Origin of the sequence: Pseudomonas sp. LABIM340 (genome assembly GCF_040017195.2) — a bacterium.
In the GTDB taxonomy this organism is placed as follows: domain Bacteria; phylum Pseudomonadota; class Gammaproteobacteria; order Pseudomonadales; family Pseudomonadaceae; genus Pseudomonas.
On sequence record NZ_CM200227.1, the window covers coordinates 5,747,828 to 5,973,435 of the forward strand.

Annotated in this window: 210 protein-coding genes, 3 tRNA genes, 4 pseudogenes and 1 riboswitch (2 of these 218 running past the window's edge); of the genes and pseudogenes, 108 read left to right on the forward strand and 109 right to left on the reverse strand. The window is 66.1% G+C overall.

Going from position 1 to position 225,608, the window contains the following annotated elements; translation table 11 throughout:
- The 8 genes from ABKS89_RS26475 to ABKS89_RS26510 all read left to right on the forward strand — a co-directional run.
- On the forward strand, positions 1–268 hold the 3' portion of the coding sequence (locus ABKS89_RS26475) for a nucleotide pyrophosphohydrolase (protein WP_017520638.1). 50 nt of this gene lie to the left of the window's left edge; the window shows 268 of its 318 coding nt (coding positions 51–318); the start codon falls outside the window, past its left edge; it ends in the stop codon at positions 266–268.
- Entirely contained in the window at positions 265–1,035 is a 771-nt protein-coding gene (locus ABKS89_RS26480) for a methyltransferase domain-containing protein (RefSeq protein ID WP_348588244.1), read from the forward strand. Before ABKS89_RS26475 ends, ABKS89_RS26480 begins: the two co-directional genes overlap by 4 nt.
- 53 nt (positions 1,036–1,088) lie before the next feature.
- Complete coding sequence (locus tag ABKS89_RS26485) at positions 1,089–1,670, forward strand: DUF4136 domain-containing protein (RefSeq protein WP_348588245.1); 582 nt, start codon at positions 1,089–1,091, stop codon at positions 1,668–1,670.
- A 122-nt stretch (positions 1,671–1,792) separates the two neighbouring features.
- Positions 1,793–2,353 (forward strand): DUF4136 domain-containing protein, encoded by a 561-nt coding sequence (locus ABKS89_RS26490; protein WP_017520635.1) that lies wholly within the window; start codon positions 1,793–1,795, stop codon positions 2,351–2,353.
- 28 nt (positions 2,354–2,381) lie between these two features.
- Complete coding sequence (locus ABKS89_RS26495) at positions 2,382–2,876, forward strand: GNAT family N-acetyltransferase (RefSeq protein ID WP_348588246.1); 495 nt, start codon at positions 2,382–2,384, stop codon at positions 2,874–2,876.
- On the forward strand, positions 2,863–3,237 hold the full coding sequence (locus ABKS89_RS26500) for a DsrE family protein (protein WP_348588247.1): 375 nt from the start codon (positions 2,863–2,865) through the stop codon (positions 3,235–3,237). The genes ABKS89_RS26495 and ABKS89_RS26500 overlap by 14 nt, the downstream gene beginning before the upstream one ends.
- The gene (locus ABKS89_RS26505; protein ID WP_518301060.1) at positions 3,213–3,695 is read left to right on the forward strand and encodes a glycine cleavage system protein H; all 483 of its coding nucleotides are present in this window, start codon (positions 3,213–3,215) and stop codon (positions 3,693–3,695) included. Before ABKS89_RS26500 ends, ABKS89_RS26505 begins: the two co-directional genes overlap by 25 nt.
- On the forward strand, positions 3,692–4,375 hold the full coding sequence (locus ABKS89_RS26510; RefSeq protein ID WP_348588249.1) for a M15 family metallopeptidase: 684 nt from the start codon (positions 3,692–3,694) through the stop codon (positions 4,373–4,375). The genes ABKS89_RS26505 and ABKS89_RS26510 overlap by 4 nt, the downstream gene beginning before the upstream one ends.
- A 30-nt stretch (positions 4,376–4,405) precedes the next feature.
- Here ABKS89_RS26510 and ABKS89_RS26515 read toward each other — a convergent pair whose 3' ends face one another.
- On the reverse strand, positions 4,406–4,831 hold the full coding sequence (locus ABKS89_RS26515) for a hypothetical protein (RefSeq protein WP_348588250.1): 426 nt from the start codon (positions 4,829–4,831) through the stop codon (positions 4,406–4,408).
- 241 nt (positions 4,832–5,072) lie between these two features.
- Between ABKS89_RS26515 and ABKS89_RS26520 the strand changes: the two genes are divergently transcribed.
- The 4 genes from ABKS89_RS26520 to ABKS89_RS26535 all read left to right on the forward strand — a co-directional run bounded on the left by ABKS89_RS26520 (position 5,073) and on the right by ABKS89_RS26535 (position 6,675).
- Positions 5,073–5,696 carry a GrpB family protein gene (locus tag ABKS89_RS26520; protein ID WP_348588251.1) on the forward strand — a complete coding sequence of 208 codons (624 nt, stop codon included), beginning with the start codon at positions 5,073–5,075 and terminating at the stop codon, positions 5,694–5,696.
- Positions 5,697–5,767: 71 nt separating this feature from the next.
- The gene (locus ABKS89_RS26525) at positions 5,768–5,971 is read left to right on the forward strand and encodes a hypothetical protein (RefSeq protein WP_045216516.1); all 204 of its coding nucleotides are present in this window, start codon (positions 5,768–5,770) and stop codon (positions 5,969–5,971) included.
- Positions 5,972–6,054: 83 nt separating this feature from the next.
- Complete coding sequence (locus tag ABKS89_RS26530; RefSeq protein ID WP_348588252.1) at positions 6,055–6,273, forward strand: DUF6434 domain-containing protein; 219 nt, start codon at positions 6,055–6,057, stop codon at positions 6,271–6,273.
- A 78-nt stretch (positions 6,274–6,351) separates the two neighbouring features.
- Complete coding sequence (locus tag ABKS89_RS26535; protein ID WP_348588254.1) at positions 6,352–6,675, forward strand: excalibur calcium-binding domain-containing protein; 324 nt, start codon at positions 6,352–6,354, stop codon at positions 6,673–6,675.
- A 12-nt stretch (positions 6,676–6,687) separates the two neighbouring features.
- On the opposite strand, the gene ABKS89_RS26540 is transcribed toward ABKS89_RS26535, so the two are convergent.
- Positions 6,688–7,107: a hypothetical protein gene (locus tag ABKS89_RS26540; protein WP_348588255.1), complete on the reverse strand. Its 420-nt coding sequence runs from the start codon at positions 7,105–7,107 to the stop codon at positions 6,688–6,690.
- Between the two features lie 10 nt (positions 7,108–7,117).
- The gene (locus ABKS89_RS26545) at positions 7,118–7,378 is read right to left on the reverse strand and encodes a DNA-binding protein (protein ID WP_348588256.1); all 261 of its coding nucleotides are present in this window, start codon (positions 7,376–7,378) and stop codon (positions 7,118–7,120) included.
- Positions 7,379–7,605: 227 nt separating this feature from the next.
- Here ABKS89_RS26545 and ABKS89_RS26550 point away from each other — a divergent pair, with 227 nt between their 5' ends.
- Positions 7,606–7,902, forward strand: a complete 297-nt coding sequence (locus tag ABKS89_RS26550) for a hypothetical protein (RefSeq protein ID WP_348588257.1) — start codon at positions 7,606–7,608, stop codon at positions 7,900–7,902.
- A gap of 233 nt (positions 7,903–8,135) precedes the next feature.
- Here the strand turns inward: ABKS89_RS26550 and ABKS89_RS26555 are convergent, their stop codons facing one another.
- A complete protein-coding gene (locus tag ABKS89_RS26555; RefSeq protein ID WP_348588258.1) occupies positions 8,136–8,606 on the reverse strand; it encodes a hypothetical protein in 471 nt (156 codons plus the stop codon).
- A gap of 319 nt (positions 8,607–8,925) precedes the next feature.
- On the opposite strand from ABKS89_RS26555, the gene ABKS89_RS26560 reads away from it, so the two are divergent.
- Positions 8,926–9,162 carry a type II toxin-antitoxin system ParD family antitoxin gene (locus ABKS89_RS26560; RefSeq protein WP_043103819.1) on the forward strand — a complete coding sequence of 79 codons (237 nt, stop codon included), beginning with the start codon at positions 8,926–8,928 and terminating at the stop codon, positions 9,160–9,162.
- A complete protein-coding gene (locus ABKS89_RS26565; RefSeq protein ID WP_348588259.1) occupies positions 9,159–9,494 on the forward strand; it encodes a type II toxin-antitoxin system RelE/ParE family toxin in 336 nt (111 codons plus the stop codon). The genes ABKS89_RS26560 and ABKS89_RS26565 overlap by 4 nt, the downstream gene beginning before the upstream one ends.
- Before the next feature lie 92 nt (positions 9,495–9,586).
- Here ABKS89_RS26565 and ABKS89_RS26570 read toward each other — a convergent pair.
- Positions 9,587–9,682 (reverse strand) — tRNA-Sec (locus ABKS89_RS26570).
- A gap of 246 nt (positions 9,683–9,928) precedes the next feature.
- Between ABKS89_RS26570 and ABKS89_RS26575 the strand changes: the two genes are divergently transcribed.
- Positions 9,929–10,399: a hypothetical protein gene (locus ABKS89_RS26575; protein ID WP_348588260.1), complete on the forward strand. Its 471-nt coding sequence runs from the start codon at positions 9,929–9,931 to the stop codon at positions 10,397–10,399.
- Positions 10,400–10,464: 65 nt separating this feature from the next.
- Positions 10,465–11,919, forward strand: a complete 1,455-nt coding sequence (locus ABKS89_RS26580) for an alpha/beta hydrolase (protein WP_348588261.1) — start codon at positions 10,465–10,467, stop codon at positions 11,917–11,919.
- A 126-nt stretch (positions 11,920–12,045) separates the two neighbouring features.
- Here ABKS89_RS26580 and selB read toward each other — a convergent pair whose 3' ends face one another.
- The 7 genes from selB to ABKS89_RS26615 form a co-directional block, all read right to left on the reverse strand.
- Positions 12,046–13,968 (reverse strand): selenocysteine-specific translation elongation factor, encoded by a 1,923-nt coding sequence (selB, locus tag ABKS89_RS26585; protein ID WP_138214144.1) that lies wholly within the window; start codon positions 13,966–13,968, stop codon positions 12,046–12,048.
- Positions 13,965–15,371 (reverse strand): L-seryl-tRNA(Sec) selenium transferase, encoded by a 1,407-nt coding sequence (gene selA, locus ABKS89_RS26590; protein ID WP_138214143.1) that lies wholly within the window; start codon positions 15,369–15,371, stop codon positions 13,965–13,967. The genes selB and selA overlap by 4 nt, the downstream gene beginning before the upstream one ends.
- A 171-nt stretch (positions 15,372–15,542) precedes the next feature.
- The gene (fdhE, locus tag ABKS89_RS26595; RefSeq protein WP_348588262.1) at positions 15,543–16,475 is read right to left on the reverse strand and encodes a formate dehydrogenase accessory protein FdhE; all 933 of its coding nucleotides are present in this window, start codon (positions 16,473–16,475) and stop codon (positions 15,543–15,545) included.
- A 134-nt stretch (positions 16,476–16,609) separates the two neighbouring features.
- Complete coding sequence (locus ABKS89_RS26600) at positions 16,610–17,236, reverse strand: formate dehydrogenase subunit gamma (RefSeq protein ID WP_138214141.1); 627 nt, start codon at positions 17,234–17,236, stop codon at positions 16,610–16,612.
- Positions 17,237–17,294: 58 nt separating this feature from the next.
- Positions 17,295–18,227 carry a formate dehydrogenase subunit beta gene (gene fdxH, locus ABKS89_RS26605; RefSeq protein ID WP_081515660.1) on the reverse strand — a complete coding sequence of 311 codons (933 nt, stop codon included), beginning with the start codon at positions 18,225–18,227 and terminating at the stop codon, positions 17,295–17,297.
- 8 nt (positions 18,228–18,235) lie between these two features.
- On the reverse strand, positions 18,236–21,313 hold the full coding sequence (gene fdnG / locus ABKS89_RS26610) for a formate dehydrogenase-N subunit alpha (protein ID WP_348588263.1): 3,078 nt from the start codon (positions 21,311–21,313) through the stop codon (positions 18,236–18,238).
- 153 nt (positions 21,314–21,466) lie between these two features.
- Positions 21,467–21,655 carry a hypothetical protein gene (locus tag ABKS89_RS26615; protein WP_081515654.1) on the reverse strand — a complete coding sequence of 63 codons (189 nt, stop codon included), beginning with the start codon at positions 21,653–21,655 and terminating at the stop codon, positions 21,467–21,469.
- Positions 21,656–21,846: 191 nt separating this feature from the next.
- On the opposite strand from ABKS89_RS26615, the gene ABKS89_RS26620 reads away from it, so the two are divergent.
- The 3 genes from ABKS89_RS26620 to ABKS89_RS26630 all read left to right on the forward strand — a co-directional run bounded on the left by ABKS89_RS26620 (position 21,847) and on the right by ABKS89_RS26630 (position 24,629).
- Positions 21,847–23,871, forward strand: coding sequence for an FAD-dependent oxidoreductase (locus ABKS89_RS26620; RefSeq protein WP_348588264.1), 2,025 nt, complete (start codon positions 21,847–21,849; stop codon positions 23,869–23,871).
- Positions 23,872–24,048: 177 nt separating this feature from the next.
- A complete protein-coding gene (locus tag ABKS89_RS26625) occupies positions 24,049–24,327 on the forward strand; it encodes a type II toxin-antitoxin system RelE/ParE family toxin (protein WP_081515650.1) in 279 nt (92 codons plus the stop codon).
- A gap of 14 nt (positions 24,328–24,341) precedes the next feature.
- Positions 24,342–24,629, forward strand: a complete 288-nt coding sequence (locus ABKS89_RS26630) for a HigA family addiction module antitoxin (RefSeq protein WP_138214136.1) — start codon at positions 24,342–24,344, stop codon at positions 24,627–24,629.
- 10 nt (positions 24,630–24,639) lie between these two features.
- On the opposite strand, the gene ABKS89_RS26635 is transcribed toward ABKS89_RS26630, so the two are convergent.
- A complete protein-coding gene (locus tag ABKS89_RS26635; protein WP_138214135.1) occupies positions 24,640–25,041 on the reverse strand; it encodes an SRPBCC family protein in 402 nt (133 codons plus the stop codon).
- Positions 25,042–25,167: 126 nt separating this feature from the next.
- On the opposite strand from ABKS89_RS26635, the gene ABKS89_RS26640 reads away from it, so the two are divergent.
- From ABKS89_RS26640 to ABKS89_RS26670, 7 genes are all read left to right on the forward strand, one after another.
- On the forward strand, positions 25,168–25,617 hold the full coding sequence (locus ABKS89_RS26640) for a DMT family transporter (protein ID WP_081515646.1): 450 nt from the start codon (positions 25,168–25,170) through the stop codon (positions 25,615–25,617).
- A 46-nt stretch (positions 25,618–25,663) separates the two neighbouring features.
- Positions 25,664–26,203: an isopentenyl-diphosphate Delta-isomerase gene (gene idi, locus ABKS89_RS26645; protein WP_348588265.1), complete on the forward strand. Its 540-nt coding sequence runs from the start codon at positions 25,664–25,666 to the stop codon at positions 26,201–26,203.
- 105 nt (positions 26,204–26,308) lie between these two features.
- The gene (locus ABKS89_RS26650) at positions 26,309–26,710 is read left to right on the forward strand and encodes a YkgJ family cysteine cluster protein (protein ID WP_045216925.1); all 402 of its coding nucleotides are present in this window, start codon (positions 26,309–26,311) and stop codon (positions 26,708–26,710) included.
- A 65-nt stretch (positions 26,711–26,775) separates the two neighbouring features.
- Positions 26,776–28,125: an MATE family efflux transporter gene (locus ABKS89_RS26655; RefSeq protein WP_348588266.1), complete on the forward strand. Its 1,350-nt coding sequence runs from the start codon at positions 26,776–26,778 to the stop codon at positions 28,123–28,125.
- A gap of 17 nt (positions 28,126–28,142) precedes the next feature.
- Positions 28,143–29,186, forward strand: coding sequence for a sensor domain-containing diguanylate cyclase (locus tag ABKS89_RS26660; RefSeq protein ID WP_348588267.1), 1,044 nt, complete (start codon positions 28,143–28,145; stop codon positions 29,184–29,186).
- 32 nt (positions 29,187–29,218) lie between these two features.
- Positions 29,219–29,674, forward strand: a complete 456-nt coding sequence (locus ABKS89_RS26665; protein WP_138214130.1) for a DUF2214 family protein — start codon at positions 29,219–29,221, stop codon at positions 29,672–29,674.
- 112 nt (positions 29,675–29,786) lie between these two features.
- Entirely contained in the window at positions 29,787–30,458 is a 672-nt protein-coding gene (locus ABKS89_RS26670) for a hypothetical protein (RefSeq protein ID WP_348588268.1), read from the forward strand.
- Here ABKS89_RS26670 and ABKS89_RS26675 read toward each other — a convergent pair.
- Genes ABKS89_RS26675 through ABKS89_RS26685 form a run of 3 tightly spaced genes read right to left on the reverse strand, consistent with a single transcriptional unit; the run spans position 30,428 to position 32,533 of the window.
- Complete coding sequence (locus ABKS89_RS26675) at positions 30,428–31,279, reverse strand: arylamine N-acetyltransferase family protein (protein ID WP_348588269.1); 852 nt, start codon at positions 31,277–31,279, stop codon at positions 30,428–30,430. The genes ABKS89_RS26670 and ABKS89_RS26675 overlap by 31 nt on opposite strands.
- 22 nt (positions 31,280–31,301) lie before the next feature.
- Positions 31,302–31,796 carry a cupin domain-containing protein gene (locus tag ABKS89_RS26680; RefSeq protein ID WP_348588270.1) on the reverse strand — a complete coding sequence of 165 codons (495 nt, stop codon included), beginning with the start codon at positions 31,794–31,796 and terminating at the stop codon, positions 31,302–31,304.
- The gene (locus tag ABKS89_RS26685) at positions 31,793–32,533 is read right to left on the reverse strand and encodes an NAD-dependent epimerase/dehydratase family protein (RefSeq protein ID WP_348588271.1); all 741 of its coding nucleotides are present in this window, start codon (positions 32,531–32,533) and stop codon (positions 31,793–31,795) included. The genes ABKS89_RS26680 and ABKS89_RS26685 overlap by 4 nt, the downstream gene beginning before the upstream one ends.
- A 182-nt stretch (positions 32,534–32,715) precedes the next feature.
- On the opposite strand from ABKS89_RS26685, the gene ABKS89_RS26690 reads away from it, so the two are divergent.
- Both ABKS89_RS26690 and ABKS89_RS26695 read left to right on the forward strand, forming a co-directional pair.
- On the forward strand, positions 32,716–33,276 hold the full coding sequence (locus ABKS89_RS26690) for an NADPH-dependent FMN reductase (RefSeq protein WP_081515628.1): 561 nt from the start codon (positions 32,716–32,718) through the stop codon (positions 33,274–33,276).
- A gap of 155 nt (positions 33,277–33,431) precedes the next feature.
- A complete protein-coding gene (locus tag ABKS89_RS26695) occupies positions 33,432–34,187 on the forward strand; it encodes a hypothetical protein (RefSeq protein WP_348588272.1) in 756 nt (251 codons plus the stop codon).
- 1 nt (position 34,188) lies between these two features.
- Here the strand turns inward: ABKS89_RS26695 and ABKS89_RS26700 are convergent, their stop codons facing one another.
- On the reverse strand, positions 34,189–34,491 hold the full coding sequence (locus ABKS89_RS26700) for a chaperone modulator CbpM (RefSeq protein WP_348588273.1): 303 nt from the start codon (positions 34,489–34,491) through the stop codon (positions 34,189–34,191).
- A complete protein-coding gene (cbpA, locus tag ABKS89_RS26705; RefSeq protein ID WP_138214124.1) occupies positions 34,488–35,456 on the reverse strand; it encodes a curved DNA-binding protein in 969 nt (322 codons plus the stop codon). The genes ABKS89_RS26700 and cbpA overlap by 4 nt, the downstream gene beginning before the upstream one ends.
- Positions 35,457–35,719: 263 nt before the next feature.
- On the opposite strand from cbpA, the gene pdxR reads away from it, so the two are divergent.
- The 4 genes from pdxR to ABKS89_RS26725 all read left to right on the forward strand — a co-directional run bounded on the left by pdxR (position 35,720) and on the right by ABKS89_RS26725 (position 40,223).
- Positions 35,720–37,150: a MocR-like pyridoxine biosynthesis transcription factor PdxR gene (gene pdxR / locus ABKS89_RS26710; RefSeq protein ID WP_348588274.1), complete on the forward strand. Its 1,431-nt coding sequence runs from the start codon at positions 35,720–35,722 to the stop codon at positions 37,148–37,150.
- Positions 37,151–37,307: 157 nt separating this feature from the next.
- Complete coding sequence (locus ABKS89_RS26715) at positions 37,308–39,326, forward strand: ribonucleoside triphosphate reductase (protein ID WP_138214122.1); 2,019 nt, start codon at positions 37,308–37,310, stop codon at positions 39,324–39,326.
- A gap of 55 nt (positions 39,327–39,381) precedes the next feature.
- Complete coding sequence (gene nrdD / locus ABKS89_RS26720) at positions 39,382–39,528, forward strand: anaerobic ribonucleoside-triphosphate reductase (protein ID WP_015479043.1); 147 nt, start codon at positions 39,382–39,384, stop codon at positions 39,526–39,528.
- A complete protein-coding gene (locus tag ABKS89_RS26725; protein WP_348588275.1) occupies positions 39,525–40,223 on the forward strand; it encodes an anaerobic ribonucleoside-triphosphate reductase activating protein in 699 nt (232 codons plus the stop codon). The genes nrdD and ABKS89_RS26725 overlap by 4 nt, the downstream gene beginning before the upstream one ends.
- A gap of 270 nt (positions 40,224–40,493) precedes the next feature.
- Here the strand turns inward: ABKS89_RS26725 and speA are convergent, their stop codons facing one another.
- The 4 genes from speA to ABKS89_RS26745 all read right to left on the reverse strand — a co-directional run bounded on the left by speA (position 40,494) and on the right by ABKS89_RS26745 (position 44,951).
- Positions 40,494–42,407 carry an arginine decarboxylase gene (speA, locus tag ABKS89_RS26730; RefSeq protein ID WP_138214120.1) on the reverse strand — a complete coding sequence of 638 codons (1,914 nt, stop codon included), beginning with the start codon at positions 42,405–42,407 and terminating at the stop codon, positions 40,494–40,496.
- A 288-nt stretch (positions 42,408–42,695) separates the two neighbouring features.
- Positions 42,696–43,067 carry a translation initiation factor Sui1 gene (locus tag ABKS89_RS26735; protein ID WP_015479046.1) on the reverse strand — a complete coding sequence of 124 codons (372 nt, stop codon included), beginning with the start codon at positions 43,065–43,067 and terminating at the stop codon, positions 42,696–42,698.
- A gap of 276 nt (positions 43,068–43,343) precedes the next feature.
- Complete coding sequence (locus ABKS89_RS26740) at positions 43,344–43,883, reverse strand: NUDIX hydrolase (protein ID WP_348588276.1); 540 nt, start codon at positions 43,881–43,883, stop codon at positions 43,344–43,346.
- Positions 43,884–43,886: 3 nt separating this feature from the next.
- Positions 43,887–44,951 (reverse strand): DUF2333 family protein, encoded by a 1,065-nt coding sequence (locus ABKS89_RS26745; protein WP_138214117.1) that lies wholly within the window; start codon positions 44,949–44,951, stop codon positions 43,887–43,889.
- A gap of 288 nt (positions 44,952–45,239) precedes the next feature.
- Here ABKS89_RS26745 and ABKS89_RS26750 point away from each other — a divergent pair, with 288 nt between their 5' ends.
- Positions 45,240–46,850 (forward strand): GGDEF domain-containing response regulator, encoded by a 1,611-nt coding sequence (locus ABKS89_RS26750; protein WP_138214116.1) that lies wholly within the window; start codon positions 45,240–45,242, stop codon positions 46,848–46,850.
- A 1,514-nt stretch (positions 46,851–48,364) separates the two neighbouring features.
- Positions 48,365–48,952 carry a methyl-accepting chemotaxis protein gene (locus ABKS89_RS26755; protein WP_405308126.1) on the forward strand — a complete coding sequence of 196 codons (588 nt, stop codon included), beginning with the start codon at positions 48,365–48,367 and terminating at the stop codon, positions 48,950–48,952.
- A gap of 211 nt (positions 48,953–49,163) precedes the next feature.
- Here the strand turns inward: ABKS89_RS26755 and speB are convergent, their stop codons facing one another.
- Both speB and ABKS89_RS26765 read right to left on the reverse strand, forming a co-directional pair.
- A complete protein-coding gene (gene speB, locus ABKS89_RS26760) occupies positions 49,164–50,126 on the reverse strand; it encodes an agmatinase (protein ID WP_138214114.1) in 963 nt (320 codons plus the stop codon).
- Between the two features lie 102 nt (positions 50,127–50,228).
- On the reverse strand, positions 50,229–51,320 hold the full coding sequence (locus ABKS89_RS26765; protein WP_518300971.1) for an extracellular solute-binding protein: 1,092 nt from the start codon (positions 51,318–51,320) through the stop codon (positions 50,229–50,231).
- Between the two features lie 115 nt (positions 51,321–51,435).
- On the opposite strand from ABKS89_RS26765, the gene ABKS89_RS26770 reads away from it, so the two are divergent.
- The 29 genes and pseudogenes from ABKS89_RS26770 (at position 51,436) to ABKS89_RS26910 (ending at position 85,465) form a co-directional block, all read left to right on the forward strand.
- Positions 51,436–52,344 (forward strand): LysR family transcriptional regulator, encoded by a 909-nt coding sequence (locus ABKS89_RS26770; protein WP_348588279.1) that lies wholly within the window; start codon positions 51,436–51,438, stop codon positions 52,342–52,344.
- 145 nt (positions 52,345–52,489) lie between these two features.
- Positions 52,490–54,337 carry a protein-disulfide reductase DsbD gene (locus ABKS89_RS26775; protein WP_348588280.1) on the forward strand — a complete coding sequence of 616 codons (1,848 nt, stop codon included), beginning with the start codon at positions 52,490–52,492 and terminating at the stop codon, positions 54,335–54,337.
- 149 nt (positions 54,338–54,486) lie between these two features.
- A complete protein-coding gene (gene aroQ, locus ABKS89_RS26780) occupies positions 54,487–54,930 on the forward strand; it encodes a type II 3-dehydroquinate dehydratase (RefSeq protein WP_138214110.1) in 444 nt (147 codons plus the stop codon).
- Between the two features lie 24 nt (positions 54,931–54,954).
- Positions 54,955–55,422, forward strand: a complete 468-nt coding sequence (gene accB, locus ABKS89_RS26785) for an acetyl-CoA carboxylase biotin carboxyl carrier protein (protein ID WP_348588281.1) — start codon at positions 54,955–54,957, stop codon at positions 55,420–55,422.
- A 17-nt stretch (positions 55,423–55,439) separates the two neighbouring features.
- Positions 55,440–56,789, forward strand: coding sequence for an acetyl-CoA carboxylase biotin carboxylase subunit (accC, locus tag ABKS89_RS26790; protein WP_138214108.1), 1,350 nt, complete (start codon positions 55,440–55,442; stop codon positions 56,787–56,789).
- 183 nt (positions 56,790–56,972) lie between these two features.
- Entirely contained in the window at positions 56,973–57,851 is an 879-nt protein-coding gene (gene prmA / locus ABKS89_RS26795; RefSeq protein WP_348588282.1) for a 50S ribosomal protein L11 methyltransferase, read from the forward strand.
- Between the two features lie 60 nt (positions 57,852–57,911).
- Positions 57,912–57,983: pseudogene (locus ABKS89_RS26800) on the forward strand (MJ0042-type zinc finger domain-containing protein); the annotation flags it as partial.
- Between the two features lie 285 nt (positions 57,984–58,268).
- Entirely contained in the window at positions 58,269–59,576 is a 1,308-nt protein-coding gene (locus ABKS89_RS26805) for a DUF3426 domain-containing protein (RefSeq protein WP_518301061.1), read from the forward strand.
- A gap of 221 nt (positions 59,577–59,797) precedes the next feature.
- Positions 59,798–60,805, forward strand: coding sequence for a tRNA dihydrouridine synthase DusB (dusB, locus tag ABKS89_RS26810; protein WP_081515606.1), 1,008 nt, complete (start codon positions 59,798–59,800; stop codon positions 60,803–60,805).
- A complete protein-coding gene (gene fis, locus ABKS89_RS26815) occupies positions 60,802–61,122 on the forward strand; it encodes a DNA-binding transcriptional regulator Fis (protein ID WP_026078947.1) in 321 nt (106 codons plus the stop codon). Before dusB ends, fis begins: the two co-directional genes overlap by 4 nt.
- An 87-nt stretch (positions 61,123–61,209) precedes the next feature.
- The gene (gene purH, locus ABKS89_RS26820) at positions 61,210–62,817 is read left to right on the forward strand and encodes a bifunctional phosphoribosylaminoimidazolecarboxamide formyltransferase/IMP cyclohydrolase (protein WP_138214105.1); all 1,608 of its coding nucleotides are present in this window, start codon (positions 61,210–61,212) and stop codon (positions 62,815–62,817) included.
- Between the two features lie 239 nt (positions 62,818–63,056).
- Positions 63,057–64,346 (forward strand): phosphoribosylamine--glycine ligase, encoded by a 1,290-nt coding sequence (gene purD, locus ABKS89_RS26825; RefSeq protein WP_348588284.1) that lies wholly within the window; start codon positions 63,057–63,059, stop codon positions 64,344–64,346.
- Positions 64,347–64,510: 164 nt separating this feature from the next.
- Complete coding sequence (locus tag ABKS89_RS26830; RefSeq protein ID WP_518300972.1) at positions 64,511–67,267, forward strand: response regulator; 2,757 nt, start codon at positions 64,511–64,513, stop codon at positions 67,265–67,267.
- A gap of 204 nt (positions 67,268–67,471) precedes the next feature.
- Positions 67,472–68,065 carry a type III secretion system genes modulator TspR gene (gene tspR / locus ABKS89_RS26835; protein ID WP_081515602.1) on the forward strand — a complete coding sequence of 198 codons (594 nt, stop codon included), beginning with the start codon at positions 67,472–67,474 and terminating at the stop codon, positions 68,063–68,065.
- Between the two features lie 236 nt (positions 68,066–68,301).
- Positions 68,302–69,570: an urea ABC transporter substrate-binding protein gene (gene urtA, locus ABKS89_RS26840; protein WP_138214103.1), complete on the forward strand. Its 1,269-nt coding sequence runs from the start codon at positions 68,302–68,304 to the stop codon at positions 69,568–69,570.
- A 101-nt stretch (positions 69,571–69,671) separates the two neighbouring features.
- Positions 69,672–71,258, forward strand: coding sequence for an urea ABC transporter permease subunit UrtB (gene urtB, locus ABKS89_RS26845; protein ID WP_348588286.1), 1,587 nt, complete (start codon positions 69,672–69,674; stop codon positions 71,256–71,258).
- Positions 71,255–72,334, forward strand: coding sequence for an urea ABC transporter permease subunit UrtC (urtC, locus tag ABKS89_RS26850; protein WP_192434255.1), 1,080 nt, complete (start codon positions 71,255–71,257; stop codon positions 72,332–72,334). The genes urtB and urtC overlap by 4 nt, the downstream gene beginning before the upstream one ends.
- Entirely contained in the window at positions 72,331–73,185 is an 855-nt protein-coding gene (urtD, locus tag ABKS89_RS26855; RefSeq protein ID WP_151188460.1) for an urea ABC transporter ATP-binding protein UrtD, read from the forward strand. Before urtC ends, urtD begins: the two co-directional genes overlap by 4 nt.
- A gap of 108 nt (positions 73,186–73,293) precedes the next feature.
- The gene (gene urtE / locus ABKS89_RS26860; protein ID WP_138214099.1) at positions 73,294–73,992 is read left to right on the forward strand and encodes an urea ABC transporter ATP-binding subunit UrtE; all 699 of its coding nucleotides are present in this window, start codon (positions 73,294–73,296) and stop codon (positions 73,990–73,992) included.
- A 77-nt stretch (positions 73,993–74,069) separates the two neighbouring features.
- Positions 74,070–74,522 (forward strand): GNAT family N-acetyltransferase, encoded by a 453-nt coding sequence (locus tag ABKS89_RS26865; protein ID WP_138214098.1) that lies wholly within the window; start codon positions 74,070–74,072, stop codon positions 74,520–74,522.
- Between the two features lie 294 nt (positions 74,523–74,816).
- A complete protein-coding gene (locus ABKS89_RS26870) occupies positions 74,817–75,650 on the forward strand; it encodes an urease accessory protein UreD (protein ID WP_348588287.1) in 834 nt (277 codons plus the stop codon).
- Between the two features lies 1 nt (position 75,651).
- Complete coding sequence (locus ABKS89_RS26875) at positions 75,652–75,954, forward strand: urease subunit gamma (protein ID WP_015479073.1); 303 nt, start codon at positions 75,652–75,654, stop codon at positions 75,952–75,954.
- Between the two features lie 60 nt (positions 75,955–76,014).
- Positions 76,015–76,521, forward strand: a complete 507-nt coding sequence (locus tag ABKS89_RS26880; RefSeq protein ID WP_348588288.1) for a GNAT family N-acetyltransferase — start codon at positions 76,015–76,017, stop codon at positions 76,519–76,521.
- Entirely contained in the window at positions 76,518–76,823 is a 306-nt protein-coding gene (locus tag ABKS89_RS26885; protein ID WP_348588289.1) for an urease subunit beta, read from the forward strand. Before ABKS89_RS26880 ends, ABKS89_RS26885 begins: the two co-directional genes overlap by 4 nt.
- A gap of 32 nt (positions 76,824–76,855) precedes the next feature.
- Entirely contained in the window at positions 76,856–78,556 is a 1,701-nt protein-coding gene (gene ureC / locus ABKS89_RS26890; RefSeq protein ID WP_348588290.1) for an urease subunit alpha, read from the forward strand.
- Between the two features lie 113 nt (positions 78,557–78,669).
- The gene (locus ABKS89_RS26895) at positions 78,670–78,996 is read left to right on the forward strand and encodes a hypothetical protein (RefSeq protein WP_138214093.1); all 327 of its coding nucleotides are present in this window, start codon (positions 78,670–78,672) and stop codon (positions 78,994–78,996) included.
- A 347-nt stretch (positions 78,997–79,343) separates the two neighbouring features.
- Entirely contained in the window at positions 79,344–82,034 is a 2,691-nt protein-coding gene (locus ABKS89_RS26900) for an autotransporter outer membrane beta-barrel domain-containing protein (RefSeq protein ID WP_348588291.1), read from the forward strand.
- A 669-nt stretch (positions 82,035–82,703) separates the two neighbouring features.
- Positions 82,704–83,309: a biliverdin-producing heme oxygenase gene (locus tag ABKS89_RS26905; RefSeq protein ID WP_348588292.1), complete on the forward strand. Its 606-nt coding sequence runs from the start codon at positions 82,704–82,706 to the stop codon at positions 83,307–83,309.
- Positions 83,306–85,465, forward strand: a complete 2,160-nt coding sequence (locus ABKS89_RS26910) for a GAF domain-containing protein (RefSeq protein ID WP_348588294.1) — start codon at positions 83,306–83,308, stop codon at positions 85,463–85,465. Before ABKS89_RS26905 ends, ABKS89_RS26910 begins: the two co-directional genes overlap by 4 nt.
- Before the next feature lie 72 nt (positions 85,466–85,537).
- Here the strand turns inward: ABKS89_RS26910 and ABKS89_RS26915 are convergent, their stop codons facing one another.
- On the reverse strand, positions 85,538–85,804 hold the full coding sequence (locus tag ABKS89_RS26915; protein WP_348588295.1) for a DksA/TraR family C4-type zinc finger protein: 267 nt from the start codon (positions 85,802–85,804) through the stop codon (positions 85,538–85,540).
- A gap of 176 nt (positions 85,805–85,980) precedes the next feature.
- Here ABKS89_RS26915 and ABKS89_RS26920 point away from each other — a divergent pair, with 176 nt between their 5' ends.
- Positions 85,981–86,625 (forward strand): hypothetical protein, encoded by a 645-nt coding sequence (locus ABKS89_RS26920; protein ID WP_138214089.1) that lies wholly within the window; start codon positions 85,981–85,983, stop codon positions 86,623–86,625.
- 35 nt (positions 86,626–86,660) lie between these two features.
- Here the strand turns inward: ABKS89_RS26920 and ABKS89_RS26925 are convergent, their stop codons facing one another.
- Positions 86,661–87,524 (reverse strand): oxaloacetate decarboxylase, encoded by an 864-nt coding sequence (locus tag ABKS89_RS26925; RefSeq protein WP_017518216.1) that lies wholly within the window; start codon positions 87,522–87,524, stop codon positions 86,661–86,663.
- A gap of 209 nt (positions 87,525–87,733) precedes the next feature.
- Between ABKS89_RS26925 and ABKS89_RS26930 the strand changes: the two genes are divergently transcribed.
- The 4 genes from ABKS89_RS26930 (at position 87,734) to ABKS89_RS26945 (ending at position 90,321) form a co-directional block, all read left to right on the forward strand.
- Positions 87,734–88,999, forward strand: coding sequence for an Hsp70 family protein (locus ABKS89_RS26930; protein WP_348588296.1), 1,266 nt, complete (start codon positions 87,734–87,736; stop codon positions 88,997–88,999).
- A gap of 72 nt (positions 89,000–89,071) precedes the next feature.
- On the forward strand, positions 89,072–89,290 hold the full coding sequence (locus ABKS89_RS26935; protein WP_348588297.1) for a hypothetical protein: 219 nt from the start codon (positions 89,072–89,074) through the stop codon (positions 89,288–89,290).
- An 87-nt stretch (positions 89,291–89,377) separates the two neighbouring features.
- Positions 89,378–89,722, forward strand: coding sequence for an osmotically-inducible lipoprotein OsmE (osmE, locus tag ABKS89_RS26940; RefSeq protein WP_138214086.1), 345 nt, complete (start codon positions 89,378–89,380; stop codon positions 89,720–89,722).
- Positions 89,723–89,865: 143 nt separating this feature from the next.
- Complete coding sequence (locus ABKS89_RS26945) at positions 89,866–90,321, forward strand: GyrI-like domain-containing protein (protein WP_348588298.1); 456 nt, start codon at positions 89,866–89,868, stop codon at positions 90,319–90,321.
- A gap of 162 nt (positions 90,322–90,483) precedes the next feature.
- Here ABKS89_RS26945 and ABKS89_RS26950 read toward each other — a convergent pair whose 3' ends face one another.
- Positions 90,484–92,568 carry an AsmA family protein gene (locus ABKS89_RS26950; RefSeq protein WP_348588299.1) on the reverse strand — a complete coding sequence of 695 codons (2,085 nt, stop codon included), beginning with the start codon at positions 92,566–92,568 and terminating at the stop codon, positions 90,484–90,486.
- Positions 92,569–92,863: 295 nt separating this feature from the next.
- Between ABKS89_RS26950 and ABKS89_RS26955 the strand changes: the two genes are divergently transcribed.
- The 3 genes from ABKS89_RS26955 (at position 92,864) to ABKS89_RS26965 (ending at position 95,212) form a co-directional block, all read left to right on the forward strand.
- The gene (locus ABKS89_RS26955) at positions 92,864–93,397 is read left to right on the forward strand and encodes a ferritin-like domain-containing protein (RefSeq protein ID WP_138214083.1); all 534 of its coding nucleotides are present in this window, start codon (positions 92,864–92,866) and stop codon (positions 93,395–93,397) included.
- Between the two features lie 335 nt (positions 93,398–93,732).
- Entirely contained in the window at positions 93,733–94,500 is a 768-nt protein-coding gene (locus ABKS89_RS26960; RefSeq protein ID WP_138214082.1) for a hypothetical protein, read from the forward strand.
- Positions 94,501–94,831: 331 nt separating this feature from the next.
- Positions 94,832–95,212: a phage infection protein gene (locus ABKS89_RS26965; protein ID WP_348588300.1), complete on the forward strand. Its 381-nt coding sequence runs from the start codon at positions 94,832–94,834 to the stop codon at positions 95,210–95,212.
- 81 nt (positions 95,213–95,293) lie between these two features.
- Here the strand turns inward: ABKS89_RS26965 and ABKS89_RS26970 are convergent, their stop codons facing one another.
- Entirely contained in the window at positions 95,294–96,604 is a 1,311-nt protein-coding gene (locus tag ABKS89_RS26970) for an MFS transporter (protein ID WP_348588301.1), read from the reverse strand.
- Positions 96,605–96,823: 219 nt separating this feature from the next.
- Here ABKS89_RS26970 and ABKS89_RS26975 point away from each other — a divergent pair, with 219 nt between their 5' ends.
- Positions 96,824–97,066 carry a DUF6868 family protein gene (locus ABKS89_RS26975; protein WP_348588302.1) on the forward strand — a complete coding sequence of 81 codons (243 nt, stop codon included), beginning with the start codon at positions 96,824–96,826 and terminating at the stop codon, positions 97,064–97,066.
- Between the two features lie 112 nt (positions 97,067–97,178).
- Positions 97,179–97,394 (forward strand): hypothetical protein, encoded by a 216-nt coding sequence (locus ABKS89_RS26980; RefSeq protein WP_138214078.1) that lies wholly within the window; start codon positions 97,179–97,181, stop codon positions 97,392–97,394.
- Positions 97,395–97,400: 6 nt separating this feature from the next.
- Here the strand turns inward: ABKS89_RS26980 and ABKS89_RS26985 are convergent, their stop codons facing one another.
- On the reverse strand, positions 97,401–98,483 hold the full coding sequence (locus ABKS89_RS26985; protein WP_138214077.1) for a fatty acid desaturase family protein: 1,083 nt from the start codon (positions 98,481–98,483) through the stop codon (positions 97,401–97,403).
- Positions 98,484–98,494: 11 nt separating this feature from the next.
- On the reverse strand, positions 98,495–99,595 hold the full coding sequence (locus tag ABKS89_RS26990) for a flavin reductase family protein (RefSeq protein WP_348588303.1): 1,101 nt from the start codon (positions 99,593–99,595) through the stop codon (positions 98,495–98,497).
- A 154-nt stretch (positions 99,596–99,749) separates the two neighbouring features.
- On the opposite strand from ABKS89_RS26990, the gene ABKS89_RS26995 reads away from it, so the two are divergent.
- The 5 genes from ABKS89_RS26995 (at position 99,750) to ABKS89_RS27015 (ending at position 103,295) form a co-directional block, all read left to right on the forward strand.
- Positions 99,750–100,385, forward strand: a complete 636-nt coding sequence (locus ABKS89_RS26995; protein ID WP_081515573.1) for a TetR family transcriptional regulator — start codon at positions 99,750–99,752, stop codon at positions 100,383–100,385.
- Positions 100,386–100,758: 373 nt separating this feature from the next.
- Positions 100,759–101,259, forward strand: a complete 501-nt coding sequence (gene ureE, locus ABKS89_RS27000; RefSeq protein WP_348588304.1) for an urease accessory protein UreE — start codon at positions 100,759–100,761, stop codon at positions 101,257–101,259.
- A gap of 87 nt (positions 101,260–101,346) precedes the next feature.
- Positions 101,347–102,024: an urease accessory protein UreF gene (locus tag ABKS89_RS27005; RefSeq protein WP_348588305.1), complete on the forward strand. Its 678-nt coding sequence runs from the start codon at positions 101,347–101,349 to the stop codon at positions 102,022–102,024.
- A 10-nt stretch (positions 102,025–102,034) separates the two neighbouring features.
- Complete coding sequence (ureG, locus tag ABKS89_RS27010; protein ID WP_045216312.1) at positions 102,035–102,649, forward strand: urease accessory protein UreG; 615 nt, start codon at positions 102,035–102,037, stop codon at positions 102,647–102,649.
- Between the two features lie 73 nt (positions 102,650–102,722).
- Entirely contained in the window at positions 102,723–103,295 is a 573-nt protein-coding gene (locus ABKS89_RS27015) for a HupE/UreJ family protein (RefSeq protein WP_348588306.1), read from the forward strand.
- A 181-nt stretch (positions 103,296–103,476) separates the two neighbouring features.
- Here ABKS89_RS27015 and ABKS89_RS27020 read toward each other — a convergent pair whose 3' ends face one another.
- The 9 genes from ABKS89_RS27020 to amaB form a co-directional block, all read right to left on the reverse strand.
- Complete coding sequence (locus tag ABKS89_RS27020) at positions 103,477–104,241, reverse strand: SDR family oxidoreductase (protein ID WP_138214072.1); 765 nt, start codon at positions 104,239–104,241, stop codon at positions 103,477–103,479.
- 510 nt (positions 104,242–104,751) lie between these two features.
- Complete coding sequence (lhpI, locus tag ABKS89_RS27025; RefSeq protein ID WP_348588307.1) at positions 104,752–105,681, reverse strand: bifunctional Delta(1)-pyrroline-2-carboxylate/Delta(1)-piperideine-2-carboxylate reductase; 930 nt, start codon at positions 105,679–105,681, stop codon at positions 104,752–104,754.
- Positions 105,682–105,908: 227 nt separating this feature from the next.
- Positions 105,909–106,625 carry an ABC transporter ATP-binding protein gene (locus ABKS89_RS27030; RefSeq protein WP_138214070.1) on the reverse strand — a complete coding sequence of 239 codons (717 nt, stop codon included), beginning with the start codon at positions 106,623–106,625 and terminating at the stop codon, positions 105,909–105,911.
- The gene (locus tag ABKS89_RS27035) at positions 106,622–107,497 is read right to left on the reverse strand and encodes an ATP-binding cassette domain-containing protein (RefSeq protein ID WP_138214069.1); all 876 of its coding nucleotides are present in this window, start codon (positions 107,495–107,497) and stop codon (positions 106,622–106,624) included. Before ABKS89_RS27035 ends, ABKS89_RS27030 begins: the two co-directional genes overlap by 4 nt.
- Positions 107,494–108,798, reverse strand: coding sequence for a high-affinity branched-chain amino acid ABC transporter permease LivM (livM, locus tag ABKS89_RS27040; protein WP_348588308.1), 1,305 nt, complete (start codon positions 108,796–108,798; stop codon positions 107,494–107,496). Before livM ends, ABKS89_RS27035 begins: the two co-directional genes overlap by 4 nt.
- Positions 108,799–108,800: 2 nt before the next feature.
- Positions 108,801–109,715: an ABC transporter permease subunit gene (locus ABKS89_RS27045; RefSeq protein WP_081515564.1), complete on the reverse strand. Its 915-nt coding sequence runs from the start codon at positions 109,713–109,715 to the stop codon at positions 108,801–108,803.
- A 134-nt stretch (positions 109,716–109,849) separates the two neighbouring features.
- Entirely contained in the window at positions 109,850–110,986 is a 1,137-nt protein-coding gene (locus ABKS89_RS27050; RefSeq protein WP_138214067.1) for a branched-chain amino acid ABC transporter substrate-binding protein, read from the reverse strand.
- A 432-nt stretch (positions 110,987–111,418) separates the two neighbouring features.
- On the reverse strand, positions 111,419–112,702 hold the full coding sequence (gene amaA, locus ABKS89_RS27055; RefSeq protein WP_348588309.1) for an L-pipecolate oxidase: 1,284 nt from the start codon (positions 112,700–112,702) through the stop codon (positions 111,419–111,421).
- Between the two features lie 142 nt (positions 112,703–112,844).
- Complete coding sequence (amaB, locus tag ABKS89_RS27060; protein WP_348588310.1) at positions 112,845–114,335, reverse strand: L-piperidine-6-carboxylate dehydrogenase; 1,491 nt, start codon at positions 114,333–114,335, stop codon at positions 112,845–112,847.
- Between the two features lie 119 nt (positions 114,336–114,454).
- On the opposite strand from amaB, the gene ABKS89_RS27065 reads away from it, so the two are divergent.
- A complete protein-coding gene (locus ABKS89_RS27065) occupies positions 114,455–115,348 on the forward strand; it encodes a LysR family transcriptional regulator (protein WP_138214064.1) in 894 nt (297 codons plus the stop codon).
- A gap of 10 nt (positions 115,349–115,358) precedes the next feature.
- On the opposite strand, the gene ABKS89_RS27070 is transcribed toward ABKS89_RS27065, so the two are convergent.
- Complete coding sequence (locus ABKS89_RS27070; protein ID WP_138214063.1) at positions 115,359–116,051, reverse strand: NUDIX hydrolase; 693 nt, start codon at positions 116,049–116,051, stop codon at positions 115,359–115,361.
- 169 nt (positions 116,052–116,220) lie between these two features.
- On the opposite strand from ABKS89_RS27070, the gene ABKS89_RS27075 reads away from it, so the two are divergent.
- Genes ABKS89_RS27075 through nadE form a run of 3 tightly spaced genes read left to right on the forward strand, consistent with a single transcriptional unit; the run spans position 116,221 to position 118,930 of the window.
- Positions 116,221–116,868, forward strand: a complete 648-nt coding sequence (locus tag ABKS89_RS27075; protein WP_138214062.1) for a nicotinamidase — start codon at positions 116,221–116,223, stop codon at positions 116,866–116,868.
- A 2-nt stretch (positions 116,869–116,870) separates the two neighbouring features.
- Positions 116,871–118,070 (forward strand): nicotinate phosphoribosyltransferase, encoded by a 1,200-nt coding sequence (gene pncB, locus ABKS89_RS27080; RefSeq protein ID WP_138214061.1) that lies wholly within the window; start codon positions 116,871–116,873, stop codon positions 118,068–118,070.
- A gap of 32 nt (positions 118,071–118,102) precedes the next feature.
- On the forward strand, positions 118,103–118,930 hold the full coding sequence (gene nadE / locus ABKS89_RS27085) for an NAD(+) synthase (protein ID WP_138214060.1): 828 nt from the start codon (positions 118,103–118,105) through the stop codon (positions 118,928–118,930).
- A gap of 52 nt (positions 118,931–118,982) precedes the next feature.
- Here the strand turns inward: nadE and trhA are convergent, their stop codons facing one another.
- Entirely contained in the window at positions 118,983–119,609 is a 627-nt protein-coding gene (gene trhA / locus ABKS89_RS27090; protein WP_138214059.1) for a PAQR family membrane homeostasis protein TrhA, read from the reverse strand.
- 113 nt (positions 119,610–119,722) lie between these two features.
- Complete coding sequence (gene azu, locus ABKS89_RS27095) at positions 119,723–120,169, reverse strand: azurin (protein WP_045216277.1); 447 nt, start codon at positions 120,167–120,169, stop codon at positions 119,723–119,725.
- A 381-nt stretch (positions 120,170–120,550) separates the two neighbouring features.
- Between azu and ABKS89_RS27100 the strand changes: the two genes are divergently transcribed.
- Positions 120,551–121,138: a cytokinin riboside 5'-monophosphate phosphoribohydrolase gene (locus tag ABKS89_RS27100; protein WP_348588311.1), complete on the forward strand. Its 588-nt coding sequence runs from the start codon at positions 120,551–120,553 to the stop codon at positions 121,136–121,138.
- A gap of 7 nt (positions 121,139–121,145) precedes the next feature.
- Here ABKS89_RS27100 and ABKS89_RS27105 read toward each other — a convergent pair whose 3' ends face one another.
- The 8 genes from ABKS89_RS27105 to ABKS89_RS27140 form a co-directional block, all read right to left on the reverse strand.
- On the reverse strand, positions 121,146–121,547 hold the full coding sequence (locus ABKS89_RS27105) for a type IV pilin protein (RefSeq protein ID WP_348588312.1): 402 nt from the start codon (positions 121,545–121,547) through the stop codon (positions 121,146–121,148).
- 1 nt (position 121,548) lies between these two features.
- The gene (locus tag ABKS89_RS27110; protein ID WP_518300973.1) at positions 121,549–124,749 is read right to left on the reverse strand and encodes a PilC/PilY family type IV pilus protein; all 3,201 of its coding nucleotides are present in this window, start codon (positions 124,747–124,749) and stop codon (positions 121,549–121,551) included.
- 47 nt (positions 124,750–124,796) lie between these two features.
- Positions 124,797–125,225 (reverse strand): pilus assembly PilX family protein, encoded by a 429-nt coding sequence (locus ABKS89_RS27115; RefSeq protein ID WP_348588314.1) that lies wholly within the window; start codon positions 125,223–125,225, stop codon positions 124,797–124,799.
- A gap of 41 nt (positions 125,226–125,266) precedes the next feature.
- Positions 125,267–126,205 carry a PilW family protein gene (locus ABKS89_RS27120; RefSeq protein WP_348588315.1) on the reverse strand — a complete coding sequence of 313 codons (939 nt, stop codon included), beginning with the start codon at positions 126,203–126,205 and terminating at the stop codon, positions 125,267–125,269.
- 1 nt (position 126,206) lies between these two features.
- Positions 126,207–126,680 (reverse strand): type IV pilus modification protein PilV, encoded by a 474-nt coding sequence (gene pilV, locus ABKS89_RS27125; RefSeq protein ID WP_348588316.1) that lies wholly within the window; start codon positions 126,678–126,680, stop codon positions 126,207–126,209.
- 261 nt (positions 126,681–126,941) lie between these two features.
- On the reverse strand, positions 126,942–127,793 hold the full coding sequence (locus tag ABKS89_RS27130) for a mechanosensitive ion channel family protein (RefSeq protein WP_138214053.1): 852 nt from the start codon (positions 127,791–127,793) through the stop codon (positions 126,942–126,944).
- A 110-nt stretch (positions 127,794–127,903) separates the two neighbouring features.
- Positions 127,904–129,028 carry an SO2930 family diheme c-type cytochrome gene (locus tag ABKS89_RS27135; protein ID WP_518300974.1) on the reverse strand — a complete coding sequence of 375 codons (1,125 nt, stop codon included), beginning with the start codon at positions 129,026–129,028 and terminating at the stop codon, positions 127,904–127,906.
- Positions 129,025–130,272, reverse strand: coding sequence for a parallel beta-helix domain-containing protein (locus tag ABKS89_RS27140; RefSeq protein WP_138214052.1), 1,248 nt, complete (start codon positions 130,270–130,272; stop codon positions 129,025–129,027). The genes ABKS89_RS27135 and ABKS89_RS27140 overlap by 4 nt, the downstream gene beginning before the upstream one ends.
- Before the next feature lie 177 nt (positions 130,273–130,449).
- Between ABKS89_RS27140 and ABKS89_RS27145 the strand changes: the two genes are divergently transcribed.
- Entirely contained in the window at positions 130,450–130,860 is a 411-nt protein-coding gene (locus ABKS89_RS27145) for a bacteriohemerythrin (RefSeq protein WP_138214051.1), read from the forward strand.
- Positions 130,861–130,895: 35 nt separating this feature from the next.
- On the opposite strand, the gene ABKS89_RS27150 is transcribed toward ABKS89_RS27145, so the two are convergent.
- The gene (locus tag ABKS89_RS27150; RefSeq protein WP_348588317.1) at positions 130,896–133,145 is read right to left on the reverse strand and encodes a YgiQ family radical SAM protein; all 2,250 of its coding nucleotides are present in this window, start codon (positions 133,143–133,145) and stop codon (positions 130,896–130,898) included.
- A gap of 210 nt (positions 133,146–133,355) precedes the next feature.
- Between ABKS89_RS27150 and ABKS89_RS27155 the strand changes: the two genes are divergently transcribed.
- Positions 133,356–135,233: a diguanylate cyclase domain-containing protein gene (locus ABKS89_RS27155; protein WP_348588318.1), complete on the forward strand. Its 1,878-nt coding sequence runs from the start codon at positions 133,356–133,358 to the stop codon at positions 135,231–135,233.
- Here the strand turns inward: ABKS89_RS27155 and alr are convergent, their stop codons facing one another.
- The 8 genes from alr to rnr form a co-directional block, all read right to left on the reverse strand.
- Positions 135,234–136,310, reverse strand: a complete 1,077-nt coding sequence (alr, locus tag ABKS89_RS27160; RefSeq protein WP_348588319.1) for an alanine racemase — start codon at positions 136,308–136,310, stop codon at positions 135,234–135,236. It lies immediately after the preceding gene.
- A gap of 68 nt (positions 136,311–136,378) precedes the next feature.
- Positions 136,379–137,773, reverse strand: coding sequence for a replicative DNA helicase (dnaB, locus tag ABKS89_RS27165; RefSeq protein WP_045216252.1), 1,395 nt, complete (start codon positions 137,771–137,773; stop codon positions 136,379–136,381).
- A 140-nt stretch (positions 137,774–137,913) separates the two neighbouring features.
- Entirely contained in the window at positions 137,914–138,360 is a 447-nt protein-coding gene (gene rplI / locus ABKS89_RS27170) for a 50S ribosomal protein L9 (protein WP_138214047.1), read from the reverse strand.
- Between the two features lie 21 nt (positions 138,361–138,381).
- Positions 138,382–139,251, reverse strand: a complete 870-nt coding sequence (locus tag ABKS89_RS27175; RefSeq protein ID WP_348588320.1) for a hypothetical protein — start codon at positions 139,249–139,251, stop codon at positions 138,382–138,384.
- 34 nt (positions 139,252–139,285) lie between these two features.
- On the reverse strand, positions 139,286–139,516 hold the full coding sequence (rpsR, locus tag ABKS89_RS27180; protein WP_003095634.1) for a 30S ribosomal protein S18: 231 nt from the start codon (positions 139,514–139,516) through the stop codon (positions 139,286–139,288).
- 29 nt (positions 139,517–139,545) lie between these two features.
- A complete protein-coding gene (gene rpsF / locus ABKS89_RS27185; RefSeq protein ID WP_017518275.1) occupies positions 139,546–139,962 on the reverse strand; it encodes a 30S ribosomal protein S6 in 417 nt (138 codons plus the stop codon).
- A gap of 203 nt (positions 139,963–140,165) precedes the next feature.
- Entirely contained in the window at positions 140,166–140,918 is a 753-nt protein-coding gene (gene rlmB / locus ABKS89_RS27190) for a 23S rRNA (guanosine(2251)-2'-O)-methyltransferase RlmB (RefSeq protein ID WP_138214045.1), read from the reverse strand.
- Positions 140,915–143,644, reverse strand: coding sequence for a ribonuclease R (rnr, locus tag ABKS89_RS27195; protein WP_348588321.1), 2,730 nt, complete (start codon positions 143,642–143,644; stop codon positions 140,915–140,917). Before rnr ends, rlmB begins: the two co-directional genes overlap by 4 nt.
- A 205-nt stretch (positions 143,645–143,849) precedes the next feature.
- On the opposite strand from rnr, the gene ABKS89_RS27200 reads away from it, so the two are divergent.
- Together ABKS89_RS27200 and ABKS89_RS27205 are read left to right on the forward strand one after the other, a co-directional pair.
- A tRNA-Leu gene (locus tag ABKS89_RS27200) sits at positions 143,850–143,936 on the forward strand.
- Between the two features lie 146 nt (positions 143,937–144,082).
- Positions 144,083–144,169, forward strand: a tRNA-Leu gene (locus ABKS89_RS27205).
- A gap of 98 nt (positions 144,170–144,267) precedes the next feature.
- On the opposite strand, the gene ABKS89_RS27210 is transcribed toward ABKS89_RS27205, so the two are convergent.
- The 14 genes and pseudogenes from ABKS89_RS27210 to ABKS89_RS27275 all read right to left on the reverse strand — a co-directional run bounded on the left by ABKS89_RS27210 (position 144,268) and on the right by ABKS89_RS27275 (position 159,380).
- A complete protein-coding gene (locus ABKS89_RS27210; protein WP_416785438.1) occupies positions 144,268–145,152 on the reverse strand; it encodes a methyl-accepting chemotaxis protein in 885 nt (294 codons plus the stop codon).
- A 21-nt stretch (positions 145,153–145,173) separates the two neighbouring features.
- Positions 145,174–146,202 (reverse strand): annotated as a pseudogene (locus ABKS89_RS27215) (methyl-accepting chemotaxis protein); the annotation flags it as partial.
- Positions 146,203–146,347: 145 nt separating this feature from the next.
- Positions 146,348–147,643 carry an adenylosuccinate synthase gene (locus ABKS89_RS27220; RefSeq protein WP_348588323.1) on the reverse strand — a complete coding sequence of 432 codons (1,296 nt, stop codon included), beginning with the start codon at positions 147,641–147,643 and terminating at the stop codon, positions 146,348–146,350.
- A 63-nt stretch (positions 147,644–147,706) separates the two neighbouring features.
- Entirely contained in the window at positions 147,707–148,885 is a 1,179-nt protein-coding gene (locus tag ABKS89_RS27225) for an ATP phosphoribosyltransferase regulatory subunit (RefSeq protein ID WP_138214041.1), read from the reverse strand.
- 34 nt (positions 148,886–148,919) lie between these two features.
- Positions 148,920–149,105 carry a DUF2065 domain-containing protein gene (locus ABKS89_RS27230; protein WP_138214040.1) on the reverse strand — a complete coding sequence of 62 codons (186 nt, stop codon included), beginning with the start codon at positions 149,103–149,105 and terminating at the stop codon, positions 148,920–148,922.
- 107 nt (positions 149,106–149,212) lie between these two features.
- Positions 149,213–150,082, reverse strand: coding sequence for a protease modulator HflC (gene hflC, locus ABKS89_RS27235; RefSeq protein ID WP_138214039.1), 870 nt, complete (start codon positions 150,080–150,082; stop codon positions 149,213–149,215).
- A complete protein-coding gene (hflK, locus tag ABKS89_RS27240; RefSeq protein WP_138214038.1) occupies positions 150,082–151,254 on the reverse strand; it encodes an FtsH protease activity modulator HflK in 1,173 nt (390 codons plus the stop codon). Before hflK ends, hflC begins: the two co-directional genes overlap by 1 nt.
- A 95-nt stretch (positions 151,255–151,349) precedes the next feature.
- Positions 151,350–152,651: a ribosome rescue GTPase HflX gene (gene hflX / locus ABKS89_RS27245; protein ID WP_348588324.1), complete on the reverse strand. Its 1,302-nt coding sequence runs from the start codon at positions 152,649–152,651 to the stop codon at positions 151,350–151,352.
- A gap of 12 nt (positions 152,652–152,663) precedes the next feature.
- The gene (gene hfq, locus ABKS89_RS27250) at positions 152,664–152,912 is read right to left on the reverse strand and encodes an RNA chaperone Hfq (RefSeq protein WP_017520393.1); all 249 of its coding nucleotides are present in this window, start codon (positions 152,910–152,912) and stop codon (positions 152,664–152,666) included.
- Between the two features lie 106 nt (positions 152,913–153,018).
- Positions 153,019–153,981 carry a tRNA (adenosine(37)-N6)-dimethylallyltransferase MiaA gene (gene miaA / locus ABKS89_RS27255; protein WP_151188495.1) on the reverse strand — a complete coding sequence of 321 codons (963 nt, stop codon included), beginning with the start codon at positions 153,979–153,981 and terminating at the stop codon, positions 153,019–153,021.
- 111 nt (positions 153,982–154,092) lie between these two features.
- Complete coding sequence (gene mutL, locus ABKS89_RS27260) at positions 154,093–155,994, reverse strand: DNA mismatch repair endonuclease MutL (RefSeq protein ID WP_138214035.1); 1,902 nt, start codon at positions 155,992–155,994, stop codon at positions 154,093–154,095.
- Positions 155,991–157,421 carry an N-acetylmuramoyl-L-alanine amidase AmiB gene (amiB, locus tag ABKS89_RS27265; protein WP_081515529.1) on the reverse strand — a complete coding sequence of 477 codons (1,431 nt, stop codon included), beginning with the start codon at positions 157,419–157,421 and terminating at the stop codon, positions 155,991–155,993. Before amiB ends, mutL begins: the two co-directional genes overlap by 4 nt.
- Positions 157,422–157,428: 7 nt before the next feature.
- Positions 157,429–157,896 carry a tRNA (adenosine(37)-N6)-threonylcarbamoyltransferase complex ATPase subunit type 1 TsaE gene (gene tsaE / locus ABKS89_RS27270; RefSeq protein ID WP_081515528.1) on the reverse strand — a complete coding sequence of 156 codons (468 nt, stop codon included), beginning with the start codon at positions 157,894–157,896 and terminating at the stop codon, positions 157,429–157,431.
- The gene (locus ABKS89_RS27275) at positions 157,884–159,380 is read right to left on the reverse strand and encodes an NAD(P)H-hydrate dehydratase (RefSeq protein WP_348588325.1); all 1,497 of its coding nucleotides are present in this window, start codon (positions 159,378–159,380) and stop codon (positions 157,884–157,886) included. The genes tsaE and ABKS89_RS27275 overlap by 13 nt, the downstream gene beginning before the upstream one ends.
- Before the next feature lie 104 nt (positions 159,381–159,484).
- Between ABKS89_RS27275 and queG the strand changes: the two genes are divergently transcribed.
- Positions 159,485–160,546, forward strand: coding sequence for a tRNA epoxyqueuosine(34) reductase QueG (gene queG / locus ABKS89_RS27280; RefSeq protein ID WP_348588326.1), 1,062 nt, complete (start codon positions 159,485–159,487; stop codon positions 160,544–160,546).
- A 178-nt stretch (positions 160,547–160,724) separates the two neighbouring features.
- Here the strand turns inward: queG and orn are convergent, their stop codons facing one another.
- Positions 160,725–161,267, reverse strand: a complete 543-nt coding sequence (gene orn, locus ABKS89_RS27285; protein WP_081515526.1) for an oligoribonuclease — start codon at positions 161,265–161,267, stop codon at positions 160,725–160,727.
- An 89-nt stretch (positions 161,268–161,356) separates the two neighbouring features.
- Here orn and rsgA point away from each other — a divergent pair, with 89 nt between their 5' ends.
- Positions 161,357–162,388 (forward strand): small ribosomal subunit biogenesis GTPase RsgA, encoded by a 1,032-nt coding sequence (gene rsgA / locus ABKS89_RS27290; protein WP_138214032.1) that lies wholly within the window; start codon positions 161,357–161,359, stop codon positions 162,386–162,388.
- A gap of 216 nt (positions 162,389–162,604) precedes the next feature.
- Here the strand turns inward: rsgA and motB are convergent, their stop codons facing one another.
- Positions 162,605–163,663 (reverse strand): flagellar motor protein MotB, encoded by a 1,059-nt coding sequence (motB, locus tag ABKS89_RS27295; protein WP_138214031.1) that lies wholly within the window; start codon positions 163,661–163,663, stop codon positions 162,605–162,607.
- A 2-nt stretch (positions 163,664–163,665) separates the two neighbouring features.
- On the reverse strand, positions 163,666–164,517 hold the full coding sequence (motA, locus tag ABKS89_RS27300) for a flagellar motor stator protein MotA (protein ID WP_081515523.1): 852 nt from the start codon (positions 164,515–164,517) through the stop codon (positions 163,666–163,668).
- Between the two features lie 121 nt (positions 164,518–164,638).
- Here motA and ABKS89_RS27305 point away from each other — a divergent pair, with 121 nt between their 5' ends.
- The 6 genes from ABKS89_RS27305 to ABKS89_RS27330 all read left to right on the forward strand — a co-directional run bounded on the left by ABKS89_RS27305 (position 164,639) and on the right by ABKS89_RS27330 (position 173,091).
- The gene (locus ABKS89_RS27305; RefSeq protein ID WP_348588327.1) at positions 164,639–166,162 is read left to right on the forward strand and encodes an HDOD domain-containing protein; all 1,524 of its coding nucleotides are present in this window, start codon (positions 164,639–164,641) and stop codon (positions 166,160–166,162) included.
- 115 nt (positions 166,163–166,277) lie between these two features.
- A complete protein-coding gene (rhdA, locus tag ABKS89_RS27310) occupies positions 166,278–167,090 on the forward strand; it encodes a thiosulfate sulfurtransferase (protein ID WP_348588329.1) in 813 nt (270 codons plus the stop codon).
- Between the two features lie 3 nt (positions 167,091–167,093).
- Complete coding sequence (asd, locus tag ABKS89_RS27315) at positions 167,094–167,963, forward strand: archaetidylserine decarboxylase (RefSeq protein ID WP_138214029.1); 870 nt, start codon at positions 167,094–167,096, stop codon at positions 167,961–167,963.
- Between the two features lie 75 nt (positions 167,964–168,038).
- On the forward strand, positions 168,039–169,016 hold the full coding sequence (locus ABKS89_RS27320; RefSeq protein ID WP_138214028.1) for an HPP family protein: 978 nt from the start codon (positions 168,039–168,041) through the stop codon (positions 169,014–169,016).
- A gap of 128 nt (positions 169,017–169,144) precedes the next feature.
- Positions 169,145–170,953: a cyclic-di-GMP receptor FimW-related protein gene (locus ABKS89_RS27325; RefSeq protein WP_348588330.1), complete on the forward strand. Its 1,809-nt coding sequence runs from the start codon at positions 169,145–169,147 to the stop codon at positions 170,951–170,953.
- Positions 170,954–171,018: 65 nt separating this feature from the next.
- Positions 171,019–173,091: an EAL domain-containing response regulator gene (locus ABKS89_RS27330; protein WP_138214026.1), complete on the forward strand. Its 2,073-nt coding sequence runs from the start codon at positions 171,019–171,021 to the stop codon at positions 173,089–173,091.
- An 85-nt stretch (positions 173,092–173,176) separates the two neighbouring features.
- On the opposite strand, the gene serB is transcribed toward ABKS89_RS27330, so the two are convergent.
- On the reverse strand, positions 173,177–174,388 hold the full coding sequence (gene serB, locus ABKS89_RS27335; RefSeq protein WP_138214025.1) for a phosphoserine phosphatase SerB: 1,212 nt from the start codon (positions 174,386–174,388) through the stop codon (positions 173,177–173,179).
- 234 nt (positions 174,389–174,622) lie between these two features.
- On the opposite strand from serB, the gene ABKS89_RS27340 reads away from it, so the two are divergent.
- The gene (locus ABKS89_RS27340) at positions 174,623–176,191 is read left to right on the forward strand and encodes an AhpA/YtjB family protein (protein WP_348588331.1); all 1,569 of its coding nucleotides are present in this window, start codon (positions 174,623–174,625) and stop codon (positions 176,189–176,191) included.
- 51 nt (positions 176,192–176,242) lie between these two features.
- Positions 176,243–176,779, forward strand: a complete 537-nt coding sequence (locus ABKS89_RS27345) for a metal-dependent hydrolase (protein WP_348588332.1) — start codon at positions 176,243–176,245, stop codon at positions 176,777–176,779.
- Position 176,780: 1 nt separating this feature from the next.
- Here the strand turns inward: ABKS89_RS27345 and ABKS89_RS27350 are convergent, their stop codons facing one another.
- The 11 genes from ABKS89_RS27350 to ABKS89_RS27400 form a co-directional block, all read right to left on the reverse strand.
- On the reverse strand, positions 176,781–178,019 hold the full coding sequence (locus ABKS89_RS27350; RefSeq protein WP_348588333.1) for a metallophosphoesterase family protein: 1,239 nt from the start codon (positions 178,017–178,019) through the stop codon (positions 176,781–176,783).
- Positions 178,019–179,575 (reverse strand): ArnT family glycosyltransferase, encoded by a 1,557-nt coding sequence (locus ABKS89_RS27355; protein ID WP_348588573.1) that lies wholly within the window; start codon positions 179,573–179,575, stop codon positions 178,019–178,021. The genes ABKS89_RS27350 and ABKS89_RS27355 overlap by 1 nt, the downstream gene beginning before the upstream one ends.
- A 244-nt stretch (positions 179,576–179,819) precedes the next feature.
- Positions 179,820–180,542 carry a PqiC family protein gene (locus ABKS89_RS27360; RefSeq protein WP_348588334.1) on the reverse strand — a complete coding sequence of 241 codons (723 nt, stop codon included), beginning with the start codon at positions 180,540–180,542 and terminating at the stop codon, positions 179,820–179,822.
- A 152-nt stretch (positions 180,543–180,694) separates the two neighbouring features.
- Entirely contained in the window at positions 180,695–182,959 is a 2,265-nt protein-coding gene (gene parC / locus ABKS89_RS27365) for a DNA topoisomerase IV subunit A (RefSeq protein ID WP_138214021.1), read from the reverse strand.
- A gap of 7 nt (positions 182,960–182,966) precedes the next feature.
- On the reverse strand, positions 182,967–183,491 hold the full coding sequence (locus ABKS89_RS27370) for a retropepsin-like aspartic protease family protein (protein ID WP_138214020.1): 525 nt from the start codon (positions 183,489–183,491) through the stop codon (positions 182,967–182,969).
- A complete protein-coding gene (locus tag ABKS89_RS27375) occupies positions 183,488–184,528 on the reverse strand; it encodes an esterase-like activity of phytase family protein (protein WP_138214019.1) in 1,041 nt (346 codons plus the stop codon). The genes ABKS89_RS27370 and ABKS89_RS27375 overlap by 4 nt, the downstream gene beginning before the upstream one ends.
- Positions 184,528–186,423 carry a DNA topoisomerase IV subunit B gene (gene parE, locus ABKS89_RS27380; protein ID WP_138214018.1) on the reverse strand — a complete coding sequence of 632 codons (1,896 nt, stop codon included), beginning with the start codon at positions 186,421–186,423 and terminating at the stop codon, positions 184,528–184,530. The genes ABKS89_RS27375 and parE overlap by 1 nt, the downstream gene beginning before the upstream one ends.
- 11 nt (positions 186,424–186,434) lie before the next feature.
- On the reverse strand, positions 186,435–187,064 hold the full coding sequence (locus ABKS89_RS27385; protein ID WP_348588335.1) for a YqiA/YcfP family alpha/beta fold hydrolase: 630 nt from the start codon (positions 187,062–187,064) through the stop codon (positions 186,435–186,437).
- A 75-nt stretch (positions 187,065–187,139) separates the two neighbouring features.
- Positions 187,140–187,949 (reverse strand): 3',5'-cyclic-AMP phosphodiesterase, encoded by an 810-nt coding sequence (cpdA, locus tag ABKS89_RS27390; protein ID WP_138214016.1) that lies wholly within the window; start codon positions 187,947–187,949, stop codon positions 187,140–187,142.
- 169 nt (positions 187,950–188,118) lie between these two features.
- Positions 188,119–188,577 (reverse strand): DUF1249 domain-containing protein, encoded by a 459-nt coding sequence (locus ABKS89_RS27395; protein ID WP_045216166.1) that lies wholly within the window; start codon positions 188,575–188,577, stop codon positions 188,119–188,121.
- On the reverse strand, positions 188,568–189,185 hold the full coding sequence (locus tag ABKS89_RS27400) for an NUDIX domain-containing protein (RefSeq protein ID WP_017520423.1): 618 nt from the start codon (positions 189,183–189,185) through the stop codon (positions 188,568–188,570). Before ABKS89_RS27400 ends, ABKS89_RS27395 begins: the two co-directional genes overlap by 10 nt.
- A gap of 228 nt (positions 189,186–189,413) precedes the next feature.
- Between ABKS89_RS27400 and ABKS89_RS27405 the strand changes: the two genes are divergently transcribed.
- Positions 189,414–190,166, forward strand: coding sequence for an RsiV family protein (locus ABKS89_RS27405; RefSeq protein ID WP_348588336.1), 753 nt, complete (start codon positions 189,414–189,416; stop codon positions 190,164–190,166).
- A 154-nt stretch (positions 190,167–190,320) separates the two neighbouring features.
- On the opposite strand, the gene cytX is transcribed toward ABKS89_RS27405, so the two are convergent.
- Positions 190,321–191,607, reverse strand: coding sequence for a putative hydroxymethylpyrimidine transporter CytX (gene cytX / locus ABKS89_RS27410; RefSeq protein WP_138214014.1), 1,287 nt, complete (start codon positions 191,605–191,607; stop codon positions 190,321–190,323).
- A 90-nt stretch (positions 191,608–191,697) separates the two neighbouring features.
- Entirely contained in the window at positions 191,698–193,578 is a 1,881-nt protein-coding gene (thiC, locus tag ABKS89_RS27415) for a phosphomethylpyrimidine synthase ThiC (protein ID WP_138214013.1), read from the reverse strand.
- Positions 193,579–193,691: 113 nt separating this feature from the next.
- A riboswitch (TPP riboswitch) is annotated at positions 193,692–193,799 on the reverse strand.
- A 172-nt stretch (positions 193,800–193,971) separates the two neighbouring features.
- On the opposite strand from thiC, the gene ABKS89_RS27420 reads away from it, so the two are divergent.
- Positions 193,972–195,426: a TolC family outer membrane protein gene (locus ABKS89_RS27420; RefSeq protein ID WP_138214012.1), complete on the forward strand. Its 1,455-nt coding sequence runs from the start codon at positions 193,972–193,974 to the stop codon at positions 195,424–195,426.
- Positions 195,427–196,085: 659 nt separating this feature from the next.
- Here the strand turns inward: ABKS89_RS27420 and ABKS89_RS27425 are convergent.
- Together ABKS89_RS27425 and ABKS89_RS27430 are read right to left on the reverse strand one after the other, a co-directional pair.
- On the reverse strand, positions 196,086–196,880 hold the full coding sequence (locus tag ABKS89_RS27425) for a class II aldolase/adducin family protein (protein ID WP_253445944.1): 795 nt from the start codon (positions 196,878–196,880) through the stop codon (positions 196,086–196,088).
- Between the two features lie 65 nt (positions 196,881–196,945).
- Positions 196,946–198,019, reverse strand: a complete 1,074-nt coding sequence (locus tag ABKS89_RS27430) for an ABC transporter substrate-binding protein (RefSeq protein WP_348588337.1) — start codon at positions 198,017–198,019, stop codon at positions 196,946–196,948.
- Positions 198,020–198,354: 335 nt separating this feature from the next.
- Here ABKS89_RS27430 and ABKS89_RS27435 point away from each other — a divergent pair, with 335 nt between their 5' ends.
- The 3 genes from ABKS89_RS27435 to ABKS89_RS27445 all read left to right on the forward strand — a co-directional run bounded on the left by ABKS89_RS27435 (position 198,355) and on the right by ABKS89_RS27445 (position 201,494).
- Positions 198,355–198,705 carry a EutQ-related cupin domain-containing protein gene (locus ABKS89_RS27435; protein ID WP_081515498.1) on the forward strand — a complete coding sequence of 117 codons (351 nt, stop codon included), beginning with the start codon at positions 198,355–198,357 and terminating at the stop codon, positions 198,703–198,705.
- 82 nt (positions 198,706–198,787) lie between these two features.
- Positions 198,788–200,737, forward strand: coding sequence for an oxidoreductase (locus tag ABKS89_RS27440; RefSeq protein WP_348588338.1), 1,950 nt, complete (start codon positions 198,788–198,790; stop codon positions 200,735–200,737).
- 163 nt (positions 200,738–200,900) lie between these two features.
- A complete protein-coding gene (locus ABKS89_RS27445) occupies positions 200,901–201,494 on the forward strand; it encodes a helix-turn-helix domain-containing protein (protein WP_081515496.1) in 594 nt (197 codons plus the stop codon).
- Here ABKS89_RS27445 and waaA read toward each other — a convergent pair.
- Complete coding sequence (gene waaA, locus ABKS89_RS27450; protein WP_348588339.1) at positions 201,475–202,755, reverse strand: lipid IV(A) 3-deoxy-D-manno-octulosonic acid transferase; 1,281 nt, start codon at positions 202,753–202,755, stop codon at positions 201,475–201,477. The genes ABKS89_RS27445 and waaA overlap by 20 nt on opposite strands.
- Positions 202,756–203,015: 260 nt before the next feature.
- On the reverse strand, positions 203,016–203,900 hold the full coding sequence (locus tag ABKS89_RS27455) for a LysR family transcriptional regulator (protein WP_081515494.1): 885 nt from the start codon (positions 203,898–203,900) through the stop codon (positions 203,016–203,018).
- Between the two features lie 135 nt (positions 203,901–204,035).
- Between ABKS89_RS27455 and ABKS89_RS27460 the strand changes: the two genes are divergently transcribed.
- The 4 genes from ABKS89_RS27460 (at position 204,036) to ABKS89_RS27475 (ending at position 207,675) form a co-directional block, all read left to right on the forward strand.
- On the forward strand, positions 204,036–204,368 hold the full coding sequence (locus tag ABKS89_RS27460; protein WP_081515493.1) for a DMT family transporter: 333 nt from the start codon (positions 204,036–204,038) through the stop codon (positions 204,366–204,368).
- 78 nt (positions 204,369–204,446) lie between these two features.
- Positions 204,447–205,622, forward strand: a complete 1,176-nt coding sequence (locus ABKS89_RS27465) for an NAD(P)/FAD-dependent oxidoreductase (protein WP_348588340.1) — start codon at positions 204,447–204,449, stop codon at positions 205,620–205,622.
- Positions 205,619–206,422 carry an aldo/keto reductase gene (locus ABKS89_RS27470; RefSeq protein WP_348588341.1) on the forward strand — a complete coding sequence of 268 codons (804 nt, stop codon included), beginning with the start codon at positions 205,619–205,621 and terminating at the stop codon, positions 206,420–206,422. Before ABKS89_RS27465 ends, ABKS89_RS27470 begins: the two co-directional genes overlap by 4 nt.
- Positions 206,423–206,763: 341 nt before the next feature.
- Positions 206,764–207,675, forward strand: coding sequence for a metal ABC transporter ATPase (locus tag ABKS89_RS27475; RefSeq protein ID WP_138214002.1), 912 nt, complete (start codon positions 206,764–206,766; stop codon positions 207,673–207,675).
- Between the two features lie 117 nt (positions 207,676–207,792).
- Here ABKS89_RS27475 and ABKS89_RS27480 read toward each other — a convergent pair whose 3' ends face one another.
- The 6 genes from ABKS89_RS27480 to msbA form a co-directional block, all read right to left on the reverse strand.
- A complete protein-coding gene (locus ABKS89_RS27480; RefSeq protein ID WP_348588342.1) occupies positions 207,793–208,998 on the reverse strand; it encodes an acyl-CoA dehydrogenase family protein in 1,206 nt (401 codons plus the stop codon).
- Positions 208,999–209,008: 10 nt separating this feature from the next.
- Entirely contained in the window at positions 209,009–210,292 is a 1,284-nt protein-coding gene (locus ABKS89_RS27485; RefSeq protein ID WP_348588343.1) for an acyl-CoA dehydrogenase family protein, read from the reverse strand.
- A 158-nt stretch (positions 210,293–210,450) separates the two neighbouring features.
- Positions 210,451–211,875, reverse strand: coding sequence for a bifunctional D-glycero-beta-D-manno-heptose-7-phosphate kinase/D-glycero-beta-D-manno-heptose 1-phosphate adenylyltransferase HldE (hldE, locus tag ABKS89_RS27490; RefSeq protein WP_348588344.1), 1,425 nt, complete (start codon positions 211,873–211,875; stop codon positions 210,451–210,453).
- 87 nt (positions 211,876–211,962) lie between these two features.
- The gene (locus tag ABKS89_RS27495) at positions 211,963–213,375 is read right to left on the reverse strand and encodes a PIG-L deacetylase family protein (protein WP_348588345.1); all 1,413 of its coding nucleotides are present in this window, start codon (positions 213,373–213,375) and stop codon (positions 211,963–211,965) included.
- 38 nt (positions 213,376–213,413) lie between these two features.
- Positions 213,414–214,310: a GNAT family N-acetyltransferase gene (locus ABKS89_RS27500; RefSeq protein WP_138213997.1), complete on the reverse strand. Its 897-nt coding sequence runs from the start codon at positions 214,308–214,310 to the stop codon at positions 213,414–213,416.
- Positions 214,311–214,332: 22 nt separating this feature from the next.
- The gene (gene msbA, locus ABKS89_RS27505) at positions 214,333–216,165 is read right to left on the reverse strand and encodes a lipid A export permease/ATP-binding protein MsbA (RefSeq protein WP_138213996.1); all 1,833 of its coding nucleotides are present in this window, start codon (positions 216,163–216,165) and stop codon (positions 214,333–214,335) included.
- Positions 216,166–216,265: 100 nt separating this feature from the next.
- Between msbA and ABKS89_RS27510 the strand changes: the two genes are divergently transcribed.
- The gene (locus ABKS89_RS27510) at positions 216,266–216,916 is read left to right on the forward strand and encodes a lipopolysaccharide kinase InaA family protein (protein WP_138213995.1); all 651 of its coding nucleotides are present in this window, start codon (positions 216,266–216,268) and stop codon (positions 216,914–216,916) included.
- Here ABKS89_RS27510 and ABKS89_RS27515 read toward each other — a convergent pair.
- From ABKS89_RS27515 to ABKS89_RS27555, 9 genes and pseudogenes are all read right to left on the reverse strand, one after another.
- Positions 216,900–218,024, reverse strand: a complete 1,125-nt coding sequence (locus tag ABKS89_RS27515; protein ID WP_348588346.1) for an O-antigen ligase family protein — start codon at positions 218,022–218,024, stop codon at positions 216,900–216,902. The genes ABKS89_RS27510 and ABKS89_RS27515 overlap by 17 nt on opposite strands.
- 107 nt (positions 218,025–218,131) lie before the next feature.
- Complete coding sequence (locus ABKS89_RS27520; protein ID WP_348588347.1) at positions 218,132–218,998, reverse strand: glycosyltransferase family 2 protein; 867 nt, start codon at positions 218,996–218,998, stop codon at positions 218,132–218,134.
- A gap of 35 nt (positions 218,999–219,033) precedes the next feature.
- Complete coding sequence (locus ABKS89_RS27525) at positions 219,034–219,990, reverse strand: glycosyltransferase family protein (protein WP_348588348.1); 957 nt, start codon at positions 219,988–219,990, stop codon at positions 219,034–219,036.
- A 181-nt stretch (positions 219,991–220,171) separates the two neighbouring features.
- Positions 220,172–220,381, reverse strand: a complete 210-nt coding sequence (locus ABKS89_RS27530) for an LbetaH domain-containing protein (protein WP_348588349.1) — start codon at positions 220,379–220,381, stop codon at positions 220,172–220,174.
- Positions 220,382–220,414: 33 nt separating this feature from the next.
- Entirely contained in the window at positions 220,415–221,311 is an 897-nt protein-coding gene (locus ABKS89_RS27535) for a WaaZ-like lipopolysaccharide core biosynthesis protein (RefSeq protein ID WP_348588350.1), read from the reverse strand.
- An 85-nt stretch (positions 221,312–221,396) separates the two neighbouring features.
- On the reverse strand, positions 221,397–222,530 hold the full coding sequence (locus tag ABKS89_RS27540) for a glycosyltransferase (protein ID WP_348588351.1): 1,134 nt from the start codon (positions 222,528–222,530) through the stop codon (positions 221,397–221,399).
- Positions 222,514–224,271, reverse strand: a complete 1,758-nt coding sequence (locus ABKS89_RS27545) for a carbamoyltransferase family protein (RefSeq protein ID WP_138213989.1) — start codon at positions 224,269–224,271, stop codon at positions 222,514–222,516. Before ABKS89_RS27545 ends, ABKS89_RS27540 begins: the two co-directional genes overlap by 17 nt.
- Positions 224,272–224,276: 5 nt before the next feature.
- Positions 224,277–224,666, reverse strand: a pseudogene (locus ABKS89_RS27550) (lipopolysaccharide kinase InaA family protein); the annotation flags it as partial.
- Positions 224,667–224,947: 281 nt separating this feature from the next.
- Positions 224,948–225,608, reverse strand: a pseudogene (locus tag ABKS89_RS27555) (nucleotide sugar dehydrogenase); it runs 669 nt beyond the window's last position.

Sequence of the window (225,608 nt, forward strand, 5' to 3'; positions counted from 1 at the left end):
CGACTGGAGTCGCTTCCACAGCCCGAAGAACCTGGCCATGGCGGCCAGCGTGGAAATGGCCGAGCTGGTGGAAATCTTCCAGTGGCTGCGCGAGGACGAATCGCGCCAGTTGCCGCCGGAGAAGCTCGCCCACGCCGGGCAGGAAGTCGGTGACATCGTCCTTTACCTGCTGCTGATGTGCGCGGAACTGGGCATCGACATGGACCAGGCCGTGCTCGCCAAGCTGGCCGACAGCGAGCGGCGCTTCATCGAAGGGGGCGCCAAGTGAGCGACTCCCCGAAGACCGGCGACCGCCATTTCGACGAACTGGCCACGCGCTTCGCCGAGAAAATCTACGGCGGCGCCAAGGGTGCCATTCGCCTTGCCGTGCTCCAGGCGGACCTCGCCGAGGCGCTGCCCGACCGTCCGCTGCGGGTGTTGGATATCGGTGCGGGCCTGGGCCACATGTCGCTGTGGCTGGCCGGGCGCGGCCACGACGTCACCCTCGCCGAGCCCGCCGCGCCGATGCTCGAAGGCGCACGCCAGCGTTTCGAGGAAGCCGGCCTGCCAGCCACCTTCATCGCCGCGCCTTGGCAGGACCTGCTCGGCCAGCTCAACGAACCCTATGACCTGGTGATCTGCCACGCCGTGCTGGAATGGCTGGCCGAACCGCTGGCGATCCTCCCCGTGCTGCACCAGCTGACCCGCGCCGATGGCTGGCTGTCCCTGGCGTTCTACAACCGCGATGCGCTGATCTACCGCAACCTGCTCAAAGGCCACTTCCGCAAGCTGCGCAAGAACCGTTTCTCCGGCGAGGGCCAGAGCCTCACCCCGCAGGAACCGCTCGACCCGCGCGTACTCGAAGCCGCCATGGCCGGGCACTGGACCATCGAGGCGCGCAGCGGCGTGCGGGTGTTCCACGACTACATGCCGGTGGAGTTCCAGCACAAGGCCGAGCCGCTGGACCTGGTGGAGATGGAGTTGCAATACCGCCGCCATCCCGCCTTCGCCGGCCTCGGCCGCTACCTGCACTGGCTGTGCCGGCCGCAGGATTAGGTGCATAGTTGCCACTGCGCACGCCTCACCAAACCGGCGTGCGGGAGTCCGTCATGCCGCGTTACCTGTTGATCCTGCCGCTGCTCAGCGCCCTGGCTGCCTGCCAGGGCCAGAATCCCTACAGCAACACCTCGCTGCCGATCCCGCCCGCCCCCGCGCAGGCCGCCAACCCCGGCCTCGACCCCGGCAGCTACCCGGCCCCGCCGCTGGACTACGGGCGCTACCGCTCGTGGAGCTGGGCGGACGGCAGCGGCTTCGGCGGCCCGCTGCAGGACGCCGTCAGCGAAGCCCTCGACCAGCGCGGCCTGCGCCCGGCGCGCTCGAATGCCCCGGCGGACCTGAGCGTCAGCGCGCACCTCTCCAGCGAGCAACGCACCCGGCAGACCACCGACTATTACGGCGGCGGCTACTACGGCGGCTGGAACGCCCCCTGGTACGGCGGCGCTTCCTACCCCGTCACCCGCACCTACTTGGTCACCGTCAGCGTGGTGCGCATCGCCCTGTTCGACGCCCATAACCACCAGGAAATCTGGAGTGGCAGCGCCGAATACGAAAACGCCAGCAGCCAGACCGACCAGGCCCGCGCCCTGCGCGAAGCCGCGCGCAAGGCCATGGACGGTTACCCACCGGGCTGATCGCCGGCTGGCCGGAAATCCTGCCACCGATTCGTCCACTGCGACGCTGCGCAACCCCTCTGCCGCTTGCCTTTGCGCGGACTCTGCGCTTGGATGAAAGCTCTGTCAGGAGTATTCCAACCATGATCCGCCGTTTACTGCTACTGGGCCTGATGCTCGGCCTCGCCGCCTGCGAAACGACCAGCGTCAGCCGCGACTACGACACTACCCGCGACTTCTCCCGCTACCTGACCTGGAGCTGGGCGCAGCCGGCCTTCGAGTACCGCCCGGACGACCCGCGCATCAAGAGCGACCTCACCGAGCAGCGCATCAGCGACGCGATTGCCGGCGAGTTCGACCAGCGCGGCCTGCGCCAGGCACAAGGCGGCAACCCCGGCGACGTGAAGCTGCGCGCCTACCTGATCGTCGACCAGCGCCAGGACCAGGTCACCACCTACAGCGGCGGCTACTGGGGCGGTTACTGGGGAGGCTACTGGGGCCCGCCGCCCATGGCCGAGAGCCGCACCGTGACCTACAAGGTCGCGACCATCCAGGTCGACATGTTCGACGGCAAGGACGGCAAGCTGGTCTGGCGCGGCAGCGGCGAACAGATCATGCGCAGCAGCCCGCCGACGCCCGCCGAGCGCGAAGCGGCGATCCGCGAGACGGTGCAGAAGATCATCGCCCAGTACCCGCCGCACTGACCGGCCCGACCATGACACGGGAGACCGCGTGAACCAGCCTGCCCTGCAACACCGTCCCGCCCTCGCCGACGACCTCGGCGAGGTGGTCGGCTTTCCCCAGGACGCCGACGAACTCTTCTACTGCTACCCCAAGGCCAGCTGGCCGCTGACCATCGGCCAGCTCGCCGCCGCCATCGCCGAACGGCGCGGCAGCACCGTGGCGCTGCTTGATGGCCGGGTCGCCGGCTTCGCCAACTTCTACCAGTGGCAACCCCACGAGTTCTGCGCGCTGGGCAACATGATGGTCGCGCCCTGGGCGCGACGACACGGCGTAGCGCAGTACCTGATCGAGGTCATGGAGAATCTCGCCCGCGACCAGTACAAGGCGCAGGTCATGAAAGTGTCCTGCTTCAACGCCAACGCCGCCGGCCTGCTGCTTTACGCACGCCTGGGCTACAAGCCGCAGGGCATTGTCGAGCGCACCGACCCGCAAGGCCGGCGCATCGCCCTGGTCCAACTGGAGAAAGCCCTTGTCCACGCCTGAGCCCCAGCGAGTGCTGATCATCGTCAGCAGCGGCCCGAGCACCCCGGCGCGCTGCGCCGCGCCCTTCTACACCGCCACGCTGCTGGCGTGCATGGATGCCAAGGTCACCCTGTTCCTCAGCGGCGAAGGCACGCGCCTGGCCTTCCAGGACATCGCCGACACGCTCTACGCCGCCGACGATGGCGAGCCCATCAGCCACTTCATCCAGCAGGCCAAGGAAGCCGGCGCACGCCTGCTGATGTGCCGCGCACCGGGCGTGGCCATCGACGAAAGCCGGCTGATCGAGGAAGTCGACGAGATCGCCAGCGGCGGCGAGTTGGCGCGCATGATCCTCGAATACGACCGGGTGCTGACGCTGTGAAACTGCAAGGCCTGGAGTTCCCCGACGACCTGCTCTACGCCCCGGACTACAACCTCTGGCTGCGCGAGGAGGAAGGCGGCGCCGTCACCCTCGGGCTCACCGCCTACGGCTGCGCGGTCTACGGGCAGATATTCGCCTTCACCCCCAAGCGCAACGGCTGGCACATCGACTGCGACCGCAGCTTCGGCGTGGTGGAATTCGCCAAGGCCGCCTCGTCGGCGCGCAGCCCGCTGGACGGCACCGTCCTCGCCAGCAACGAAGCCGTGGTGCGCAGGCCAGGGCTGATCAACCTGGACTGCTACGGCGAAGGCTGGATGGTCCGCCTGAAGCCCGACGACTGGGCCGCCGCCCGTGGCCGCTTCCTGCATGGCGACGCCGCTCTGGAGGCCTTCGCCCAGCGCATGCACCTGGACAACTTCGACCCCGACGACGACGGGGTCCAGGCCCTGCGCCCATGAGCCGGACGGGCGCGCAGTTCACGCTGCTGCTCTGCCTGCTCATCTGCCAGCCGCTGCGCGCCGACCAACCGGCCCAGGACGGCTTCGTCTATCTCGATCAGATACTGAAATCCGCGCGCTATGACGTGCGCTACGCCGGCGCCGACAACTTCGTCGGCGAGCCCATCGACGGTTACCAGAAGGCGCGGATCATCCTCACCCGCGAGGCCGCCAGCGCCTTGGCTACGGTGGAAAAGGACGTCGCCCTGAGCGGCCTGGCGCTGAAGATCTTCGATGGCTATCGCCCGCAGCGCGCGGTGGATAACTTCCGTCGCTGGGCTGCCGTTCCACAGGACATCCGACAGAAAGCGCGCTACTACCCACAACTGGACAAGCCCGCGCTGTTCCGCGACGGCTACATCGCCAAGCACTCCGGGCACTCGCGCGGCAGCACCGTCGACCTCACGCTGGTGGAGTCGAAAACCGGGGAAGAGCTGGACATGGGCAGCCCGTTCGACTTCTTCGGGCCCATCTCCCATCACGGCACCGCGCTGGTCAGCGTGCAGCAGACGCGCAACCGCGAGACGCTGCGCCAGGCCATGCTGCGGCACGGCTTCGAGCCCTACAGCGCCGAGTGGTGGCACTACACCCTGAAGGCCGAGCCTTACCCGAAGACCTACTTCGACTTCCCGGTGCAGTGAAGGACAGCGGCCGTCCCTGGCCGTGGTGGATCAGTTGTCGTGCTGAGTGTTCTTGTGGGCCGGCTTGGTGGAGGAGATCGCCGTAGCCTTGGTCTTGCCCTGGGTATCCCTGGAGTGCGCCACGGCGGACGTCGCCTGCCCATGGCCCTTGCTGTCGTTCTTCTCGCTACCGTAGTGATTGCCGCTCAGGCCATGGTCGCGGGTCGCCTTGCCGGCGTGCTCGCCACCGTCGTTCGCGCCATTGCTGTTGCTGCCGTGGTTACCGCCGGCATCGCCCTTGCCACCACCGTGGCCACCGCCATTACCACCGCCGTTACCGCCGCCATTGCCACCACCGTGACCGCCACCGTCGCCCTTGGCATAGGCCGAACCGATCGGCGAAAGGTCGGCAGGCAGCAAGGCTGTCGTGCCGAGTGCGACTGCACAGGCTACTGCAACAACCAGGGACATTTTCATCTTGTTATCGCCTCCATGGGCGGCTCTTGGGATACCTCTATGACCCTGCCACAGGCCCCGCCGTTCGCGGCCTGCCGACGAAATGCCAGCACGCGTGTGCCAACTTTTCATCGACAGACTGTAGGAGCGCCCCATGGGCGCGATCGCGGGCATGGCCCGCTCCTACAGGTTTACTCGGAACTCCGCCCACCGGATCATTCTCCAACCCTCGCCCCCACCGCCGCACCGCTGGAGTTTCCGCATGACCCCGCAAGCCCCCGAATTCGACGGCCAGCGCTGGAGCAACGCCGAAGAAGACCGCATCGAAGTGGTCGCCGCCGATCCCCGCTGGCCCCAGCGCTTCGCCGAAGAAGCCGACGCCATCGCCCGCGCCGCCGACCTTCCCGGCCTGGGCATCGAGCACATCGGCAGCACCGCCGTGCCGGGGCTGGACGCCAAGCCGATCATCGACATCCTCCTGCTGCCACCTCCAGGCAGCGACCCGCACCAGCTGATCGAACCGCTGCAAGAGCTGGGCTACCAGTACTGGGCCGAGAACCCCGACACCTCGCGGATGTTCTTCGTCAAAGGCATGCCGCCGCTGGGCAGCGGGCGCAGCCACCACGTCCACGTCATGGACCTGAGTGACGCCTCGCGCCGCCTGCTGTTCCGCGACTGGCTGCGCACCCACCCCGACGATGCGCAGCTCTACGCCCAGGTGAAGCACGAACTGGCGAAGCGCTTCCCCACCGACCGCGACGCCTACACCGAAGGCAAGGACGAAGTCGTCGCGCAGATACTCGGCCGCGCGCTCAACCCGCCCGAGCACCACCGCGACGGCGACAAAGCCCACGGCGGAGAAATCCAGGGGCCGGACCGCCGCTGAAGAACGCCACGCGTTAATCCGCCGTTAATCCAGCCGGCCGAAGCTCGGGGCTCCCCTCAGGAGGAAGTCCCATGCTCAAGCTCTCCGTGGTCACCTTCGCCTGCTTCACCCTGGTCGGCTGCGCCGACTCCCCGCACTTCAGCCACTTCAGCGCCATCGAATCGCCGGTGCGCGAATCCTTCGGCGAAGACAATCTCGAACGCCAGCCCACCCGCGTGCGCCTGCAAAGCGACGATTACTCGGCGCAGCAACAGCGGATGATGTGGGGCCAGTGACGCCGCAACACCTCGGCAGACCGCGCCAGCGGCTGCCGATTGAGCTATAACGGGCGCTCCCCCAAGGCACAGGAATGGACACCATGGCCTTCGACTGGCACAGCGACCCGATCACCCGCCAGACCCCGCTCGACGCCCACTACCGCAACACCCAGAACGTCCGCCGCTTCATGACCCAGCATTGCGGCAACGGCTTCCAATTCGACCGCGACTTCATGGCTTGGATACGCAGCGGCGCGCCAGCGGACATGGGCGCAGTAGTGGATGAGTGGCGCCGCCGGAAAGGCCTCGCCATTGGCTGAACCCGCCGCTTGCTGCCGATGGCACGCGGGCCAGGCAGCCCGCTAGACTCCGCAGAGCACTCACCTCGGACCACCGCCATGAAGAAAGGGATCTTCCTCGCCGTTCTTGCGCTGCTCGCCTGGCAATACATGGACAACCCGAACTGGCAGTCGCGCTTCTTCCGCTCGGCGCCAACGTCCGTCAGCGCGCCCGTTGCGCCCAGCGAACCTGCCGCAGAACCCGTCGCAGCGCTTGAAAGCAAGCCGGAGCCCACGCTCAGCGTGCGTTGCGACGGCCGTAAATACTGCTCGCAGATGACATCCTGCGCGGAGGCCAAGGCTTTTTTGCGGAGTTGTCCGAACATGGAGATGGACGGCGACGGTGACGGCATTCCTTGCGAGAAACAGTGGTGCCTCATGTAGGCGAATGTCGTCCTACAAGCCACCACCCAGCCACAGCGTGAACTGACCGTCGCGCACGGCCAACGCCTGCCGCACCACGCTGTAGCGCAGCGGCAGCACGCCGCCGGTGCTGACCTTCAACCGGTCAGCCAGCGCCAGCACCTCCTCGAAGGAAGCCTCCGGCAGGTACTTGTTGAAGGAATAACTGTCGCGGCCAATCAGCACCTGCACCGCGTACACGTCCTGCCCGACCGGGTCGTAGACCAGCAGCCCCTGCAACTCGATGCCCGCCGGCAACCGGAACAGCGCCCGCACCAGCAGCAACGAAACACCGGGCGCCACCTCCGCCGTCGCCAGCGGCACCAGAAACGCATCCTCGCGAACGCCGTCCTGCCAGCGCCACAGGTCGCTCAGTTCCAGATGGTCTTCGGTGAACTGGTCCAGTCTGACCATGGCGCTCGCTTCAAGAGTCGCTGTCGTTTTCGGCAGGAGCCCCGAAGACAGGTTTGAACTGCTCCACCTGAGGCACGACGTCTCCCGTCAGCAGCCAGACGGCGTGCTGCGGATAGACCCTCAGCAGGATGCTCACCTCTTCGGTGCCCATGCGAATGATGCCTTTGCTGATGTTCTTCCAGCGCTGGTGGTTGGTATCACCCTGGAGACTCAGATACTTGGGACCCGCCAGACGAACCAGCTGGACCGCCCTGCCGAGTATTTCATCCATATCGGAAATTTCATGCAGAGTTCAATATTTACCCCAAAAGAACTTGCGGGGTAATATTTGAACTGGAAGTGAATGTCAGCCCACTAGCCATGGGTGTTATCGCTCGAATACTGAATGAATGCGTCAACAACGAAAAGCACAGCGGCCTGGGTTACTCATCGCGGGCGAAGGACGTGAATTCGTCACGGAGCCGCCAGGCTGGAATCCCCGATGCAAAGGAGAATGACATGGTTGAGTTGGACCTGACCCGAGCCGCCGAACTCATTGGCAGCTATGTCCTCGTCGAGACCGTCTGCGACTCCGAGACAATTCCCGAGCAGTACTGCATGCAATTCGTCGGGGTGGTGCCGCCCCTGGCCGGAGTGATCGAGCATCCCTACTTTCTCGTCATGGACCTACTGGTCCCGTCGAAATTTCCCGAGGAACTGTTCTGGCACAACATCCAGTCGCTGATGGTGCTCGGAGCCGAGGCGGCAAGCGTTCGCGAAGAATTGATGCCCGAAGAGGGGATCATGATCTGCTGAAAGGAATTGGCGAAAGGCAGTGAGAGCCGAACCCGTTTTTGGACTTGGTCATTGATGGTCATTATTGGCTAACACCGCAGAATCCGGGGCCTTCAGCAGGGCCATATAGGCCATTGATAGCAAGTGCGGCAAGTGATACCGACAGCTTGAGAAACTGGTGCCGAGCACACCCGAGCGATCAGATGCAGCCGCCTAAAGTGGAAGGGATAAATCCGCTGACTTTTCCTTAGCTATTAATAACCTTCACTGCAACTCTTGAGGTCGCGAAGTTCGGCGCTTTTTGGCTTGATGGACGCAAGAGTGGCCGACTCAGGAATAGTTGAGGGCAAATCACCCAAAGCCCTATCGGCCAGCCATACAAGGTGACCTTCACTGATGGCTATTTTTGCCTTGATAGGCGTCTCGCTATGGCTGCTGTGCAAGGTCACTGTCGCTGTGCCCGAGCTGTTTATCTGACCATAGACAGTAGGTTTTTTATCGTCAGCCCACCCCCAGTCTATTTTGGCTGTTCCGCGAGCTGTTCCGTAGTGGAATCCACAAATTGTTCGGCCTTCCTGGATTAGAACGAGCTTGAAGCTATCTCCTGTGGTTGAGACGGTGCCGCTGGGTGAGTACTCAATGTTCCAGGTCCCGGAGAAATCAGGTGATGCCGAGATGGGAAGGACAGGCAAGGCTGCAATAAGGAGTTTCAGGAGTTTCTTCATGATATTCCCAAACCGAATCAACGTGAGTTGGACCTATCAAAAGGTGACGTGCCTATTTTAGGCAGTATTAATTGCCGCACGCTTCGGCCATTTCCTGCGCAGTTCGCTCCGTAGGGTTCCGGCTGTTTTGTTGCCACCAGAACTGGCACTGGGATGATTTGAAACGCCTTTCCTGATTTGCGCGGGCTTGTTCTACCCGTGTCTGGGCAAGATGTTCAGCGTGCTCGATCAGGGACTTTCGTCACCTGCTCGATACCGGGGAGGATCACGAGTGCTAGTATGTTTTGGCAAATTTTGCCATTCCAGAGAGACTGGTCCCATGAGCACGATGAACATTTCCCTGCCGGATACGCTCAAGAGCTTTGTCGATGAGCAGGTCAGCCAGCGTGGTTACGGCACCAGCAGCGAGTACGTGCGCGAATTGATTCGCAAGGATCAGGATCGTCAGCGTCTGCGGGGCCTGCTGATCGCCGGAGCCGAGTCGATGCCTGCGGCACCTGCCGACGATGACTACTTCGAATCGCTCCGCACGCGGGTGCGTAAGGCCCGTGGATGAAGGCCAAGCCAGTCATTCCGCGAGCACTCGCCAATCAGGATGTTGAAGCGGCCGTCGATTACTACCTGAGTGAAGACGCCGAACAGGCTGCTCTGGGGTTTGTCGATGCCCTGGAAAAGGCATACGCCCATATCGCCCGTCACCCTGGTAGCGGCTCGGCCCGCTATGCCCATGAGCTGGACTTGCCGGGGCTGCACTGCTGGCCACTCAAGCGCTATCCCTACCTGGTGTTCTACGTCGAGCGCGACGACCACATCGACGTGTGGCGCGTCCTCCACGGCATGAACGACATCCCGTCCTGGATGCAGGCTGGCGAGGGGGCACCGCACTGAACGTGCTTCGACACTTCTTCGACACCGACGTCGAAGCGTCTTTCCGGGCTGAGCCGAAAGCCAAGAGCGACGCGGGCAGTAGACAAGGGAATTGGCGGAAGGCAGTGAGAGTCGAACTCACCCAGGAACGGCTGCCGTCCCCCACCGGGTTTGAAGCCCGGCCACGCCACCGGGCGTGATTGCCTTCCCTGGTCAGAAGCCGGCTGCGCGAATGCAGCGGCGAAAGCGGGAGCCCGGATGTTGCCATCATTGCCATGACCGATGCCAGCGCAGCGATGCCGCAGCCGGCTCCGGGTTGCCCGGTAAATCCCCCGGAGCCGAGCAATGACATTCTGGCCAATCAACATCAAAAGGCCACTTATCGGCCAGAAATAGGCGGCGGATTGACTGCCCATGCTCTACCCTCGCTAGCAGTACCCAGGGAGCTCCACGGCATGAAGCCCACTCTACCCATCCTCGATATTTCCCCACGCCTGGGCATTGGCCCGGTCTGCCTTGGCGATACGCGGGCCATGGCGCGGGACGCGCTGGCCGCCGTGGGTTTCCCGCTGGAATCGTCCAACGGGCCGACGGACTACTTCTGCCAGGCGGCGATCCAGACCGAGTGCGACGAGCAGGGGTTCATCTGGTTCATCGGCCTGTCCCAGAGCGAGCAGTACCTCGCGCGCTACCAGGGCGTGGATGTGTTTGCGCTGGCGGCCGGTGAGCTGTTCTCGCTGATCGCCTCGGCGGATGACTCCGGCGCGCACGAATTCAACGACTGCGAGTATCTGTTTCCGGGGCAGATCATCACGTTGTGGGACGCGGACGAGCAGTACGACCGCCAGGGCAACGAGACGCGCCCGGTCTGGGCTCAGGTCGGCATCGGCAACGCCGATTACGTCGAGGCGGTCTCGGCCCTTTGACCCATGAGCGGACTTTGTCGCGCCAGGGGCTCTATGCTTGTCCTGCACGCTGACAAGGGAACTCCATGCTGAACGCGAAACTCACCAGGGCGCTGCTCTGGCTGGTCATCCTCATCCTCGCCATCGCCGTGCTGGCGCTGGGACTGCGGGTCGCCGCGCTGCGCAACATTCCGCCGCTGGAGCCCTGGCACACCTGGGTGCCGGAGGACCTGCACAGCGACGCCATCGACCGCACCGATTGGGCCGGCTACCTGGCCGCCGAGGACAAGCTGATGCAGGCCATGCGCAAGGAAATGGCGGCCAGCCTGCAGCCCTTCGAGCGCGTCGCCTATAACCGCTACTTCGACCAGAGCCAGGTCTACCCCGGCCACTTCGCCACCGACTGGAATCGCTCCTACGAGATGCGTCCCGCCGGTGAAGTACGCGGCGCGGCGGTGCTGCTGCACGGGCTGACCGATTCGCCCTATAGCCTGCGCCACCTGGGCGAGCACCTGCGGCAGCAGGGTTTCGTGGTCATCGCGATCCGCATGCCGGGCCACGGCACCGTGCCGGCCGGGCTCACCGACGCGGACTGGGAAGACTGGATGGCGGCCACCCGGCTGGCCGTGCGCGAGGCCTCTGCGCAACTGCCCAAGGGCGCACCGCTGCTGATGGTGGGCTTTTCCAACGGCGGCGCGCTGGCGATGAAGTACAGCCTGGATGCGCTGGGCGACCCGGGCCTGACGATGCCGAAACAGGTAGTGCTGATCTCGCCGATGATCGGCGTCACCCGCTATGCGCAGTTCGCCGGATTCGCCGGTTTGCCGGCGTTGCTGCCGGCCTTCGCCAAGGCGGCCTGGTTGAGCGTGCTGCCGGAGTTCAACCCGTTCAAGTACAACTCCTTCCCCATCGCGGCGGCGCGCCAGACGGTGGAGCTGACCGACGCCGTGCAGGGCAGCCTGGAGAGCGCCAGCCGCAGCGGCAGCCTTGCACGCCTGCCGCCGATCCTCACCTTCCAGTCGCTCGCTGACAGCACCGTGAGCACCCCGGCAGTGATCAGCAACCTGTACGACCGGCTGCCGGACAACGGCAGCGAGCTGGTGCTGTTCGACCTCAATCGTTCGCTGAACTACGGACCGCTGCTGCGCCCGGAAATGGCCACGCTCGGCGACCGCCTGCTGCCCGAGCGCCAGCGCAACTATGACCTGACGGTGATCTCCAACAGCCCGCAGACCAGCCAGACCAGCGCCCTGCACACGCCGGCCCACAGCCAGCAGCAGGAGAGTCAGCCGCTGGCCGCCAGCTACCCGCCGGACTTGTTCTCCCTCTCTCACGTGGCACTGCCCTTCCCGCCCGACGACGCGCTCTATGGCCAGCATCCACAGGCCGGCGAAGACTTCGGCATCCACCTGGGCACCCTCACGCCCCGCGGTGAACGCGGCGTGCTGATCGTCGGGCTGGACCTGTTCCAGCGGGTGACCTCCAACCCGTTCTACGACTACCTCGTGCAACGGGTCGATCGGGTGTTGCCGTCGCGCTAACGCTTGCCCACGTCGAGCACGACGGCAATCAGGGTGACGGCGATGAACAGCAGAATCAGCCAGGAACTCATTGGACCCACTCCCCGGTAGTGAACAGGGCTATCGAGGGGCGTGGGGAGGGGGAGTTCAGAAAGATTCTTCAGCGGTCGACTGCGCCAGCGCCGAATCCTCTCTGATCCGCCGCTCATTGCCAAAGCGGCGGGTGAAGCCGATGCGGTCGAAGTACTCCAACAACTGGATGCAGCGCTTGCGGCCGATGCCGATGCGGTCGCGGAAGGCGGCGGCGCGGATGATGCCGGTTTCGTCGCGCAGGTGCAGGGCGTGGCCGGCGAGTTGGCGCAGGGTCTGTTCGGGGTAGAACAGGTCTTTCACCACCTGGTGCAGCTGGCCCAGGCGACCGAGTTTGCGCAGCAGCAGGCGCACGTCGCCCTCTTCCGCCTTCAGTTCGCGGGCGAGGTCGCGCACCCAGGGCGGGTCGAAGGCACCGGCCAGCAGCAAGGGCCAGAGACGTTCGCGCAGTTGTTCGTCGGCTTCACCCAGCTGCACGCGGTGGTCGGGCAGGTGCAGCCAGGGGCCACTGCTGTCGACTTGCCCAGTCTCCAACAGGCTTTCCAGCAGGGCGATGAACACCGGTCGTTCCAGCTGCGAGAAGGCATAGCGGCGGAGGCGGTCGCGGTCGGGGCCGAGTTCGTCGGGAGCTTCGACGTGGAAGCGCTGCAGGGCATCGAGCAGTTGCTGTTGCAGCGCTGACCAGCGTTCGGCGGCGAACAGTCGCGCGCCGAGCCGGGTGTGGATTTCGACCAGTTCGCCGGGCAGTTGCCAGCCCTCGCGCGGGCGGTTGAACTGGCGCGCCAGCAGCGCGGGATCGAGGCCGTTGCTGGCGTGGCCAAGCAGGGTCGGCAAGGCGCTTTCGAGACTGTCACCTTGCAGAGCGCGCAGCTGCTCCAGACGTTCCAGGCTGCGCCGGTTGCGCGCAGGGGCGAAGGGGTCGAGCACGCGGCCACCGCCGAGGGTGCGTTGCGCGGACTGATCGCGCAGCACCAGGTGGTCGCCATGCACGGCGTGGCTGGGCGCATTCAGCACCAACTGCGCGAAGGTGCGCTCGCCGGGTTGCAGACGCTCACCTTCGAGCAACGCAACGCGGCCGGTGACGTCCTGCGCGCCGAGGTGCACATGCACCGGCGTCCAGTGGGCGAAGGCGCGGGTTTCGCTGGGCAGCAGGTTCAGGTCGATATCGATGCGCGTGGTGGGCGCATGCAGTTCGCCAGCGATCAGCCAGTCACCCCGGTGAATCTGTTCGAGGTTCAGGCGCTCGCCAGCGATATTCACCGCCACTCGCTGGCCGGCGTGGGCCTGCTGCGCTTCGCGGTTCTGCGCGTGCAGGCCACGCACGCGAACGCGGCGGCCAGCGCTGCCCAGCAGCAATTCATCGCCGACCTTCACGGTGCCGGCAAAGGCTGTTCCGGTGACGACGACGCCGGCACCGCTGACGCTGAAGGCGCGGTCCACGGCCAGGCGGAAGCCGCCGGTTGCGGCGCGCTCTTGAGTCTCGCGAGCGGCGTCGGAAAGGGCTTTACGCAACGCCTCGACTCCCTCTCCGCTGACACTGGAGAGCGGGAAGATCGGCGCGTCGGCAAATGGTCCTGGCACCAGCAGTTCACGCACTTCCGCGGCAGCCTGTTCTACCCGTTCGCCCGAGACGCGGTCGGCCTTGGTCAGTGCGACCATGGCGCGACGGATGCCGAGCAACTGGACGATGGCGAGGTGCTCGCGGGTCTGCGGCATCACGCCGTCGTCGGCGGCCACCACCAGCAGCACCAGGTCGATGCCGCTGGCGCCGGCCAGCATGTTGTGGACGAAGCGCTCGTGGCCCGGCACGTCGATGAAACCAGTGAGCGCGCCGTCGCCAAGGTCGGCATAGACGTAGCCGAGGTCGATGGTGATGCCGCGCTCGCGCTCGGCCGGGCGGCGGTCGCCCTCGATGCCGGTGAGCGCGCGCAGCAGTGAGGTCTTGCCGTGGTCGATGTGGCCGGCGGTTCCGACTATCACGCCTCGTCCTCGGCCAGCAGCGGCAGTTGCGCGACGAAGCCGGACTCGTCGTCGAGCTGGCGCAGGTCGAGCCAGAGCGCGTCGTCATCGATGCGGCCGAGCACCGGTACCGGCAGGCAGCGCAGGCGCTCTTCCAGGTCCAGCAGGGCGCGGCCGCGCTGGCGCTTGGGCTGGTTCGGGCGCAGGCACAGCGCGGCGCTGGGCAGGCGCGCGACCGGTTGGGCGCCACTGCCGATCATGCCCAGCGCATCCACGGCGTTGACGCTCCAACTTTCACCCAACAGCGTTGCGAGGACGGGAGCCAGGCGCTGGGCCTGGACGCGGATGTCGGCCTGCGGGCGGCTGAGCAGGCGCAGGCTGGTGAGGCGTTCGGCGAGGCGGTCGGGGTCGCGGTAGAGGTTGAGCACGGCCTCCAGTGCGGCGAGGGTCAGCTTGTCCACGCGCAGGGCGCGCTTGAGTGGGTTCTTCTTGATCCGCCCGATCAGTTCCTTGCTGCCGAGGATCAGGCCGGCCTGCGGGCCGCCGAGTAGTTTGTCGCCGCTGAAGGTGACGATGTCGGCACCGTCGCGCAGGGCTTCCTGCACGGTGGGTTCCTTGGGCAGGCCCCAGCGGGTGAGGTCGACCAGGGTGCCGCTGCCCAGGTCCTCGAGCAGCGGCAGGCCGTGGGTGTGAGCGATCTGCGCCAGCTGCGGGGTGGCGACGCTGGCGGTGAAGCCCTGCACGCTGTAGTTGCTGGTGTGCACGCGCATCAGCAGGCCGGAGCGCGGGCCGATCACGGCTTCGTAGTCCTTGGCGTGGGTGCGGTTGGTGGTGCCGACTTCGACCAGCTTCACGCCGGCGCGGGACATGATGTCGGGGATGCGGAAGGCGCCGCCGATCTCGATCAGTTCGCCGCGGGAGATGATCCCTTCCTTGCGCGCGCCCAGGCTGTTGAGCGCCAGCAGCACGGCGGCGGCGTTGTTGTTGACCACGGTGACGGCCTCGGCGCCGGTCAGCTCGCGGATCAGCCCGGTGATGAGGTCGTCACGGTCGCCGCGCTTGCCGGTGGCCAGGTCGAATTCGAGGTTGAGCGGGTAGCGCGCGGCCAGCGTGATGGCTTCGATGGCTTCCTCAGGCAGCAAGGCGCGGCCGAGGTTGGTGTGCAGCACGGTGCCGGTGAGGTTGAACACCCGGCGCACGCGGCTGGCGTGGTGCGCGGCGAGACGCTCGCCTGCGCGGCCGGCGAGCACCGACTCTTCCAGCTCGACGGCGGCCAGCTGGCCGTGGCGCGCGGGATCACGCAGTTCGTCGAGCAGGTCGCGCAGGGTCTTGAGCAGGGCCTCGCGGCCATAGCGTTGCTGCAGCGGCTGGCAGGCCGGGCTGCGCAGCAGGCGGTCGATGGAGGGCAGACGTACCGAGGTCATGGACGAACCTTGTGCAGGAGGCGATGGCTGGAGTCAGTGTAGGAGACCAGGGTGGCAGCGGAAGTGCTGCATTCGTAGGGCGCATAACCGTTTGCGGTTATCCGCCATGTCCGCGCCAGGGGTTGGCGGCGGATAACGCGTTCCGCGTTATGCGCCCTACGAGGGGCGGTTCTAACCGCCGCCACCGGGTGCGAGCAGGAGGTTCGGTGCGGTGCGCAGGTAGCCGTCTTCGGCGAGGCGGATGTCCAGCGCGAGGCTGGCCAGGTCGTCTGCCTGGGCCTCGGCGTGCTTGTCGTGCTGCTGGTAGAACTGCTTGAGGTAGGACTGGCAGCCGGGGCAGGTTTCGGCCTTGAGCGGCGCCTGGTCGCTGGCCACGCCTTCGCGCTGCAGCGAGTAGTAGGCCAGGCCCTTGCTCTCGGCGCAGTGGCTGCATTTGACGCGCACGTAGTGCCATTCGCAGGAGCACAGCGAGCAGGACAGGTAGCGCAGCCCGGCATGCTTGCCCTGGCTGCGGATCATCCCGGCCACCGGCGGCGCGCCGCAGGCCGGGCAGAGGGTCTGGCTGTCGGTTTCCGCCAGGGTGTCGTCGGGCAGTTGCAGCAGCCACTGGCTGAAGGCGACTTGCAGTACGGCGCCGAGGAAGGGCACCAGCGCCGGCGGCAGCAGGTCGAACTGGCCGTTGAGCAGGCCCAGGGCCCAGGCCTTGCGCTGGCCGGAGTCAGCGTTGCGCAGGACCTTCAGTGCCTCGACCACGGCCGGGTTGGCGGTGACTTCATAGGCGTCAAGGAAGGCGTCCAGCAACGGCAGCCACGCGCCTTCACGCACCAGCACTTCATAGGCCAACGGCGGCATGCGGTGCTCGCGGCTGCGGGCCAGCGCGGCGGCGTCCGGCGATTGCAGGAACAGCTTGCGGTCGAGCAACGCCTGTTGCGTTTCGCAGACGCCGGCGATCAGTTCGAGGTAGCCCTGCAGGGGATTGCCCGGCGCCAGTTCACGCAGGCGCGCGGCGCGGCGGGAGAACAGATCGGGGGACGGCAGGTTGAACAGCGGGGGGATGTTGGCGGCAGCTTCGATCTGCCCGGGTTCGAGAATTCGGCCTGACACGCAGGACTCCTTGTTGATGGAGGTTCGGGGCCTTGAGAGCCCCTCACCCTAGCCCTCTCCCAGAGGGAGAGGGGACTGTCCGTACCGACTGGCAATCCAGTGTCAGCCGGCATTCATTTCAGCAGCGTTGCAAGTCAGTGACCCTTGCCCTTGTCCACGTCCTTCAGCCACGCCGCATGGTGCTTGCGCGCCCAGCCGCGGCTGACCCAGCCGTAGAGCATGGCGCCCATCGAGCCCTTCACCCAGATGCCGGCGTAGATGTGCACCAGGATGCTGCAGATGAGCACGAAGGCGGCCAGGGCATGCAGCAGCGAGGCGATGCGGATGATGTCGATGCCGAAGAGGTGGCTGAAGTAGGCACGCCACATCACGAAACCGGTCACCAGCAGCACCAGCATGCACAGCAGCAGGGTCCAGAACAGCAGCTTCTGCCCGGCGTTGTAGCGGCCGACTTCCGGGAGGTTTTCCTCGCGGTTGGTGACCACGTCCTGCCATTGCTTGAGCCACTGCACGTCGCGCTTTTCCACCAGGTTGTGGTGGGCGAAGCGGATCACCAGGCCGAGGAAGAACAGGAACATCGCCACCCCGAGGAAGGGGTGGAGGATGCGCGTCCACGGGCCGCCGCCAAACAGGTTGGTCAGCCAGAACATGGCCGGGTGGAACAGCGCCAGCCCCGAGAGGCCGGCGAGGAAGAACAGAATGGCCACCATCCAGTGGTTGCTCCGTTCGTTGGCGTTGTAGCGCTGGATATCTTTTTTCATGTCGTCGGGCTCCTTGCTGCCCTTTTTCCGCCCTCCCCGCGAGGTGGGCGGAAGTCAGTCAGCGGGGATCACGCGGATCGTAGCCATGCACCGAAGGGTCGACCTTGTGCACCGGCGCCTGCGGGTCGGGCCCGTCTTCCTCGTCCTCTTCGACCCGGTTGGGGCCGATGCGGGTGTAGTGGAAGAACCCGGCCAGCACCACGCCCGCCATGGCCAGCAGGCCCAGCGGTTTGGTGAGGCCTTTCCACAGGCTGACCATCGGGCTGATGGCCGGCTTGTCGGGCAGGCCGGCGTACAGCGAGGGCTGGTCGTTGTGGTGCAGCACGTACATGACGTGCGTGCCGCCCACGCCTTGGGGGTCATACAGGCCGGCGTTCTCGAAGCCACGGGACTTCAGGTCCTCGATGCGCTCGGCGGCGTGCTCCTTCATGTCTTCCTTGGTGCCGAAAACGATGGCGCCGGTCGGGCAGGTCTTCACGCAGGCCGGCTCCATGCCCACCGCTACGCGGTCGGAACACAGGGTGCACTTGTACGCCTTGTGGTCCTTCTGCGAGATGCGCGGGATGTTGAACGGGCAGCCGGTGATGCAGTAACCGCAGCCGATGCAGTGGTCCTGGTTGAAGTCGACGATGCCGTTGGCGTACTTCACGATCGCGCCGGGGCTCGGGCAGGCCTTCAGGCAACCCGGCTCCTCGCAGTGCATGCAGCCGTCCTTGCGGATCAGCCACTCCAGGTTGCCGGCCGGGTTCTCATGCTCGGTGAAGCGCATGACCGTCCAGGACTGGTCCGTGAGGTCGATGGGGTTGTCGTAGGTGCCGTGGTTGTGGCCCACCTCGTCGCGCAGCTCGTTCCATTCCGAGCAGGCGACCTGGCAGGCCTTGCAGCCGATGCACTTGGACACGTCGATCAGCTTGGCCACTTCCTGCTCGTGCCGTACCGAAGGTGACGGCAGGGTCGTGGCGGAGCGGGCGTAGATGTCTTGACTACTCATGCTTCACCTCACGCCTTTTCCACGTTGACGAGGAAGGACTTGAACTCCGGCGTCTGCGTATTCCCGTCGCCCACGAAGGGGGTCAGGGTGTTGGTCAGGTAGCCGTTGCGCGCCACACCCGAGAAGCCCCAGTGCAATGGGATGCCCACGTGATGCACGGTCTGGCCGTTGACCTGCAGCGGACGGATGCGCTTGGTCACCACCGCCACCGCCTTGATGAAGCCGCGGTTGGAGGAGACCTTCACGCGATCGCCGGCCTTGATGCCGAGCTCCTTCGCCAGCGCCTCGCCGATCTCGACGAACTGTTCCGGCTGGACGATGGCATTCAGACGGCAATGCTTGGTCCAGAAGTGGAAGTGCTCGGTGAGCCGGTAGGTGGTCGCGGCGTAGGGGAACTCCTTCGCTGTGCCGAACAGCTCCATGTCGTTCTTGAACACCCGCGCCGCCGGGCTGCTGATCGCCTGCGGGTTCTTGTGCAGCGGGTTGACACCAATCGGCGTCTCGAACGGCTCGTAGTGCTCGGGGAACGGGCCTTCGGCCATCTTGTCGACGGCGAAGAAACGCGCCACGCCTTCGGGGTTCATGATGAACGGGTTCATCCCCGCTTCCGGCGGTACGTCGGCCTTGTAGTCGGGCACGTCGGTGCCACCCCAGGCCTTGCCGTTCCACCACACCAGGCGTTTCTTCACCGGGTCCCACGGCTTGCCGCTGACGTCCGCCGAGGCGCGGTTGTAGAGGATGCGCCGGTTAGCCGGCCACGCCCATGCCCAGCCCAGGGTCTGGCCCATGGCGTACGGGTCGCTGTTGTCGCGGCGGGCCATCTGGTTGCCGGTCTGCGTCCAGGAGCCGGCGAAGATCCAGCAGCCGCTGGCGGTGCTGCCGTCGTCGCGCAGCAGCGCGAAAGCCGGAAGCTGCTCGCCGGCTTTCGCCAGGACCATACCGTTGTTCGGGTCGACGAGATCCGCCAGTGCCTTGCCGTTGTACTCCTTGGCCACCTCTTCCGGAGTCGGTTCGTCCGGCCGCAGGTACGGCCAGTCGAGCCCCAGGATCGGGTCGGGGAAGGCGCCGCCATCCTTTCGATAAGCCGCCTGCAGGCGATGCAGCAGGCCGCTCATGATGGCGATGTCGGTACGCGCTTCACCTGGCGGTTCGGCGCCCTTCCAGTGCCACTGCAGCCAGCGCCCGGAGTTGACGATGGAGCCGTCTTCCTCGGCGAAGCAACTGGTCGGCAGGCGGAACACCGTAGTCTGGATGGCCTTGGTGTCGACGTCGTTGTGCTCGCCGGCATTGCGCCAGAACTCGGAGGTCTCGGTGGCCAGCGGGTCCATCACCACCATCCACTTCAGCTTGGCCAGCGCAGCGCTGACCTTGGCCTTGTTGGGGAAGGAAGCAATGGGGTTGAAGCCCTGGCAGAAGTAACCGTTGACCTTGCCCTGGTACATCATGTCGAAGTAGCGCAGCACGTCGTAGCCGGCGCCGGGCATGTCGAGTTTCGGCAGCCAGTCGTAGCACCAGTTGTTGTCCTTGGTGGCAGCCTTGCCGAACCAGGACTTCATCAGGCTGACGTGGAACTTGGGATAGTTCTGCCAGTAGGACAACTGCCCCGGGCGCAGCGGCTTGCTGGTGCGCTTGGTGATGAAGGCGTTGTAGTCCTGCTCCGCATCCATGCCCAGGGTCAGGTAGCCGGGCAGCGAGTTGGACAGCAGCCCCAGGTCGGTCAGGCCCTGGATGTTGGAGTGGCCGCGCAGGGCGTTCATGCCGCCGCCGGGCATGCCGATGTTGCCCAACAGCAGCTGGACCATCGCGCCGGTGCGGATCATCTGTGCGCCCACCGAGTGCTGGGTCCAGCCCAGGGCGTACATGATGGTCATGACCTTGGTCGGCGCCGCGGTGGTGGAAATCTCTTCCCACACCTTGAGCATCATGTCCTTGGGCGTGCCACAGATGTTGCTCACCACGTCCGGCGTATAGCGGCTGTAGTGCTGCTTCATCAGGTTGAACACACAGCGCGGGTGCGTCAGGGTCGGGTCGACCTTGGCGAAACCATCCTCGCCCAGCTCATACTGCCAGGACGACTTGTCCGGGTAGGTGCGCTTCTCCGCGTCGTAGCCGTTGAACAGCCCGTCGTCGAAGCCGAAGCCTTCCTTCACGATGAAGGAGACGTCGGTGTAGTTGTGCACGTATTCCTTCTGGTACTTGTCGTTTTCCAGCAGGTAGTTGATCAGGCCGCCGAGGAAGGCGATGTCCGTGCCGGTGCGGATGGGCGCGTAGTAGTCGGCCACCGAAGCGGAACGGGTGAATCGCGGGTCGACCACCAGCAGGCGCGCCTTGTTGTGCGCCTTGGCTTCGGTCACCCACTTGAAGCCGCACGGGTGCGCTTCAGCGGCGTTTCCGCCCATGATCAGAATCAGATCGGCATTCTTGATGTCGGTCCAATGGTTGGTCATGGCTCCACGGCCAAACGTCGGGGCAAGACTTGCCACCGTCGGGCCGTGTCAGACACGCGCTTGGTTGTCGAACGCCAGTACGCCGAGAGAACGCACCACCTTGTGGGTGATGTAGCCCGCTTCGTTGGAAGACGCCGACGCGGCCAGGAAGCCGGTGGTCAGCCAGCGGTTCACCGTCTGGCCCTGGGCGTTCTTCTCGATGAAGTTGGCGTCGCGGTCTTCCTTCACCAGCTTGGCGATGCGGTCGAGCGCCTCGTCCCAGCCGATGCGCTTCCACTCCGAAGAGCCCGCTTCGCGAATTTGCGGGTACTTCAGGCGGTTGGGGCTGTGGACGAAGTCCAAGAGGCCTGCGCCTTTGGGGCAGAGCGTGCCGCGGTTGACCGGGTGATCGGAATCACCCTCGATGTGGATGATGTTCTGCGCGACGTTCTTGGCCGCATCACCCTGGCTGTACAGCAGGATGCCGCAACCGACCGAGCAGTACGGGCAGGTGTTGCGGGTCTCGACGGTGCGCGCAAGCTTGAAGTGGCGGATCTGGTCGGCGAATGCATCCGGGGGTGCCATCCCGAGTGCCGCCAGGCTCGATCCTCCAAGGCCCACGGCGCAGACCTTGAAAAATTGCCGACGGTTCATATCCATCGTGCGTCTCCTGATCAGGCAGCGTACGTCCGGGACATGGCCGGACCCTTGCTGCTTAAAAGATAGCCAAGCAGGCGCGATGCGCCAGCTTTGAGCGGGGCAGACCATGCACGCGGAGGATCAGCGGCGCATTGACGCGCGTCAGCCCGTCACTCAGAACGCACTGCCGAGTACCCCCAAATGGGCAACGGGCGGGTAGGCGCAGGAGATACTCTCGCCGTCGGGGCGGCAGGCGGATTGCGCGCGATCCGGCTGGAGGGATTCGTGCAGCCCGAGCAGGGCCACGCCGATGAGGGCAGCGAGCAGGTAATGGCGCGCGTGTCTTGTTCTTATCGCTTTCATGACGACCTCCGTCACTTCAGCCTGCGATCGGGGCCTTGCAGCCCTGCCATGGGTTTGAGTCTGGAACCTGTGGCGCTCCTGTCAACCGAAGCGCTTGACCGAAATGCCCGAACGGCACGGCAGCCGGGCCGTTAACCACCCCACCGCCGGCCCGTTAGGGTGGCAGGACCTGATTGCCCAAGAGCGCTTCCATGTCGTCCGCCGCCTCGCCCTACCCTCACCTGCTCGCCCCGCTCGACCTGGGCCCGATTCAACTGCGCAACCGCGTGGTGATGGGCTCGATGCACACCGGCCTGGAAGACCGCCTGTGGGACTTCGGCAAACTCGCCGCCTATTACCGCGAACGGGCGCGCGGCGGTGTCGGGCTGATCATCACCGGCGGCTTTGCACCCAACCGCGAAGGCTGGCTGCTGCCGCTGGGCAGTAGCCTCACCAGCGGCCTGCAGGTACCGGCGCACCGGCGCCTGACCCAGGCGGTGCACCGCGAGGGCGGGCGCATCCTCCTGCAGATTCTCCACGCCGGGCGCTACGGCTATCACCCGCTGGTGGTCTCGGCCTCGCCAGTGAAATCGCCGATCAGCTGGTTCGCCCCGCGCGAGCTGTCCGAGCGCGGCATCCTGCGCACCATCGCCGCCTTCGTACGCTGCGCGAAGCTCGCCCACGCCGCCGGCTACGACGGTGTGGAGATCATGGGCAGCGAAGGCTACCTGCTGAACCAGTTCCTCTGCCCGCGCACCAACCAGCGCGAAGACCGTTGGGGCGGCGACCTGGGCAACCGCATGCGCCTGCCGCTGGAAATCGTCCGTCGTACTCGCCGCGCGCTGGGCGAACGCTTCGTCATCAGCTACCGCCTGTCGCTGCTCGACCTGGTGGAAGGCGGCAACACCTGGGACGAGGTGCGCACCGTGGCGCGAGCCCTCGAAGGCGCCGGCATCGACCTGCTCAACACCGGCGTCGGCTGGCACGAGTCACGGGTGCCGACCATCGTCACCTCGGTGCCGCGCGCCGCCTTCGCGGAAGTGACCGCACGCCTGCGCCGTGAACTGCGCGTGCCGGTGATCGCCAGCAACCGCATCAACACGCCAGAAGTCGCCGAGCGATTGCTCGCCGAAGGCCACGCCGACCTCGTGTCCATGGCCCGACCGCTGCTGGCCGATCCGCAGTTCGTGGAAAAGGCCGCCGCCGGGCGCGCCACATCGATCAACACCTGCATCGCCTGCAACCAGGCCTGCCTGGACCACGCCTTCGCCAACCGCCGCGCCAGTTGCCTGGTCAACCCGCGAGCAGCCTTCGAGACCGAACTGCGCTACCGCAAGGCCCGCGTGCACAAGCGCATCGCGGTGATCGGCGCGGGGCCGGCCGGGCTGTCCGCCGCCTGCGTCGCCGCCGAGCGCGGCCATCGGGTGACGCTGTTCGAGGCCGCCGAAGAGATCGGCGGGCAGTTCAACCTGGCCAAGCGCGTGCCGGGCAAGGAGGAATTCCACGAGACGCTGCGCTACTTCGCCGTACGCCTGGGCGAACTGGGCGTCGAGGTGCAGCTGGGCCGGCGCATCCGGCGCGGCGAACTGAGCGGCGAGTACGACGAGGTGATAGTCGCCACCGGTATCCAGCCGCGCACGCCGTCAATTCCGGGCATCGGCCACGCCAAGGTGCTCAGCTACCTCGATGTGCTGCGCGGCGCAGCGGTGGGCGAGAAGGTCGCGCTGATCGGCGCGGGCGGCATCGGCTTCGACGTCGCCAGCTTCCTGCTGACCGAGCGCGACGGCGCGCAGCCGCTGGGCGAGTGGCTGGGCCAGTGGGGCATCGACCTGGACAACGCCACCGGCGGCGGGCTGATCCCGCCGGTCGCCGCCGCTCCCCGCCGGCAGCTCTGGCTGCTGCAACGCAAGGCCGGCCAACCCGGCGCCGGGCTGGGCAAGACCAGCGGCTGGGTACACCGCGCGCACCTCAAGCATCACGGCGTGCGCATGCTCGGTGGCGTGGAGTACCTGCGCATCGACGATGACGGCCTGCACCTGCGCATCGATGGCCAGGAGCAATGCCTGGCGGTGGACAACGTGGTGATCTGCGCCGGCCAGGAGCCGCTGCTGGACCTGCAGCCGACGCTGGCGGCGCAGAACCTGCGCTACCACATCATCGGCGGCGCCAGCGTGGCGCGGGAGCTGGATGCCAAGCGGGCGATCCGCGAGGGTGCGGAGCTCGCCGCACGCCTTTGACGGTTTCTGTAGGAGCGAGGGGGACGCCTGGTTCTTGCTCGCGAACCGCCCAGCGCCGCATCTGCCTGGAAACTGTTCGCGAGCCAGCTCGCTCCTACAAGCTGAACACTGTGCGGAGAACCTTCTGACAAGCATCTCGGCCAGGGCGACTGTAATCTGTTAGATTACAGTCCGGCGATGATCAGAAGCTTCCGCCACAAGGGGCTGCGCGCCCTTTACCAGCAAGGTGATCCTCGTGGAGTGAGGGCCGATCACGTGCCCCGGCTCAAACGCATCCTTGCCGCGCTGGAAAGCGCCAACGGCCCGCGAGACATGGACCTGCCCGGTTACCGCCTGCACGGTCTGAAAGGTTCGCTGTCCGGCTGCTGGGCCGTCAGCGTCTCGGGCAACTGGCGCGTGACCTTCCGTTTCGTCGACAGCGACGTGGAGCTGCTGGACTATCTCGACTACCACTGACTGGAGTACCCAGCATGGCGATGCACAACCCACCCCACCCCGGCGAAATCCTCCGTGAGGATGTACTACCGGAGCTTCGCCTTTCCGTGACTGCTCTGGCGACCCATCTAGGCGTAAGCCGCCCGCACCTGTCCAAAGTGCTCCACGGCCGAGCGCCCATCAGCGCGGACCTAGCCTGGCGCCTGGAGCAGGCCGGCCTGGGCACGGCCCGCCACTGGATGGCGATGCAGGCGGCTTACGATCTGTGGCAGGTCAGTCAGCAGGCACACCCGCCCATTGCCCGGCTGCAAGCGGTGGCATAAGTCCCACGAATCACCCCTCCAGCAACACCTTGATCGCCTGCAGGTCGCGCTCCACCCACTGCGCATCGCGCTCGAAGGTGGCGTCGTCCATCTGCGGCTGGCGCAGCAGTGTAAGTTGCAGCTCGCAGCCCTCGGCATTGGCGATCAGTCGCAGCGGAATGTGCACGGCCGGCGCCTGCTCGGGCAGCACGTCATGGTCGAGCACGCCGAATGCGTTGCGCGGCGTGAAGCGCACGCGCATGGGTCCCTGGGGCGTCTGCGCCAGCCAGAGATCACCTTCCAGCGGTTCGATGGAGCTGCACAACCCTGAAGCCCAGTAGGGGAAGTTCGTCGGGTCGGCAAGGAACTCGTAGGCAGTGTCGCGCGGCCGCTCGATGCGGACGCTCAGCACGCGGGAAGCGCGGGTGGCCATGGTCGGGACCTCCATCGGGGCGGGAGCGATGCTCCAGTGTGGTGCATACTACGCGGCTGACTATTCTCGATCGACCGCTGGCCAGCCCTTCGCTGCCCTGCTTTGCGACCCTTTCCGGAGTTTCCCATGCCTACGCCACCCTGGTGGTTGTTCGTCCTTCCGCTGATCGCCGGCGCCTGCCTGCCACTTCAGGCCGGCATCAACGGCCAGTTGGCCAAGCAGGTGTCCAGCGTGCTGGCCGCCGCGCTGATTTCCTTCTTCGTCGGCATGCTCGGCCTGCTCGCGCTGACCCTGGCCAACCGCGAATTCCCCAGCCTCGCAGCGATGCGCGGGATGCCTTGGTGGCAGTGGTGCGGCGGCTTCCTGGGGATGTTCTTCATCTTCATCGCCGCCTTCGCCGCACCGCGCGTCGGCGCGCTGATGTTCATGGTGCTGGTGCTCGCCGGCCAGCTGGGCATGGCACTGGCGCTGGACCACTTCGGCTGGGCCGGTTTCAAGGAAGCGCCGGTGAGCACCCTGAAGATCGCCGGCATGGCCGCCATCGCCGTGGGCATCTGGATGATCCGCAAGGGCTGAGCGCCGCCGGTTACACTGGGGCAGTGACGACCGGCAGGAGATTTCCATGACCGATATCCAGGTGATCCTGGTCGACGAACACGACAACCCGACCGGCACGATGGAAAAACACCAGGCCCATCATCTCGGGCTGCGCCACCGTGCCATCTCGGTCTACGTGTTCAACCGCGCCGGTGAACTGCTGCTGCAGCGCCGCGCGGCAGGCAAATATCACTGTGGCGGGCTGTGGAGCAACACCTGCTGCGGCCACCCCTACCCCGACGAATCTGCGAAGCACGCCGCCGAACGCCGGCTGCGCGAGGAGATGGGCGTACAGGTCGAGCTGCGCAAGCTGTTCGAGTTCAGCTATCGCCTGGAGCTGGCCAACGGCATGACCGAGCACGAGTACGGCCACCTGTTCGGTGCCGTCGACGAGCAGCCGCCGCGCCCCGATCCGCAGGAAGCCGACGACTTCCGCTACGTCGCCCTGCCCGAACTGGAAGCCGAGATGGCTGCGCACCCGGAGCGTTTCACGCCCTGGTTCCTCATCTGCTACCCGACCTTCAGGGACTATCTGCGCGATAACGGCGGAATTGCCGGTCTGTAGAACGCCCCTCTGTTGATCGCCGCTCTGTTCGTCGAAAGGCCAAGCAAATCTGCGCGCCGCCCACTATGATGCGCGCCTTCGCGCCACCGCTACCGACTTGCCGCCATGAGAAAACCACCGCTGATCGCCAACGCCGAACTGGACCGCCTGGAAACCTGGGCGAAGTACACCTCGGGCCTGTGCAAGGACTGCAACGCCACCTGCTGCACCATGCCGGCGGAAGTGAACGTCAACGACCTGATCCGTATCGGCGTGGTCGACGAATTCGAGCGCGACGAACCGGCGAAGAACATCGCCAAGCGCCTGCTCAAGGAAGGCGTCGTCGAGCGCTTCAACCAGAAGAGCGGCATCTTCACCCTGACCCGCACCAGCAACGGCGACTGCTACTTCCTCGACCGCAAGACGCGCCTCTGCACGGTCTACACCAAGCGCCCGGACACCTGCCGCAACCACCCGCAGGTCGGCCCGCGCCCCGGCTACTGCGCCTACCGCAAGAAGACCGGCTGACCACGGCCGGCTGAAAGCACGGGGCTCCCGGCTCGCTATACTGCGCGCCAGCTCAGGAGCCCCTCATGAATTCCCTGCTCGAAGCCTGGCGACATTCGCCGACCCACCGTCGTGTCTGGGCGCTCGCTGCGCCGATGATCCTCTCCAACGTTTCCGTGCCGCTGGTCACCCTGGTGGACAGCGCGGTAATCGGCCACCTGCCGCACGCCCACCAGCTGGGTGCCGTGGCGGTCGGCGGCGGGCTCTATACCCTGCTGGTCGGCGTACTGGGCTTCCTGCGCATGGGCACCACCGGCTTCGCCGCCCAGGCGGCCGGGCGTGAAGACGGCGGAGCCTTGCGGCGGATTCTCGGCCAGGGCCTGCTGCTGGCCCTCGGCCTCGCCCTGCTGCTCAGCCTGCTGGCGGTGCCGCTGACCGGGCCTGCGCTTGTGCTGATGCGCCCGTCCCCGGAGCTGGATGTGCTGGCCCGCGAGTTCTTCCACATCCGCCTGTTCGGCCTGCCGGCGGCGCTGGCCACCTATGCGCTGGTCGGCTGGTTCCTCGGCACGCAGAACGCCCGCGCACCGTTGGCGATCCTGCTGACCACCAACCTCATCAATATCGTCCTCAGCCTGTGGTTCGTGCTGGGCCTGGGCTGGGGCGTGGCCGGCGCGGCAAAGGCCGCAGTGACCGCCGAGTGGGGCGGCGCGCTGCTCGGCCTGGCGCTGACCCGTGGTGCGCTCAGACGCTTCCCCGGCCTGCCGGACTGGTCGCGCCTGCGTGCCTGGGCCAGCTGGCGGCCGCTGCTGATGGTCAACCGCGACATCTTCATCCGCAGCCTGGCGTTGCAGGGTGTGTTCTTCCTGCTCACGGTGCAGGGCACGCGCCTGGGCGACGCCACGGTGGCGGCCAACGCGCTGCTGCTCAATGGCCTGATGGTCACCGCCTACGCCCTCGACGGCCTGGCCCATGCTGTCGAGGCGCTGTGCGGCCACGCCATCGGCGGCCGCGACCGCACTGCGCTGCGCCGATCACTGGTGGTCGCCTGCGGCTGGTCGCTGATCGCCAGCCTGCTGTTCGTCGCCTTCTTCAGCCTCTTCGGGCATCTGTTCATCGCCCTGCAGAGCGACATCCCGGAAGTGCGCGCCACCGCCGACCAGTACCTGCCCTACCTCGCTTGCCTGCCACTCATCGGCATGTGGAGCTACCTGCTCGACGGCCTGTTCATCGGCGCCACCCGCGCCCGCGAGATGCGCAACGCCATGCTGCTGGCCTGCGCCGCCAGCCTGCCACTGGGCTTCGCCCTGCAGGGCTGGGGAAATCACGGATTGTGGCTAACCTTCCTATGCTTCATGTTGCTGCGCGCGCTGGTCCTCGCCGGCTACGCGTGGAAGCTGACACGCCAAGATGCCTGGCAGGCGCCTGCCAGCCCCTGACCTGTTGAGGAGACGCCATGCCGGCTTGTCCCATTCCCGTTGACGAAACCCTGCGTCAGCAGACCCTGGATGAGATGAACCTGCTCGACACCCCGGCCGAGCACTACCTGGATACCCTCGTCCAGCTGACCCAGGACCTGGTGAAGGTCGACACCGTGCTGATCAGCCTGATCGACCAGGATCGCCAGTGGTTCAAGGCCCGTGTCGGCCTGGACGCTACCGAGACCACGCGCGATGTGTCCTTCTGCGGCTACGCGATCCTCGGCGAGGACACCCTGCTGGTGCCCGATGCCACCCTCGACGAGCGCTTCGCCGACAACCCGCTGGTGCTCGGCCCGCCCTACATCCGCTTCTATGCCGGGCGCCCGCTGCGCGCCGGCAATGGCCAGGCCATCGGCACCCTGTGCATGGTCGACCCACGGCCGCGCAGCATGACCGCGGCGCAGCAGGCCAACTTCCGCGACCTCGCCACCCTCGCCGAGGGCTACCTGCAATTGCGCACGCTGATCCAGAGCAACCGCGACCTGCGCGTGGAGATGGACCGCGAGCAGCGCAAGGCCCTGCTCGACCCACTGACCCAGCTGTGGAACCGCGGCGGCCTGCTCGCCTTCCAGGACCGCGAGTGCCGCCTGGCGCGGCAAAACCATGTGCAGCTGGGCGTGATCTACGCCGACCTCGACCACTTCAAGGCGATCAACGACCAGCATGGCCACGCCGCCGGCGACCTGGTGCTCTGCGAATGCGCCCGCCGCCTGCGCGCCGCGCTGCGGCCGGACGACCTGCTGGTGCGCCAGGGCGGCGAGGAGTTCGTCGCTCTGCTCAAGGTGAAGGACGGCGAGGAACTGCAGCGCGTCGCCGAGCGCGTGCGCGAGCTGATCGGCCACGAGCCGGTGCAACTCCCCTGCGGACCGCTGCCGGTCAGCCTGAGCATCGGCTGCACCCTGCTGGCAGGTGAAGAGCCTGTCGACCAGGCGCTGGAACGCGCCGACGGCGCGCTTTACAGTGCCAAGCAGGCCGGGCGCAACCGGGTGAACTTCAGCGCGCCGCCGGCCACAGCCTGATCAGAAGCAAGGCCCCAGCAGAGGACCCACTCATGGCCCAAGCCATCGCCGCGTACCTGCACTACCTGTCGATCTTCATCCTGTTCGCCCTGCTGGTGCTGGAGCACCAGCTGTTCCGCCTGCCGCTGGACCTGTCGCGGGCACGCAGCCTGGTGATAGTCGACCTGGCCTACGGCGCCTGCGCCGGTGTGGTACTGCTGACCGGCGCGGCGCGTGTCGTCTGGTTCGCCAAGGGTACGGATTACTACCTGCACAACAGCCTGTTCCACGCCAAGATCGGCCTCTTCGTGCTGGTAGCGCTGCTGTCGATCCTGCCGACCATGACCTTCCTCAACTGGCGCAACGAGCTCAAGGCCGGCCGCGTTCCAGTGCCCAGCGAGCGCCAGGCGAAGCTGGTGATCATGACCATCCGCGTGGAGTTACTGGCGCTGATGATCCTGCCGCTGCTGGCGACTCTGATGGCGCGTGGTTTCGGGATGATCGGCTGAGCCGCCGGACTGGCTGGCCGATTTCCTACAACCAGAACCGAGCAATCCGATACAGTCGCTCCGCTGATCCGTGGATGCTCCTACGCAGCTTCGACTGCCGCAGGACCTCCACATGCCTCTCCGCTCCTCCAGCCGCCCGCTGTGGCGGTTGTTCCCCGCACTGGCGGCACTTGCCCTGAGCGGTTGCGCGAGTGACGAGTTCACTTTCGAAGCCGACCTGCCGGGCGATTTCAGCCTGGTGGGTAATGCGCGTTACTCCCCGCCCGAGGGCAGCCACTGCAATTCCCCGGCGAAAGACGACCTCACGCAACGCCTCTTTGCCACGCCCGGCCACGGCGAGCGCCCCTATAGGGTCAGTTACCAGGTGCCCCTGAGCATCCGCAGCGATGGCTGCAAGCGCGAGCTCCGACACATCCTCATCGAAATGGACGGCGAATCGGCTACCCATCCCCTGGACGCCGTGCCACCCGATATCAGCTTCGCCAACCTGGCAGTCCGCAGCCAGCTCTCCGCCGGCAGCGCCGGGATGCCGAAAAGGGGCACGCGCATCTTCGACGGGCGCTGCCGCTGGCTGTTGCCGGACTCAGCCGGCGGCGAGCGCCAGCTGCAGTGCCGGGCCTCGGACATCAATGGCAACTGGCTCGCCGGCAGGCCCGGCGGCGAGCTGCAACGCGACGAACTGCCCGGCCGCATCGTCCGGCTGGCCATCGGCGTGGCGCCGGACATTGCCGTATCCGCCGAATCTCGCGGCCCTCAGGCGCTGACGGCCGACTCCAGCAACTGAGCAAGCCGGCGGCGCAGGGCCGGCAAGTCCGTCGCCGCGGGTTGCAGGTGGAAGCGCTCGCGCAGCACGTCCAGCAGCTCATCGGCACTCTCGATGCTGCGCTGCTCGACTTCGCCGTCCGCGCCACGCCGGGTGAACTGTCCGTTGAACAGTGACAGCCGCGCCCCCTCCTCGCTGAGCGCCACGCGCAGGGAGTTGCGGAACACGCTCTGCGGGTAGGTCGAGGTGTACCAGTTGCGCATGCCGTAGTCCGCCCAGTGCTGCGCTTCCAGGGTGAAGCGGTACAGCGTCTGCCAGCCGGACGCCGAGCGTGTGGCCATTTCCAGCTCCTCATCGGCCGGACCGCTGATACGCCAGCCGCCGGGCAGATCTTCGTTCACCCGCAGCGGCAGGGCTTTCGGCGAGGCCGGGCCGCCGAAGCCGATATCCACCAGGTGGGGCCCTTCGGGCAGGTCGATGCGCAGCAGCAGGTGCGTCTGCGGCGTCAGCGGCGCATCCGCCGGCAGGCCCCAGCGCACCCGCGCCACCAGCAGGGTCACGCGGTAATCCAGGCTGGTCAGCAGACGGGCGAACAGGCTGTTCAGCTCGAAGCAGTAACCGCCGCGCTGATGTTCGACGACCTTGGCGAACACCGCCTCCGGCTCGATCAGGATGGGTTTGTCCAGCAGCACGTCGAGGTTCTCGAAAGGCAGGTGATGCAGCGCCGCGACGATCAACCGGTCGAGGTTCTCCAGCGTCGGCGCGGGTCGCTCCGGCGACAGGCCGAGGCGGGCCAGGGTCGCGTCGAGCTGGGCAGCGCTGAAGGGGGTGAGCGGGGTCATGCGAATCTCCTTTCGCGAAGCATCAATGGCGGTGGTCGGCGGTCGGTTCGGGGATCACCAGCGGGCCGCAGTTCTCGTCGCTGACGATCACCGCCAGCAAGCGCGCGGGCTCGCTGGCGCTGGGGTTCTCGGCGAACAGGTGCAGCTCGCGGCTGGGCTCGAACCAGGTCAGGCCCGCGCGGTAAGTCTGCGCCGGCAAGCCCTGCATCTGCGAGCGCACCTGACCACTGAGCACGATGGCGGTCACCGCGCCGGGATGGCGGTGCGCCGGCGTGTAGCCGTTGGGCGGGAAGTCCACCTGCAGCGTGGTCACGACCTTGCCCGGTATGTCGGCCAGCGGCTCGCAGGACAGGCGCTGCACCTGGGTGGCCGGCCGCGCGCCAGCTGATTGCGCGGCAGGGTTCTCGGCAAGGCTCACCAGCGGCCGCGACCAGGGCTGCCAGAGCAGTGCGCCAGCGCTGAGGGCAATCACCAGCACCAGGCCGGCCCGGGCCTCATGCCCCGAGGCGAGGTTCATGCCGGCACTCCCGCCAGGCGGAAGCCCGGCTGCCAGCCCAGGCGATGGCGCGCCTTGGCCGAGCTGATTTCGATGTCCTGTTCGGCGATGTTGTAGGCGCCGTGTGCGCCCCACTCCAGCGCCAGCAGGGCGGCGCGGGCGGCATCGTCCACATGCACGGCCAGCCTCGGGTCCGCCGCATCGGCTCCCGTACCCGGCCCGTAGAGTCGGCCGTAGCGCAACACGATGCCCTCCATCGGCCGGGCGCCGAGCACCGCCTCTTCGAGCGCGGCGACGCCGCCGACACTGATGGCGCGCGGGCCTTCGGCGCCCAGGTCCAGCGGTTGTTCCTCGTGCAGCGGCAGCTCACCCGGCGCGTAGGCCCAGGCGATGCTCTGCGCCACCATGCGCTCGACGCCAGCGGCACGGGCCGCCGCCACGAGGTTGGCGGTGCCTTCGCGGCGAACCCGCGCGTTACGCGGTTGGGCGGCAGGCATCAGGGCAGGGTCCAGCCCGGCGGGCAGGTCGGTGAGCTGGTGAATCACCCAGCGCGGCTGGAACTCCCGCATGGTGGCACTCAGGGTCTGCGCGTCATAGACGTCCAGCACCAGCGCCCGCGCTCCGGCGGCCTCCAGCGCGGCGGCTCGCTGCGCGGAGCGACTGATCGCCAGCACCTGGTAACCACGCTCCAGCAGCATCGGCAACAGGCGCTGGCCGATGGCACCGCTGGCTCCGGCGAAGAAGACTTTCATGCACATGGGGACCTCGAATCGGGCGGCTGGGACATGTCGCCACTCTAGTGATGCGATGCCCCACCCCACAGAGCCAAGATCATGCAGAACGACTGGGACATGATTGCCGAACCTTGATCCATGTCGACGCAATGTCACGCTCATCGTCTATAACAAACGGCTCAATACCCCGATCCCTAGGAGTCGCCATGAGCCAAGTCTTCGATGTTGCCGTTGTTGTCGGCAGCCTGCGCAAGGAATCCCTGAACCGCAAGATCGCCAAGGCATTCGCCGCATTGGCGCCGGCCAACCTGAAGCTGGAAATCGTGGAGATCGGCGACCTGCCCCTGTACAACGAGGAACTCGACGTGGGCACTCCGCCCGCCAGCTACACCGCCTTCCGCGAGCGCATCGCCCGCGCCGACGCGGTGCTCTTCGTCACCCCCGAGTACAACCGCTCGGTGCCCGGCGTGCTGAAGAACGCCATCGACGTCGGCTCGCGCCCCTACGGCAAGAGCGCCTGGAACGCCAAGCCCTGCGCCGTGGTCAGTGCCTCTCCGGGCGCCATCGGCGGCTTCGGCGCCAACCACCACCTGCGCCAGTCGCTGGTGTTCCTCAACATGCCGGTGCTGCAGCAACCCGAAGCCTACCTGGGCGGCGCCGGCGGTTTCTTCGACGAATCCGGCAAGCTGTCGGAGAAGACCGAGCCTTTCCTGAAGAGCATCATCGATGCCTTCTCCGGCTGGATCGTGCAGAACCAGCCACGCTGATCTGCCCAGGCGCCGGCACTCACCGGCGCTTTCCCCGCTAATCTGAGCAGCCCGTCGCAGGCCGCTGCGACACCCGGCATTGGCCGTCGTTGCGGCTGGCTCCCCGCTCTTTCCCACGCCAAGGTTCAGGCCCGCTTCCCGCGCCCGGACCGTCGATGCTGCGCCACCTTCTGTTCTACTTCCTTGCCCTCGCCCTGCTCGCCGGCTGCACTTCGCCGCCCGTGAAGAAGGATGTCGGCGGTGTAGGCTTCAGCTCCGGGCAGATGCTGCAGAACGACGCCAACCGCGCCGCCAACCTGGCCATGCGCGACAACCTCGACAGCCTGTCGCTGCTGCTCGACAAGCTCTACAAGCGCAACCCGCGGGAATGGAAGAAAACCGGCGCTGCCTCACGCGATGCAGCCCACCAGCAGGTGATGGACGCCATCCGCAAGCAGCAGCCGCTGCCCGGCCTGGGCGGCAGGACATCGGTGGCCGCTCTGCCCCTGGCCTTCGACGCGGATTTCCAGGGCGACCGCGCCGGCACGCTGATCTACGGGCTCGGCAGCATGCTCTACGAACTGTACGGCGGCACCGACACCCAGCACCTGCTCAGCGGTCTCAACTCGCAGATGACCGCCAACGCAGCCTGGAACATCGAGGTGGCAGCCTGGCTGCTGGCCAGCCGTACCGACGGGCAGGGCCAACCGATGCTGCTGTCCAACGAGCTCAGCGCCGCCGGGCGCAACCTGTCCTTCGAGCGCGAGTTCGGCCGCATGATTGGCCGCCTGGAACTGCTGGCGCAGATGACCAACGAAAGCCTTCGACGCAGCGGGATCAACTACGTGCAGGGCATCCTTGCCGCACCAATACTCGGCCTGCTGCAGTTCATCCCGCTGGACGCCGCCAGCGCCGCGACCACCGCCCAGTAGGTCAGTCCTCCAGCAGGCGCGCCAGGCGCTGGCGCAGGTAGCGGTTCTCCGCGCGCAACTCGTCCACCTCGTCCAGCAGGCGCAGCGCCAGGGCGATGCCCGGCCAGTCCAGCTCGAACTCGCGGCGCAGGCGCACCGCACGGCGAACCACGCTGACCGCCTGGTAATCGAAGACCCAATGGCCTGCGCGCTGTTCGCGGGGCTCCACGATGCCCACCTCGACGATCTCGACGAGCACGTCGCGGGGGAGGTTCACCGACTGGCAGAGCTCGTCGAGGTCCACCAGCATCACTGTCGTCGTCATGCGCGTTTACCCCAATCGGCACGGGGGTCGAAGGCCGCCTTGGCAGCCAGTTCTTCCCAGAGTTTGCGGGTCGCTTCGTCCGCCGTCTTCGGCATCACCACCTTGAGCACGGCATACAGATCGCCGGCGGCGGCATCGCCTTTGTTCGGCAGGCCCCTGCCCTTGATACGCAGGCGCTGGCCGGCCTGGCTGTTGGGCGGGATGCCTAGGTTGATCCGTCCGCCCAGCGTGGGCACTTCCACCTTGGCGCCGAGTGCCGCTTCCCAGGGCGCCACCGGCACGGTGACGATCAGGTCGCGGCCGTCGACATCGAACAGCGGGTGCGGAACCAGGCGGATCGCCAGGTACAGATCGCCCGCCGGCCCGCCGTTGACGCCCGGCGCGCCCTGCCCCTTGAGGCGGATGCGTTCGCCGTCGGCAGTGCCCACGGGAATCTTCACGTTCAGCGTCTTGTTCTGCGGCGGCAGCTTGCGGCCGTACTCATCAAAGCTGGGCAGGCTGAAGCTGATCGGCCGGCTGTCGCCGGAGAGGGTTTCCTCGAGGAACAGCGGGACTTCCATCTCCACATCCTGGCCACGGTGGGCCTGCGGCTGGCGCGCACCGCCGAAGCCACCGTGAGAGCCGCCGGCGCGGGCGCCGAATATCTGCTCGAAGAAGTCACTGAAGTCCTGCTCGTGCCCCGGCGACGGACCGTCGAAACCGCCGCGCGGCTGCCAGCCGGGCGGCGCCTCGAACTGCGGCCCCTGCGCGCCGTACTTGCGCAGTTCATCGTACTCGGCGCGCTTCTCCGGGCTCTTCAGCACTTCGTAGGCTTCGGAGACTTCCTTGAAGTGCGTCTCGGCATCCGGCTCCTTGCTGACGTCCGGGTGGTACTTGCGCGCGAGCTTGCGGTAGGCGGTCTTGATCGCCTTCTCGTCGGCGTCGGGTTCGACCCCGAGCGCGGCGTAATAGTCCTTGAATTCCATCGGTAGCGGTCACTCCTCACATGCGTTGGACCTGTCGGCGCCTGGGACACGGGGGATTCGCGCGGGCAGCCGGAGCCGCTGCGCGCACTGCGAGGCGAACAGGTGGAAAAAGCGGGTGCTGCGACAACAGATGGAGTCGCAGCGCCTGCTTTTCAACACTGCCTGCAAGCCTAGACGCTGATCCTGCATCGAGGCTGGCGCGACGCCTTGATAGCGGTCATGGCATAGTCGTCTTCCGGATTTATCCCCGCCCCGGACAGGCCATGACCGCGCCCTTCGATTCGTTCCGCCAGCCGCTGGACCCGAGCCATGAGCTGCCGATCTACCGCCAGCTCTACGAGCGCATCCGAGATGCCATTACCCGTGGTGCGCTGCGTCCCGGCGAGCGCGTGCCGCCGGTGCGGGGGCTGGCCGGCGAACTGGGCGTGGCGCGCGGCACGGTGGAACTGGCCTACCAGTTGCTGACCAGCGAAGGCTACCTGCTGGCGCGCGGGCCGGCGGGCACGGTGGTTTCACCGCAGCTCGCAGGGCGCACGTCCAGCGCGCCGGCCGTGGCGGTCGCGCCGGCTACCGTCGAGCGCACCCTGCCCGGCCTGATCGCCCACGGCCCGACCCTGCGGCCGTTCCAGCTCGGCGTGCCAGCGCTGGATGCCTTTCCCCGTGCACTCTGGGCGCGCCTGTGCGCGCGGCGGCTGCGCCAGCAGAACGCGTCCATGCTGGCCTACCCGGAGCCCTGCGGTTACGGGCCATTGCGCGAGGCGGTTGCCGGTTACCTGGGGATTTCCCGCGGCATCGTCTGCGCCCCGGAGCAAGTATTCATCTGCGCCGGTTACCAGGGCGCGCTGGACCTGATCAGCCGCACCCTGCTCGAACCCGGCCAGCGCTTCTGGCACGAAGACCCCGGCTACCCGCGCGGCCGCGAACTGCTGCGCCGGGCCGGCGGCGTGCCAGTGCCCATCGCGGTGGACGCCGATGGCCTGCGCGTGGAAGACGGCATTGCCCGCGCGCCCGATGCACGCTTCGCGCTGGTCACGCCTTCGCAGCAGAGCCCCACCGGCGTTGCCCTCAGCCTGCCGCGCCGACTGGCCCTGCTGGACTGGGCGGCCAGCAGCGGCGCCTGGATAGTCGAGGACGACTACGACAGCGAGTACCGCTACGCCGGCTTCCCGCTGCCGGCGCTGAAAAGCCTCGACCGCGCCGGCCGCGTGCTCTACACCGGCACCTTCAGCAAGGTGCTCTACCCTGCCCTGCGCCTGGGCTATCTGGTGGTGCCGGCGCAGCTGGTGGAAGACTTCGTGCGCGCCCAGCAGGTGTTCCCTTCCGGCTGCGCGGAGCTGCTGCAGGCGACCCTGTGCGATTTCATGCAGGAAGGCCATTTCGCCCGCCACCTCAAGCGCACTCGCACGCTCTACGCCCAGCGCCGCCAATGGCTGCGCAGCGCGCTGGAAGAACGCCTGGGCGAGCGCCTGCGCTTTGCCGACACCCCCGGCGGCCTGCACCTGATCGGCGCGCTGGACCAGGACGACCTTGCCGTCGCCCGCCGCGCCCATGCCGAGGGCCTCGGCCTGCAGGCGCTGAACGCCTGGTGCGTCGAGGCCAGGCGCGAGCCGGCGCTGATCATGAGCTTCACCAATGTCACCGACGAGCAGCTCGCCGGGCGCCTGGCAGAGCGGCTGGCGCCCTTGCTCGGCTGATTCCGGTGTGTGCGGGGGTCAATACCTCCGATGGCAAAAATTGACTGACACCCATCGTTGACCGAGGTCAATTTTCCTACGGACGATGCCGTTAGATTCCCACAACATCTTGTTGTCTTGAATAACTCGAGACACAGCATGTTGTGGAATCAAGCCAATGCCCCTGACACGGACCGCCCCTCTTCCCGCCAGCCTGCGCAAGCGCAACGGCAGCTCAGCCGCCTTCGACCCGAGCAAGATCGAACGCGCCATTGCCGCCGCCGGCGAGGCCAGCGGCGAGTTCACCGCGCCCCACGCCGGAGAGCTGACCCGTCGCGTGCTGGCCCGCCTGCCGGCCCAGAACGACCTGGACGTGGAGCAGGTGCAGGACGTCGTCGAGCGCGCCCTGATGGAAGCCGGCCACTACCCCACCGCACGCGCCTACATCGTCTACCGCGAACGCCACGGCCGCCTGCGCCGCGAGCGCAAGACGCTGGTGGACGTCGCCGCGTCGATGAACGAATACCTGTCGCGGGAGGACTGGCGGGTGCGCGCCAACGCCAACCAGGGTTACTCCCTGGGCGGGCTGATCCTCAACGTGTCCGGCAAGGTCACCGCCAACTACTGGCTGGACGAGGTGTACAGCGAGGCCATCGCCGTCGCCCACCGTGAGGCCGACCTGCACATCCATGACCTCGACATGCTCGCCGGCTACTGCGCCGGCTGGTCGCTGCGCACCCTGCTCAGCGAAGGCCTGAACGGCGTGCCGGGGCGGGTCGAAGCCGGGCCGCCGAAGCACCTGTCCAGCGCGCTGGGGCAGATGGTCAACTTCCTCGGCACCCTGCAGAACGAGTGGGCCGGCGCCCAGGCCTTCAGCTCCTTCGACACCTACCTCGCGCCCTATGTGCGCAAGGACGGCCTGAGTTATCAACAAGTGCGCCAGGCGCTACAGGAGTTCATCTACAACCTCAACGTGCCCTCGCGCTGGGGCACCCAGACGCCCTTCACCAACCTGACCTTCGACTGGGTCTGCCCGGAAGACCTGCGCGAGCAGATTCCCTACGTCGGCGGCGTGGAAATGCCCTTCGCCTACGGCGAGCTGCAGGCCGAGATGGACCTGATCAACCGCGCCTACATCGAGGTGATGCAGGCCGGCGACGCCCACGGCCGGGTGTTCACCTTCCCGATCCCGACCTACAACATCACCCACGACTTCCCCTGGGACAGCGACAACGCCACGCGCCTCTTCGAGATGACCGCGCGCTACGGCCTGCCGTACTTCCAGAACTTCCTCAACTCGGACATGCAGCCCAACCAGGTGCGCTCCATGTGCTGCCGCCTGCAACTGGACGTGCGCGAGCTGCTCAAGCGCGGCAACGGCCTGTTCGGTTCGGCGGAGCAGACGGGTTCGCTGGGCGTGGTGACCATCAACTGCGCGCGCCTGGGCTACCGCCATCGCGGTGACGCGGCCGCCCTCTACGCCCAGCTCGACTACCTGCTGGAGCTGGCCTTCGACAGCCTGGAGGTCAAGCGCAAGGTCATCCAGCAGCACATGGACGCCGGGCTCTACCCCTATACCAAGCGCTACCTGGGCACCCTGCGCAACCACTTCTCCACCATCGGCGTGAACGGCCTGCACGAGATGCTGCGCAACTTCACCGACGACCGCGAAGGCCTGCACACCGAGGTCGGCCGGCAGATGGCGCTGGAGCTGCTGGACCATGTGCGGGCGCGGCTGGTGCGCTTCCAGGAAGACAGCGGGCACCTCTACAACCTCGAAGCCACGCCGGCCGAAGGCACCACCTACCGCTTCGCCCGCGAGGACCAGAAGCGCCACCCGGACGTGCTCCAGGCCGGCACGCCGGACGCGCCCTACTACACCAACTCCTCGCAGCTGCCGGTGGGCCTCACCGACGATCCGTTCGAGGCGCTGGAACTGCAGGATGCCCTGCAGTGCAAATACACCGGCGGCACCGTGCTGCACCTGTACATGGCCGAGCGCATCTCCAGCGCCGAGGCCTGCAAGACCCTGGTGCGCACCGCCCTCGGACGCTTCCGCCTGCCTTACCTGACGGTGACGCCGACCTTCTCCATCTGCCCGGTGCACGGCTACCTCGCCGGCGAACACGAGTTCTGCCCCCGGTGCGACGAAGCCGCGCTGCAGAAAGCCGCCACCAGCAGCTGCTGCGGCAACTGAGCACCATTCACTTTCATCCCCGCCCATTCATCCCCGCAAAAAAAGGAGCAACACGATGACCGCGAACCAACTGCCCGAAAGCCAGCGCCAGCGCTGCGAGGTGTGGACCCGCGTGATGGGCTATCACCGCCCGGTGACGGCGTTCAACGCCGGCAAGCAATCCGAGCACCGCGAGCGCCGTCACTTCCGCGAGACGCGATGAGCAGTGCGCTCAGGGTCGGGGGCCTGGTGCCCCTGACCACCCTCGACTACCCCGGCCTGCTCGCCTGCGTGCTGTTCTGCCAGGGCTGCGCGTGGCGCTGCCGGTATTGCCACAACCCGGAGCTGATCCCGCCGCGCGGCGAAGCGGAGATCCCCTGGGAAGCCATTCTCGCCTTCCTCCGGCGCCGCCAGGGCCTGCTGCAGGCCGTGGTGTTCAGCGGCGGCGAGGCGACGCTGCAGAACGCGCTACCGGAGGCCATGGCCAGCGTGCGCGAGATGGGTTTCCGCGCCGGGCTGCACAGCGCCGGTATCCGCCCGGAGGCCTTCGCCCGCGCACTGCCCCATGCCGACTGGATCGGCTTCGACGTGAAGGCACTGGCCGAGGACATGGACGCTACAACCTGCGTGAAACGCAGCGGGCTGGCCAACTGGCGCAGCCTCGAACTGTTGCTGGAGAGCGGCGCTGGCTACGAGTGCCGCACGACTGTGCACTGGCAATTGTTCGACCTGGAACGCCTGCGCCAACTGGCCATGCGGTTGCGCGAGAGGGGTGTGGATAATTTCGTCGTGCAGTTGGCCCGCAGCGGCCGGCAACTCGACCCCGAACTGATCGCCACGCCGGCGCCCCATGGCGCGCCCGATCTGTGGCGAGAACTGCAAGCGCTGTTCCCGAGCTTCGAACTGCGCGACGCCTGAGCATCCGCACCTTCTGACGCTCGGCATTCCCCTGTAGGAGCGGGCCATGCCCGCGATCGTGCGCATGGCGCGCTCCTACAGGAGCGTAGGGCGCATAACCCGGAACGGGTTATCCGCCGATTGCCTCACGGCGGATAACGCTGGCGCGTTATGCGCCCTACGATCTGAACATCACCGGGCATCCCTGTAGAGCGGGTCGTCGACATACAAGGTGCGAGCAAGAAAAAGCCCCGCCGGAGCGGGGCTCTCATCACGCGGACTGCGGACCTATCAGGACGACAGGTAGGCCGAACGGGTCAGCCCCAGGCGCAGCGCGTCGAGGAACTGCGTACGCTCGCGCGCGGTGAGCTTGGCCCCGGCGACCTTGTCGCGGTAGTGGGTCATCAGCTCCTCGGGCGACAGGTGCACATAGCGCAGCATGTCCTCGATGGTGTCGTGGGTCTCGATGCCGGCGTGGTAGTAGCTGCCGTCGGCGTTCTGGTAGACGTTCACCGAGTCGGTGTCACCGAACAGGTTGTGCATGTCGCCGAGGATTTCCTGGTAGGCGCCGACCAGGAAGGTGCCGATCAGGTAGTCCTCGCCTTCCTTCACATCGTGCACCGGCATGCTGGTCTCGATGCTCTGCTCGTCGACGTACTGGGTGATCTTGCCGTCGGAGTCGCAGGTCAGGTCCTGCAGCACCGCGCGGCGGCTCGGTTCCTCGCCCAGGCGGTGGATCGGCAGGATCGGCAGCACCTGGCCGATGGCCCAGGTGTCGGGCAGGCTCTGGAACACCGAGAAGTTGCAGATGTACTTGTCGGCCAGCTTGTCGTTCAGCTCGTCGAGTACCTGGCGGTGCGAACGCTGGTGCGCCTTGAGCTGGTTGTGCAGGCGACGGCAGATGGCGAAGTAGCACTGCTCGGCCAGGGCCTTCTGCGCCAGGCTGATCTTGCCCTCGGCGTACTGCGCGGCGGCGTCGCTCATGTAGTGGGTCGCGCGCCAGTAGGTCTCGGTGACCATTTCGGCGTCGGTCGGGCCGAGCAGGTCGGCCAGCCACTGGACGATCTCCGGCTGCTCGGCGAGGTCGGTGATCTTCGGCACTTCGTCGTTGTGGCGCTCGACATCGGTGACCTGGGTGATCAGCACCGCGTGGTGCGCGGTCAGCGCGCGGCCGCTTTCGGAGAAAATGTGCGGATGCGGCAGGCCCTGGGCGTCGCAGAACTCCTTGAGCATGCCCACCACGACACCGGCGTAGTCGTCGATGTCGTAGTTGATCGAGCTGGCGTTGCGCGAGTGGGTGCCGTCGTAGTCAACGCCCAGGCCGCCGCCGACGTCCACGTGGTCCACCGGCAGGCCGAGGGCGCGCAGTTCGCCGTAGTAGCGGATGGCTTCCTTGAAGCCGTGCTGGTAGTCAGCCAGGTTGGCGATCTGCGAACCCATGTGGAAGTGCAGCAGGCGCACGCCCTGGTCCAGGCCAGCGGCGCGGAAGCGGTCGACCACCGACAGCAGCTGCGCGGCGGACAGACCGAACTTGGCCTTCTCGCCACCGGTATCCGCCCACTTGGACGAAGCCAGCGAGGACAGGCGCACGCGCAGGCCGACCTGGGGCAGTACGCCAATGACGGCGGCCTCCTCGATCACCAGCTGCACCTCGGATTCCTTCTCGATCACGATGAACACGTTGTGGCCGAGTTTCTGTCCCATCAGCGCCAGCTTGATGAACTCGCGGTCCTTGTAGCCGTTGCAGACAATGGTGCCGCCCTTGGGCGCCAGCGCCAGCACGGCCATCAGCTCGGGCTTGGAGCCGGCTTCCAGGCCGATGGAGACGTTCTGCGTGGCGATGATGCTTTCCACCACCGCTTCCTGCTGGTTCACCTTGATCGGGTACAGCGCGGTGTAGCGGCTGCTGTATTCCAGGCGCGCGATGTTCGCGTCGAAGGCGCCGGTGAGCTTGCGCACGCGGTCCTGGAGGATGTCCGGGAAGCGCACCAGCAGCGGCAGCGACAGGCCCGCCTCGCGCAGCTGCTCGACCAGCGCATGCAGATCGATCGGCTGGGCATCGGCGCCCTGCGGGCGAACTTCCACGTTACCGGCGTCGTTGATGGCGTAGTAGCCAGCACCCCAGTGGCGAATTCCGTAGATGCTGCGGCTGTCTGCCACGGTCCAGTTGCTGCCGTCGTCTTTGCGGGTCCGTCTAGCGGCCATGCGGGGTGGTCTCCTCAAATTGCGCGAATGTGTGCAGGCGCCCGCCCGGCGTGCGGGTGAGTCGTCAGGCCTGGTGGTGTAAACCTAGCCGGGCCTCGTGACGTTGCCGTGTTGACCGCCGGGCTTGGCGGTAAGTTTAGGAAAATCCGACGACACGCCCAGGGCGCGCCGATAAATCTCCCATCTAGGGAAAGGGCTTGCCGGCAAAGCGCTGCGCGCGCGTCGCCTGGAACCCGTTCTCGACAGGGGAGAGTCGCCTGTCAGTTGAGACAGACGGCGGAAGACGGCTCAGCCGCCGGATTTCTTCGCCTTGAGGCCGCGTTTGGTCAGCTCTTCGAGCAGCAGGTCGACGTGGTCGCCCTGGATCTCGATGATGCCGTCCTTCAACGCGCCACCGGTGCCGCAGCGCTTCTTCAGCGCCGTGGCCAGGTCCTTCAGCGCATCGGCCGCCAGCGGCACGCCGGTCACAGTGGTCACGGTCTTGCCACCGCGGCCCTTGGTTTCCCGACGCACGCGAGCGATGCCATCGCCGGCCGGAATCTCGGCCTGCTTGCAGATGCACGCGCCAATGGGCTGATTGCAGTCCGGGCAATGCCGGCCGGAATCAGTGGAGTAGACGAGCCCGCCGAGGGCGGACAGGGAGGATGCTTTCTTGACCACCGGGCGTTTCCCCAGGATTGGCCTCTTCGGGCCAGGTCAACGAATGGCCGGCGGGTGCCGACCGCGACGCCCCACTCAGGCAGGGGCTGCGCAATTCCCGGCGGAGGACCCTGCCGGAAAGGTCGCGCAATTTAGCAGCATTGAAGGCAAATGCTAAGAGCGAAAATGCGTCATTGATCGGCGGTTTGGCGACATGCCCGCGTGGCAGGGTTGTTGCAGGAGCGGGCCATGCGCGCGATCGCGGGCATGGCCCGCTCCTACAGGTCGCCCTGCACGTCAGAAGCTGACCAGGTACTTGCGCAGCGCCGCCAGCGAATCCGGGCAGTAAGGCGTGCCCGCCCTGGCCTCGGCCAGCGCCTGGTGCGGGTCGATGAACTTTGCCTCCAGTACTTCTTCGGGCTGCAGCTTCAGCGGCGCATCGGACACGGCGGAGAACACCGCGCACCACAGGCGATTGTCCGGCTGGTCAAAGAAGAACGAACCGTGCTCGCGCAATTCGACGCCCGAGATACCCAGTTCCTCCTCCAGTTCGCGGGCGGCGGACTCGGCGTAGCTCTCGTCGGCCTGCACCATGCCGCCGGCGGCCGGGTCCCAGTAGCCGGGGTAGATCGCCTTGCTCAGGGTACGGCGGTGCACGCACAGCTCACCGGCGGAATTGAACAGCAGGATGAAGGTGCCCCGGCCGATCAGCCCGCGCTCGCGCAGTTCGGCGCGCGGCAGGCTGCCCTTGAGCTGGTCGTCGCGATTCACCCAGGCGACCAGCTCGGCATCCGAAGCCGCCCGGTGGGCGACCTCCTTGTCGCTGATGCCAGCCATGGATCAGCCCTGAGCCAGCAGCTGACGCAGGTCGATGATCGCGGCGTTGGCGCGGGAGATGTAGTTGGCCATCACCAGCGAGTGGTTGGCCAGCACGCCGAAGCCGCTGCCGTTGAGGACCATCGGGCTCCACAGCGGAGCCTCAGCGGCCTCCAGCTCGCGGATGATCTGGCGCACGCTGACAGTGGCGTTCTTCTTCGCCAGCACGTCGGCGAAATCCACCTCGATGGCGCGCAGGATGTGCGACAGCGCCCAGGCCTGGCCGCGGGCTTCGTAGAACACGTTGTCGATCTGCATCCAGGGGGTTTCCTGGATCACTTCCTCGACTTCCGGCGCCTGGCCCGGGGTGACCGGCTGCATCGGCGTGATGTTGGTGTTCAGCTTGACCCGGCCGACGCTGGCCGAGAGACGCTGGGACAGCGAACCCAGGCGGGTGGAAACGTCACCCAGCCAGTTGTTCAGGCTGTCGGCGCGGGCATAGAACTGCGCGCCGGCCGGATCGGCGGAGAGACGGCCGAGGTAGCGGTCCAGGGACTTGATGCCCTCGGCGTATTCCGACTCGGAGGACGGCAGCGCCCAGCTCTTGTTGTCGAAGTTGAAGCGCGGCTCGGCGCGTGCCAGGTCAGCGTCCTCGGTGGACTGCGACTGGGAGCGGGCGAAGTCCTTGCGCAGCGCGCGGGACAGGTCGCGCACCTGGACCAGGGCGCCGTATTCCCAGCTGGGCATGTTGTCCAGCCAGACGCCCGGCGGGAAGATGTCGTTGGACAGGTAGCCGCCCGGCTTGTTGAGCAGCGTGGCGACCACTTCCTTGAGGGTTTCCACCGTGGTGTAGCCCACCACCATCTGCCGGCCGGCGCGCTCGGCGGCGGCCTGGGCGTTCTGCTGCACGGGGAAGAGGTCAGGCTCCTGGCTCCAGTACCAGCCCACCGCGCCGCAGATCAGCAGATACGCACCGAGCAGGCCACCCAGCACGCGACCCAGCCAGGGGCCGCCGAAATAGGCGCGCGCGTCATCCACCGAGTCATTCATGCGATCACGCACGGAGCCGCGTTTCTTCCAGTTCCACATGGCAAGTTCCTTGATGTCCCGAATTCGAAGATAGCTTGGACCCGCAACCGGCCCCAGGGTGCCGGGATTTTCGGTCCCACTGCGCAAGCATGCCGCACGCAGGCGGGGCAGCGCAGCCTACCCTGCGCATGGTGCTGGTTAATGCTGCGAAATACAAAGCTTCGGATGTTTGACCGAAGGCACTGTTATTGCCATCAAGGATTGGTAGCATAGGGCCACCACTGTGTATCACGGCGGAAACATGTTCGCCCCGCAGGCCGCCGGTACGGCTCTATAAAGAAGCGCGCGATGACCGAGCTCGACGATCCATCCCTCGACCGCCTCAAGCATCACTTCGCCCAGCGGGTGATCCACCAGGCCCGTCACCTGCTGGAAGTCTGGCAGCGCCTGTCGCGCGCGGAGTGGAACAGTGCCGGCATGGCCGAGCTGGCCGAGGCCTGCCTGCGCCTGCAGCGCTACGCCGAACGTTTCGAGCAGGCCGAGCATGCGGACCTGGCCAAGGCCATCGACCAATGCCTGCGTGCCGTGCAGGACAACCGCGGGCGTCTTTCCAGCGATCTGATCACCGAACTCAACCGCCTGATGCAGCGCCTGTCGCGCACCGGCCTGCGCCACGGCGACCAGTTCGAGCAGACCAACCTGCCGCCGCTGCGCAAGCCGGTCTACCTGGCCCTGCAGGACCAGGAGCGCGCCGAGCGCCTGGCCCAGCAGCTGGAATTCTTCGGCATGGCCGCGCAGCCCTGCGAGCACGCCAACGCCTTCCGCGCCGCCATGGCCGACCGCCATCCGGCGGCCATCGTGATGGAAATCGACTTCGCCAACGGCCAGGGCCTGGCGCTGGCCGACGAGGCCCAGGCCGGCCTCAAGCAGAAGCTGCCGGTGCTGTTCTTCAGCCACGAAGAAACTGACACCCCGACCCGCCTGGCCGCTGCCCGCGCCGGTGGCCAGGACTTCTTCAGTGGCGCGCTGGACGCCTCCGGCCTGCTGGAGAAGATCGAGACGCTGACCCGCGTGGCCCATTACGAGCCGTTCCGCGTACTGATCGTCGACGACTCCCGCGCCCAGGCCGCGCATACCGAGATGGTCCTCAACAGCGCCGGCATCGTCACCCGCGCGCTCACCGCACCGCTCTCGGTGATGGCCGAACTGGCCGAGTTCCAGCCGGACCTGATCATCCTCGACATGTACATGCCCGAGTGCCTGGGCACCGAGCTGGCCAAGGTGATCCGCCAGCACGAGCGCTATGTGAGCGTGCCGATCATCTACCTGTCCGCCGAGGACGACCTGGACAAGCAGCTCGACGCCATGAGCGAAGGCGGCGACGACTTCCTCACCAAGCCGATCAAGCCGCGCCACCTGATCGCCACCGTGCGCAACCGCGCCGCCCGCGCACGCAGCCTGAAGGCGCGGATGGTGCGCGACAGCCTCACCGGCCTGTACAACCACACCCACACCCTGCAGCTGCTCGACGATGCCCGCTTCCGCGCGCGCCGCGAGGAGCGTCCGCTGACCTTCGCGATGCTCGACATCGACCACTTCAAGCGGGTCAACGACACCTATGGCCACCCCATGGGCGACCGGGTGATCAAGAGCCTGGCGCTGTTCCTCAAGCAGCGCCTGCGCAAGACCGACCACATCGGCCGTTACGGCGGCGAAGAGTTCGCCGTGGTGCTGCCGGACACCGATGCCGCCTCGGCGCACAAGGTGCTGGAGGAAATCCGCCAGCGCTTCGCCGAGATTCACTACCCGGCGCAGCCCCACGACCTGTCCTGCACCTTCAGCTGCGGCATCGCCGAGCTGGGCGAGGAGATGGACATCAAGACCCTCGCCAAGCAGGCCGACGAGGCGCTGTACACCGCCAAGCACGGCGGCCGCAACCGCGTCGAGGTCTACAAGTAGCACCCACCAGTGGTCCGGCGCGGCGCTCTGCCGCGCCATTTCCCGACCGAATGCTGGCACCGTGTCATCAGCCAGTAACGAAACTGCAATAGGTTCAGGGCTCGCCGTTTTTTCGCTGTCGGTCGAGACCTGCCATGCGCCTCAAGCTGCTCACCAACCTCAACACCTTCCTGCTCCTGCTCGTCTGCCTCGCGCTGGGCGCCACCCTGTGGTGGTCGCAACGCGCCCTGGAGCGCCCATTCACCCTGATGGACCGTTACCTGGAACTCTCCCAGGGCTTCGAGCGCAAGGTCGCGCAGAACATCCAGGCGTACCTCGCCAGCGGCGACGCGCTCAAGCAGAAAGCCGCCCAGCAGGGCCTGGACGAATTGGCCCAGGAGCTGCCGCAACTGCCGGACAGCCTCAGCCAGCTGCTCGGCCAGAGCCTCGACGAACTGCGCCAGTTCAGCGGCAACCAGTTGCTCGCCGCCGGCAAGCTTGCCGGCGACCCGCAGGGCCTGCTGCTGCAGGCCGAGCGTGACCTGCTGGCCGCGCTGGACCAGCTCGGCACTTACGCCGACGCCAGCCAGAACCCCGCCGCCGCCGAGTACCGCACGCCGCTGCTGCAAGCTGGCCTGCACCTGACGCGCCTGGCCCACGCCCGCGCCAAGCTGGTGGAAAGCGGCAACCCGGCGCTGGCCGAAGACATCCAGCGCGAGCTGGAAACCCTGCGCCAGCTGGCCGAACGCATCGACGCCCTGCCCCTGCTCGGCGTGCTGGAACAACAGGCCTCCGCCTCCGACGACTTCGCCGCCATGATGGGCCTGGAATCCCAGCCGGCCGCGCAGGCGCAGAGCGAGGACCGTGGCGTCACCTTGAAGCGCGACCTCGCCAGCGTGCTGCGCCGCTACCCGGATGAACTCAACCGCACCCGCCAGCTGATCGCCCAGCGCCAGGAACTGGCCAATGCCACCGCCCAACGCCTGGGCGCCGTGCAGCAGGCGCTGGCGACCCTGGAGCCGCAGGTGCGCGAGGAGCGCTCGAAGATCCAGACCCAGGTGCGCATCATCCAGGGCGCGCTGATCGCCCTGATCCTCGCCACCGCGCTGCTTATCGACACCCTGCAACGCCGCCTGGCGCGCGTGCTCGGCCAACTGGTCCCGGCGCTCTCCACCTGGGCCCGCGGCGACTTCGCCAAGCCCATCGCCCTGGCCACCCGCACCCGCGACCTGGTGGAGTTGCAGGAGTCGCTGAACCGCCTGCGCGACTTCCTCGGCACCCTGGTCGGCACCATCCACCAGCGCGCCGAGGAAGTGGCCGGCAGCAGCCGCGCCCTGGCCGAACTCAGCGGTGGCCTGCACGCCGGCGCCGAGCGCCAGGCCAGCGACACAGGGGAAATCCGCGACGCGCTGGGCAACATGGAAGCGGCGATCCAGCAGGTGGCCGGCGACGCCAGCCAGGCCGCTTCGGCCAGCCACGCGGCCGGTACGGCCGTCGAGCAGGGCCAGCAGGTGATCGGCAACAGCCTGAGCGGGATGCGTGCGCTGGTGGACGAAGTGCAGAGCAACGCCCAGGCCATCGAGAACCTCGCCGAGGAGTCCGCCACCATCGGCAACGTGCTGGGGGTGATCCGCTCCATCGCCGACCAGACCAACCTGCTGGCGCTCAACGCCGCCATCGAAGCTGCACGGGCCGGCGAGCAGGGCCGTGGGTTTGCAGTTGTCGCCGAGGAAGTGCGCTCGCTGGCCCTGCGCACCACCGGCGCCACCGAGGAAATCCAGCAGCTCACCGCGCGCCTGCAGCAAGCCGCACGGCAGTCGGTGGACGCGATGCGCAGCCAGGTCGAGCATGCGGAAGTCACCGCCAACCAGGCCGGCGCCGCCGAGGGCGCGCTGGACGAGGTGGTCGGCGCCATCCGCACCATCGCCAGCATGGCCGAGCGCATCGCCGAAAGCTCCGCTCAGCAGAGCGGCGCGGTCAGCGAGATCCGTTCGCACAGCGAGCGCATCCACGAACTGGGCAGCGAGAACCTGCGCCTGATCGGCCAGGGGCGCAGTCAGGGCGAGCAGTTGCAGGAGTTGGGCGGGGCGTTGCACACGGCCGTCAGGGCGTTCCGTGTTTGATAGTTCCGTATCCGTCGGATCAACTTTTCGTGCCCGGGCAAGCCCTCACCCCAACCCTCTCCCAAAGGGAGAGGGGGCCGTATGTGCCGGCTGACGCCACGGTTTCATCCTGCAGCGAACAGTCCCTTCTCCCGCTTGCGGGAGAGGGTTAGGGTGAGGGGCCTTTGATCTTGTAGAAGCGCCTCATCAGCACTCCTGCAAGATCAATTCATCAACGCTCGCCCAGCTTGTGCCGCGCCGCATACAGGCAAACCATCTCCATCGCCAGGGTCGCGCCGGCCAGCGCGGTGATCTCGGCGTTGTCGTAGGGCGGCGCGACTTCCACCACGTCCATCCCCACCAGGTTGATGCCCCGCAGCGCACGAAGGATTTCCAGCGCCTGGTGCGAACTCAGCCCGCCGCAGACCGGCGTGCCGGTGCCCGGAGCGAAGGCCGGGTCGAGGCAGTCGATGTCGAAGGTCAGGTACACCGGGTTGTCGCCCACTCGCGCACGAATGCGCTCGGCGATGGCCTGCGGCGTGTTGCGGTGCACCTCGCGGGCGTCCAGCACCTGGAAGCCCATCACATCGTCGTTGGTGGTGCGCAGGCCGACCTGCACCGAGCGCGCCGGGTCGACCAGCCCCTCGCGGGCAGCGTGGTAGAACATGGTGCCGTGGTCGATGCGCTGGCAATCCTCGTCCGGCCAGGTGTCGCTGTGGGCGTCGAAGTGGATCAGCGACAGCGGCCCGTGCTTCTTCGCGTGGGCCTTGAGCAGCGGGTAGCTGATGAAGTGGTCGCCGCCCAGGGTCAGCAGCGCGCAGCCGGCATCGAGAATGCGCGCGGCGTGGGCTTCGATGACTTCCGGGGTTTCCTGCGGCACGCCGTGATCGAAGGAGCAGTCGCCGTAGTCGATCACCGCCAGGTGGTCGAAGGGGTCGAATTCCCAGGGGAAGTGCCGGGCCCAGGCCATCTGCACCGAGGCGGCACGGATCGCCCGCGGTCCGAAGCGGCTGCCGGGGCGGTTGGTAGTGGCGGTATCGAAGGGCACGCCGCTGACCACCAGGTCGACGCCGCGCAGGTCGCGGCTGTAGCGGCGGCGCATGAAGCTGGTGATGCCGGCGTAGGTGGATTCGGCGGCGGTGCCATAAAGGCTGTCGCGGGTGATGGCCTGGTCGTTGTCTTGGGCGAGATCCATGGCTTCCTCGTTGTCGTTATCAGTTGATCACGGTGGTGACCTGTAGGAGCGCCCCATGGGCGCGATCGCGGGCATGGCCCGCTCCTACAGGGAGATTCGGGCTCAGCTACGGGTACGGAACGCCGACCACAGCCGGGTGCGCTCGCGCTGCTGCTTCAAGGTCAGCAATTGTTCGCTGAACAGCTTCTGGCGCATGGCCGGCGCCGGGTAGATGTCCGGGTCGCCGGCAACATCGGCATTCAGCAACGGCGTGGCCTTCAGGTTGGCGTTGGCGAAGTACAGGGTGTTGGTCAGCTCGGCGATGGAATCCGGGCGCAGCATGAAGTCGATGAAGGCGCGGGCTTCCTGCGGGTGGGGCGCGTCCACCGGGATGGCCATGGTGTCGAACCAGATCAGCGTGCCCTCCTTCGGAATCCGGTAGATCACCTCGAACGGCTTGTTCGCCTGCTTGGCCTGGGCGGCGCCCATCAGCGCGTCGCCGGTGTAGGTCAGGGCGACGCACAGCGTGCCGTTGGCCAGGTCGTTGATGTGCTTGCCGCTGGCGATGTAGCGCACGTTGGGCTGCAACTTCTCCAGCAACTGGCGGACCTCGGCCAGGTCGGCCGCGTCGGTGCTGTACGGCGACTTGCCCAGATAATTCAGCGCCACGCTGATGACTTCCTGCGGCGAATCGATCAGCGAGATGCCGCAGTCGGCCAGACGGCTGGCGTACTCGGGCTTGAACAGCAGGTCGAGACTGTCCAGCGGTGCGTCGGGGATGCGCTTGAGCACCTCGTCCTTGTTGATCGCCAGGCCCACGGTGCCCCAGGTGTAGGGCACGCCGAAGCGATTGCCGGGGTCGATGGCGGCCAGCTTGGCCAGCAGGTCCGGGTCGAGGTTGGCGAAGTTCTTCAGCTGCGCATCATCCACCGGCTGCACGGCCTTGGCCTGGATGGCACGGGCCAGCCCGCTGCTGGCGGGGAACACGACGTCGTAGCCGCTGCTGCCGGTCATCAGCTTGCTGTCGAGCACCTCGGCGCTGTCGAAGGTGTCGTATTTGACGCGGATGCCGGTTTCCTTCTGGAAGCGTTGCAGGGCATCGGCGCCGACGTAATCCGCCCAGTTGTAGAGGTTGAGCACCCGCTCCTGCGCCTGCAGGGGCATGGCCAGGGCCACGGCCAGAACCGTGAGAGAAGCCCGGAAGAACGCACGCATGATCATCGCCTCGGGGTTGTTGTGGTTATGGGGCGAGCATGGGGCGGGCTTTACTTTGTAAAAATACAAAGTTAATTACTTTGGCATTTCACCATGACAATGTTTGGAGACGGCCATGCTCAGCCAATTGCGCGACCTCGACCTGCAACTGCTGCGGCTGTTCGTCACCGTGGTGGAATGCGGCGGCTTCAGCGCCGCGCAGGGCGAGCTGGGGCTGAGCCAGCCGAGCATCAGCATCCAGATGGCCAAGCTGGAGACGCGCCTGGGTTACCGCCTGTGCGAACGCGGCAAGGGCGGCTTTCGCCTGACACCCAAGGGCGAGCACCTGCTGCAATCGACGCGGCGGCTGTTCGTCGCCATCGAGGGCTTCCGCGACGAGGCGCGCGGCGTCGCCGACAAGCTGCTGGGCGAGGTGCGCATCGGGCTTTCCGAGGGGCTGGATGCAGAAGTGCTGGCGCAGCTGTCCGGGGCGATCCGCCGCTTCCGCCAGCGCAACGAGGCGGTCAGCCTGGAACTGATCACCGCCACGCCCGCCGAGCTGGAGCGCCAGTTGCTGCAGGACCGCCTGCACCTGGCGGTCGGCTACTTCGCCGGCACCCAGGCGGCGCTGGAACATGTCGAGCTGTTCAGCGAACCCCAGGGCCTCTACTGCGGCGCCGGGCATCCGGCCTTCAGCGAGAAGAAACCGACCCGCGACTCCCTCGCCGACGCCGACCAGGTCCTGCACCCCTATCGCTTCATCGCCGCCGACGAGCCGCTGCAAACCAGCCGCAGCAGCGCGCGCTGCGAGCAGGTGGACGGCAGCCTGGCATTCATCCTTTCCGGTGCGCACATCGGCTACTTGCCCAAACATGTCGCCCAGCCGTGGATCGAGCGTGGCCAGCTGCGCGAACTGCTGCCCGGCGAACTGGGCTTCGATGTGGCCTTCAGCCTGACCCGCCACCGCGGCCGCCATCCCGGCGACGCCGAGCAGGCCTTCGTCAGCGACCTGCTGGCAGCCTTCGGCCAGCACGCGGCCGATTGACGCAGCCGCGTCGCGGGAACCGGGACTCGTAGGCGTAGTCCCACAGCGTCTATCACTTCTTGTGACAGCTGATCCGGCAACGCCTCGGGCCGCGTCGGAAGCTTTCCGCTATGATGCCCGCCACCCTGTAGTCCGCGAGATGTCCATGCGCCGCCTGCTCACCCTGCTCCTGCTCCTGGTCGCCCTGCCCGCTTCCGCCGGCCTGTTCGACAAACCCGCCGACAAGGGCGGCTTCGCCGTCGGGCAACCGGCCAAGGGCGACTTCCTGCCGGTGGCCGAGGCCTTCCGCGTCAGTGTCGAGGACAGCGACAGCCAGCAGGTGAAGCTGCGCTTCATCAACGCCGACGGCTACTACCTCTACCAGCACCGTTTCAGCTTCAAGGTCGAGCCCGCCGACAGCGGCGTGAGCGTCGGCGAAGTGAAGCTGCCGCCAGGCAAGCAGCACCACGACGACTACTTCGGCGACACGGTGGTCTACTACGCCATCACCGACATCGACGTGCCGCTGGTGAACCCGCAGCACAAGCCCTTCACCCTGGTCGTCAACTACCAGGGCTGCGCCGACAAGGGCCTGTGCTACGCGCCGGAAACCACCCGTCTGCAGATCGCCGACGGCCAGGCCGCCAGCGTAGTGACCGGCCCAGCGCCCTCCGCCGCCAAGTCCACCGCCTCAAGCAACCCGCTGGCCAGCCTGCTGGGCGACCACGAGCCGGGCAAGATCAAGAAACTCGGCCGCGCGCTGGCGATCTTCTTCCTGCTGGGCCTGGCGCTGACCTTCACCCCCTGCGTGCTGCCGATGCTGCCGATCCTCTCCGGCGTGGTCCTGCGCGGTCGTCCGGGCGGCATGCGCGGCCTGGCGCTGTCGCTGGCCTATGTGCTGCCGATGGCGGCCTGCTACGCAGTACTCGGCACCCTGATGGGCCTGTTCGGCGCCAAGCTCAACCTGCAGGCGATGCTGCAGTCGCCCTGGGTGCTGATCCCCTTCGCGGCCTTCTTCGTGGTCTTCGCCATCGCCATGTTCGGCGCCTTCGAGCTGCGCCTGCCGGGCTTCGTGCGCGAGCGCCTGGACAACATGGCCAACAACACCCGTGGCGGCTCCATCGCCGGCGCGGCGACCCTGGGCGTGCTCTCCAGCCTGCTGGTGTCGCCCTGCGTCACCGCCCCGCTGGCCGGCCTGCTGCTGTACATCAGCAGCACCGGCGATGCGGTGGGCGGCGGCCTGCTGCTGTTCTCCCTGGGCCTGGGCATGGGCACGCCGCTGGTGATCTTCGCCGTCGGCGGCGGCGCGCTGCTGCCCAAGAGCGGCGCCTGGATGAACGGCGTACGCAACGTCTTCGGCGTGATGCTGCTCGCCGTGGCTATCTGGATGCTCGAGCGCCTGGTGTCCGGACCGGTGGCACTGACCCTCTGGGGTACCCTGGCCGGCGGTATCGCCCTGGCCATCGGCACCCTCGAACTGGGGCCGAAGAAGCCGCTGCAGCGCCTCGGCCAGTTGTTCGGCCTGATGCTGCTGGTCTACGCCGTGGCCGCCTGGACCGGCGCCCTGCGCGGCGAATCCGATCCGCTGCACCCACTGGGCCGCAGCGGCGTCAGCGTCCACGCCGGCCCGCCCAGCTCCACCCCCGGCGACTGGCAGAACATCACCACCCCGGCGCAGCTCAACGCCGCGCTGGCCAGCGCCCAGACCGCCGGTCGGCCGGTGCTGCTGGACTGGTACGCCGACTGGTGCATCAGCTGCAAGATCATCGAGCGCCAGGTACTGCCGGCGCCGGAGGTCCAGTCGCAGCTGCCCGGCTTCGTCCTGTTGCGCTTCGACATGACGGCCAGCACCGAGGAGCAGCGCGCGCTGCTCGACCGCTACAACCTGTTCGGCCCGCCTGCGCTGCTGTTCTTCTCGGCAAAAGGCGACGAATGGAGCGACCTGCGCATCATCGGCGAGACCGACGCCGCCACCCTCGCCGACCGCCTGAAACAGGCTGGAACGCGCTCCTGATCACAGTTTGATTGCAATGGTTTTGCCGTAATCGGCTGGCAACATGCTGACATCTACGGCAAAACCCGCATGACTGGACAGTCACGCCGGCTTTCCGGCATAGTCCCGCCCTATCTTTTCCCGCCAAGAACAAGGACTACAGCATCCAGATGGCGACCTTACTGGTACTGCACGGGCCCAACCTCAACCTGCTGGGCACCCGCGAGCCCGACAAGTACGGCTCCGTCACCCTCGAGCAGATCAACCAGGACCTGGAGCGCCGCGCCCGCGAAGCCGGCCACCACCTGATGCACCTGCAGAGCAACGCCGAGTACGAACTGATCGACCGGATTCACGCCGCGCGCCACGAAGGCGTGGACTTCATCCTGATCAATCCGGCCGCTTTCACGCATACAAGTGTCGCTCTACGTGACGCATTGCTCGCAGTGAGCATCCCATTCATCGAAGTGCACCTCTCCAACGTGCACAAACGTGAACCTTTCCGGCATCACTCCTACTTTTCCGACGTGGCGGTAGGGGTGATCTGCGGTCTGGGAGCCACAGGCTACCGCCTGGCCCTGGAATCCGCCCTCGAACAACTTGAACGCCCGTGACCTCACCTGGGAGAGCGAACACTGATGGACATCCGTAAAGTCAAGAAACTGATCGAACTGCTCGAAGAATCCGGTATCGACGAACTGGAGATCAAAGAGGGCGAAGAGTCCGTACGCATCAGCCGTCACAGCAAGACCGCCGCCCAGCCGATCTACGCTGCCGCCCCGGCCTACGCTCCGGCCCCGGCCGCCGCACCCGTCGCCGCCCCGGCCGCTGCTGCCCCGGCCGCTGAAGCCGCCCCGGCTGCCCAGAACCTCGCCGGCGCCGTGCGCTCGCCGATGGTCGGCACCTTCTACCGCGCTGCTTCGCCGACCTCCGCCAACTTCGTCGAAGTCGGCCAGAGCGTGAAGAAAGGCGACATCCTCTGCATCGTCGAAGCCATGAAGATGATGAACCACATCGAGGCCGAGACCAGCGGTGTGATCGGTCAGATCCTCGTGGAGAACGGCCAGCCGGTCGAATTCGACCAGCCCATGTTCACCATCGTTTAAACCGCGGGGAACCTGCGATGTTGGAAAAAGTACTGATCGCCAACCGCGGCGAAATTGCACTGCGCATCCTGCGCGCGTGCAAGGAACTGGGCATCAAGACGGTGGCCGTGCACTCGACCGCCGACCGTGAGCTGATGCACCTGTCGCTGGCCGACGAAGCGGTCTGCATTGGTCCGGCACCCGCTGCGAAGTCCTACCTGCACATCCCGGCGATCATCGCCGCCGCCGAGGTCACCGGCGCCGTGGGTATCCACCCCGGCTACGGCTTCCTCGCCGAGAACGCCGACTTTGCCGAGCAGGTCGAACGCTCGGGCTTCACCTTCATCGGCCCGAGCGCCGACGTCATCCGCCTGATGGGTGACAAGGTGTCCGCCAAGGACGCCATGAAGAAGTCCGGCGTACCGACCGTACCGGGCTCCGACGGCCCGCTGCCCGAAGACGAGGAAACTGCGCTGGCGATTGCCCGCGAGGTTGGCTACCCGGTGATCATCAAGGCCGCCGGTGGCGGTGGTGGTCGCGGCATGCGCGTCGTGCACAAGGAAGAAGACCTGATCAAGTCCGCCAAGCTGACCCGCACCGAAGCGGGCGCGGCCTTCGGCAACTCGATGGTCTACCTGGAGAAGTTCCTGACCAACCCGCGTCACGTGGAAGTCCAGGTCCTCTCCGACGGCCAGGGCAACGCCATCCATCTGGGCGACCGCGACTGCTCCCTGCAGCGTCGTCACCAGAAGGTACTGGAAGAAGCTCCAGCCCCGGGCATCGACGAGAAGGCCCGCGCCGAAGTGCTGGCCCGCTGCGTCCAGGCCTGCGTGGAAATCGGCTACCGTGGCGCCGGCACCTTCGAGTTCCTCTACGAGAACGGCCGCTTCTACTTCATCGAGATGAACACCCGCGTGCAGGTGGAGCATCCGGTGTCGGAGATGGTCACCGGTATCGACATCGTCAAGGAGATGCTCAGCATCGCCTCGGGCAACAAGCTCTCGATCAAGCAGGAAGACGTGGTCATCCGTGGCCATGCGCTGGAATGCCGGATCAACGCCGAAGACCCGAAGACCTTCATGCCCAGCCCCGGCAAGGTGAAGCACTTCCACGCACCGGGCGGCAACGGCGTGCGTGTGGATTCGCACCTGTACAGCGGCTACGCCGTACCGCCGAACTACGACTCGCTGGTGGGCAAGATCATCACCTACGGCAAGGACCGCGATGAAGCCATGGCGCGCATGCGCAATGCGCTGGACGAACTGATCGTCGATGGCATCAAGACCAACACCGAGCTTCACAAGGAGCTGGTCCGCGACAAAGAGTTCTGCAAGGGTGGCGTGAACATCCACTACCTGGAGAAGAAGCTGGGCATGGACAAGCACTAAGCCTGCCCTGCTCCGCCTCGCTCCATCACAAGGGCTGCCTCCGGGCGGCCCTTGTGCTTTGCGGCCCCTGCACGCTGGCATGGCAAGGTGCCGTGCAGTAAGCTTGCCGCCTTTATCTGCGGGCCGCCCAAGCGGTCCGTTGTCTTTTCCAGCTCCATCCCGGCACGATCGAGGTACCGCCCCATGCCCTGGCTTCAAGTCCGACTCGCCATCACCCCGGATCAGGCGGAAACCTATGAAGATGCGCTGCTGGAAGTCGGCGCCGTCTCCGTGACCTTCATGGACGCCGAAGACCAGCCGATCTTCGAGCCGGACCTGGGCACCACCCCGCTGTGGAGCCACACCCACCTGCTCGCACTGTTCGAGGCCGACACGGACGAAACTTCGCTGATCGCCCACCTGACCCTGCTCACCGGCGGCGAACTTCCGGAGCACCAGATCGAGCGCATCGAGGACCAGGACTGGGAACGCAGCTGGATGGACAATTTCAAGCCGATGCGCTTCGGCCGCCGCCTGTGGATCGTCCCCAGCTGGCACGACGCCCCGGAACCGGACGCGGTGAACCTGCTGCTCGACCCAGGCCTGGCCTTCGGCACCGGCACCCACCCGACCACCGCACTGTGCCTGGAATGGCTCGACGGCCAGGACCTGGCCGGCCAGCAGGTGCTGGATTTCGGCTGTGGCTCGGGCATCCTCGCCATCGCCGCGCTGCTGCTGGGCGCTGAGCAGGCGGTCGGTACCGACATCGACCCGCAGGCGCTGGAAGCCTCCCGCGACAACGCCTCGCGCAACGGCATCGACCCGGCGAAATTCCCCGTCTACCTGCCCGCTGATCTGCCCAAGCAGCAGGCGGACGTCCTGGTGGCGAACATTCTGGCCGGTCCGCTGGTCACATTGGCAGAGCAGCTCACCGGCCTGGTGAAATCTGGTGGCCTGCTGGCCCTCTCGGGCATCCTCGCCGAGCAGGCCGAGGAAGTGCGCGCCGCCTATGCAGACGCCTTCGACCTCGACCCGACCGCCGAGCGCGATGGCTGGATCCGCATCAGCGGCCGCCGCCGCTGAGTGCCCGCCGTACAGGGCTTGAGTTAGACTAACCGCCAGATTTTTCCGCCGGACCGCCGCATGAGCGAAAGCTTCATCACACAGTGCCCCCATTGCCAGACCCGTTTCCGCGTCAACTCGGCGCAACTGGGCGCGGCTAGCGGTGCTGTGCGCTGCGGAACCTGCCTGAAGGTCTTCAGCGCGCCGCAGAACATGGTCGGCGAGCCGACCCAGGTTCCGGCGCCGGCTGTCACGGCGACACCGCCCGTCGAAGCCCCGAAAGCTGTCCCGGCAGCGGAGCCGGTCGCGCCGCCTGCGCCACCGAAAGCCCCGGAGCCGATCACAGCCGCGCCCGCTCCCGCGCCGGCCTTCCACACCTTCACGCCGGAAAAGCCCGCCGCACCGAGCGTCCCTGGCACCGCCACCCTCGGCTGGCCGCTGGCTCCCCATGCTGCGCGGCACTCCAGCGATGTAGCGGAAAAGCCCGCCATCGCCGAAGCGAAGGTGGAAGCGAAACCGGCACCGGTTGCCGAGCCCGCCCCGGCCGTTGCCGCGGCCACGGTGATCGCCCCGGCGGCGACCGTGACCAGCGAGCCGGCCAAGCCTGCGCCGACGCCCGCACCAGGAAAGCCCGCACCAGGAAAGAAAGACGAGACGCTGTGGATCCACGACGATCTCGACCTGGACAGCCTCAACCTCGACGAGGAACTGGCCAAGCTCGACGAGTTCGAGCTGTCCCAGGAATTCCTCAGCATCGACCGCGCGCCGCGCCCCAGCGAAGCCCTGCAGACTCGCCAGGAAGAGAAGCGCGACCCGCACGACGAGCGCTGGGCCGAAGCCCTGATCGAAGAGGAACAGAACGGCACCAGCCGTGCCTCCCGCCAGGAGCCCAGACTCGGCCAGCTTTCCGCGGAAGAACCGGAGGAGCCGCCCGCCAGCGCACGCCTGGTGGCCGACAGGGAGCCCGAGCCGGAAGAGCCCGAGGACGAACCCGAGCATGAACCACGCATCGACCCGGCTCCCCTGCGTGTCGAGCCTTCGCGCGTCGAGCCTCTGCGAGTAGCGAGCGACGACGAGAAACTTCCCGCCTTCAGCGCCCGTCGCGATGACGACGAACCCGACACCGACGACGATGAAGACGGGGAGCCGCCCCTGGCCGACCAGCGCGGCGACAACCGCCGTGCCGAACCCGGCCTGCACGATGGCGGCCTGCACGACCTGAGCGACGAGCCCCTGCAACTCGACTGGCAGAAGCCGAAGAGCCGCTGGGGCCGCCGCCTGTTCTGGCTGCTGTTGGTGCTGCTGGCCCTGGCCGGCCTCGCCGGCCAGTACATCGCCTATCACTTCGACGAACTGGCCCGCCAGGACCAGTACCGCCCCTGGTTCGCCCAGGCCTGCCCGGAACTGGGCTGCACCCTGCCCTCCAAGGTCGACGTGGAGCAGATCCGCAGCAGCAACCTGGTGGTGCGCAGCCACCCGGACTTCAGCGGTGCGCTGGTGGTGGACGCGATCATCTACAACCGCGCCAACTTCTCGCAGCCCTTCCCGCTGCTGGAAATGCGCTTCGCCGATATGAACGGCCAACTGATCGCCAGCCGCCGCTTCAAGCCCAGCGAGTATCTCTCGGGCGAGCTGGCCGGGCAGAGCGAGATGCCGCCGCAGACGCCGATCCACATCTCCCTGGACATCCTCGATCCGGGTCCCAAAGCGGTGAACTACAGCCTGAGCTTCCACTCGCCGGAATGACCCGGCGGGTAGCTCAAAGCGCCTGAGAGCGCCAGTTCCGCTCGTCTTCCTACCTGGGGTACTAAGCCCGGGATTGTTCAGAATTTATCCAAAATCGCCTTTATCCGGTCATCGAGAGCGGGTATCATGCCCTCCCTTTTTTGCTAGCACCGGTGGCAGGCCCCGAAAGCACCCGCGAGTCTTGTAACGCGCGGCGCCTCGGTGTTCCCGCCCCATTGACCATGGAAAACCAGTCGGTGGTACGCATCGGCTCCTACACACTGCCCAACAGACTGATCCTGGCCCCGATGGCCGGCGTCACCGATCGTCCGTTCCGCCAGCTTTGCCGCCGCCTCGGCGCCGGCATGGTGGTGTCGGAGATGGTCACCAGCGACGTCCGCCTGTGGAACAGCCGCAAGTCGCGCCTGCGCCTGCAGCACGACCATGAGGATCAACCGCGTTCGGTGCAGATCGCTGGCGGCGACCCGCAGATGCTCGCGGAAGCTGCACGCTGCAATGTGGAGCTCGGCGCCCAGATCATCGACATCAACATGGGCTGTCCGGCGAAGAAGGTTTGCAACAAGGCCGCGGGTTCCGCGCTGATGAAGGATGAACGGCTGGTGGCCGACATCCTCGAGGCGGTGGTCGCGGCGGTAGAGGTTCCCGTCACCCTGAAGATTCGCACCGGTTGGGACCGGTCGAACAAGAACGGTGTGACGGTGGCGCGGATCGCCGAGCAGTCGGGCATCCAGGCGCTGGCGGTACACGGCAGGACCCGTGCCGACCTCTACACCGGCGAGGCGGAGTACGAAACCATCGCAGCGATCAAGCAGGCGGTTTCGATTCCGGTCTTCGCCAATGGTGATATCGATTCACCGCGCAAGGCACGGCAGGTTTTCGAGCAGACGGGCGTGGATGCCCTGCTGATCGGCCGCGCCGCCCAGGGCAATCCCTGGATCTTCCGCGAGATCGATCATTACCTGAGCACCGGCGAGCTGTTGCCGGCGCCGAGTCTGCACGAGGTACAGAGCATCCTGCTCGAGCATCTCGCTGCATTGCATGCGTTTTATGGGGAGGAAATGGGTGTGCGAATTGCCCGCAAGCATGTGGGCTGGTACCTCGCAACCCTACCGGGAGCGGCGGAGTTCCGTTCCCAGTTCAATCGTTTGCAGGACACGGATGCACAGAGCGCCAGCGTCAGGCAGTTCTTCGCCGAGCGCCACAATAACGGAGAAGGGGTGGCCGCATGACAACGATGACCGAGACATTAGTGAGTGGAATGACACCCGTGAGCGACAACGCCAACCTTAAACAGCACCTGACCACTCCGACGCAGGAGGGCCAGACCCTCCGCGACAGCGTGGAAAAGGCACTGCATAACTATTTCGCCCATCTCGAAGGGCAGCCGGTCACGGACGTGTACAACATGGTGCTTTGCGAAGTCGAAGCGCCGCTGCTGGAAACCGTCATGAACTACGTGAAGGGTAACCAGACCAAAGCCTCCGAACTGCTGGGGCTGAACCGCGGGACCCTGCGCAAGAAACTCAAGCAGTACGATCTTCTCTGACAGGTGGCAGGCGCGGGCCCGCGACCTCGAGGTCAGCCGGGCCCACGCCTGACACGCGAAAAGCCCGAAGCCTTTGTGGAAGCCGTTATGACCGACCAAACCACCCGCCTGCCCGTCCGCCGTGCGCTGATCAGCGTTTCCGACAAGACCGGCGTCGTCGATTTCGCCCGTGAGCTGGCTGCCCTTGGCGTGGAGATCCTCTCCACCGGCGGCACCTACAAGCTGCTCAAGGACAACGCCATCGCCGCCGTGGAAGTGGCCGACTACACCGGCTTCCCGGAAATGATGGACGGTCGCGTGAAGACCCTGCACCCGAAGATCCACGGTGGCATCCTCGGCCGTCGTGACCTCGACGGCGCGGTGATGGAAGAGCACGGCATCAAGCCGATCGACCTGGTGGCGGTCAACCTGTACCCGTTCGAAGCGACCGTGGCCAAGGCCGACTGCGACCTGCCGACCGCCATCGAGAACATCGACATCGGCGGCCCGACCATGGTCCGCAGCGCGGCGAAGAACCACAAGGACGTTGCCATCGTGGTCAACGCCGGTGACTACGCCAGCATCGTCGGCGCCCTGAAAGCCGGTGGCCTGACCTACGCCCAGCGCTTCGACCTGGCCCTGAAGGCCTTCGAGCACACCTCGGCCTACGACGGCATGATCGCCAACTACCTGGGCACCATCGACCAGGCGCGCGACACCCTGTCCACCGAAGACCGCGGCGCCTTCCCGCGCACCTTCAACAGCCAGTTCATCAAGGCGCAGGAAATGCGCTACGGCGAGAACCCGCACCAGAGCGCGGCCTTCTACGTCGAGGCGAAGAAGGGCGAAGCCAGCGTCTCCACCGCCATCCAGCTGCAGGGCAAGGAACTGTCGTTCAACAACGTGGCCGACACCGACGCCGCGCTGGAGTGCGTGAAGAGCTTCGTCAAGCCGGCCTGCGTCATCGTCAAGCACGCCAACCCGTGCGGCGTGGCCGTGGTTCCGGAAAACGAGGGCGGCATCCGCAAGGCCTACGACCTGGCCTACGCCACCGATACCGAGTCGGCCTTCGGCGGCATCATCGCCTTCAACCGCGAACTGGACGGCGAGACCGCCCAGGCCATCGTCGAGCGCCAGTTCGTCGAAGTCATCATCGCCCCGAAAATCTCCGAAGCCGCCCGTGCCGTGGTTGCTGCCAAGGCCAACGTGCGCCTGCTGGAATGCGGCGAGTGGCCGGCCGAGCGTGCGCCGGGCTGGGACTTCAAACGCGTCAACGGCGGCCTGCTGGTACAGAGCCGCGACATCGGCATGATCACCGCCGATGACCTGAAGATCGTCACCCAGCGCGCCCCGAGCGAGCAGGAAATCCACGACCTGATCTTCGCCTGGAAAGTCGCCAAGTTCGTCAAGTCCAACGCCATCGTCTACGCCAAGGCGCGCCAGACCGTCGGCGTCGGCGCCGGCCAGATGAGCCGCGTGAACTCCGCCCGCATCGCCGCCATCAAGGCCGAGCATGCCGGCCTGGAAGTGAAAGGTGCGGTCATGGCTTCCGACGCCTTCTTCCCGTTCCGCGACGGCATCGACAACGCTGCCAAGGCCGGTATCACCGCGGTGATCCAACCGGGTGGTTCGATGCGCGACAATGAAGTGATCGCCGCCGCTGACGAAGCCGGCATTGCAATGGTGTTCACCGGCATGCGCCACTTCCGCCACTAAGGTGGATCGGACGCGCTGAAGCAGGCATCTGCTGCGTTGCCCGAACGTTCCCCAATGCTCATTGCCAGAAGGCAACTCCGCTTGGTGAACGCTCGGGCGCCTTGCATCTACCCGCTCCATCGCGCCCCTTGAGATCAATTGATCAAGAGCACGATTCGGTCGTAAAGCATTTGTAGGTTGGGTGGAGCGAAGCGATACCCAACAATCCGGCAAAGCCGGAACTGTTCAGGAGAACTCCAATGAACGTACTCATCATCGGCAGCGGCGGTCGCGAGCACGCGCTGGCCTGGAAGGTCGCGCAGGATTCGCGCGTGCAGAAGGTCTTCGTCGCGCCGGGCAACGCCGGCACCGCCACCGAAGCCAAGTGCGAGAACGTCGCCATCGACGTGCTGGCCCTGGAAGAACTGGCCGATTTCGCCGCGAAGAACGTGCAGCTGACCATCGTCGGCCCGGAAGCCCCGCTGGTCAAAGGCGTGGTCGACCTGTTCCGCGCCCGTGGCCTCGACATCTTCGGCCCCACCGCTGGCGCCGCCCAGCTGGAAGGCTCCAAGGCCTTCACCAAGGACTTCCTCGCACGCCACCAGATCCCCACTGCCGACTACCAGAACTTCACCGAAGTCGAGCCGGCGCTGGCCTATCTGAAAGAGAAAGGCGCGCCCATCGTGATCAAGGCTGACGGCCTGGCCGCAGGCAAGGGCGTGATCGTCGCCATGACCCTGGCCGAAGCCGAGGAAGCCGTGCGCGACATGCTCGCCGGCAATGCCTTCGGTGACGCCGGTTCGCGCGTGGTGATCGAAGAATTCCTCGACGGCGAGGAAGCCAGCTTCATCGTCATGGTCGACGGCCAGAACGTGCTGCCCATGGCCACCAGCCAGGACCACAAGCGCGTCGGCGACGGCGACACCGGCCCGAACACCGGCGGCATGGGCGCCTACTCCCCCGCACCGGTGGTGACTGCCGACGTACACCAGCGCGTGATGGACGAAGTGATCTACCCGACCGTGCGCGGCATGGCCGAGGAAGGCAACGTCTACACCGGCTTCCTCTACGCCGGCCTGATGATCGACAAGAGCGGCAAGCCCAAGGTCATCGAGTTCAACTGCCGCTTCGGCGACCCGGAAACCCAGCCGATCATGGTCCGCCTGGAATCGTCCCTGGTCCTGCTGGTCGAGGCCGCCCTGGCCAAGGCGCTGGACAAGGTCGAAGCCACCTGGGACCCGCGTCCCACTGTGGGCGTGGTGATCGCCGCTGGCGGCTACCCGGGCGACTACGCCAAGGGTGACGCTATCTTCGGCCTGGACGATGCCGCCCAGCTCGACGGCAAGGTGTTCCACGCTGGCACCGCGCTCAAGGACGGCCAGATCGTCACCGCCGGCGGCCGCGTGCTCTGCGCCACCGCCATCGGCCCGACCGTCTCCTCGGCCCAGGAACAGGCTTACCGCCTGGCCGAGAAGGTCCGCTGGAACGGCAGCTTCTACCGCAAGGACATCGGCTATCGCGCCATCGCCCGCGAGCGCGGCGAGGGCTGATCCGACGGGCGGAGGCGTCCCTCGTCGGACGCCTCCTCCACACCGGTCCCGGCGTGCACGGGTGGATTACGGCCTTCAGCACACTTGGCTATAATCCGCCCACTCACTACCGAAGGGACTTCGCCGTGCGTCGGCTCTGGACTGCCACAGGACTCCTCGTCAGCTTGCTGCTGGCCGCTCTGGTCTGTCTTCCGACCTATGCGGCAAGCCAGGAACCCGGCTGGTCCCAGCTCCACGACAGTGACGCCCGCCTGCAACTGCAGGACGTGATCTCCCCGCGCTACCGCACCCTCTTCAGCCCCCTCGACATCAACGACCTGCACGCCCCCGCCGGCCCCGGCGCGACCTGGCTGCACTTCCGTCTGCCCGCCAACGACGAGCCCCAGCAACTGCGCCTGTTCGCGCCGAGCCTGGACAGCTTCGAGATGTTCATCCTCGACGGGCAGAAAGTCCTCGAGCAGAAGAGCGCCGGTAACCTCTCCCCGGTGCAGCGCCCGCTGCTCAACAGCGACCTGGTGATCCCCCTGCGCACCGCCGCCGAGCCGCTGGACCTCTACCTGCGCCTCGCCTCGACCCTGCCGCTGCGACCGAACATCAGCATCGAGGCCGCCGGCCAGCCGAGCAACGACCAGCGCCCGCTGCACTTCGGCGTGCTGATCGGCTGCCTGACCATGCTGCTGCTCTACAACCTCGTGCGCTTCGCCTACACCCGTGTCGCCAGCGGCCTGTGGCTGGCCGGCGTACACGCGAGCCTGCTGCTGGCCTGCCTCAACCTGTTCGGCCTGCTCAGCCCCTGGTACGGCAATAGCCAGTCGCTGCAGCCGGTGATCGCCCTGGCCTGCCTGGTAGTGACGCTGGTCTGCGCGCTGGGCTACACCGCCAGCTTCTTCCGTGACCTCACCCCACGCCTGCCGCTCAAGCGTCTGCTGCTGGGCGGCACCGCCTCGCTGGCGGTGCTGTGCGTCGCGCTCAACCTGCTGCTCGGCCTGTCCCTCAGCAGCCTGGTCTACGGGCTGATCACCCTGGTGACCCTGGGCATGCTCGGCGTGGCGGTCTACTACTGGATTCACGCGTACCGGCCGGCGCGCCTGTTCGCCATCGGCATGGGCCTCTTCGTGGTGGTCTGGTGCCTGTGCCTGCCGTCGCTGCTGGGCTACGTGGCGACCCGCGCGGAATGGCTCGGCAGCGGCCTGCTCGGGCTCTCGGCGGTGGTCGGTTTCCTGCTCAGCCTGGCCCTCGCCGAGCGCCAGCGGAAAATCCAGAACGACCACTTCGCCGCCAGCCGCCAGCGCGCCGCCAACGTCGCCGAGCTGAAGGCCAAGGGCGACTTCCTGGCCAAGATCAGCCACGAGATCCGCACCCCCATGAACGGCGTGCTGGGCATGACCGAGCTGCTGCTCGGCACCCCGCTCTCGGCCAAGCAGCGCGATTACGTGCAGACCATCCACAGCGCGGGCAACGAACTGCTCTCGCTGATCAACGAGATTCTCGACATCTCCAAGCTGGAGTCCGGGCAGATCGAGCTGGACGAGGTGCAGTTCGACCTTGGCGCGCTGATCGAAGATTGCCTGGCGATCTTCCGCGCCAAGGCCGAGCAGCAGAAGGTCGAGCTGATCAGCTTCACCCAGCCGCAGGTGCCGCGCATCGTCAGCGGCGACCCGACGCGCCTGCGCCAGGCCGTGCTGAGCCTGCTGGACAACGCCTTCAAGCAGACCGACGAGGGCGAGATTCTCCTCGTCGTCGCCCTCGACGGCCCGCCCGAGCGTCCGCGCCTGCGCATCGCCGTGCAGGACAGCGGCCGTCCGCTGGACAGCGCCGACCGCCAGGCGCTGCTCACCGCCGAACTGCACAGCCGTGACTTCCTCTCCGCCACCCGCATCAGCAGCCGCCTCGGCCTGATCATTGCGCGCCAGCTGATCCGCCTGATGTCCGGGGAATTTGGAATAGAGAGCGGCGACAGCGGCGGCGATTCGGGCAACCTGCTGTGGCTCAGCCTGCCGCTCGACCCGCAGCAGATCGACCAGGTCGGCGCCGACCTCGACGGCCCGCTGCAGGGCGCACGCCTGCTGGTGGTGGACGACAACCAGACCTGCCGCAAGGTGGTGGTGCAGCAGTGCAGCGCCTGGGGCATGAACGTCAGCGCGGTGTCTTCGGGCAAGGAGGCACTGGCCCAGCTGCGCACCAAGGCGCACCTGCGCGAGTACTTCGACGTGGTCCTGCTGGACCAGGACATGCCCGGCATGACCGGCATGCAACTGGCGACCAAGATCCAGGAAGACCCGAACCTCAACCACGACATCCTGCTGATCATGCTCACCGGCATCAGCAATGCACCGAGCAAGATCATCGCGCGCAACGCCGGCATCAAGCGCATCCTCGCCAAGCCGGTGGCCGGTTATACGCTCAAGGCGACCCTGGCCGAGGAACTGTCCCGTCGCGGCCCGAGCGGCGTGAGCAACTACCTTTCGCCGGCCAGCGAGCCGGTTTCGAACGTGCCGCCCAGCGACTTCCGCATCCTCGTCGCCGAGGACAACAGCATCTCCACCAAGGTCATCCGCGGCATGCTGAGCAAGCTCAACCTGCAGCCCGATACCGCCAGCAATGGCGAGGAAGCCCTGGCCGCGATGAAGTCCACCCAGTACGACCTGGTGCTGATGGACTGCGAGATGCCGGTGCTTGACGGCTTCTCCGCCACCGAGCGCCTTCGCGCCTGGGAAGCCAGCGAACACCGCCCGCACACCCCGGTGGTGGCGCTCACCGCGCACATCCTCAGCGAGCACAAGGAGCGCGCACGGCTGGTCGGCATGGACGGCCACATGGCCAAGCCGGTGGAGCTGTCGCAGCTGCGCGAGCTGGTGGCCTACTGGGTCGGTGAGCGCGATCGCCGCCTGCTCCAGCAGAGCGACGCGCTGCCTTCCTGATTTTACCCGGCACCTGCTCTCTCTGTAGGAGCGGGCCATGCCCGTGATCGCGCCCATGGGGCGTTCCTACAGGGTGCGTCGGCACCAACCAGTGCAATCGGCGAGCAAGAACCAACGCGCGACTGCCCCGCCGCAATGCCACCCGCCGCCCCACCCGCTATGCTTTGCCCTGCCGCGCCCTCTCAATCCGGACGAGTCGTTCCCATGCAAGTGATGTTCAGCGTGTACCTGAAGATGCTGGTGCTCTACAGCCCCTTCTTCGTTCTGTCCTGCTTCATCAGCCTCAACCGCGGCTTCGCCCCGCGCGACCGCAAACGCATGGCCTGGCGCGTGGCCCTGGCGGCGCTGATCGCCAGCGTGCTGCTGTACCTGTTCGGGCGCTACATCTTCACCCTGTTCGGCATTACCGCGGACGCCTTCCGCATCGGCGCGGGCAGCGTGCTGTTCATCTCCGCGCTGGGCATGGCCCAGGGGCGCTCGGCGGTGCAGGCGGACAACGTGCAGCAGGATGTCACCATCGTCCCGCTGACCATCCCCATCACCGTCGGCCCCGGCACCATCGGTGCGCTGCTGGTGATGGGGGTGAACCAGGACTGGGAGCACAAGCTGTCGGCCCTGGCGGCGATCTTCCTGGCCTGCCTGACCGTCGGCGTCACGCTGTACCTCTCCGACAAGATCGAGAAGGTCCTCGGCGAACAGGGCCTGATGATCGTCAGCCGCCTGATGGGGCTGTTCGTCTGCGCCCTCGCCGCGCAGATCATCATGACTGGCGTGCGCGGCTACTTCCTCCCGCAATGACGCGCTCCTTTGGGGAGCGCCGCGCACCAAAGGGCGTTCGGCGCACCAAAGCTGCGCACTGAAAAACCTCACCATTACGACAGAAAATCGCGTGCAGCCCATCTGCGCCAAGGCTTTTGCCTGTTTGGCACGGATGCTGCGATGGCAGCTGCGATCCCGCGCGGGATCGCCCCATTTCCGGGGAAGCTGCCGCACCGGCAACTCCCCGCCCCTGGATAGCCAAGGAGGCTGCCGCGATGAAACGTCGTCCGCTGTTGAAAAGTACGCTGGCCATGAGCGCCCTGCTGCTCACCGGTCTGTTCCCGTTCAGCTCCCAGGCCGCCGAGACCATCAAGGTCGGCATCCTGCATTCGCTGTCCGGCACCATGGCGATCTCCGAGACCTCGCTCAAGGACATGGCGCTGATGACCATCGACGAGATCAACGCCAAGGGCGGGGTGAACGGCAAGCAGCTCGAAGCTGTGGTGGTCGACCCGGCCTCCAACTGGCCGCTGTTCGCCGAGAAGGCGCGCCAGCTGCTGACTCAGGACAAGGTCGCGGTGGTCTTCGGCTGCTGGACCAGCGTGTCGCGCAAATCCGTGCTGCCGGTGTTCGAGGAACTCAACGGCCTGCTGTTCTACCCGGTGCAGTACGAGGGTGAGGAAATGTCGCCCAACGTCTTCTACACCGGTGCGGCGCCGAACCAGCAGGCCATCCCGGCGGTGGAATACCTGATGAGCGAGGACGGCGGCGCGGCCAAGCGCTTCTTCCTGCTGGGCACCGACTACGTCTACCCGCGCACCACCAACAAGATCCTGCGCGCCTTCCTGCACAGCAAGGGCGTGGCCGACAAGGACATCCAGGAGGTCTACACGCCGTTCGGTCATAGCGATTATCAAACCATCGTCGCCGACATCAAGAAGTTCTCCGCCGGCGGCAAGACCGCAGTGATCTCCACCGTCAACGGCGACTCCAACGTGCCCTTCTACAAGGAGCTGGCCAACCAGGGCCTGGAAGCCACCGAAGTACCAGTAGTGGCCTTCTCCGTGGGCGAGGAAGAACTGCGTGGCATCGACACCAAACCGCTGGTGGGCAACCTCGCCGCGTGGAACTACTTCGAATCGGTGAAGAACCCGGAGAACAGCAAGTTCGTCGCTGACTGGAAGGCCTACGCCAAGGCCAAGAACCTGCCCAACTACAGCACCGCCGTGACCAACGACCCGATGGAGGCCACCTATGTCGGCATCCACATGTGGGCGCAGGCCGCACAGAAGGCCGGCAGCACCGACGTCGACAAGGTCCGCGAGGCCATGGGCGGGCAGACCTTCAAGGCGCCGTCAGGCTTCACCCTGACCATGGACAAGACCAACCACCACCTGCACAAGCCGGTGATGATCGGCGAGATCGAGGACAACGGTCAGTTCAACGTGGTCTGGAAGACCCCCGAGCCGATCCGCGCCCAGCCGTGGAGCCCGTTCATTCCGGGCAACGACAAGAAGCCGGATTACGCGGTGCGCAGTAACTGATCCGGAGCGGGCCCAGAGCCCCTCTCCCCCGCCCTCTCCCTGAAGGGAGAGGGTTAGGGAGAGGGTGCAACGCCCCACAGCGCCCTCTCAGGAAACGTACCATGCCCACTGCCTTGCTCCACCTGCTCCGCCTCTGCGCCCTCGCGCTGGTCGCGCTGCTACCGCAGCTCGCCTTCGCCGGCCCCGCGCAGGACTTCGCCAGCGCCGACAACGACGCCCGCGCCAGACTGCTCGAACAATGGGCCGCCGCGCCCGACGCCGACCGCCTGCCGTTGCTGGAAGCCATCCAGTCAGGCCGTCTCGCCGTCGATGCGCAGGGCCGTGCCTTCCTCCTCGGTGACGCCGGGCAATACCAGCCCGCGGACGGCGGCGCCGCCCCCGTCGGCGAGCCCGACAAGCTGCGCCTGAACAACCGCCTGCGCGGCCTGGTGAATACCGCCATGGCCAGCCACCAGCTGGTCGCCGACAGCGCCGAGGTGCGTCTTGAAGCGGCGCGCCAACTGCAGAAGAGCGCCCGTCCGGCGCAACGCACGCTGCTCGAATACCGTCTCAACGAAGAATCCGACGACGACGTCAAAGCCGCCCTGCAACTGGCCCTGGCCAACCTGCAGCTGGCCGACCCGGCTCCGGCGGTGCGCCTCTCCGCCGTGCGACTGCTGGGGGAATCCGGCGATCCGCAGGCACGCACTCGCCTGGAGAACCTGCTCGATCCCGCCGTCGAACCCGACGACTCCGTGCGCACCGCAGCCGCCACCAGCCTCGGCCAGGTCAAGCGCCGGCTGCTGATGGGCGACCTGTTCGGCCAGGCCTTCAGCGGCCTGTCGCTGGGCTCGATCCTGCTGCTCGCCGCCCTGGGCCTGGCGATCACCTACGGCCTGCTCGGGGTGATCAACATGGCCCACGGCGAAATGCTGATGCTCGGCGCCTACTCCACCTACGTGGTGCAGCTGCTCTGCCAGCGTTATGCGCCCGGCGTACTGGAGCTTTACCCGCTGCTCGCGCTACCGGTGGCCTTCCTGGTCACCGCGTGCATCGGCATGGCACTGGAGCGCACGGTGATCCGCCATCTCTACGGTCGTCCGCTGGAAACCCTGCTCGCCACCTGGGGCATCAGCCTGGTGCTGATCCAGCTGGTGCGCGTCCTGTTCGGCGCGCAGAACGTCGAGGTGGCCAACCCGGCCTGGCTGTCCGGCGGCATCCAGGTGCTGCCCAACCTCGTGCTGCCGTGGAACCGCATCGTCATCATCGGCTTCGCGCTGTTCGTGCTGGCACTCACCTGGCTGCTGCTCAACCGTACACGGCTGGGCCTGAACGTCCGCGCCGTCACCCAGAACCGCAACATGGCTGCCTGTTGCGGCGTGCCCACCGGCCGCGTGGACATGCTCGCCTTCGGCCTCGGCTCGGGCATCGCCGGCCTCGGTGGCGTGGCGCTGTCGCAGGTCGGCAACGTCGGCCCGGACCTGGGCCAGAGCTACATCATCGACTCCTTCCTGGTGGTGGTGCTCGGCGGCGTCGGCCAGCTCGCCGGCAGCGTGTTCGCCGCCTTCGGCCTGGGCGTGGCGAACAAGATCCTCGAACCGCAGATCGGCGCGGTGCTGGGCAAGATCCTGATCCTCGCGCTGATCATCCTGTTCATCCAGAAACGTCCGCAGGGGCTCTTCGCTCTGAAAGGGAGGGTCATCGATTGAACCAGCCACTCACCGTGACGGCCGCGCAGAAGGCCGGCCCGAAACTCACCGCCGGCCTCGTCGGCGCCGCCCTCGTCGCGCTGCTGATCCTGCCGCTGCTGCACCTGCTGCCGGAGAGCCACGCGCTGCACCTCTCCGCCTACGGGCTGACGCTCACCGGCAAGATCCTCTGCTACGCCATCGTCGCCCTGGCGCTGGACCTGGTCTGGGGCTACGCCGGCTTGCTGTCGCTGGGCCACGGGCTGTTCTTCGCCCTCGGCGGCTACGCCATGGGCATGTACCTGATGCGCGAGGCGGCCGGCGACCAGTTGCCGGCGTTCATGACCTTCCTCTCCTGGACCGAGCTGCCCTGGTACTGGGCCGGCACCCAGCATTTCCTCTGGGCGCTGTGCCTGGTGGTGCTGGCGCCCGGCCTGCTGGCGCTGGTGTTCGGCTTCTTCGCCTTCCGCTCGCGGATCAAGGGCGTGTATTTCTCGATCATGACCCAGGCGCTGACCTTCGCCGGCATGCTGCTGTTCTTCCGCAACGAGACGGGCTTCGGCGGCAACAACGGCTTCACCAACTTCCGCAGCATCCTCGGCTTTCCGATCACCGCACCGGGCACCCGCGCGGCACTGTTCATCGCCATCGTCCTGCTGCTGGCGGCGAGCCTGGCCATCGGTTTCGCCCTGGCGCGCAGCAAGTTCGGCCGGGTGCTCACCGCCCTGCGCGATGCCGAGAACCGCCTGATGTTCTGCGGCTACGACCCGCGCGGCTACAAGCTCTTCGTCTGGACCCTCAGCGCGGTGCTTTGTGGTCTGGCCGGCGCTTTGTTCGTGCCGCTGGTGGGCATCATCAACCCCAGCGAAATGTCGCCGACCAACTCCATCGAGGCAGCCGTCTGGGTCGCCCTCGGCGGACGCGGCACGCTGATCGGCCCGCTGCTCGGCGCAGGCGTGGTGAACGGCGCGAAGAGCTGGTTCACCGTGGCCTTCCCCGAGTACTGGCTGTTCTTCCTCGGCGCGCTGTTCATCGTCGTCACCCTGTACCTGCCGCGCGGCATCCTCGGCCTGATCAAGCGGGAGAAAGAGCAATGAGAGCAGTCCCCCACCTGATGCTGGAACCGGCCTACGATCCCAACCGCGACCCGGGCGCGAGCCGCGATGCCATCGGCATCGGCTCTAGCGCCAGCGGCCAGCTGGACGTGCGCCACGGCACCATCCTCACCCTGGAAGACATCAATGTCAGCTTCGATGGCTTCCGTGCACTGCGCGACCTCACGCTGTACATCGGCGTCGGCGAGCTGCGCTGCATCATCGGCCCCAACGGCGCGGGCAAGACCACGCTGATGGACGTGATCACCGGCAAGACTCGTCCGGACAACGGCAAGGCCTACTTCGGCGAAACCCTAGACCTCACGCGCATGAGCGAGGTGGAGATCGCCCAGGCCGGCATCGGCCGCAAGTTCCAGAAGCCCACGGTGTTCGAGGCGCTCTCGGTGTTCGAGAACCTGGAGCTTGCGCAGAAGACCGACAAGTCGGTGTGGGCCAGCCTGCGGGCGAAGCTCTCCGGCGAGCAGAAGGACCGCATCGAGCAAGTGCTCACTACCATCCGCCTGCGCGAGTCGCGCAACCGCCCCGCCGGGCTGCTCTCCCACGGGCAGAAGCAGTTCCTGGAGATCGGCATGCTGCTGGTGCAGGAGCCGCAACTGTTGCTGCTGGACGAACCGGTGGCCGGCATGACCGACGCCGAGACGGAGTTCACCGCCGAGCTGTTCAAGTCTCTCGCCGGCCAGCATTCGCTGATGGTGGTGGAACACGACATGGGCTTCGTCGGCAGCATCGCCGACCACGTCAGCGTGCTGCACCAGGGGCACGTGCTGGCCGAGGGCTCGCTGGAGGAAGTGCAGGCGAACGAGCAGGTGATCGAGGTTTATCTGGGGCGTTAGAACGATGGCGGATGAAGCGTTCCGCTTCATTCGCCCTACGCCAGAGCCAACCGTAGGGCGCATAACGCGCAGCGTTATCCGCCGCAGCCCGATTCCAAGGAACACTCCATGCTGCAAGTCGACAAACTGCACCAGTACTACGGCGGCAGCCACATCCTGCGTGGCCTGTCGTTCGACGCGAAGATCGGCGAGGTCACCTGCCTGCTCGGGCGCAACGGCGTGGGCAAGACCACGCTGCTGCGCTGCCTGATGGGCCTGGTGCCGGCCAAGGACGGCAAGGTCAGCTGGGAGGGCAAACCGATTACCGGTTTCAAGCCGCACCAGCGCGTGCACGCCGGCATCGCCTACGTGCCGCAGGGGCGGGAAATCTTTCCGCGTCTCACCGTGGAGGAAAACCTGCTGATGGGGCTGTCACGGTTCAGCGCCGGCGAAGCCAAGGCCGTGCCCGAGTTCATCTACGAGTTGTTCCCGGTGCTACGGGAGATGAAGCAGCGTCGCGGCGGCGATCTTTCCGGCGGCCAGCAGCAACAGCTCGCCATCGGCCGCGCGCTGGCCAGCCGGCCGCGCCTGCTGATCCTCGACGAGCCCACCGAAGGCATCCAGCCGTCGGTGATCAAGGAGATCGGCGCGGTGATCCGCAAGCTCGCCGAACGGGGCGACATGGCCATCCTGCTGGTGGAGCAGTTCTACGATTTCGCCGCCGAGCTGGCCGATCAGTACCTGGTGATGTCCCGCGGCGAGATCGTCCAGCAGGGCCGTGGCGCAGACATGGAAAGCGACGGCGTGCGCGGGCTGGTGACCATCTGAGACGACCTGTCACTGGCGGATGACGGCGGCGGGTGGCAAGCTGCCAGGCCCCGTATTCGTTTTTCCTGGAGCCTGCCATGCCGATCACCCTGCGCCCCGCCGTCAACGACGACGCCGGATTCGCCGCGGTCTGCGTGGCGGCGGCCTACGCCCAGTGGATTCCCAAGCTGGGCCGAAAGCCAGGGCCGATGCTCGACGACTACCACGCGGTGATCGCCGAGGACCGCGTGCTGATCGCCGAACAGGACGGCGCACCGGTCGGCCTGCTGGTGATGCGCGAGACCGACGAAGGCTTCCTGCTCGACAACATCGCCGTGCTGCCCGAGTGTGCAGGGCAAGGCATCGGCCGCGAACTGCTGGTGCATGCCGAAGAGGCCGCCGTGCAACTGGGCTACCAGTCGCTGTACCTCTACACCAACGAGCGCATGGTGGAGAACATCGAGTTGTACGCGAAGAACGGCTACCAGGAATACGCGCGCCGGCTGGAGAACGGCTTCCGCCGCGTGTACATGCGCAAGCAGCTGGGCTGAGCAACCCCACGGCCTGGCGCCGCTTGCAGGAGCGCGCCATGCGCGCGATCGCGCCCCAGCCTCTCTAGAAAGCGGCCCGCTCCTACAGAGAAATCCCGCACCAATACGGTGCGCAGAATTCCTTGATGCACCGCAACTGCACTCATATCTGACCGATCGGACAATCGCTCCTCTTGCGCTGAACCCGGCATCAAATCTGCGTTACGGCACTGTTGCCACACACCACGCACTATCCTGGCGCATCCCGGCACGCCGATTGCTCTGTCCTGAGCATCCCTGGTTTCGCAGCTGCCCATGAACGCACCGGCCACCCTCTTCCATCCCGCCTGGCACGCCGAGCTGGAGCTGGCCTACGCCCGCGTCGGCGACAGCACGCGGCCGGTCACCCGGCGTCACCTCGGACCGTTGCGGGTGCAGAAGCACCTGTACGCGGAAGGGCCGCAGATCTGCCAGCACATCATCGTGCACCCGCCCGGCGGCATCGCCGGAGGCGACACGCTCAATCTCGACATCCACACCGGCCAGGACAGCTGGGCGCAGCTCACCAGCCCTGGCGCGGCCAAGTGGTACCGTGCCGGCTGCCCGGCGAAGCAGCAACTGAACATCCGCGTATCCCCCGGCGCCACGCTGGAATGGCTGCCGCAGGAAACCATCGTCTACTCCGGCGCGCAGGCCGAGCTGACGACTCGCATCGATCTCGAAGCGGACGCCCGGCTGTTCTACTGGGACATCGTCGCCCTCGGTCGCCCCGCCAGTGGCGAGCGCTTCGCCGACGGCCACTTCGCCACCGCCCTGGACATCCGCCGCGACGGGCAGCGCCTGTGGCACGAACGCCAGCGCGTGACCGGCAACGACCGCCTGCTCGACTCGCCCATCGGTCTGGCCGGCCACCCGGTGATGGCGACGCTGATCGCCAGTGGGCAGATCGACGCGGCGCTGATCGAAGCCTGCCGCGCCATCCCCTGCCAGGGGCGTGGCAACCTCACCCAACTGCCCGGCCTGCTGGTCGCCCGCTGCCTCGCCCATGAGGCGCTGCACGCCCGCGCCTGGCTCATCGAACTCTGGCGCCGGCTGCGGCCCGCGCTGCTCGGCCGCGAGGCCGTTCCTCCCCGAATCTGGAGCACCTGACATGGACCTGACTCCCCGCGAGAAGGACAAGCTGCTGATCTTCACCGCCGGCCTGGTCGCCGAGCGCCGCCTTGCCCGTGGTGTAAGACTCAACTACCCGGAGGCCGTGGCGCTGATCTCCGCCGCGCTGCTCGAAGGCGCGCGGGATGGCCAGACGGTCGCCGACCTGATGCACTACGGCACCACGCTGCTGAGCCGTGAACAGGTGATGGAAGGCGTGCCGGAAATGATCCCGGAAATCCAGGTGGAAGCCACCTTCCCGGACGGCACCAAGCTGGTCACCGTGCACCAGCCCATCGCCTGATGCCCCCATTTGGCGGATAAAGCGTTCCGCTTTATTCGCCCTACGAAAGAAGGAACCACCATGCTCATCCGCCACGCCAGCCAAGCCGACCTCGGCAGTCTGCGCGACATCTACAACGACGCAGTGCTCAACACCACCGCCATCTGGAACGAGGTCGCCATCGACCTGGAGAACCGCCGCGCCTGGCTGGAAATGCGAGCGCAGCAAGGCTTCCCGGTACTGGTGGCCGAAGACGGCGGCGAAGTAGTGGGCTACGCCAGCTATGGCCCTTGGCGCGCCTTTGACGGCTTCCGCGAGACGGTCGAGCACTCGGTCTACGTGCGTGCCGACCAGCGCGGCAAGGGCCTCGGCCCGCTGCTGATGCAGGCGCTGATCGAGCGCGCCCGAGCCCAGGGCCTGCACGTGATGGTCGCGGCCATCGAGAGCGGCAACATCGCGTCGATCCGTCTGCACGAACGCCTGGGTTTCATCACCACCGGGCAGATGCCGCAGGTGGGCCAGAAGTTCGGCCGCTGGCTCGACCTGACCTTCATGCAACTGATCCTCGACCCACGGAGCTCCCCATGATCCCTGGCGAATACGACATCCAGCCCGGCGAGATCGAACTCAACGTCGGCCGCCGCACCCTCGCCCTGACGGTCGCCAACAGCGGCGACCGGCCGGTCCAGGTCGGCTCGCACTACCACTTCTTCGAGACCAACGACGCGCTGCTGTTCGACCGCGACGCGGCGCGCGGCATGCGCCTGAACATCCCGGCGGGCACTGCCGTGCGCTTCGAGCCGGGGCAGAGCCGCGAAGTGGAGCTGGTCGAGCTGGCCGGCGAGCGCAAGGTTTACGGATTTGCCGGACGGGTGATGGGCAGCCTCTGAGCGCCCGCAGGAAAACAGCCAAGGAGCGCTGGATGAAGATCAGCAGACAAGCCTACGCCGACATGTTCGGCCCCACCGTCGGCGACCGCGTGCGACTGGCCGATACCGGCCTGTGGATCGAGGTGGAGCAGGACTTCACCGTCTACGGCGAGGAAGTGAAGTTCGGCGGCGGCAAGGTCATCCGCGACGGTATGGGCCAGAGCCAGCTGTGCGCCGCGCAGGTGGTCGACACGGTGATCACCAACGCGCTGATCCTCGACCACTGGGGCATCGTCAAGGCCGACGTAGGCCTCAAGCATGGGCGCATCGCCGCCATCGGCAAGGCCGGCAACCCGGACATCCAGCCCGGCGTGACCATCGCCCTGGGCGCCAGCACCGAAGTGATCGCCGGCGAAGGCATGATCCTCACCGCCGGTGGCATCGACACGCACATCCACTTCATCTGCCCGCAGCAGATCGAAGAGGCGCTGATGAGCGGAGTCACCACCATGATCGGCGGCGGCACCGGCCCGGCCACCGGCACCAACGCCACCACCTGCACCTCCGGTCCGTGGCACATGGCGCGCATGCTCCAGGCCGCGGATGCCTTCCCGATGAACATCGGCTTCACCGGCAAGGGCAACGCCAGCCTGCCGCTGCCGCTGGAGGAACAGGTGCGTGCCGGCGCCATCGGCCTGAAGCTGCACGAGGACTGGGGCACCACCCCGGCGGCCATCGACAACTGCCTGACCGTGGCCGATCGCCTCGACGTGCAGGTGGCGATCCACACCGACACCCTCAACGAATCCGGCTTCGTCGAAACCACCCTCGCCGCGTTCAAGGGCCGCACCATCCACACCTACCACACCGAGGGCGCCGGTGGCGGCCACGCGCCGGACATCATCAAGGCCTGCGGCTTCGCCAACGTGCTGCCCAGCTCGACCAACCCCACCCGGCCCTTCACCCGCAACACTATCGACGAACACCTGGACATGCTCATGGTCTGCCATCACCTGGACCCGAGCATCGCCGAGGACGTGGCCTTCGCCGAATCGCGCATTCGCCGTGAGACCATTGCTGCCGAGGACATCCTCCACGACCTTGGCGCCTTCAGCATGATCAGCTCCGACAGCCAGGCCATGGGCCGCGTCGGCGAAGTGATCACGCGCACCTGGCAGACCGCCGACAAGATGAAAAAGCAGCGCGGCGCACTGGACGGCGACGGCGCGCGCAACGACAACTTCCGCGCCAAACGCTACATCACCAAGTACACCATCAACCCGGCAATCACCCATGGCGTGGCCCATGAAGTGGGCAGCATCGAAGTGGGCAAGCTGGCTGACCTGGTGCTCTGGCGCCCGGCCTTCTTCGGCGTGAAGCCAAGCCTGATCCTCAAGGGCGGAGCCATCGCCGCGAGCCTGATGGGCGACGCCAACGCCTCGATTCCGACGCCGCAGCCGGTGCACTACCGGCCGATGTTCGCGAGCTACGGCGGCAGCCGCCACGCCACCTGCCTGACCTTCATCAGCCAGGCCGCGTTCGACCTCGGCGTGCACCACGAACTGGGCCTGCGCAAGACCATCGGTGTGGTCAAGGGCTGCCGCAGCGTGCAGAAGACCGACCTGATCCACAACGCCTACCTGCCGCACATCGAGGTCGATGCGCAGAACTACCAGGTGCGTGCAGACGGGCAGTTGCTCTGGTGCGAACCGGCCGAGGTGCTGCCGATGGCGCAGCGGTACTTCCTCTTCTGAAGAACGCCCTTCCAGAGACGCGACGCATTGCCGGCTTCCGTTGCCGCGCGATGATGGCTACCCTGCGCTCCCCCTGGGAAAGAGTCCCGGGGGTTGTATCTCAGGAGAGTCATGTGAAGTTTTCCCGTATCGCCGCCACCCTGCTGGCCACCGCCGCCATCGCCGGCTGCACCGGCACCCCGATGAAGACCCAGAACTACAGCCCCGAGCAATACACCGTGATCGGTCACAGCGAGGGCAAGGCCACCGGCCTGATGCTGCTGGGCGTCATCCCGATCCAGCAGAACAACCGCTTCGTCCGCGCACAGGACGCCGCGATCAAGGCCAAGGGCGGCGACGCACTGATCAACACCCAGGTCCAGGAAAAATGGTTCTGGGCCTGGGTCCTGAACGGCTACACCACCACCGTTTCCGGTGACGTGGTCAAGCTGAAGAAATAAGGCCCTCTGCGCTTTTCCGGACCGGTGCGCAATGCCCGGTCCGGCTTCTGCCCTTGCCATAAATCAAGCTTTTCCCGATCCCCCACCCCGCCGTCCGCCGATTGAGATTCGTCTTATTCGGCTACCTGAACGCGCGCTGAACAATGTGCCCACTGATCCGCCAGAGCCCTTACCGGCCGCGGGTCCGGCGTGGCGCAAACGCTCGCGACCACGCCTCCCCAAAGTAACTTCCAGCGAAAGCAGGACCCCGATCCGGAACCCTCCGATCTCCCGCCAGGACAGGCTCACACAGGCGCTGGAAACCCGCCCCGCATCGCCCCACGGCGAGCGGTGCAAGGAGGTTTGCAATGCGCTTTACCAAGACCCTTCTGGCCTCGCACATCGCGTTGGCCATCGCCCTGGCGGGGCAGGCCGGCATGGCAGCCGCCGGCTGCTCAGGCAGCGGCGATACCTATACCTGCGATGTGACGCTGTATTACGGCAACCCCACGGGTTACAAGAATGTCGTGATCAACACCGGCACCACAATTGGCGCCACCAGCGGCACCGGCGGGCTGCGTGGTTTCGGCATCTACGGCAACAGCACCCGGCAAAGCATCGACACGCTGTCGATCACTACCGGCGGTATCTATGCCGATGCCATCCAGGCCAACAACGGCACCAACGTCTTCAATTTCGATAGCCTGACTATCAAGACCACCGGATTCTCCGCCGACGGTATCAACGTCACCGAGAACGCCTATAACTCATCCGTGACCGTTGGCGACGACGCGGTGATCAGCACATCCGGCATTGGCGTGCGCGCCAATACCTCGAAGAACGGTGGCACCAACAGCATCACCCTCGGTGACCGCGCACAGATCACCACCACCGGGGCCGGAGGCAACTCCTCCGACGGTAATGGCTACGCTGTGTATGCCGGCAACCGCAATACCGGTGCAGCGACCTTCACCGGGGATGCCACGGTCACCGTGGGTGATGACAGCGTGATCCGAACATCCGGCAGCGCGGCCCATGGCGTTTTCGCCAACCGCGGCGGCGAGATAACCCTGGGCAGCACCGATATCTCCACCAGCCACTCCGCCGCGTACGGCATCTATGTGCAAACCCTGGCAGCAGCCAGCGGTGATCGAGGCGGCCAGGTTCACTTGCTCGGTGACACGAAAGTCACCGTCACCGACGGCAACCGCGCCATGGCCGCCAACGGTGCGGACTCCAGCATCGTCTCGGAGAACGCCGCGATCTACATGCTCGACAGCAGCGCCGCAGTCGACCTCGCGAACCGCAAGGGCGTCGCGCTCTATGCCGAGAACCAGGGCAGGCTCGACCTGAAGATGGCCGCCGGCTCCTACCTCAACGGCACCACCAGTACCGCCACCGACGGGGTGATCGACCTGGCCATGGACGGAGCCGCCAGCCAGTGGTTCATGACCGGCAACTCCAACCTCACCAACCTCTCGCTGACCAATGGCGCGCAACTGATCTACGACCGCCACGACGAGCACGGCGAGTACGCCTACAAGACGCTGACGGTGGATGGCGACTTCACCGGCGGCGGCCACCTGCTGATGAACACCTACCTGGGTGACGACAGCTCCGAGACCGACAAGCTGGCCATCACCGGCAGCACCTCGGGCGAGACGCTGGTGACCGTCAACAACACCGGCGGCCCCGGCGCGCAGACCCTGGAAGGCATCCAGATGATCACCGTCGGCGGCACCTCCGCCGGCGAGTTCACCTCCAGCCGGGTGACCGAGGGCGGCTACGAGTACATGCTCCGCCGTGGTGGCAGCTTCGTCGGCTCCACCGGCGCGGACAGCGATTGGTACCTGACCTCCTACAAGCCGACCGAACCGGAACCGGAAGATCCGGGCCCGGAAGACCCCGGTCCTGTAGATCCAGGCCCTGAAGATCCCGGTCCCGTCGATCCCGGTCCTGAAGACCCGGGCCCCGTCGATCCGGGCCCTGAAGATCCCGGTCCCGTCGATCCAGGCCCGGAAGAGCCAGGTCCGATCGATCCGGGCCCGACCGATCCGGTGCCGGAGCAACCCGCGCCCAGCGACAAGGACCGCGTGCGCCAGCCCGAAGGCGGCAGCTACACCGCCAACCTCGCGGCAGCCAACACGATGTTCCTGCACCGCCTGCATGACCGCACCGGCAACCTGACCTACGTCGATCCGGACACCGGCAAGCAGGTCACCTCGATGCTCTGGATGCGCAACGTCGATGGCTCCAGCCGCTGGGAAGACAGCACCGGGCAGCTGAAGACCGAGTCCAACCGCTACGTGCTGCAACTGGGCAGCGACCTGTACCGCAAGCAGACCGACAACGGCGACTGGGTCGTCGGCGTGATGGCCGGCTACGCCAACGGCAACTCCACGACCAGGTCGCGCATCACCGGCTACCGCTCGCGCGGCGAGATCGACGGCTACAGCCTGGGCGTCTATGGCACCTGGTACGAGAACAAGGACGACGAGAATGGCGCCTATGTCGACAGCTGGGTCCTGTGGAATGACTTCGATGCTGAAGTGCGCGGCGAGCAACTGGCCAAGGAGAAGTACGACGCCAAGGGCATCACTGCCTCCATCGAAGCCGGCAAGACCTTCACCGTGGCGAAGACCGAAAGCGCCAGCTACTACGTGCAGCCCCAGGCACAGGTCGTCTACATGGGCGTGAAGGCCGACAGCCACCGCGAGGCCAATGGCACCAAGGTCACCGGCCAGGGCGACGGCAACATCATGACCCGGCTTGGTGCCCGCGCCGCCGTGCGCAGCAACAAGGAAGGCGGCTTCGCCAACACCTACGGTGTGGAGCCCTACGTGGAAACCAACTGGATCCACAACACCGACGACTTCGGCGCGAAGATGGGCAGCACAAAGTTCGAAATGGACGGCGCCAGCGACATCTTCGAAGTCAAACTCGGCGCCACCAGCAAGGTGAACAGCCGGGTCAACGTCTGGGGTGAAGTGGGCAAGCAGTTCGGCGACAACGGCTACCGCGACCAGGCGGTGACGCTGGGCCTGAAGGTCAACTTCTGACCCCGCCGTGAACCGGGCCGCCGCAGGCAACTGCGGCGGCCTTTTTCTGCGGACGATTCCCTGTACGGGCGCGGGCATGGCACGCCCCTGCAATGAGAGATCGGCGTTGAGCGGTTCGCGAGCAAGCTCGCTCCTGCAGGAGCAGCACGGCTCTGGCTTTGGTTCTGGCTGTGATGAGACTTCCAGGGAAACATCCGCACGCGCCGAACGCCCCGTCCAGGAGGCCTCGTTGAATTGGAGTTTCAGGGGTTGAGCGACATGGATGTCGCGAGAGCCACGATGGGCCAGGGATGGCCCGTCGTGGCGTGCCCCTGAAACTTCAATTCAACGAGGGAATTTTTCGCCTAGGCGAAAAACCGGATGTCCGGGGCAAGCCTTCTTGGTTACTTCTTCGGCGTTTGGAAGAAGTGACTCGCCCGAGGGGGCGAAACACGGAGTCCGCGCGCGCAGAAGCGGCGCTGGAACACCCAGGCCAACGCAACATATCTGCAACACCAGAAACGCCGGCCCTGCCGGCGGATCGCGGGCATGGCCCGCTCCTACAGGGAAACTCCTGCGCCCCTCCGAAACCCTGATACTTCGATCAACTATTCCCCATCGCCCCGGTCGTACAACCCGAACTGCTATGCTCTGCAGCTCGATGAAAAAGGTGGACCCGCGATGACGGCGATGACTTCGCAACCGAACGAACGCCCGGGCATCTCGCCCGCGCTGGCCGCGTTGCGCGCCGCCACCCATGAGCTGCATGCCGACCTCGACAATCGCTCCCCGCTCACTGCCGCACTGACCCAGGCCGACTACCTCGACCACGCTGCCCGCGTGCTGGGCTGGATGCGCCCGCTGGAACAAGCCCTCTGGCCACATTGGCCCGACGCCGAAGATGCACACCTGCGGCGCGGCAAGAGCCAATGGCTGGAAGCCGATCTGCAGGCCGGCTCGCAGCTCACCGCCAACTGGCCTGACTGCCCTGCTGCCCCGGTTGCGAACAACCTCGCCGAAGCCTTCGGCATCGCCTATGTGGCCGAAGGCGCAACCCTCGGCGGACGGGTGCTCTACAAGCGTCTCAAGGCCTCGCTCGAACCGCTGCCGCTGCACTGGCTGCAGGGCTACGGCGAACACACCGGCGAACGCTGGAGCGCCTTCCAGCGCCTGCTGGCCAAGCATGTCACCACGCCTGAAGAGATTGCCCACGCCCAGGCTGCCGCCGTACGCGCCTTCGCCTCGTTCCGCGACTGGGTGCTGGACACCGCACCGCGCCGGGCGGTCCCGGCATGAGCGAGCAGACGGTCACCCTCGCCAACTGCGAGGACGAGCCCATCCATGTGCCCGGCGCCATCCAGCCCCACGGCGCGCTGATCGCCCTCGACGAGCAGGGCCGCGTGCTCGGCTTCAGCGACAATCTCGGCACCCTGCTGGGCATCGCCCCGACGCTGGGCGAGCCACTGGCCGAGGCGGACGTCGGCCCCGGCGTGCTGGCGATGCTCGCCGAAGGGCTCAATGAAGAAGGCCCCTGGGTCAACAGCGTGGAAACGCGGATCAACCGGCGCTTCTTCGACGTGATCGGCCACAGCCACGACGGCGTGCGCTACCTGGAATTCGAGCGGCGCGCTGCCGGGACCGCGTCCTTCACCACCTTCGCCCTCAACGCCCAGCGCCTGGTCAGCCAGCTGCAGCTGCGCAACGACGTCGAGAGCCTGCTGGTCAGCGTCACCGAGGAAGTGCGGCGGATGACCGGCTACGACCGCGTCATGGCCTACCGCTTCAACGAGGACGACTCCGGCGAGGTGGTCGCCGAATCCCGCCGCGAGGACCTGGAAAGCTACCTCGGCCAGCGCTACCCGGCCTCGGACATTCCCGCCCAGGCGCGGCGCCTGTATCTGCAGAACCCGGTGCGGCTGATCGGCGATGCGGCCTACCAGCCGGTGGCCGTGCGCCCCACGCTGAACCCAGGCAGTGGCAAGCCGTTCGACCTGAGTTTCAGCACCCTGCGCAGCGTCTCACCGATCCATTGCGAGTACCTCGCCAACATGGGCGTGCGCGCGTCGATGAGCATTTCCATCGTGGTCGGCGGGCGCCTGTGGGGGCTGTTCTCCTGCCACCACATGAGCCCGAAGGTGGTGCCATACCCGATCCGCATGTCGTTCCAGGTGTTTTCCCAGGTGTGCAGCGCCATGGTCGAACGCCTGGAGCAGAGCCGCGTCAGCGAACTCCTGCGCCAGGCCTCCGAGCGTCAGCAGGCGCTACTGCGCCGCACCCGCGACTCCGACGACCTGCTCAGCGCGCTGTCGCGCCCCGGCGCCAGCATCGCCGACCTGCTGCCGTGCGACGGCGCGGTGGTGATGCTCGGCGGGCGCGCCAGCAGCATCGGTGGCGACTTCGAGGATCTGGCGGTGGCCATGGTCGCCCAGTTGCAGCAGGACGAGGAGCTGGACCTGTTCCACAGCGACCAGCGCCTGGCACTGCCCGACGGCCCGCACGACCCGCGCTACTGCGGCGTCATGGCGATCCGTTTCCATCGCCAGGAATCGGGCTGGATCGTCTGGTTGCGCCTGGAGCAGGTACACCGCATCCGCTGGGGCGGCAAGCCGGAGAAGATCGTCAAGACCGGCCCCTCCGGCGCGCGTCTGACCCCGCGTGGCTCCTTTGAAGCCTGGGAGGAAGTGGTGCGCGGGCGCTCGATGCCCTGGACCGGCATCGACCTCTCCATCGCCGAGAAACTGCGCACCGAGCTGGTCGAGCTGTGCCTGAATCGCGCCGGCGAAATCGACCGCATGCGCCAGCGCCTGATCGCCGTGCTCGGCCACGATCTGCGCAACCCGTTGCAATCGATCTCCATGGCGGCGGCGATGCTCTCCTCCAGCGACGTGCGCAACGCCGAACTGCGCCAGCACATCACCTACTCCAGCAGCCGCATGGAACGCCTGATCAGCCAGATCCTGGAGATGAGCCGGTTGCAGAGCGGTGCAGGAATGACCGTGAAGCCGATGGCCGCCGACCTCTCGCGGCTGGTGCGCGATATCGTCCAGGAAACCGACGTGGCCTATCCGGGCCTGTCCATCGAAACCGCCATCGAGGATGGCGTGCAGGCGCAGGTCGACCCGGACCGCTACCTGCAGGTGGTCGCCAACCTGCTGAGCAACGCCCGCCACCATGGCCGCCCCGGCCGCCCGGTGCTGGTGGAGCTGCGCCGTCAGGGTGAACTGGCGCGGCTGAGTATCCTCAACGAAGCCGAAGCGCTGGACGAGGCGCGCATCGCCAACCTCTTCGAGCCGTTCAAGCAGGACACCGGCGGCCATGGCCGCAACAAGAGCGGGCTGGGCATCGGCCTGTACATCTCCCAGGCCATCGTCAGCGCCCACGGCGGCCGCATCGAGGTGGAGCAGGCCGACGGCATCATCACCTTCAGCGTGCTGGTGCCGCTGAAGCCCTGACCCCGCGTGCCGATAACTCCCCACGAAAAACGGCGCCCCATGGGCGCCGTTTTCATGTCGAGCGAAAGCCTCTCAACGCAACTGGCTGTCCTTGCTGCCACGGCGGTTGTAGCCGGCGTAGCTGGCCTGCTCCTTGTCGTGCTCGGCCTGGCACTTCACGCACAGGCGTACGCCGGGGATAGCCTTGCGCCGCGCCTCGGGGATAGGCGCATCGCACTCCTCGCAATGGGTCAGGCTCTCGCCCTTGGGCATCTGGTTGCGCGCCCGTGCGATGGCATCCTCGATGGTGCTGTCGATCTGCTCCTGAACCGCTCCGTCGTTTGCCCAGCCGCTGGCCATGGCGACCTCCCGTGGAATAGTCGTGTCTTCTGAAGATATGCAGGGCGGCGGCAGTGATTGCAAGGGCGATGGCGCAGGAAGCGACGAGTGCGTCGCCGCGGAACCAGATACGTCTGATGGTCCGCACCGGCATGCCTGCCGAGAATCGGGAGACCTCTGACTATCGGAACCCCGCCATGCGCCAAGCCTGCACCCTGATCGCCAGCCTCCTGCTCGCCGGCCTGTTGCCGCGCGCCGCCAACGCCGACGCCGTGGATGCCGGCCTGCGCGACATGGAGCGCTACCTGCTGCTGTACAGCGCCACCGGCGACGATCGTTTCCTCACGCGGCTGGATGGCCTCGGGCCGAGCTTCGAGCAGCAGCTGTCCCAGCAGAAGAATGCGGCCAACCTGAAGGACCTCTGGCAGCTCTATCAGCAGACCCTGGAACAGGTGCGCGCGGCATACTCGCAGAAGGACGTGGACCTGCAGAATGCAGTGGCGCAGACGCGGGAAGTGGCCGGGCTGTTCGACACCTTCATCCTCGCGCGGGAGCCGGCACCACAGGGGCTTGAAGACGAGTTGCGCGAGCTGGCGCTGCTGGAGGCGCGACGGGCCAACGGACGTTTGCTGGGGGAGGAAAGCGAGAAGGATGCGACACGCATCGGGGAACTGCAGGAACTGATCGGCGAACGTCTGGCGGCGCTACCCGCCGGTGCCAGCCGGGACTCCCTGCTCTCGCGCTGGAGCTACCTGCGCAAGGCGGAGAAACCCGAGGGCACTCTGCTCTATCCCTTCAACGCCCAGGTCGAATACCTGCTGGCGCATCTGCCGCGTCGCTGAGCGGCACAGGACAGAACAGAAAAGGACAGGCGGTCCTACTCTTTGACTTCCATGTATTCGCGCGCCCAGATCTGGTACTCCTCGGGCAGCGTGTACTTCTTAGCCAGCTCCGAAGCGGTCAGGTCGGAGGCATGCACGCCGCGCTGCTCGCGCAGGCAGTCGTAGGTGGCCTTGATCGCCGCGAAGTAGGCGGCATGACCGTCGACCACGATGCGCACGCCCAGCTCGGCCAGGCGCGCGTCGTCGCGCAGCTCGGGGTTGCCGTAGGACACCAGCATCAGCGGCACGGACAGGTGGCGGGAGATGGCTTCCAGGTGGTCGAAATCGCGGATGCCGACCATGCAGATGCCGTCGGCGCCGGCAGCCTGGTAGGCCAGGGTGCGGCGGATCACGTCATCCACTTCCAGCACTTCGGCGTTGGTGCGGGCGATGATCGCCATTTCCGAGTCGATGCGCGCTTCCAGTGCCGCGCGAATCTTGCCGACGCCTTCCTCGACCGGGATCAGGTCGGTGGACTTGCGGCCGAATTGCGCGGGCAGCAGGGTGTCCTCGATGGTCAGCGCGGCCACGCCGGCGCGTTCCAGCTCGACAATGGTGCGCATGGTGTTCAGCGCGTTGCCGTAGCCGTGGTCGGCGTCGGCGATCACCGGCAGGCGGGCGACACGACCGATGCGGGTGGCCTGCTCGGTGAATTCGCTCAGGGTGATCAGCGCGAAGTCAGGCGCCGCCAAAACTTGTAGTGAAGCTACAGAACCGCCCAGGATGCCCACTTCGAATCCCAGGTCGCCGGCGATGCGCGCGGACATTGGGTCGAACACCGAAGCGGTGTGATAGCAGGCTGAAGAATTCAGTAAGGCGCGGAAATCCTTGCGCAATTCGTGGAAGGAGGCTCTGTGCATGGTGGGATCCAACTGCTTGTACGGGGTGGGAGAACGGAAATCAGATAGTGGAGAACTCTTGTAGGAAAACTACAGGAACACAATGTAGCAAAACTACAAGCTACTCCCCAAGCCCTCTTTGCCACCATAGTCTTCCGACGGATACCCTGAATTTCACCGAACACTCGCGTACACTGCGCGGCCGTTTTTTCTCCGGACACCTCCGCATCATGTTCCCGACCACTGCGGCCCGCGCCCTGGGCATCGACTTCGGCACCTCCAACTCCACCGTCGGCTGGTGGCGTCCGGACAGCGAACCGCTGATCGCCCTGGAGGACGACAAGATCACCCTGCCCTCGGTGATCTTCTTCAACGTCGAGGAACGCCGTCCGGTATACGGCCGCCTGGCCCTGCACGAGTATCTGGAAGGCTACGAAGGCCGCCTGATGCGTTCGCTGAAAAGCCTGCTGGGCTCCTCGCTGCTGAAAAGCGAGACCACCGTGCTGGGCAGCGCCATGCCGTTCAAGGACCTGCTGGGGCTGTTCATCGGCGAGCTGAAGAAGCGCGCCGAGAACGTCGCCGGGCGCGAGTTCGACTCCGTGGTGCTGGGCCGTCCGGTGTTCTTCGTCGACGACGATCCCAAGGCCGACCAGGAAGCCCAGGACACCCTGGTGGCCGTGGCGCAGAAGCTCGGCTTCAAGGACGTGTCCTTCCAGTACGAACCGCTCGCCGCGGCCTTCGACTACGAGCGCAGCATCGAGCGTGAAGAACTGGTGCTGATCGTCGACATCGGCGGCGGCACTTCCGACTTCTCGCTGGTACGCCTGTCGCCGGAGCGCCGCGAAGTGGCCGACCGCCAGAGCGATATCCTCGCCACCGGCGGCGTGCACATCGGCGGTACCGACTTCGACAAGCAGCTGAGCATCCAGGGCGTGATGCCGCTGTTCGGCTACGGCAGCAAGATGAAGAGCGACGCCTTCATGCCGACCAGCTACCACCTCAACCTCGCCACCTGGCACACCATCAACGCGGTTTACGCGCAGAAGTCCCAGCTGGCGCTGCAGAATATGCGCTACGACATCGTCGACGCCACCGGCATCGACCGCCTGTTCAAGCTCATCGAGCAGCGCGCCGGCCACTGGCTGGCGATGCAGGTGGAAGCCAGCAAGATCGAGCTGTCTGACGCCGAGCGCCGCGATATCGACCTGACACGCGTCGAAGCGGGGCTTATCGCCGAGCTGAGCCGCGAGCTGTTCGAGGGCGCCATCGGCCCGCTGCTGGAGCGCGTGCGGGGCAGCATCACTGAACTGCTCAATTCCGCCGACGTGGACCCGGCGCGAGTCGATACCGTGTTCTTCACCGGTGGCTCCTCCGGCGTGCCGGCCCTGCGCCAGAGCGTGGCGGCGATGCTGCCCAACGCCCATCACGTCGACGGCGACCGTTTCGGCGGCATCGGCAACGGCCTGGCCATCGAGGCGATGAAGCGCTACGGCTGAGCAGCCGCTCACTGACGGACATGCCGCCATGCGCTAGTGTGGCGGCAATACCCCTCGCGCCCGGAGTCCGCCATGCGCCCCTTCCAACTGACCAGCCTGCTGCTCCTGTCCGCCGCTCTCTCCGCCTGCGGCCTGGGCGAGACCGCCGCCACCGCAGCCACCACCGCCAACCTGCAGGCCCAGCAGGCGCAACAGGCCCAGCAGCAGATGCAGCAACTCAAGCAGCAGATCGACGCGGCCAACGTGCAGAGCCAGCAACGCCTGGATGACGCTGTGAAAGAGGCGCAGTAACCCCCCTGCCCCACAGATTTCTTGAACGCCGGATCATGGCCTAGGCTCCAAGTTGAGCGAGTGAGTTGCTCAACCAAGGAGAACACCATGTACAAGCGATCACTGCTGGCGCTGTTGGTCCTGGCCTCGGTGGCGGGCTGCGCTTCCACCAAGGTGCAGAACCCGGTCAACTACATCACCTTCCGCGACCAGCCGCTGGTGCGCAATGTCGAGAAGGGGATGAGCCAGGAAGAAGTCCTGAAGATCGGCGGCACCCCGTCGGCGACCCAGAAGCGCCTGATGAAGCCGGGCAGCTGCAACAGCTACATCCTCAGCAAGGACGGGCAGCAACAGCCCTTCTACGTGAGCTTCGACGGCAGTGGCCGGGTGGACGGGTCGGGCTTCATGACCTGCTCCGAGCTGGATCGCCACGAGCGTGATTACCAGCCGTGACGGCTTCCTCCCCGTGACGACAAGGCCCCCGCCCAACGGCGGGGGCCTTTTCATTCGGACCATCGCCACAGTCGCGGACGCCGGGGATATTCCCGCCACACGGTGGCCGTCTATCATCCCAGCAGCCATCTCAGGAGCCGCCCATGAAATACCGCATCATCGAACTGCCCGCCTTCGAAGTGGTGGGCATGGATTACCAGGGCAGCGCGCCGGGCGACAGCATCGGCCAGCTGTGGCAGCGCTTCCTGCCGCGCGAGCAGGAAGTCGCGGCCAGCGCGACGGACAAGACCGCCTATGGCGTATGCACTCAACTGCCGGGCGGTGAGTTCCACTACATCGCCGGCCTGCCGGTGGATGCCGGCGCGGCCGTGCCCGAGGGGATGATGAGCTTCGAGGTGCCTGCGCAGAAGTACGCGGTGTTCACCCATATCGGCCCGGTCAGCGCCATCGCCGACAGCTTCCAGGCCATCTATTCCAGCCTGCTGGCCCGCCATGGGCTGGAGCCGAGGAAAGGCGTGGACCTGGAGCGCTACACTGAACGCTTCCTCGGCCCGCAGGACCCGGCCTCGGAAACCGATCTGTACGTGCCCATCTATTAAGTTGACGCCACCTGTAGGAGCGCGCCATGCGCGCGATCGCGGGCATGGCCCGCTCCTACAGTGAGCCATTAGGGCGCATAACGCCTAAGGCGTTATCCGCCTGAACGGCGGATAACCCGTGCCGGGTTATCCGCCCTACGCACTGGCGTCACCGGCAGGTGCTCATTTGCCCTTCGTGGGCGCTTTCGCCGGCTGCTTCATCTGCTCCAGCAGCGCGGCGCACTGGTTGTCGTCCTGCTTGCTCGGAGCAATCAGCGCCAGCAGCGCTGCCGCCGGGGCCACGGCCACGCCCAGGGCGACCATCCCCGCCCCGCGCGCCGCCAGCGGCAATACATGCACACCCGCCTTCGGGTTCTTGAAAGTACCCTGCACATAGAGCGGCGAGCGCAGGGAGAAGATGCGTACGCCCTTGCTCTGCGGGGTGATGTCCAGGTCCAGCTGCTCGGTGGCGAAGTTGGCCGTGCCGTCCACCGTGATGATCGCGTTCTCGGTATCGAAGGCGAACACCCGCGGCTTGGCCAGACCGTTGGCGATCCCCACGTCGGCAGCGGCGCAGTTGATCTTCACTTCGTCATCGCCGAACAGTTTGTTCACCACGTAGTTGCCCACGTTGAGCCCGGCGATCTCCATCAGGCTGCGGCTGATGCGCCCGTCGTTGATCAGCAGCTTCATCTCGCCGTTGGCGCCGGCGAGGATAGTTGCCACCGAATTGCCGGTGCCGCTGATGGCTGCGTCGCCGTTCAGCTCGCCGAAGCTGGACTGCATCGGCGCGAAGCTGGGGAACAGCTCCTTGAGCTTGAAGTTGCGCGCCTGCAGCTGGACCTTGCTCTGCAGCGGCGTCTTGCCGCCGTCCAGGCGGATGTGCGACTCCAGGGTGCCGCCGGCCACGCCGAAGCGCAGCGGTTCCAGGGTCAGCAGGCCGTCGTTGAGCACCAGGTGGGTGTAGAGGTCGCTGATCGGCAGCTTGTCGCTGTGCACGATGCGCTTGCCGGTGAATTCCACGTCGGCGTCCATGGCGCGCCAGCGGTCGGTGCGGAACTCTTCCACCGGCAGCACCTTGTCCGCCGGCTGGCGGGTGCTCTGGCCACGCGCCTGCTTCTCCTTGTTGGAGTCGGCGCCGATCAGCGGACCGAGGTCGGCCATGCGCAACTGGTCCGAGCGCAACTTGCCGGAGAGCTTGGGCCGCGGCTGGCGATTGACGAACACCAGGTCGCCATGCAGATCGCTGTCGCCGACCTTGCCGTTGAAGTTCTCGTAGTGGAACTGCGCGCCGGCCGAATCGTGCAGCTCGGCTTTCAGGCGGCCGTCGGTCTCGTAGGCCGGGGTATCGGGCAGGGTCACGCCGGTGAGCGGGAAGAGGTTGGCCATGCTGGTGCCGGCCAGTTTCAGGCGCAGGTCCAGCGCGCCGAGGTTCAGCGGGTCGACCAGCGTGCCGACGATGCTCGCGCGGGTGCTGCCGGCGGAGACGTCGGCCTGCACCGGGAAGGGCTTGGCCGCATCCTGCAGGGCGAGCATGCCGCCGACCTTGCCCGAGCCGTTGAGCGGCAGGCCCTTGTACTGGCCCTTGAGCTTCCAGCCGAACACGTAGTCCTGGGTCTCGGCCTTGTCGCCGCCAGCCAGCGCCTTGCCCGCCAGTTCGCCGAACGGCACCGGCTTGCCGAGCGGGTCCACCAGCAATTCCAGGCGAGTCTTCAGGCGCTGGTCATCGAGGGTGACGCTGCCCTTGTCGAAGCCGATCTCGCCGATATCCAGCTTCCACGCCGACTGCTCGGGCGGGGCGTTGGGGTCTTCTTCCTTTTTCGGCAGCTCGAAGGTCCAGGTCGCCCGCCCATCCGCGAGCCGCAGCAGATCGGCGCTGGGGCGGGTGAGGACGATCTGCGGGATGTTCACCGTCTGCCACAGCAGCGGCAGCGGGGCGAGGCGGAACTCGACCTTCTCCAGGCTGGCGAAGTTGGGTGAGCGCGTCTTGCCCGCCGCCCACTCGGGATTACCCAGGGTGATGTCGGCGGCGCTGAAATGCGGCCACGGCACATAGGCACGCCAGCCGCCCTCTTCCGGCTCGGTGCGCCAGAACACCAGCAGGTCGCCATTGATGGCGAAGGGGCGCCCCAGCTCGGCCGAGACCTTTTCGTTGATGGTCGGCTTCACCCGGTTCCAGTCGAAGGTGGCGATGAACACCACCAGCGCGGCGATCACCGCGATGAAACCCGTGAAGCTCCAGAGGCAGATTCGTTTCCCGCGCGTCATACCTGAACTCCCTGCTTGCCGCGTCGGTGGAAGCAGCGACGTCCCCACGCCGCTGCCGGTCATCATCGGCCGCCTGAGCATGCCGGGCCGGCATTCTCCCTTGGCCTGTCGTCTTGGACCAGCATAGCGAGGTGATGGCTCCCGCAATCTGCGCGGCAATTGTGCGCCACGGCGTTGCCGGGCAAAAAAACCAAACTTTCAAGGCGGCCCGCGACTCACACCCTTGAGACCCGAACCCGGCCGCGCGCCACCGCAGCGCCGGCCCGCCACAAGGCCCGCCGTAAGGAGACAGCTGATGAACCAGGCACAACTGACCGACGTCCAGACCCTGCGCCAGAGGGCGCGCCAGAACATCGAGGACGGCGCGGTGACCGAGGGCTACCATGCCGACCGCAAGACCGTGCTGCGTCTGCTCAATGAGTCGCTGGCCACCGAACTGGTCTGTTACCTGCGCTACAAGCGCCACTACTTCATGGCCACCGGGCTGAAGGCCAGCGTGGCTGCCGCCGAATTCCTCGAGCACGCCACCCAGGAGCTGCAGCACGCCGACCAGCTGGCCGAGCGCATCATGCAGCTGGGCGGCGAGCCGGACTTCAACCCCCAAGGGCTGACCGAACGCTCCCACGCCGAATACGTGGCCGGCGCCAACCTGCGCGAGATGATCACCGAGAACCTGGTCGCCGAACGCATCGCCATCGACAGCTACCGCGAGATCGTCGTCTACCTGGGCGACGACGACCCGACCTCGCGCCGCCTGTTCGAGGAAATCCTCGCCCAGGAGGAAGAGCACGCCGACGACATGGCCGACCTCCTGCAGGACCTCAAGTAACCCCTCTCCATCGCCCTCATCGATGCCCGGCTCCGGCCGGGCTTCGTGCTTGTGCGCCCTGTCATTCGGCGAAAACCCGCATCCCAGAGCCGTCGAGCCAAACCTGACTTGCAAATACATCGAACAATCAGATACTACCAATCACGCCGATATCGCCCATCGAAGGCGTTGATAGAAGTCAATTTTCAAAACCAACTATCTGATTTTAAAGACACTATTCAACAATCATCGACATCGATAGCGACTATCTCCCAGCATCGTTTTCCAATCGATAATCCAGAACAGATACTGAGTCCGTGTCCAACGAACTCCCCCACTCTTTCTGGAGCCGCATCATGAAACGCACCCTCGTACTTGGCTTTGCCCTCTCCGTACTTGCTGCCAATGCCGCTTTCGCCGGCTCCCAGCAGGAATCCCCTGTGATCAACGCCAGCCAGACCCAGATCCTGGTTCAGGAAGGCGCCGAACGCAGCCTGGGTCAGCAGCAGAAACAACTGGACGCGGCCAAGGCCCGTATCGCCGAAAACGGCTCCAGCCAGTCGGTCGATCGTCTGATCCAGAAAATGAACGTGGCCGAGAACGGCTCCAGCCAGACCGTCGACCGCCTGCACAAGCAACTGGGCGTGGCTGAAAACGGTTCGAGCAAAACCATCGACCGTCTGCACAGCGAGATGAGCGTTGCCGAAAACGGTTCGAGCAAGTCGGTTGACCGCCTGCACCAGGCAATGAACGTCGCCGAGAACGGCTCCAGCCAGACTGTCGATCGCCTGCACAAGCAACTGGGCGTGGCTGAAAACGGCTCGAGCAAAACCATCGACCGTCTGCACAGCGAGATGAGCGTCGCCGAAAACGGTTCGAGCAAGTCGGTTGACCGCCTGCACCAGGCAATGAACGTCGCCGAGAACGGCTCCAGCCAGACTGTCGACCGTCTGCACAAGCAACTGGGCGTGGCTGAAAACGGTTCGAGCAAAACCATCGACCGTCTGCACGAAGAGATGAACGTGGCCGAGAACGGTTCCGAGCACACCGTCGACCAGCTGCACAGCAACATGGTCGCCGAGTCCGGTGGCGACACCGTCTTCGACGCCCACCTGAAGGCCTGACGCCCAAGGCAGTACACCGCAAGGTGAGAGAAAAGCCCGGCTCTGCCGGGCTTTCTTATCGCTGGAAATCCGCGAAACCCCGCCATCGATAACAGGCCAGCCGTGATTTGTAACGGCGTCTTGCCTGAAACCTCCTGAAACACGCCTGAAAATACCGCCCTAGAGCGGTTTTCGTCGTTACATCATTAACGGCGATAGTAGAAATTAGCCGGCTAAATAATCGACAACACTGATGCGCTGTATTACCCGGCATCGTTTTTAAATCGATTTATCCGAAGGGAAAATAACCCTGTAGCCAAAACATACCGCCCCCCTTTCGGAGCCACACAACATGAAACGCCAGATCGCCCTCAGCCTTGCACTCACTTCCCTGATGTCCGCCAGCGCCGTCTTCGCCGCCCCGGCCATCCTCAACAACGGCCCGCGCACCCTCCCGCAACACGAACACCAGCTGCAGCAGAAGAGCGCTGAAGCCCGTGTTGCCGAGAACGGCTCCGACCGCACCATCGATCGCCTGCACAAGCAGATGGAAGAAGCCCGCGTTGCCGACAACGGTTCCGAGCGCACCATCGACCGCCTGCACAAGCAGATGGATGACGTCCGCGTAGCCGAGAACGGCTCCGAGCACACCATCGACAAGCTGCACAGCAACATGGTCGCCGAGTCCGGTGGTGACACCGTGTTCGATGCCCACCTCAAGCGTGTTTCCTGATCTAGACGAAATACGCCTGACAGGCGAAAGAAAAGCCCGGCATCTGCCGGGCTTTCTCATTTCTGCGTTAGCGCAATTCGATCAGTGTTTCGTCTCGCCAGCATCGGGCTCGCCATCGGAGCGGCCAATGCTTGCCGGCGCTTCCACCACCAGCTCCTCCGGCACTTCCTCGACACGCGGGTCCAGCGCGGCGGCCATCGGGCTGACGGTGTCGGGCATGGCCACGTGGTGCAGCGGCGCCTCGTCGACGCGGTGCACGCCGGTGACGCGCTTGGGTTGCACCCAGAAGATCAGGATCAGCGCATAGGCCGACACCAGTATGTAGAACATGCCCGGGCCGAAGTGGCGCATCATCGCGCCGGCGAACAGCGGGCCGATACAGGCGCCGACACCGTAGGTGGTCAGCAGCATGGCCGACAGCGCCACCCGGCGCGATTGCTCGACGTGGTCGTTGCCCAGCGCCACCGCCAGCGGATAGAGGGTGAACAGCAGCATGCCGGTGACGAAACCGTTCGCCAGCAGCAGCGTATAGGGCAACTCGATCAGCCCCCACATCGGCACCGCGGCCAGGCATAGCAGCAAGGCGTTGGCGCGGATCAGCCAGCTGCGGTTCACCCGGTCCGACAACCAGCCCAGCGGCCACTGCGCGCAGAAGCCAGCGACGATGCACATGCCGACGAAGAAACTCGACTGCGCGGTGTCCAGGCCGTTGCGCGCCGCGTACACCGGCGCCAGGCCGTAGAACGCGCCGACCATCAGGCCGGCGACGAAGATGGTGCCCAGCGACTGCGGCACGCGCTTCCAGAAGAAGCCGATCTCCAGCGGCGCCGCCACCAGCTTGGCCGGGTGGACACGGCGGGTCAGCGCCAGCGGGATCAGGCACGACGAGAAGCACATCGCGACCAGCAGCAGCGGCTTGTAATCCAGCGCCGGGCTCAGCGCCAGCAGGCCCTGGCCGACCACCAGGCCGGCGTCCACCGCCACCATGTAGCCGGCGAACACCTTGCCGCGCTGGTGCCCTTCTGCCTGCTCGTTGAGCCAGCTCTCGATCACCATGTACTGGTTCATCATCACCGCACCCATGATGAAGCGCAGGAATATCCACACCTCCAGCTGCGAGACCAGCGCGTGGATCAGCACGATCACCGTGGCCATGCCGGCGCAGGCGACGTAGGAACGGATGTGGCCGAAACCGGCGATCAGCTTGTGGCCAAACTTGCCGCCACAGACCAGGCCGAAGTAGTACGCCGCCATCAGGCCGCCGACCCAGAGGTCGCTGACGCCTTCCTGGGTCAGGCGCAGGCCCATGTAAGTGGTGAACAGGCCGGAGCCGGCGAGCATCAGCAGTGTGGCGGTATAGAGCGCGGGAAACGTGACGAGCGGGCTGAACATGGCGAGTCCGGCAGGCAGATGAAGAAGATGGGTGTTACGGCAAGGTTAGCCGTCCGCACATCGGACAGCGGTCGCGCGGCAAAGATCACAGGGATTGCGGCAGGTGCGCATTATGGCCGTCGGCCAGCGCGCCGGCTATCGGATGCGCGCCCGCCGGCAATCCGGTGAAACCCTGCGCCCGGCGGCTACTCCAATGCAGTATGTGGCCGGAGAATCATCATGCCGCTCCTGGAGCTGAAACCCTTCCTGCTCTACTGCACCCTGATCAACTACGTCGTCCTGCTGGTCTGGTTCGCCGCCTTCACCTTCGCCCACGACTTCGTCTACCGCCTGCATTCGCGCTGGTTCGCCCTGCCAGTCGAGCAGTTCGACGCGATTCATTACGGCGGCATGGCCGTCTACAAGATCGGCGTACTGCTGCTCAACCTGGTGCCACTGCTGGCGCTGTGCATGCTTTCCTGAATCGATGCGCCACTGATGCGACATCATGACCGCCGATCGGAAAGCAACTTGTTGAAATTTATTGGAAATACTCGGGTCGTAGGGTGCACGCAGTTTTCAGGAGATCACCAACGTGCACCACGCAACCCGCAGCCTGCGAAAGACTCTCGACGCCGTCGCCGCCAACAACGAGGCCACGGCCCTGGAAGTCATGCGGGCAGTCGAACAGGTCCAGGATGACCTGCTCCGACAGAAGCTGCTGAAGTCCATCCACCACCTCAACCAGGACGCCGCCGACCTGCGCGCCCTGCGTGAGGACATCGTCTCGCCGCTGACCCGCCGCGCCTGATTCGCCTCAGGCGATCGCCGGCTGTGTCGGTCGGCGATGGATCCAGATGCGCTTGAGCACCGTGGCGAACTGCGCCGACAGGCGGCCGCTGTTGTAGGTCTGGCCGTAGCGCGCGGCAATCGCCTGCACCTCCTTCGACAGCTGCGCATAGCGGCGCGCCGGCAGGTCCGGATAGAGGTGATGCTCGATCTGGTGGCTGAGGTTGCCGGTGAGGATATGGAACAGCGGGCCACCTTCCAGGTTGCTCGATCCGCGCAGCTGGCGCAGATACCAGTGGCCGCGCGTCTCGCCCTGCACCACCTCGGGCGGGAATACCGCTGCCTTCTCGGTGAAGTGGCCGCAGAAGATCACGGTGAAGGTCCACAGGTTGCGCATCAGATTGGCGATGACGTTGCCCAGCAGCACCGCGCCGAACGCGCCGGTGAACAGGCCGAGCAGCGGGAACACCAGGTAGTCCTTCACCCACTGGCGCCCGACCTTGGCGTTGAACTGGCGCAGCAGCGGGCGCAATTCTTCCTTGCTCATCCGCCCCTTCACGTACTTGTCCAGGCGCAGGTGCTGCACCGCCACGGCGTACTGGAACAGCAGCGCCTGAAGGGTCACCCAGAGCGGCTGCCAGCGGTAGAACGGCTTCCACTTCTGCTCGGGGAACAGCCGCACCACGCCATAGCCGACATCGTCGTCCATACCCAGCACGTTGGTGTAGGTGTGGTGCACGTGGTTGTGCGTGTGCCGCCAGAAGTCCGCGGGGCCGACGATGTCCCACTCGTAGTTGCGCCCGGAGAATTCCGGGTCGTTCATCCAGTCGTACTGGCCGTGCATGACGTTATGGCCCAGCTCCATGTTCTCCAGGATCTTGCCCAGCCCTAACAGGAAGGTGCCCAGCAGCCAGGTCGGCGGGAACCAGCCGGCCATCAGCAGCACGCGGCCACACCAGCAGCAGAAGCGTACCGCCGCGCGGATGCGACGGATGTAGCGGGCGTCTTTCTCACCCAGGTCATGCAGAGTGCGCTGGCGCAGGGCGTCCAGCTCGGCACCGAAGGCCGCCAGTTCGGCGGCGCTGAGGTCGCGATCTTCGCGCATGGACATTCTCCTGAGGATCAGAGATCGACGGTCAGGTCGCCCTGGGGCGCGCTGACACAGATACGGATGGGCTGGCCCGGTTCGCTGAACAGCTCGCCGCTGCGCAGATCACGCACGCAGCCGCTGACCAGCGTGCAAGTGCAGCTGGTGCAAACGCCCTGGCGGCAGCCGTGCACCGGGCGCAGGCCGCTGGCTTCGGCCTGCTCCAACAGGCTGCGGCGGCTGTCACCAGTCACCTGCAGCGCGCTGCGAGCGAAGCGCAGGTTCACGGCCTTGGCCGGCTCGCGGTCGTCCCAGGCCGGCGGGCTGAAGCTTTCCACCTGCAGGCTGCGGCTGGTCGCGCCCAGCGCCTGGCGCACGATTTCGACGAAACCGCCGGGACCGCAGGCGAGTACATGGCGGCCATCCAGGTCGGCCACGTGATCGCGCTGGAAACGTCCGGACAACTCGCTGTCCAGCGCGGCATCGCCGCTCAGCGCCCAGCGCAGTTCGAGATTCGGATATTGCCGCGCCAGCGCCTGAAGGCCATCGACGAAGGCCTTCTGGCCGCGCTCGCGAACGTAGTGCAGCAGCGTCACCGGGCCGCTGTAGCCGCGCGCCAGCGCCTCGCGCAGCAGGCCGAGCAAGGGCGTCAAGCCACTGCCCGCAGCCAGCAGCAGCACGCCCTGGTCATCGGCCGGCCAGCTCAGGTCGCCGTCCGGCTGGCCCAGTTCCAGCACTTCACCGACGCACAGCTGCTGCAGCAGGAAGGTGGAAATCCGCCCGCCCGGCTGCAGCTTCACGGCGAACTCCAGACAGCCGTCCTTGGCGACGCGGGTCAGGCTGTAGCTGCGGCTATGGCGCACACCGTCGCGCTCGACGAACAGTTGCAGGTGCTGGCCGGGCCGCGCGCCGCGCCAGTGTGCATTGGGGCGCAGGCGCAGTTCGAGCATGTCGTCCGCCACCCATTGCCGCGCCTCGACCCGCGCGAACACGCGGCGCAGCGACCAGCCACGGTTGCAGGCGAGCAGCACGGCATCGACATCCGACTCGCGCAGCCACTGGCCGCGCACCAGGGCGCGCAGCGGCGACAACAGCGGCGAAAGGAAACGCAGGCCGGCAAAGGGAAGCAGGGACATGGGCGAACACCGAACAGTAAACACGTGTTCACTTAAAATCTCACGAGCAGGAGTTTTCAGTCAACACTCGTTCACTATTTGCTGCAGGAACTTCCCCCGCGCCGACCGGCATTTGCTAGAGTGCCTGCGCCTTTGCCCTGGATAGCACTGCCGTATGGCCACTCCCCGCGCCGAACAGAAACAACAGACCCGCCTGGCCCTGATGGATGCCGCGCGCGGCCTGATGGACAGTGGACGCGGCTTCGGCAGCCTGAGCCTGCGGGAAGTGGCGAAGACGGCGGGCATCGTGCCGGCGGGCTTCTACCGGCACTTCACCGACATGGACCAGCTCGGCCTCGCCCTGGTCGCCGATGTCGACGAGACCTTCCGCGAGACGCTGCGCGTGGTCCGTCGCAACGAATTCGAGCTGGGTGGCGTGATCGAGGCTTCGGTGCGCATCTTCCTCGACGCCGTCACCGCCAACCGCACCCAGTTCCTCTTCCTCGCCCGCGAGCAGTACGGCGGCTCGCACCCGATCCGCCAGGCCGTGGGCGCCCTGCGCCAGCGCATCACCGACGACCTCGCCGCCGACCTTGCGCTGCTCAACAAGCTGCCGCACCTCACCACCCAGGACATCGACGTGATCGCCGACCTGGTGGTGAAGACGGTGTTCGCCACCCTCCCCGAGCTGATCGACCCGCCGGCCGACAGCCTGCCGACGCACCTCTCGCCCCAGGCGAAGATCACCCAGCAGCTGCGCTTCATCATGATCGGCGCCAAGCACTGGACCGGGATCGGCTCGCGCCCCTGACGGCGCTTCGCGAACCGTAGGGCGCATAACGCCCCAGGCGTTATCCGCCGAAATGGCGGATAACCCGTTCCGGGTTACCCGCCCTACACACGGGCCCTTGCGCTGGCGTTATCCTGTAGGAGCGGGCCATGCCCGCGATCGCGCCCATGGGGCGCTCCTACAAGGAGCCTCGATGCAGCGGACAGAAAATCGCCGACAGCGCCCACTCGAACGCCCCGCCTTGGTGCGCACCGTTTTCGTGCGCACCATCCTTGCGCGCACGCACCATTGCTGACCGTTCGGACAAGGGCTGCAGCCCGCGCCAGCACTGACGCGCACCCGCACTGGCAAGCCCCTTGCTGTAGCACCGCCATTGCTACTGCCGGACACTGCCATGCTGGTCATCCACCAACGAATCGAACCCCGCGAACACTGGGACGCCGAGCTGCGCCTGAATTACGAGGCACGCAGCAAGAGCCGCCTGCGCTGCTTCACCAGCACCGGTGAAGACGTCGGCCTGTTCCTCGAACGCGGCCAGTCGCCGCTGACCGATGGCGAGTGCCTGCTGGCCAACGATGGCCGCGTGGTGCGCGTCTGCGCCGCGCCGGAAAAATTGCTCCACGTCACCTGCGCCAACGCCCGCGAGCTTAACCGCGCGGCTTACCACCTGGGCAATCGCCACGTCGCCCTGCAGGTCGGTGACGGCTGGCTGCGACTGCTCGACGACTACGTGCTCAAGGCCATGCTCGACCAGCTCGGCGCCACGGTGGAGGCCATCGAAGCGCCCTTCCAGCCGGAGCATGGTGCCTATGGCGGCGGACATCACCACTCGCACCACGGCGAAGAGGAATTCAACTACGCGCCGAAACTGCACCAGTTCGGGGTGCGTTTGTGATGTTCCTGCGCAGAACCGATTCCCTCACCCCAACCCTCTCCCGGAGGGAGAGGGGGCAGATCGGCGCGCTTGTACAGGCCGTCGCTCATGGCTGAGTCCTCAAGCATCTGGTCGCTGCTGCGCCTCGCCAGCCCACAGCTGCCCATCGGCGGCTACAGCTATTCCCAAGGGCTGGAAAGCGCCATCGACCAGGGCCAGGTGAAGGACGCCGACAGCGCCCGTACCTGGCTCGCCGATCAGCTGCAGCTGAACCTCGCACGCTTCGAAGGCCCGCTGCTGGCCGAGCTGCTGCGTGCCGCACAAGACGCTGACTGGGACGCCCTGCGCGACGCCGCCGAGCGTCATCGCGCCAGCCGCGAAACCCGTGAGCTGGGCCTGGAGAACCGGCAGATGGGCTTCTCCCTCGGCCAGTTGCTCGAGGCCCTGCCCGAGCTGGACGACCCCGCGCGCGCCTGGCTCGCCGGGCAAGCCGAGCCCTCCTTCGCCGCCGCCTGGGCGCTGGCCGCCCGCGCCTGGGGGCTGAGCCCGGAACAGGCCCTCGGTGCCTGGCTGTGGAGCTGGCTGGAGAACCAGCTGGCGGTACTGATGAAGACCCTGCCGCTGGGCCAGATGGCCGCGCAGAAGCTCACCTCGCAACTGCTCCCCGACCTCGACGCCGCCTGCCGGGCCGCGCTGCAGAACGATCCCCACGGCGGCGCGCCCTTCGGTCTCGCGCTGGCCTGCATGACCCACGAAACCCAATACAGCCGTCTGTTCCGCTCCTAGGAGAACTGCCATGAACTCTCAACCTCTTCGCGTCGGCATCGGCGGCCCGGTGGGCTCCGGCAAGACCGCCCTGACCCTGGCGCTGTGCCGCGCCCTGCGCCAGCGCTACAACATCGCCGTGGTCACCAACGACATCTACACCCAGGAGGACGCGCAGTTCCTGGTGCGCAACGAAGCGCTGGAGCCGGAGCGGATCATCGGCGTGGAAACCGGCGGCTGCCCGCACACGGCGATCCGCGAAGACGCCTCGATCAACCTCGAGGCCGTGGACCAGCTCAATCGCCGCTTCCCCGGCCTCGACCTGATCCTGGTGGAGTCCGGCGGCGACAACCTCTCGGCCACCTTCAGCCCCGAGCTGTCGGACCTGACCCTCTACGTGATCGACGTCTCCGCCGGCGACAAGATCCCGCGCAAGGGCGGGCCGGGTATCTGCAAGTCCGACCTGCTGGTGATCAACAAGATCGACCTCGCCCCACTGGTGGGCGCCTCGCTGGAAGTGATGGACCAGGACGCCTCGCGCATGCGCGGCGATAAGCCGTTCGTCTTCAGCAACCAGAAGACCGGCCAGGGCCTGGCCGAGATCATCACCTTCATCGAACGCCAGGGCCTGCTGAGCGCAGCCTGATGTTTTCTTCGCGGCCGCGGATGCCGGCCGCCCCATGAAAAGACGCTCTACGACAAGAACCAGGGAGTTTTCCATGCAGCTGCGCAAAGCCTTCTACAGCCTGGCGCTGTTCCTCACCCCGGCCGTGGCCTTCGCCCATCCGGGCCACGGCGACCACGGCCTGATCGCCGGCATCGCTCACCCCGTCACCGGCCTCGACCACCTGCTGGCGATGCTCGCCGTAGGCCTCTGGGCCGCGCAGCAGAAAGGCGCGGCGCGGCTGGCGCTGCCGTGCACCTTCGTCGTGACCATGCTGATCGGCGGGCTGCTGGGCTTCGAGGGGCTGGAGATGCCGTTCATGGAAACCGGCATCGCCGCTTCCGTGCTGGCGCTGGGCCTGTGCGTTGCGCTGGCGGTGCGTCCGCCGCTGTTCCTGGCGATGGGCGCGACCGCGCTGTTCGCCCTCGCCCATGGCGTGGCCCATGGGCTGGAGCTACCGGAGCTGAGCAGCCCGTGGCTGTATGCCGCCGGCTTCGTCGGCGCAACCGCCGCACTGCATGCGGCCGGTTACGGGATCGTTCGCCTGCTGCCGCAAGCCGCAGCGCCACTGGTGCGTTTCGCCGGGCTGGCTTCGGCGGGTGCCGGCGCCTGGCTGCTCGCGGGCTGAGGCTCCTACCTGAAAACTCTGCGCGGGCCCTCCCCTCTCCCCCCGCCCTGGCTGCGCGCCCCGCTCCGAAGGGAGAGGGAGCTATCCATGCCGACTGACACCAAGGTTTCAACCTGCACCAAACGGTCCCCTCTCCCTTCAGGGAGAGGGTTAGGGAGAGGGGAACTCCCGGGCAAGGACATCACCCTTTGCGATGCACCGCAAACCCTGCCCACGCCTGGCTCACCGGCATGATCTCCAGGGTGTTGATGTTGATGTGCGGCGGCTGGTTCATGATCCAGTGGATGGTCTCGGCAATGTCCGTGGACTGGATCGGCTCGGCGCCTGCGTAAGTCTTGTCGTACTTCGCCTGGTCTCCGCCGAAGCGCACCAGGGAGAACTCGCTCTCGCACATGCCAGGCTCGAGGTTGGTGACGCGCACGCCAGTGCCCTGCAGGTCGCAACGCAGGTTCAGCGAGAACTGCTCGACGAAGGCCTTGGTCGCGCCGTAGACATGACCGCCCGGATAGGGCCAGTGACCAGCCACCGAACCCAGGTTGAGGATGCTCGCACCCGGGCCGTGGGCGATGAGACGCGGCAGCAGCAGGCGGGTGGCGTACATCAGGCCCTTGATGTTGGTGTCCACCATGGTGTCCCAGTCATCCAGCTCGCAGTTCTGCGCGGGGTCGGTGCCCAGGGCGAGGCCGGCGTTGTTGATCAGGCCGCGCAGCTTGGCGAACTTCTCCGGCAGGCTGTCCACGGCGGCGGTCATCGCCGCGCGGTCGCGCACGTCGAGCACCAGCGGCAGTACCTCGGTCTCGGCGGAAAGCTCCTGGGCCAGGGCGTTCAGGCGCTCCTCGCGGCGGCCGGTGATCACCAGCGACCAGCCATCACGGGCGAAACGCCGCGCACAGGCTTCGCCGAAGCCGGAGGTGGCGCCGGTAATGAACAGAGTGGGAGTGGTCATCACTGAAAATCCTCATGCTGGGCACTGCCGTCGCCGATACATGCCGGGGAATCGTACGGTGCGCGTTCTTGTCGGTCGGCCGAGCATAACAGCCCGAACCCTCCGCGTTGCGTTACAGCCGTGCTGGATAAAACCCGAACAGCGGCTTGAAAGCCCCATGACCACGGGCCTGGCACGAGTTGCACCCACCTTGTCCACAGGCTGCTCCACGGTTTCTGTGGGCAAGCGGAACCGGGGTTTCCCCTGGACGATTTTCGAGCGCCCCGCCGCAAGCCCCGCCGCCGCTGCGCTGGAGAAGTTCTTCCCAAGGTTATCCACAGATCTTTCAACGGCTGGCGGGGACAACTAGCGGAGGCACGGAACTTTTCCGCGAAGCCGTAACTGTCCATCCATACAGGGGTTACGGGGTGATCGAACAGAAATCGACCGCCTCGGGCGGCGCCTGCGGCCATGGGGCCTGGCGAGGTTCTCCCAGACGTTATCCACAGGCCCGCCCACAGATTCCTTGGATTAATTCACGCAAAGCAGCAGGCGCGCGGCGATCAGGTCTTCCAGTGCATAACCCACGGACTTGAACAGGGTGATCTCGCTGTCGTCCTTGCGTGCGCCGCGGCCGTGCAGGAGGTCGGCCAGTTGGCAGTCGACAGCGCTCTCGTCGATCACGCCTTCGCCCATGGGAATCAGCAGGTCGCCCGCCTCTTCCAGCGCGCCTTCGCGGGTATCGACCACGATGCGCGCACGGCGCACGGCTTCGCTGTCGGTCTCGCGCATGGACGGCAGGAAGGCGCCGACCAGGTCGAGGTGGCAGCCCGAGCGCAGCCAGGCGCCATGGACGATGGGTTCGCGCGAGGTGGTGACACAGCTGATGCAGTCCGCCGCCGCCACGCCGCCGCGCAGATCGGCGCAGGCATGGACGGGATAGCCTTCGTCCTGCAGCTGCTTCACCAGCGCATGCACCTTGTCTTCATGTCGGCCCCAGAGGGCAATGTCCTCGTACTCGCGCACCGAGCAGTGGGCACGGACCATGTGCGGCGCCAGGGTGCCACTGCCGACCACCAGAAGCCGGCGCGCATCGCGGCGCACCAGGTAATCGGCGGCCAGTGCGGAGGTGCAGGCGGTGCGCCGGGCAGTCATTTCCGAGGCTTCGAGCATCGCCAGCGGACGGCCGGTCTCGCCATCGAACAGGCAGAACAGCGCGGCCACCGCCGGCAGGTTCTTCGCGCCGTTCTCGGGGAACACGGTAACCAGCTTCACGCCGATGTCCTGCCCCGGCCGCCACACCGGCATGGTCAGCAGCGAGGCGTTGCCGGGCAGTTCATGGCAGCCGCGTACCGGGGCTTCGCAGGCTCCGGCGAGGCCGATGCGCAGGGCTTCGATCAGTTGGGGATAACTCAGGCGTTCGGCGACGTCGGCGTTGGTGAGGAAGCGGAGGTCTTGCATGGAAACCCCTCTTGGAGAGAACGGTGGGTAGTCCACCCCGAAGATCAAGAGCCCCTCACCCTAACCCTCTCCCGCAAGCGGGAGAGGGGACCATTCGGAGCAGGATGAAACTATGGCGTCAGCCGGCACGATCTGCCCCCTCTCCCTCCGGGAGAGGGTTGGGGTGAGGGCAGGACGCGGCACCGGTTTTCCATAGAACGACAAATACCGCTACGTAAGGTGATGGGTCAGTGCCCGCCCAGATACGCGTTGCGAACCTCCTGGTTGCCCAGCAGCTCGGCGCCGGTGCCGCTCAGGCGGATCTCGCCGTTGACCATCACGTAGCCACGGTCGGACAGCTTCAGCGCGTGGTTGGCGTTCTGCTCCACGAGGAACAGCGTCATCCCGCTCTGCGCCAGCTCGCGCAGGGTCTGGAAGATCTGCTTGACCACGATGGGCGCCAGGCCCAGCGAGGGTTCGTCGAGCAGCAGCAGCTTGGGCCGGCTCATCAGCGCGCGGGCGATGGCGAGCATCTGCTGCTCGCCGCCGGACATGGTCATAGCGCGCTGGTTGCGCCGCTCCTTCAGCCGCGGGAAGAGGTCGAACATGCGCTGCATGTCCTCCTGCGCATGCTCCATGCCGACGGGGATGGTGCCCATCAGCAGGTTCTCCTCCACGGTCATGTCGGGGAACACCCGGCGCCCTTCCGGCGACTGCGCGATGCCGTTGGAGGCCACGTAGTGCGCGGACTTGTGGCGAATGTCCTGGCCCTTGTAGAGGATCGCGCCACCGGCTGCGCGCGGCTGGCCGAAGATCGACATCAGCAGCGTCGACTTGCCTGCGCCGTTGGCGCCGATCAGCGCCACGGTTTCCCCTTCGTTGACGGTCAGCGAGACTTTCTTCAGCGCCTGGATCGGCCCGTAGAACACATCGACCTCACGGAATTCCAACATCGGCGCCGTCATGCCAGCTCCTCTTCGTCTGCGCCGAGATAGGCGGCGATCACTTTCTCGTTGTGGCGGATTTCGTCCGGCGCGCCACGGGCAATGACCACGCCGTGGTCGAGCACGATGATGTGGTCGGAGATGTTCATCACCATGCCCATATCGTGTTCGATCAGCAGCACGGTGATGCCGTGGTGGTCGCGCAGGTAGCGCACGATGCGCGCCAGCGCCTGGGTCTCGGCCGGGTTCAGGCCGGCGGCGGGTTCGTCGAGGCAGATCAGCTCAGGCCGGGTACACATGGCGCGGGCGATCTCCAGGCGGCGCTGCTGCCCGTAGGACATCTCGCCGGCGAGGCGGTTGGCGCAATCCACCAGGTCCACCACTTCCAGCCAGTAGAAGGCGTGGTCCAGCGCCTCGCTTTCCGCGCGGCGGTAGCCGGGGGTGTTGAGCACGCCGGCGATGAGGTTGCGGTTGACGAACATGTGCTGGGCCACCAGCAGGTTCTCCACCACCGACATCTCGCGGAACAGCCGGATGTTCTGGAAAGTGCGCGCGAGCCCTGCGCGGTTCACCAGGTGAGTACCGCCGAACATCTTGTAGAAGACGCGATTGCCGAACTGCGCCGGGTTGACGAAGTCGCTGCCCTGGAACGGCTGGCCGAGCACCTTGATGACGTCGGTGGTGCCGCCCTGGGTGTTGAGCAGGATGTTGCCGCCGGTGGCCTTGTAGAAGCCGGTGAGGCAGTTGAACACCGTGGTCTTGCCGGCGCCGTTGGGGCCGATCAGCGCGGTGATGGAGCCGCGCTCCACGTCGAGGTTGACGTCGTTGAGCGCCTTGATGCCGCCGAAGTGCATCATCAGGTGCTCGACGCTGAGGATCTTGTCAGCACTCATGGCGCCACCCCCTTGCGTACGGCGAAGCCCGAGCGGCTGATGCGGATCAGCCCGCGCGGGCGCCAGATCATCATCAGCACCATGAGGATGCCGAACAGCAGCACGCGGTAGTCGGCGAAGCTGCGCAGCAGTTCCGGCGCGACGGTGAGGACGAAGGCGGCGATCACCACGCCCACCGTCGAGCCCATGCCGCCCAGCACCACGATGGCGAGGATCAGCGCGGACTCGAAGAAGGTGAAGGACGACGGGTTGACGAAGCCCTGGTAGCTGGCGAAGAACACCCCGGCCAGACCTGCGGTGGAGGCGCCGAGCATGAACGCCGAGAGTTTCACCAGCACGTGGTTCAGGCCCATGGCGCGGCAGGCGATCTCGTCCTCGCGCAGCGCTTCCCAGGCGCGGCCGACCGGCATGCGGGTCAGCCGGTGCTTGATGTAGAGCACCAGCAGCACCACCAGGAAGAGCACCACGTAGATGAACAGGAACTTGAAGTTCTGGTTGTAATCGATGCCGAGGAACTCGTGGATCGGCGTGCCGCCGTCCTTGGCCCGGCGGCCGAATTCGAGGCCGAAGAAGGTCGGCGCCGGTACCGGCATGCCGTTCGGGCCGCCGGTGAAGGACAGCCAGTTGTTGAGGATCAGGCGGATGATCTCGCCGAAGCCCAGGGTCACGATGGCCAGGTAGTCACCGTGCATCCGCAACACCGGGAAGCCCAGTAGTGCCCCCGCCAGCGCGGCGACGATGGCCGCCAGCGGCAGCACCGTCCAGAAGCCCAGGCCTAGGTACTGGTAGCCCAGCGCGAGGCCGTAGGCGCCGATGGCGTAGAAGGCCACGTAGCCCAGGTCGAGCAGGCCGGCGAGGCCGACCACGATGTTCAGGCCCAGGCCCAGCAGCACGTAGATCAGCCCGAGGATGATCACGGTGAGCAGGTACTTGCTGGCGAAGAACGGGAAGATCACCGCGGCGAGGATCACCAGCGGGACTATCCAGCGCAGGCGCGTCTTGTAGCCCGGCGGCAGGACGCTGATGCCCGAGTCGGAGGTCTCGAAGCGGTCCATCACGCGGGAGCCGGCGGGGGTCTGCAGGAACAGGCTGAGCAGCAGGCGGCCGAGCATCACCGCGCCGATCATCCAGGCGAGGCGCACCGGTTCGACCTTGAAGCTGTAGCCATCGAGCACGATGCCGACGATGGGGCCGAACACGATCAGGGCGATCAGCCCGGCGAGCACGGTGTCGACGAGGCTCTTCTTGATATCGATGCGCGCAGTCTTGGGCGCGGCTGAAGTCTGGGAGGCGGACGTCATGCTTACACCTTCGACACCTGGGGACGACCCAGGAGCCCTTGCGGCCGGAAGATCAGGATGGTCACCAGCAGGCCGAAGGCGAACACGTCCTTGAAGTCGGTGTTCACCATGCCCGAGAACTGCGCCTCGGCCACGCCCAGGATCAATCCGCCGAGCATGGCACCGGGCAGCGAGCCGATACCGCCGAGCACTGCGGCGGTGAACGCCTTGATGCCGATGATGAAGCCCGCGTAGAAGTCGAAGGTGCCGTAGTTCATGGTGATCAGCACGCCGGCCAGCGCGGCCATGGCGGCGCCGATGATGAACACGTAGGAGATCACCCGGTCGGTGTTGATCCCCAGGATCGAGGCCATCTTGCGGTCCTGCTGGGTGGCGCGGCACATGCGCCCGAGCTTGGTGTACTGGATCACGTAGGTCAGCACCGCCATGCCGACGAAGGCGGCGATGAGGATGAACACCTTGGTGTAGGTCAGCTGCACGAAGCCTTCGCCGATGTGGAACTTGAAGGCGCCGTCGAGCAGGGTCGGCACGCCTTGCTGGCGCGGGCCCTGGGCCAGCTGCACGTAGTTCTGCAGGATCAGCGACATGCCGATGGCGGAGATCAGCGGGGCCAGGCGCGTGGAGTTGCGCAGCGGCTTGTAGGCGATACGCTCGATCACCCAGCCGTAGACTCCGGTGACGAAGATGGTGAAGACCAGCGTGCCGAGGATCAGCAGCGGGAACGACTGCAGGCCGAAGAAGGCGAGCAGCGCAAGGCCCACGGCGGAGAGGTAGGCGGAGATCATGTACACCTCGCCGTGGGCGAAGTTGATCATGCCGATGATGCCGTAGACCATCGTGTAGCCGATGGCGATCAGGCCGTAGACCGACCCCAGGGTCAGCCCGTTGATCATTTGCTGGAGGAAGATACCGTCCACGATTGAGTACTCGCGCAAGCAGGGCAGGAAAGGCGGACGGCTCGCGCAATCACCGGCTCGTGACCAGCTGCGCGCGTTTCGTCGACCTGCGGGGAAGCCGGCGCCGCGGGTAGCGGCGCCGGCCGGTCAGGCGGTTACTTCTTGAACGCGTCGAGCTGGTGGTACTTGCCCTTGTCGTCCCACTCGTAGACCACGTAGTCGGAGACTTTCAGGTCGCCCTTCTTGTCCCACTCCTTCTTGCCCATCACGGTCTGCACCGGGTTGGCCTTCAGCCAGGCGCTGGCCTTGGCCGGGTCGGTCTTGCCCGCGCCATTGAAGGCGGCGGCCAGGGCCTGTACCGAGGAGTAGGCGTAGAGGGTGTAGCCCTCGGGCTCGAAACCGTTGGCGCGGAATTTCTCCACCACGGCCTTGCCGTCCGGGATCAGGCGCGGGTCGGCGCCGAAGGTCATCAGCACGCCCTTGACGTACTGCGGGCCGCCAGCGGTGGTGACCAGTTCGTCGGTAACGATGCCGTCGTCGGACATGAACTTGGCGGTCAGGCCCTGCTCGCGCATCTGACGGACCAGCGGGCCGGCTTCCGGGTGCAGGCCGCCGAAGTAGACGACTTCTGCGCCCGAGGCGCGGATCTTGGTGACCAGGGCGTTGAAGTCCTTCTCGCCACGGGTCAGCCCTTCGTACAGCACTTCCTTCACGCCGCGCTTGTTCAGCTGCGCACGGGTGGCGTCCGCCAGGCCCTGGCCATAGGTGTCCTTGTCGTGGATCACCGCGACCTTCTTGGCCTTCAGTACGTCGACGATGTAGTCGCCGGCGACCACGCCCTGCTGGTCGTCACGGCCGCACATGCGGAACATGCCGGAAAGGCCGCGCTCGGTGACCTGCGGGTTGGTGGAACCGGGGGTGATGGCGATGACGCCGGCCTCGTCGTAGACCTCCGAGGCGGGGATGGTGGAAGAGGAGCAGAAGTGGCCGACCACGGCGACCGCCTTGTCCTGGTCCACCAGGCGGTTGGCCACGGCCACGGCCTGTTTCGGTTCGCAGGCGTCGTCCGCCTTCACCAGTTTGATCTTCTCGCCATTGATACCACCGGCGGCGTTGATGTCTTCCGCGGCCTGGCTAGCCCCACGCCAGTACTGCTCCCCGAACGAGGCGTTGGCCCCGGTATGCGGACCTGCGACCCCGATAACGACATCGGCCTGTACAACGGAAGACATGCCCAGTGCGGTGGTTACCGCCAGAGCCAGAAAGCCTTTTCTGAAAATCTTCTGCGACATGGAGTTTTGCTCCTGAGGGTTTTTGTAATGGCGCGTTGTATTTCTTGTTGGCGATTTCTCGTGTAGCGATTCAGCGACTTAGCGATCAATCAACAGCAAGCGGCGTGCCATTCGTTTTTGTTATTAACCAAGTCCTACAGCGAAAACAGCCCGAGCTGGCAGACATCAAGTGCTAGACACGTGCAACCCACTGAAAGAATAAGGTGCAACCGAGAAGGTGGCAGGGTGCAACCGACCTTCCCGTGAGCTGGCTTTTTCCAGCCACCACAGGCGCAACCCCAACCGTAACCATTGCTGTCACCGAACTGCACATCCGCGGTGCAGACCCGTCGGGGTAACGCACCATAAGAGGCTAGACCAAAGTGCAGCGAGCGTTGGCAGGTCAAACCGGGGCGGCCCTCGCCCCGCGCCCTCCCCTCAAATGCCGCGACCTCAGATCACCACCCGCAGGCATTGCCCGGCGTGGTAGAGGGAGAAGCCGGCTTCGTACAGACAGCTGCGCAGGCCCACCGCGGAGATTTCCTCCATGGGCCTGAGCGGCATCGGCAAGGCGCTGGCGTCACCGTCCAGCAGGAAGTCGGCGAAGGCCTTGCCCACCACCGTGCCGGTGGTGACGCCACGACCGTTGTAGCCGCTCATGGCGACCAGCCCCGGCGCCGGCTCGAACAGGCGCATGAGGTGGTCGGGGGTGAAGTCGATGCAGCCGGTCCAGGTGAACTCCCAGTCCACCTTGCCCAGCCTGGGGAAGTAGTGCTGCTGGATGCGGTCCGCCCAGCTCTTGAGGAACCACGCCGGCTTGCCGGTGCCCTTGCCGAGGCTGCCGAGCAGCAGGCGGCCGTCGGCGTCGCGACGGATACTGCTGAGCACCTGGCGGGTATCCCAGGAGCCCTGCCCACCCGGCAGGATGCGCGCGGCTTCCGCGCCCTCCAGCGGACGCGAGGCAACCTGGTAGTAGTAACCGGGGAAGAAGGTGCGGCGCAGCTCCGTCCACTCGCCTTCGGTGTAGGCGCTGGAGGCGATCACCACCTTGTCGGCGGTCACCACGCCTCCGGCAGTGATCACGTTCCACGCGCTGCCCACGCGCACCAGGCCGACCACCGGGGAATGGTGGTACAGCTCGCCACCCAGGCCGACCACCGCGCGGGCCAGGCCGCTGACGTAGCCCATGGGATTGAGCGTGCCAGCGCGGCGGTCGAGCAGCGCACCAGCAATCTTGTCGGTACCGCAGGCCTGCTCGCAATCGGTACCGGTGAGCAGTTCCACTGGTGCCCCACGGCGGCCCCATTGCTCGCAGCGGCTGCGCAGGTCAGCCAGGCCACGGGCGTTGTGTGCCATGTGCAGCGTGCCTTCGCGGCGCGCCTGGCAATCGATGCCGTATTGGTCGATCAGCGAGAACACCAGCGACGGTGCGTTGCCGAGCATGCGATTGACCCGCTGGCCAATCTCCGCGCCCATGCCCGCTTCGATCTCGTCCGGGGGAATCCAAAGGCCGGCGTTGACCAGCCCGACGTTGCGCCCCGAGCCACCGTGCCCGGTGGTGTGGGCTTCCAGCACGCAGACCTTCTGGTCGCGCTCCAGCAGATGCAGCGCGGCGGACAGGCCGGTGAAGCCCGCGCCGATGACACACACGTCGACCTTGCGATCCCCTCGCAGCTCCGGGGCTTCCGGGCGGGCGGGAGTCAGGTGTTCCCACAGACACTCTTGGCGAAGCGACATCCAGCGATCCTTCTACGCGAACCTTTGTGAATGACTCTGTACAGCTGTGCCTTTCGTAGGGCGCATAACGCAGCCCAGCACAAAAGGCCGGCGGATAACCGCAAGCGGTTATTCGCCCTACGTTGGCGGGCCGGAACTGGCCTCAGTCGAAGACTATGCCCTGCGCCAGCGGCAGTTCCCGCGAGTAGTTCACGGTGTTGGTCTGCCGGCGCATGTAGCCCTTCCAGGCGTCGGAGCCGGATTCGCGACCGCCGCCGGTTTCCTTCTCGCCACCAAAGGCGCCGCCGATTTCCGCGCCGCTGGGGCCGATGTTGACGTTGGCGATGCCGCAGTCGCTGCCCACCGCCGAGATGAAGGCTTCCGCCTCGCGCAGGTCAGTGGTGAAGATGCACGACGACAGCCCCTGGGGCACGCCGTTGTTCAGCGCCACCGCGTCGTTGAAGTCCTTGTAGGGCACCACGTAGAGGATCGGCGCGAAGGTCTCGCTGCGCACCACGTCGCTCTGTTCGGGCATCTCGACGATGGCCGGCGACACGTAGTAGGCCTCGGGGAATTTCTCGGCCAGCTGACGCTCGCCGCCGAACACCACGCCGCCTTCGCCGCGCGCCTGCTCCAGCGCGCCCTGCATGGCGAGGAAGCTGCGCTCGTCGATCAGCGGACCAACCAGGTTGCCTTCCAGCGGATGGCCGATGCGCACCTTGGCGTAGGCGGTCTTCAGGCGGCTGACGAATTCGTCCTTCACCGACTCGTGGGCGATCAGCCGGCGCAGGGTGGTGCAGCGCTGCCCGGCGGTGCCGACGGCGCTGAACAGCACGGCACGCACAGCCATGTCGAGGTCGGCGCTGGGCGCCAGGATCATCGCGTTGTTGCCGCCCAGTTCGAGAATGCTGCGGCCGAAACGGGCTGCCACGCGCGGACCGACTTCACTGCCCATGCGGGTGCTGCCGGTGGCGCTGACCAGGGCGACGCGCACGTCGTCGACCAGCGCTTCGCCGGCGCTGCGATCACCGATCACTACCTGGCTGAGGTGCGCCGGGGCATCACCGAACTTGCTCAATGCGCGCTCGAACAGCGCCTGGCAGGCCAGCGCGGTGAGCGGGGTCTTCTCCGACGGCTTCCACACCACCGAATTGCCACAGACCAGCGCCAGCGCGGTGTTCCATGACCACACGGCGACCGGGAAGTTGAACGCGCTGATCACCCCGACCACGCCCAGCGGGTGCCAGGTTTCGCGCATGTGGTGGCCGGGGCGCTCGGAAGCGATGGTCAGGCCGTAGAGCTGGCGCGACAGGCCGACGGCGAAGTCGCAGATGTCGATCATCTCCTGCACTTCGCCCTGGCCTTCCTGGGTGATCTTGCCGGCCTCCCAGGACACCAGCTCGCCGAGCGCCGCCTTGCTCGCCCGCAGCTCCTCGCCAAACAGCCGCACCAGCTCACCGCGACGCGGCGCCGGCACCTTGCGCCAGGCGTCGAAGGCATGGGCGGCGCGGCCGATCTTCTGCTCCACCTCGGCGGCGCTTTCCAGGCGCACCGCGCCCAGGCGGCTGCCGTCGATGGGAGAGTGGATGACCTGATCGCCACCGGTGACCAGGCGGGCGTCGACGCCGAGGGATTCGAGCAGTGCGGAAATCATGCGGACTCCTGATTGGGTTCAGAACCAGTTGGAATGCCAGCAGTAATAAACGGCTTGCCTGGGCACAACAAACGACGTTTCCTATGCACATCATTCCGTAAATTCATGAACTGCCCGCCATGCTGAGCAAACGCCACCTGCCGTCCATGACCGCCCTGCAATGCTTCGAAGCGGTGGCGCGGCACCTGAGTTTCACCCGTGCCTCCGAAGAGCTGAACCTGACCCAGAGCGCGGTGAGCAAGCAGGTGGCGCAGCTGGAGGAAATGCTCCAGCACCTGCTGTTCCGCCGTGTACGCCGCCGGCTGCAACTGACCCCGGCGGGCGACCTGTACCTGGTAGAGGTGCGCAAGATCCTCACGCAGGTGGAGATGTCCACCCACTACCTGCTGTCCTACGGCGGCGAGACCGAAGTGCTGCGCGTGGCGACGCCACCGACCTTCGGCGCGCGCTGGCTGATCCCGCGGCTGAACGGCTGGCGTCACCGTCACCCGAACATCCACCTGGATCTGCGCCAGGAGCTGGAGCCCGGCGACCTGCTGCAATCACGCTGCGACATCGCATTCTTCTTCGGCGCCGGCACCCTGCCTGGCGCGGAGTGCGTGGCGCTGTTCGGCGAGGAGATGGTGCCGGTGTGCTCACCGGCGATCCTGCCGGCGCAGCTGCTGAACGACCCGACCCAGTTGGCGGACCTGGTCCTGCTGCAGAACGCCACGCGCCAGGAAGCCTGGCACGAGTGGTTCCTCAGCCTCGGCCAGCACAGCGAGCACAGCTACCACGGGCCGCGCTTCGACACCTTCTACATGTGCATCCGCGCAGCGCAAGCCGGCTGCGGCGTGGCGCTGCTGCCGCGGTTCCTGGTGGAAGAGGAGCTGAGCGAAGGCAAGCTGGTGATCGCCTGGCAGCACGGCCTGCAGAGCCGCAGCGGCTACTACCTGGCTTACCCCGAGCATGCGGCGGCGGTGCCCAAGGTCAGGGCGTTCGTGGAGTGGATTGGGGAACGGATGGAGGGCTAGCGCTGGGTGTTCAGACCAGCAGACTCCGGTCAAACACAAACGCCCCATCCCCCTGTGGCGTGAAGCGCAGAATATGCTGCGGCCGCCCCATCGGCGGCTGGTGGCGCTCTCCGGTGTCTTCCACCCAGCCCGCCGCCTTCATCCGCTCCAGCCGGCCGCGCAGGCTGGAATGCTGGATTTCCTCGCCGATGGACCACTCGAAAGCCTTCAGCGCCTCGGCCACGGTGAAGCGCTCCGGCAGCAGGTGCAGCGGCAGCGCGCTGTACACCGATTTGCCCGCCAGCCGCTCACAGGCCTGCTGCACCAGTTGGGTATGGTCGAAGGGCAAGGCGAAGCGCTCGCCGCGCACGGCGTCCAATGGCACGAAATCCAGGTCGTCGGCGGCCAGTGCAGTATCCGGCGCCACCAGCACGAGGTAGAACACGCTCAAGGACCAGCCGCGCGGGTCACGCACCGCATTGCCCACGGTCGCCACCTGCTCCATGTACGCCGGCTTCACCCGCGCCTTCTCGCGCAGCGCACGCAGGGCGGCATCATCCAGGCCATGGTCGGCGCAGCGGCCATTGATCAGCACGCCGGGCAGCGCCCACTGGCCTTCGAACGGTGCCTGGGCGCGGCGAATCAGCAGCAGCTCCAACCCCTGCTCGGGGTTCAGGCGCAGCGCCACGATATCCACGGTGGCCAGCACTTCAGCGGTACTCATCGATGCTCCTCGAATGCTTCCTCGCCGGAAGAAGCCCTGTGACTTATTTCACCATGTACAGAAAGCATCTTCCACCTCCCATGATTTTCCATCTTTCTGCTTGACGACTTATTTCACGTCGTGAATTATGTAGCCACGACAGACCACCAACGGTCAAGCGGAGGCTTCCATGAACCTGATCGCCAGCTTCGATGTAGACGCCCAGAAGAGCTTCACCCCACTCTGCCCCAACGAGCTGCCGGTGCCCGGCGGTGATGCCATCGGCGGCGCCCTCAACCTGATGGCCGAACGCGCCAGCCTGCGCCTGGGCAGCAAGGACGCCCACAGCCCGCAAGCGCCCTGGGTAGTGAGCGAACCGGCACAGATGCTGCAACCGCTCGCCCTGCCCAATGCCGACCTCACCTGGGTCAGCCACTGCGTGCCGGGCACGCCGGGCTTCGAGCTGCTGGATGAGCTGCCCAAACCGATGGACTACGACTTCTTCATCTGGAAGGGCGTGGAGCCGGACCTGCACCCCTACGGTGCGTGCTACCACGACCTGGCGGAACGTCGCAGCACCGGGGTAATCGAATACCTGCGGCAGAATGCGGTCAGCCACGTTCTGGTGGGCGGCCTGGCGCTGGACTACTGCGTGAAGACCACCGCGCTGCAACTGCGCCGCGCCGGCTTCCAGGTGCTGCTGTACCTGCCGGCTTGCCGCGCCATCGCGGAGGAAACCGCGAAGGTCGCCTGCGCCGAGATGCGCAGCGCCGGGGTTCTGCTCTGCGCGGACGCGAACGAACTGGACGAGGCCCTCATGGGCATCAGGGAGAATTGATCATGGCCGAGAGCGTGTTTGCCGACAGCATCGTGCAGAACCTGCTGGACACCGACTTCTACAAGCTGACGATGATGCAGGCGGTGCTGCACAACTACCCCAACGCCGAGGTGGAGTGGGAGTTCCGCTGCCGCAACGCCGAGGACCTGCGCCCGTACCTCGCGGAAATCCGTTACCAGATCGAACGTCTGGCCGAGCTGGAAGCCACCCCGGACCAGTTGGCCTTCCTCGAACGCATCCCGTTCATCAAGCCGGACTTCATCCGCTTCCTCAGCCTGTTCCGCTTCAACCTGCGCTACGTGCACACCAGCATCGAGGACGGCCAGCTGGCCATTCGCCTGCGCGGGCCATGGCTGCACGTGATCCTCTTCGAGGTGCCGCTGCTGGCCATCGTCAGCGAAGTGCGCAACCGCTATCGCTACCGCGAAGTCGTGCTGGAGCAGGTCGGTGAGCAGCTCTATCGCAAGCTCGACTGGCTCGCCGGCAACGCCAGCGCGGAGGAGCTGAAGGAATTCCAGGTGGCCGACTTCGGCACCCGCCGGCGCTTCTCCTACCGCACCCAGGAAGAAGTCGTGCACATCCTCAAGCGCGACTTCCCCGGCCGCTTCGTCGGCACCAGCAACGTGCACCTGGCCCGCGAGTTCGACGTGAAGCCCATCGGCACCATGGCCCACGAATGGCTGATGGCGCACCAGCAACTCGGCCCGCGGCTGATCGACAGCCAGATCGCCGCGCTGGACTGCTGGGTGCGCGAGTACCGCGGCCAGCTGGGCATCGCGCTGACCGACTGCATTACCATGGACGCCTTCCTCAGCGACTTCGACCTGTACTTCGCCAAGCTCTTCGATGGCCTGCGCCACGATTCGGGCGACCCGCTGGTCTGGGCCGAGAAGGCCATCGCCCACTACCGCCGCCTGGGGATCGACCCGATGAGCAAGACCCTGGTGTTCTCCGACGGCCTCGACATGCCCAAGGCGTTGCAGCTCTTCCGCGCATTGCGTGGCAAGATCAACGTCAGTTTCGGTATCGGTACCAACCTGACCTGCGACATCCCCGGTGTGGAACCGATGAACATCGTGATCAAGATGACGGCCTGCAACGGCCATCCCGTGGCGAAGATTTCCGACACCCCGGGCAAGACCCAATGCCGCGACGAGAACTTCGTCGCCTACCTGCGCCACGTGTTCAAGGTGCCGGTGTAACCCTTTTCCCGCTTTCCACAGGAGCCCTCCAGATGAAAGACAGACAGGCCGCCATCGCCAGAGAACTCAACGTGCAGCCGCCCTTCCAGTCCGACGCCGAGCTGCAGGCCGAGATCCAGCGTCGCGTGCGCTTCATCCAGGACTGCCTGAAGGGTTCGGGGATGAAGACCCTGGTGCTGGGCATCAGCGGCGGCGTCGACTCGCTCACCGCCGGCATGCTCTGCCAGCGCGCCGTGGAAGGCCTGCGTGCCGAAACCGGCAACCAGGACTACCGCTTCCTCGCCGTGCGCCTGCCGTACAACGTGCAGGGTGACGAGCAGGATGCCCAGGACTCGGTGGACGTCATCGCCCCCGACGAGCGCCACACCGTGAACATCGGCCCGTCGGTGCAGGCACTGGCCGCCGAGACCCACGCGCTGGAAGGCCTGGCTCCGGCCACCCGCGACTTCGCCCTGGGCAACACCAAGGCACGTGTCCGCATGGTCGCCCAGTACACCATCGCCAACGCCCGCGCCGGCCTGGTGGTCGGCACCGACCACGCCGCCGAGGCGGTGATGGGCTTCTTCACCAAGTTCGGTGACGGCGCCTGCGACCTCGCCCCGCTCACCGGCCTGGTGAAGAACCAGGTGCGCAGTATCGCCCGCAGCCTTGGCGCGCCGGAGCATCTGGTGGAGAAAGTGCCGACCGCCGACCTCGAGGACCTCGCCCCCGGCAAGCCGGACGAGCACGCCCACGGCGTGACCTACAAGGAAATCGATGCCTTCCTGCACGGCCAGGACGTCGGCCAGGAGGCCTTCGACATCATTGTCCGCACCTTCGAGAAGACCCGCCACAAACGCGCACTGCCCACCGCGCCGTAGGCGAACGGCAGCCGTTGGCGCGGGGAAATCCCGCGCCAACGAGCTCAAGGGTTCAGTGCTGGGGAATGACGTAGCGCCAGATGGCGATGAAGTGCAGCAGGCTGCCGGCGATCACGAACAGGTGCCAGATGCCATGCCAGTGGCGGAAGCGGCTGTCGTAGGCAAAGAAGATGATGCCGATGGTGTAGAAGGCCCCGCCGCCCACCAGCCAGGCGAAACCCGCGCCGCCCAATGCGCGGTACAGCGGGCCGACCGCGATCAGCACGATCCAGCCCATCACTGCGTAGATGATGATCGACAGCACCCGCGCCTCGGAGCGCGGCTTGATTTCCTGCAGCATGCCGATCACCGCCATCGACCAGACGATGCCGAACAGCGTCCAGCCCCAGGGCCCCTTGAGTGTCACTAGGCAGAACGGCGTGTAGCTCCCGGCGATCAGCAGGTAGATCGACAGGTGATCGAGCTTGCGCAGGATGACCTTCGCCCGCCCCCGCACGCTGTGGTAGAGCGTCGAAATGCTGTAGAGCATGGTCAGCGTCGTGCCGTATACCGCCACGCTGACGATGCGCAGCGGCTCGCCCACCAGGCTGGTGGCTACCAGCAGCCAGATGCCGCCCACCAGCGCCAGCACGGCGCCAATCAGGTGAGTCCAGGCGTTGAAGCGTTCACCGTGGTACATGAGTCCCCCGTTGCGATTTCAACCACGCCCACACCCTACCCTGCTTGTGTGAAATAAAAAGCCCGACCATGGGTCGGGCTTTTCGGATCACACGCTTTCGAGCGAAAGCGGGATCACTTCACCGCCAGGGTGCCCTTCATCATGGCCGAGTGACCCGGGAAGGAGCAGAAGAAGGCGTATTCATCGCCAGCCTTCAGCTTGGAGACGTCGAAGGTCACCGAATCCTTCTCGCCGGAGCCGATGATCTTGGTGTGGGCGATCACGCGGGTGTCGCCTTCTTTCACGTAGTTCTTGTCCAGACCAGCGGCCATGCCGTCAGTCACTACGCCCTGCATGTCGGCGGCAGTGGTCAGGACCCAGTTATGGCCCATCACGTTCTTCGGCAGGCTGCCCGGGTGGGACAGGTTAACGGTGAAGGTCTTGCAGCTCTTGTCGACGCTGATGGCGTTGGTGCTGAACTGCATCTGGTCGTTGCCCTGGATGTCCACGGAGCATTCGGCGGCCAGCAGCGGGGCACTGAACAGGCCAAGCAGGGATACAGCGGCGAGTTTACGGAACATGACATGCCTCCTAGGCAGGTTGGGCGGAGAATCCTGAAGGGGAAGACTGCCCGAACGCGATCGGGGTTCCCCTGATCTGCATCAATGGCCTTCGGCCACGAGCGAAGCTTCGAACTGTCTATCAGGTCGATCAGCAGGATCAACGAGGCAGATCAGCGCACCCCGCCTAGCATAGACGCCATCCCCCGGCCCCACAGGAGTTCACGCCATGCACCGTCTCGCGCTGTTACAAAGCCCGCTGCTACAGCACCTGCTCGCCTGCTACGCACTCGGCGCATCCGCCGGCGGCTGCCAGGACGACTGAATTCGGCTTGGTCGCTTTCCTCGCAGTCGGTAACCTGACGGCCTGCAAAATCAGGCCAGCAAAACGAGGACAGCTCCATGACCTTGCGTTCCATCTGCATATTCTGCGGCGCCAGCCCCGGCGCCACCCCGATCTACCAGGAAGCCGCCGAAGCCCTCGGCCGCCACCTCGCTGAGAACGGCATCCAGCTGATCTATGGCGGTGGCGCCGTGGGCCTGATGGGTATGGTCGCCAATGCCGCGCTGGCCGCGGGCGGCGAAGTCATCGGCATCATCCCGCAGAGCCTGAAGGACGCCGAAGTCGGACACAGCGGCCTGACCCGTCTGGAAGTGGTAGACGGCATGCACGCACGCAAGGCCCGCATGGCCGAGCTGAGCGACGCCTTCATCGCCCTGCCGGGCGGCCTGGGTACCCTGGAAGAGCTGTTCGAGGTCTGGACCTGGGGCCAGCTGGGCTATCACGCCAAGCCGCTGGGCCTGCTGGAAGTGAACGGCTTCTTCGATCCGCTGCTGACCTTCCTCGACCACCTGGTGCAGGAGCGCTTCGTGCGCCAGCCGCACCGCGACATGCTGCAGCGCGCCGCCTCGCCAGCCGAGCTGGTCAGCGCCCTGGCCGCCTGGAAGCCCCTGGCCGCGCCCAAGTGGGTCGACCGTACGCCGAGCTGACACACGCCTACCAGCAGCGCTCCGCGGCCGCGCCACGGAGCCCGCTGCTGGCCAGCGTCAGTACCCCGCAGGCATCCCCCGCCATCGCCCCGACCGGCTCGGCCTGCAGAACATAGCCCGACTCGTCCGGGCCACTGGCGAACCCGAGGCGGTAGAAGGCCTTTCCCGCATCATGCGGCGACTGGTCGAACGGCAGCGTTGCGCCAACGTAGGTGCCACGGCTGGTGTAGAAGCGCTCCAGCGACTGCGCCAGCTCCACCAGCGACTTCTGCGCGTCCACCCGGCGCACCCGCTGGATGTGCTCCTGGTACGCCGGCAGGGCAATACCCAGCAGGATGCCGATCAGTGTCAGGCAGACCAGCAACTCCACCAGCGTGAAACCGCCGGCGCGTTCGTTCGGCGATGTCATTTCAACGAGACTCCCACCAGGCCTTGCGCCCGGAATCGCGAAGCAGATCGACCGCCTGCCCCTGCGGACGGCCATCGCGATCCACCCCCAGGATGCGCAGAGCACCGGCCGGATCGGATTGCAGCAGCGCGCCGCTGGACTGCTGCGCTACGTCGCTACCCGCCATGACAGCACTTGGCAGGCCGCCTGCCAGCCGCTCTCCGCTGCCGATATCCAGCACCACCGAAGCGTGAGCGAGCGGATCGCTGCAGGGGTCATCTCCCGGTGCGATCAGGTTGAACAGCACCAGCTTCCCATCGCGAATCTGCGGCTGCTCCACCGCGCGCCAGCCATCTGCCGGCAGATCGAGATACCAGCCGCGACCGCCGTCCTTGCCGGGCGCCGGCAGGAGCTCTGAGCGACCGGCCAGGGACCGCCCATCGTCGAACACGCCGTACAGGCTTTCAGTCTTTGCCGAGGGCTCGTCGTCACCCACGCGGTAGAAGCGCCCGGTTCCGAACAACACTCGCACCTGCCCGCTGGAATCCAGAGCAGCCGCCACCGACGTGCTGATTGCCTGCGGACTTCCATCCGGCGCCAGCGCCCTGAACAGCGGCTTGCCGGCCAGCGACGGTGGAACCGCCGAATCGCCACCCGCATCGCCCGCCAGATCCACACGCCAGAGACTGCCGAGGCTGTCGCCCGCATAGAGGCGGTTGGCGGTTACATCGCCCATGCTGCTGATCGCCGTAACCGGCCCCAGGTCGCCGGCCTCGGGCAGATGGATGCGCTTGAGCACACGACCATCCGCCGCATCGAGCAGCCAGATCTCCCCGCCGCGGCTTTCCGGGTCCCTGGCGCCGGAGGAGACCGCCACCACGAACTTTCCCGACCCGAGCGCCATGAGGCTTGGCCGCCCCAGCGTGTAGCCGAGGTCGGGATGGCTGAATTCCCAGAGCACGCTGCCGGACCGGACGCGTTCAGGGTCGGTCACGTCCAGCGCGAACAGGCTGTTGCCGCCCGCTCCGGTGCTGCCCACCAGCAGGGTTCGCCACTCGCCACCAATCCAGGCGTTACCCACCGTGGGAGACCCATCGACGTAATGGCGGTGGGCATAGCCGGGATCGGCCAGCTCACGAAGGTGGCCCAGCACTGCCGCCGGCAGATAGGCGAACAACTCGCGCCCATCGCGCGCATCGAAGCCATGCAGCATGCCGTCGTTGGCACCCAACGCCACCAGCGGCGCACGCTGCTGGTATTGCTCGCTGGCAAGAAACTCCCGGTAGCCGGCGCCCAACGGCTTGGGCAACTCGCCATAGGGCTGCGGGTCGTGCCAGGAATAGACCGCGCGCGAGCCAACGATATCGCCCAGCCGACTGTCACGCAGGCGGAACGGCAACGCACTGCCGGGCTCACGCCGCTCCTGCAGGCGCGAACCGCGCAGGTAATCGACCAGCGTCTCGCCCTGCTCGCTCCCCAGCCTGCGGCGCTGTTCGTCATCCAGGGCACTCCAGGCGAAGGGCATGCCTGCGCGCGCGATCAGCGATCCATCCGCCCCTGCCCCGGCGGGCCGCACCGTGAGGATGTTCCGCCCGGCCAGTTGCGCTTCGCTCAGCTCGTCCAGCATCCGCGCGGCCGACCACTGCGGCTGCCGCTCGCCTTCGCGCCATAGCTGCAGGTCGCCACTCCAGCGCCGCCCGCCCAGCAAGGTACTGAACCACTCGCCGGGGTTCGGGCCGGCGCTGAAATTGCCAATGCTCCTTGGCTCATCGTCGGCCGCACGGACGAACGCCTGTTTCAGCTCATCGCGCAGCGGGTCAGGGTCGGCGAGTTTCAGGAGGTTGAGCGGCCAGCCATCCACGCCCTGCCACGTACTTTCCGGCAGCGGTGATGTGCGCACAAAGGAGTAGCTACGCGGGATGGCAAAGCCGCCGTACTGGGTCGCCAGCCACAGGGCGCTGCCCGGCCCGGCCACCTCACGGGAAGACGCCAGCCAGTAGGTGGCGGCGTTCTGCCGGCCGGGCAGGTCCGGGCGCAAATCGCGCACATGGGCGTCATAGGCCAGGCCTGCCAGCGCGAGCGACGCGGCGGAGCCTGCCCCGCCTTGCATGGTCGCCACTTGCTGCGTGGCCTGCGCCAATTGCGCATCGCCAAGGCGCAGCAAACTCGCGCCAGCCTCGCCCTCACCCGCACCGCCAATCCCGAGCAGGGCGGTGCGTTGGCAGGCATGGGTGAGCGGGTCTGCATGGTCTCCCTGATGGCGCAGGTAGTCAGTGGCGGCATGGAGCAGCTCGCCCGGGTCATCCAATGGCGGTGAAGGGGACTCGTCGATGCGATTGAACTGGGCGATCACTCCAGCCGGCCTGTCGATGAAGATTCCGGTCTGCGCCGACCACTCTTTCAGCGGATTGTCGCCCCCATCATCCAGCCACGGACCGACGAACTTCTGTGGCGCGCGCAGCACCGCTCCCGCTTCGCGCCCAGCCCGGCCGAAGAGGCTGAAGCGCAGGCGACCGGCGTATTGCTGCAGCAACCCCTCGGGCTTGAAGTGCTCGCCATAGCGCTGGCAGTTGCGCTCCAGCTGGCCGGTAGCGCAGACCTGCACGCGCACCGTCACTTGATAAGTCACTGCCGGCAACAACGGTTCGCCGGGCAGGAGTTCCTGCGGCTCGCCGGGAAACTCCGGGCTGCGACTCAGCAAAAGCCTGCGCTCCTCTCCCGCAACACGCAGGTGCAGCGTTACACCGGAGAATGGCGTGGCGCCCGCCACAGTGTCGAAAGGCAGAAGACGATCCGGGAAGGCGCCGTCCCGCTCCCGATTCCGCTCCTTCTGCAGCACCGTCAGTGCGGCGCTGTCGATGAAGCGATCGCCGCCGGTCAGCACGGCGCGATACACATCGAAGGCCTGTGCCGTTGCCCAGTTGAGGAAGTTGCCGCTCCAGGCCTGCCGGCAGACTTGGGCCAGGGCCGGCCCGACGGGCTGGAAATAGCGCTCCGTCCCCGCTTCGCCAGTGCGGTAGGCGTAGCACTTGTCCGGGTCGAAATAGCCGAAATACCGCTCGCCGGTGACGTAGACCGGGCTCGGATTGGCTGCTGCCGCCGTCGCCCCATGGGCTGCTGAGGGCAGCAACAGAATATTGCCCGGAGCACCGCTGGCGATCTGCAGCGGCACCTGGCTGACCGGCGCAGCCGACAGTACACCCGTCAGCATGGCGCACAGCATCAGGGAACAGAGTCTTCCGAGCCTCACTACCACCTCCTTGTTGCCCGCTACTGGATGAAAAAGATGCTGCTCAGCCGGACGCTGGAAACCGGCTCCCCCGAAGGCTGGCGACGGGCGCCGAAGCCTTCGGCGCGTACCTCGATGGCTAGACCATTGGCCGAGCCTCCCTTGCCGACCTCCAGCCCTTCGCTGGCCAGCCAGCGCAGGAAGCGCAGCCGGTAGGCAGGCTTCGCCACGCTCGCGGAAAAACCACCAACCACTCCTTCAGCAGCGTCGAGAGAGGCCATGGGGCCGTCGCGCCGATAGCGCTCCAGTGCAGCCGTTTCGCCGGCCCGCAGCGCTGCTTCCGCCGCCTGGAAGGCCATCTGCCGGTCACGCAGGTTGCCGGCCATGCGCTCTTCCAGCTGCACCAAGCGCATGCCCGCGAGGCCAATGAGGGTGAGCAGCAACAGCATGACCAGCGAGACCAGCAGCACTGCTCCGCACTCGGCTTCATGGCGAATCGGCGACCTTCCCTTCATGGCGAAAGATTGCGCAGCGCGATGGTGCTGCTCATCACCAGCCGCAGCCTTCGCTCCGCATTCGGTGCGAGAGTGCGGCCGTCGAACTGAAGTGCCTTGGGCGCCTCGTCGACCTCGCGAGTCTGGCTCTGCAGCAGCAGGCTGACGCGCACCGTACGTACCCGACGCCAGTCGCCCGCGGTCATTTCCCGCGCCGCCTTGTAGGCTGCAACTGCCTCGCTGCCTGCCGCTGCCACGCCATAGCGCAGGCTCATGGCTGCGACGCCGTTCACCAGTTCTTCGGTGTTCGATTTGTTTGAGGTCTGGCTGTTGTCCGTCACGAACAGCCCAGGCGTCCCATCATCGTTCCGGCGGATCGAGTAGATGACGTAGCGGTATCGATAGACCCGCGTCGCCGCAGCCAGGAAGTGCTCCAGCGAACGATCCGCCAACAGGCTCGCCGCGTTCCCGGCATTGCGCAGCAGCAGGCAGGACTGCTGATCGCTGAGCAGATAGAAGGCCCCGGAAACTGCACCCGAAGACGCCAGGAACAGCCGGTTGCCGCTGATCGAGCGCGCCTCGAGAACAGGCTCGGACGCATAACGCAGTAACACCGCATCGGTGTTGGCCAAGCGCTCGGCGGGCATCCACGCCGGAGCTGGCATCCCTGCTCCGAAGCCTTCGATTGCGGACGTCTCGATCGCGTACTTTGTACCTTCTGCGCCCACGGTGTTGACCAGTCCACCAGCGCAGGCGCCGGTGAATCCGGCATTGCGCACATCCTGCGCAATGGCCTCCAGAGCGAAGCGACCACTCTCCTGCAGCTCGGCCAGCGCGACGCTGCTCTGATAGCTGCGTTTGCTGCCGAGGACGACCTGGATGATGCCCGCCAGAAGCAGCAGGCCGAGCGCCATTGCCACCAGCAGCTCAACCAGCGAAAGTCCGCGCTGGCGCATGTCAGAGGCCTGCCCGGTAGGTGAAGGTTTCCCTGGCATTACCCGCCTCCCCCAGACGCTGATGAGCCCTCCGGTCGCTCCAGCGCACGCCAATCACCGCGTTGTACAGATCGCCGCTGCGGGTCACCGTCACCGAGCCGCTACCCGATCCACCGAGCGTCTCGCAGACATCGGCCTGCCACAGGCCGACATCGAGTTGCGCCCGCGTCGAGCCACCGGCTTTCGGGCATCCAGCGGCCACGTCGAGGAAGTTCGTGTCGTAGGCGCCGGCACGGGCGGCGACGGGATTGGCGCGCAGCAGGTCGGCCATCTCGCTGGCCAGCCAGGACGCCTGGGATCGTTGCAGCGCGCTGTAACCGGCGCTGACACCAACGTTCTGCAGCCCCGCCAGCCCTAGCAGGCCAATGCCGAGGACGAGCACCGAGACCAGCACTTCCACCAGGGTGAAACCTTCGCTGCGCTTGCCGCCAGCCATGTTGATCGCCTCGCCGCTGAAGAGTGAGCCTCAAGGGTGCAAGGCGTAGCGCGGGGCGGTCAGCCAGACAATTGCTGGGAGATCGCGGGGAAAAGTCCGTCAGCCGGAGAGGATCAGGCGTGCGGCTAGGAAGGCGTCCGAAGTACCGTGCCACTCATCCGTACCGAGGCACCATCGGTCCCGGCGAGGTTGTTCGCGCCGGGATTCTCGCTGGGAAAAGAAAAGGCCACCTTACGGTGGCCTTTTCCGGGGCACGAGCCTTCAGCTGTTCGACGACTGCTGGACGATCACCGTCTGCGCCGGCATCGGTGCCGGGAAGTCGGTGCCCAGGGCTTCCTTGATCGTGCGGTTGGTGTCGAAGTAGACCTGCCAGTAGTTGTCGTTGTGGCAGTACGGACGCACCGCCAGCACCGGGCCGACCAGGTTGAACTCGAGGATTTCCACGTCCACCGGCGGATCGGTCAGTACGTTGGGAATCGCCGCAATGCGCTGCTTGAGCACGACCACGGCGGCGGCGTAGTCGGCGGCGCCGGACAGCTGGGCCTTCAGTTCCACGCGGCGGAACGAGTTGTGGCTGAAGTTCTGGATGGTGTCGCTGAAGATCTTGTTGTTGCCCACCAGGGTCAGGACGTTGTCCGGGGTGTTGATGGCGGTGGCGAACAGGCCGATCTCCTTCACGGTGCCGGTCACGCCGCCAGCGGAGACGAAGTCGCCGACCTTGAACGGCCGCAGCACGATGATGAAGCCGCCCGCCGCGAGGTTGGCCAGCAGACCGGACCAGGCCATGCCGATGGCCAGGCCGATGGCGGCGATCAGTGCGGCGAGACTGGTGGTCTGCACGCCGAAGTAGCCGAGGATGCCAACGACCAGGAGGATGTTCAGGGTGACGGTGATGAAGGAGCCGACGTAGCGCAGCACCGTCGGATCGACGCTCTGCCTGGCCAGCGCCTTCTCCACCAACCCGACGGCGAAGCCGATCAGCCAGCGGCCGAGTACCCAGAAGAGAATGGCGACGATGATCTTCACACCGAATGCGAGCGCGTACTGCGAAACCGTCGCCCACAGTGCGTTGATCTTCTCCGTACCCACATTGATGATGTTCGTATCTTCCATGGAAGCGCACCTGCGAGAGAAAGGGACCAGATGAACGCTAGCACGGCCCCAGCCGTTTGCTCGTCGCAGCGCGCAGCCCAGAGCCCTGGCGGGCTCCGGGAGCTATTCCACTAGCAGTCGCCGGGCAGCGAGGCGATCCAGCGATTGAGCATTTCCAGCCCCTCGCGGTGCACCAGGGTGCGCCCCAGCTCGGGCATCATGTCGCCCGGCTTGTCGCTGCCGACGCGGTAGCTGAGTACGGACTTGTCCGGGCTGCCGGGGTGGATATCCTCCAGCCGCCCGCCGGTGCCGCCGCCCGCTGCCACCGGCGGTTTGCAGATGCCGTAGGCGATGGAGACCGGCGTGTGCGGGTCGAGGTAGAGGCCCGAAGTGCGCGCCGCCCCCTTGGGGTTGTGGCAGTGCGAGCAGTTGGCGTCGAGGTAGCTGCGCGCCTGCTTCTCCAGGTCCTCACCGGGGCGCGGATGCCCCCACAGCGCATTCTGCGGTACCTGCGCCAGCGCCGGCAGGCCATTGAGGAAGCCGCGCGCCTGCCAGTGCTGCAACTGGTTGTCGCTGCCTTCGGCGTAGGCGAAGTCCTTGTTCAGGTGCCGCGCCTTGGGCCCCAGCGGGGCGATGCCACCGCCTTTCTGCTCGGCGTGGCATTCGGAGCACTGGTTGGCATCCGGCACCATGTAGGTGAAGGCGGTCTTCTTGCCATCCTCGGCGGTCAACTCCAGCGCCGGGCTGTCGCCAGCAACTTCCAGGGTCGCTTCGCTCTGCTCGGCGTTCCACACGTAGGGCAGCGCCGCCCAGCCGTCTTTCTGCCGTACCAGCACGCGGGTTTCCACCAGGTGCACCCTGGCCATGTCGAGCCCGGCCTTCGGGTCGCGGTCGTCCTGGCTGTTCTGCAGCAGGTTGCCCTGGGCGTCCTTCGGGTAATAGAAGGTCTTGGTCAGCACGGTGCCGACGGGGTAGTCGAAGCGGTCCTCGGCGTACTGTGCCGACTGCCCTTCGGGCATCCACACGGTGCGCAGCTTGTGCGCGTAGTCGGTGAACAGCGAAGTGTTCAGGTCATAGGGCAGCACCTCGGCGGTCGGCGTCAGGTGGCCGCCCGCCAGGTGCAGCATGCCCCAGCCGCTGAGCTTTTCCGGGTAGTCGTCGCCTTCGGGCTGATAACGCGGCTTGCTCTCCTGCCCGCACCCGGCCACCAAGGTGGCCAGGGCGAGCGACAACAGGAACGAAGCGGGTTTCATCATGCCTTGTTGCCCTTTTCACCCAGGCCGGCCTGCTCGATCTTCGGCAGTGGCTGGAGCTTGCACTGGTGCGAGGTCATGTCGGTGCTGATGTTCTTGTAGCCGTTGGGGCCGTCGACGTTGACGATGCCGGCGCTGCCGTTGTCGATACAGATGGCCAGGGCTTCGGGCAGCTTGCCGTCGACCAGCTTCTTCTCGTTGAAGTAGCCGTCCCAGAGGATGTCAGGCAGGCGCCCGGTGAGGCCGAACTTGGCGACCTTGAGCGCTTTCAGCTCCAGGTGGTCCGGGCTGTCGCCACCCGGGCCGAAGGTGTTGCCGTGGATGAAGATGCCTTCGGGATAGGGGTCGAAGTTGGGCTGCGTGGCCTTCTCCGAATAGTTGGTGCTGAAGTAGCTGCTGATGATGACGTTGGCGGTTTTGTGGTTGCCGATCTTGTTGTTGAAGATCTCCACGTCATCGTTGGAGTTCACCACCACGCCCGAGCCCGCCGGCACGCTGGCCACCGGCGTGCCCTTGTGGCCGAAGTTCTCGTGGTTGTTGCCCTGCACGTCGTTGTCGAAGACGCGGGTGCCGCGCCCCGGCTGCTGCAGGTTGGGCATGTTGAAGACAAGGATGCCACCGGTGTTGTCGGTGGCGACGTTGTTGTAGACGTCGGCGCCGATGGTGTTCTCGATCTCGATGCCGGCAACGTTGCGCTCGGCGCGGTTGTTGCGCACCACGACGTTGCGCGACTGGCCCACGTAGATGCCCGAGTCGGAGGCGCCGATGGCGACGTTGCCTTCGAGCAGGGTGTTTTCGGTCTGCACCGGGTAGATGCCGTAGCCGCCGTTCTCGGTGGAGGCGCCGTTGGTCCACTCGGTGCGGATGTTGCGGATGACGATGTTCTTGCCGCCGATGACCTTCAGGCCGTCGCCCTTGGTGTCCTCGATGGCGAGGTTCTCCAGGGTGAAGTCGGAGGCGTCGACGAACAGACCTTCGGCGCCGGCCTTCTGGTTCTTGAAGTTGAGGATGGTCTTGTCCATCCCGGCGCCGCGGATGGTCACGCCGTCCACCTTCAGGCTGAGGCTGCGGTCCAGGTGGTAGGTGCCGGCGGGAATGTCGATGACATCGCCGGCCTTGGCCTTGATCAGGCGGGCCTGCAGGTCCTTCTGGAAGTCGCTGCTGACGGCGGCGGTGGGCTTGTCGCCTTCGCCGCAGGCGGCCAGGGCAATGGAGAATGCGAGAAGGGAGAGAGTGGCGAGACGCATGGCGGGCTCCGGTCTTGTTCTTATGATATGGAACTATCGTACCAACTGAACCGGAGAATACTCCTACATCCCGCGCCACGCCAGCCCTTCAGACACATCGCACTTTGATTGATTGGCGTCACTGCTTCGCGGTGGCGGATCGGGATGATCTGCGCGTCCACCCCAAGGAGTACACGGATGAGCTTCATGCCCTGGAACGACGAGTTCGTGATCGGAATCGAGCGGATCGATGAACAGCACCGCTGGCTGGTCGACCTCACCAACGCGCTGTACGACAGCCTCAACGGCCCGGATGGCGAGGGCCAGCCCCTCGGAGAACTGCTGGAGCAACTGGTGGAGTACACGATGAACCACTTCATCGTCGAGGAGGTGCTGTTCCAGCGCCTGGGCTACCCGGACGAGGAAGCGCACCGCGCCGAGCATGACCGCTTCAACCGGCAAATCATCGACCTGCTGTACCGCCACGAGGATGGCGAGGTGGTCTCGGTCGAGGCGCTGGAGCTGCTCAAGGCCTGGCTGATCCACCACATTCTCAAGGTGGACAAGGCTTACGTGAGCTTCTTCCAGCAAAAAGGCGTGACCGCATAGCGGGCACGCCTTTTTTCACAGCACGGGCAGACGGATCAGCGCGGGATATTCGGCTGCCGCTTGGTGGTGCGTTTCTTGCCCTTGGCGTAGCCGGTGGCCTTGCCTTCCTCGGTCTTGTTCCACGGTTTGGAGCCATTGCTGGCGCGCGGCGGCAGGCCGGTGTGCTGGGTCAGCAGCGGCTGGCCGGCCTTCTTGCTGCCGGCCGGGGTGGAGTTCTTGCGGCGCGCGCTCTGGTATTCGTCGGTCTGCGGCTGGTAGGTCGGGATCAGGTGGTGCTTGCCGTTACCGATCAGGTCCGCGCGGCCCATGCGCTCCAGCGCTTCGCGCAGCATCGGCCAGCCCTTCGGGTCGTGGTAGCGCAGGAAGGCCTTGTGCAGGCGACGCTGCTGGTCGCTCTTGACGATGGTTACGCCGTCGCTCTTGTAGGTGACCTTGCGCAGCGGGTTCTTGCCCGAGTGGTACATGGCGGTCGCGCTGGCCATGGGCGAGGGATAGAACGCCTGCACCTGGTCCGCGCGGAAGCCGTTGCGCTTGAGCCACAGGGCGAGGTTCATCATGTCCTCGTCGGTGGTGCCCGGGTGCGCCGCGATGAAGTACGGGATCAGGTACTGCTCCTTGCCCGCCTCCTTGGAGAACTTCTCGAACATGCGCTTGAAGGTGTCATAGGTGCCGATGCCCGGCTTCATCATCTTCGACAGCGGGCCTTCCTCGGTGTGCTCCGGGGCGATCTTCAGGTAGCCGCCGACGTGGTGCGTCACCAGTTCCTTGACGTACTCGGGCGACTCCACGGCGAGGTCGTAGCGCAGGCCGGAGGCGATCAGGATCTTCTTCACGCCCGGCAGGGCGCGGGCCTTGCGGTACAGCTCGATGAGCGAGGAATGGTCGGTGTTGAGGTTCTCGCAGATGCCCGGCCACACGCAGGACGGCTTGCGGCAGTGACGCTCGATCTCCGGGTCCTTGCAGGCGATGCGGTACATGTTGGCGGTCGGGCCGCCCAGGTCGGAGACCACGCCGGTAAAGCCCGGCACCTTACGCATCTCCTCGATCTCGGCGAGGATCGACTCGTGGGAACGGTTCTGGATGATCCGCCCCTCGTGCTCGGTGATCGAGCAGAAGGTGCAGCCACCGAAGCAGCCACGCATGATGTTCACCGAGAAACGGATCATCTCGTAGGCAGGGATCTTCTCCTTGCCGTACAGCGGGTGCGGCACGCGCGCGTAGGGCATGCCGAACACGTAGTCCATTTCCTCGGTGCTCATCGGAATGGGTGGCGGGTTGAACCACACGTCCACCTCGCCATGCTTCTGCACCAGGGCGCGGGCGTTGCCCGGGTTGGTCTCCAGGTGCAGCACGCGGTTGGCGTGGGCGTAGAGCACCGCGTCGCTGCGCACCTTCTCGAACGACGGCAGGCGGATCACCGTGCGATCGCGCTCCAGGCGCGGGTGTGCCAGCAACTGCACGACCTTGGCTTCGTTCGGGTCTTCCTGCTCGCCCTTTTCCTGCTCGATGGCGCAGGCGGCGGTGTCCTGGGTGTTCACGTACGGGTTGATGATCTTGTCGACCTTGCCCGGACGATCGATGCGGGTGGAGTCCACCTCGAACCAGCCTTCGGGGGTGTCGCGACGCACGAAGGCGGTGCCGCGCACGTCGGTGATCTGCTCGACCGTCTCGCCGGCGGCGAGGCGCTGGGCGATCTCCACCACGGCGCGTTCGGCGTTGCCGTACAGCAGGATGTCGGCGGTAGCGTCCATCAGGATGGATCGGCGTACCTTGTCCTGCCAGTAGTCGTAGTGGGCGATGCGGCGCAGCGAAGCCTCGATGCCGCCGAGGATCACCGGGGTCTCGCTGTAGGCTTCCTTGCAGCGCTGGCTGTAGACCAGGCTGGCGCGATCCGGGCGCTTGCCGGCCAGGCCGCCCGGCGTATAGGCGTCATCGCTGCGGATCTTCTTGTCCGCGGTGTAGCGGTTGATCATCGAGTCCATGTTGCCCGCCGCCACGCCGAAGAACAGGTTCGGCTGGCCGAGCTTCATGAAGTCGTCTTTCGAGCGCCAGTCCGGCTGGGCAATGATGCCCACGCGGAAGCCCTGGGCTTCCAGCAGGCGGCCGATGATGGCCATGCCGAACGACGGATGGTCAACGTAGGCATCCCCGGTGACGATGATGATGTCGCAGGAGTCCCAACCCAGCTGATCCATCTCTTCCTTGCTCATGGGCAGGAACGGCGCCGGGCCGAAACACTCGGCCCAGAACTTGGGATAGTCGAACAACGGCTTGGCGGCTTGCATCACGGGCACCGGGGTATCTCTAAGTAGGTATCGCGGAAAAACGCGGGCGCGGAATATAGCACAAAAAGTGTACAACACCCGACCAGTGAGCTCAGATTTAACTGGGATTTAGCCGGCGCACGGTAGATTGCAAGTGCCATCATCTGGCTATACTCCAGCCACTATCCGCAGTACGCCTGGCCATCCCACCCAGGCCAGGGAGTACCTGTCGTGCGTCGTGCCTTCGTGCTGTTGCTTACCCTGCTGTTCTGCCACACGGCGCTAGCCTTCGAACTGGACGACAAGGCCAGCGGCGCCTGGCTCAACGATCATCTCGAACTGCTGCAGGAGCGTGACGGCCCGCTGTCGCTGGAAGCCGTGCAGGCCAGCCGCGACTTCGTGCCCGCCAACGGACGCACCAGCGTCGGTCAGAGCCCCGACGGCTGGTGGCTGCGCCTGGATCTGGATCGCCGCACCACCCCGCTGGGCGGCTGGTGGCTGGAGGTGGACGCGGTCAACCTCCAGGATTTTCGTCTCTACGTACCCGACGAACGGGGCGTCTACCGGGAAACGCTGTCCGGTGAGGCCGTGCCCTTCGCCCAGGGCCGCGACCGCGACTATCGCCGCCCGGTCTTCCACCTGCCCGAAGGCAGCGGTCCGGTGCGCATCTATGCCCGCGTCTACGATCCGGCCGGCAACTCCTTCCCGCTGCGCATCTGGTCGCTGGATGATCTGCAGGACCACCGCGCCGATACCAGCCTGTTCCTCGGCTTCATCTACGGCCTGATCGCCGCGCTGCTGCTGTACAACCTGTTCATCCTGCTGACCCTGCGCGACCCGGCGTACTTCTGGTACGTGCTGACCACCGCCAGCGCGCTGCTGTTCAGCCTGGGGATGAGCGGCCACGGCTTCGAATACTTCTGGCCCGATCACCCGGTGCCCTGGTGGCTGGACCGCATCACCCTGCCCTCGCTCTGGGGCCTGTGCGTGCACCGTTTCACCATCACCCTGCTGCAGACCCGCCGCCACGTGCGCTGGTCGCACTGGCTGCTGAACCTGAACTGCGCGCTGTATGTGCTGACCATCGTCCTCGGCGCGCTGCACCTGCGTGGCGTGGCGGGCTGGATGCTGGTGGCGATCACCCTGATCGGCGTGCCGGCGGCGCTCGGCGGCGCCCTGGTGCGCTGGCGCCAGGGTTCGTTCCCGGCGTTCCTCTACCTGCTCGGCTTCGGTCTGGTGCTGACTAGCGTGAGCATTTCGGTGATGCGCGCAACCGGCGTGGTGCAGCCGTCGCCGCTGACCTCGTACATCTTCCCCATCGCCGTGGCCATGGAGTCGGTGCTGTTCTCCTTCGCCCTCACCTCGCGCATTCAGGGCCTCAAGCGCGAGCGTGCCCAGGCCCTGGAACAGGCCGACCGCGAGAAAAGCGCGCGCCTGACGCTGATGCAGAGCGCCCAGCAGGACCTGGCGACCGCCGTGGCCGAGCGCACCGCCGAACTCACCCAGAGCAACCAGTTGCTGCGCGAGCGCGAAGTGCAGCTGCAGCACGCCGCCCACTATGACCCGCTGACCGGCCTGCCGAACCGCCGCTATCTGGTGGAGCACGCCGAACACGCCCTGGCCAGCGCCCAGCAGAACGGCGAAACCCTGGCCCTGATGCTGATCGACCTGGACCACTTCAAGCCGATCAACGACAGTCACGGCCACGACGCCGGCGACTTCATGCTGCAGAACGTCGGCAATCGCCTGCGCCAGTGCGTGCGCGGCAGCGACTGCGTGGCGCGTCTGGGCGGCGATGAATTCGCGGCGCTGATCTCCGGCCCGGATGCCGAGAGCCACGCCAAGGAGATCGCCTGCCGCATCCTCAACGAACTGGCGCGCCCGGTGAGGTTCGAAACGCTGGAACTGCGCGTCACGCCAAGCATCGGCGTGGCCATCTACCCCAGCCATGCGATGCAGTTCAGCAAGCTCTACAAGGCCGCCGACCAGGCGCTCTACGAAGTGAAGGGCAATGGCCGCGCGGCCTACGCCATGGCCAGCGAGCCCGCCGGCGAGACCAGCGAGCTCTGGCTGGAAAACGAATGGCTGGAAAGCGAAGACCGCGCCTGATCAGCTGCGATAGCGACGCGGCACGCGGGTGGTGACCTTGGTCAGCAGCTCGTAGCCGATGGTCCCGGCGTGGGCCGCCACCTCGTCCACCGGCAGGTTGGCGCCCCACAGCTCGACGCGATCGCCGACAGCGGCATTGGGCAGATCGGTCAGGTCCACCGCCAGCATGTCCATGGACACGCGCCCGGCCAGCACCGTGCGCTGGCCATCCACCAGCACCGGCGTGCCGCTCGGCGCATGGCGCGGATAACCATCGGCATACCCGCAGCTCACGGTGCCGATGCGCGAAGGCCGTTCGGCCACCCAGGTCGCGCCGTAACCAACGCTCTCACCGACCGCCACCTCGCGCACGGCGATCAACTGCGCCTCAAGGCTCATGGCCGGGCGCAGGCCCAGCTCGGCGGCGCCGATATCGGCGAAGGGCGTGGCGCCGTAGAGCATGATGCCAGGGCGAATCCAGTCCATGTGCGCGGCGGGAATGGTCAGCACGGCGGCGGAATTGGCCAGCGAGCGCAGGTCGAAATCCAGGTCCAGCACGCTGAGGAAGCAGGCCACCTGGTCTTCGGTCAGCTCGTCGCCACGCAGGTCGGCATTGGCGAAGTGGCTCATCAGGTTCAGCTCGGCCACCTGCGGCGCCTGGCGCAGGCGCGGGTGCCAGTCACGCAGCGCTTCGGGCGAGAAGCCCAGACGATGCATGCCGGTGTCCAGCTTCATCCACACATTGAGCGCACTGGGCAGCTGAGCGGCGAGCAGCGCCTGGGCCTGCTCGGGGCCTTGCACCGCCACGTCCAGCCGTAGCTGGGCGGCGATCAGGTATTCCGAGGGTTCGAAGCAGCCCTCCAGCAGCAGGATGCGGGCGCCGGCGTGCAGCGCGCGCACCTCGGCGGCCTCCTCCAGGCAGGCCACCGCAAAACCGTCGGCCTCGTCGTGCAGCACGCTCACCACCTCCCGAGCGCCATGCCCGTAAGCGTTCGCCTTGACCACCGCGAAGGCTTCACGTCCGGGCGCGCAGCGCTTGGCGACGGCGTAGTTGTGGCGAATGGCGGCTAGATCGACGTGGGCGACGAGCGGGCGCATGGCGGCCTCTGCAATGAAAACGGGCGCCTATCTTAAGGCGCCCGTCGGTCACGCGGAATGCGGCATCGTTACTCGTCTTCGAAGTTGTACATGCCGGGCGCGAGGTTCTCGAAGCGGCTGTAGCGGCCGAGGAAGGCCACGCGCACCGTGCCGATAGGGCCGTTACGCTGCTTGCCGAGGATGATTTCGGCGACGCCCTTGAACTCGGTCTCGGGGTGATACACCTCGTCGCGGTAGACGAACATGATCACGTCGGCGTCCTGCTCGATCGCTCCGGATTCACGCAGGTCGGAGTTCACCGGGCGCTTGTTGGGGCGCTGTTCCAGCGAGCGGTTGAGCTGGGAGAGTGCCACCACCGGGCAGTTGAACTCCTTCGCCAGTGCCTTCAGCGAGCGGGAAATCTCGGAAATCTCGTTGGTCCGGTTGTCGCCGGCGGAACCGGGAATCTGCATCAGCTGCAGGTAGTCGACCATGATCATGCCGATCTCGCCGTGCTCGCGGGACAGGCGGCGGGTACGCGCACGCATTTCCGAGGGCGAGATGCCGGCGGTGTCATCGATGAACAGCTTGCGGTCGCTGAGCAGGTTCACCGCCGAGGTCAGGCGCGGCCAATCCTCGTCGTCCAGCTTGCCGGTACGCACCTTGGTCTGGTCGATGCGGCCGAGCGAGGCGAGCATACGCATCACGATGGAGTCGGAGGGCATCTCCAGGGAGTACACCAGGATCGCCTTGTCGCTGCGCATCAGGGCGTTCTCCACCAGGTTCATGGCGAAGGTGGTCTTGCCCATCGACGGACGGCCGGCAACGATGATCAGATCGGACGGCTGCAGGCCGCTGGTCTTCTCGTCGAGGTCGGTGAAGCCGGTGGTGATACCGGTCAGCGCATCCGAGGTGTTGAACAGGTGGTCGATGCGATCGATGGTCTTCACCAGGATGTCACCGATACCGACCGGGCCGCCGGTCTTGGGGCGCGCTTCGGCGATCTCGAAGATCCGCCGCTCGGCTTCGTCGAGCACTTCGTTGGCGCTGCGCCCTTCAGGGTTGAAGGCACTGTCGGCGATATCGCTGCTGATGCCGATCAGCTGCCGCAACGTGGCGCGCTCGCGGATGATGTTCGCGTAGGCCTTGATGTTCGCTACCGAGGGCGTGTTCTTCGCCAGCTCGGCAAGGTACGCGAGGCCGCCCACCTGGGACAGCTGCCCTTCGCGCTCGAGCATCTCGGACAGGGTCACCACGTCGATCGGCTGGTTGGCTTCGGCGAGCTTGTAGACAGCGCGGAAGATCAGGCGATGGTCATGGCGGTAGAAGTCGCCATCGGACACGGCGTCCGACACACGTTCCCATGCGTTGTTGTCGAGCATCAGCCCGCCCAGCACCGCCTGTTCGGCTTCGATCGAGTGCGGTGGCACCTTGAGGGAAGCGGTCTGCAGGTCGTATTGCTCGGGGACGGTGATGTCGTTCATGGGCTGTTCGTGCGGGCTCTTCGTAGAAATTCAAAGGCGGAAAAAACAAAGGGCACGGTACTGATGCTCAGTACCGTGCCCGATGTTAGCGGACTGATTCGCCCATGCAAGATGTGCGAAACGTCCTAGCGACGGATCGCTTACTCGGCGACTACAACCACGTGCAGGGTTGCATCAACATCCATGTGCAGTTGCACTTCGATGTTGTATTCGCCTACAGCGCGCAGGGCGCCGTCGGGCAGGCGAACTTCGCTCTTTTCCAGCGGGTAGCCGGCAGCCGAAACGGCGTCGGCGATGTCGCGGGTGCCGATCGAACCGAACAGCTTGCCTTCGTCGCCAGCGTGGGCGCCGATGGTCACGATCAGTTCGGCCAGTTGGGCAGCACGAGCTTCAGCAGCGGCTTTTTTATCAGCAGCGGCTTTTTCCAGCTCTGCACGGCGCTCTTCGAAAGCAGCAACGTTGGCAGCGGTGGCAGCGGTGGCTTTGCCCTGCGGCAGCAGGTAGTTACGAGCGTAACCGCCCTTTACGTTCAGCTTGTCGCCCAGGTTGCCCAGTTTGGCGATCTTTTCCAGCAGGATGACTTCCATTTGAGTCTTACCTCTTAACTTTTAACCTTCACCGTTCGCAGCTTTCTGGCGCTTTGCCAGGCGACCGCGAAAATCAAACAGACTGTCGACTACGGCGACAAGACAGATCACATTGCCCAGTACGAATACCAGCAGGTACAGCGGTGCCAGCCAGAAGCCCGGAAGCTTCTTCAGCGCGGCCAGGCCGTGCCCCAGTGCGATCCCGGCAAACAGCAGCGGGATCATGCACAGCGGCGCCAGCATGGTGGCCGCGGGCCCTGCGAAGGGCAGTGCCACAACGCCGACCAGCAGCGCTACAGCCGTGCCCGGCGACAGACGCAGTGCGCGGAACTCGCGGCCAAACCCTTCCGGGTTGAACAATACTGCTTGCCAATAACGCGCCAGCATCAGGCACAACAGGCTGATCGTCTGCAGCGAGGCTGCCATCAGGCCGGTGATGGTCGGAACCATCTCCGCCTGCAGGGCGGCCATCTGTTCCGGCGGAAGCTTGGCTTCGGCCAGAACCTGCGGCAGGGCTTTGCCGAATGCATCGGCCAGACCTGCGACCAACCCGGCCGACACCGTGCTGAGCAGCAGCACGAACACCGCACCGAGCAAAACGCTCGCCAGCATCACCTGATTCCAGGACACCTTGCTGCGCAGAACCTGCGCCAACACGGCACTACCCACCAGAACCAGACTCACGCTGGGGTCACCCAGGTACCACCAGGCCAGTGCCGGAAGCAGCGCCCAGCCCAGGATGCCAAAGGCATCACGCGGACCACGACGCAACAGCACCAGACTGCCTGCTGCGGCACCGAGCCAGAACAACGGCTGCAGTACCGCGGCTGCGACGACCACCAGGGTCGCCTGCATGCGGCCTCGCATGACAAATTCAGCCAATGCGCGCATGCGATCTATCCATCAATTCCAGTCGACTGCCCGATCAACGGCCGTGGCTGTCGGTGTAGGGAAGCAGGGCCAGGTAGCGGGCGCGCTTGATAGCGGTCGCCAGCTGACGCTGGTACTTGGCCTTGGTGCCGGTGATACGGCTCGGAACGATCTTGCCGGTTTCGGAAACGTAGGCCTTCAGGGTGTTGAGATCCTTGTAATCGATCTCTTTCACGCCTTCAGCGGTGAAACGGCAGAACTTACGACGACGGAAGAAACGTGCCATGTGTGTGGCTCCTCAATACTGGTCCGGGATTACTCGTCAGCGCTGTCGCGGCTATCATCGCCGTCAGCGGACTCGCCCTCGTTCGATTCGGGACGCTCACGGCGCTCGCGGCGCTCGTTGCGGCTCTCTTCGGCCTTCAGCATTTCGGACTGGCCGGTAACGGCTTCGTCGCGACGGATGACCATGTTACGGATCACGGCGTCGTTGTAACGGAAGTTGTCTTCCATTTCTGCCAGGGCCTTGGCGGTGCACTCGACGTTCATCAGAACGTAGTGAGCCTTGTGCACGTTGTTGATGGCGTAAGCCAGCTGACGACGGCCCCAGTCTTCCAGACGGTGGACTTTGCCGCCGTCTTCTTCGATGGCCTTGGTGTAACGCTCGACCATGCCACCGACTTGTTCGCTCTGGTCCGGGTGAACCAGGAACACGATTTCGTAATGACGCATAAATGCTCCTTACGGATTGCAGCCTGCCGACAAAGCGGTCAGACAAGGAGTGAATGATTTTTTCCTTGCCGCTCGGAAGCACGCGCGAACGCCTGCCCGGACGACAAGGGCCGACATTCTAGAGAAGCGCGCCGGGGGGCGCAAGGAAAACTGGCGAAACTTTGAACAGCGCGAGGCGACAGGGGCCGCCTCGCGTGGGGACGTCAGGCGCCGACCTTGAGCTGGCGCTGGCGGACGATCTCGAACAGGCACACACCGGTGGCCACCGAGACATTCAGGCTGCTGACGCTGCCCTGCATCGGCAGCTTGGCCAGGTAGTCGCAGTGATCGCGGGTCAGGCGGCGCATGCCCTTGCCCTCGGCGCCCATCACCAGCACGGTCGGCCCGGTGAGGTCGAGTTCATAGAGCATCTGGGTCGCCTCGCCGGCGGTGCCGACGATCCACAAGCCGCGCTGCTGGAGTTTCTCCAGGGTGCGCGCGAGGTTGGTCACGGCCACCAGCGGGATGACTTCGGCGGCGCCGCAGGCAACCTTACGCACGGTGGCATTGAGGGTGGCGGACTTGTCCTTCGGCACGATCACCGCCAGCGCGCCCGCCGCATCGGCGGTGCGCAGGCAGGCGCCGAGGTTGTGCGGGTCGGTCACGCCGTCCAGCACCAGCAGCAGCGCAGGGCCAGCGGAGCGTTCCAGCAGCTCCTCCAGCATGTTCTCGCCCCACACCTGGCTCGGACTGACCTCGGCGACCACGCCCTGGTGCACGCCCTCAGCCCACTCATCCAGCTCCTTGCGGTCGCGCGTGCCCACCGGCACGCGCGCCTGACCGGCCAGTTCGACCAGCGCCTGGACGCGCGGGTCCTGACGGCCTTCGGCCAACCACAGCTGCTTGACCCGCTTCGGGTGATGGCGCAGCAGCGCTTCTACGGCATGGACCCCGTAGACCTGTTCCCATTGACTCATTTCTTCGCCTTACGCTTGCTGGCCGGCGCGCCGCCAGTGGCTCCCGCCTTGGGCGCAGCAGAGCCCTTGCGGTGCTTGGAAGACTTGGCGGACCGGGCTTTCTGTTTCGAAGGATTGCGCGGCTTGCCCGCAGCGGGCGCGCCCTTACCTTTGCCGGCTGCCGGCTTGTTGCCGCCGACCTTGGCCTCTTCGAGCAGCGCCTTCTTCACTTCGCGGCTCTTGCGCACATCGGTATTGCCGAGGATTTCGTCGGCCTTGGCGAGCATGTCCGGAGCTACCGACGGCAGCGCCTGGACCACGCCGACCTTGCGCTTGCGCGGTTGCACGGCAACATCCGGAGCGAGGTACGGATCGTCCGCCACCGCAAGCGGAGCCCGCGCCGGTTTGTCTTTCGCCGCCACAGCCTTGGGCGCCCTGCCCTTGGCTGCCTTACCCTTGGCGACCGGTTCAGCCTTCTCGCCACGCTTCTTGCGGCCGATGGGCGCGCTGAGCACGTTGTCGGAGAGTTCGAAGTCGATCTTGCGCTCGTCCAGGTCGACGCGCGCGACGACTACCTCGACGGTATCGCCGAGACGGAAGCTGCGGCCGGTGCGCTCGCCACTCAGGCGATGGTGCACGGCATCGAAGTGGTAGTAGTCGCCGGGCAGTGCAGTGACATGCACCAGGCCTTCCACATAGATGTCGCTCAGCTCGACGAAGATGCCGAAGCCGGTCACCGCGGTAATCACGCCGGGGAAAGTTTCGCCCACGCGCTCGCGCATGAACTCGCACTTCAGCCAGTTGGTGACATCACGGGTCGCTTCGTCGGCGCGGCGCTCGGTCAACGAGCACTGCTCGCCCAACTGGGCCAGGCGGGCTTCGTCGTACGGATAGATGCGCGCTTTCGGCATGCTGGCGGCGCCAACGCGTTGCACGTGCTCGGATGCCGCCTTGGAGCGGATCAGGCCACGGATGGCGCGATGGGTCAGCAGGTCCGGGTAACGGCGAATCGGCGACGTGAAGTGGGTGTAGGCCTCGTAGTTCAGGCCGAAGTGGCCGGCATTCTCGGGGCTGTACACCGCCTGACTCAGCGAGCGCAGCATCACGGTCTGGATCAGTTGCAGGTCCGGGCGGCCCTGGATGGACTCCAGCAGCTTCTGGTAGTCCGCCGGGGTCGGGTCGCCCTTGCCGCGATAGAGCGTCAGGCCCAGTTCGCCGAGGAACTGGCGCAGGTTGTTCAGCTTCTCCTGCGGCGGGCCGTCGTGGACGCGGTACAGCGCCGGGATGGCGTGCTTCTCGAGGAACTTGGCGGTGGCGACGTTGGCCGCCAGCATGCATTCCTCGATCAGCTTGTGCGCATCGTTGCGCTGGGTCGGGCGGATTTCCGAGATCTTGCGGTCCGCGCCGAAGACGATGCGGGTTTCCTGGGTCTCGAAATCGATCGCGCCACGCACGTGGCGCGCGCCGACGAGGACCTTGTACAGGTCATAAAGGGTATTGAGGTGCGGCACCACCGCCGGCAGCTGTTCCTTCAGGCGCTGGCCTTCGGGACTGTCGGGAGTTTCCAGGTACTGGCTGACCTTGGTGTAGGTCAGGCGCGCATGGGAATGGATGACCGCCTCGTAGAACTGGTAATCGGTCATCTTGCCGGCCTTGGAGAGGTTCATCTCGCAGACCATGGCCAGGCGATCGACCAGCGGATTCAGGGAGCACAGGCCGTTGGAAAGAATCTCCGGCAGCATCGGGATCACGCGCTCGGGGAAGTACACCGAGTTGCCGCGCTTGGCCGCCTCTTCATCCAGGGCCGAACCGACCTTCACATAATGAGAGACGTCGGCGATGGCGACGAACAGCTTCCAGCCGCCACCCTTGCGCTTCTCGGCGTAGACCGCGTCGTCGAAGTCGCGGGCGTCCTCGCCGTCGATGGTGACGAAAGGCAGGGCGCGCAGGTCGACGCGCTTTTCCTTGTCCTTCTCCAGCACTTCGGGCTTGAGCTTGGCGGCTTCCTTCTCCACGGCCTCGGGCCAGGTATGGGGAATGTCGTAGCTGCGCAGGGCGACTTCGATTTCCATGCCCGGCGCCATATAGTCGCCGAGCACTTCCACCACTTCCCCCTGGGCCTGGCGATGCACGCTCGGCCACACGTCGATGCGCACCTGGACGAACTGGTTGTGCTTGGCCTTGCCAGCCTTGCCCGGCGGGATCAGCACTTCCTGCTGGATTTTCGGATTGTCCGCCACGACCGTGCCGATGCCGCTCTCGTCGAAGTAGCGACCAACGATGGTCTCGTGGGCACGCTCGACCACTTCTACTATCGCGCCTTCGCGGCGACCACGGCGGTCGAAGCCGGACACGCGGGCCAGGGCGCGGTCGCCGTCGAATACCAGGCGCATCTGCGTCGGGCTGAGGAACAGGTCGTCACTGCCGTCATCGGGGATCAGGAAGCCGAAGCCGTCGCGGTGGCCGGCGATGCGGCCGAGGATCAGGTCGAGCTTGTCCACCGGCGCATAGGCGCCACGGCGGGTATAGATAAGCTGGCCGTCGCGCTCCATGGCGCGCAGTCGGCGGCGCAGTGCTTCTTCGGGCTCTTCGCCGGAGAGGCCGAGTTCGTCCATCAGCTGGGACCGCGTCGCGGGGGCGCCGCGCTCGGCAAGGTGCGCCAGGATGAGTTCACGGCTGGGGATGGGGTTGTCGTATTTTTCCGCCTCGCGGGCGGCCTCGGGATCGAGGTTTTGCCAATCGGCCATTAAAGTGCGGTCACCTTATATATAGGGATATGGATCGCCATGTGCTTATTGAAGCGCGAAACCCGCCCGTCGGTCAGCTTCGGGCAAGAATAAATTTTTTATCGCATCAGGGGTTTACAAGCGAAAACGCTCTCCGTATAGTTCGCGCCCACAGCGTCAGACAGATGTTGTAACACGGAAACGATGAGTAATCATCGACTCCAGTGCCCAGGTGGCGGAATTGGTAGACGCACTAGGTTCAGGTCCTAGCGGTGGCAACACCGTGGAAGTTCGAGTCTTCTCCTGGGCACCACTTATTCAAGGATAAAGTCAGTCTCTGGCAGGCTTTATCAGACGGGTTCGGAACCCTGATAACCGAACGATAGACCGTCAGATGCAACCAAGGGTTGCATCACCGCAAGACGATGAGCGATCATCGCACCCCATGCTGAAAAGCATGCCCAGGTGGCGGAATTGGTAGACGCACTAGGTTCAGGTCCTAGCGGTGGCAACACCGTGGAAGTTCGAGTCTTCTCCTGGGCACCATCTTCAAACGAAAAAGCCGAGCATAGCTCGGCTTTTTCGTTTTCGGCTTTCCGCCTTTTACCATGCCGGACGCGAACGCCCGGCAATGCCTGCCAGCCTCAAGCCTTGAACTGCCCCAAGCTGGCGCGCAGCTGACCGGCCAATCCATCGAGCACTCGCCCACTGCTGGCGGTCGCACTCACCGCTTCCGCCGCGCGACTCGCCTCGGCATGGATCACCTCGACCCGCCCACGCACCGCCGCAGCGCCAGCCGCCTGCTGTTGCGCCGAATGAGTAGCCGCCTCGATGGCGCCGTGCACCTCCTCCACCGCACTCTGCACTTCGCGCTGCAGCCGCTCGCTATCCTGTAGCGCGGCCAAACCCTGCACCGCCTGCTCGCGGGCCTGCCCGATGGCGGACACCGCCTCGCGCGCACCTTCCTGCAACGCTCCGATGTGCGACTGGATATCACCCGTGGATTGCTGGGTCTTGCTGGCCAGCGCACGCACCTCGTCCGCCACCACGGCGAACCCGCGGCCACTCTCACCCGCGCGCGCCGCCTCGATGGCCGCGTTCAGCGCCAAAAGATTCGTCTGCTCGGCGATGCCATGGATCACTGAGAGCACCACTTCGATCTGCTCGCTCTGCCGCGCCAGGCGCTCGATAACGCCGGCGCCATTCTGCACGCGGGATTCCAGGGTCTCGATCAGGCCACCCACTTTACGAGCGATGGCCGCATTGTCCTGCGCTGCTTTGCGGATCTCGCCAACCCGCGCTAGTGCAGCCTGCATTGAGCGGCTCTCCATCTCCGCCTCCGCCGCCATGCCCGAGAGCGCCTCCAGGCTGCCTGCCACCTCATTGCGCTGCCGATCCGCCGCCGCCTCGGCACTGGCGCTACGACTGGCCAGCGCGGCAATTTCACTGCCAGTCTGCTGCGCCACCTGGCCCGCCTCGCGCACGATAGGCTGGAGCTTGTCGACGAAGCGATTCACCGCCGTCGCCATCTCACCCAGCTCATCACGGCTGTCCAGCCGCACGCGACGAGTCAGGTCGCCCTCCCCGGCCGCCAGATCATTCAGCGCACCAATCAGCAGGCGCAGGCGATTCACCACACGATGACCGAGCACGACAGCCAGGCACAGCAACACACCAAGGCCGACCAACAGCAGCCCCATGCCGATGCGCCAGCGCAGCGCTCCCGCGGCATCTTCGATGGATGCCTTCGCGCCCTGACTCATGCCTTCCGCTGCCTGCTTCGCAGATTGCAGGCGCGCCGTCAGGGCCTTGGTGCTGTCGGCAGCCGCACCGGCAAGGCTATCGCCCACCAACTGATCACCACTGGCGACCAGGGCGGAGAAGCGCTGGTCCAGCGCGGCGATCTGCTTCTCGATGGCATCGGTGGAAACGCCCAGGCGCACCGTGCCGATGACCACGCCATTGGGGCTGATCGGCGCCTCGACGAGGAACACCGAGCTGTCATGGCTTGCCGCTTCCAGCACCTTGTCCAGGGCACGTTCGCCCTTGCCCTTCTCCAGCAGCGCCTGCACCCGCGCATCCTCGCGATTGAGGTAGCGGGTCAGGTGCTGGCCCTGCGGATCGTCGTAGACCACAAAGAGCACATTGGGGTTGGCCTGGGCGCGCCGGGCATAGTCCGAGAGCACCGGCACGTCGTTGTCCCACATGGCCTTGGGCGCGACGGCGGCGAGCAGCTGCGCCAATTCGGTGGCGGACTGGCGCAGGCTCTGCTCCAGCCCTGCGCGCAGCTGCCCCTGCTCTTCCTCCAGACGCGCCGAAAGCGCCGAGCCCAGGCGTTCACGGGTTCGCGCGGACAGGTCGTTCAGCCCGGAAGTGACTTCCTTGCCGGCCTGCTCCAGCTCGCCGGCCAGGCGTTGCGATTCGTTACCCAGGTGCGCCCCCAGGTCGCTGACCAGACCATCGACGGTGCTACGGGTAAGCCAGAGGGCAATCGCCAGCTGCACCAGCAGCGCGACTCCCAGGGCGATGAAAACGGGGCGCAGCAAGCGACTGCGCAATAAAGACAGGACGGCGGACACGGCGGACTTCCTCCGGACGTAACGGATATCTGGCGCGAAAGGCGCCAATCCGTTTCACCAGCAAAGCGCGTGCCGCCGCGTAAAACCGAACCTCGGAAACGACAACGGGCCGCATGAGCGGCCCGTTGCAGTGTGCAGCTGTGGATCAGCCGAACGGATGGCGCAGGACGATGGTCTCGGCGCGGTCCGGGCCGGTGGAGATGATGTCGATGGGCGCACCGACCAGCTCCTCGATGCGCTTGATGTAAGCACGCGCATTGGCCGGCAGGCCTTCCAGGGTCTGAACACCCACGGTGGATTCGCTCCAGCCCGGCAGGTCTTCGTAGATCGGCTGCAGGCCGATGTAGCTGTCAGCGTCGGTCGGCGCGTCGGTCAGCAGTTCGCCGGCGGCGTTCTTGTAGCCGGTGCAGATGCGCACGGTTTCCAGACCGTCGAGGACGTCCAGCTTGGTCAGGCACAGGCCGGACAGGCTGTTGATCTCGATGGCGCGACGCAGGATGACGGCATCGAACCAGCCGCAACGACGGGCACGGCCGGTGGTGGCACCGAACTCGTGACCGACCTTGGCCAGGCGCGCGCCGATGTCATCGAACAGCTCGGTCGGGAACGGGCCGGAACCCACGCGGGTGGTGTAGGCCTTGGTGATACCCAGGATGTAGTCCAGGTACAGCGGACCGAAGCCCGAACCGGTGGCGGTACCGCCAGCGGTGGTGTTGGAGCTGGTGACGAACGGGTAGGTGCCGTGGTCGATGTCCAGCAGCGAGCCCTGGGCGCCTTCGAACATGATGTTCTCGTTGGCGCGGCGCAGGTCGTGCAGGGTCGAGGTCACGTCAGCCATCAGCGGCTTCAGTTCTTCGGCGTAGGCCATGCACTCGTCCAGAGTCTTCTGGAAGTCGGCGGCCGGCTCCTTGTAGTAGTGCTGCAGGACGAAGTTGTGGTAGTCCAGAACCTCACCCAGCTTGGCGGCGAAACGCTCGCGGTGGAACAGGTCGCCCACGCGCAGGCCGCGACGGGCCACTTTGTCTTCGTAAGCCGGGCCGATGCCGCGACCGGTGGTGCCGATCTTCGCGTCGCCACGGGCCTTCTCGCGAGCCTGGTCCAGGGCTACGTGGAAGGAGAGGATCAGCGGGCAGGACGGGCTGATGCGCAGACGCTCGCGCACCGGTACGCCCTTCTCTTCCAGCTTGGCGATTTCGCGCATCAGCGCGTCGGGCGCCAGTACCACGCCGTTGCCGATCAGGCACTGCACGCCTTCGCGCAGGATGCCCGACGGGATCAGGTGCAGTACGGTCTTCTCGCCAGCGACCACCAGGGTATGACCAGCGTTGTGGCCGCCCTGGTAACGCACCACGGCAGCAGCCTGGTCGGTCAGCAGGTCGACGATCTTGCCTTTGCCCTCATCACCCCACTGGGTGCCCAGGACTACGACATTCTTACCCATAACTCTTGTCCCCTTGGAAGTTCGGTGCCGGCCGCGGCCGGCGGAAACTCGAAGTGGCGCGCCTCAGAGCGCGGCCACCTGCCAATTGCCATCGCGAACCAGCAGTTGCTGGTCGCAGCCCGCTTCGGAAGCCGAAGCCGCATCCTGCCCGGGCAGCGCCTGTACCACGCGCACGCCCTGACGGCGCAACTGCTGCACCGCCTGCCACAAGCCAGCCCCATCGGCCGGCGCCCAGACTCCGGTGCGCGGCTCGTCGAGCTGGGCGCGGCCGAGAGTGACCAGGGTCTTGAGGTCGGTAGAGAAACCGGTGGCCGGACGCGCACGGCCGAAATCGGCGCCGATGTCGTCGTAACGGCCGCCCTGAGCGATGGACTCGCCAACCCCAGGCACGAACGCGGCAAACACCACGCCCGTGTGATAGTGATAGCCACGCAGCTCGCCGAGGTCGAAGTACAACGGCAGTTGCGGGAAGCGCGCAGCCAGCGAGTCGGCGATGGCGGTCAGGTCGGCCAGCGCTGCCTGGACGTTGGCCGGAGCACCGGCGAGCACTTCGCGCGCCTGCTCCAGCACCTCGCGACTGCCGCACAGCTCGGCGAGCGCACGGAGCATGCCGGCGAGCTCGCTCGGCAGGCCTTCGGTCAACGCTGCGACTTCGTCCACGGCCTTGCGCTGCAAGGCGTCGAACAGCAGCTGCTCGACTTCGCCGGACAGGCCCGCAGCCTGAGCCAGGCCACGGTAGATGCCGACATGACCGAGGTCCATGTGCACGTCCGGCACCTGGGCCATCTCGAGCATGTCGAGCAGCAGGCTGATGACCTCGACGTCGCCGGCCGAACCGGTGTTGCCGTACAGCTCAGCACCCAGCTGGATCGGACTGCGCGAAGTAGCCAATGCACGCGGACGGGCATGCAGCACACTGCCGGCGTAGCACAGGCGATTCGGGCCCTCACGACGCAGGCTGTGGGCGTCCATGCGCGCCACTTGCGGCGTGATGTCCGCACGGAAGCCCATAAGGCGGCCGGAAGCCGGATCGGTGACCTTGAAGGTACGCAGGTCCAGGTCCTGGCCGGCACCGGTCAGCAGGGATTCCAGGTATTCGATATGCGGGGTGACGACGAACTCGTAACCCCAGCGCTGGAACAGGTCCAGCACCTGACGGCGGGCTGCTTCAACGCGAGCCGCCTCTGGTGGCAGCACTTCTTCGATTCCATCTGGCAGCAGCCAGCGGTCTACCGTTGCCATGTCGCCTCTCTCCTTTTTTAGGCCGGGCGGCACTTCAATGAATGCAGTAAAGAAGGACGGTGCCGAGCAGCATGCTGCCCAGCCCGATGAGTCTCAGACTTCGGTCGCCAAGGCGACTGAGCCCGCTCACGGCGTCGCGCCAACCACGCGGGTACAGGAATGGAAGGATGCCTTCCAGCACCAGCAACAGACAGAACGCCTTGCTGAATTCCTGCCACATGGCTCTCGTACATCATTCTCGCGGACGCAAAAAAGCCGGGATTTCCCGGCTGACCCATGATAACACGATTTCTCCGGCGGGCGCTGCCGCCCGCCGGAGACTTTGACTCAAGGTTTAGCTTTTTCCAGATAGCGGAAGAACTCGTTGCTCGGATCGAGCACCAGCACGTCCTTCTTGTCGGCAAAGCTCTCGCGATAAGCCTTGAGGCTGCGGGTGAAGCCGTAGAACTCCGGATCGGCGGTGTAGGCCTTGGCGTAGATCGCCGCCGCCTTCGCATCGCCGTCACCGCGGGTTTCTTCCGACTCGCGATAGGCCTCGGCCAGCAGCACACGACGCTGACGATCGGCATCCGCACGGATACCTTCGGCCAGTTCGCGACCCTTGGCGCGGTGCTCACGGGCTTCCCGCTCACGCTCGGTGCTCATGCGCTCGAACACGCTGCGGTTCACTTCCTTGGGCAGGTCGATGGCCTTGACGCGAACGTCGACCACTTCGATACCCAGCTCCTTCTGCGCCATGCGGTTCAGCGAAGCGGTGATATCGCCCATCAGCGCATCACGCTCGCCCGACACCACTTCGTGCAGGGTGCGCTTGCCGAACTGGTCACGCAGGCCGGCTTCCAGACGACGGGACAAACGCTCGTCGGCGATCTGCTTCATACCGGAAGTCGCGGTGTAGAAGCGCTCGGCATCAGAGACGCGCCACTTGGCGTAGGCGTCGACCATCACCGCTTTCTTCTCCAGCGTCAGGAAGCGCTGGGTCGGCGAGTCCAGGGTCAGCAGGCGGCCGTCGAACTTGCGCACCGTGTTGACGTACGGAATCTTGAAGTGCAGGCCGGGCTTCACGTCCGGCTCGACCACGCGACCGAAGCGCAGCATGACGGCGCGCTCGGTCTGCTGCACCACGTAGACGCTGCTCCAGACGGCAACAGCAACCACCACACCCGCGATGAGGGCGATCAGGGACTTGTTACTCATCAGCGGCTCTCCCGGGTACGCGTGTCACGCTGCTGCAGGTCGTTGGCAACGCGCGAACCGATATCCGGCGTGCTGCTGCTCGCACTCGGCGTGCTGCTCGGGGTTGCCGAACCGCGGCCATCCATCATCTTGTCCAGCGGCAGGTAGATCAGGTTGTTCTGACCCTGCTGCCCGGTCACCAGCACCTTGCTGGTCTGGCTCAGGACGTCCTGCATGGTATCCAGGTACAGACGCTGACGGGTCACTTCCGGCGCCTTGTGGTATTCGCCGGCCAGCTTGGTGAAGCGATCCGCCTCACCCTGGGCGCGGGAGACCACCTCATCGCGGTAGCCGTTGGCTTCCTCGATGATGCGCTGGGCCTGGCCACGAGCTTCGGGCACCACGCCGTTGGCGTAGGCTTCGGCCTGGTTCTTCTCGCGCTGCTCATCCTCGCGGGCACGGATCACGTCGTCGAACGCTTCCTGTACTTCACGCGGCGCGGCGGCGCTCTGGATGTTCACCTGGGTCACCGTGATACCGGTTTTGTAGGTATCGAGGAAACGCTGCAGACGATCGCGCACCTCGGTGGCCATCTGTTCACGGCCCTCGGTGAGGATCTTGTCCATGGTGGTGGAGCCGGCCACGTGGCGCAGGGCGCTTTCGGTGGCGTGCTGCAGGCTCACTTCCGGCTGGTCGACGTTGAGCACGAAGTCCTTCAGGTTGCTGACCTTGTACTGCACGGTCAGCGGAACCTCGACGATGTTCTCGTCCTCGGTGAGCATCTGACCCTGCTTGCTGTAGGCACGCTCGCGGGTGACGTTCTCCTGGAACTTCTTGTCGATCGGCGGGAAGTAGATATTCAGGCCGGGGCCCACGGTCTCGTGGTACTGGCCGAAGCGCAGGATCACCGCCTGCTCCTGCTCATCCACGACGTAGATGGCGTTGTACAGCCACAGCACGGCGAGGATCGCCAGGCCGATACCGAACAGGCCGAGGCTGCCGCCCCGACCGCTGCCGCCACCGCCCGAACCACTGCCGCGCTTGGGTTTGCCGAAAATTCCATTCAGGCTGTCTTGCAGCTTGCGGAACGCTTCATCCAGATCAGGAGGGCCCTGGCGACCGCCACCACGGCGTCCACCCCAGGGGTCCTGGTCATTCTTGTTCGAGTTGTCACCCGGCTCATTCCAAGCCATAGCGCTCTCCATCTGATAACGCGAAAACGCGCCTACGGCGCGCCCACCTATGCTACCGAATGCCCCTTACGCTGCCAAAAACAGTGTGCCGGGCTTTATTGCAAAGTGTGTTGCGCAATGAACTCCGCCGGCTGCCAGCCTTCGCGGCTCACCATGCGGTTCAACTCGACACGCGGCAGGCGGACCTGCAAAACGGCGCGTCCTTGTTCGTCGTGATTCTCCGACTGTACCGCACCCAGCTCGAAGAACTGAGCCCGGAGTCGTCCCAGGCGCTGTGGCAGGCAGAGCGTTCCAACGAACATGTCCTCCCCCAGCAACTCGGAGATCGCCTGCTCCAGCAACTCCAGCCCGCGCGATTCCCGCGCCGACAGCCAGACGCGGACCGGCTTGCCCAGCTCGTCGCGCTGGATCATCGGCTGCAAGTCCGGCAGCAGGTCGATCTTGTTGTACACCTCGAGCATCGGCAATTCGTTCGCGCCGATTTCCTTGAGCACCGCCAGCACCTGTTCGATCTGCGCATCGCGATCCGACTCGTGGGAGTCGATCACATGCAGCAGCAGATCGGAGTTGCTGGATTCTTCCAAGGTAGCCCGAAACGCCTCCACCAGCTTGTGCGGCAGGTGGCGAATGAAACCCACAGTGTCGGCCAGCACGATCGGCCCGATGTCATCCAGCTCCAGACGGCGCAGGGTCGGGTCGAGGGTGGCGAACAACTGGTCGGCCGCATAGACCTCGGAAGTGGTCAGCGCATTGAACAGCGTGGACTTGCCGGCGTTGGTGTAGCCCACCAGGGACACCGCCGGAATCTCCGCACGACGACGGCCACGACGAGCCTGCTCGCGCTGGCTGCGGACCTTCTCCAGGCGTGACTTGATCTGGCGGATACGCCCACGCAGCAGGCGGCGGTCGGTTTCCAGCTGGGTTTCACCCGGGCCACGCAGGCCGATACCGCCTTTCTGGCGCTCAAGGTGAGTCCAGCCGCGTACCAGACGCGTGCTCATGTGTTCCAGCTGGGCGAGTTCCACCTGCAGCTTGCCCTCGTGAGTCCGGGCGCGCTGGGCGAAGATATCGAGGATCAGACCCGTACGATCGAGCACGCGGCATTCGAGCGCTCGCTCGAGGTTGCGCTCCTGGCTCGGCGTGAGGGTGTGATTGAAGATGATCAGCTCGACCTTCTCGGCGTGGACGAGGTCGTGCAACTCTTCGACCTTGCCGCTGCCGATCAGGTACTTGGCTGAGGGCTGATGGCGCGAAATGCTGACGAAAGCGACCGCTTCCGCGCCTGCCGAACGGGCCAGCTCCTGGAATTCCTGCGGGTCTTCGCGCGCCTCGGGGTCCTGACCTTCCAGATGGACCAGAATGGCCCGTTCCCCACCACCCGGGCGCTCAAAGAACAAGGCGGACTCCCGTCAAACGTTGCCCGGCTCGGCCGGTTGATCACCGGTGGGCAGTCGCACGGGGCGGCTGGGAACCACGGTGGAAATAGCGTGCTTGTAGACCATCTGGCTGACAGTGTTCTTCAGCAGGATGACGAACTGGTCGAAGGATTCGATCTGACCCTGCAGCTTGATGCCGTTGACGAGGTAGATGGAAACCGGAACGCGTTCTTTGCGCAGGGTATTGAGGTAAGGGTCTTGTAGCGAATGCCCTTTTGACATATGCCGCACTCCTTGTAAGGGTAAAAAACTGATTTAGTAGTAGTCGAATTTGGCTTAACGCCGTCCTGAACCCCAAGGATAGACGGCCGGAATTAAGGTCTCGAACCTATATGGAGACCGCCTCAAAGTATTTCAAGGCACGCGGCAAATTGTCGCTTGCCTGACTGTCCAACCAGTGTAGATCGCTCCAGCTGCGGAGCCAGGTGAACTGGCGCTTGGCCAGCTGCCGCGTGGCGATGACGCCGCGCTCCACCATCTCAGCGTAGGACAGTTTGCCCTCGAGGTAATCCCATACCTGTCGGTAACCCACCGCTCTTATGGACGGCAGCCCCACGTGCAAGTCATTCCTTGCGCGAAGGCGTTCGACCTCGGCGATGAAGCCCTGTTCCAGCATCTGGTCAAAACGTTGCGCGATACGCTCGTGCAACACCTGGCGCTGCAGAGGCGCGATCGCCAGATGAGCCACAGTATACGGTAATTGTCCACCGCCTTGCGCGCCAAGACCCGCATTTTCACTCGCCTGGCGAAGGCGGTGTGCAGTCATGGACATACCGCTTACGCGGTACACCTCGAGGGCCCGGACAAGCCGCTGAGGGTCATTGGGGTGGATGCGCGCAGCCGACTCCGGGTCGACGCGCGCCAGCTCTTCATGCAGGGCGCCCCAGCCTTCGGCGGCGGCCCAGGTTTCCAGTTCGGCACGCACGGCAGCGTCGGCGCCGGGCATATCGGCCAGGCCTTCCAGCAACGCCTTGAAATACAACATGGTGCCGCCGACCAGCAGCGGGATCTTCCCGGCCGCGGTGATCTCGGCCATGGCCGCCAGCGCATCGGCACGGAATTCCGCCGCCGAATAGGCCTCGCTGGGGTCACGGATGTCGATCAGGCGGTGCGGGAATTCCTCCAGCACCTCGCGCGGCGGCTTGGCGGTGCCGATATCCATGCCGCGATAGATCAGCGCGGAATCCACGCTGACCAGTTCCACCGGCAGCAGACGCGCCAGCTCCAGCGCCAGATCGGTCTTGCCGGCGGCGGTGGGGCCCATGAGGAATATCGCGGGAGGCAGGGACATCGGGGACTCGTTCTTACGCACTACTGGATAGGCGCACTGCGGGTTAATGCAATCTGCTGAATCGATTGGCGTGCAGTTTACTGCACTTTCCTGAACGCAAGCTTACGAAAATCAACGTCCCCGCAGGAACAGCTTGTCCAGTTCATCGAGCCCCAGCTGAGTCCAGGTCGGTCGGCCGTGGTTGCACTGACCGCTACGCTCGGTCACTTCCATGTCACGCAGCAGGCCGTTCATTTCCGGTAGGGTCAGGCGACGATTGGCGCGCACGGCGCCGTGGCAGGCCATGGTGCCGAGCAGCTCGTTGAGGTGCGCCTGGATGCGGTCGCTGGTGCCGTACTCCAGCAGGTCGGCAAGCACGTCGCGCACCAGTTGGGTGGCCTCGGCCTGCTTGAGCAGCGCGGGAATCTGACGGATCGCCAGGGTTTCCGGGCCGAGGCGCTGCAGCTCGAAGCCGAGCCGGGAGAACCAGGCCCCGTGTTCTTCCGCGCAATCCGCCTCGCGCTCGCTGACAGCGATGGATTCGGGCACCAGCAGCGGCTGGCCACGCAAGCCTTCGCTGGCCATGGCGGTCTTCAGGCGCTCGTACATAATCCGCTCGTGGGCGGCGTGCATATCCACCAGAACCAGGCCGTGGGCGTTCTCCGAGAGGATGTAGATGCCCTTGAGCTGCGCCAGGGCATAGCCCAGCGGCGGCACGTCCTGACTGCTTTCCGGCAGCGCCTGCGGCGCCTGGTCGGGCAGCGGGGCGAAATAGGCCTTGTAGGCGCCCTGCGCCTCCTGGATCGGCGGCATGTCCGGGCGCGTCGGCTGGTAGCTGTAGCCACCGCCACTGGAACCGCCGGAAGTCGGGGTCGGCTGCCACGCACGCGCGGCGGCCGGGGCCTCCAGCACGGTCTCGGACAGGCGCATCTCACCCTGCGGGCCGAATTCGCCGGCTTCCGCGCCGGTGGGGCGCGGCACGGTCAGGGTGGTCGCTCCCGGCGGCGCCAGCTGGTCGTCCGGACGCACTTCCGCCAGCGCTCGATGCAGGGTGCCGTAGAGGAAATCGTGGACCATGCGGCTGTCGCGGAAACGCACTTCATGCTTGGTCGGGTGGACGTTGACATCCACCACCGACGGGTCGACCTCGAAGAACAGCACGAAGGTCGGATGACGGCCGTTGTACAGCACGTCGCGGTAAGCCTGGCGCACGGCGTGGGCGACCAGCTTGTCGCGCACCATGCGGCCGTTCACGTAGAAGTACTGCAGGTCCGGCTGGCTGCGCGAGAAGGTCGGCAGACCGACCCAGCCCCACAGGTGCAGGCCGTTGCGCTCCACTTCGATGGGCATGGCCTGCTCGAGGAAGCCGGAGCTGCACACGGCGCCTACGCGGCGGGCGCGGGAGGCTTCGTCCTTGGCTTCATGCAGCGAGAGGATGGTCTTGCCGTTGTGGCGCAGGTGGAAAGCCACGTCGAAGCGCGCCAGCGCCAGGCGTTTGATGACTTCCTGCAGATGATCGAATTCGGTCTTCTCGGCGCGCAGGAACTTGCGTCGTGCCGGAGTGTTGAAGAACAGGTCGCGCACTTCGATGCTGGTGCCCACCGGGTGGGCCGCCGGCTTCACGGTGGACTCCATGTCGCGGCCCTCGACTTCAACCTGCCACGCCTGCTCGGCGTCGGCGGTGCGCGAAGTCAGCGTCAGGCGCGAGACGGAACTGATCGAGGCCAGCGCTTCGCCCCGGAAGCCCAGGCTCATCACCCGTTCCAGGTCTTCCAGTTCACGGATCTTGCTGGTGGCGTGGCGCGCCAGGGCCAGCGGCAGGTCGTCTGCCGGAATACCGCTGCCATCGTCACGCACGCGCAGCAGTTTGACGCCGCCCTGCTCGACTTCGATGTCGATGCGCCTGGCACCGGCGTCCAGGCAGTTTTCCAGCAGTTCCTTGATGACCGACGCGGGTCGCTCGACCACTTCGCCGGCAGCGATCTGGTTCGCCAGCCGCGGGGTGAGCAGCTGGATACGGCGCGCGTCACTCATTGCTGCGACGCCAGGGACGTGCCCGGAATCTTCAGCACCTGACCAATCTTCAGCTCGTCGCTCTTGAGCGAGTTGGCGCTGCGGATCGAGGCGGTGCTGACGTCAAAGCGGCTGGCAACCATCGCCAGGCTGTCGCCACTGCGCACCACGTATTCACGCGGGCCGGAAGCCAGCTGGCCGCCGTCACGCAGCGAGGCGATGTAGGTGCCCGGCGGCGGGGTCTGCACGAAGTACTGGCGCACGCCGGCGGCGATGGAGCGCGCCAGCGCCTGCTGGTGCGAACCACTGGCCAGCTTGGCGGATTCGTTCGGGTTGGAGATGAAGCCGGTTTCCACCAGGATCGACGGGATATCCGGGGACTTCAGCACCATGAAGCCGGCCTGTTCCACCCGGCGCTTGTGCAGCGGGGTGACGCGGCCAACGCTGGTCAGCACCTTGTGGCCAACGTCCAGGCTGGAGGACATTGTGGCGGTCATCGACAGGTCGAGCAGCACGCCGGCGAGCATCTTGTCCTTGTCGTCGAGGTTCACGCCGCCGTCGCCGCCGATGAGGTCGGAACGGTTTTCCGTGTCGGCCAACCAGCGCGCGGTTTCCGAAGTGGCGCCACGGTCGGACAGGGCGAATACCGAGGCCCCGAAGGCACTGCGGCTGGGCGCGGCGTCGGCGTGGATGGAGACGAACAGGTCAGCGCCCTTCTTGCGGGCGATCACGGTGCGGTTGCGCAGCGGGATGAAGTAGTCGCCAGTCCGCGTCAGTTCGGCGCGGAAGCCTTTCATCTGGTTGATCTGCCGCTGCAATTCGCGGGCGATCGACAGGGTGATGTTCTTCTCGTGCAGGCCGTTCGGGCCGAGGGCGCCGGGGTCTTCGCCGCCGTGACCGGCGTCGATGGCGATCACGACGTCGCGCTTGCCGCCGCTGCTGGGCGCGGGAATCTTCGCCACCGACTGCGCCGGGCTGACCGGCGTGGCGGGCACACTGGGCGTCGGGGTCGCGGGGACGTCCGGGGCAATATCGGCGCCCTGGTCATAGAGATCGACGACCAGGCGGTTGCCGTACTGCTGGTTCGGCGGCAGCACGAAGCTCTTGGGCGTGACCGCATTCTTCAGGTCCAGCACCAGGCGCAGGTCGGTGGGCGAGCGCTGGGCAGAACGCATCGCGGTGATCGGCGTGTTGTTCAGCTTGAGCTTGTCGAGGGCGGCGGACATCTGCGCGCCGTTGATGTCGACGACGATGCGGTTGGGCGCACTCAGGGTGAACAGACTGTGCTGCACGGGGCCGGACAGATCGAACACCAGGCGTGTGTTGTCCGGCGCGCGCCAGATGCGCACGCTCTTGATTTGCGTGGCGGCAGAAACCTCGCCGGCAAAGAATGCCAGCAGAACGGACACCCCGATAAACAACGCCCGAAGGCGCAACCCCCAACCCATCTTTTTTCTATGCTCCCGTGGCCAGGGCGGCACACCAGGCTTCGCCCCGTGTTCCGTGCGGGTCGAGGCGCAGCATGCGTCCGCCCGCATGCGGAACAATGGTAATGTCCATGTCGGCCTTTGGCAAAATGCCTTTGCCACGCTCCGCCCATTCGATCAGGCACAACGCATCGCCTTCGAAGTAGTCGCGGATGCCCAGGAACTCCAGTTCCTCGGGGTCGGCGAGGCGGTAGAGGTCGAAGTGGAAGGCGCGCAAGTCGCCGATTTCGTAGGGCTCGACCAGGGTAAAGGTCGGACTTTTTACCGATCCGCCATGGCCCAATCCCCGCAGGATGCCGCGCGACAGCGTGGTCTTGCCCGCCCCCAGGTCGCCATGCAGGTAGATCACCCCGTGCCCACCGGTCGCTTCGGCAATCCGGCGACCGAGATCGACCATGGCCTCTTCGCCGTCGGCGAACAGATTCAGTTCAGGCATGGGGACAGCTCCTCGAGCAACTGACGAACGGCAGGAATCAGATCAGCGGCAGCCAGACCGCGCCCTTGCGCACCGAGCGACTCGCCGGCGCGCGCGTGTAGCCAGACCGCCAGGCAAGCGGCATCGAAAGCAGGCAGCCCCTGCGCCAGCAGCGCACCGAGGATGCCGGACAGCACATCCCCCAGCCCGGCACCCGCCATGGCGGGATGCCCGTGATTGCACAGCGCCAGCCGGCCATCCGGAGAGGCGACCAGGCTACCAACGCCCTTGAGCACGACCACCGCCTGATAACGCTGCGCCAGAGCATGCGCGGCTTTCGGCCGGTCGGCCTGGACTTCGGCAGTGGACATACCCAGCAGGCGCGCCGCCTCGGCCGGATGAGGCGTGACCACCCAGTCGCCGGACGGCCGTGCGACCAGTCCTTCAGCCAGCAGATTGAGAGCATCGGCGTCCCACACCTGCCGGCGCTCCAGGCTCGCGGCGGCACTGACCAGCACACGCCCCCAGGCTTCGCGGCCGACGCCAGGGCCGACCACCAGTACATCGGCGCGCTCGGCAAGGCGCAGCAGCTCGGCGGAAGAGGAGACGCCGCGCGCCATCAGTTCAGGCCGGCGAGCCAGTGCAGCGGGTACGTGGGCGACACGGGTCGCCAGAGACACCAGCCCGGCGCCGCAGCGCAGCGCGCTCTCGGCGGCCAGCAGCACGGCGCCGCCCATGCCGGTATCGCCACCGATCACCAACGCATGGCCGAACAGGCCCTTGTGCGCGGCCTTCGGGCGCGCGGCCAGGCGCGCCAGCGATGCCGGGGCGAGACGGCGCGCCACGCCATCCGCAGAAACCAGCGCAGGATCGGCATCGAGCCCGTCGAACACCAACTCGCCGCAGCGATCGGGGCCGTTGCCGGTGAACAGACCGAGCTTGAGGCCGATGAAGGTCACGGTCAGGTTGGCGTTCACCGCGCAACCCAACACTTGCCCCGTGTCGGCGCTAAGGCCGGAAGGAATGTCCACGGCCAGCACCGGCAGGCCGCTGGCATTGATCGCAGCGATGGCCGAGGCGCAAGGCTCGCGCACCTCGCCGCCGAGACCGGTGCCCAGCAGCGCGTCCACCAACACACCGCGCAGCTCGGCGCGCTCGCTCCAGCCTTCGATATCCACGCCGACCGAACGCGCTTCGCCATGGGCCGAGGCGGCGTCGCCGGACAGTCGGGAGGCATCGCCCACCGCCAGCACGCGCACGCGCCAGCCGGCGCGCAGGGCCAGAGCAGCGATCAGGTAGCCATCGCCGGCGTTGTTGCCGTGGCCGGCCAGCACGGTGATCTCGCCGGCATCCGGCCATTGCCGACGCAGGGCGCGCCAGGCGGCATGGGCGGCGCGGCGCATCAGCTCGAAGCCGGGCGTGCCGGCGGCGATCAGGCGCGCGTCGAGGTCGCGCACCTGCTGGGCGCTGTACAGATTCAGGGGCAGATCGTCGTGGGCAGTCATCGCTGTTCCGGGCGGCAGAATGTGTCGCCTTGGCGTACGGACGGGCCGACGCCGGCAAGGTCTGGCAGAATTATACGCACCCGGACTTCCCTTTCTCGCCTTCCATGCACGATTCGACACTCGACTATGCCGACCTCGCCCTCTCCATCAAGGACTGGGGGCGCGAACTCGGCTTCCAGCAGGTAGGCATCAGCGGGCTCGATCTCGAGGCTCACGGCGAGCACCTGCAGCGCTGGCTGGAGGCGGGTTACCACGGCGAAATGGACTACATGGGCGCCCACGGCAGCAAGCGCTGGCGGCCCGACGAACTGGTGCCCGGCACCCTGCGAGTGGTGTCGCTGCGCATGGATTACCTGCCTGGCGATACGCGCATGGCGCAGGTTCTGGGTGATCCGGAGAAGGCCTATGTCTCGCGCTACGCTCTTGGCCGGGATTACCACAAGCTAATCCGCAAGCGCCTGCAGCAGTTGGCCGAACGCATCCAGCAACGGGTCGGGCCGTTCGGCTTCCGAGCCTTCGTCGACAGTGCACCGGTGCTGGAGAAGGCCATCGCCGAGCAATCGGGCCTGGGCTGGATCGGCAAGAACACCCTGGTACTGAACCGCAAGGCCGGCAGCTACTTCTTTCTCGGCGAGCTGTTCACCGACCTGCCGCTGCCGGTGGACCAGCCCCACGGCACGGAGCACTGCGGGCGCTGCACGGCCTGCATGGACATCTGCCCCACTGCCGCCTTCGTGGCGCCCTATGTGCTGGATGCGCGGCGCTGCATTTCCTACCTGACCATCGAGTTGAAGGGCCCGATTCCCGAAGACCTGCGCCCGCTGATCGGCAACCGCGTGTTCGGTTGCGACGACTGCCAGATGGTCTGCCCATGGAACCGCTTCGCCCGTGCAACAGACCAGGGCGACTTCCAGCCGCGCCACAGCCTGGACAACGCCGCGCTGGCGGAGCTGTTCCTGTGGACGGAAGAGGAATTCCTCAGCCGCACCGAGGGCTCGCCATTAAGGCGCGCCGGTTACGAGCGCTGGCTGCGCAACCTGGCCGTGGGGCTGGGCAATGCGCCGTCGACCATCCCGGTGATCGAAGCGCTGCGCGCGCGGCGGGAGTTCCCGTCGGAACTGGTGCGCGAGCATGTGGAGTGGGCGCTGGGCCGGCACGGAGCCTGAAAGCCCCTCTCCCCCGCCCTCTCCCTGAAGGGAGAGGGAGTATCCGCGCCCAGCCTGCCTGCCGTGCACTCCTGAGACATCAGCATTCAGGAAGAAACCAGTACCTGGCATCACGCCGATTCAGTCCCCTCCCCCTTCAGGGAGAGGGTTAGGGAGAGGGCGCTCTAGTCGGAACCGCTTACACCTTGATGAAGTGCTCGCGGTAGTAACGCAGCTCGGCGATGGACTCGCGGATGTCGTCCAGGGCCAGGTGGGTGTTGCCTTTCTTGAAGCCGTCACGCACCGCCGGAGCCCAGCGCGCGGCCAGTTCTTTGAGGGTGGAGACGTCCAGGTTGCGGTAGTGGAAGTAGCCTTCCAGCTTCGGCATGTGGCGATAGAGGAAGCGGCGATCCTGGCAGATGCTGTTGCCGCAGATCGGCGAACTGCGCTTGGGCACCCACTTTTCCAGGAAGGCGATGGTCATCGCCTCGGCTTCGGCAGCCGAGATGGTGCTTTCGCGCACGCGCTGGGTCAGGCCAGACTGGCCGTGCTGGCGGGTGTTCCACTCATCCATGCCGGCGAGCAGCTCCTCGCTCTGGTGCACGGCGATCACCGGGCCTTCCTCGAGGATGTTCAGGTCGCTGTCGGTGACGATGGTCGCCATCTCGATGATGACGTCCTTGTCCGGGTCCAGCCCGGTCATTTCCAGGTCGATCCAGATCAGGTTCTGCGGGTTCTGCATGATGGGGCTCCTCAGCTCAGCCCTCTAGTTTAGCGGGAAGCGCGCCGCCGCATGCTAAACTCCGCCGCGATTTTCCCTGTGGATACCCTATGGCCAAGCGTCACCTCACCCGCCGGCAGAGCTGGCGGATCGAAAAAGTCCAGGAAGAACGCGCCGCACGCGCGGCGAAGCGCGAGTCGCGCGCCCTGGAAGAACTGGAAGGCGGCGACCTCGGCCCGGAACAGACCGGCCAGGTGATCGCCCACTTCGGTGTGCAGGTGGAAGTCGAGGCCCAGGACGGCGACGACGCCGGCCAGGTGTTCCGCTGCCACCTGCGCGCCAACCTGCCGCCGCTGGTGACGGGCGACCAGGTGGTCTGGCGCCCGGGCAACCAGGGCATCGGCGTGATCGTCGCGCAGCTGCCGCGCACCTCCGAGCTGCGCCGCCCGGACATGCGCGGCGTGCTCAAGCCGGTCGCGGCCAACGTCGATCGCATCGTCATTGTCTTCGCGCCGCGCCCCGAGCCCCACGCCAACCTGATCGACCGCTACCTGGTGGCTGCCGAGCACGCGGGCATCAAGCCATTGCTGCTGCTGAACAAGGCCGACCTGATCGACGAGGAAAATGCGCCCTTCCTCGACTCGCTGCTGGGCACCTACCGCGAGCTGGGCTACCCGCTGCTGGAAGTCTCGGCTGCCAATGGCCTGGCGCTGGACGCCTTGCGCGCGGCGCTGAACGAGCACGTCAGCGTGTTCGTCGGCCAGTCAGGCGTGGGCAAGTCGTCGCTGGTGAACGCCCTGCTGCCGGGCGTCGACACCCGCGTCGGCGACCTCTCGGAAGTCACCGGCAAGGGCACTCACACCACCACCACCGCGCGGCTGTTCCACTTCCCCGCCGGCGGCGACCTGATCGACTCCCCCGGCATCCGCGAATTCGGCCTCGGCCATGTCAGCCGTGACGACGTGGAAGCGGGCTTCATCGAGTTCCACGACCTGCTCGGCCACTGCCGCTTCCGCGACTGCAAGCACGACCGCGAACCGGGCTGTGCGCTGCTCAAGGCGCTGGAAGACGGACGCATCTCGCCGCAGCGGATGGCCAGCTACCGGCACATCCTCGCGAGCCTGCCGGAAGACGAGTACTAGCCGCCCTTCGTCTCACCGGCGGCAACGCTGGCCTTGCCGGCGGATCGCGGGCATGGCCCGCTCCTACAAAAGCCCACTGCGTGCAAAGCCCCGTAGGGCGCATAACGCCTCTGGCGTTATCCGCCATCAGCCTTTGCGACGAGATGGCGGATAAAGCGTTCCGCTTTATCCGCCCTAGACGAAGAAGGCCAGCTTTTCAGCTGGCCTTCTGGTTTTTCACTGCTGCTTGTTCAGCTCGTCGAGTTTCAGCGTGCCGCCGTCGTCGAACAGGTTGAGCTTCTGCTTGAGCTGGTCAGGCGGCAGCGGGTCGCCCTGCCCGGCCGCCGGCTTGGCCGGCGCACCGTTGGGCGCAGCCGCGCCCGGAGCTGCCGGAGCGACGCCATCGGCAGGCTTGTCAGCCCCGCCATCCTGGCCTTCGATGGCGCGCTGGGCCTTCTTGGTCAGGACAATGATGTCGATGCGGCGGTTCACCGGATTGAGCGGCTGATTGCGGTCGAACAGCGCAGACGAGGCGTAACCCACCACGCGGGCGATCTGGTCTTCCGGGTAGCCGCCGGCTTCCAGCGCACGGCGCGCGGCGTTGGCGCGGTTGGCCGAGAGTTCCCAGTTGCCGAAGTCGCCATTGCCGGCGTAGGGCTTGGCGTCGGTGTGGCCGCTGATGCTGATCTTGTTCGGCACCTGCTTGATGGTCTCGGCCAGCGCCAGCAGGATGTCCTCGAAGTACGGCTGCAGGCGCGCGCTGCCCAGGTCGAACATCGGCCGGTTGTCCGAGTCGACGATCTGGATGCGCAGGCCGTCCTGGGTGATCTCGAAGAGGATCTGGTCCTTGAAGCGCTTGAGGGTCGGGTTCTCGTCGACCTTGTTCTGCAACTCCTGCAGCAGCAGCTCCAGGCGCTCCTTTTCGACCTGCTCGGCGACGTCCTGGGCCTGCTGCTCGGTGATCTTGGCGTTCTCGTCCGGGTTGATCCGTGTCTCGTCGGCGTCCGGCTGGGCCTGGATCTGCGGGTTCAGGGTCTTGTCCGGCGCCGGCGTCGGCGTGCCGCCCAGGTCGATGACGTAGGGACTGGCGCTCTCGGTAAAACCGATGGGGTCCTGGAAATAGCCGGAGATGGCCTTCTTCTGTTCCGGCGTGGCCGACGACAGCAGCCAGAGCACGAGGAAGAACGCCATCATGGCGGTGGCGAAGTCGGCGAAGGCGATCTTCCACCCACCGCCATGGTGGCCGGCGGCGTAGCGCTTGATGCGCTTGACGATGATCGGCTGGTTGTTATCCATGCTTAGCGCCCACGAACCGCCTGCTCCAGCTCACTGAAGCTGGGACGGTGCGCCGGCAGCAGCACCTTGCGGCCGAACTCGACGGCCAGCGACGGCGGCATGCCGGAGGCGGAAGCCACCAGGCAGGCCTTGATCGATTCGTACAGGTTCAGCTCTTCCTTGGCGTCGTGCTCCAGGGCGTTGGCCAGCGGACCGACGAAGCCGTAGGCGGCGAGAATACCGAGGAAGGTACCGACCAGTGCTGCGGCCACATGGTGGCCAATCTCGGCCTGGCTGCCCTGGCCGAGCAGGGCCATGGTGATCACGATGCCCAGTACAGCCGCGACGATACCGAAGCCCGGCAGGGCGTCGGCCACGCGAGTCACCGCATGGGCCGGGTGTTCGAGGTCTTCCTTGAGGCTGCCCAGTTCCATGTCGAACAGGCCCTCCAGCTCGTGGGGGGCCATGTTGCCGGAGGACATGATGCGCAGGTAGTCGCAGACGTACGCGGTCATGCGTTCGTCCTTGAGCACCGCCGGGTACTTGCTGAAGATCGGGCTTGCGGCCGGGTCCTCGACGTCCGCCTCGATGGCCATCATGCCTTCGCGGCGGCTCTTGTTGAGCACTTCGTAGAGCATGCCCAGCACTTCCAGGTAGAAGGTGTGGGTGAAGCGGTTGCCGAACATCTTCGGCGCCTTCTTCAGCACGGTCATGAAGGTGCTGCCAGGGTTGGCCTGGAGGAACGCGCCCAGCGCGGCGCCGCCGATGATCAGCACCTCGAACGGCTGGATGATGGCCGCGATCTTGCCGCCGGAGAGCATGTAGCCGCCGAGCACGCTGGCCATGAGAACGATGATGCCGATGATTTTTGCCATGGGGACCGGACTGAAACGGTGAACAGAAAGGGAGGCAAGTTTCCCGCCTCCCTGTTGTTATCGGAGATTTCGGGCAAGACTATAGGCCGAAAACACTAAAAACCAGTTCGGCGCCTCACGCATGTCCAAGCAAATGCTTCATCCAGAGCGTCTCAAGGCCTGGCTTACCCAGCTGGAAGACCTGCCTTTGCCGGTTCCGCTGGAGCAGCGCGACGATATCCGCCGTGCGTTGAACGATAGCCGCCGCTCGATCCGTGACATCGCCGATTTGCTGCAGGATGCGCCGACACTGGCTTTCGCCATCCTGCGCGAAGCCAACCGCGCGCCGAGCGCACGGGACAATCCGGCGGAAAGCCTGGAGGTCGCCCTCAATCGTCTGGGCCTGAGTCGCGCCAGCCAGTTGCTCGACAGCCTGCCAGCTGTTCCCGAGGCGCAGATGCCGCGCGCGCTGAACCAACTGCTGCTGATCAGCCGTCACGCCATGCAGCAGGCCAGCGGCCTGTTCGCCAACCGCCTGGCGCGGCTCTGGCAGGAAATCCACTGGGGCAGCCTGTTCACCCTGGCGCCGCTGTGGGCGCTGGCGACCGCGCGGCCCGAGCTGATGGAGAACTGGCAGCGCCAGGTCTACGGCCTGGGTCGCTGCAGTAGCGAAGTCGAGGAAGAACTGCTCGGCACCCGCCTGCTGCCACTGTGCCGCGCACTCGCCGACAGCTGGCGCCTGCCGGACTGGGTCGGTCAGGGTTACGCGCTGCTCAGCGACGACAAGCGCCTGCTGGTGCGCGCCCTGCACGTCGCCCACACCGAACACGATGCACTGGGCCAGCAGCAGCGCCTGGACGCCGACCCGGAGCTGCAGCGCTGGCTGACTCGCCCGGCCAACACGATCCTCCTCGCCAACAGCATCGCCATGGCCGCGCACCAGTCGTGGGGCGGCGTGCACATGCTGCGCTGGCAGCGCCTGACCAGCCTCTACCTGCAGATGCCGCTGGAGGAGCTGCAGCAGACCGTCCACGGGCTTGCCGCTCAGAGCGCCCGGCGCCACGCCCGCCCGCAGCTCTGGCACCCGGCCGAGGCGCTGCTCTGGCCCTGGGAGGCGCGCCGCTGGCTCAACGGCCCGAAGGCCGAGGAGCCGGCCAAGGCACCGGACACCCTGGCCGAGTGGCGCCAACACTGCACCCGCCTGATGCAGACGCCCAGCCCGTTCGGCAACGCCGTGCAACTGCTCGACTGCGCCAGCGATGCCCTGCAGGCCTGCGGGCTGCAACGCGGCATGATCCTGCTGGCCGACAAGGGCGGCAGCTGGCTGCAGGCGCGCCGGGACTTCGGCCTGGACGGCGAGATCGGCGACTTCAAGCTGGAAGTCGCCGCCAGCCCGGTGCTGCGCAAACTCCTGCAACAACCCGGTCAGTTGCGCCTGAGCCCGGCCAACATGGCCGAGTTCTCGGCGCTGATTCCCGGCGCGCTGAAGGCGCTGATCCCCAGCGAACACCTGCTGCTGCGCTCGCTGGGCAACGGCGCGCGGGTCGTCATGCTGATCATCTGCGACCGCAACGGCCAGCCTTTGGCGGACCTGCACGCACAGGCCTTTGGCCGCACCGTGCAGTGCATCGAGCATGCGGTGAAGCAGATGGCTCGGGGTTCCTGATCCGCGAAAGGTTTGCGCCCCGCCGCGTCCCCTTTAAACTAACCGCCCTCACGGGGTAGCCCAGGGCGCCTGCTCACGTTGCCTCCCCCCACCGTTCCCGCCGGGAGACTCCGACATGTCTGCCTTCTCCGCCCTGCCCCTGGTGATCGAACCGGCTGACCTCGCCAGCCGCCTCGACGCCCCCGAACTGATCCTGGTCGATCTGACCAGCGCTGCACGCTATGCCCAGGGCCACATTCCCGGCGCCCGCTTCGTTGCCCCCGCGCGCACCCAGCTGGGCGGGCCAGCACCGGGCCTGCTGCCGACCAAGGCCGACCTGGAAGCGCTGTTCGGCGAACTGGGCCACAACCCCGATGCCGTCTACGTGGTCTACGACGACGAAGGCGGCGGCTGGGCCGGCCGCTTCATCTGGCTGCTGGATGTGATCGACCACAGCAACTACCACTACGTCGATGGCGGCCTGCACGCCTGGCTCGCCGACGGCCTGCCGCTCTCCGAGGACGTCCCGGCGCCGGCCGGTGGCCCGCTGCCGCTGACCCTGCACGACGAGCCCACCGCCACCCGCGAATACCTGCAGAGCCGCCTGGGCGCCGCCGACCTGGCCGTCTGGGACGCCCGCAACCCCAGCGAATACAGCGGCCAGAAAGTCCTCGCCGCCAAGGCCGGCCACGTGCCCGGCGCCGTCAATTTCGAATGGACCGCCGGAATGGATCCGGCCCGCGCCCTGCGCATCCGTACCGATATGCCGCAGATCCTCCAGGACCTGGGCATCACCAAGGACAAGGAAGTGATCACCCACTGCCAGACCCACCACCGTTCCGGCTTCACCTACCTGGTGGCCAAGGCCCTCGGCTATCCGCGGGTCAAGGGCTATGCCGGTTCCTGGTCGGAATGGGGCAACCATCCCGACACCCCCGTAGAGGTTTAAGGAATGTCGTTCAAAGATCGTCTGTTCATCCTCGCCCAGTACCTGCTGCCGCATCACCTGCTGTCGCGCCTGATCGGTTGCGCCGCGGAGTGCCGCGCGCCCTGGTTCAAGGACCGCCTGATTCCCTGGTTCGCCCGCCGATACAAAGTGGACATGCGCGAAGCCCAGGTCGAGGACCTGAGCGCGTATGAGCACTTCAACGCCTTCTTCACCCGTGCCCTGAAAGACGGCGCACGTCCGCTGGACGAAAGCGCAGGCGCGGTGCTCTGCCCCGCCGATGGCGCCATCAGCCAGCTCGGCCCGATCGAACACGGCCGCGTGTTCCAGGCCAAGGGCCACAGCTACAGCCTGATGGAGCTGCTGGGCGGCGACGCCGAGCGCGCCGCGCCCTTCATGGGCGGCGAGTTCGCCACCGTCTACCTGTCGCCCAAGGACTACCACCGCGTGCACATGCCGCTGGCCGGCACCCTGCGCGAGATGGTCTACGTGCCGGGCCGGCTGTTCTCGGTGAACCAGCTGACTGCCGAGCAAGTGCCTGAGCTGTTCGCCCGCAACGAACGCGTGGTGTGCATCTTCGACACCGAGCGCGGGCCGATGGCGGTGGTTCTGGTCGGCGCGATGATCGTCGCCTCCATCGAAACCGTCTGGGCCGGCCTGGTCACTCCGCCCAAGCGCGAGCTGAAGTCCTTCTCCTACGACGAGGCTTCCCGCGCACCGATCCACCTGGAGAAAGGCGCCGAGCTGGGCCGCTTCAAGCTGGGCTCCACCGCCATCGTGCTGTTCGGACCGGAGCAGGTCAGCTGGGCGGAAAACCTCGCCGCCACCAGCGCCGTGCGCATGGGCGAGCGCCTGGGTGGCGCGCGCCAGGGCTGACGCCCACTCTTATAAGGCGGGCGGCCAATGAGTCGCCCGCCAACGCTTTTCGCCTCATCGTGCCAGTTCCCTGCCATGAAACGCTTCCTGCACCTGTTCGGCTGGCGGGCAAATGCCACCAGTCATCTGGAAAAATGGCTCTCCGCAATCGGAGCGCTGTGCGGCATCGCCGCCATCTATGCCGTCACTCACTGGGTCCTGCCCGGCGAAGCGGCCATCTGGGTCGTCGCCTCCATGGGCGCCAGCGCCGTGCTGCTGTTCGCCGTGCCCCATGGCGCGCTGTCGCAGCCCTGGGCCGTGCTTGGCGGCCAGGTCCTCTCGGCCATCGTCGGGGTGATCTGCCAGAAACTCTTTCCTGATCAGCCCTTCACCCCCGCCCTCGCCGTGGGCGCGGCGATCCTGGTCATGCACTACGCGCGCTGCATCCACCCGCCGGGCGGCGCCACCGCACTGGCCGCCGTCTCCGGCGGCCCTGCCGTGACCGCGCTGGGCTTCCACTACGTGCTCAGCCCGGTGCTGCTCAACGTGGTGCTGATTCTCCTCGTCGCCGTGCTGTTCAACGGGCTGTTCGCCTGGCGCCGCTACCCCGCTCCGCTGGCACGCCTGCCGGACTCGCCGAAGCTGCCCGCCGGCCCGTCTCCGGAAGACCTCTACCACGCGTTGCGCAAGATGGACTCGTTCATCGACGTGCAGTTCGACGACCTGCTGAAGATCCTCCAGCTGGCCCAGGAGCACGCCCAGGCGCAGCGCCTGACGCCGGAAGATGTCCTGCTCGGCGCCAGCTACAGCAATGCCCTGAGCGGCGACGCCTGGGCCGTGCGCCAGGTGATCGACGACCACCCGGACAAGCGCGGCCGCCAGGACCAGGTGGTCTACAAGGTGGTGGCCGGCGCCGGCAAGGGCAACACCGGCGTGTGCCGTCGCCAGGACCTGCTCGACTGGGCCGCCCATCCGGTGATCGCCCAGGGCGACGGCTGGGTGCGCAGCACGGCGCAGGACTCGGCGAAGAACGCCCTGCAAAGGCAGATCAAAGGCGAAACACCGCTGGCGTGACCTGTCCGCGCACCATCCGGGCGATGGGCTGCGGCGGGCGACGGATGCTGCTAGAGTTCGGAAAAAGCCGACAGTTATGACCAACCGGTTCGTACAACGAGCCGGCTTGTGGAGAAACCATTCCCACCATGGACAACAGTCCCCAGCAGTTTCTACGTGTCCCCACCCCGACGCACGAGAGCCTGAGCTTCTGCAACGCGAACACGCGCGAGCTGAAAAACTGGCTGGATCACCTGCCCAAGGCCAACCTCGGGGAAACGGCCCGCCAGCTCTACCAGGGGCTGATCGAACTCAACCAGCTCAAGCTGCCGGTCGAGACGCGCCTGCAATTGCTGGAACTGTTCCGCCCGGAAGTGCACTTCGTCTGCCATAACCTGGAGCGCCACTTCCTCAACCAGTCCATCGTCCTGGACGAGCGTCCGCGCAAGGTCGCCAACCTCTGCCAGGCACTGCAGAACCACCTGGCCATCGGCTACAAGCTGATCGTCGTGCGCGAAGCCTCGCGCTTCACCCGCGAGCGCGCCCAGGTCATGACCGCCGCCATCCAGCGCGCCGTCCGCAGCCTCTGCGGCCCGCTGGTGCGCGCCTCGCAGCTGTACTGCCCGGTGCCGGAAAACCTCTGGCTGGAGCTCCACCAGCTCTACCAGCTGGCCCGCCAGCACGGCCTGCAGCACACCCCGGTGCGTGACGCGCTGGCCCGCCAGGCCCAGGGGCTGTCCATCGAGCACTCCTACCTGGTGGCGCTGATGCTCGGCTCGGCGCGCTGCAACCAGATGCGCCAGAACAACATCGCCCGCGTCGCCGAAGTCCTCGAGGGCTGGGCCGCGCAGGTTAAAGTGCAGGCGGCGGATGCCCCCTCCACCCTGTTCGTGGTGGTGCCGCAGGTGGATGGCCCGCCGCGCTACCGCACCCTGTTCAAGGAAAGCGACCTCGTCGGCGCCTTGGGCATCGACCCGCAGCCGCTGGTGGACGTGATCCGCGAATACCTCCTGCTGCCGCCGGAAAACCGCGCGCAGGCCCGTCTGAAAGTGCCCGAGGGCGTCAGCATCGACCTGCTGCAGCACCTCGCCGCAGCCTGGGGCGACATCGCCGAGCGCACCTTCCACCGCACCCCCGGCCAGGGCCAGCTGACCCTGTGCATCGGCATGAGCGCCCTGCATTACTTCCTCGCCGGCCGCAAAAGCTTCAATGACCTCCTGAAGATTCAGGTGCAGGAACAGGTCCCGACCTTCAAGGCCGACGTGAAAGACGCCTGGTCCGACGCCTTCGACGCGCAGAAGCTCAACGACTGGCAACCCGGCATGCCGCTGGAAGAAATCGAGTACACCGCGCCGCGCGCGACCGACGAGAGCGGTGTGGGCGTGGCGACGGAAACTCCGCGCGACGACTACCCGGTGCACACCCTGGCCATCGTCAACCACAGCCCCGGCGGCTACTGCCTGACCTGGCCGAAGGAAATTCCCAGCCAGCTGCAGGCCGGCGAGCTGCTCGGCATCCAGGACACCCCGGAACACAGCTGGAGCGTCGCCGTGGTGCGCTGGATTCGTCAGGTCCGCGGCGGCGGCACGCAGATGGGCATCGAGCTGATCGCCCCGCTCGCCCAGCCCTGCGGCCTGCAACTGCTGCGCAAGACCGAGCAGGGCAGCCAGTACCTGCGCGCCTTGCTGCTGCCGGAGATCGCCGCGATCTCCCGCCCGGCGACCGTCATCACCCCGCGCCTGCCCTTCCAGGAAGGCAACCGCGTGCAGCTCAACCTGCATGGGGAAGAACGCCGTGCCAGCCTGACACGCAAGGTCACCGCCACCGCCAGCTTCACCCAGTTCGAATACCAGGCGCAGGATGCAGCCGGCGCACCGAGCGATAAGCCCATCACAGCCCCGAACGCTCGCGGCCCCGGCGGGGAGGAAGACTTTGACTCGCTGTGGAAGTCTCTGTAGATTCCGGAGACTTCCCTTTCGTCGCCTTTTTGCTGCCGTCTAGCGCGGTATAAGCAGCCTTCCTCATGGCCAATGAAAAGAAAACCATCCGCCTGCTGATCCTGGAAGACTCGCAGAACGAAGCCGAGCGCCTGGTCAGCCTGTTCCGCAACGCCGGTCGTGCGACCCGCGTCCACCGCATCACCTCCAGTGAAGACCTGACGGACATCCTGCCCCAGGGCTGGGACCTGCTGATCGCAGCCCCGGAAGCCGAGGCGCTGGACCCGAGCGAAGCGCTGGGCGCGATTCGCCGCCAGGCCAAGGACATTCCCTTCATCCAGCTGGTCAGCGGCACTGATTCCGACGCCGTGACCGAGGCCCTGGCCCTCGGCGCGCAGGATGCCCTGCCGCAAGGCGAGGACGAGCGCCTGATCCTGGTGGCCAACCGCGAGCTGGCCAACCTCGAGGAACGCCGCGCGCGCCGCTCCGCCGAAGTCGCCCTGCGCGAGGCGGAGAAGCGCTGCCAGCTGCTGCTGGACAGCTCGGTGGACGCCATCACCTACGTCCACGACGGCATGCATATCTACGCCAACCGCGCCTACGTCGGCCTGTTCGGCTACGAGGATGCCGAGGAGCTGGAAGGCATGCCGATGATCGACCTGATCGCCGGCTGCGACCAGGCCAACTTCAAGGACTTCCTCAAGGGCTACCAGACCACCGAGGACAACGCCGACCTCGCCTGCAGCGGCATCCGCAGCGACGGTCAGGCCTTCGCCGCGCGCATGACCTTCTCGCCCGCCACCTACGACGGCGAGCCGTGCATCCAGGTAGTGATCCGCGCCGAGTCCGACAACGCCCAGCTCGAGGAAAAACTCCGCGAAGTCAGCAGCCAGGACCTGGTCACCGGCCTGTTCAACCGCGCCCACTTCCTCGACCTGATGGACAGCGCCGTGGAGCGCGCGGTGACCGCCGGCCAACCGGCCACCTTCGCCTACATGCAGCTCGACCGCGCCCAGGCGCTGCAACTGGACCTTGGCGTCGCCAGCATCGACCTGCTGCTGGCGGACCTGGGCAACCTGCTGCGCGGGCAATTCCCCGAGCCGGCCCAGCTGGCGCGCCTGAGCGACGACGTATTCGCCGTGCTGCTGCCGGGCGAAGCCCCGGAGCACTCCGCGCCACGCTTCAACTCGCTGCTGAAGAAAATCGAAGGACACCTGTTCGACATCCATGGGCGCAGCGCACAGGTCACCCTGTCCATCGGCACAGCCGGGCTGGACGAGAAGACCACCCGCGCCCAGGAAGTCATCGAACGCGCCCACCGCGGCGCCGACGAGGTCGCGCAGAAGAACGGCAACGGCCTGAAGGTCTTCAACCCGGCCGATGAACTGGCCGCCGCCGCCTACCGTGGCGACATCAGCGCAATCATCCGCCAGGCACTGGAGCAGAACAGCTTCCGCCTGCTGTTCCAGCCGATCATCAGCCTGCGCGGCGACACCCACGAACACTATGAAGTGCTGCTGCGCCTGCTCAACCCGCAGGGCGAGGAAGTGCCGCCGGCAGATTTCCTCAACGCCGCCAAGGCCAGCGGCCTGGCCGAGAAGATCGACCGCTGGGTACTGCTCAACTCCATCAAGCTGCTCTCCGAGCACCGCGCCAAGGGGCACGAGACCAAACTCTTCGTGCACCTTTCCAGCTCCAGCCTGCAGGATCCGGAACTGCTGCCGTGGCTGAGCGTGGCCCTCAAGGCTTCGCGCCTGCCGGCCGACGCACTGATCGTGCAGATCAGCGAACCGGACGCCATCGCCTTCCTGCGCCAGGCCAAGGTACTGAGCCAGGGCCTGGCCGAGCTGCACTGCCAGATCGCGCTCTGCCAGTTCGGCTGCGCGCTCAATCCGTTCAACACGCTCAAGCACATGAACGTCGACTTCGTGAAAGTCGACGGCTCCTACGTGCAGGACCTGAACGTCCCGGAGAACCAGGAAAACCTGAAGACCCTGATGGCCAGCCTGCATGCACAGGCCAAGCTGACCATCGTGCCCATGGTGGAAAGCGCCACCGCCCTCGCCACCTTGTGGCAGGCCGGCGCCAACTACATCCAGGGCCGCTACCTGCAGGGCCCCAGCCAGGCGATGGATTACGACTTCGCCTCGGACGAGTAGAGCGCTCCTGCACAGAGTCCACGTCCCAAAACAAAAAAGCCGCCCCAAGGGGCGGCTTTTTCATTCCGGCGTCGATCGGCGCTGATCAGGCGCCTTCACGATCGCGGAAGCCGAGCAGGTACAGGATGCCATCCAGGCCGAGGGTGGAGATCGCCTGCTTGGCCGACTGCTTGACCAGCGGCTTGGCGCGGAACGCCACGCCGAGGCCGGCCAGGCCGAGCATCGGCAGGTCGTTGGCACCGTCGCCCACCGCAATCGTCTGCTCCAGTTGCAGGCCTTCCTTCGCCGCCAGTTCGCGCAGCAGGTCGGCCTTGCGCTGGGCGTCGACGATGGGCTCGATGGCCACGCCGGTCAGCTTGCCGTCGACGATCTGCAGTTCGTTGGCGAACACGTAGTCGATGCCCAGCTTCGCTTGCAGTTGCTTGGCGAAGTAGCTGAAGCCACCGGAGAGAATTGCGGTCTTGTAACCCAGGCGCTTGAGCTCGGCGAACAGGGTTTCGGCGCCTTCGGTCAGGCGCAGCGAGGCGCCGATCTCTTCCAGCACGTCCTCGGAGAGGCCCTGCAGCAGCGCCAGGCGCTCCTTGAAGCTGGCGCGGAAGTCCAGTTCACCGCGCATGGCGCGCTCGGTGATCTCGGAGACCTGCTCGCCGACGCCGGCGGCCTTGGCCAGCTCGTCGATCACTTCAGCCTCGATCAGCGTCGAGTCCATGTCGAACACCGCCAGGCGACGGTTACGACGGAACACCGAGTCCTGCTGGAAGGCGATGTCGACGTTCAGCTCCTGGGCCACGCTGAGGAACTCGGCGCGCAGCGCTGCCGGATCGGCAGGCTCGCCGCGCACGGAGAACTCGATGCAACCCTTGCCCTCGTCAGCCGGCATGTCCAGCGGCATGCGCCCGGACAGGCGATCGATCTGGTCGATGTTCAGGTCGTACTTGGCGGTGATCGAGCTGACTCGTTGCAGCTGCTCGGCGGTCACCCGACGCGTCAGCAGGGTGACGATGTGGCGGGGCTTGCCCTGGCCACCGACCCACTGGCGGTAGTCGTCTTCGGAGACCGGCGTGAAGCGCACCTGCTGGTCGAGCTTGTAGGCCGTGAACAGCACGTCCTTGAGCACCGACGAGGCCCGCTCATTGTCCGGGATTTCCACCAGGATGCCGAAGGACAGGGTGTCGTGGATCACCGCCTGGCCGATATCGAGGATGTTCACGCCACCCTGCGCCAGGACGCCGGTAATGGCCGCGGTGAGGCCGGGGCGGTCTTCCCCGGTGATGTTGATCAGGACGATCTCGCGCAAGGCGCTGTCTCCGCCATGGAAAAAAGGCGGTCATTCTACCTGCTTTCACTGCCTGCGGATGCTCCGCTCGCCCGTCCGGCCGCTGATCAAGAGGCGACACCGCCGATCGGAATGCACGGCAGATCGACGCGCCGCGCAGACTTTCGCCGCCTTGACAGCGCCTGCGGCGCTTTGCCCCCCGGTAGGGCCTCGTTATACTGCCCCGCATCTGCCCTAGAGAAGACCGAGCCCGCTGTGACCCGGCCCACCTCCGTCAAGCCCGACAATTTCTTCCTGCTGCTCTTCCACGCCCTGCGCCAGCGCCGCGTGCCGATTGCCCTGCGCATCGCCGTCCACAGCTTGCTGTTGGTGGCCACGGCCCTGGTGATCTACGCCTGCGTGATGGGCCTGCAGTTCAAGCAGGCCATGCAGCAGCAGGCCGACGCCCTTGGCCAGAGCCTGACCACGCAGACTGCGCAGTCAGCCACCGAGTTGCTGGTGTCCAACGACATCCTCAGCCTCAACGTGCTGCTCAACAACCTGACCAAGAACCCGCTGGTGGCCCACGCGGCCATCTACAGCGTGGACAACCGCATCCTCGCCGAGTCCGGCACGCGGCCCAAGCAGGGCCTGCTGGGAGACGCCGAAGGCCTGTACTCCACGCCTATCACCTTCCAGGAAGTGATCGCCGGCCACCTGCGCATCAGCCTCGACATGCACCAGTTCGAGCAGCCGATGACCGTCAGCCTGCAGAGCATGGGGCTGATCAGCCTGATCCTGCTGCTGCTCACCCTGACCTTCGGCCTGCGCCTGGGGCGGCAGATTTCCACACCGTTGTTACAGCTTCGTGTCTGGCTGCGCGATCCGGACGACAGCGCGCCGGGAGCCGGCCTGCAGAACGAGATCGGCGACCTCGCCCGTCAGCTCCAGGCGCGCCTGGCGCCGGAGAAGCCGCCGGCCCCCGAGCCAGTGGTCAGCACCCCTGCGCCGCGCCCGAAAGCGCCGGCCAAGGTTGGCAAGCCCGCTGCCAAGGAGCCGTCTCTGGAAGCCGCTGGCGCCACTGACGAACATGAATTCGACGAGAACATCTTCTCCGACGACGAACTGCTCGCCCCCGCCGCGCGCCGCAGGGCCGACGCCGACGAGGACTTCCCCGAGGAAGAATTCGAGGCGGTGACGGAAGAGGAAGCCGAAGACGAGATCGGCGTCGAAGAAGAACAGCCCGAAGCCGAGCCGGAGCCGGTTTCCGCCGGCACCAGCGCCGTACTGGCGGTACAACTGGGCGCCCAGGAACAGCTGCGTCGCCTGCCGCGCGCCCGCCTGGTCGACCTGCTGCAGCGCTACCGCGATTGCCTGGAACAGGCCGCGCGCCTGTACAAGGGCACGCTCTACACCCTCAGCGACGGCGGCAGCCTGATCCTCTTCCACAGTCGCGACCAGGACGAGGAATTCCTCACCAACGCCCTGTGCTGCGGCGAGCTGATGCGTGCCCTGGGCCATGCCCTGCAGATCGAGGTGGCCGACAGCGGCATCACCCTGCAACTGCAACTGGGTCTGGTGCTCGGCGAGGACGTTGCCGACCTGGAACAGGCCGAGCTGCTGCAGGATTCTTCCGCCCAGGATGCCCTGGCCCTGAGCCAGCACAGCCGCAACCTGCTGCTGGTGGAGAAATCCATCGGCGACGATGAAAAAGTCCGCGAGCGCGCACGTATTCGCCCTATCGCCAGCCCGGAAAATGCCTGCTGTGTGGAATGGCTGAAGGAACCTTATCCTTCCATGCTCGAACGCCAGCTCTCGCGCATGCGCGCCCTGCGCACCACCTGACACCAATAGAATGAGAGGTGGGGCCGCCTGGCCCCTCGTGGAAAGGATTCCATGACCACCCTGATCACCCATCCCCTGCCCGCGCTCGCCGTGGGCCTTGCGCTCGGCTCACGCTTCATCCCACCGCGCCTGCTGTTGGCCGGCATGCTCGCCGCCTGCCTGCCCGACCTCGATGTGGTCGCCTTCAAGTTGGGCATTGCCTATAACGATGCCTTCGGTCATCGCGGCTTCAGCCATTCCCTGCTGTTCGCGGCGTGCATGGGTGTGCTCGGAGCGCTGTGCTGCCGCCTGCTGAGCAGCGGCCCGCTGAAGGCCGGCCTGTGGGTGGGACTCGCCACCACCTCTCACAGTGTGCTGGATGCGATGACCGACGGCGGCCTGGGCGTCGCCTGGTTCTGGCCGTGGAGCGATCAGCGCTACTTCCTGCCGCTGCACCCCATCGAAGTCTCGCCCATCGGCCTGTCACGCTTCCTCAGCCCGCGCGGGCTGGAGGTGCTGATCTCGGAGGCGCGCTGGGTCTGGCTGCCCTGCCTGGGCGTGGCGCTGGCCGGCATCGGCCTGCGCCGCGCCCTGCGTCGCAACGACTGACTCAGCGCTTGCCCAGCTGCATCTGAAGTTGCTCCAGCAATGGCGCCTGCGTGCTCGGCAAAGGCAGGTTCGCGCTGTAGCCCTGGAAGCTGCTGAACCGCGCCTGGTAATCCAGCTCGATCTGGAAGCGGTTGTCCCAGCCGGGCGAATCCTCCGGCATCAGTTGATCGCAATCATGCAGGGCTTGTGGCGTCGCGCAGGGCTTGTAAGCCTGCGGGTAGACCTGACGCTTCCACAGCACCCAGGGCGACAGCGACAATCCCGCGAGGCTGTTGCGCCGCAGGTCCAGCTCCAGCAACTGCAGCAGGCCGTTACCGCCCAGGTACTGGTGCTGGTAGTCGACCATCACCATGTCCACGCTGTGCCCCAGGTCGTTGAGCATCCGCGTGTGCGCCGCGCCATCGGCATGGGCGTTCAGGGTAAGAAATACCTGATCGTTACGGCGAATCAGCCGATCCCATAGCAGCGCGCCGCTGGCGTTGTCTTCGCGAGACAGCTCCGCCACGCCGCCAGCACTGCGCCGCAGGATGCTGTGCGAGGCGAGAATCACCGGCACATGGGGATGCTCGTCGATGACGCTCTGCGCCCACGTCAGGGTGGCCTCGGATGGGCTCCAGTCCAGCGCCAGCAGCAGGAACGACTGGCCGTAGCGCTGGAACAGGTGCACCTGGCTCAGGCCCTTGGGGTCGCTGCCGACGTAGGTGCTCTGCCAGGCGGCTCGCTCGGGGCCGAAGTGATCCGCGAAACGATCGAGGAAGGAGCGGCGGTCATCCGTGCTGGCCTCTTCGTGCACATCACGCTCACCCGTAGCGATGCTATAGGGCACGCCGCGTTCCTCCAGCGTGCGCATGGCGCCGCTGGCGGTCTGCCACTGGGTGGCGACGCCGGCGTTTTCCACCACGTCGCCCAGGTGCACCACCAGCGGGACCTGCAGTACCTCGGCGTACTTGGCCAGCCAGAAAGTCTGCGCGAAGAACGCCAGCGCCGGCTGATACGGCAGGTCGGGGAAGCGCTGTTCGCTGCGGAACAGGTGACGCTTGCGGTGGTTGTTCTCCGCATAGAACTGGGTATCGGGCAACAGGGGCAGCACGAAGCTGCCGCCGCCGGACGTGATCTCCAGCGCTGGCAACGGGTGCTGGCGGAAGAACGCCTGGTCTCGTTCGACCACATCCTGGGTATCGGAATCACCGCAGCCGCCCAGCAGCAGGCAGCCGGCGAGCAGGGAGGTCAGTGCTTTCATCACGGCTTGGAGCCCACTCCGGGAAGGCGCAGCAGGCGGAAGGTGTCCTTGTCGAAACGGCCTTCGAACAACAGCTGGGAGGCCGCCGGCAAGGTGGCGACTATGCGCTCGGCATCGCGGGCCTGGATCATCAGGTAGAACGGGCCGCCCTGCGCCACCAACTGCTCAGGGCGGTCGAGGAACAGCGGCTTCAGGTCGCGGTCGAGGTTGACCATCAGCTTGATCGCCTGCGCGTCCGGCGCCATGCCATAGAGCGCCAGGGGCGCGGGCTGCGCGTCGAGTTGGCGCAGCACCTCGCGGGAAAACGCCTGACTGTCGTACAGACGGTGTTCCATCGGCTCGAAGACCAGGATGTAACTCGCCCACAGCGCAAGCGCAGCACCCAGCGCCAGTGCTGCCGGACGGCGCCAGCGCAGGGCGCCGAAGGCCAGCAGCGCGGCAAGCACCACGATGCACGCGGGCAAGTGCCAGCCCAGCGCGGCAAGCTCCTGCGGAAAACGCTTCCAGGCCAGCCACAAACCCGCCAGCAGTAGGGCCGGCAGGGCCACCCACAGCACGCGCAGCAAGCCACGCAGTACCTGCGCCAGGCGGCTGCCGGCGACCATGAACGGGTAGCCCGCCACGATGGCGGCCAGCGGCGCCAGCGCGATGATGTAGCGCGCCTTCTTGGCCTGCGGCACCGAGAGCCCGGCCATGACTACCAGCGCCGCCAGGGCGCAGCCCGCCACCAGGCGGAACGCCGGCTCGCGGCGACGCTGCCAGAGCAGCGCCAGCGCCGGCAGCGCCAACGGGAAGGCCAGCGCGTAATTGCCCAGGGAGCTACGGAAGTAATACAGCGCACCGCTGGAGCCGGCGGAACCGTCCAGGCGACCGATCACCTGCATCTGCAAGACGTCCTGGACGAAGGCCTCGCCACCCACCATGCGCGCCAGGGCGATCAGCGCGAACACGCAGAGGATCAGCAGCGCCAGCGCGCTCGCCGAGAAGGCGACCAGCGGCTTCCAGCGCCGGTCCAGCAGCAGTTGACTGCACACCATGCCCGCCGGCACCACCAGCCCCAACGGGCCGCGCAGCGCGAAACCGAGCAGCAGCAGCGGCAGCAGGCGCAGCAGCAAGCCTGGCACGCCATGGCGCTCGCTATGGAAGGCGACGTAGAAGGCCAGCAGGGCGACGGCAGCCACCATCAGATCGAGGGACACGGCCCGCGTTTCGCTGAGGAAGGTTGCGGTCAGCAGCAGCATCGCCACGCTGATCAGCGCCCAGGTTCGCGAGAACGGAGCTACCAGGCGATACACCACGCCGGTGCAGATCGCCCCTGCCAGCGCGGTGGGCAGCCACGCGGTGAATTCGGTGACGCGGCCCAGCGGCAGCGACAGCAGGTAGATCAGGAAGGTCGAGGTCGCCGGGTAGTCCGGATACGGCGCGCCGTAGGTGGACGGGAACCAGCCCGGCCCATGGCGCAGCATTTCACGCGCGAACAGCACGAAGCGCGAGTCGAAGCCGATGAAGGCATCGCCCCGCACACCGAGCAGGAACAGCACCAGCGCCGCCAGCATGACGCAAAGCGTCTGACGACCCAGGGCGAAATCCGCCTGAACACCGGGGAATTGAGGGAGTGACGACACGCGCGAGTCTCTCGCAGGTTCCGCGCGGAAACGTCCGGGCGCCAATAACCTGCACAAGCGCCCGTAGATACCACGGGGGCCGTCAAGAAGATGTCAAAACAGGCCACGGCAGAAGCAAAACGGCCCGCAAAGCTATGCTGTGCGGGCCGTGAATACTGCAATCGCGAGGATCGACCTAGAAGCGGTAGACCTCGACATCGGTGCGGATCGGCACCACCAGCGGGATCTTCGGCCCCTCTTCCTTGGGCTTGGCGGCCTGCTCGGAGTTGGCCACCGCCGGCTTGCGAGGCGGCGCCGCCTGCTGCTCGGCAACCGCTGCGGCAACTGGTCGCACGTCACGGGCCAGTTGCACGGACAGCTTGCGCAGCAGGTCGCCCTGCGCACGCACCTGGTCCTGCACGCTACCCGAATGCGCCTCCTCCTCACGGAAGACGCGGCTGTCGCGCAGTTCACCCTTCGGGTCGAGCAGACGCCAGCGCGCCTCCAGCACCGCCGGCTCCTTGGGGCCGGAGTCCAGGCGGCTGATGGTCAGCATGACCTGGACCTGCGGAGTGAAGCCAGGCTTCTCCGGGAACAGCGCCAGGCGGGTGCTGTCCAGCTCACCCGAGAGCAGGCGCATCAGCTGCTGGCTGACGTTGGTCTCGAGACTGCCGGCCCAGCGGGCTTCGGTAGACAGGTTGAGGATTCCGTCAGCCTGGCGCTGGACCATGGTCTCGCGCTTCAGGTAATCGGCCAGGGAGACCGGGCCGAGCAGTACGGCGACACCGTTGTCACGGGTCGGGACGGGAACCGCACCCGCATCCAGCTGGAACAGCTGGGTCGGTCGATTCACCGTACAACCCGCCAGCCCGAGGAGGCTGACGAGGGAAAGATAGGCCAAGGCGCGCAATGCGCTCATCTGGATCACCGTCATTCGCCGAATATCGGCGCTACTTCCAACAAAAACCAATATGACTTCAGGCAACGCGCCGCGGCGCCGGTTACCCAAAGGGACATATCATCCCTTAACCGGCGCCTCAGCTCCAGAGGCAGAGTGTATCGAGCCGCGTTTCAATCCTGAGACAGCGATTCTACCAGCAAGGCGTCCACTCGCTGGAAACCGCGCGGCAGTTTATTGCCCCGACGGCCCCTTTCGCCCTTGTAGTGCTCCAGGTCGTCACCCTTGAGCGAGAGCGTCCGCTTGCCTGCCTGCAGCACCAGAGTCGCGCCCGTCGGAAGTACGGCGAGGTCGGTGAGGTACTCCTCGCGGCTCGCGACGCGGTCGCCCGGTACGCTGATGATCTTGTTGCCCTTGCCCTTGGCCAGTTGCGGCAGGTCGGACACCTTGAACAGCAGCAGCCGGCCTTCGGTGGTGACGGCGGCGATCCAGTCCTGCTCCAGGTCGGCGACCGGCCGCGGCGCCATGACCTGCGCGCCGTTGGGCAGGCTCAGCAGCGCCTTGCCGGCCTTGTTCTTGGCCTGCATGTCCTCGCCCTTGGCGACGAAGCCGTAGCCGGCGTCGGAGGCCAGCACATACAGGGCATTATCCTCCGGCAGCAACACGCGATCGAAGGACGCGCCCGGCGGCGGTGTCAGGCGGCCGGTGAGCGGCTCGCCCTGGCCACGGGCGGACGGCAGGCTGTGGGCCGCCAGCGAGTAGCTGCGCCCCGTGGAGTCGATGAATACCGCGTACTGGTTCGAGCGGCCCGGCGCGGCCACCTTGAAGCCGTCGCCGGCCTTGTACGACAGGCCGGTGGCGTCGATGTCGTGCCCCTTGGCGCAACGCACCCAGCCTTTTTCGGACAGCACCACGGTCACCGGCTCGGTCGGCATCAGCTCGGTTTCCGACAGGGCGCGGGCTTCGGCGCGGGCGACGATGGGCGAACGGCGGTTGTCACCGTAGGTCTCGGCGTCGGCCAGCAGTTCGTCACGCACCAGTTTGCGCAGCTTGGCGTTGGAACCCAGAATCGCCAGCAGCTTGGCGCGCTCCTTGGCCAGCTCGTCCTGCTCGCCGCGGATCTTCATCTCTTCCAGGCGCGCCAGCTGACGCAGGCGAGTGTCGAGGATGTAGTCGGCCTGCAGCTCGGAGAGCTCGAAGCGCTGCATCAGGACCGGCTTGGGCTGGTCCTCGGTGCGGATGATGTGGATGACTTCGTCGAGGTTGAGGAAGGCGACCAGCAAGCCTTCCAACAGGTGCAGGCGGCGCTCGACCTTGTCCAGGCGGAACTGCAGGCGGCGGCGCACGGTGTCGGTGCGGTAGGTCAGCCACTCGCTCAGCACCTGGCGCAGGTCCTTGACCTGGGGTTTGCCGTCCAGGCCGATGACGTTCATGTTCACCCGGTACGAGCTTTCCAGATCGGTGGTGGCGAACAGGTGGGTCATCAGCTCTTCGGCATCCACGCGGTTGGAGCGCGGGATGATGACGATGCGGGTCGGGTTCTCGTGGTCCGACTCGTCGCGCAGGTCGGCCACCATTGGCAGCTTCTTGGCCTGCATCTGCCCTGCGATCTGCTCCAGCACCTTGGCCCCGGAGACCTGGTGCGGCAGCGCGGTGACCACGATGTCACCGTCCTCGACGCGGTACACGGCGCGCATGCGCACCGAGCCTCGGCCGGTTTCGTAGATCTTCTGCAGGTCGGCACGGGGGGTGATGATTTCCGCTTCGGTGGGGAAATCCGGGCCCTGGACGTGCTCCATCAGGTCGACGATGGTCGCTTGCGGCTCATCCAGCAGGCGGATGCAGGCAGCGGCCACTTCGCGCAGGTTGTGCGGCGGAATGTCGGTGGCCATGCCCACGGCGATGCCGGTGGTGCCGTTGAGCAGCAGGTTCGGCAGGCGCGCCGGCAGCACGGCCGGCTCATCCAGGGTGCCATCGAAGTTCGGCACCCAGTCCGCGGTGCCCTGGCCCAGCTCGGACAGCAGGGTCTCGGCATAGCGCGACAGGCGGGCCTCGGTGTAACGCATGGCGGCGAAGGACTTGGGATCGTCCGGCGCACCCCAGTTGCCCTGGCCGTCCACCAGCGGGTAGCGGTAGGAGAACGGCTGCGCCATCAGCACCATGGCTTCGTAGCACGCCGAGTCGCCGTGGGGGTGGTATTTACCCAGCACGTCGCCGACGGTACGCGCCGATTTCTTGTGCTTGGAGTCGGCGTCCAGACCCAGTTCGCTCATGGCGTAGACGATGCGCCGCTGTACGGGCTTCAGACCGTCGCCGATGTGCGGCAGGGCGCGGTCCATGATCACGTACATGGAGTAGTTCAGGTAAGCCTGTTCGGTGAAGTCGGCCAGTGACCGGCGCTCCACGCCCTCCAGACTCAGATCGAGGGTTTCGCTCATGCGTGCCTCACGGTGTAGATCGCTGGCGCAGCACCAGGGTGCCGTCCTGCTGGGTGAAATCGAGTTGTCTGAGTGCGCTCATGCCGAGCAGCACCTCGTCGCCCTCCATGCCCGGCGCGATCAGCGCCGGCACATCGGTCAGGCGGATGTCGCCAAGCTGCAGGCTGGGCAGGCGCGTGCGCCAGCCCTGACTGCGGCCGTTGGCGGTGTCCAGGGTCACCGGCAAGCCGCGCGGCAGGCCGAGGCGGTCGGCCAGGCGCTGCGGCAGGGCCACCTGGGTGGCACCGGTGTCGAGCATGAAGGTCACCGTCTCGTTGCTGATCCTGCCGTCCACCACGTAGTGGCCGGCGCGATTGCCGATCAGCCGCACTTCCACGTAGCCGTCGCCGCGGGTCGACTGCGGCTGCGGGTTGGGGTTGTGCTGACGGGTTTCCCAGGCACCGAAATAGCGGGTCGCCAGCAGGATGCCCGCGCCCCAGGCGAGGAACATCATGATCTTGCCGATCCGCTTGCCCGGCACCGCGTCGTTCATTTGCCACCGAGCCAGCCGCCAGCCGGCGCTGCGAAGCGCAGCACGTAGGGGCGACTGTCGCCATCGGCGCGGGCGTGCTCGCCGTTGTCCAGGCCGATCCAGGCTCCCTGGTCGTCGAGGATCAGCGCTTCGGCCACGCCGTAAGGCAGGTCGTAGCGCCGTTCCGGGGCCAACGCACCGGCGGCGAAGGACCAGCACAGCTCCTGCACGCCGCTTTTGGCATCGCGGCGGCAGATCTGGTGCGCCAGGCGCTCCAGGGTGAACAGCTTGTCCTTGTACAGCGCGAGGTCGGAGAAATCGATCGGCAGGGCGCGCTCGGCGCCCAGCTCCGGCGGCGGCAGCGCGGTGCCGCCTTCGCTGAGCATCACGCAGTTGCCATCGCACTTCCAGGTGCCGTTCTCGTTATGCACCTTGAGCAGGCCGCGGCGCTGACGCTCGGCGGCCAGCCACAGCTGCTTGCCGTCGGCGCTAATGGCGATGCCTTCGTAGAGCGCATTGAATTCCATCAGCAGGCCACTGGCGCGGGCCTGGCGCAGCAGGTTCTGCGGTAACGGCAGCCAGCTCGGTTCGCCGACGGCGGGCAGCAGCAGGACGGCGGCATAACCCTCGCTGACCACATAGCGGTTGCCCGCCTGGTCGCAGCTGATGCCTTCGAAGTCCATGGCGCCGCCACGCAGCAGGCCGCCGATGCTGACCCGCGCGCGGGTGCCCCAGGACAGGCCGCTTTCCGGCGTGCCCGGCACCACGAAGGGTTCGGCACTGGCCTGCCAGGCCTTGCCCGGCGTCTCGTCGATCAGCAGGCGATAGATGCGGTCGTCGTCGCGGTCGGACACCGTCCACATCTCGTTGCCGCACAGCGCGAGCCCGGAGAGGTTGCCGCTGGGCATACCTTCCACCGGATGTTCCGCGACGAACTGCAGCGACGCCGGCGCCATGGGCGTGGCGAACGGCGCGGCAGCCCTGGGAGCCTGCTCGGGAGCCTGGGCGGCGACGGCAAGGCCGGCGCAAAGCCCAAGCGAAACCAACAGCCAGCGCATCAGGCGATGTCCGCCAGGTTGCCCTTGGTTTCCAGCCAGGACTTGCGGTCGCCGGCGCGTTTCTTGGCCAGCAGCATGTCCATCATCTCCACGGTGCCCTCGGTGTCTTCCAGGGTCAGCTGGACCAGCCGGCGGGTGTTCGGGTCCATGGTGGTTTCGCGCAGCTGCGGCGGGTTCATCTCGCCCAGGCCCTTGAATCGGGTGACCTGAGGCTTGCCACGGCGCTTCTCGGCGGCCAGGCGGTCGAGGATGCCGTCGCGCTCGGCTTCGTCCAGGGCGTAGAAGACTTCCTTGCCCAGGTCGATACGGAACAGCGGCGGCATGGCGACGTAGACATGGCCGGCTTCCACCAGCGGGCGGAAGTGACGGACGAACAGCGCGCACAGCAGGGTGGCGATGTGCAGGCCGTCGGAGTCGGCGTCGGCGAGGATACAGATCTTGCCGTAGCGCAGTTGGCTCAGGTCGGCCGCGCCCGGATCGACGCCGATGGCCACGGCGATGTCGTGGACTTCCTGGCTGGCGAGCACTTCGCCGCCGTCCACTTCCCAGGTGTTCAGGATCTTCCCGCGCAGCGGCATGATCGCCTGGAACTCCTTGTCGCGCGCCTGCTTGGCCGAGCCGCCGGCGGAGTCACCTTCCACCAGGAACAGCTCGGAGCGCATCGGGTCCTGCCCCGCGCAGTCGGCCAGTTTGCCGGGCAGCGCCGGGCCCTGGGTGATCTTCTTGCGCTCGACCTTCTTGCCCGCCTTGAGGCGGCGGCCGGCGTTACTGATGGCCAGTTCGGCCAGCTGCAGGCCCAGCTCGGGGTGGGCGTTGAGCCACAGACTGAAGGCGTCCTTGACCACACCGGAGACGAATGCGGCGGCCTCGCGGGAAGACAGGCGCTCCTTGGTCTGGCCGGAGAACTGCGGCTCCTGCATCTTCATCGAGAGGACGAAGGCGATGCGTTCCCAGACGTCTTCCGGGGCCAGCTTCACGCCGCGCGGCAGCAGGTTGCGGAATTCGCAGAATTCGCGCATCGCATCCAGCAGGCCCTGGCGAAGGCCGTTGACGTGGGTGCCGCCCTGGGCGGTGGGGATCAGGTTGACGTAGCTTTCCTGCAGCGATTCGCCGCCCTCGGGCAGCCACAGCAGGGCCCAGTCCACCGCTTCCTTGTTGCCGGCCAGCGAGCCGCAGAACGGCTCGTCGGGCAGGCGCAGGTTCTCGGAGACCGAGTCGACCAGGTAGGAACGCAGGCCGTCCTCGTAGTGCCACTCGATGCGCTCGCCGCTGGACTTGTCCTCGAAGCTGACCAGCAGCCCCGGGCACAGCACGGCCTTGGCCTTGAGCACGTGCTTGAGGCGGCTGACGGAAAACTTGTGCGAGTCGAAGTACTTGGCGTCCGGCCAGAAGTGCACGCTGGTGCCGGTATTGCGTTTGCCGACAGTACCGACGACCTCGAGGTCGCTGGACTTGAAGCCGTCGGCGAAGGTCATGCGGTATTCGTTGCCGTCACGCTTGACCCGCACCTCGACCAGGGTCGACAGCGCGTTCACCACCGAGATGCCCACGCCGTGCAGGCCGCCGGAGAACTGGTAGTTCTTGTTGGAGAACTTGCCGCCGGCGTGCAGCTTGGTGAGGATCAGCTCGACACCGGGCACGCCTTCTTCGGGGTGGATATCCACCGGCATGCCGCGGCCGTCGTCGATCACTTCCAGCGAGTTGTCCTCGTGGAGGATCACCTGCACGCTCTTGGCGTGGCCGGCGAGGGCTTCGTCGACGCTGTTGTCGATGACTTCCTGGGCCAGGTGGTTGGGCCGCGAGGTGTCGGTGTACATGCCCGGGCGCTTGCGCACCGGGTCGAGGCCGGAGAGAACCTCGATGGCGTCTGCGTTATAGGCGTTCTGCTGGGCCATGGGGTTCCTGCTTAATCAGTCGAAGAGGTGATGGCTTCAAATTCGGAGAAATCCACGTCGCGCCACTGGCTGGACGGCACCCCGGCAAAGGCCAGGAGCGCCGGCAGATGGCTGACGAAGCGCTGGAAGCCGTGGTCGCCACCGGACTCGATGCGCAACGCGCCGCCCCGGTAGTAGCGCTCGGCGGCGCGGTAGTCGAGGGTTTCGTCGGCGGTCTGCAGCCACACCTGGTAGCGCGAGCCGTCGATGGGCGCGGGGACTTCAAGTTCCGCCAGCGCGGCAACGTGATCCAGGGTCAGTTCCCAGGTCTCGCCGCTGTAGTAGTTGGTCTGCGGGCCGAGCTGGCCGTCGAACAGTCGGTGCGGCGCCACGGCCGGGTTGATCAGCACGGCCTTCAGGCCATGGCGCTCGGCCAGGTACGTCGCGTAGTAGCCGCCCAGGGAGCTGCCGATCAGCAGCGGCTGGCCCAGTTCGGCGACGGCGGCTTCCAGTTGCGCCAAAGCCTTGCGCGGATGGTGATGCAGCGCGGGCACGCGCAGTTGCTCGGCCAGGCCCAGGCGCTCCATGGCAGCCGTGAACTGGCGCGCCTTCTGCGAGCCGGGCGAACTGTTGAATCCGTGGATATAGAGGAATGCGGTCATGGGCCGGGAGGCTACAAGCTGCAAGTGGCATGCCGCAAGTGGGTCAGCGTCGCAAGGCGTTCGAAGCGTGACCGTTCAATAGCCCTTGATGCTGTAATCGACTTCGAACTCGATGTCGGTCACTCGCGAAACGCCGGTCTGCACTTCACCATCTGCCATCAGCCGCAACCAGCGGTAGCCCGGCGCCGGGCTGTCGACGCAGAAGTCCTCGCTGCCCGGAGTGAACTGCACGCAGGTCGACGGAGAGGCCAGCAGGCGTACGTCACCGCGCATGCGGTCGATTTCCTGATGCACATGTCCCCAGAGCAGGCAGCGCACGTTCGGGTGGCGGTCGATGACGGCGAACAGCCGTTCCGGGTTGTAGATGCCGATGCGGTCCATCCACTGGCTGCCGATGGATACCGGATGGTGATGGAAGCTGATCAGCAGGTGCTTGTCCGGCGCGGCCTGGATGGCGCGCTCCAGCAGCTGGATCTGCTCGACGGTCATCTGCCCCGGCACCGCGCCGGGAATGGTGGAGTCCAGCAGGATCACCCGCCAGGCGCCCAGGTCGATCACCGGGTCGAGCAGGTCGGTGCCGGCGGCGGCTTCGCGCATCGGCTCCATTTCGTCGTGATTGCCGGGGAACCAGCGAGTCGCGGCGGCGATCGGCGCGGTGATGGCGCGGAAGCGCTGGTAGGACTCGACCGAACCATCCTGGGAAAGGTCACCCGTGGCCAGCACCAGGTCGATTACCGGTTGCTCCTCGCCCACCAGACGGACGACCTGCGTCAGGCTGTCGGCGGTGTCCATACCCAGCAGCCGGCCGTTCTCTTGCGCGAACAGGTGGCTGTCGGAAAGCTGGACGACCAGGACGGAATCGGAAGCGGTGGGCTGGGTGGGCAAAACGCCTTCTCCTGTGAGGCGGGCGTGCGGGAATTCGTGACGAAGTATGGTGACAGGCGCCCCCCTGAGCAAACCGGGAAAGCGTCACAGATCACAGTTAGGGACACGAGTCTGCGATGGGCGGGCAGGATATCACGCGCAACCATGTCACATGGCCATCATCGCGATTTCAGCGTTGCAGCACCGGCTCCAGCTCGTGGCCGCAGGACAGGCAGTGGCTCAGCCATTCACCGAGGAACTGGTTGAGCTGGTTCTTCTCGTCCGGCTGGTGCATCGCCTGGTTCGGGTAGGGGTAGATCGCCAGCAGGCGACGTGCCTGCTCGGCTCCGACCACCTCGGCCATGCGCGCGTCGTGGTACACCCGCACTTCCAGCTTGGGCGCCGGCAGCCAGGGCAGGCCCAGCTCCTGGCGCACCTGCAGCACGGTGGTGTAGGGGCAGGCTTCGATCACATCCAGCGCCAGCACGCCAAGCAGACGCTCGCCTTCGCTGAGCGCCACGCGGCGCGAGACCTGGGCCTCACGCATTTCCGGCAACAGGCGCATCAGGCGCAAGTAGTTCGCCTCGCAGGTCGCCTGCAGACCCGCCAGGTCGACGCGATAGCGCTCGCGCAACAGATTCACACCCATAACCCCCTAACCTCGGCGCGGTTGAGCGCCAGCCATTGCAGGGCGAGCATGCTCGCCGCGTTGTTGATGCGGCCGTCACGTACGGCCTGCAGTGCTTCCTCGAACGGCATGACATGGACGCGGATGTCCTCGCCCTCCTCCTCCAGCCCGTGGATGCCCGAGGCGTTGCTGCTGTCGCAGCGGCCGACGAACAGGTGCACCAGCTCGTTGCTGCCACCGGGCGACGGCAGGTACTGGGCGATCGGCCAGAGTGCGCCGAGGGTCAGGCCGGCCTCTTCCACCGCTTCGCGGCGGGCGACTTCCTCGGGCTCCTCGTCCTTGTCGATCAGCCCTGCCACCAGTTCCATCAGCCAGGGATTGACCCCGGCGTCCATGGCGCCGACGCGGAACTGCTCGATCAGCACCACTTCATCGCGCTGCGGATCGTAGGGCAGCACGCACACGGCATCGTGGCGCACGAACAACTCGCGCTTGAGCACCGGGCCCATGCCGCCGGCGAACTGGCGGTGCCGCAGGTGCAGGCGGTCGACCTTGTAGAAGCCCTTGAAGCACTGCTCGCGCTTCTGGATCTCGATGTCCTGGGGGCCTGGCTTGAACGTTTCCGACATCCCGTTCCTACTCCCGTTCCTACTGACAGTACGTTGAACTTCGCGCCATCCTATCGCGCCGCCGGGGCAGGCGCAGCCTCTTTCGCGGGCGGCCGGACGACCAGATTGGCTGTGACCGCCGCACGCAGCCGGGGTTCGCAAAGTGGTTCATAATCAACCGCCGAACCGGCAGCGCCGATGGCGGTCGAACCACTCCATTGCCGGCGAACGTCCACGACAAGGAATCCCATGCGACTTCTGAAACTAGCAGCCCTGTGCGGCATCAGCCTGTTATTGGGGGCATGCCAGGGTCTGTTCAAGCCCGCGCTCGACGAACCGCTGGCCGCGCAGCACACCGCGTTCGAACATCCCCAACCCGGTTGCCAGGGCGAGCAGTGCCCGCTGTTCAACCTCGATACCCTCAGCTTCGACGACGAGCCGGCGCTCAACGAGGCGATCAACACGCAACTGCTGCAACTGGCCCGCGAAGGCGACGGTGTGGCGCCCGCCAGCCTGGACGTCTACGAGAAGCGCTTCCTCGATTCGGCCCAGCCCGGCTGGAGTTCCTACCTGCAAGCGAAGATCCGCGAACAGCATGACGGTCTGGTGATCATCGAGCTGTCCAGCTATCGCTTCACCGGCGGCGAGTACGGCCAGCCCGGCCGCGCGTTCATCAATTATGATCGACGCATCCACAAGGTGCTCACCCTGCAGGACATTCTTCTGCCCGGCCAGGAGGACAACTTCTGGAAGGTGGCGCGCATGGCGCACCAGGCGTGGATCCTGCAGAACAAGCTGGACGAGCAGGACCCGAACTTCTCGAAGGACTGGCCGTTCCAGCCGACCGAGCACTTCGCCCTGACCTTCGGCGCGATGACGCTCAAGTACGACATCGACCGCATCGCCCCGCATTCGGTCGGGCACCCGGAGCTGAAGATTCCGTATCCGCGCCTGAATGGCATCGTGAAGACCTACTACTTCCCGGGGCGCGGGGCGCAGTAAGACTCGATCAAAATAGCCAGAGCGCCATCGCGATTCGTCCGCGATTCACCGGCTGCTCAGGAGCGTTCCCGGTCGCGGGCATGGCCCGCTCCTACAGTTGGCCGCGGAGCGCGGGTGCAGCTTTTGTAGGAGCGGGCCATGCCCGCGAACCGCATCACGCCGAAGCCGGAACCCTGGCGCCAACGCGCCCCAGCAGCAGCTGCAGCACACCGGCCACCACCAGCGCCGGCAAGGTCGCGCCCAGGTCCGGCTGGTAGTTCGCCAGCAGGTGATACACCACCACGCCACCGCCCCAGGCAACCAGCGAACCCCAGCGCAGGCCGTGGGGAATCGCGGCCGGCGCGCGACGGCGCAGGACGAAGTGGTCGATCAGCACCACGCCGAACAGCGGCGCGAACACCGAGCCGATCAGCAGCAGGAAGTTCTGGTACTGCGCAAGCGGCGCGAACCAGGCGATCAGGGTGCAGATCACGCCGATGGCCAGGGCCAGCAGCTCGACCTTGAGCGGCAGCAGGATGCCGCTGGAGACCGCCGCCGAATGGATGTCGGCGAAGGCCTTCTCCGATTCGTCCAGCAGGATCAGCAGCAGCGGAATGCCCATTCCCGCGCCGGCCAGCGCCAGCAGCAGCGCATTGGCGTCGCTGCCCTCGGCGAACGCCAGGGTGTAGGCCACGCCCAGGCCCATCAGCCAGAAGCAGCCGATGAAGAAGCCCAGCGCCGCGCCGGTAAAGGTGTGCCCGGCACGCTTGCCGAAGCGCGAGTAGTCGGCGATCAGCGGTAGCCACGACAGCGGCATGGCAATGGCGATGTCAAAGCCCACGGCGAAGGACAGCGAGCCGTCGCCGGCCTTGGCCCAGAGCGCAGCCAGGTCGGCGCGCTGGAACAGGTCGAAGGTCAGCCAGATGCACGCGGCGAGCAACAGCCAGATGCCCCAGCGGCGCAGCACCTTGCGCACGAAGGCGAGCGGGCCGGCGACCGCCAATAGGGTCGCCAGCGCGCCGAACACCAGGGTCCAGAGGGCCGGATTGGTCCACAGGCTGCCTTCGCCGAAGGCGCGGGTCGCCAGCAGGCTGGCGGCATCGCGCATGACGATGATCTCGAAGGCGCCCCAGCCGACCAGCTGCAGCAGGTTGAGCAGCGCCGGCAGCGCGGCGCCGTGGCTGCCCAGGCTGAGCTTGAGCGACGCCATGGCGGACAGGCCGGTGTCGGTGCCGATCACCCCGGCGCTGGCCAGCAGCAGCACGCCGACCAGGGTGCCGAGCAGGATCGCGCCGAGCGCGCCGGCCAGGCCCAGGCCCGGCGCCAGCAGGGCGCCGGTCTGCAGCACCATCAGGCCGATGCCCAGGGAGAACCAGAGGGAGAACAGGTCGCGCAGGCCGAGCACGCGCTGGGCGCTGCCCACGGCGGAAGTCGGTGAATAGTCGATGGCGGTAGTGGTCACGATGCGTGCAGGGCTCAGTGTGGTTGGAGTGGGTCTTGTTCTTGGGATGGAGCGAAAACGCCCGGCTCCGCGAAGAGCCGGGCGCGGGTGTCACACCTGTTTGTAGATCACCGAGCCTTCGTCCCTGAAGCGCGTGGCCTGCTCCTGGAAGCCGGCCTCGATGGCCTTCTGCTCATCGGTCAGGCCGTTCTCCTTGGCGTAGTCACGGACTTCCTGGGTGATCTTCATGGAGCAGAACTTCGGCCCGCACATGGAGCAGAAGTGCGCCACCTTGGCCGAATCCTTGGGCAGGGTTTCGTCGTGGAAGGCGCGGGCGGTGTCCGGGTCCAGACCGAGGTTGAACTGGTCCTCCCAGCGGAACTCGAAGCGCGCCTTGGACAGCGCGTTGTCGCGGATCTGCGCGCCCGGATGGCCCTTGGCAAGGTCGGCGGCGTGCGCGGCGATCTTGTAGGTAATGATGCCGGTCTTCACATCATCCTTGTTCGGCAGGCCCAGGTGCTCCTTGGGCGTGACGTAGCAGAGCATGGCGCAGCCGAACCAGCCGATCATCGCCGCACCGATGCCCGAGGTGATGTGGTCGTAACCCGGCGCGATGTCGGTGGTCAGCGGGCCGAGGGTGTAGAACGGCGCCTCGTCGCAGCACTCCAGCTGCTTGTCCATGTTCTCCTTGATCAGGTGCATCGGCACATGGCCGGGGCCCTCGATCAGCACCTGGACGTCATGCTTCCAGGCGATGCGGGTCAGCTCGCCCAAGGTCTCCAGCTCGCCGAACTGCGCGGCGTCGTTGGCGTCGGCCACCGAGCCCGGACGCAGGCCGTCGCCCAGCGAGAAGCTGACATCGTAGGCCTTCATGATCTGGCAGATTTCCTCGAAGTGGGTGTAGAGGAAATTCTCCTGGTGATGGGCCAGGCACCACTTGGCCATGATCGAGCCACCACGGGAGACGATGCCGGTGACGCGCTTGGCGGTCAGCGGTACGTAGCGCAGCAGCACGCCGGCATGGATGGTGAAGTAGTCCACGCCCTGCTCGGCCTGCTCGATCAGGGTGTCGCGGAAGATTTCCCAGGTCAGGTCCTCGGCGACGCCGTTGACCTTCTCCAGCGCCTGGTAGATCGGCACGGTGCCGATGGGTACCGGGCTGTTGCGCAGGATCCACTCACGGGTCTCGTGGATGTGCTTGCCGGTGGACAGGTCCATCACCGTGTCGGCGCCCCAGCGGATGCCCCAGGTGAGCTTCTCCACCTCTTCCTCGATGGAAGAACCCAGCGCACTGTTGCCGATGTTGCCGTTGATCTTCACCAGGAAGTTGCGGCCGATGATCATCGGTTCCAGTTCGATGTGGTTGATGTTCGCCGGGATGATCGCGCGGCCGCGGGCCACTTCCTCACGGACGAACTCGGGGGTGATTTCCTTCGGGATGCTGGCACCGAAGCTCTGCCCCGGGTGCTGGGCGTCCAGCAGGCCGGCGGCGCGGGCTTCCTGCAGCTTCATGTTCTCGCGGATGGCGATGTATTCCATCTCCGGCGTGATGATGCCCTGGCGCGCGTAGTGCATCTGCGTGACGTTGCCGCCGGCCTTGGCGCGGCGCGGGGTGCGCACGTGGGCGAAGCGCAGGGCGTCGAGGCTGGCGTCGGCCAGGCGCGACTGGCCGAACTCGGAGGTCAGGCCGGGAAGGATTTCAGTGTCGCCGCGCTCGTCGATCCAGCGCGAGCGCACGTCCGGCAGGCCCTTGCGCAGGTCGATGCGCACGTCCGGGTCGGTGTAGGGGCCGGAGGTGTCGTAGACCATGACCGGGGCGTTCTTCTCGCCACCGAAGGCGGTGGGGGTATCGGCAAGGGAAATTTCCCGCACGGGGACGCGGATGTCCGGGCGCGAGCCGGTCAGGTAGACCTTTTTCGAATTCGGAAAGGGCTGGGTCGACTGGCGGTCCAGCTGTTCAAGGCGGGTGACGTTGTTTTTCTGGGTGCTCATCCTGGCTCTCCTGGGGTTGATTGCCGGGGGAGAACCTGGGACGAGAGGAGCTGCTAGCTGCAGCGAAGGGACGCATCCCGGAGAGGGCTGGGGCCGGGGCGGAATGCGCCGCGGGATGCGTACTTCTTGTTCCCTACGCGGGTGCTAACCCGATCAGGTTCAACGGGATCCGGAACTATCCGATCTCAGCCCCTCGCAATGGGGCACCCCGACAAGAACGCCCGCAGTCTAATCAAGTGCGCACGGATAAGCCAACGCCGCCCGGCCGAAAACGCGCAATTGCCTACACGCGGCTACACTCCTGCCTCGGAAGGCTCGTACGAACGTGCCTTGACCGCCACCGGCGGCGACCGTAGCCTTGCCCCACCTCGCATCACTTTCCAGGATGAACGAATGCTGCGCAGACTCTCTCTGGCTGTCGCTGTAGCCGCAACGACAGGCTTTGCCTGGGCTGCACAGCCCGCTCCGGCCGCTACACCTCTGCCCACCAAGACCGACCTGATCAGCGTCTATAAAGATGCCGTCGACAACAACGCCGACCTCGCCGCTGCCCAGGCCGACTACCTGGCGCGCAAGGAAGCCGTGCCCCAGGCACGCTCCGGCCTGCTGCCGCAGATCAATGCCGGCGCCAGCACGGGCAGCACCCGCACTTCGCTGGACACCCCCAGCGCCACGCTGAACCGCAACACCCAGCTGGTCCAGGCGAGCCTGAGCCAGCCGCTGTTCCGCGCTGATCGCTGGTTCCAGCTCAAGGCTGCGGAAAACACCACCGAACAGGCCCAGCTGGAATTCTCCGCAACCCAGCAGCAGCTGATCCTGCAGACCGCCCAGACTTACTTCGGCGTGCTCCGCGCCCAGGACAACCTGGCCGCCAGCAAGGCCGAGGAAGCGGCGTTCAAGCGCCAGCTCGACCAGTCCAACGAACGCTTCGACGTCGGCCTCTCCGACAAGACCGACGTGCTCGAATCCCAGGCCAGCTACGACACCGCGCGGGCCAACCGCCTGGTGGCCGAACAGCAGGTGGATGACGCCTTCCAGTCCCTGGTGACCCTGACCAACCGCGAGTACAGCTCCATCGAGGGCATCCTCCACTCGCTGCCGGTCGTCGCACCGGTGCCCAACGACGCCAAGGCCTGGGTGGACACCTCGGTCCAGCAGAACCTGCGTCTGCAGGCCAGCAACTACGCGGTCGACGCTGCCGAAGAAACCCTGCGCCAACGCAAGGCCGGCCACCTGCCGACCGTCGATGCCGTGGCCCAGTACCAGAAGGGCGACAACGATGCCCTGGGCTTCTCCAACTCCGGTTTGCCGGGTGAGCCCCACTACGGCAAGTACGTCGACCAGAGCAGCATCGGCCTGCAGCTCAACGTACCGATCTACAGCGGCGGCCTGACCAGTTCCCAGGTCCGCGAGGCCTACCAGCGCCTGAACCAGAGCGAGCAGCTGCGCGAAAGCGAACGCCGCCAGGTGGTTCAGGACGCCCGCAACCAGCACCGCGCGGTGAACACCGACGTGGAGCAGGTGAAGGCGCGTCGCCAGGCGATCATCTCCAACCAGAGCTCGCTGGAAGCCACCGAGATCGGTTACCAGGTCGGTACCCGCAACATCGTCGACGTACTGGACGCCCAGCGTTCGCTGTACAACTCGGTGCGCGACTACAACAACACCCGCTACGACTACATCCTCGACAACCTGAGCCTCAAGCAGACCGCCGGCACCCTCGCGCCGAGCGACCTGGAGGCACTGGGCGCGTACCTGAAACCGGACTACAACCCGGACAAGGACTTCCTCCCGCCGGACCTGGCCAAGGCCGCCGAGGCGCAGCTGAACTCCAAGGGCAAGTACTGATCCAGCAGCCCCACGAAAAAGCCCCGCAGTGCGGGGCTTTTTCTTTGATGCCGACTTCAGGCACCACATCGCTCTGACCTCTGCCCTGCGCTAGCTCTGGCTCTTCAGAGACTTCCAGCGAAACACCCGCACACTCCGAACGGCCCCTTTCAGGAGGCCTCGTTGAAGCGGAGTTTCAGGGGTTGAGCGACATGGATGTCGCGAGAGCGCTGTCGGGCCAGGGATGGCCCGTCAGCGCGTGCCCCTGAAACTTCGTTTCAACGAGGGAATCTTTCGCCTGGGCGAAAAACCGGATGGAGGGGCAAGCCTTCTTGGTTACTTCTTCGGCGCTTGGAAGAAGTGACTCGCCGAGAGGCGAAACCAAATCTCCCCGCGCGCACCGACGCGGCGCTGAACGCCCGACAGAAAAGCATGGCAGGCAGTTTCAGACCTTACGACTCGTCCCAGCCGCATCGGCGTACAACCGCGAACGGTTGTACGCCCTACGTTTCTGAGGGGGCGAAACAGGAAGCCTGAGCACACCAGAGCGGCGCAGGAACACCCAAGCCAAGGCAGCAGAACGGCAGCACCGGAGCAAAGGAAAGCGCCGGCCCTGCCGGTGGATCGCGGGCAGGGCCCGCTCCTACAGGGGGCGCCTCAGCGCCAGCGGAACGCGCCGGTCAGTCGCGATACCCCGGCGACACCCGGTCCAGCATGCGCAGCAATGCCGACCACGCCAGGTCGTAGCCATCCGGGTCGCTCAGCTCCCCTTCCGCCAGCGGCCGCGCCGGAGCGTTGAATTGTTGCTCGGTGTGACGGCACACCTCTTCCGGCGGGATCACCAGCTCACCGCCCGCCTGAGCAGCCAGCTGGATGTCACAGGCTTTCTCCAGGTAGTACATGCGCAGGAACGCCTGCTGCACCGTCTGCCCTACGGTCAGCAGACCGTGATTGCGCAGCATCAGGCCGTAGTGGTCACCCAGGTCGCGTACCAGGCGCTCCTGCTCGTCCATCGACAGGGCGATGCCTTCGTAGTCGTGGTAGCCGAGGCGTCCGTAGAACTCCAGGGAGATCTGGTTCAGCGGCAGCAAGCCACAGGCCTGCGCCGCCACCGCACAACCCGCGCGGGTGTGGGTGTGCAACACGCACTGCGCGTCTTCGCGAGCCCCGTGGATGGCACTGTGGATCACGAAGCCGGCCGGGTTGACCTTGTACGGCGATGGCTCCACGGCATGGCCGCTGAGATCGATCTTCACCAGGCTGGAGGCGGTGATCTCGTCGAACATCAGGCCGTAGGGGTTGATCAGGAAATGGTGTTCGGGACCGGGGATGCGTACCGAGATGTGGGTGAAGATCAGGTCGGTCATGCGGTAGTGCGCGATCAGGCGGTAGCAGGCCGCCAGCTCCTCGCGCAGTTTCCATTCTTCGGGCGAACAGGTGGCGCGGCTCGGGGCCGGCGCCTGCAGCGACGTCATGGTGCTCTCCTCCTCAAGGCAAAAGGCGCCGGAGCGATTGCCCCGGCGTCACGGTCACGATCTGGTCATTGCGCGGCCCAGGCGTTGAAGCGCTCTTCCAGCTCCTCGCCGTGGTCAACCCAGAACTCGTCGTCCATCGCCAGGCCCACGGGCAGGTTCTGCTTCGAGGTCGGCACCCAGCCAGCGAGGTCGGCTGGCAGGCGTTCGGCGGCCTGCGTGTTGGTCGGACCATACGCAATGTGCTTCACGTAGTCGACTTGCGCATCGGCGCCGTTGGCGAAGGCGATGAAGCGCTTGGCCGCATCGACGTGCGTGGAGCCCTTGATGATCGCCCAGTAGTCCATGCCGTACAGGCTGCCCGGCCAGACCAGCTGCAGGTTGCGCCCGGCCTTGAAGGCGTCGGCGATACGCCCGGTGTAGGTGGTGGTCATCACCACGTCACCGGCGGCCAGCCACTGCGGCGGTTGCGCGCCGGCCTCCCACCACTGTACGTAGGGCTTGATCTGGTCGAGCTTGGCGAAGGCGCGGTCGACGCCGGCCTTGGTGCCCAGTGCCTTGTAGACGTCCGCAGGCTTCACGCCATCGGCCATCAGGGCGAACTCCAGGTTGTAGATGGCGCGTTTGCGCAGACCGCGCTTGCCGGGGAATTTCTGCACGTCCCAGAAATCCGCCCAGGACTGCGGCGCCGGCTTGAGCTTGTCGGCGTCGTAGGCGATGGCCACGCCCCACACCAGGGCGGCGGAACCACAGTCCTTGGCGGCGTTGGGGATCAGCTGGTCCTTGTTGCCGATCTGCTGCCAGTCCAGCGGCACGAACAGGCCTTCATCGCAGCCACGGGCCAGGTCCGGCCCTTCGATCTGCACCACGTCCCAGTCGGCATGGCCGGTATCGGCCATCACCTTGATGCGCGCCATCTCGCCGTTGTACTCGGTCTGGGTCACGCCGACCCCGGACTGCTTGCTGAAGGGCTGGAAGAAGGCCGCGTCCTGGGCCTTCTGACCGGCGCCGCCGTAGCCGACCACGACCATGTTCTCGGCGGCCTGGGCGGCGCCGCAGCACAGCCCGAGGGCGAGCAGCAGCGGCGAGACGGCGGTCTTGAGGAAGGAGCGCTTATGGAAGTTGTTGCGGTGGAAAGTCATCGAGCATACCCCCAGTCATAGGTGGCAATGGGCGCAGCCGGGATGGCCGCGCACACGCTGGACGGGCGCGCCGAAACAACGTTGCAGGAAAGGCAGGGCAGAGAGAAATCGATTGCCAGCGGGTGGGCCCGCCAGGCGAGGGGGGACCGTACGGGACGGTTCATGCGCCTCTCCTCTTGTAGTTGTTGTGGAGCACGTCGCGGTTGCCCCGGAGTACTCCGGGTGCGTTATCGAAACTACCCAGTCACTTTTAAAAAAACAAGTTGATTTTTTACTGACGGTAAATTTCCATAGGAATAACTTAAACAACATTTTCCATGTGAGGAGAAGCCGCCGTGTCCCAGGTCCGTCACTTCCAGCAATCCGCCCTGCAGTTCCAGCCCTACGGTGGGCAGGACATCGAACGCGCCGCCATCTGCCGGCTGATCGGCCCGGCGGACAGCGAAACCATGGGTGCGGGCCTGGCGCGCTTCGACGGTGTGTCCATCGAGTGGACGGTGCTCTACGACGAGCTGATCGTGGTGCTGGAAGGCAACTTCCGCCTGCGCCTGGCCGACCAGGTGATCGACGCCAAGCCGGGCGACGTGATCTGGGTCCCCGAACGCACGCCGCTGGCCTACGAAGGCGAGAAAGCCTGCGTGTTCTACGCGCTCTACCCGGTGGACTGGCAGGCGCGCAACGCCTGAGTCCGCTTCCGGCCGCCCGACGCGGCCGGCGTTCCAACGCTGCACCCCAAGCTGCACCACAACAAGAATCCGGAGTTGCCCGATGAGCCAGTTTCCCCACCTGTTCAGCCCGCTGCGCATCCGCGGCAAGGAGCTGAAGAACCGCATCATGTCCACCGGGCACGACACCTCGATGCCCACCGACAACCTGGTCAATGACCAGTTGGTGGCCTACCACACCGCCCGCGCCAAAGGCGGCGTCGGCCTGATCGTGCTGCAGGTCGCCGGCGTGCACGACAGCGCCCGCTACACCTCCCACGTGCTGATGGCCACCGATGACGAGTGCATCCCCGGCTACCGGCGCATCGCCGAGGCCTGCCACGCCGAGGGCACCGTGGTGCTGTCGCAGGTGTTCCACCCCGGCCGCGAGATCATGGAGTCCAGCGACGGCCTGCTGGCCGTCGCCTATGCGCCGTCCGCCTCGCCCAACGAACGCTTCCGGGTGATGCCCCGCGAGCTGAGCCAGGCGATGATCGACGAGATCGTCCAGGGCTACGCCGACGCCGCACGACGCCTGCATGCCGCCGGCATCGACGGCGTGGAAGTGGTCGCCAGCCACGGCTACCTGCCGGCGCAGTTCCTCAACCCACGGGTGAACCGCCGCAGTGACGGCTACAACGGCGACCTCGACGCGCGCCTGCGCTTCACCCGCGAAGTGATCGCCGCCGTGCGCGCCGCCACCGACGAAAACTTCATCATCGGCCTGCGCATCTCCGCCGATGAGCGCGATCCGGAAGGCCTCACCGAAGACGAATCGCTGCAGGGCGTGAAAGGCCTGCAGAACTCGCTGGACTATGTGCACATCGTCGCCGGCACCTCGGCGTCACTGGGCGGCGCCATCCACATCGTCCCGCCGATGGCCATCGAAGCGGCCTACCTGGCCAACGAGGCCGGCACCTTCAAGCGCAACCTGGAAATTCCGCTGTTCGTCACCGGGCGCATCAACCAGCCGCAGGAGGCCGAGCTGATCGTCGCCCGTGGCCAGGCCGACGTCTGCGGCATGACCCGCGCGCTGATCTGCGACCCGAAGATGCCGAGCAAGACCGAGAGCGGCCACGTCGAAGACGTGCGTGCCTGCATCGCCTGCAACCAGGCGTGCATCGGCCACTTCCACCGCGGTTACCCGATCTCCTGCATCCAGCACCCGGAAACCGGCCGCGAGCTGATCTACGCCGAACGCAAGATGGCCACCCAGCGCAAGCGCGTGCTGGTGGTGGGCGGCGGACCGGCAGGCATGAAGGCCGCCGCCGTCGCGGCGCAGCGCGGCCATGAGGTCACCCTGTGCGAAGCCAGCGGTCAGCTCGGCGGGCAGGTCAACCTCGCCCAGCTGCTGCCGCGCCGTGCGGAGTTCGGCGGCGCCTCCACCAACCTGCAGCGCGAGATGCAGCTGGCCGGTGTCGAAGTGCGCCGCAACACTCGCGTCGACCGCGCACTGGTCGAGCAGGAACGCCCCGACGTGGTGATAGTCGCCACCGGCGCCAAACCCTACCGCCCGCCTTACGAGGAAGCCGGCGAACTGCAGGTGGTGGACGCCTGGCAGGTGCTGCGCGGCGAAGTGAAGCTGGGCCGCTCGGTGCTGGTCACCGACTGGCGCGCCGACTGGATCGCCCCCGGCATCGCCGAGCGCCTGGTGCGCGACGGCCACCAGGTCCACCTGGCGGTGAATGGCACCCACGCCGGTGAAAGCCTGCCGCTCTACGTGCGCGACCACATGGCCGGCGAGCTGCACCGCCTGGGCATCACCATCACCCCTTATGCGCGCCTGTACGGCGTCGACGACAGCACCGTGTACCTGCAGCACACCGCCAGCGGCGAGCCGATGCTGGTGGAAAACATCGACACCCTGGTGCTCTGCCAGGGCCACCAGCCGGTGGACGAACTGGCCGACGAAATCGCCGACCTCGCCGAGGTCCGCCGCATCGGCGACTGCCTGGCGCCGCGCACGGCGGAGGAAGCGATCTACGAAGGGCTCAAGGCGGGCTGGGCGATCTGAGCCTGAAAAGGCACTCCCCTGTAGGAGCGGGCCATGCCCGCGATCGCGCGCATGGCGCGCTCCTACAGGTCGACTCCTGCGTCGCCTGGCAAACCGGCACATCCACAGCCCCGGCGCATTGTTTAGAATGCCTCACGACGCCAATCGCCAGGACCACCGCCGCATGAGCCGCAAAGCCCCGCAGGAAGCCCCCGCCAACGCCGAAGCGCAGTTCCTCGGCACCCGCATCCGCGGCCTGCGCAAGCGCCGTGGCATGACGCTGGCGGAGCTGGCCGAGCAGAGCGGACTCACCGCCGGCTACATCAGCCAACTGGAACGCAACCTGGCCTATCCGTCGATCCCGGCGCTGTTCAACATCGCCCGCAGCCTGGGCGTCACCATCCAGTGGTTCTTCGCCAGCGAAGTGCAGGTCGACCCGGCCGACGCCGGTTACGTGGTGCGCCGCAATGCCCGCACCAGCGTGCATTACGAAGACGGCATCGTCGACGAACTGCTCAGCCCGCAGCCCAGCCGCCAGCTGGAAATCCTCCACTCGAAGTTTCCGCCCGGCACCTACAGCCAGCAGAGCTACAGCCACGACGGCGAGGAAGCCGGCTACCTGCTCAGCGGCACCTTCGAGCTCTGGGTGGGCGAGCGGCATTTCGTGCTCAACGAAGGCGACAGCTTCAGCTACTCCAGCCAGGAGCCGCACCGCTACGGCAACCCCGGCGAGGTGGATGCCGTGGTGCTCTGGGTAATTACGCCGCCGACTTTCTGATCAGTCGCCCGAGGCCATCCAGCAAACGCTCCAGCGCACCCTGGTTGGCCTTCATCACGCCCAGACCGGCATCGGCCATGCGCTCGGCAGAAGCCGGCTCGTCCCACAGGGCGGCCACCGCCACCGCCAGCGAAGGCGCATCGGCCACTTCGCGCAGCGCGCCGACCTCGCGCAGTTGCGCGGCAATTTCCAGGAAGTTAAACAGGTGCGGGCCGGACAGCACCGGCTTGCCCAGCGCCGCCGGTTCCAGCAGGTTGTGCCCGCCATTGGGCACCAGGCTGCCGCCGACGAAGGCGACATCGGCCAGCGCATAGAGGAACAGCAACTCGCCCATGGTGTCGCCCAGCAGCACCTGGGTATCTGCCGTCACCCGTTCGCCAGTCGAACGCCGCTGGGTGCGGAAGCCTTCGCGGCTGCACAGCTCGAACATCGGGTTGAAGCGTTCCGGGTGGCGGGGCACCAGGATCAGCAGCGCCTCCGGGTGTTTTTCCAGCAACTGGCGATGCGCAGCGAGGACGATCTCGTCTTCCCCGCCATGGGTACTGGCGGCAATCCACACCGGCCGCTGCTGCGCCTGCCACTGGGTGCGCAGGTCATCGGCGCGTGCCAGCAGTTCAGGGTCGATGGTCAGGTCGAACTTGATCGAACCGGTCACGCTCACACAGTCCGGACGCGCGCCCAACTGACGGAAGCGCTCGGCTTCGGCCTCGGTCTGCACGGCGATCCAGCTCATCTCTTCCAGCATCGGCCGGGTCAGCCCGGCGAAGCGTGCGTAACCGCGCGCCGAGCGTTCGGACAGCCGCGCGTTGGCCAACGCCACCGGAATGCCGCGCTTGGCGCACTGGTGGATGTGGTTGGGCCACAACTCGGTTTCCATGATCACGCCCAGCACCGGCTGCGCACGGTCGAGGAAGCGCGCCGCCGCCCAGGGCAGGTCGTAGGGCAGGTAGCAGTGCTGCACCTGGTCGCCGAACAGCGCGCGGATGCGCTCGGAGCCGGTGGGCGTCATGCAGGTGACGGTGATCGGCAGGCCGGGGTGGCGCTGCATCAGCGCGCGGATCATCGGCGCGGCAGCGATGCTCTCGCCCACCGACACCGCGTGCACCCAGATGCCACCGGGCTTGAGCGCCGGCAGGCCGAGGGCGAAGCGCTCTCCGACGCGCTGGGCATAGGCCGGCGCCTTGCGCGAACGCAGGAACAGGCGCAGCGCGACCAGCGGCAGGCCCAGGTGGAACAGCAGGGTATAGAGGGTCCGGTTCATGGCGGCGGAGATTAGCAAATTCGCGGGCCAGCAGGCTGCACCACGTTTCACCGCAACGCCGAAGCCTCCGCGCGGCCGAGAGCAAGAGCCCCTCACCCTAACCCTCTCCCGCAAGCAGGAGAGGGGACCGTTCGGTGCAGGATGAAATCGTGGTGTGAGCCGGCACGATCTGCCCCCTCTCCCTTGGGAGAGGGCTGGGGTGAGGGAAAGCGCAGGCAGAGACTTATCCGGGCAAGCCAGCTATTTCCAAGCGAAGCCAGTCATACCGGCGAAGCAAGATGCTCCGCAAAGCACTCGCCCAACCACTGCGCCGCGGGCCCCAACGGCTCGTCGCGGCGCCAGACCAGCTCTACCACCAGCGGCGGCGGCGTCCAGTCGCTGGCCAGTTCCACCAGCAGCGGCTGGTAAGCCGGGTACTGCGCCACGTGGGTCGGCAGCCAGGCCCAACCGAGGTCGCGCATCAGCAGTTCGGCCATGGCGTAGAAGCTGTCGGCGCGCCAGACCAGCGGGCTGATCTGCTCGCCGCCGGGGTAGTGGCTGTCCTGCGGGGCCATCAGCAACTGGCGATGCCGCGCCAGCTCACGACGGTCGGCGTAGTCCAGCCTGGCCAGCTCGTGCCCGGCGCCGCACACGGTGACCATTTCGATGGTGCCCAGCCGCTGCCGCTCCAGTTGCTCGGGCATGCCCTCATGATGGAACAGCAGGCCGAGGTCGGCGCGGCGCTCCAGCAGCTTGCGCGCCACGTCGCCCTGGGCGCCGCTGGCCAGCTGCACCTCCAAGGTGGGGAACTCCTGCGCCAGCGCCTGCAGCCCGGAAAGCACCGGCTGGTAGGGCATCGCCTCGTCCTGCGCGAGGCGCAGCAACGGCTCGGTGCCGCGCACCAGCGCCAGCGCCCGGCTTTCCAGGCGCTCGCACTGGCGCAGCACCTCGCGGGCTTCATCCAGCAGCGCCCTGCCCTCGCCGGTCAGCACCGGCTGGCGGCCGCTGCTGCGCTCGAACAGGGTCACGCCCAGGTCGCTCTCCAGCAGTGCGATGGAGGAACTCACCGCCGACTGCACGCGCTGCAGCTGTCGCGCCGCCGCCGAGAAGGAAGATTGATCGGCGACGCTGACGAAGAGTCGCAACTGATCCAGGTTCCACTGCATGGCCGACACCCATCTCCAATTCAGATAGGTAATGACTTTATCCCATCATCCGGGGGACTAGAATGCCCGGCAGATTCGAACGTCAGCTGCGTGTCGCTCATACCGAGCGGCGTGTCGTTCCGGGGAGCACCCACCATGCCCGGCTATCTCTACCTCGCCATCGCCATCGTCGCCGAAGTCATCGCCACCGCTTCGCTGAAATCAGTGAAGGGCTTCTCCACGCCCCTGCCGCTGGTGCTGGTGATCGTCGGCTACGCCATTTCCTTCTGGATGCTCACCCTGGTGGTGCGCAGCATTCCGGTCGGCATCGCCTACGCGATCTGGGCGGGCCTGGGCATCGTGCTGGTCAGCATCGCGGCGCTGGTGCTCTACCAGCAGAAGCTCGATACCGCGGCCCTGTTTGGCATGGGCCTGATCGTCAGCGGCGTGGTGGTGATCCAGCTGTTCTCCGGCAACGCCGGTCACTGATGTGGCCATGGTGCGCGGCCTGTCGCCGCGCGCCATCGGGTTATACTGCGCGCTTCGTTTTCCCCTCGAGGCGTTTTCATGTCCGAATCCCTGAGCACCGACATCCTCATCGTCGGCGGCGGCATCGCCGGTCTCTGGCTCAATGCCCGCCTGCGGCGCGCCGGCTTCTCCACCGTACTGGTGGAGAACACTGCGCTGGGCGGCGTGCAGAGCATGCGCTCGCAGGGGATCATCCATGGCGGCACCAAGTACGCGCTGCACGGCGCGCTGACTGGCGCCTCGGAAGCCATCGCCGACATGCCGGCACTGTGGCGCGACTGCCTGGCCGGCACCGGCGAGGTAGACCTGCGTGGCGTGCGCCTGCTGTCCGACGCCCATTACCTGTGGTCGCCCGGCGGCCTGGCCGGCAACCTCACCAGCTTCTTCGCCAGCAAGGCGGTGCGCAGCCGGGTCGCCCAGGTGAAGGGCAGCGACCTGCCGCCAGCCCTGCAGGACAAGGCGTTCAAGGGCAAGGCCTACCGCCTCACCGAACTGGTGCTGGACGTGCCCAGCCTGGTCGCCCGCCTGGCCGAACTGGCCGGTGACAGCCTGCTGGCCGGCGAACGCATCGAAGCCCTGCACGACGGCGACAAGCTGGCAGGCCTGCGCGTGGATGGCCGTGAGATTCGCGCCCAACGCGTGGTGCTCAGCGCCGGCGCCGGCAACGAGGCCCTGCTGCGCGAGCTGGGCCTGGAGCGCCCGGAGATGCAGCGTCGCCCGCTGCACATGGTGCTGGTCACCGCGCCGACCCTGAAACCGCTGTACGCCCACTGCCTTGGCGGCGGGCCGAAACCGCGCGTTACCGTCACCACCCACCCGCTGAGCAACGGCGACTGGGTCTGGTACCTGGGCGGCGACATCGCCGAAGCCGGCGGCGTGGCGCGCAACGAGGCCGAGCAGATCGCCGAGGCGCAGCGCGAGCTGCACAAGCTGGTGCCGTGGATCGACCTCTCCGCCGCTCGCTGGGCCACCCTGCGCGTGGACCGCGCCGAACCCTCGCAGAACAACCTGCTACGCCCGGACAGCGCCTTCCTCGCCGAGGACGGCGCCCTGCTGGTCGGCTGGCCGACCAAGCTGGCCCTGGCGCCGAACTTCGCCGACCGCGTGCTGGAGTCCCTGGAGAAGAGCGGCATCCGCCCACAGGCGAACGTCGCCCTGCCGGACCTGCCGCGCCCGGCCATGGCCCGCCCGGTGTGGGAGGAACTGCTCGGATGAAGACCCTGCATCACCTGCATCGCCCGCTGGGCAGCACCGGCCTGAACGTCTCGCCGCTGGGTCTGGGCACCGTGAAGCTCGGCCGCGACCAGGGCGTGAAGTACCCCGAAGGCTTCCGCATCCCCGATGACCGCGAGGCTGCCGACCTGATCGCGCTGGCCCGCGAGCTGGGCATCAACCTGATCGACACCGCTCCGGCCTACGGCCACAGCGAGGAGCGCCTCGGCCCGCTGCTGCGCGGCCAGCGCGACCAGTGGGTGATTGTCAGCAAGACCGGCGAGGAGTTCGTCGGCGGCCAGTCGCAGTTCGACTTCAGCGCCGCCCACACGCGCCGCTCGGTCGAGCGCAGCCTGCAACGCCTGGAAACCGACTACATCGACCTGGTGCTGGTGCATTCCGACGGCAACGACCTGGACATCCTGCGTGGCACCGAGGTCTACGCGACCCTGGAGCGCCTGAAGGACGAAGGGCTGATCCGCGGCTTCGGCTTCTCCGGCAAGACTGCCGACGGCGGCCTGCTGGCCCTGGAGCGCGGCGACTGCGCGATGGTCACCTACAACCTCAACGAGCAGGCGGAAAAGCCGGTGATCGACCATGCCCAGGCCCATGGCCGCGGCATCCTGATCAAGAAGGCCCTGGCCAGCGGCCACGCTACCCTCGCCCCCGGCGTCGACCCGGTGCGCGCCAGCTTCGAGCTGGTGCTGGGCCATCCGGGTGTCGCCAGCGCCATCGTTGGCACCATCAATCCGCTGCATCTCGCGCACAACGTGAACATCGCCGCCGAGGTCCTCGACCGCTGATCGGCGGTCATGTGGATTACGTATTCCTGTGCCATGCTCCAACTCCCCCGGCGAAAACCGTGGACACAGAAACTGTCGCCAGCCGGCGATTCCCACGCAAAAGCCTCGGAATCGCCAAGCCTTTCAGGGAAAAATCCGGAAATCCTTTGGATTTTCGATGACACCAGGAGCGGTGTCAGGCTGTCTAGGTTGTAGCGACCCCGTAATTGAATGATCGGCCGGACCGTCCCCACCAGACGGTCAGCGTTCGCGTCGGCGTCGCCTGCCAGTTGTCACTGGAAGAGGATGCGTCAGCGCAACCCGGCGCCCTGTACGACGCCCTGTACGAGAAGGAAGACCCTATGCCCCGTACGCTCGCCCGCAAGGACCCGACCGCCTTCAAGACCCTGCCGCTGCTGGTGGAAGCCAGCCCGGAAAGTCTCATCTACCAGACCCTCGGCAAGCCCCTGAACTTCGCCCAGGTCCTGGAAAAGCGCCGCCCCATCGAGATCAACGAGACTGAACGCTTCGTCACCGAACTGGCCAATCTTGGCGTCTCGGTGCGCCTGACCCTGAACTACCAGGGCCGCGACCACTGGATCCTGGTGCGCCAGCGCCGCCTGGACCGGGGCGACACGGTGCTCAAGCTGATTTCCGGCTACGTGCCGGCCCACGAACTGAACCTGCCGCTGCTTACCGCGATCCAGGAAGTGGCCGAGGAATGCCTGGTGGAGACCGCCGACGGCTGGCTCGGCGGGCGCTTCGGCGACACCTGGCTGCCGACGCCCTACGAGGGCATCCTGCGCTACCGCGAGAGCAGCCACTTCTCCCTGACCCCGCTTTCCGGAGCCTCGCGTCCGGTGCAGGCCGGCGCGCTGCGCCTGCTGGAGCGCCCGCAGGCCTACGTGCACCTACCGACGGCCTCACTGCAGCTGGTCTACGACCTGCGCATGGAGCTGCCCAAGGATGCCCGCGAGGTCAGCCTGTTCCATGTCGACGAGAAACTCGAAAGCGGCCCGCTGGTGGCGCGGCTGGACCGCCGTCGCCCGGATATCTACCTGTTGCCGCTGGAGCACGGCGAGCCGACCGGCGAGCTGTTCACCCTGAGCAAGGGCGAGCTGTGCAAGGCCAGCACCCGTGGCCTGTGGCTGTCAGAGAGTTTTGCCGAGCAGGATGGCTGGCTCGTGCGCGAGGAACGCATCCGCTTCCGCGAATGGATGGAGCAGTGGCCGCCCGCCGCCGGTAATGCCGGCAGCGGGCGGCGCACGGCCTGATCCCGCCGACATGATCACTCCGGCCTGACGGCCGGTTCGCGGGCATGGCCCGCTCCTACAAAAGCAGGTTTCCCCTGTAGGAGCGGGCCATGCCCGCGATGAACGGTCGAAGACCGTTCACTTCAGCTGACTGGAACTCTTGCCCAGCAACCGCCGCGCGACGATCAGCAACTGGATCTGCTGGGTGCCTTCGAAGATGTCGAGAATCTTCGAATCCCGCGCCCACTTCTCCAGCAGTTCCTCTTCCCCATAGCCCAGTGCGCCGGCCAGCTCGACGCACTTCAGCGTCACCTCGTTGGCCACTCGCCCGGCCTTGGCCTTGGCGATGGAAGCCTCCTTGGAGTTGGGCAGGCGATTGTCGGCCATCCAGGCGGCCTTCAGGGTCAACAGGCGTGCCGCCTCCCATTCGGCCTCCTGGCGATACAGCGTCGCTTCGGCATGACTGGCGCTGAGCAGCGGCTGGCGATAATCGAAGCGACAGCCGGCCTTCTTCAGCAGCTCGCGGGTGCGGTCCAGCGAAGCCTTGGCCACGCCGATGGCCATGGCAGCGACCAGCGGACGGGTGTTGTCGAAGGTTTCCATCACCCCGGCAAAACCTTTCTGCACGTCGATCTCGGCATTGCCCAGCAGGTTGGCGGCCGGCACACGGCAGTCGCTGAAGCTGATGGACGCGGTGTCCGACGCCTTGATGCCGAGCTTTTTCTCCAGGCGGGTGACGGTCATCCCCGGCGTGCCCTTCTCCACCACGAAGGACTTGATCGCCGCACGGCCGAGGCTCTTGTCCAGGGTCGCCCAGACCACCACCGCGTCGGCGCGGGCGCCGGAAGTGACGAAGATCTTCTCGCCGTTGAGCAGATAGTCATCACCGTCGCGAGTGGCGGTGGTGCGGATCGCCGCCGAGTCCGAGCCGCAGCCCGGCTCGGTGATGGCCATGGCCGCCCAGGTGCCGGAGAAGCGCTTGAGCTGCTCCTCGTTGGCTACCGCGGCGATGGCGGCGTTGCCCAGGCCCTGGCGCGGCATCGCCAGCAGCAGGCCGGTGTCGCCCCAGCACATCTCCATCACGCCCAGGCAGGCGGACAGATTGCCGCCGTTCTTCACGCCCTCCTCCGCCCCGGCCTTGCGCTTGCTGGCCGAGGTGGCGCCGACGGCGTCCGGCGAGCCGGCGTTCATACCGTCCAGCAGCGCGGCCAGCAGGTCCAGCTCCTTGGGGTAGGCGTGCTCGGCCTTGTCGTACTTGCGCGAAATCGGTCGCAGGTAGTTCTCCGCCACCTGGCGGGCCTGATTCTGCAAGGTGCGGAATTTCTTCGGCGTCTCGAGGTACATGCAAAGCTCCTTACAGGTGCAGGCCGCCAGCCATCAGGCTGACGGCGCGCAGGTCGCGGTACCAGCGCTCGGCCGGGTGTTCCTGGGTGAAACCGTGGCCGCCGAGCAGTTGCACCGCGTCGGTACCGATCTTCATCGCCTTCTCAGCGCAGAGCAGCTTCGCGAGATAAGCCTCGCGGTGGAACGCCTCGCCACGCTCGGCCAGCGCGCAGGCGCGCCAGACCATCAGGCGCATGGCGTCCAGTTCGACGGCGATATCCGCGACCATGAAGGCCACGCCCTGGCGATGGCTGATCGGCTCGCCAAAGGCCTCGCGCTCGTTGCAGTAGGTGATCACGTAGTCCAGCGCGGCCTGCCCGGTGCCTACGGCCAGCGCACACCAGGCCAGTGCGGTGTGATCGAGGAAGGCCTGGTAGTCGAAGCGCTCCGCCGCCAGCCGCTGTTCGGCCGGAACCTTCACGCCCTTGAAGCGAACCCGCGCGGTGCCGGTGGCCTTCAGGCCCATGGCCGGTTCGGCGCGCACTTCGACGCCCTTGGCGCGGGTATCGACGAGAAACAGCGCCGGGCCGTCACCGGCATCCGCTGCAACGATCAGCTTCTGCGTATCCACGCCACGCACGACCAGGCACTTCTCGCCGGTCAGCGTGTAGCTCGAACCCCGCTTGCGCGCCTTGGTGGCCGGGCGCAGAGGATCGGCCAGCAACTGCGGCTCGTTCACCGCGATGGCGATCAGCGGCGCCGCTTCTTCGCTGACGAAGGCCGGCAGCCAGCGCGCCTGCTGTTGCGGCGAAGCCCAGCGGCGAATGCAGTTGGCGGCCGACAGCGGCACCAGCAGCGCGGCAGCCAGGCTCAGGTCGCCACGGGCGAGGGACTCGGCGATCAGCGCGTTGGTCACCACGGTGCGCTCGCCGGCCATGCCGCCATGTACCTCGCTGACGCCGTAATGGGTCAGGCCCAGCTCCTGCGCCTGGGCCAGCAGCTCGAGACTCAGGCTGGCCTTGGCGTCGGCCTCATGGGCAGCCGGGCGCAGTACTTCGGCGGCGAAACCTTCGAGCATCTCCACGAGCATCTGCTGCTCGTCGGACAGGGACAGGTCGAACAGCCCGTCCGGGTCGGCCTTGCGTGGTTTCTTGGGCTGTTTGGCGGCGCGCTCGCTGGCCAGCCGGAAGCCGGTGCGGCTGCCGCTGTAGAGCAGTCTTTCGAAGGGTTTGCGCAGCTTCAGTCGGTCCGGCCAGTCGGCCTGGGCGACACGGTTCAGCACGGCCAGGGCGCGGCCCTGCACGTCGGTGGTCATGGCATCTCGCTCCGCGGAGGGTGGATGCCCCGATCATGCGCTGCAAAATGCCGCAGGGACCATGACCGCTTTGCCGTCGATGACTGGCAGAGCGGTCAGTGCCCTGCCCCCAACAAAAAGGGCGCTACCCGGTAGCGCCCTGCTTGCGACGGAGCGGATCAGCCCTGGTGGCGAATCTTCTCGACGATGGCGGTGGTGGAGCTGTTCTCCACCAGGCCCAGCACGCGGACTTCGCCGCCGCAGGCCTTGACGATGTCAGCACCGACCACCTGCTCGACGCCATAGTCGCCGCCCTTCACCAGCACGTCCGGGCGGACTTCGGTGAGCAGGCGTTCGGGGGTGTCCTCTGCGAAGCTGACGACCCAGTCCACCGCGCCGAGGCCGGCGAGTACGGCCATGCGGCGGTCGACGCTGTTGATCGGGCGGCCCGGGCCTTTCAGGCGGGTCACCGAGGCGTCGTCGTTGGTGGCGACGATCAGGCGGTCGCCCTGGGCGCGGGCCTGTTCCAGGTAGGTCACGTGACCGGCATGGAGGATGTCGAAGCAGCCGTTGGTGAAGACGATCTTCTCGCCGTGGGCGCGGGCGTCCTCGATGGCCAGCAGCAGTTGCTCGAGGCTCAGTACGCCACGCTCGGAGCCCTGCTCGCGCTGCACGGCGCGGCGCAGTTCCGGGGCGCTGATGGCGGCGGTGCCGAGCTTGCCGACGACGATGCCCGCCGCGAGGTTGGCCAGGGCCACGGCCTGCGGCAGGTCCTCACCAGCGGCGATGGCGCCGGCCAGGGTGGAAATCACCGTGTCCCCGGCGCCGGTGACGTCGAACACTTCGCGGGCACGGGCCGGCAGGTGCAGGGCGCTGTGGCCGGGGCGCAGCAGGGTCATGCCGTGTTCGCCACGGGTGACCAGCAGCGCGCCGAGCTCCAGCTCGGTCATCAGTTTCTGCCCCTTGGCGACCAGGTCGGCCTCGTCGGTGCAGCGACCGACAATGGCTTCGAATTCGGAGAGGTTCGGGGTGATCAGGCTGGCGCCACGGTAGATGGCGAAGTCCTTGCCCTTGGGATCGGCCAGCACCGGGATACCGCGCTGGCGGGCCGCCTGGATCAGTTGCTGGTGGTTCTTCAGCGCGCCCTTGCCGTAGTCGGAGAGCACCAGCACGCGGACCTGGTCCAGCAGCGCCTCGACGTCGGCGGACAGGGCCACGGCGTCGGTGCGGAAGGCTTCCTCGAAGTCCACGCGCAGCAGTTGCTGGTGGCGGCTCATGACGCGCAGCTTGACGATGGTCGGCTGGCCGGCGATGCGCTGGAAGCGGGTGGTCACGCCCACGGCCTGCAGGCTGTCGCTCAGGCTGTCGGCAGCCTCGTCGACGCCGGTGACGCCGACCAGGAAGGCCGGGGCGCCGAGGGCGGCCAGGTTCAGCGCGACGTTGGCGGCGCCACCGGGGCGGTCCTCATGCTGCTCGACTCGCACCACGGGCACCGGCGCCTCGGGCGAGATGCGCGAGGTCGCGCCGTGCCAGTAGCGGTCGAGCATCACGTCGCCTACCACCAGCACGGGGGCCTGATCGAATCGGGGCATGGTCAATTTCATGGGAACTCCGCAGGTCGAAATCGCCGCGGATAATACCATAGCCGCCCAGTGCGACTTGCGCCGAACACCGGGCGGTCACGGCAATCGCTACGGGACTTTGCGCACCCAGAACAGCTCGTGGCGGCGCACTGCCTTGCGGAAGAACTCGTCGTCGCCAGTGGCCGGCCACTGACGCCCGGCGAGCACGCGCTGGATCAGCCGACGCAGGCGCTTCTTTCCGGTGAGCGGAGTCTGCAGGTCATGCTGCAGGGCCAGGGCCTGGGCCTTGTCGACGCGGGTCGCGGCGTCCAGTACCGGGCTCCACAGCGGGTCGGCCGGCAATACCTCGATACAAGGTGGCAGGGCGATGCCGCCGTCGGCCGGACCCATGGGCCAGCGGTCGTTGTCGTGCAGGTGGTTGGCGTAGAGCAGCAGGGTCTGCGGCCTCCAGCTGCTGCGCTCGATGGCTTCCAGCGTCGCGCGGGTGGCGTGCACGTGGTCGGCGTGGGGGTCCAGTTCCGGGTGCGCGGTGAGGATCACTTCCGGGCGGATGTGCTCGATCAGCGCGGTGAGGTCGGCCACCAGGTTGAGCCAGGTCGGCGCACCGTCGCTGTCGCCTGGCAGCGCGAAGGGGTTGAAGCCGCGCACGCTGCGGATATCGATTTCGCCGGACTCCTTCGAGCCGAAGGCCTGGCTCGGCTCGGCGGCCATGGCGGGCAGCTGCAGGCAGTAGTAGCCCAGTTGCACACAGCGCTCGGTAGGCACACCACCCCAGAGCGGCGCAGCGATGCTGTCCCAGGTGCGCAGACGGCCCTTGAGCCGAGCGGCCTCGGCCTTGCCCAGTCCGAGCCGCTGGTAGTGTTCAGCCTCGATCTCGCCCTGGGTCAGGGTGACGATCCAGGCTTCCGGGCAGCGGCTGTACTGGCCGAAGGCAGCCAGCTCGGCATCGTCCGCGTGGGGCGCGATGATCAGCAGGCGCTGCCGGGCGTAGTCGGGATTGTCGAAGGCGTGCAGCACGCCCTGCTGCGCCAGCCGGCAGTGGCGGCTGCGGATGCGCAGCTGTCCGGAACGCAGCGCTTCGCCCTGGCCGGACAGGTTGATGTAGCGCTTGCCGCTGACGCCGCGCTCGAAGTCCTGGCGATCGGATTCGACACCTTCGATCAGCACCTGCGGGTCGAGCCAGCGGCCGAGCAGCGAGGCCTTGACCTCGATCTCCAGCACCAGCGTCTCCTCGCTCGCCGGCAGCGCACCGGTGGCGACGTGCAGGCCGTGCGGGCCGAGGGAAACCGGCAGGGCGATTGAGCCCTCGGGGAAGTCGTAGCGGTAGTCGTCGCGCGGCGAATAGAACAGGTGATCAGCGAACCACGCCTCATGGGCGATCCAGCCGAGCAACACGGCCAGCGGCACGCTCCACCAGGGCGCGAAGATACCCAGCAGGATCAGCGCCAGCAGGGCGACGAGCAGAACCGCGCGCTTCTTGCGGCGGTGCTGTTTGAGCAGGTGCTGCTTGCGGGCGCTCATGGCGACTCTCCATCAAGCCCGCTTTCGCGGGCGGGGCGTCAGACCTGGAACACCGGCACGCGGTGGCACCAGCGGTCCTTGTACTCGCGGTCGGCGCGGCCGAAGGAATAGCGCAGCGGCTTACCCAGCGCCTCGGCCTCGGCCCAGGCCTCTTGCGTATTGACGAAGCTGAGCACGCTGCCGGGGCTGAACTCGCGGTTCTCCGGAGCCACGCCGCCGTTGATGTACTCGACGCTGACCCACTTCGGCGCTTCGACCCGATAGAGAATCTGGATCGCCACCGGCTCGCCGTCCAGGCGCACCAGCGAACCCCGCATGAAGTCGCGCATCAGGCCGAAGACTTCGGCCAGTCGTGCCTTGCCCGGCACTTCGAACTCCCAGCGACGCTGGAACAGGTCGGCATAGATGCTCGCCTGCTCCTCGGGGCTCAGCTCGCTCATGGGCTGCAGCACGCCGCCCGCCTCTTCCAGCAGGCGCTGTTCGCGGCGCTGGTTGTAGCGGAATTTCTTCGAGAAGTCGGCCGGCGCGCGGTTCATCGCCAACTGTTCAGGCTGCTCGCGGGCGTCGCTGACCTGCTCGCGGTTGAGCTCGGAGAGGTAGCGCACCTGATGGCGCAGTTCGATGCGCGCACCTTCGGCGATGGGCAGGATGATCTCGGCATTGCCCAGGTCGAACAGCGCCTTCTTGCCCTCGCGCTTGAGCACGTCCTTGGACAGCGCCAGGTTGCGCCCCCAGGTCGGCACGGCGGCTCGCAGTTCATTCCCGTCGAACCAGCCCAGGTAACGCACCGGAATGCCGGCCAGATGGGCCAGGCGCTCTACCACATCCGGGTGGGTGGCGACGCTGCCGCCGAAGCGCTGCCAAGCTGAGGCATAGTCGGCCGCCGCAATGGGCGTCCAGCCGCGTTCGCGGAAGACTCGCAGACGGTTCAGCATCCCTGGGTATTCCACACCTGCGTCATACCGGCTGCTCGACGGGCGCTTCCTCGCTGCCACCGACCGGATCGTCGGCGAACTGGCGGGCGTGCAGGCGGGCGTAGTAGCCGTTCTGGGCGATCAGCTGGTCGTGGGTGCCACGCTCGACGATGTGGCCCTGGTCCATCACCAGGATCAGGTCCGCCGCCTCGATGGTGCTCAGGCGGTGGGCGATGACCAGGGTGGTGCGGCCTTCCATGACCTTTTCCAGGGCGGCCTGGATGTGCCGCTCGGACTCGGTGTCCAGCGCCGAGGTGGCCTCGTCGAGGATCAGCACCGGGGCGTCCTTGAGCAGTGCGCGGGCAATCGCCAGGCGCTGGCGCTGGCCGCCGGAAAGCATCACACCGTTCTCGCCGACTTCTGTCTCGAAACCTTCGGGCAGGCGGTCGATGAACTCGCGGGCGAAGGCGTCATCGGCAGCCTTTTCCACCGCTTCGCGCGGTCGGCTGGCGAGGTCGCCGTAGGCGATGTTGTTGAGCACGCTGTCGTTGAACAGGTTGACCTGCTGGGTCACCAGTGCGATGTGCCGGCGCAGGTTGCTCAGCTTGTAGTCCTCGACGTCCGTGCCGTCGAGCAGAATCTGCCCGTCGCTGTGGTCGTAGAAGCGCGGGATCAGGTTGGCCAGGGTCGACTTGCCGCTGCCGGAGCGGCCGACCAGCGCCACCATCTGGCCCGGTTCGACGCTGAAGTTCAGGTCATTGAGGACCTTCTTCTGGGTGCCCGGGTAGGTGAAGCTGAGGTTCTTCACTTCGAGTCGGCCCTGTACGCGGTCACGCTCGATGGTGCCGTTGTCTACCTCGGGCTGCTCGTCGAGTTGCTCGAAGATGCTTTCCGCGCCAGCCACGCCCTTCTGGATGGTCGAGCTGACTTCAGAGAGCTGGCGGATCGGCTTGGGCAGCAGGCCGGCCATGGAGATGTAGGCCACCAGGTCGCCAACGGTGGCGTCGCCGCGCAGCAGCAGCACGAGGTACAGCAGCACCGCCATGGCGCTGTAGATCACCAGTTGCAGCATCGGCGTGTAGATCGCCGAGGTCTTGTTCATGCGCAGGTTCTTGCTGGTGTTCTCGTTGGTCACGTGGCGGAAGCGCGCGCGCTCATAGGGCTCGCCGCCGAAGCTGCGGACTACGCGATAACCCTGGATGGTCTCGGACGACACATGGGTCACGTCGCCCATGGCCACCTGGATCTTCTTGCTCTGCTTGCGGAACTTGCGGCTGGCGGTCGTCACCATCACCGCGATGATCGGCAGGATTGCCAGCATCACCAGGGTCAGCTTCCAGTTCATCCACAGCAGCGAGAGGAACAGGAAGACCACGGTCATGCCTTCGCGGATCACCACCTTGATGGCGTCGGTGGCAGCGCCGGTGACCATGGTCACGTTGAAAGTGATGCGCGAGATCAGGTGGCCGGAGTTATTGCTGTCGAAATAGCGGTTGGGCAAGGTCAGCAGGTTGTTGAACAGCGCGATACGCAGGTCCTGCACCAGCCCCAGGGAAACCTTGGCGATGAAGTAGTTGCCGAGGAAGGAACCAACGCCCTGCCAGACGGCAATCAACACCACCAGCAGCGGAACTGCGTAGAGCAGCGACAGGTCACGGAGCCAGGCCACGGAGGAATTGGGGAACAGCTTGGCATCCGGATGGGCCAGGCCGTCGACGAAATACTTGAGGATGCCCGCCAGCATCGGCTGGGTCGCGGCGAAGATCAGGAAGCCGATGATGCTGAGCAGGAACATCCCGATGTACGGACGCACATAGGACAGCAGTCGGAAGTAGATCTTCAGGCTCGAAGGAGCCTGGGGTTCTTTACCGGACATGTAGGAATCGCACGCTTAAAAGGTCGGCGATTATAACACAGCGCTCTCGTTTGCCCGGCGGCTGGGCTACTATAGCCGGCTATCGATTCAGGGACCCGCCATGCAAGACCTCGCTCTCTCCGCCTACGAAGCGCTGCGCGCCGGCGCCCAGGTGCTGGAAGCCGACAAGCATGGCGACAAGGTCCTGCGCCTGGCCGATGGCAACTTCCTGAAACTGTTCCGGCGCAAGCGGCTGATCTCTTCGGCGGCGCTCTATCCCTACGCACAGCGCTTCGCCGACAATACCCAGACGCTGCAACGCCTGGCGGTGCCCTGCCCGCAGATCATCGCGGTGTACCGCATCCCCGAGATCGCCCGCGACGCGGTGCACTACCAGCCACTGCCGGGCGACACGCTGCGCCAGGTGATCGAAGCCGGCGAGGCGGACACGCAACTGGCGGCGAAACTGGGCGAGCTGATCGCCGGACTGCATGACCAGGGCGTGTACTTCCGCTCGCTGCACCTGGGCAACGTGGTGAAGACCCCCGAAGGCGCCCTGGGCCTGATCGACCTCGCGGACATGAAGAAGCAGCGCCGGGCGCTATCGCGCCAGCAGCGCAAACGCAATTTCGCCCACATGCTGCGCTATACCCAGGATCGCCAGTGGCTGCTGGCCGGCAATACCCAGAGCCTGGCGCAGGCCTACCTCGCTCGCAGCCGGGTACGCTGGTCGCTGGCCGAACTCCAGCAGGTCCTCAGTTCGGCTCCATGATCGCCGGCCGCACCTGCGGCCAGCGCTCCAGACTCAGCCCCAGCAGGATCACCACCCAGGGCATCAGCCACATGGCGCGCGTGCGCTCCCACAGGCTGAACACGTCGAACTGCATGGCGACGCTGGAGAACACCCAGAGCAGCATCACCGACAGACCCAGCGCCCGCGAGCGGCAGCACCAGGCGCGGTAGCCGATCGATCCCCACAGCATCAGGAATACCAGCAGAGCCGGCACGCCGTATTGAATCGCTGTGTGCACGGGGAAGTTGTGTGCCCCGTTCTCGTACACGGAATTCCCGCTGGTCACCGAATAATCGCCCCCCAGCCCAACGCCGAACCAGAAATGCTGCTGGATCTGCGGCCAGGCGTTGCGCAGCAGCTCGAAGCGCTCGGCGTCGCCGCGCTCCATCAGCCCCGGCTCGACGACAACCAGCGTTGCGCCACCTACCAGAAGCAACAACGGAAGCAGCTTGGCGATCCGGCCCGGCACCAGGCTCAAGCTGAAGATGGCGGTGACCATCAGCGCCAGCAAGGCCCCCCGACTTCCGCAGAGCACCACGTAGATCAGCGATGCGGCCAGCAGGAACACCCAGGGCAGCTGCGACCAGCCGCGGCGCGGCAGTAACGGCACGCACAACACCGTGACGAAGGCGATCGAGTAGGCCGCCGCATTGGGGTTATCGAGGAAGCCACCAAACCCGCTCAGACGCCCCATTCCATAGGTCGGGGCGAACAGGAGTGCCGCCACGCTATAGAGGCCGACCACCAGAGCCAGCGACAACATCGTCAGGCGCAGCCGGCGCTCATCTGCGCGGGCCCAGAGCACCCAGCCGAAGATGAACAGCATGAACAACGAAACACTCTTGAGGTTGCCCGCCGGCTTGCCCGTCTTGGACCACAGCAGAGAAAGCACCGCCCAGCCGAACAGCGCCAGCAGAAGCCACAACTCCCGGTGAGCCCGAAACAGGTGGCCGAGCTCCTGCCGGCGGGTGATGCACAACCACAACGACGGCAAGTAGACGAACAGCGCGACCATCTGGAAATAGAACTTCATGCTGGGTGTCAGCATCACCCCGGCGATGCTCCAGAGCACGCCGATGCCCAGCATCGCCTCGGCTATCCGGCTTCCCCGGCGCTGTGATACGCCAGTGGGGGTCACAGTGGGGCACCAGGATTTCCAGGCAGGAGCAATTACATCTTTCATCGGCAAACGTCTTATTCCCGCCCGAACTTGAACAGCAAATGGCGAATCCGCCGCAGGGTGATGCGATTCCAGCGCCACGGCGGAAGCTGTAGCAGCAGCGACCAGGCGTAGCCTTTGTCAGCGACCACGGACTGCTTGAGCGCCTTGTTGAGGATACAGGTCATGCCAGGGCCATACGCCGGGTGGTCACGATAGGGAGCGACCGCCATCCGGTCATAATGCAACTGGTTCTTGAATGCCGTCCGCGACAGGTTGCCTTCGTGACGGCGGTAGCCGCTGACTACTTCCGGCAGGACTTCGACCCGGTAGCCCAGGTGGGCGATCTTCAGGGTCATCTGGAAGTCCTGGATACGGATCTGCGGATCGTAGCCGCCGACCCTGTCCATGGCCTCGCGCCGGTACATGGCAACGGTCGCGCCGATGGCGATCGCCTGTCCCAGCAATTCGTCGAAGCTGTACTGGCGCACGGCATTGCCCGGGCCGCCCTTCAGGAACTTGCCGTCAGCATCGATGTACACGGCGCGCCCGCCAAGGCAACCGACCTCGGGGTGCTCTCGCAGGTAGTTCGCCTGCAGGCTCAGGCGCCCCGACATCATGATGTCGTCGGAGTCCGGTGTTGCCACCAGCTCGCCCCGAGCATGGCCCAGCGCCGTGTTGAGCGCGGCACTGACACCCTGATTGGTCTGGCGGTAGAACTGGAAGCCATGTTTCCGCTGCAGCGCCTGGATCATCTCGGCACTGCGGTCGCTGGATCCGTCATCCACCACGATCAGCTCGAAGTTGGGATAGTCCTGCCCAAGAATGCTCAGCAGTGTCTCTTCGATATAACGCTCGCGGTTATAGCAAGGCACCAGCACGGAAATCAGCGGGTATTCCACAGACACCTCAATAACCGACAGGTATTGGCCACAGGTCAGAACCCCAAAGCCAGCCGCCAGCGCTCCAGCATACCGGGCTGCGGCCTTGCTCGCAGCGGGACAGCCATGGCCTGGACAATCCGTGCCCCGATCTGGCTGAACCCGAAACCCTCCACTGCCAGCATCCGTCCGGCTTCGGCAATTCGGCTCGCGAGCTGCGGGTCATCGCGGAGCAACTGCAACTTGCTGCGCAGCTGGGCGACATGGCGGTACAGCACCACGTTGTGCATGTCCTGCAGGCCCAGCGCGCGGCTCTCCGCCTCACCCTGGTCATAGGCCAGCAGCACGCAGCCGCAGGCCATGGCCTCGAAATTCTTGATCATGTACTCGCCCATGCCGACATCCGCGCTGACGAAGAAGCGGATGCGGTTGAGCGTGTTCAGGTAATCCTCGCCCGAGTTGGTCTTGGTCACCAGCAGATTCTCCACCTGCCCCAGCTCGTCCAGCAGCGCCTTGCGGCCGCTGTAGGCCACGCTGCCGGTGCTGCCGACGAAGGCCAGTTCGATATCCCGCTCGCGCCCCAGGTCATGCAACAGGTCCTGGTCGTAACCCTTGGGCACGAAGACTGCGTCGAAACCTTCCTGGCGCAGGCGTTCGCTGACCATGAAGCCCGAACTGATCACCCGCACCCAGGGCAGCCGGCGGTAGTGCGCACTGAACTTCCCGGTGTACTTGCAGGGGATGTAGTTCTGGTAGGCATCGTGCTCAAGGATGACCAGGTTGGGCACGCTGCGGATGAAGGATGCCTGGCGCATCTCCTTCTTGAAGCGCAGGAAGAACAGGATGCGGTCGTACTTCGAAGCATCCACGTGCTCACGGAAGTAACGGCGCAGGTTGGCCTGCTCATCGCTGCTCAGCCAGCGCAGGTCGCAGTCGCAATGTTCGGCGATACCGTCATACAGGCGATCGAGGATGGCGCGTTGTTCTTTCTGGACCAGGAACAGAACTTTCAAGACTCACCTTTTGCATCCCAGAGTGCGGGCAATCGAATTAACGTGCATCCCGGGCCGGTTACAGCAATCGCCCAGCTTCCATGCGCTCTGCCCGTCATCCTCCGCAAGTAAATCGGCGACAAGGACAATGCGCCGCGAAGATTAGGGGACGCTGAACAACCCGGTCAAGGTGATGGCCGTCTCAGGATGCAGCAGGCAGGATTTGGCCTTGACGGACGTTGTAATAGGTGCAACCCGCGGGGAGGTCCTTGTTGACGAACGACATCGCCCCAATGGTGACACCACTGCCAATCTCGAGTTCATCGGCGATGATGCAGCTGTGCGCGCCGAGGCTCACATCGTCACCGATCACCAGTGAGTATCGCGATAGCCCCAGTGTCTTGATGCCCACCGTCAAGCTCTGCCGAATGTTGCTGCAGATCCATCACGACCTCGCTCGCAGGCGTTTCCCATCCGTGGCTGCCATTTCTGCTTCGAGCAATGCATCCAGCTGGGTGGGTTCGACTTTAGGCACAACGCTGGCCGGTAAACGGCTGCCTTGCGACAGATTGAAAAGCCGCAGCGGATACCGGGGCGTGACCTTCTCGGCGACGATCCGGAAGCTGGGCAGGATGTAATCCTCGAAATCCTCGTCGAGGCTGCTGGGCAGGGCCGCCGCGCCGGTTTCGTAGAAACGCCCGATGCTCTTGTTCAGGTCCATCCCGACGATGAATGCCTGATCGAAGCCGAGGTGGCAGGCCAGTTGCGTTGCGGCATAGGGGATGGTGCGGCCGCCGAAGTAACCTTTGCTCATGTCGCGACTGAAGCCGATGCGATTGGCCTTCCTGCGCAGCAGCGAAAACCCGCAGATGAGATCGGGATCATGGCGAATCGACCAGGCATAGGAACGGTCGGAAAGCACGGCCATGCCGTGCCGACGGTTGACCCTCTCCAGCAGAAAGACATTCGTCCTCTGCGGCAACAAGGTCGGGTCATGACGATGCAGCGCCTGGAAGCAGTTCAGGCTCATCGCCAGATGCGTGGCGCTGCGCGCGCCGAGGCCGGCAAGGTCAGGGCGATCGCGCACGAACCCGGGGTCATCGCAGATATAGAAGAACGGCGTGATCTTCTGGTCGGCGCAGCGAACAATGGAGCCATTCATCGCGATAACCGGCCAGTCCGCATAGCGCGCCAGCGGGAACTCCCCGGCGGAAGGCCCGGAAGCGAGCAGGAACACACTCCCCTGATAGCGCCCGCGGCACTCCCCGAACTCGATGATGGGAATCTGCACATTCCCATCGCCCAGCCAGCGTCGACCACCTTCCAGTTTGAGTTCCAGCATTTGCAATCGCGCGCTCGTCAATGATTCGCCAAAGGGCGCACCCAGCGTCCAGGCCAGTAAAAATGAAGGGAGAACCGCAGGACCGTCAGCGGGATGGGGCGAGTAACGCCTTCACCAGCGGCAGACTCCAGAATTCCCGGCGCACCGCCTCATCACAGAAGCGCGTCTGCAGACGCTGCTCCATCTGCTCAACGCACATCACCCGCTGCTCGCGGTCCAGCACCGACAGATGGCGCAGACCTTCGGCCAGTGCGGCATCGTCGCCCAGCGGGAAGAGGATGCCCAGCCCTTCGACGATTTCCCCGGCGCCGCCGCCTGAGGTCGAGATCAGCGGCACTCCGGCGACCATGGCTTCCAGCAGGACCATGCCGAAGGGCTCGTGGTCGGAGGTCAGGGCGAATACGTCGAAGGCCTTGAAGTAGCGCTTGGCGTCCGGAACCTGACCAAGGAACAGCACGCGGTCGGCGATGCCCAGCTCGCGAGCGAGGTCCTTGAGGTCCTCTTCCAGTCTCCCCTTGCCGAGGATCGCCAGCAGACTGTTGTGCGGCAGGCGCGGCAGCGCGCGGGCGAAGCCGCGCAGCAGGGTGGCCTGGTCCTTGTCCGGATGCAGGCGGCCGACGTTGCCAACCACCCAGGCGTTGTCCGCCAGCCCCAGGTGCTGGCGTGCCGGATAGCGCTCGACCTGCTGGTCCTTGAGGGCGTCGACATCGACCCGGTTGTACAGCGTCTCGATGCGGTCCTGCGGCCAGGCCGGCAGGCAGGCACGGATTTCGTCGCGCACCGCGTTGGAAACGCCCAGCAGGCTCAGGCGTGCGGCGAAGAAGCGCGCGAACAGCTTGCGCCCCAGGCGCTGGAAGTCACCGAAGCCATGGTGCACACCGATGATCGGCAACCTAGTGCCGAGCATGGCAATCCAGGTCGGCTTGAAGCGGTGTGCGATGCAGAAGCGGAAATCGCGGGAACGGGCGATCTCGCGCAGGTCGCGGATTGCCCGGAGCTTCAGCCCGCGGATGTCCCGCGAGCTGTAGTCGAGGAAGAGCACCTCGTCGCTGGCGCAACCGGCCACGACTTCCGGATCGGGCGCACCGGTGAGGAACACCGTGGTAACCCGGTAACCGGTGCCGGCGAACAGGCTGGCGTACTGACGGGCACAGTCGAGGAACGGCCCGTCATAGCCGTGGCAGAACTGCAGGACGCGCGGTTCAGCCGAGCGAGTCATAGGGCTCCGCGCCATCCTTGACCACCAGGATGTCCTGCATGATCAGGTACTGAAGGTCCGAGCCGTAGAACATGTTCAGGGCATCGGTGGGCGAGCAGACCATCGGCTCGCCACGGCGGTTCAGCGAGGTGTTGAGCGCCACTCCGTTGCCGGTGAGCCGCTCCAGCTCCTTCATCATGTCGTAGTAGCGCGGGTTGAACTCGCGCTTGAGTACCTGGGCGCGGGAGGTGCCGTCCTCATGGACGACTTCCGGCACGCGGGTCTTCCACTCTTCGTTGACTTCGAAGGTGAAGGTCATGAACGGCGCCGGGTGGTCGATCTTGAACATCTGCGGGCCGACGGTATCGAGCATCGACGGGCAGAAGGGTCTCCAGCGCTCGCGGAACTTGATCTGCGCGTTGATGCGGTCAGCCACGCCGGGAACGCTCGGGCAGCCGATGATCGAGCGGCCGCCGAGGGCGCGCGGGCCGAATTCCAGGCGCCCCTGGAACCAGGCCACCGGGTTGCCGTCCACCAGCACCTTGGCGATGAGTTCGGACAGGTTGTCGATCTTGCGCCAGGTCGGCTTGGCCTCGTGGCGGGCGCAGGCGGCGATGACGTCTTCGTTGCTGTATTCCGGGCCGAGGTAGACGTGCTCCATCTTCTCGACCGGCACGCCACGCTCCCAGGACACGTACGCCGCAGCGCCAACGGCGGTGCCGGCGTCGCTGGCCGCAGGCTGCACGTACAGCTCCTTGACCTCGGGACGGGCGATGATCTTCTGGTTGAGCTTGACGTTCAGCGCGCAGCCGCCGGCAAAGGCGATCTTGCCGGTCTCGCGGATAATGTCGCCCAGGTAGTAATCCATCATCTCCAGCGACAGCTTCTCGAACAGAGCCTGGATGCTGGCGGCGTAGTGGATGTAGGGATCGTCGGCGATGTCGCCTTCACGCTTCGGACCGAGCCACTCGATCAGCTTGGGCGAGAAGTAGTAACCCTTGCCCTTTTCCTTGTAGCGACGGAAGCCGATGACGTTGGCGTACTCGGTGTTGATGATCAGCTCGCCATTCTCGAACTTCGCCAGGCGGGAGAAATCGTACTTGCTGGCATCGCCGTAGGGCGCCATGCCCATGACCTTGAACTCGCCGTCGAGCATGTCGAAGCCGAGGTATTCGGTCAGCGCGCCGTACAGGCCGCCCAGGGAGTCCGGATCGTAGAACTCCTTGATCTTGTGGATCTTGCCGTTCTCGCCGTAGCCGAAGAAGGTGGTGGCGTACTCGCCCTTGCCGTCGATCCCGAGGATCGCCGTCTTCTCCTTGAAGCCCGAGCAGTGGTAGGCGCTGGAGGCGTGGGCCAGGTGGTGCTCGACCGGCTGGATCTTGGTCTTCTTCAGGTCGAAGCCCAGCTGCTGCAGGCACCATTCGATGCGCTTGTAGTAGCGTTTGTAGCGACGATTGCCGAGCAGGATGGCGTCCAGCGCGCGGTCCGGCGCGTAGGCGTAGCGCTTGGCGTAGTGCCAGCGGGCCTTGTCGAAGATGCTGATGGGGGCGAAGGGAATGGCCACCACGTCAACGTCCGACGGCTTGATCCCGGCCTGCTCCAGGCAGAACTTGGCCGACTCGTAGGGCATGCGGTTCTTCGCGTGCTTGTCGCGGACGAAGCGCTCTTCTTCGACGGCCGCGACCAGCTTGCCGTCGATGTACAGGGCGGCGGAAGGGTCATGGCTTACGGCGCCGGACAGGCCGAGGATGGTCAATGCCACAGGGTCTAGCCTCTTTCATCTGGGCGGGTGCCAGGCACCCGCGGTAAACGTTCGTCGAGCAGCCGGTGCAGTGCGCTGCCCTCTGGCCAGTTGCGCAGGAAGCGCGCACGGTCACGGGCATAGGCGCGGGCGAAGCTCGCTTCTCGCGAGTGGCGCTGCATGGCATCGAGGTCGATCAACGACCACTGCCCGCCTTCGCCCTGCTCCTGCCAGAACAGGTTGTGCCCTTTCAGGTCGCCGTGGCTGATGCGCTCGCGCACCAGCGCCGCGAATAGTCTGTCCAGGGCCACAAGATCCGATTCCGGCGGCAGGCCGCCCCCCTCCGGATGGTCCAGATAGGGTTTGAAACGGGCGATTATATCCTGACCCGCCAGGTAATCGGTAATCAGGAAGGCCGTGCGGCCACAACCAGTTGCTATTCGATACCTTATAAGGATGCGTCAAAGCGCCGAATCATAGCCCAGACAAAAGCAAATGCCCCACGAACCAATTTCCATCACGGCGAATCCGCCTCAGACGAAGCGCCGAGTAGATGTCGGGGGCGAATGGGCTTCGTCGGCGCGGGGAGAAATGACCGTCCGACGTCGACTTCCTGTTGCAGGACGTTGCTGACTCAGCAGGAGACTTGGGAGGCGATGCCCGACTGCGAGAGCGCCAGGACAAAGGCACTGCAACATCAGGCCCTGATGACATTGGGCAGCGTCTCCCGGAAGCGTCCGCGGCTGTCGATGATCAAATTCGAATGCTGCTTGATCATCTCGTAGTCAAAATCATCGTGATCAGTCGCCAGCAGGATTGCATCGAAGCTTTTCAGCATCTGGGCGGACAATGGCAGGCTGTTCAGTTCGAAGCCGGAACCACCGTGTTCCTCGTCCGAAACAAAGGCAGGAACGTGCGGATCACTGTAAGCGACCTCACCACCACGAGCCCGAATAAGCGCCATGATCGCCGACGAGGGCGACTCGCGTAAATCATCGATGTTCTTCTTGTAGGCCACCCCCAGCACCAGCACCTGGCTCCTGGCTCCTGCTCAGAGCCTTGCCGGCCCCATTGAGGGCGTCCACCAACTTGCCAACCACATACTCGGGCATGGCCCGGTTGATCTCGCCGGATAGCTCGATGAACCGGGTATGGATGCCGTACTCCCGGGCCTTCCAGGTCAGATAGAATGGATCGATGGGAATGCAGTGCCCCCCCAGCCCGGGCCCCGGGTAGTACGGGGTGAAGCCAAAGGGTTTGGTGGCAGCGGCATCTACCACCTCGAAGATATCGATTCCCATCCGGTCGGCAACGACCTTCATCTCGTTGACCAGGCCTATGTTCACCGCACGATGGAT

Excerpts from the sequence above, each read along its gene's own strand:
- ABKS89_RS26485 (WP_348588245.1), top strand. The coding sequence starts at position 1,089 with ATGCCGCGTTACCTGTTGATCCTGCCGCTGCTCAGCGCCCTGGCTGCC.
- ABKS89_RS26490 (WP_017520635.1), top strand. The coding sequence starts at position 1,793 with ATGATCCGCCGTTTACTGCTACTGGGCCTGATGCTCGGCCTCGCCGCC.
- ABKS89_RS26510 (WP_348588249.1), top strand. The coding sequence starts at position 3,692 with ATGAGCCGGACGGGCGCGCAGTTCACGCTGCTGCTCTGCCTGCTCATC.
- ABKS89_RS26515 (WP_348588250.1), bottom strand. The coding sequence starts at position 4,831 with ATGAAAATGTCCCTGGTTGTTGCAGTAGCCTGTGCAGTCGCACTCGGC.
- ABKS89_RS26520 (WP_348588251.1), top strand. The coding sequence starts at position 5,073 with ATGACCCCGCAAGCCCCCGAATTCGACGGCCAGCGCTGGAGCAACGCC.
- ABKS89_RS26525 (WP_045216516.1), top strand. The coding sequence starts at position 5,768 with ATGCTCAAGCTCTCCGTGGTCACCTTCGCCTGCTTCACCCTGGTCGGC.
- ABKS89_RS26530 (WP_348588252.1), top strand. The coding sequence starts at position 6,055 with ATGGCCTTCGACTGGCACAGCGACCCGATCACCCGCCAGACCCCGCTC.
- ABKS89_RS26535 (WP_348588254.1), top strand. The coding sequence starts at position 6,352 with ATGAAGAAAGGGATCTTCCTCGCCGTTCTTGCGCTGCTCGCCTGGCAA.
- ABKS89_RS26540 (WP_348588255.1), bottom strand. The coding sequence starts at position 7,107 with ATGGTCAGACTGGACCAGTTCACCGAAGACCATCTGGAACTGAGCGAC.
- ABKS89_RS26545 (WP_348588256.1), bottom strand. The coding sequence starts at position 7,378 with ATGGATGAAATACTCGGCAGGGCGGTCCAGCTGGTTCGTCTGGCGGGT.
- ABKS89_RS26550 (WP_348588257.1), top strand. The coding sequence starts at position 7,606 with ATGGTTGAGTTGGACCTGACCCGAGCCGCCGAACTCATTGGCAGCTAT.
- ABKS89_RS26555 (WP_348588258.1), bottom strand. The coding sequence starts at position 8,606 with ATGAAGAAACTCCTGAAACTCCTTATTGCAGCCTTGCCTGTCCTTCCC.
- ABKS89_RS26560 (WP_043103819.1), top strand. The coding sequence starts at position 8,926 with ATGAGCACGATGAACATTTCCCTGCCGGATACGCTCAAGAGCTTTGTC.
- ABKS89_RS26565 (WP_348588259.1), top strand. The coding sequence starts at position 9,159 with ATGAAGGCCAAGCCAGTCATTCCGCGAGCACTCGCCAATCAGGATGTT.
- ABKS89_RS26575 (WP_348588260.1), top strand. The coding sequence starts at position 9,929 with ATGAAGCCCACTCTACCCATCCTCGATATTTCCCCACGCCTGGGCATT.
- ABKS89_RS26580 (WP_348588261.1), top strand. The coding sequence starts at position 10,465 with ATGCTGAACGCGAAACTCACCAGGGCGCTGCTCTGGCTGGTCATCCTC.
- selA (WP_138214143.1), bottom strand. The coding sequence starts at position 15,371 with ATGACCTCGGTACGTCTGCCCTCCATCGACCGCCTGCTGCGCAGCCCG.
- ABKS89_RS26600 (WP_138214141.1), bottom strand. The coding sequence starts at position 17,236 with ATGAAAAAAGATATCCAGCGCTACAACGCCAACGAACGGAGCAACCAC.
- fdxH (WP_081515660.1), bottom strand. The coding sequence starts at position 18,227 with ATGAGTAGTCAAGACATCTACGCCCGCTCCGCCACGACCCTGCCGTCA.
- ABKS89_RS26615 (WP_081515654.1), bottom strand. The coding sequence starts at position 21,655 with ATGAAAGCGATAAGAACAAGACACGCGCGCCATTACCTGCTCGCTGCC.
- ABKS89_RS26620 (WP_348588264.1), top strand. The coding sequence starts at position 21,847 with ATGTCGTCCGCCGCCTCGCCCTACCCTCACCTGCTCGCCCCGCTCGAC.
- ABKS89_RS26625 (WP_081515650.1), top strand. The coding sequence starts at position 24,049 with ATGATCAGAAGCTTCCGCCACAAGGGGCTGCGCGCCCTTTACCAGCAA.
- ABKS89_RS26630 (WP_138214136.1), top strand. The coding sequence starts at position 24,342 with ATGGCGATGCACAACCCACCCCACCCCGGCGAAATCCTCCGTGAGGAT.
- ABKS89_RS26635 (WP_138214135.1), bottom strand. The coding sequence starts at position 25,041 with ATGGCCACCCGCGCTTCCCGCGTGCTGAGCGTCCGCATCGAGCGGCCG.
- ABKS89_RS26640 (WP_081515646.1), top strand. The coding sequence starts at position 25,168 with ATGCCTACGCCACCCTGGTGGTTGTTCGTCCTTCCGCTGATCGCCGGC.
- idi (WP_348588265.1), top strand. The coding sequence starts at position 25,664 with ATGACCGATATCCAGGTGATCCTGGTCGACGAACACGACAACCCGACC.
- ABKS89_RS26650 (WP_045216925.1), top strand. The coding sequence starts at position 26,309 with ATGAGAAAACCACCGCTGATCGCCAACGCCGAACTGGACCGCCTGGAA.
- ABKS89_RS26655 (WP_348588266.1), top strand. The coding sequence starts at position 26,776 with ATGAATTCCCTGCTCGAAGCCTGGCGACATTCGCCGACCCACCGTCGT.
- ABKS89_RS26660 (WP_348588267.1), top strand. The coding sequence starts at position 28,143 with ATGCCGGCTTGTCCCATTCCCGTTGACGAAACCCTGCGTCAGCAGACC.
- ABKS89_RS26665 (WP_138214130.1), top strand. The coding sequence starts at position 29,219 with ATGGCCCAAGCCATCGCCGCGTACCTGCACTACCTGTCGATCTTCATC.
- ABKS89_RS26670 (WP_348588268.1), top strand. The coding sequence starts at position 29,787 with ATGCCTCTCCGCTCCTCCAGCCGCCCGCTGTGGCGGTTGTTCCCCGCA.
- ABKS89_RS26675 (WP_348588269.1), bottom strand. The coding sequence starts at position 31,279 with ATGACCCCGCTCACCCCCTTCAGCGCTGCCCAGCTCGACGCGACCCTG.
- ABKS89_RS26680 (WP_348588270.1), bottom strand. The coding sequence starts at position 31,796 with ATGAACCTCGCCTCGGGGCATGAGGCCCGGGCCGGCCTGGTGCTGGTG.
- ABKS89_RS26685 (WP_348588271.1), bottom strand. The coding sequence starts at position 32,533 with ATGTGCATGAAAGTCTTCTTCGCCGGAGCCAGCGGTGCCATCGGCCAG.
- ABKS89_RS26690 (WP_081515628.1), top strand. The coding sequence starts at position 32,716 with ATGAGCCAAGTCTTCGATGTTGCCGTTGTTGTCGGCAGCCTGCGCAAG.
- ABKS89_RS26695 (WP_348588272.1), top strand. The coding sequence starts at position 33,432 with ATGCTGCGCCACCTTCTGTTCTACTTCCTTGCCCTCGCCCTGCTCGCC.
- ABKS89_RS26700 (WP_348588273.1), bottom strand. The coding sequence starts at position 34,491 with ATGACGACGACAGTGATGCTGGTGGACCTCGACGAGCTCTGCCAGTCG.
- cbpA (WP_138214124.1), bottom strand. The coding sequence starts at position 35,456 with ATGGAATTCAAGGACTATTACGCCGCGCTCGGGGTCGAACCCGACGCC.
- pdxR (WP_348588274.1), top strand. The coding sequence starts at position 35,720 with ATGACCGCGCCCTTCGATTCGTTCCGCCAGCCGCTGGACCCGAGCCAT.
- ABKS89_RS26715 (WP_138214122.1), top strand. The coding sequence starts at position 37,308 with ATGCCCCTGACACGGACCGCCCCTCTTCCCGCCAGCCTGCGCAAGCGC.
- nrdD (WP_015479043.1), top strand. The coding sequence starts at position 39,382 with ATGACCGCGAACCAACTGCCCGAAAGCCAGCGCCAGCGCTGCGAGGTG.
- ABKS89_RS26725 (WP_348588275.1), top strand. The coding sequence starts at position 39,525 with ATGAGCAGTGCGCTCAGGGTCGGGGGCCTGGTGCCCCTGACCACCCTC.
- speA (WP_138214120.1), bottom strand. The coding sequence starts at position 42,407 with ATGGCCGCTAGACGGACCCGCAAAGACGACGGCAGCAACTGGACCGTG.
- ABKS89_RS26740 (WP_348588276.1), bottom strand. The coding sequence starts at position 43,883 with ATGGCTGGCATCAGCGACAAGGAGGTCGCCCACCGGGCGGCTTCGGAT.
- ABKS89_RS26745 (WP_138214117.1), bottom strand. The coding sequence starts at position 44,951 with ATGTGGAACTGGAAGAAACGCGGCTCCGTGCGTGATCGCATGAATGAC.
- ABKS89_RS26750 (WP_138214116.1), top strand. The coding sequence starts at position 45,240 with ATGACCGAGCTCGACGATCCATCCCTCGACCGCCTCAAGCATCACTTC.
- ABKS89_RS26755 (WP_405308126.1), top strand. The coding sequence starts at position 48,365 with ATGCGTGCGCTGGTGGACGAAGTGCAGAGCAACGCCCAGGCCATCGAG.
- speB (WP_138214114.1), bottom strand. The coding sequence starts at position 50,126 with ATGGATCTCGCCCAAGACAACGACCAGGCCATCACCCGCGACAGCCTT.
- ABKS89_RS26765 (WP_518300971.1), bottom strand. The coding sequence starts at position 51,320 with ATGCGTGCGTTCTTCCGGGCTTCTCTCACGGTTCTGGCCGTGGCCCTG.
- ABKS89_RS26770 (WP_348588279.1), top strand. The coding sequence starts at position 51,436 with ATGCTCAGCCAATTGCGCGACCTCGACCTGCAACTGCTGCGGCTGTTC.
- ABKS89_RS26775 (WP_348588280.1), top strand. The coding sequence starts at position 52,490 with ATGCGCCGCCTGCTCACCCTGCTCCTGCTCCTGGTCGCCCTGCCCGCT.
- aroQ (WP_138214110.1), top strand. The coding sequence starts at position 54,487 with ATGGCGACCTTACTGGTACTGCACGGGCCCAACCTCAACCTGCTGGGC.
- accB (WP_348588281.1), top strand. The coding sequence starts at position 54,955 with ATGGACATCCGTAAAGTCAAGAAACTGATCGAACTGCTCGAAGAATCC.
- accC (WP_138214108.1), top strand. The coding sequence starts at position 55,440 with ATGTTGGAAAAAGTACTGATCGCCAACCGCGGCGAAATTGCACTGCGC.
- prmA (WP_348588282.1), top strand. The coding sequence starts at position 56,973 with ATGCCCTGGCTTCAAGTCCGACTCGCCATCACCCCGGATCAGGCGGAA.
- dusB (WP_081515606.1), top strand. The coding sequence starts at position 59,798 with ATGGAAAACCAGTCGGTGGTACGCATCGGCTCCTACACACTGCCCAAC.
- fis (WP_026078947.1), top strand. The coding sequence starts at position 60,802 with ATGACAACGATGACCGAGACATTAGTGAGTGGAATGACACCCGTGAGC.
- purH (WP_138214105.1), top strand. The coding sequence starts at position 61,210 with ATGACCGACCAAACCACCCGCCTGCCCGTCCGCCGTGCGCTGATCAGC.
- purD (WP_348588284.1), top strand. The coding sequence starts at position 63,057 with ATGAACGTACTCATCATCGGCAGCGGCGGTCGCGAGCACGCGCTGGCC.
- tspR (WP_081515602.1), top strand. The coding sequence starts at position 67,472 with ATGCAAGTGATGTTCAGCGTGTACCTGAAGATGCTGGTGCTCTACAGC.
- urtA (WP_138214103.1), top strand. The coding sequence starts at position 68,302 with ATGAAACGTCGTCCGCTGTTGAAAAGTACGCTGGCCATGAGCGCCCTG.
- urtB (WP_348588286.1), top strand. The coding sequence starts at position 69,672 with ATGCCCACTGCCTTGCTCCACCTGCTCCGCCTCTGCGCCCTCGCGCTG.
- urtD (WP_151188460.1), top strand. The coding sequence starts at position 72,331 with ATGAGAGCAGTCCCCCACCTGATGCTGGAACCGGCCTACGATCCCAAC.
- urtE (WP_138214099.1), top strand. The coding sequence starts at position 73,294 with ATGCTGCAAGTCGACAAACTGCACCAGTACTACGGCGGCAGCCACATC.
- ABKS89_RS26865 (WP_138214098.1), top strand. The coding sequence starts at position 74,070 with ATGCCGATCACCCTGCGCCCCGCCGTCAACGACGACGCCGGATTCGCC.
- ABKS89_RS26870 (WP_348588287.1), top strand. The coding sequence starts at position 74,817 with ATGAACGCACCGGCCACCCTCTTCCATCCCGCCTGGCACGCCGAGCTG.
- ABKS89_RS26875 (WP_015479073.1), top strand. The coding sequence starts at position 75,652 with ATGGACCTGACTCCCCGCGAGAAGGACAAGCTGCTGATCTTCACCGCC.
- ABKS89_RS26880 (WP_348588288.1), top strand. The coding sequence starts at position 76,015 with ATGCTCATCCGCCACGCCAGCCAAGCCGACCTCGGCAGTCTGCGCGAC.
- ABKS89_RS26885 (WP_348588289.1), top strand. The coding sequence starts at position 76,518 with ATGATCCCTGGCGAATACGACATCCAGCCCGGCGAGATCGAACTCAAC.
- ureC (WP_348588290.1), top strand. The coding sequence starts at position 76,856 with ATGAAGATCAGCAGACAAGCCTACGCCGACATGTTCGGCCCCACCGTC.
- ABKS89_RS26900 (WP_348588291.1), top strand. The coding sequence starts at position 79,344 with ATGCGCTTTACCAAGACCCTTCTGGCCTCGCACATCGCGTTGGCCATC.
- ABKS89_RS26905 (WP_348588292.1), top strand. The coding sequence starts at position 82,704 with ATGACTTCGCAACCGAACGAACGCCCGGGCATCTCGCCCGCGCTGGCC.
- ABKS89_RS26910 (WP_348588294.1), top strand. The coding sequence starts at position 83,306 with ATGAGCGAGCAGACGGTCACCCTCGCCAACTGCGAGGACGAGCCCATC.
- ABKS89_RS26915 (WP_348588295.1), bottom strand. The coding sequence starts at position 85,804 with ATGGCCAGCGGCTGGGCAAACGACGGAGCGGTTCAGGAGCAGATCGAC.
- ABKS89_RS26920 (WP_138214089.1), top strand. The coding sequence starts at position 85,981 with ATGCGCCAAGCCTGCACCCTGATCGCCAGCCTCCTGCTCGCCGGCCTG.
- ABKS89_RS26925 (WP_017518216.1), bottom strand. The coding sequence starts at position 87,524 with ATGCACAGAGCCTCCTTCCACGAATTGCGCAAGGATTTCCGCGCCTTA.
- ABKS89_RS26930 (WP_348588296.1), top strand. The coding sequence starts at position 87,734 with ATGTTCCCGACCACTGCGGCCCGCGCCCTGGGCATCGACTTCGGCACC.
- ABKS89_RS26935 (WP_348588297.1), top strand. The coding sequence starts at position 89,072 with ATGCGCCCCTTCCAACTGACCAGCCTGCTGCTCCTGTCCGCCGCTCTC.
- osmE (WP_138214086.1), top strand. The coding sequence starts at position 89,378 with ATGTACAAGCGATCACTGCTGGCGCTGTTGGTCCTGGCCTCGGTGGCG.
- ABKS89_RS26945 (WP_348588298.1), top strand. The coding sequence starts at position 89,866 with ATGAAATACCGCATCATCGAACTGCCCGCCTTCGAAGTGGTGGGCATG.
- ABKS89_RS26950 (WP_348588299.1), bottom strand. The coding sequence starts at position 92,568 with ATGACGCGCGGGAAACGAATCTGCCTCTGGAGCTTCACGGGTTTCATC.
- ABKS89_RS26955 (WP_138214083.1), top strand. The coding sequence starts at position 92,864 with ATGAACCAGGCACAACTGACCGACGTCCAGACCCTGCGCCAGAGGGCG.
- ABKS89_RS26960 (WP_138214082.1), top strand. The coding sequence starts at position 93,733 with ATGAAACGCACCCTCGTACTTGGCTTTGCCCTCTCCGTACTTGCTGCC.
- ABKS89_RS26965 (WP_348588300.1), top strand. The coding sequence starts at position 94,832 with ATGAAACGCCAGATCGCCCTCAGCCTTGCACTCACTTCCCTGATGTCC.
- ABKS89_RS26970 (WP_348588301.1), bottom strand. The coding sequence starts at position 96,604 with ATGTTCAGCCCGCTCGTCACGTTTCCCGCGCTCTATACCGCCACACTG.
- ABKS89_RS26975 (WP_348588302.1), top strand. The coding sequence starts at position 96,824 with ATGCCGCTCCTGGAGCTGAAACCCTTCCTGCTCTACTGCACCCTGATC.
- ABKS89_RS26985 (WP_138214077.1), bottom strand. The coding sequence starts at position 98,483 with ATGTCCATGCGCGAAGATCGCGACCTCAGCGCCGCCGAACTGGCGGCC.
- ABKS89_RS26990 (WP_348588303.1), bottom strand. The coding sequence starts at position 99,595 with ATGTCCCTGCTTCCCTTTGCCGGCCTGCGTTTCCTTTCGCCGCTGTTG.
- ABKS89_RS26995 (WP_081515573.1), top strand. The coding sequence starts at position 99,750 with ATGGCCACTCCCCGCGCCGAACAGAAACAACAGACCCGCCTGGCCCTG.
- ureE (WP_348588304.1), top strand. The coding sequence starts at position 100,759 with ATGCTGGTCATCCACCAACGAATCGAACCCCGCGAACACTGGGACGCC.
- ABKS89_RS27005 (WP_348588305.1), top strand. The coding sequence starts at position 101,347 with ATGGCTGAGTCCTCAAGCATCTGGTCGCTGCTGCGCCTCGCCAGCCCA.
- ureG (WP_045216312.1), top strand. The coding sequence starts at position 102,035 with ATGAACTCTCAACCTCTTCGCGTCGGCATCGGCGGCCCGGTGGGCTCC.
- ABKS89_RS27015 (WP_348588306.1), top strand. The coding sequence starts at position 102,723 with ATGCAGCTGCGCAAAGCCTTCTACAGCCTGGCGCTGTTCCTCACCCCG.
- ABKS89_RS27020 (WP_138214072.1), bottom strand. The coding sequence starts at position 104,241 with ATGACCACTCCCACTCTGTTCATTACCGGCGCCACCTCCGGCTTCGGC.
- lhpI (WP_348588307.1), bottom strand. The coding sequence starts at position 105,681 with ATGCAAGACCTCCGCTTCCTCACCAACGCCGACGTCGCCGAACGCCTG.
- ABKS89_RS27030 (WP_138214070.1), bottom strand. The coding sequence starts at position 106,625 with ATGACGGCGCCGATGTTGGAATTCCGTGAGGTCGATGTGTTCTACGGG.
- ABKS89_RS27035 (WP_138214069.1), bottom strand. The coding sequence starts at position 107,497 with ATGAGTGCTGACAAGATCCTCAGCGTCGAGCACCTGATGATGCACTTC.
- livM (WP_348588308.1), bottom strand. The coding sequence starts at position 108,798 with ATGACGTCCGCCTCCCAGACTTCAGCCGCGCCCAAGACTGCGCGCATC.
- ABKS89_RS27050 (WP_138214067.1), bottom strand. The coding sequence starts at position 110,986 with ATGTCGCAGAAGATTTTCAGAAAAGGCTTTCTGGCTCTGGCGGTAACC.
- amaA (WP_348588309.1), bottom strand. The coding sequence starts at position 112,702 with ATGTCGCTTCGCCAAGAGTGTCTGTGGGAACACCTGACTCCCGCCCGC.
- amaB (WP_348588310.1), bottom strand. The coding sequence starts at position 114,335 with ATGATTTCCGCACTGCTCGAATCCCTCGGCGTCGACGCCCGCCTGGTC.
- ABKS89_RS27065 (WP_138214064.1), top strand. The coding sequence starts at position 114,455 with ATGCTGAGCAAACGCCACCTGCCGTCCATGACCGCCCTGCAATGCTTC.
- ABKS89_RS27070 (WP_138214063.1), bottom strand. The coding sequence starts at position 116,051 with ATGAGTACCGCTGAAGTGCTGGCCACCGTGGATATCGTGGCGCTGCGC.
- ABKS89_RS27075 (WP_138214062.1), top strand. The coding sequence starts at position 116,221 with ATGAACCTGATCGCCAGCTTCGATGTAGACGCCCAGAAGAGCTTCACC.
- pncB (WP_138214061.1), top strand. The coding sequence starts at position 116,871 with ATGGCCGAGAGCGTGTTTGCCGACAGCATCGTGCAGAACCTGCTGGAC.
- nadE (WP_138214060.1), top strand. The coding sequence starts at position 118,103 with ATGAAAGACAGACAGGCCGCCATCGCCAGAGAACTCAACGTGCAGCCG.
- trhA (WP_138214059.1), bottom strand. The coding sequence starts at position 119,609 with ATGTACCACGGTGAACGCTTCAACGCCTGGACTCACCTGATTGGCGCC.
- azu (WP_045216277.1), bottom strand. The coding sequence starts at position 120,169 with ATGTTCCGTAAACTCGCCGCTGTATCCCTGCTTGGCCTGTTCAGTGCC.
- ABKS89_RS27100 (WP_348588311.1), top strand. The coding sequence starts at position 120,551 with ATGACCTTGCGTTCCATCTGCATATTCTGCGGCGCCAGCCCCGGCGCC.
- ABKS89_RS27105 (WP_348588312.1), bottom strand. The coding sequence starts at position 121,547 with ATGACATCGCCGAACGAACGCGCCGGCGGTTTCACGCTGGTGGAGTTG.
- ABKS89_RS27110 (WP_518300973.1), bottom strand. The coding sequence starts at position 124,749 with ATGCTGTGCGCCATGCTGACGGGTGTACTGTCGGCTGCGCCGGTCAGC.
- ABKS89_RS27120 (WP_348588315.1), bottom strand. The coding sequence starts at position 126,205 with ATGCGCCAGCGCGGACTTTCGCTGGTTGAGCTGCTGGTGGCAATGGCG.
- pilV (WP_348588316.1), bottom strand. The coding sequence starts at position 126,680 with ATGGCTGGCGGCAAGCGCAGCGAAGGTTTCACCCTGGTGGAAGTGCTG.
- ABKS89_RS27130 (WP_138214053.1), bottom strand. The coding sequence starts at position 127,793 with ATGGAAGATACGAACATCATCAATGTGGGTACGGAGAAGATCAACGCA.
- ABKS89_RS27135 (WP_518300974.1), bottom strand. The coding sequence starts at position 129,028 with ATGATGAAACCCGCTTCGTTCCTGTTGTCGCTCGCCCTGGCCACCTTG.
- ABKS89_RS27140 (WP_138214052.1), bottom strand. The coding sequence starts at position 130,272 with ATGCGTCTCGCCACTCTCTCCCTTCTCGCATTCTCCATTGCCCTGGCC.
- ABKS89_RS27145 (WP_138214051.1), top strand. The coding sequence starts at position 130,450 with ATGAGCTTCATGCCCTGGAACGACGAGTTCGTGATCGGAATCGAGCGG.
- ABKS89_RS27150 (WP_348588317.1), bottom strand. The coding sequence starts at position 133,145 with ATGCAAGCCGCCAAGCCGTTGTTCGACTATCCCAAGTTCTGGGCCGAG.
- alr (WP_348588319.1), bottom strand. The coding sequence starts at position 136,310 with ATGCGCCCGCTCGTCGCCCACGTCGATCTAGCCGCCATTCGCCACAAC.
- dnaB (WP_045216252.1), bottom strand. The coding sequence starts at position 137,773 with ATGAACGACATCACCGTCCCCGAGCAATACGACCTGCAGACCGCTTCC.
- rplI (WP_138214047.1), bottom strand. The coding sequence starts at position 138,360 with ATGGAAGTCATCCTGCTGGAAAAGATCGCCAAACTGGGCAACCTGGGC.
- ABKS89_RS27175 (WP_348588320.1), bottom strand. The coding sequence starts at position 139,251 with ATGCGCGCATTGGCTGAATTTGTCATGCGAGGCCGCATGCAGGCGACC.
- rpsR (WP_003095634.1), bottom strand. The coding sequence starts at position 139,516 with ATGGCACGTTTCTTCCGTCGTCGTAAGTTCTGCCGTTTCACCGCTGAA.
- rpsF (WP_017518275.1), bottom strand. The coding sequence starts at position 139,962 with ATGCGTCATTACGAAATCGTGTTCCTGGTTCACCCGGACCAGAGCGAA.
- rlmB (WP_138214045.1), bottom strand. The coding sequence starts at position 140,918 with ATGAGTCAATGGGAACAGGTCTACGGGGTCCATGCCGTAGAAGCGCTG.
- rnr (WP_348588321.1), bottom strand. The coding sequence starts at position 143,644 with ATGGCCGATTGGCAAAACCTCGATCCCGAGGCCGCCCGCGAGGCGGAA.
- ABKS89_RS27210 (WP_416785438.1), bottom strand. The coding sequence starts at position 145,152 with ATGGCGACGGCGGTGAATCGCTTCGTCGACAAGCTCCAGCCTATCGTG.
- ABKS89_RS27220 (WP_348588323.1), bottom strand. The coding sequence starts at position 147,643 with ATGGGTAAGAATGTCGTAGTCCTGGGCACCCAGTGGGGTGATGAGGGC.
- ABKS89_RS27225 (WP_138214041.1), bottom strand. The coding sequence starts at position 148,885 with ATGGCAACGGTAGACCGCTGGCTGCTGCCAGATGGAATCGAAGAAGTG.
- ABKS89_RS27230 (WP_138214040.1), bottom strand. The coding sequence starts at position 149,105 with ATGTGGCAGGAATTCAGCAAGGCGTTCTGTCTGTTGCTGGTGCTGGAA.
- hflC (WP_138214039.1), bottom strand. The coding sequence starts at position 150,082 with ATGAGTAACAAGTCCCTGATCGCCCTCATCGCGGGTGTGGTGGTTGCT.
- hflK (WP_138214038.1), bottom strand. The coding sequence starts at position 151,254 with ATGGCTTGGAATGAGCCGGGTGACAACTCGAACAAGAATGACCAGGAC.
- hfq (WP_017520393.1), bottom strand. The coding sequence starts at position 152,912 with ATGTCAAAAGGGCATTCGCTACAAGACCCTTACCTCAATACCCTGCGC.
- miaA (WP_151188495.1), bottom strand. The coding sequence starts at position 153,981 with ATGTCCCTGCCTCCCGCGATATTCCTCATGGGCCCCACCGCCGCCGGC.
- mutL (WP_138214035.1), bottom strand. The coding sequence starts at position 155,994 with ATGAGTGACGCGCGCCGTATCCAGCTGCTCACCCCGCGGCTGGCGAAC.
- amiB (WP_081515529.1), bottom strand. The coding sequence starts at position 157,421 with ATGGGTTGGGGGTTGCGCCTTCGGGCGTTGTTTATCGGGGTGTCCGTT.
- tsaE (WP_081515528.1), bottom strand. The coding sequence starts at position 157,896 with ATGCCTGAACTGAATCTGTTCGCCGACGGCGAAGAGGCCATGGTCGAT.
- ABKS89_RS27275 (WP_348588325.1), bottom strand. The coding sequence starts at position 159,380 with ATGACTGCCCACGACGATCTGCCCCTGAATCTGTACAGCGCCCAGCAG.
- queG (WP_348588326.1), top strand. The coding sequence starts at position 159,485 with ATGCACGATTCGACACTCGACTATGCCGACCTCGCCCTCTCCATCAAG.
- orn (WP_081515526.1), bottom strand. The coding sequence starts at position 161,267 with ATGCAGAACCCGCAGAACCTGATCTGGATCGACCTGGAAATGACCGGG.
- rsgA (WP_138214032.1), top strand. The coding sequence starts at position 161,357 with ATGGCCAAGCGTCACCTCACCCGCCGGCAGAGCTGGCGGATCGAAAAA.
- motB (WP_138214031.1), bottom strand. The coding sequence starts at position 163,663 with ATGGATAACAACCAGCCGATCATCGTCAAGCGCATCAAGCGCTACGCC.
- motA (WP_081515523.1), bottom strand. The coding sequence starts at position 164,517 with ATGGCAAAAATCATCGGCATCATCGTTCTCATGGCCAGCGTGCTCGGC.
- ABKS89_RS27305 (WP_348588327.1), top strand. The coding sequence starts at position 164,639 with ATGTCCAAGCAAATGCTTCATCCAGAGCGTCTCAAGGCCTGGCTTACC.
- rhdA (WP_348588329.1), top strand. The coding sequence starts at position 166,278 with ATGTCTGCCTTCTCCGCCCTGCCCCTGGTGATCGAACCGGCTGACCTC.
- asd (WP_138214029.1), top strand. The coding sequence starts at position 167,094 with ATGTCGTTCAAAGATCGTCTGTTCATCCTCGCCCAGTACCTGCTGCCG.
- ABKS89_RS27320 (WP_138214028.1), top strand. The coding sequence starts at position 168,039 with ATGAAACGCTTCCTGCACCTGTTCGGCTGGCGGGCAAATGCCACCAGT.
- ABKS89_RS27325 (WP_348588330.1), top strand. The coding sequence starts at position 169,145 with ATGGACAACAGTCCCCAGCAGTTTCTACGTGTCCCCACCCCGACGCAC.
- ABKS89_RS27330 (WP_138214026.1), top strand. The coding sequence starts at position 171,019 with ATGGCCAATGAAAAGAAAACCATCCGCCTGCTGATCCTGGAAGACTCG.
- ABKS89_RS27345 (WP_348588332.1), top strand. The coding sequence starts at position 176,243 with ATGACCACCCTGATCACCCATCCCCTGCCCGCGCTCGCCGTGGGCCTT.
- ABKS89_RS27350 (WP_348588333.1), bottom strand. The coding sequence starts at position 178,019 with ATGAAAGCACTGACCTCCCTGCTCGCCGGCTGCCTGCTGCTGGGCGGC.
- ABKS89_RS27355 (WP_348588573.1), bottom strand. The coding sequence starts at position 179,575 with ATGCTGGCGGCGCTGGTGCTGTTCCTGCTCGGTGTGCGGGGCGATGCC.
- ABKS89_RS27360 (WP_348588334.1), bottom strand. The coding sequence starts at position 180,542 with ATGAGCGCATTGCGCGCCTTGGCCTATCTTTCCCTCGTCAGCCTCCTC.
- parC (WP_138214021.1), bottom strand. The coding sequence starts at position 182,959 with ATGAGCGAAACCCTCGATCTGAGTCTGGAGGGCGTGGAGCGCCGGTCA.
- ABKS89_RS27370 (WP_138214020.1), bottom strand. The coding sequence starts at position 183,491 with ATGAACGACGCGGTGCCGGGCAAGCGGATCGGCAAGATCATGATGTTC.
- ABKS89_RS27375 (WP_138214019.1), bottom strand. The coding sequence starts at position 184,528 with ATGCGCTGGCTGTTGGTTTCGCTTGGGCTTTGCGCCGGCCTTGCCGTC.
- parE (WP_138214018.1), bottom strand. The coding sequence starts at position 186,423 with ATGGCCCAGCAGAACGCCTATAACGCAGACGCCATCGAGGTTCTCTCC.
- ABKS89_RS27385 (WP_348588335.1), bottom strand. The coding sequence starts at position 187,064 with ATGACCGCATTCCTCTATATCCACGGATTCAACAGTTCGCCCGGCTCG.
- ABKS89_RS27395 (WP_045216166.1), bottom strand. The coding sequence starts at position 188,577 with ATGGGTGTGAATCTGTTGCGCGAGCGCTATCGCGTCGACCTGGCGGGT.
- ABKS89_RS27400 (WP_017520423.1), bottom strand. The coding sequence starts at position 189,185 with ATGTCGGAAACGTTCAAGCCAGGCCCCCAGGACATCGAGATCCAGAAG.
- ABKS89_RS27405 (WP_348588336.1), top strand. The coding sequence starts at position 189,414 with ATGCGACTTCTGAAACTAGCAGCCCTGTGCGGCATCAGCCTGTTATTG.
- thiC (WP_138214013.1), bottom strand. The coding sequence starts at position 193,578 with ATGAGCACCCAGAAAAACAACGTCACCCGCCTTGAACAGCTGGACCGC.
- ABKS89_RS27420 (WP_138214012.1), top strand. The coding sequence starts at position 193,972 with ATGCTGCGCAGACTCTCTCTGGCTGTCGCTGTAGCCGCAACGACAGGC.
- ABKS89_RS27425 (WP_253445944.1), bottom strand. The coding sequence starts at position 196,880 with ATGACGTCGCTGCAGGCGCCGGCCCCGAGCCGCGCCACCTGTTCGCCC.
- ABKS89_RS27430 (WP_348588337.1), bottom strand. The coding sequence starts at position 198,019 with ATGACTTTCCACCGCAACAACTTCCATAAGCGCTCCTTCCTCAAGACC.
- ABKS89_RS27440 (WP_348588338.1), top strand. The coding sequence starts at position 198,788 with ATGAGCCAGTTTCCCCACCTGTTCAGCCCGCTGCGCATCCGCGGCAAG.
- ABKS89_RS27445 (WP_081515496.1), top strand. The coding sequence starts at position 200,901 with ATGAGCCGCAAAGCCCCGCAGGAAGCCCCCGCCAACGCCGAAGCGCAG.
- waaA (WP_348588339.1), bottom strand. The coding sequence starts at position 202,755 with ATGAACCGGACCCTCTATACCCTGCTGTTCCACCTGGGCCTGCCGCTG.
- ABKS89_RS27455 (WP_081515494.1), bottom strand. The coding sequence starts at position 203,900 with ATGCAGTGGAACCTGGATCAGTTGCGACTCTTCGTCAGCGTCGCCGAT.
- ABKS89_RS27460 (WP_081515493.1), top strand. The coding sequence starts at position 204,036 with ATGCCCGGCTATCTCTACCTCGCCATCGCCATCGTCGCCGAAGTCATC.
- ABKS89_RS27465 (WP_348588340.1), top strand. The coding sequence starts at position 204,447 with ATGTCCGAATCCCTGAGCACCGACATCCTCATCGTCGGCGGCGGCATC.
- ABKS89_RS27470 (WP_348588341.1), top strand. The coding sequence starts at position 205,619 with ATGAAGACCCTGCATCACCTGCATCGCCCGCTGGGCAGCACCGGCCTG.
- ABKS89_RS27475 (WP_138214002.1), top strand. The coding sequence starts at position 206,764 with ATGCCCCGTACGCTCGCCCGCAAGGACCCGACCGCCTTCAAGACCCTG.
- ABKS89_RS27480 (WP_348588342.1), bottom strand. The coding sequence starts at position 208,998 with ATGTACCTCGAGACGCCGAAGAAATTCCGCACCTTGCAGAATCAGGCC.
- ABKS89_RS27485 (WP_348588343.1), bottom strand. The coding sequence starts at position 210,292 with ATGACCACCGACGTGCAGGGCCGCGCCCTGGCCGTGCTGAACCGTGTC.
- hldE (WP_348588344.1), bottom strand. The coding sequence starts at position 211,875 with ATGAAATTGACCATGCCCCGATTCGATCAGGCCCCCGTGCTGGTGGTA.
- ABKS89_RS27495 (WP_348588345.1), bottom strand. The coding sequence starts at position 213,375 with ATGAGCGCCCGCAAGCAGCACCTGCTCAAACAGCACCGCCGCAAGAAG.
- ABKS89_RS27500 (WP_138213997.1), bottom strand. The coding sequence starts at position 214,310 with ATGCTGAACCGTCTGCGAGTCTTCCGCGAACGCGGCTGGACGCCCATT.
- msbA (WP_138213996.1), bottom strand. The coding sequence starts at position 216,165 with ATGTCCGGTAAAGAACCCCAGGCTCCTTCGAGCCTGAAGATCTACTTC.
- ABKS89_RS27510 (WP_138213995.1), top strand. The coding sequence starts at position 216,266 with ATGCAAGACCTCGCTCTCTCCGCCTACGAAGCGCTGCGCGCCGGCGCC.
- ABKS89_RS27515 (WP_348588346.1), bottom strand. The coding sequence starts at position 218,024 with ATGCTGGGCATCGGCGTGCTCTGGAGCATCGCCGGGGTGATGCTGACA.
- ABKS89_RS27535 (WP_348588350.1), bottom strand. The coding sequence starts at position 221,311 with ATGCTGGAACTCAAACTGGAAGGTGGTCGACGCTGGCTGGGCGATGGG.
- ABKS89_RS27540 (WP_348588351.1), bottom strand. The coding sequence starts at position 222,530 with ATGACTCGCTCGGCTGAACCGCGCGTCCTGCAGTTCTGCCACGGCTAT.